The following is a 162,369-nucleotide window of genomic DNA, read 5'->3' on the forward strand; positions in this document are numbered from 1 at the left end:
CGCCCGCCCCCGTCAAGACGCCGGTGTCCCCGCTCGCGGCGGCGCTCGCGCCGTACGCCTCGGGCCCGGGCGAACTGACCGCGGAGGCGTCCGGCTACCTCGGCGGCCTGCTCACGGGCCTGAGCGCCGCGCCCCCGTCCGGGGTGCCGACGGTGCCCGGCGACGCCCCGCTCGCCCCGATCGCGCGCGCCTGGCTCGAGGGTGTCCTGGCGGGCGTGTTCGGCGGCGCCCCGCAGGCCCCGGCCGCGACGGTGACCGTCGTCTGGGCATCGCAGACGGGCACGGCCGAGGCCTACGCGACGGACTGCGTCGCGGCGCTGCGCGGCGCTGGCATGACGGCGACGGTCCTCGGCGCCGAACAGGTTTCGCCCGCACAGCTGACGGGCACCGTGTTGTTCCTGGTCGCCACGACCGGCGACGGCGAGGCCCCCGACAACGGCGTCGCGCTGTGGGACGCGCTGGCCGGGGCGGAGCCCGGCGACCTGGACGGCCTGCGGTTCTCCGTCCTCGGATTCGGCGACCCCTCGTACGCCGACTTCTGCGGCTTCGCCCGCAAGCTCGACGCCCGGCTCGAGCACCTCGGGGGCGCCCGGCTCGCCCCGCGCGCCTCCTGCGAGCCCGACTACGCCGAGACCGCCGCCGCCTGGCTCGGCGCGGTGGTGTCCGCCCTGGACCCGGAGGCCGCGCCGCCGCAGCCTGCGGCACCGGAGACGACCGGCTACTCCCGCACCCATCCGTTGCGCACCCGCCTGCTGGAATCCGAGCGGCTCTCCGGCGACGGTTCGGCGAAGGACGTGCGCCGCTTCACCTTCGAGCTCCCCGCCGCCGCGCTCTCCTACCGCGCCGGCGACGCCCTGGGGGTCTGGCCGGTGAACTCGGGCGCCGTGATCGAGGAGTTCTGCGCCCGCACCGGCGTGCACCGCGACGCCCCCGGCCTGGACCGCAAGGACCTCACCCGGATCACCCCCGAGCTACTGCGCTTCGTCGCAGACCGCTGCGAGGTGGGCGACGAGCTGCGCGAGGTCCTCGACGAGCCCACGACGTTCGCCTCGTGGACCTGGGGTCGGCAGCTGCTCGACCTCCTCGCCGCGCATCCGGTGCAGGCAGATCCGGCGGAGTGGGAGGCGCTGTTGCGGCCGCTCACGCCCCGCCTGTACTCGATCTCGTCGAGCCCGCGCGAGGATCCCGATCGCGTCTCGATCACCGTCTCCGTCGTCGGCTTCGACCACGACGGCAGGCGCCGCGGCGGCGCCTGCTCGACGCACCTCGCCGGCCTCGACGCCGACGGAGAGGTGGACGTCTTCGTCCAGCCGACCCGCGCCTTCCTGCCGCCGGAGGACGCCGACGCACCGGCGATCATGATCGGCCCGGGCACCGGCATCGCGCCCTTCCGCGGATTCCTGCACGACCGGGCACGCAGCGGCGCCACGGGGCCGAACTGGCTGTTCTTCGGCGAGCAGCACGAGGCCAGCGACTTCTACTACCGCAGGGAGCTCGACGGCCTCGCCGCGGACGGGGTGCTCACGCGGCTCGACACCGCGTTCTCCCGGGACTCGGATCGGAAGGTGTACGTGCAGGACCGGATGCGCGAGCACGCCGCCGAACTGTGGGAATGGATCCGGGCCGGCGCGCACCTCTACGTGTGCGGCGACGCGGCGCGCATGGCCCGCGACGTGGACGAGACCCTGCGCGGTATCGTCGCCGAACACGGCCACATGGCCCCGCGCAGCGCGGACGCCTACCTGGCGGCGCTGTCCGCCGAACGGAGATACGTGCGTGACGTCTACTGACCACGACCCGGCCGCGTCCTGCGACGCGGCCGTCGTCGTGGCCGGTGGCGCAGCCCGTCGCCTCGGGCTCGACAAGCCCGAGCTCGTGGTCGGCGGCCGCCGGTTGCTCGACGCCGCGATCAGCGCGGCCGGCGGGGCCTCCATCGTCGTGGTGGGGCCGCCCCGCGCCGTGCCGGAGCACGTCGTCGTGGTCCGCGAGGACCCGCCCGGCGGTGGTCCCCTCGCCGCGATCGCGGCGGGGCTCGCCGCCGTTCCCGCGACAGCGCGGACGGTCGCGGTGCTCGCCGCGGACCTGCCCGAGGTGGAACCGTCGACCCTGGCGCGCCTCGCCGCGCTCCGCGCCGAGACCGCGGCGCCGGTCGCGCTCGCCGAGGACCCGCACGGGCGACCCCAGTACCTGCTGGCGGTGTGGGACGCCGCCGCCCTCCGCGCCGCGATCGCCGGGATCGCCGGGATCGGCAGCGCCGAGAACGCCCCCGTCCGCGCGATCCTCCCGCCCGACGCGCCCCGGCTGCGCCTCCCGCTCGAGGACGCCGACACCCCCGAGGACCTGGCGCGCGCCGAGAGGTCTCCCCTCGCGATCCGCCGCCTCCTGCGGGCCGCCCTCCCTGCGCTTCCGGCGGCCGGCGGGCCGCCGGCGCCGGGTGCCGCGCTCGCGGAGCCGCTGGTCGCGGCCGCGCCGTTCCCGCCCTTCGACCAGTCCGCGATGGACGGCTGGGCCGTGGCGGGCCAGCCGCCCTGGCGCCCCGTCGACGGCGCCGCGCTCGCCGGGCACGCCGCCCCGCCGCTGGACCCCGGTACCGCGGTACGGATCGCGACCGGCGCGCGCCTGCCCGCGGGGGCCGAGCGGGTGATCCGCGACGAGGAGATCGTCACCGACGGGTCTGCTCTGAACTGCACCGATACCGCCCGCAACGACGTCCGCCCGGCCGGATCCGCGTGGCCGGACGGCGCGACGCTGGCCCCGGCGGGCGCCGCGATCGACCCGGCGCTGGTCTCGCTGGCCACCGCCGCCGGCGTGACCGCAATCGCCGCCCGCGGACCCGTGCGGATCCGCCTGCACACCTCCGGCGACGAGGTCGGGGCCGCGGGCCGCGCGGGCCTCCCCGAGACCGCCTGGGGCCCCGTCGCGGCGGTCTTCGAGGCCTCCGGCGCGCGCGTGCTCCGCGGCCCACACCTGCCGGACGCGCCCGCCTCCTTCCGCGCCGCCATCCTGCCCGACGGTGCCGACGTCGTCGCCGTCATCGGCGCCACCGGACGCGGCGCCGCGGACCGGCTGCGGGGCGCCCTCGCCGAGGCCGGCGCCACGCTACTGGTCGACGGGGTGGACGTCCGCCCCGGCGGCTCCCTCCTCGTGGCGACGGTGCCGGACGGCCCGATCGTGCTCGGCCTGGGCGGCAACCCGATGGCGGCCCTGCTCGGGGCCGCGCTCCTCGCGAAGCCGCTGCGTGCGGCGCTGCTGCGCGAGACCCCGCCCGCCGCGGAGCTGCTCGCCCTCGCCGATCCCAACCCCGACGACCGGTGGCGCATGCTCCCCGTCGAGCCCGACGGGGCCGGACGGTGGCGCATGCCCGCCACGGTGGCGACCCCGCACCTCCGCGACGCCGCCGGGCGCCGCGCCATCGCGCTGGTGCCCCCGCTGGCGCAGCCCGGCGACCTCGTCGAACGCCTGGCCTGACCCTCCTCACGACCGCGCGACGCTCTCCGTGAGGAAGGCGTGATCGACGGGCAACACGGCGGCACAACCCCGCAACACCACCTCCTTACATTCGGTGCCAACGGTTCCGGCGAGAGGAGAGGTCCATGGTCACCCAGCGCACCGTCGTCGTGGTGGGTCACGGCATGGTCGGGCACAGGTTCGTGGAGGCGCTGCGCGCCCGCGACGAGGCGGGGGCCTGGCGGATCGTCGTCCTGGGCGAGGAGGCCGACGGCGCCTACGACCGGGTGGGGCTCTCGTCCTACGTCGGCACGTGGGACCGCTCCGAACTGGCGCTCGCGGGCAACGACTACGCCGGCGATCCGCTGGTCGAGCTGCGGCTCGGGGCGCGGGTGACCGGCATCGACCGGGCCGCGCGGACGGTGACGACGGCCGACGGCCCCGTCGCATACGACGCGCTGGTGCTCGCGACCGGCTCGTACGCCTTCGTCCCGCCGGTCCCCGGCCACGACCTGCCGGGCTGCCACGTCTACCGCACCCTCGACGACCTCGATGCGATCCGCGCCGACGCCGACGCGGCGCTCGCCCGCTCCACCGAGGCCGTCGGCATGGTGGTCGGCGGCGGCCTGCTCGGCCTGGAGGCCGCGAACGCGCTGCGCACGCTCGGCCTGCGCCCCCACGTCGTCGAGGTCAACCCCCGGCTGATGCCGCAGCAGGTCGACACCGGCGGCGGCGAGCACCTGGCGCGGATGATCGGCGACCTCGGCATCGACATCACCCTGTCGTCCGGCACCACCGACATCGCCGCCGGCGAGCACGGGTTGGCGGTGACGCTCAAGGACGAGAGCGTCGTGGACGCGGCCGTCGTGGTCTTCGCCGCGGGCGTCCGCCCGCGCGACGAGCTGGCCCGCGAAGCCGGGCTCGACCTCGCCGAACGCGGCGGCGTCCTCACCGACCTCTCCTGCGTCACCTCGGATTCCGCTGTGTACGCGATCGGCGAGGTCGCCGCGATCGAGGGCCGCTGCTACGGCCTCGTCGGCCCCGGCTACGCGACGGCCGAGGTGGTCGCCGACCGCCTGCTCGGCGGCGACGCCCGGTTCCCCGGCGCGGATCTGTCCACCAAGCTCAAGCTCCTCGGCGTCGACGTGGCCTCGTTCGGCGATGCCCACGGCGCCACCCCGGGCGCGCTCGATGTGGTCGTCAGTGACCCGATCGGCGGCACCTACGCCAAGCTCGTGCTCTCCGACGACGCGACGACGCTGCTCGGCGGCGTGCTGGTCGGCGACGCCTCGCAGTACGGCGTGCTGCGCCCGCTCGTCGGGTCGTCGCTGCCGGGCGACCCGGTCTCGCTCATCGCGCCCGCCGGCGGCGACTCACCCGGCATCGGCATCGGCGCGCTCCCCGATGCGGCGCAGGTCTGCTCGTGCAACGACGTCTCCAAGGGCACGCTGTGTTCGGCGATCGCCGACGGGGCGTGCACCGTCGCCGAACTCAAGGGCTGCACGAACGCGGGCACGTCCTGCGGATCGTGCGTGCCGCTCCTCTCGCAGCTGCTGGAGGCCGAAGGCGTCACGGTGTCGAAGTCGCTGTGCGAGCACTTCACCCAGTCCCGCGCGGAACTCTTCGAGCTGGTCCAGGCGAGCGGCATCCGCACCTTCTCGGGCCTGATCGAGCGGTTCGGGTCGGGCACGGGCTGCGACCTCTGCAAGCCGACGGTGGCGTCGATCCTCGCGTCCACCAGCTCGGACCACATCCACTCCGGCGAGCAGGCGTCGCTGCAGGACAGCAACGATCACTTCCTCGCGAACATCCAGCGCAACGGCACCTACTCGGTGGTGCCGCGCATGCCGGGCGGCGACGTCACCGCCGAGCAGCTCATCGTGATCGGCGAGATCGCCCGCGACTTCGGGCTGTACACCAAGATCACCGGTGGCCAGCGGATCGACCTGTTCGGCGCCACCGTCGACCAGCTGCCGCTGATCTGGCGGCGCCTCGTGGACGCCGGCATGGAATCCGGTCAGGCCTACGGCAAGTCGCTGCGCACCGTGAAGAGCTGCGTGGGCAGCGACTGGTGCCGGTACGGCCAGCAGGACTCGGTGCAGATGGCCATCGACCTCGAGCTCCGCTACCGGGGGCTGCGGTCGCCGCACAAGATCAAGATGGGCGTCTCAGGGTGCGCCCGTGAGTGCGCGGAGGCCCGCGGCAAGGACGTCGGCGTGATCGCCACCGAGTCCGGCTGGAACCTGTACGTCGGCGGAAACGGGGGCATGACGCCGAAACACGCGCAGCTCCTCGCGGGCGACCTCGACCGGGAGACCCTGATCCGGTACGTCGACCGGTTCCTCATGTACTACATCCGCACGGCCGACCGGCTCCAGCGGACGGCGCCGTGGGTCGAGGACCTCGGCATGGACCGCCTCCGCGAGGTCGTCATCGACGACGCGCTCGGCCTGGGCGCGGACTTCGAGGCCACCGTCGAGCGGCACGTCGACGGCTACGCCTGCGAGTGGAAGGGCGTCCTGGACGACCCCGACAAGCTCGCCCGGTTCGTCTCCTTCGTCAACGCCCCCGGCGCCCCCGATCCGACCGTCGACTTCGGCGAGAAGAACGGCCGCAAGGTGCCGATCCTGCTGGGCACCCCCACCCCGTCCATGCCCCCGAGGGAGGACCGCGCATGACCACCGCACCCTTCGACCTGCACCGCTGGACCCGCGACTGGACGGCGGCGTGCCCCGCCGCCCGGCTGGAGCCGCTGCGCGGCGTGGCCGTCCTGCTGCCCGACGGGGCCCAGGTGGCCCTGTTCCGGCTGGCGGACGACAGCATCCGCGCGATCGGCAACATCGACCCCATCGGCCGGGCGGCGGTGATGTCCCGCGGGATCGTCGGCGACCGGGGCGGATTCCCCGTGGTCCAGTCGCCGCTGAAGAAGCAGGCCTTCAGCCTGCTCGACGGCCGCTGCCTCGACGCTCCGGGCGTCTCGATCCCCGTGTACGACACGCGGATCTCGCTCGACGGCGTCGTCTTCGTCGCGAACTCGCCCGAGGTGCGCTTCGGCTTCCGTCCCCGTCCCCGCGCTGTGTGATCGCACCACCGCTACTCTGCTCCTGACAGCTGAAGGAGTAGGCGATGACAGGTCCCGGCGACCCTTCCGTTCGACTGCACGACCGGCGTCCCATGGCGGCCGCCGACGTCGGGTACCTCATCGGCTCGATCGCGCCCGTCATCGATGCCCGCGGACGCGCCGGCACACCGCACGGGCGGATCAGCCCGGCGGCACTGTCCGTCGATGCCGCGGGGACCCCGCGACTGATCGACGTACCGGACAGCGACGAGGCGCTGTTGTACGCGGCGCCGGAGATCCACGACACCGGACTCATCACCGGGCAGTCCGAGGTGTACTCCCTCGGGAGCACCACGTACACGCTGCTGACGGGCCACTCGCCGAATCCGTACGGGTTCGCGACGGTGCGCCGGGATCGGCCCGATCTCGGCCCCGGTGTCGACGGCGTCCTACTCCAGGCGACCGCTCGGACGCCGGAGCTGAGGTTCGCGACGGCGACCGCGTTCGCCGAGGCGCTGGCGGAAGCTCTCGAGCAGCCCGTGCACGCGTCAGCGATACCGGTGCGGTCCCCGGCGCCCCTGCCGGAGCCCCAGTTGGTCGTCGACGTCCCCGCACCCCCGGAGCCGTCGGCCCCGAGCCGCCCGTTCGAGATCCCCGAGGCCGCGCTGCCGATCGTCTTCCTCCTGCTGGTCGTCCTGGCCGCGGCGGGCTTCATGGCCCTGTTCCTCAGCGGATCCTGAACCGGGGCATCGGATGACCGACGGCGATGACTTCGCGACCCTGGTCCGCGCGACCGGACCGCTGCCCGCGGACCGGGTCGCCCGCGCCGTCGCGGAGGCGGCGGCCGAGGTGGACCGCCTACTGACCGAGGGACACCCGCACGGCCGGATCAGCCCCGCGGCGATCATCGCGCAGGCCGACGGCCGCATCGTCCTCGCCGCCCCGGCCTCCCTCGGCGACTCCCCCGACACCGGCGCGCATGCCGCACCGGAGATCTTCGCGGGATCCCCGCCCGATGCGCGGTCCGAGGTGTTCTCGCTGGCCAGCACCGCGTACACGCTCCTCACCGGGACCGCGCCGAACTCCTTCGGCATCGCCAACGCCCGCCGGGCGCGGCCCGATCTGGGCCCGGGTCTCGAGGCCGCGCTCACGCGGGCGACCTCGCGCGACCCGGCGTTCCGATTCCAGTCCGCGGGCGATTTCGCCCGGGCGCTCGCGGCGGCCCTCGCGCCCGCACCGGATGCCGCCCCGCAGGACTCCGCCGCGCCGTCGGCCCACGCCGGCGGACGGCCGCGGAAGATCTCCGCAGCGACGGCGCTCGCCCTGGTCGCGCTCACGCTCGCGGTGGTCAGCGCGCTGCTGTGGGGCGCGATCTTCGTCGTGCAGAACCTGTCCTGAACCGCGCCGGGAACCGCCGCGAGGTCAGTTCCCGACGACCACTTCCGGGACCGTCGGCGCGGCCAGTCCGGCGTGGCTGCGACGCAGGCAGGCGAGGCGCACCACCGACGGGTGCAGACCCAGCGGTTCGGCGACCACGTCGGCGCCGGAGTCGCGCAGGCGCTGCTGGAACAGCCCCTCCGCCAACAGGTACGACGCGACCGCCACCGACGGCGCGCCGTCGGACCGCACGCGGGCGACGACCTCGGGGACCGAGGGGTAGCCCTCGCTCTGCTGGCTGGGCGCGGCGAAGGCGATCGACACCCGGCTCCCCACCAATGCCGACAGGGCGGCGGCCGTCCGCCGCAGCTCGCCCTGCGCGTGCACGTCCCGCGTGCCGGCGGCGGCCATGACGACCGCGTCGCCGCGCTGCCACCCCGACTCCAGCAGCCGCCCGAGCATCGCGCGGGCGAGCTCCGGGGACGGGCCGAGTGCGGGCGTCACCGTGGTGGCGCGGTGGCCGGACTCGGCGACCTCGCGGGGCAGGTCGTGGCGCACGTGGAAGCCGCTGGACAGGAAGGCGGGCACGACCACGGTGGGCTCGTGATCGAGCGCGGTGAGGACCTCCGAGGGGGTCGGGCCGAGGACGTCCACGAACGCCACGCGAACGGTCTCGGACAGGCGCGCGGCCATCGCGGCGGCGAGGTCGCCGACCATCGCGACGCCGTGCTCGCTGCGGGTGCCGTGTGCGACGAGGAGGGTTCCCATGTCAGTGCTCCTCATCGATCGCGAGGCGGTAGCCCCGCTTGACCACCGTGGCCACGATCTCCTTGTGGCCCAGGCCCGATCGCAGCCGCCCGACGGCGGCCTCGACGGCGTGCGGATCGTCTCCGCCGAGCGCGGCGAGGAGATCCTCGCGGGAGACGACGGCTCCGGGCTCGCGGGAGAGCATGCGCAGCAGGACGATCGAGGTGGGCGTCAGCTCACGCTCCTCGCCGTCGACGACCGCGCCCCGCGCGCGCAGGCCGAGGCGGTGGCCCGCGACGGGGAGGTCGGCGCGGCGCGTGGGCAGATCCTGTTCCACGAGCCGCGCCAGGGCCCCCAGCCGCATGCGCTCGGGGGTGACGGAGGCGACGCCGAGGCGGTCGAGCGGGGTCGCCGTCACCGGGCCCACGCAGTACGGCACGACGGGCCCGGTCAGAGCGCCGCGGACGGCACCGTCGAGCCCGAGCTCAGCGGCGCGCTCGAGCACCGAGGCGGCGGCGGGCGCGGAGGTGAAGGTGACGGCGTCGACGGCGGAGGTGGCGATCGCTTCGACGATCCGGTCGAGGCCGGTGAGGTCGGCGGGACGCTCCCAGCGGTAGACGGGGACCTCGACGATCTCCGCGCCGAGCGAGCGCAGCCCGTCGAGCAGGCCGGGGTTCGGGTCCCACTTGTCCGTGGCGCCGTGCAGTTGGACCGCGACGCGCTGCCCGGTGAGGTCGGTGCCGGAGAGGTGGCTGAGCACCTCGGCGGAGGACTCGGACTCCGGGGACCACTCCTCGCGCAGCCCCGCCGCGCGCAGGGCGCCCGTCGCCTTCGGCCCCCGGGAGATGACCCGGCCGGCGCCGAGCGCCGCGAGCAGCCGCTCCGCGAGCCCCCAGCCCTCGGCCGCCTCGAGCCAGCCGCGGAAGCCGATGCCGGTGGTCGCGACCAGCAGGTCCGGCGGGGTGGCGAGGAGTTCCTCGGTCGCGGCGCGCAGCCGGTCGTCGTCGGCGAGCGGGACCATCGCGATCGCGGGCGCCGCGAGCACGGCGGCGCCGCGCCGCTCGAGCAGGGTGGCCAGCTCGTCGGCGCGGCGCGCGGCTGTAATGGCCACGGTGAATCCGAGAAGGGGGCGGGCCGGCGCCTCGGTCATCGGATCGGGCTCCTTCGGTGGGACGGTCATCGGGTGTCGGCGACGGTGAGCGCATCGTCGCGCGACGTGTGCTCCAGCGTCCCATGCCCGCGCGGCGCGGGCGTACGCACGTACACCTTCCAGGTGACCAGCGCGGCGAGGACGTAGAAGGCGCCGAACACCCAGAACGCAATGGTCGCGGTACCGGAGGACTGGTAGGAGGCGCGCAGGACCAGGTTGATCCCGACGCCGCCGAGGCCGCCGATCGCGCCCGCGATGCCGATCACGGCACCGGACATCGCGCGGGAGTAGTGCGTGCGCGTGGCCTCGTCGGCGTCGAGCGAGCGGGCCTTCGCCTCGAAGATCGACGGGATCATCTTGTACACGGAGCCGTTGCCCAGGCCGCTGAGCAGGAACAGGGCGATGAAGCCGAGGACGTAGGCGCCGAGCACCGCGCCCGAGGGGGCGCCCGAGCCCGCGGTGGTGGCCGCCGCGATGAGGACGCCGCCGGCGGCGATCATCCCGGCGAAGACGTACAGGGTCACCCGGCCGCCGCCGAGCCGATCGGCGAGTTTGCCGCCGTAGACCCGGGAGACCGAGCCCAGCAGTGGGCCGATGAAGGCGATCTGCGCGGCGTGCAGCGAGGCCTGCGCTGCCGTCTCACCGCCCGCCCGGAACGTCGCCTGCAGCACCTGCCCGAAGGCGAAGGAGAAGCCGATGAACGAGCCGAAGGTGCCGATGTAGAGCAGGGCGACGATCCAGGTGTCGCGGTCCTTGGTGGCGGACCGCATCGCGGCGGTGTCGACGGTCGGGACCTGCAGGTTGTCCATGAACAGCGCGGCGCCGATCCCGGCCACCGCCAGGAGCACCAGGTAGACGGCGCACACCCAATAGGGCTCGCGGTTGCCGACGGTCGCGATGACGAGCAGCCCGACGATCTGCACCGCGGGGACGCCGATGTTGCCGCCGCCCGCGTTGAGCCCGAGGGCCCAGCCCTTGAGGCGCTGGGGGAAGAAGGCGTTGATGTTCGTCATGGACGACGCGAAGTTGCCGCCGCCGAAGCCGGTGAGCGCGGCGCACGCGAGGTACACCCACAGGGGCTGCCCCGGGTTCGCGAGGATCAGCATCGTGGCGATCACCGGGACCGCCAGCACGAAGGCACTGAAGATCGTCCAGTTCCGCCCGCCGAAACGGGCCGTGGCCAGCGTGTACGGAATCCGCAGGCAGGAGCCGACGAGGGTGGCGGTGGCGCCGATGAGGAACTTGTCGGCCGTGCTCAGTCCGTAGACGTCCTGCGGCATGAACAGGACCATGACGGACCACAGGGACCAGACGGAGAAGCCCACGTGCTCGGCGATGACGGACCACAGCAGGTTCCGCTTGGCGATCCTCTCCCCGCCGGATTCCCACTGCTGCCGGTTCTCCGGATCCCAGTCCGTGATCGTGTGTGATCGGCTCATGTCCAGACCTCCCGGTGCGTCGACGACCTCTTTCGCGTCGAAGGTAGGCAGCCGATGTTGCGCCGCCGGTTCCCGCGATGTCCGCCCCGTGAACTCGACCTCACGCCAGCGCACCACGCGATGTGAGGAACCGCGTACGGAATAATCGCGGCGTGATTCCGGCGACCCTCATCGCAGCGGCGACCTTCCTGCTCTGGTGCCTGCTCTCCGGACGGATGGACCGGTGGGGCGTCTCCGCGCCGTTGGTCATGGTCCTGGCGGGCGGCGCGGTGGGCATCGGCGCGCACGGCGCGATCGCCGAAGCGCTGAACACCGGAGCGGCGCAGCGGGCCGCCGAGATCATCCTCGCGGTGCTGCTGTTCGTGGACGCCACGCACGTTCGGGGTTCGCTCCTCGGCCGCCACCCGCGCCTCGTCGCGCGGTCGCTGCTGATCGGCATCCCCGTCGGACTGGCGCTGTCCGTTGTCGTCGGTTGGCTGCTGCTCCCCCATCTCGGGTGGTCGGTGCTGCTGCTGGTCGCGTGCGTCATCGCTCCGATCGATTTCGCCTCGGCGCCCTCGCTGCTGCGCGATCGACACGTGCCCGCGCGGGTCCGCGACGTGCTGACCGTCGAATCGGGATACACGGACGGCCTGGTGACCCCCGTGTTCCTGTTCGCGTTGTACTGGGCCGGCCCGGGCCACGGCGACGACGACCCGGCCCCGGCGCTTCTGGCCGCCGCCCCGCAGGCCGCGATCGCGCTGGCGGTCGGCGCGGCGCTGGGCGCGGCGATCGCGGCGGGCGTGCAGTACACCGAGCGGGCCGGGCTCGCCTCCGAGAGCGGCCGGCGGCTCGCGATCGCCGCCACCCCTCTCCTGACGTACGCCGCGGCGGTGGGGCTCGGCGGCAACGGCTTCGTCGCCGCGTTCGTCTGCGGCATCGTCTACCGACTGCGCCGCGGCACGGAGACGTCCGACGACGTCGGACTCACCGACGACGTCGGCTTCCTCCTCGCCGCCGCGATGTGGTTCGTCTTCGGGTCCGTCGCCGTGGTCGGGCTGTTCGACGGTGTCGACTGGCGGACGATCGTCTTCGTCGCGGCGGCGCTGACCGTGCTCCGCGTCCTCCCGATCGCCGTCGCGATGACCGGTAGCGGGCTGCCACGCAGGCAGGTGCTCCAGCTGGGATGGCTCCGCCCCCGGGGTACGTCCACGATCGTCTTCGCGCTCATCGCCTTCAACACGCTGCCCGACGGCCCGGTCGCCGACCTGACGCTCACCCTCGCCGTTCTCGTCGTGCTGGGCAGCGTCGTGCTGCACACGGTCGGCGTCCCGGTGGCGATCGCCGGCCACGACCGACGCGCCCGCGGCCGGGCATGACCGCCCGCGGCCGGGCGCTAGAAGTCCGGCGCCCCGCCCACCGCGGCCGGCTCGCGCCCCGCCGCCTCGCCGTTCTCCGCGAAGCCCTGCACGACGACCAGTCCGTCACGCCCCGGGCCGGCCGCCCCACCGCCCGCATCGCCGTCCACGACCGCGCTCCCCGCCTCGGGAGTCCCGCTCACCGTCTCGAGCGGCGGCGGGGCGACCTCGCGGTACCGCTCCCCCGTGCCCACGTACTGGCTCGCGCACATCCGCAGGTTCAGTCCGATCGCGTCGGCCTTGAGATCCAGCGAGCTGTGCCGTTGGCCGTCCGCGCCGTCGAAAGTCTCGTGCTTGAGCTCGCCGTGCACGATGACCGGCCGCCCCTTCGCGATCACGGCGCGCGCGTTGCGGGCCAGCGCGCCGAAGGCCTTGACGTTGAGCCAGACCGTGCTGGTCTGCTTCCATTCGCCATTGTCGTCCAGGTAACCGTTGTTGGCCGCCATCGTGAAGCTCAGGAAGTCGTGCCGCTGATCGCGGGCCGACTCCCGGTAGGTCAGGTCGTTCGTGACGTTCCCCGCTGCGAAAACAAGCACCCCGGGCATGGTCGCCTCCTCGTCGATTCCGCGGCCGGCGGATCCCGGCCGTCGTCGACGAGTGTCGCGCGGAGGGCCCGCCCCGGACGGCGTCCGGGGCGGGCCCTGTGGAGGAAAAACGTTACGTACGCTTAGTTGTGGATGAAGGGCGTTTTCGCGGCGTCCACGTCGCACCGCCGTGGCAGGTCACCGGGCCAGCCAGCCCGCCGCGACGAAGCCGTCGAGGTAGCGCTCGATCAGCGCGTGATCGAGGCGCGGAAGGTCACCCCCACCGACGTTCTCGGAACGCACGGCCTCCCGGAACCGGTCGGCGGTCAGCGCGGTCCCCGCGCCGGCGTCGGCCGGCCGGGCGAAGGAGTGCAGCAGCGGGAGCACCGACCGGTGGCGGTCCTCCGCGGGCAGGGCACGCAGCGCCGCCTCGAACCGCGCGAGCCACTCCTCGTAGTCCGCGATCCGCTCGATCGAGCGGTCCTCGGCGATCCAGTCGACGAAGTCGTCGAGCCCCGCGCCGCCCTCGGCGACGTTGAGCACGTGGAACGTGCGGAATCCGGTCCGCCCCGCGGCGCCGAGGCGAGTGATCGCCTCCGCGGTGAAGTCCACCGGCAGGCCGTCGTAGTGCGCACGCGGCCCGGCCGGGTCCGCGGAGAACGAGGCGGGCGCGAGGCCCGTCTCGGCGATGCTCAGCAGCAGCCGGGTGAACTGATCCACGGGGTTGTACTGGCCGCGGAATCGACTGTGCGCCAAGATCATGTTGGAGCGGAAGACCCGCACCGGCAGGCCCGCGAGGTCCGCGGCCTCACGCAGCAGCACCTCGCCCGCCCACTTGCTCACGGCGTACCCGTTCGCGTACGCCTCGGCACCGATCCGGCGCTCCGCGCCGGCCACGCGGACGTCGTCGTCCTCCACGAGCAGGCGGCCGTCGTCCTGCGGTACCACGGCCACCGTCGAGACGTAGTCGATCGATTTCCGGCGCACGGTGAGTGCGAGCCGGGCGATCTCCGCGGTCCCGACGACGTTCGGGCCGAACAGCTGGTCGTAGGGCAGCACGTGATTGACCATCGCGCCGCAGTGCACCACGTGGTCCACGCGCTCGGCGAGCCCGTCCCAGGTCGCGGCGTCGAGCCCCAGCGACGGTGCGCCGAAGTCGCCGACGACGACCTCCAGGTGGCGCTCGGCGAGCTCCCCGAACTCCGCGGTCAGCGCGGGATCCGACGTCCCGATCGCGTCTGCGAGGCGCCGGCGCGCGTCGTCGGGGTCCGCGGCGCGGACCAGCGCGACGACCGTCCCGTCGTGCGGGGCGACCCGGCGCAACCATTCGAGCAGGAGGAACCGGCCGAGGTAGCCGGTCCCGCCGGTGAGCAGCACCGTCTCGGGCTCGCCGTGCGGCGCGGGGAGCGACGGGGCCGCCGCCAGCAGCGCGGGGTCGATGAAGGCGTCGAGCCGCAGGTCCGAGGCGCGGGCGACCTCGGCGTCGGAGCCGTGGATCGACGCGGCGGTGGGCGCCTGCGCGCCGCCCGCCCGGACCTCCTCGATGTGGGCGATGACGCCGCGCAGCGTCGCGGTGGGGCCGACGATGGCCTGCACCGGCACGGGCAGGTCGTAGACCCCTTCGAGCGTCGTCGCGAGCGACAGTGCGGACAGCGAGTCGCCGCCCAGGTCGAGGAAGCGGGTGTCCTCGTCGAGCTCCTCGGGCAGCACGCCGAGGGTGAGGGCCGCCGCCCGCACGACCGTCTCCGCCACGGAGCCGTCGGCGTCCAGGTCGCGTAGACCCTCGCGGCGGCGTTCCTCGGCGGCGTCGTACAGCGCGGTCAACTCCGCGCCGTAGCGGGCGGTCAGGGCGGGCCGGACGAGTTTGCCGATACCCGAGCGCAGTCCGTTCTCCTGGGAGAAGGGTTCGCGCTCGACGATCACGTCGCGGGGCAGCTCGTACGCGGCCAGGTCCTTCTCGCGGGCGATCGCCGCGAGGCCGTCGAGCACCCGGGTGCGGGCGTCGGCGTCGGTCTCGCCGTCCGGGCCGGGAGCGGGGACCACGACGGCGAGCAGGTAGGAGCGCTCACTGGTGCCGTAGAGGAAGATCTGGTGCACATCGGGTCCGGCGGCGTACGTGGCCTCGAGCTGCGCGATCGGCACGAACTCGCCCTGTGCCAGCTTGATCACGTTGCTGCGGCGGTCGACGTACTCGAGGTGGTCGGGCGCGAGCTCGGCCATGACGTCGCCGGTGCGGTAGAAGCCCTCGTCGTCGCGGATCCGCTTGTCGGAGTTGTAGTACCCCGGAATCAGCTGGGTCGACTTCACCAGGAGCTCGCCGCGCGGGTACGGGGAGTCGCTGACGAAGTAGCCGAGCTCGGGCACGTCGATGAGCTTGTACTCGGTGACCGGCGGGCGGACCACCACGCCGTCCCGGATGACGCCGCCGGCCTCGGTGGAGCCGTAGCCGATCTGGATGTCGATGCCCAGCAGCCACTCCATGAAGGCCTGCAGTTCGGCGGACAGGGCGGCGCTGCCGCACATGGCGGCCTGCAGGCGGCCGCCGAGGACACGGTCCCGCAGCTCGACGCGCGCGGTCTCGGTATCGGTCTCGGCCTCGACGGCGAGGAACCTCTGGTGGATCAGCTCGCACACGCGCGGGACGAGGCCGATCGCGGTGGGACGCGCGGCGGCGAGGTCGTCGAAGAGGGTCGACATGTCGGACGCGCCGGCGAAGTAGCCGGTGCCGCCGGAGGCCAGGCCGGCGATCAGCCAGTTCCGGCCGTACATGTGGCTCATGGGCAGGAAGTGCAGCAGCGACTCGGACGGCAGGTCGATGTCGACGATGCTGTCCACCTTGAGCCAGGCGTCGGAGACCAGCTGCTCGGTGTACATCGCGCCCTTCGGGGTACCCGTGCTGCCCGAGGTGTAGATCAGCGTCACGAGCGGGTCGGTTCCCGGCTCGGGCGCGACGAACTCGGGCGCGGGCAGGGCCTCGCCCGCGAGGACGTCGGCCTCGATGCCCTCGTAGCCGTCGTGCTCGCCGTCGAAGACGACGACGCGGGGCGTCGCCGAGGATTCCGCGAGCGCCTGCTCCGCGAGGCCGACCTGGTCGGCGCTGACCGCCAAGATCGTGGGCCTGGTCTCGTCCAGGATGGTGGCGATCCGGGCTGCGGGGGCGCCGGCCTGCAGCGGCACGTTCGGCGCGCCCAACAGCGTGGTCGCCAGGTCGACGGTCACGAAGTCCGCGCTGGTGAAGCCGAGGATCGCGACGAAGTCACCCGCGGCCAGCTCGCCCTGCCAGGCGGCGGCCAGCGCCGTGACCCGGCGCCAGATCTCCCCGTAGGTCACGCTCACGTAGGGGGCACGGGGGCCGCCCGCGCGAGTCGCGAAGGCCGGACGGTCCGCGTACCGGGCGAAGATCCGCGCGATCACCTGGGGAAGCCGCTCGGCCTGCTCGCCGGCCGGGGCGGCCGCCGCAGCGCCGCTGGTGGCGGGGTCACCGCCGTGCATCGTCTCGATCGACATCCAACACACCTCATTTCACTACGGAACTCTAACTAACTCTTTCCCTAGCTTAGCTACTGACCGGTAGGTGTGCACGTTCGACGCATCACGAGTCGAAACCTGGCCGCCGCGTCCGTGCGGTGATGGACTGGCGCTTCGTATCCCCGCTCCCCCGACGGAAGGCCGACGTGAGCTCGCGCACCCCTCTCCACCTGCACTGGTTCCTGCCCACGTACGGCGACTCGCGGAACCTCATGGCGGGTGGGCACGGCAGTGGCATGAGCGGAGATCGCCCCGCGAACCTGCACTACCTCAAGCAGCTGGCCCTCGCCGCCGAGGCGAACGAGTTCGAGGCCGTGCTCATCCCCACCGGCCTCTGGTGCGAGGACTCCTGGCTCACCGCCGCGCTCCTCACCGAGTCCACGGAGAAGCTCAAATTCCTGGTCGCACTACGCCCGGGCCTGGTCAGCCCCCTCCTCTCGGCGCAGATGGCGAGCACCCTGCAGTGGCAGTCCGGCGGCCGGGTCCTGCTCAACGTGGTGACCGGCGGCGAGTCGTCCGAGCAGCGCGCCTTCGGCGACACGCTCAGCAAGGATGAGCGCTACGCCCGGTGCGGCGAGTTCCTCGACATCACCAAACAGCTGTGGACCTCGTCCGAGCCGGTGAACGTCGCCGGGAAGTACGTCTCCGCCGAGAACGCGCTCCTCGCCCGCCGTCCCGATCCGGCCCCGCCGATCTTCTTCGGCGGCAGCTCGCCCGCCGCGGGCGACGTGGCCGCGAAGCACGCCGACACCTACCTGACCTGGGGCGAGCCGCCCGCGCAGGTGAAGAAGAAGCTGGACTGGATCCGCGGCCTCGCCGCCGAGCAGGGTCGCGAGCTGACCTACGGCATCCGCCTGCACGTGATCTCGCGCGACACCAGCGAAGAGGCGTGGGCCGAGGCCAACCGGCTGCTGGGCAACCTCGATCCCGCGGCCGTCCGGGCCGCGCAGGCCAACCTCGCCAAGAGCGAGTCCGAGGGCCAGCGCCTCATGCGCGAACTGCACGGCGGCGGCGCGGCCTTCGACGAGGCCGCGGACGCCCGCTCGCTCCAGGTCTATCCGGGCCTGTGGACCGGCGTGGGCCTGGTCCGCGGCGGCGCGGGCACGGCGCTCGTCGGCTCCCACGACGAGGTCGCCGACCTCATCGCCGAGTACGCGGCGCTGGGGCTCGACCACTTCATCCTCTCCGGGTACCCGCACCTGGAGGAGGCCTACCACTTCGGCGAGGGCGTGCGCCCCCGCCTCGCGGCGCGCGGCCTGCTCGGGGCGTCCGACACACCGTCGGAGCCCGTGCGCGGCGCCTTCCTTCCCGACCTCTCCCCCACCTCCTAGCCGCACAGAAGGACTGCACGGATGACGACCGAGAAGATCGCCGACCAGATCAAGTTCGCCTACTGGGTGCCCAACGTCTCGGGCGGCCTGGTGACCAGCGACATCGAGCAGCGCACCAGCTGGGACTTCGAGTACAACAAGAAGCTGGCGCAGACCGCCGAGCGGGTGGGTTTCGAGTACGCCCTCTCGCAGGTGCGGTACATGGCCAGCTACGGCGCCGAGTACCAGCACGAGTCCACCTCGTTCAGCCTGGCTCTTCTCGGCGCGACGGAGAAGCTGAAGGTCATCGCCGCCGTGCACCCCGGCCTGTGGCACCCGGCGGTCCTCGCCAAGTTCGGCGCCACCGCCGACCACCTCTCGAACGGCCGGTTCGCGATCAACGTGGTCTCCGGCTGGTTCGCCGGCGAGTTCAAGGCCCTCGGCGAGCCCTGGCTCGAGCACGACGAGCGCTACCGCCGCAGCGCGGAGTTCCTCGAGGTGATCCGCAAGATCTGGACCGAGGACAACGTCGACTTCGGCGGCGACTTCTACCGGATCCGCGACTTCACCCTCAAGCCGAAGCCGCTCAACACGGCGGAACGCCCCAACCCGGAGCTGTTCCAGGGCGGCAACTCCTCCGCCGCGCGCGTCAACGGCGGCAAGTACGCCGACTGGTACTTCTCCAACGGCAAGGATTTCGACGGCGTCACCGACCAGCTGGACGACCTGCGCCGAGTGGCCCGGGAGGCGCAGCGCGAGGTCAAGTTCGGCCTCAACGGCTTCATCATCGCCCGCGACACCGAGAAGGAGGCGCGCGACACCCTCCGCGAGATCGTCGAGAAGGCGAACAAGCCCGCGGTCGAGGGCTTCCGGGACGCGGTCCAGCAGGCCGGCAAGTCCACCTCGGACGGCCGCGGCATGTGGGCGGACTCGTCGTTCGAGGACCTCGTTCAGTACAACGACGGCTTCCGCACGCAGCTGATCGGCACGCCGGAACAGGTGGCCGAGCGGATCGTCGCGTACAAGGAGCTCGGCGTCGACCTGATCCTGGGCGGCTTCCTGCACTTCCAGGAGGAGATCGAGTACTTCGGTGAGAAGGTGCTGCCGCTGGTCCGCGAGATCGAGGCGAGCCGCGCCGGGGCACTGGTGTGACCCTCGCTTCCGCGATCGACTCCGCCGAGGCCGCCGTCGAGGCGGCGCGGGAACTCGCGGCGCGGTTCGCCGACGGTGCCGCCGAACGCGACCGGGAGCGGCGCCTGCCGCACGCCGAGGTCGAATACCTGTCCGACGCCGGGCTGTTCGCGCTGACGGTGCCCGCCCGCTTCGGCGGGCCCGACCTGCCGCCGTCCGCAGTCGCCGAGGTCTTCCGCATCCTCGCGACCGCCGACGGCTCGCTGGCGCAGATCCCGCACAGCCACTACGTGTACCTCACCGCCCTACGCCTGGCGGGGCCGGAAGAGCTGCAGCGCAGGGTCTTCGAGCAGGTGCTCGACGGGGCCCGGATCGCCAACGCGCAATCGGAACGGGGCGGGCGGACCGTCGCCGACGTGGCCACCACTCTCACCCGCACCCCCGACGGCGCACACCTCGACGGCGAGAAGTTCTACTGCACGGGTTCGCCCTACGCGCACCTCCTCGCGGTGCTCGCCCGCGACACGGAATCGGGCGAGCAGGTCATCGCCTTCGTCCCGGCGGACACCCCCGGCGTCGCCATCGCCGACGACTGGAACGGCCTGGGCCAGCGAACCACCGGCAGCGGCACCGTCCGCTTCGACGACGTGGCCGTGCCGCTCGACGCCGTCGTCACCCGCTCCCCCGCGGTGGCCGAGCCCACCGGCTACGGCGCGTTCGCGCAGCTGTTGCACGTCGCCATCGACGCCGGCATCGCCCGCGGCGCGCTCGAGGCCGCGGCCGACTTCGTCCGCACGAAGTCCCGGCCCTGGTTCGAGGCGGGCGTCGAGCGGGCGCAGGACGATCCGCTCGTGATCCAACGATTCGGCGAGCTGACGGTGACGGTCCGCGCCGCGGAGTCGGCTCTCGTCGTCGCCGGGCAGGCGGTGGACGCGGCGTTCGCCACCCCCGGGCCCGACACCGCCGCCGAGGCCTCCCTCGCCGTCGCCACCGCGAAGGTGCTCGCGGACCGGGCGGCGACCGAGGTGCCGTCGGCCCTGTTCGAGGTGTCCGGCACCCGGAGCGCCGGGGGCGACGCGGGGCTCGATCGGTACTGGCGGGACGCGCGCACGCACACCCTGCACGACCCGGTGCGCTACAAGGTCAACCACCTGGGCCGATTCACTCTGAACGAGGAGCGTCCACCGCTGCACGGCGTCGTCTGATCACCGGAACAAATTCGGACCTCAGTCCGTTTACACCGGTACTATGACTGACATGAAGATTCCCGAGTTCGGCGTGGACACGTTCGGCGGCGTCACGAAGGACGCGCAGGGCGAGCCGCTGCCCCATCCCCAGGTGATCCGCGACCTCGTCGAGGAGGCCGTCGCCGCGGACGGCGCGGGCCTCGACTTCTTCGGCGTCGGCGAGCACCACCGCGCGGACTTCGCCGTCTCGAGCCCGGAGATGGTGCTCGCGGCGATCGCGGCGCGCACCGAGACCATTCGCCTCGGTTCGACGGTGACCGTGCTGAGTTCCGACGATCCCGTGCGCGTCTTCGAGCGCTTCGCGACCCTGGACGCCGTCTCGAACGGCCGGGCCGAGATCGTCGCCGGGCGGGGCTCGTTCACCGAGTCCTTCCCCCTGTTCGGCTACGACCTGCAGGACTACGAGGTGCTGTTCGAGGAGAAGCTGGAACTCCTTGCGGCGCTGCTCACCGAGGAGCCGGTCACCTGGTCGGGCACCACGCGCGCGGCCCTGTCCGAGCAACGCGTCTTCCCCACCACCGCGGACGGCATCCGCGCCTGGGTGGGCGTCGGCGGCAGCCCCGAGTCCGTCGTCCGCACCGCGCGGTACGGCTTCGGCCTCTTCCTGGCGATCATCGGTGGCCCGGCGGATCGCTTCGCGGCGTACACCGACCTGTTCCGGCGGGCCGAGAACGAGTTCGGCGGTGCGCCGCAGCCGATCGCCGTCCACTCGCCCGGCCTGATCGCGGAGACCGACGAGCAGGCCCGCGCGCTCGTCCACGACGGCTGGCTGCGGATGCGGCAGCGCATGGTCGCCGAGCGGGGCTGGCCGCCGCCCGCGCTGGGCGATTTCGAGCGCGAGGTCGAGACCGGTTCGCTGTACGTGGGGTCGCCGGAGACGGTCGCGCGCCGGATCGCGGCGACGGTGCGCACACTCGGCGTCGATCGCTTCGACCTCAAGTACGACCAGCCCGTGACCCACGCCGATCTGATGCGGTCGATCACCCTCTACGGCGAGAAGGTCGTCCCCCTGGTCAAGGACATGATCAGCGACTGAGGCCGGCTGAGCGGCGCGCGACTCACGGCGCGACCCCGAGCCGGGCCGCGGCGAGGGGCGCGCCGGCACCGTCGAGCCCGGACAGGCCGGCGGGTCTGCCCGACAGCACGAGCAGCAGGTCGGCGATCGGACCGCGCGCGACGGGGCCGTCGCCCGCGGACCAGTCCGCGTCGACGGCCTCGAAGCGCACGCCCGCGAACCGCTTCCGCGCGCCGAACAGGTAGCCGACCCGCCAGATCCGCTCCGCCCCTTGGACCGCGGCGGCGGTGTCCATCGGCAGGTGCAGCCCGAGCGGGCGGGCGATGTCCTGGGCGTGGATCTGCGTGTCGAACAGGATGTTCCGCCAGTTGGTCAGGCGCGGCAGCGCGGTGACGCCCGCCTCCTCCCGCAGCATGACGGCCGAGCGGGTGCCGTACTCGGCGGCGGCTTCCCGGGAGAGCAGGTCGATCATCCCGTGCAGCCGGCCGCGGGCACGGACGGCCGCCGAGACCATCGCCCCCGCGGGCGCCGGGCGGAGCACCGCCGCGAGGTGGCCGGCGACGTCGGTCACCGTCCACCCCGCGCACAGCGACGGTGCGGCCCACTGTTCCGGGGTCAGCCCATCGAGGAGATCCGCGATCGCCACACGCTGTGCCGCGATGACCCGCCACGCCTGCTGCTCGTCCATGACGGCCTCCATTGGTCAGCTTCCCTGACCAATATTAGTCAGTCTCTTGTACCATTGCAAGGGTGGAGATCGGAACCGGCGTGATGTTGTTCGTCGCCTATCGCGCCATGGAGACGCGCGCCATGACCGCGGCCAGGGACGCCGGTTACGCGGACATCACGCTCGCCCAGGCGCGGATCGGCCAACGCATCGGCCCCGAGGGCACCCGCCTCACCGACCTCGCCGAACAGGCGCAGGTCACCAAGCAGACCGCGGGCTTCCTGGTCGACCAGCTCGAGCGCGCCGGCTACGTCGAGCGGGTCCCCGATCCCGCCGACGGCCGCGCCCGTCTCATCCGCCTGTCCGCCCGCGGCGAAGGCGTCGCCGACGTCGCGAACGCCGAGGTGGCCCTCGTCGAGAGGGAGTGGGAGGACCACCTCGGCGCGGCCGCCTACCGGGACCTGCGGGCCGCGCTGCTGAAGCTGCGCGAGGTCACCGACCCGTATCGCTGAGGACGATCGTCGCGCCGGGCGGCGCCGCCTCGATCATCCGGATCCGGGCCAGCGCGGGCGAGCCGTCGAGCATGCGGCCGGCGTTGGCGAGCGCCCGCAGCGCGGCCGTCTCGGCCCGCGCCTCCTCCAGCCGGGCGGCGCCCCGTGCCTTGGCGGTGATCAGGCCGACCGCGGCGCTCCGGATCTCGGCCGGCAGCACCACGTCCTTGACCACGACGGTGAGCACCTCGACGCCCACGGCCTCGGCGGTCGCGCCGACGCGGGAGCGGATCGCCTCGCCGTCGACGGCCGCCGTGCGACGCGCCAGGTCGTCGATACCGATGCCGCCCAGCGCCTCCCGGAGCGCGACCTGCGCGGCCAGGTAGACCACGGCGTCCGGATCGGCGGCGCGCTCGAGGTACGCGACCGGGTCGGCGACGCGGATGCGCAGCGCCATCGACACCCGGACCGGGACGGACTCGGCGGTGACGATCTCCTGCGGCGCCACGGCGAGCAGCCGTTCGGCGACGACGACCGGGACGACGGTGTGCGCCCGGCGGACCCGATGAGGGCCGGGCCCGAGGACGCGGGCGACGGCGCCGTCCCGGTACTCGACGGCGCGGCGGCCCACCGGCACGACGACGCGTCGGCCGCGGATCGCGGTCATGATCGACACGGTGGATCTCCTCTCAGGGCGGCCCGGAGGCCTCGGTAGCTGCGGCACCGCCCCGCCGGGCGGGCAGCGGCGGCGGGATGTCCCGGGTAATGGCCGGGGCATCGCAGGGCCGCCGCCGCCCGCGCTTCCGGCGGAACGGCGTTCGAGGGACTCGAACCCTCTGGGCCCCGATGGGGCCGTGCCACTGGTCGGTTCTGCCGGATCGAACGCGCGGAACCGGTCGCGGTACCCCGCTCCGGCCGCTCCCCGGTCAGTGCCGGAACCACTCTGACAGCCGCCGATGGCCTATCGCAAAGCCTTTTTCGCCGTGGGCGGAATCCAGGCAGCGGCGAGCACGGACGAGCGCACATATCCTGGTCGGGTGCCCCCACCTCGCGCCCTGCGCGGCGCCGCTGCGCGCCCCCTCGTCACCGGTGCGGCGCTGGTCGCCGTCGTGATCATCCTCGCCGCGTTCGCCGCGTGCGGCCTCGGTGGGAGGAGCGCACCGTCGTTCCAGCGCACCGACCAGGCGATCGACGGGGCCGGGGTCCAGCTGGACACCTCGTTCTTCCGGCCCGACGGTGCCGGGCCCGCCCCCGCAGTGCTCCTCGCGCACGGCTTCGGCGGCTCGAAGGACGACGTTCGCGCCGAGGCCGAGCAACTGGCGGGCCGGGGTTACGCGGTGCTGACCTACACCGCGCGCGGCTTCGGGAAGTCGACGGGCCTCGTCGGCCTCGACTCCCCCGACGCCGAGGTCGCGGATGCGCGCAAGCTCCTCGACTGGCTCGCCGCGCGGTCCGACGTGCAGCAGGACCGGCCCGGAGATCCCCGGGTCGGCGTCGCCGGCGGCAGCTACGGCGGCGCCCTGGCGCTCCTGCTCGCCGGGCACGACAAACGCGTCGACGCCATCGCCCCGCGGATCACCTACTGGGACTTGGAGAAGGCCCTGTTCCCCGGCGGCGTCTACAAGAAGCAGTGGGCGGGCATCCTGTTCACGATGGGCGGCGGCTGCGCGCGGTTCGAGCCGGCCGTCTGCGAGATGTACACCCGGATCGCGCAGGGCGGTGCCCTCACCGACGCCGATCGGTCACTCCTCGCGGCGCGGAGCCCCGCCTCGGTGGGCGCGGACATCCGCGTCCCCACGTATCTCGCGCAGGGCGAGCTCGACTCGCTGTTCCCGCTCGATCACGCCGATGCCGCCGCACAGCGCATCGCGGCGAACGGCGCGCCCGTCGCCGTCGACTGGATCGCCGGCGGCCACGACGCCGGCAGCGCCGAGGAGGCCCGGGTGAACGCCCGCACCGCGGAGTGGTTCGACCGCTACCTCAAGAACGAGGACGCCCCGGCGGTGCCCGCCTTCCAGGTCTCCCGGTCCGGCGGCGTCGACCGCGAGACGGGCGAGCGCACCATCCGCGCGTCGAGCACCGACGCCTACCCCGGGCTCGACGGGACCATCACGCGCACCGTCGCCCTGCCCGGCGAGCCGCAGCGGGCGGAGAATCCCGCGGGCGGTGCGCCACCGTCGATCTCGGGGGTGCCCGGCCTCGGCGGCCTGGCCTCGTCCGCGGCGGCGCTCGGCTCCTTCGGGCTCTCGCGCGACCTCCCGGCGCAGGCCGCGATCGTCGACTCGGAGCCGCTGAGTGGACCGGTCACCGTGACCGGCGCCCCGACGGTGACGATCAAGGTCGACTCCCCCGCGTCCGACGCGGTGCTCTTCGCGAAGCTCTACGACGTGGGCCCCGAGGGCACGCAGATCCTCCCGCAGCAGCTCGTCGCGCCGATCCGCATCCCGATCACCGCGGGCACGGCGACGGCGACCATCCGGCTGCCCGTCATCGACCACGAGTTCGCCGCCGGGCACCGCATGCGACTCGCCCTCGCGACCACCGACCTCGCCTACCTCTCCCCGTCCGCGCCCGCGACGCACACGATCACGGTGACGAGCCCCCTCACGGTTCCGGAAGTACCGGCGCTGAAGACCGCGCCGGCGCCCCTGCCCACCTGGGTGTGGGTACTGCCGCTGGTCGCGCTGGCGATCGCCGCGGCGCTACTCCTCGTCCGCCGTCCGCGCCCCGCACCGCCCGCAGATCCGGCGCTGGAGGACGTGGCGCTCCAGGTGACCGGGCTGTCCAAGAAGTACGCGGGCGGCGACGGCTACAGCGTGCGCGACGTGACCTTCCGGGTGGAGCGCGGCCAGGTCCTCGGCCTGCTGGGCCCGAACGGCGCCGGCAAGACCACCACGCTGCGGATGCTGATGGGCCTCATCACGCCTGACGAGGGCGGCATCCGGGTCTTCGGGCACGAGATCCGCCCCGGCGCGCCGGTGCTCTCCCGCGTGGGCGCCTTCGTCGAGGGCGCGGGCTTCCTGCCGCACCTGTCGGGCCGGGCGAACCTCGACCTGTACTGGCGGGCGACCGGCCGCCCCGCCGACCAGGCGCACCTCGAGGAGGCCCTCGAGATCGCGGACCTCGGTAGCGCGCTCGAGCGCCCGGTGCGCACGTACTCGCAGGGCATGCGGCAGCGGCTCGCGATCGCGCAGGCCATGCTCGGCCTGCCGGACGTGCTGGTCCTCGACGAGCCGACCAACGGCCTCGACCCCTCGCAGATCCGCGAGATGCGGGACGCGATCGTCCGCTACGGAGCCACCGGCCGCACCGTGATCGTCTCCAGCCACCTGCTGGCCGAGGTCGAGCAGACCTGCACGCACGTCGTGGTGCTGCGCCGCGGCGAGCTCATCGCCGCCGGCACCGTCGACGAGATCGTCCAGGCGGGCGGGAGCGGCGGGTCCCGGACCCTCGAAGACGCGTTCCTCCAGCTGACGGGAGACGGGGCATGACCACCACGAAGGACTCCGCGGCAGCGCGCGACGCGACGCACGGCGCCGCACCGGGCTACGCGCCCGGGCACACCCTGACGGTGCGCGTGGAACTCGCCCGCCAGCTGAAACGCCGCCGCACCCTGGTGATGGCGGCCCTGCTCGCGGCGCTACCGATCGTGCTCATCGTCGCGCTCGCCGTGGGCACCGACGACGGGGGCAGCGGCAACGGACGGCCGTCGATGTTCGACGTCGCCACCGCCTCCGGGCTGAACCTCACGGCCACCGTCCTCATCGCGGGCACCGGCTTCCTGCTCGTGATCCCCGTCGCCCTGTACTTCGGCGACGCGGTGGCCTCGGAGGCGGACTGGTCGTCGCTGCGATACCTGCTGGCCGCGCCCGTCCCGCGGACGCGGCTGCTGGTGACCAAGGCGATCGTCGCGCTGATCCTGTCGGTCGCCTCAGTGGCCCTGCTCACCGCGGTCGCACTGATCGCGGGCACCCTCGCCTACGGCTGGGGCCCGCTGCAGACGCCGGCGAACACCGCGATTCCCGCGGCCGACGGCCTCTGGCGGCTGTCGCTCGCGGCGGGCTTCATCATCGTCTCCGAGCTGGCCACCGCCGGCCTCGCCCTGTGGCTCTCGACCCGTACGGACGCGCCGCTCGCGGCGGTCGGCGGGGCCGTGGGCCTCACGGTGATCGGCAGCGTCCTCGACCAGGTCACCGCCCTCGGCGGCCTCCGCGCCGCGCTGCCCGCGCACTGGCAGTACGCGTGGACCGACCTGCTGCAGCCGAGCATCGAGTGGGCGGCGATGGCTCAGGGGGCGTCGTTGTCGGTGAGCATCGCCATCGTCCTCTTCGCCCTCGCCGTGCGCGGCTTCCGGACGAAGGACGTCGTCAGCTGACCGACGCGGCGAACGAGCCCGCAGCGCCCTTGATCGCGACGGGCTGCGCGCACTCCAGGAGGCCCGCCCGGGCGAACTCGACGCCGTAGCCCGACTGCTTGGCGCCGCCGAAGGGCACACGGGGGTCGATCGCGCCGTGCTCGTTGATCCACACGGTCCCCGCGTCCAGGCGCAGGGCCACGTCGCGGGCGCGCTCGGGCGACGGGGTCCACACCGAGGCACCCAGTCCCACGTCGAGCCCGTTCGCCCAGGCGATCGCCTCGTCGAGGCTCGAGTACCGGACGATCGGCAGCGCCGGCCCGAACTGCTCCTGCGCAACGAGCGGGTTGTCGTTCGACAGGTCCGCGACCAGCGTCGTCGGGTAGAAGTTGCCGGGCCCCTCGGCCGGATCGCCGCCGATCAGCACCCGGCCGCCACCCGCGCGCGCCTCGTCGACCAGACCCGCGACGATGTCGTACTGCTTGCGGTTCTGCAGGGGTCCGAGCACGTTCTGCTCATCGAGCCCGACGCCCATCGGCATGGCGGCGGCGACCTTCGCCAGCTCCTCGCAGACGGCGTCGTACAGCGAATCCGGCACGTACAGGCGCTTGAGCGCGGCGCAGGTCTGCCCGGTGTTGATGAAGGCGCCCCAGAACAGCCCCTCGGCGATCGCTGCGGGATCGGCGTCGTCCAGGACGATGCCCGCGTCGTTGCCGCCGAGCTCCACGGTGACGCGCTTCACCGAGTCGGCGGAGGCGCGGATGATCGCCTTGCCCGTCACGGTGGAGCCGGTGAACATGAGCTTGTCGACGCCCGGGTGCGCGGACAGCGCCTCGCCGACGTCCCGGCCACCCGGTACCGCGATCAGGACGCCCTCGGGCAGTGCGGTGTTCAGCACGTGCGCCAGGGCGAGCACGGACAGCGGGGTGTACTCGCTCGGCTTGATCACGACGGTGTTCCCCATGCGCAGTGCGGGGGCGAGCTGCCAGACGGAGATCATCATCGGCCAGTTCCACGGACCGATGGCGCCGACGACGCCGAGCGGGCGATGGTGGATCTCCGCGTACGTCTCGCCGTCGTCCACCGCCACCTCGGGGTCGAGCGGCACGGCGAGGGTCGCGCGCAGCCACGTGACGCACGCCTCCACCTCGAACCGGGCGTTGGGCCCGTTGAGCGGCTTCCCCTGTTCGCGCGACAGCAGGACGGCGAGTTCCTCCGCGTGCGCCTCGACGGCGTCGGCGGCGGCGCTCAGCAACTCCGAGCGGCCGGCGTCGCCGCGCGCGGCCCAGTCCGGTTGGGCGGCACGGGCCGCGGCGACGGCGGCGTCGAGGTCCACGACACCGGGTTCGGCGACCCGGCCGACGATCTCGCCCGTGGCGGGGTCGGTGATCGTGCGTCCGCCGGTCGCGGGCTGGACGGATTCGAGAATGCTCATGGTGCTCTCCGTTTCGAGGGTCTGGGTGGAGTCGTTCAGGACTGGGGCCGGCCGGCCATCGCGGCGAGTGGGTCGTAGTCGGGCGAGGCGAACGTGCGCTGCAGTTGGAGCCGTCGGACGCCGACGTTGCCGCCGTCGAACAGCGGGTAGGCCAGGGTGTCGCGCAGGATCTCGAACAACGGCTGATGCTCGGTGTAGGACTCGACGCCGACGAGCCGCATCGCGTCCCAGACCACCTGCACCGCGGTCTCGGACGCGTAGATCTTCGTGGCGATCGCGAGTTCCGAGCCGGCTCCGCCGGTCCTGTCGAAGTAGTCGCACGCCTTCCAGGTGAGGTAGCGCGCGGCCTCGATCTTCGCCTTCATGTCCGCGAGGATGGTGCCGACGTTCTGGTGCTCGACGATGGCCACCCGCCCGCCCCGCTTCTCGTCGCGGGCGAAGTTCAGCGCCACGTCGAAGGCGTGGCGCATGACTCCGGCGGAGAACGCGCCCACGAGGGCGGCGGTCGCGGTGAAGGAGGTCTCGAGGATGGCGATGCCGTCGCCGACGTTCCCCAGCAGGTTCGCGGCCGGCACGCGCACGTCGTCGAAGCGGATACGGGTGACGAGGGCCGCCCGGTGTCCCACCGTCGGGAGCGCGGATTCGACGGTGACGCCCGCGGCGGTCCCCGGGACCAGGATCACGGCCATCGACTCCTCCGGCGGGCGGGTCGGATCGACGCGCACGGCCACGGCGAGCAGGTCGGCCCCGGATCCGTCCCAGCCCGATGCGTGCGGAACGAACTGCTTGTGCCCGTTGATGACCCACTCATCGCCATCGAGCCGAGCGGTGGCGGCGAAGCCCACGTCCGGGTCGGCGTCCCGGTAGTTCGCCGCCCCTCCGACCTCGGAGAACGCGAGCCCCGCGAGCGGCTCGCCCTCGCCGGACACGAACGGCGGGAGGAACCGCCCGAGCTGCTCGAGGTTGCCGAAGAACAGCAGCGGCATCAGCCCGAGGCCGGTGGAGAACACGGACAGCGGGACGCTCGTCTCCACCGCCATGTACTCCTCCGCCTCGAGAGCGAGGCCGAGCAGGCTCGTCATCTCGCCGCCGGCGGGTGGCGGGATGAGGCGCCGGAGTACCCCCGCCTGCACCAGCGCGCGGTAGTGCGGTCGGGACGCGCGGAATCGCTCGTCCGGCGTGCCCTGATGGTGCGTCTCGTTCGCGGCGGCGCTCAGCACGTCGCTCGCCAGCCGGCGGGCGTTCTGCTGCAGTTCGTGCTGAGCCTCGCTGAGGCTGAAGTCGATGGGCATGTCTCGTTCCTTCGTCGGAGCGGCGTTCAGACGCCGAGGAGGAGGTCGGCGGCCTTCTCGCCGACCATGATCGCGGGTGCGTTGGTGTTGCCGCGGGGGACGACGGGCATGATCGACGCGTCGGCGACCCGCAGTCCGTCGACGCCGCGCACCCGCAGGGCGGGATCGACGACCGAGTCGTCCGTGACGCCCATCGCGCAGGTGCCGACCTGGTGGTGGTACGTGCCGGCGAGGCGCCGGACGAGCGCGCGCAGCGCGTCCCGGTCGGCCGGTTCGGACGACGGGACGTACTCGGTGGGCCGGAACGGGGCGAAGGCGTCCTGGGCGCCGATCTCGCGGCACAGGATCACCGCGTCGACCAGCGCTTCCACGTCGTAGTCGTCGGCGAGGATGTTGGGATCCACCAGCGGGGCCGCTGCCGGATCCGCGGACGCGAGGCGCAGCGTGCCGCGCGACCGCGGGGCCACCAGGCCGGGGGCGATCGTGTAGCCGTCGGCGGGCGCGTCGCCGCCGTCGGTCGGGTACGGCAGGTGCAGGAACAACGGCTGCAGGTCGGGCGCCGCGTCGTCCGTCTGCTGCGAGTGCGCGAAGAGCTGGGCCTCGAGCAGGTTGTTCCGCCCGGGCGCGAGCGCGCCCGCCGTCGCGTAGAGATTGCCGACGAGGAGGTGGTCGTGCAGATTCTTCCCCACACCGGGCAGGTCGACGAGGGTCTCGACACCGACGGCCGCCAGGTCGGCGCGGTCGCCGATGCCCGAGAGCTGCAGGATCTTCGGCGACCCGATGGCGCCGGCGGAGAGGACGATCTCGGCCGTAGCGCGGGCGGTGCGGAGCTCGCCGTCGACGAGGTACTCGACCGTCGTGGCGCGGCCGCCGTCGAGCACGATCCGGGTGACGAGCGCACCGCTGGTCACCGTCAGGCGCGGCGAGTCCAGCACCGGCGCCACGAAGGCCTGCCACGCGCTGTGCCGGCGGCCGTCCTTGATCGTCGCGTGGTTGAAGCCGACGCCCTCCATGAGGTCGCCGTTGAAGTCCTCGGTGGGCTTGTGGCCCACGGCGACGGCCGCGTCGACGAAAGCCTGCGCAGCGGGGTGACGGTCGCGGAGCACCGATACGTGCAGCGGGCCGCCCGCGCCGTGCCACGCGGAGGCGCCGTCCTCGTGATCCTCACTGCGCTTGAACAGCTCGAGGACGGTGTCCCAGCCCCACCCCTCGTTGCCGGCGGCCTCCCAGGCGTCGTAGTCGTCGCGGTGCCCGCGGATGTAGATCATCCCGTTGAGCGAGCTGGAGCCGCCGAGAACCTTGCCGCGGGGCCAGAACAGCGATCGCCCCGCGGCGTGTTCCTGGCCGGTGGTCATGACGGCCCAGTCGTTGGGGCCGGTGAGCAGAGCGGGCCACCCCTGCGGGCTGTGGATGTTCGGGTCCGTGTCCGCGGCGCCCGCTTCGATGACGTGCACGGTGTGCCCGGCGTCGACGAGGCGCCGGGTGAGGGCGCTCCCGGCGGATCCGGCTCCGATGATGACGTAATCGCTGTCCCGTGGGGTCATTCGTGCTCCTTGCCGTCCGTCCGGCGCGTTCCGCCGCATGGGATCGAGCCTGGCCGTCGCGACGCCGACGGGCATTGGCGTGACCCGCACGCCGGTGTGCCTCACACGCGGAAACGTGATGCGCGTCACGTCGGGGCCCCGATCTGTGGTGACATGGAAGGACACGAAGGAGAGACGACGATGAGTTCAGGCGCGGTCGAGGTCTTCGACGCCGCGACCCTTGCGGCGCCGGACCGGTTCGACGCCTGGCAGGAGGCGGTGAACACGGCGTTCGTGCCGCTGCGGGCCACCCTGCACGACGGCGACGTCGCAGCGCCCGCCCCGCCCGCGCGGCCGGGGGACGACGGATCATCCGCCTTCCGCGGAGTGGTCCGCAGCCAGGATCTCGGCGCGGCGGCGGCCACCGAGGTCGCGGGCGGCCCGGTGACCGTATGGCGCGACCGCGCCACCATCGCCGAGGCGGACCCCGGCGGGTACAAGCTGGGCGTGCAGTTGCACGGCTACAGCGTGCTCACCCAGGACGGCCGCGAGGCGGCGCTGACACCCGGCGACCTCGCCATCTACGACACCACCCGGCCGTATTCGCTCGACTTCGCGGACGAGTTCAGCATGTTCGTGCTCCTGATCCCGCGGGACCGGCTGGGGCTGACGCCGCGTCAGGTCGCCGGGCTGACGGCGCAGCGGATCTCGGGCAGGCACGGCCTCGGCGCGCTCGCCTCGTCGCTGCTCACCGGGCTCGGGCGGCAGCTGCGGACGGGCGGGGTGGATCCCGACCCGCGGGCGGTGCACGCGGTCCTGGAACTGGTGGACGCCACCCTGATGCGTCGCCTCGAGCCCGCGGAGGCGGTGCCGACGGCCGACGTGGTCTTCGCCGGCGCGACGGCGTACATCGACGCGCACCTGGGGCTCCCCGGCCTCAGCGTGGAGGCCGTAGCCGCCGCGCAGCACGTCTCGGTGCGGTACCTGCAGCAGCTGTTCGCCGAGCGCGGGTCGACGCCGAGCGCGTGGATCCGCCGACGCCGGATGGACGAGGTGACAGCGGCGCTGGCCGATCCCGCCCAAGCGGTGCGGCCCGTCGCGGCAATCGGCGCGCAGTGGGGCTTCCCCGACGCCTCGGGCTTCGCGCGGGCCTTCAAGGCGGCGACGGGGACGAGCCCGGGCGACTACCGCGCCCGGCACCTCGGCCCCGCCGCCGGCTGATCGCCGTCAGGCGCCGGACGGGATGGTGCGGCTGTCGCCGCGGAACTCGGCGATCACGTCCTCGCCGCGGCGCACGGTCACGTCGTAGAGGCCGTTGCGGCCGAACCGCTCCCGCTCGACCGCGGTGGCGGTGAGCACGTCGCCGAGCCGGGTGGCGCGGAGGAACCGGACGTCCGCCCGCGCGGCGACCGCGGCGTCCCCCCGCGAATTGCAGGCGAGGGCGAAGGTCGTGTCGGCGAGCAGGAAGACGTAGCCGCCGTGGGTGATCCCGTGGCCGTTGACCATCGTCTCCCCCACCGTCACCGTCGTGGTCGCGGAGCCGGGACGCAGGTCGACGATCTCGATGCCGAGCGCCCGGGAGGCGTTGTCGGCGGCGAACATCGACCGCGCCGGCTCGCACTCCTCAATGCGTACGGACGCCGTCATCACGCTTCGCCCCCGTCCCGCGTCTTGGCGACGAGGGTCAGCACGTCGTAGGTGGCGACCGGCGCGCCGTCCTGGTTGGTGACCACGGCGTCCCAGCGGACCTCGCCGTAGTCGGCGCCGCTGCGCGGGGTGATCTGCTTGGCGGTGAGCGTCACGGTGAGCGCGTCGTCCGCGCGGACCGGGGTGAGGAAGCGGAGCGAGTCGACGCCGAAGTTCGCCAGGACCGGGCCCGGCGCGGGGTCGACGAACAGGCCGGCCGCCAGGGAGACCACGAGGTAGCCGTGCGCGACGATGCCGCCGAACAGCGGGTTCGCCGCCGCTGCCTCGGGATCGGTGTGGGCGTAGAAGGTGTCGCCGGTGAAGTCCGCGAAGTGGCCGATGTCCGCGAGGGTGACGGTGCGCGGGCCGCCCACGATGGTGTCCCCCAGGCGGAGCTCGGCGAGGGACTTGCGGAACGGGTGCTCGGCGCCCTCGGTGCGCGGGGCACCGGTGACCCACTGCCCGGTCGCTGCGGCCAGCACCTCCGGGGTGCCCTGGATCGCTGTGCGCTGCATGTGGTGCAGCACGCCGCGGATGCCGCCGAGCTCCTCGCCGCCGCCGGCGCGGCCGGGTCCGCCGTGCACCAGCACGGGCAGCGGGGAGCCGTGGCCGGTGGATTCGCGGGCGTCCTCGGCGTTGAGCACCAGCAGGCGGCCGTGGTACGGCGCGATCCCGAGCAGGACCTCCCGCGCGAGCTGCGGGTCGGCGGTGACGAGCGAGGCGACGAGGCTACCCCCACCGCGAGCGATCAGCTCCACCGCATGCGCGGTATCGCGGTAGCCGATGACCGTCGCGACCGGCCCGAAGGCCTCGATCTCGTGCACCTCGGGCGCCTCGGGATCGGTGCTGCGCAGCAGCATCGGCGGCAGGTAGGCACCGGTCTCCGCGTCCCCGCCGACGACCGCGACGCGGTCCGGGTCTCCGACCACCAGATCGGCGGCACCGCGGAGCTTGTCGACCGCAGCGAGCACATCGGTGCGCTGCGACAGGGAGACGACGGGGCCCATGGTTACGCCCTCGGCGCCCGGGGCACCGACGACCACCCGGTCCAGCCGGGCCCGGGCCGCCTCGATCACCGCGTCGACCATCGGCTCGGGGACGAGCGCACGGCGGATGGCGGTGCACTTCTGCCCGGCCTTGACGGTCATCTCGGTGGTGAGCTGCTTGACGTACAGCTCGAACTCGGGGGCGTCGGTCGTGACGCCCGCGCCGAGGACGGAGGCGTTGAGCGAATCGGCCTCCGCGGTGAAGTGCACGCTGTTCGCCACGATCGCGGGGTGCGCGCGCAGCGTCGCCGCGGTGTGCGCGGACCCGGTGAAGGCGACGGAGTCCTGCCCGCCGAGGGCGTCGAGGAGCGGGGCCGGATCGCCGCACAGGAGCTGCACGGAACCCTCCGGGAGCAGACCGGATTCGATGATCCGGCGGAAGACGAGCTCGGTGAGGTACGCAGTCTGGGTGGCGGGCTTGACGATGGTCGGCACGCCCGCGATGAAGGCGGGTGCGAGTTTCTCGAGGAACCCCCAGACGGGGAAGTTGTAGGCGTTGATCTGCACCGCGACGCCGCGGCGCGAGGTGTGGACGTGCCGGGCCACGAACGTGCCCTTCTTTCCGAGCTGCTCGACGGGGCCGTCGAGGTGGATCACGTCGTTGGGCAGCTCGCGCTTGGCCTTGCTCGCGTAGCTGAGCAGGGTCCCGAAGCCGCCGTCGATGTCGACGGCCGAGTCCCGCTCGGTGGCACCGGTCCGGGCGGACTCGGCGTAGAACTCCGCCTTCCCCGCCATGAGGGTCAGGCCGAGCGCCTTGAGCGCCGCGGCACGCTCGTGGAAGGTCAGCGCGGCGAGCGCAGGGCCGCCCGTCTCCCTGCCGTAGGCCGCCATCGCGGCGACGTCCAGCCCGGTCGACGAGACCCGCGCGACCTCGGCGCCGTCGACGGGGCTGATCACCGCCCGTCCCTCGTCCGTCGCCCGGTGCCACCGGCCGCACGCGTAGCTCTCCACCATCCTGCTGTCCATCAAGCACGCTCCTATTACCGTATGTTCGGTCGGTAATCAGGGTGGCCCGAGACGACCTCCCCTGTCAAGGGGGCGGCCGATCGTCGATCAGTTCCGGCGGAGTCCGGCGAAGGCGATCGCCACGAGGGCGTCGGCGACCTCACCGACGGGGTGGTCCGGCCGCGGCCGGTACCACTCGATGAGCGAATTGACCATGCCGAACAGGAGACGACTGGTGACGGCGGGGTCGGCGTCCGCGCGCACGTCGCCCTCCTCCACGGCGCCCGCCACCAGGTCGGCGATGACGGTGTCGAACTCGCGACGGCGCGCGAGTGCCCGCCGCTCCACCTCCGAATTGCCCCGCACCCGCAGCAACAGCGTCACGTAGGGCAGCTCCGCCACCAGCACCTCGACACTCCGGCGCAGCACGTACTCGAGCCGGTCCACCGACCTGCCGGTGGTCGCGCCAGTCTCGGTGGTGACCGCGAACAACCCGCTCAGCGCGCGGTTGAGCGCGAGCTCGAGGAGCTCCTCCTTGCCGGCGACGTGGTGGTAGATCGAGGACTTCGTCAGCCCCAGATTCTTCGCCAGCACGTCCATGCTGGTGGCGTCGTAGCCGCGCTCGTTGAAGACGCGGACCGCGACGGCCAGCAGGGAGTCGAGGTCGTAGCCGGGACGCCCCGGCGAGCCGGTACGCCGCCGGACGGGTGTGCTGCTCATGAACAGATTCTCCCATCCGGATCCGACTTTCGATCAAGACCTTGTTACCGACCGAATGATCGGTTATTATTTCGAGGCACCGACCGAAGAGGACAGCGACATGACCGAAGCCCTGACGGCCGCACTCCCCGGCCTCCGCACCGTCTCCGTCGGGCGCACCGACGACCGGTACGTCGTGACGCTCGACCGCCCCGACGCGCGCAACGCCATCGACGCCGCGATGATCACCGAGCTGCACGCCGTGTGCGCCGCGATCGAAGCCGATCCCGCCCCCGTCCTGCTCACCGGCGCCGGCGACCACTTCGCCGGCGGCGCCGATATCGGGGAGCTCCGCGACCGGGGCCGCGATCAGGCGCTCGCCGGGATCAACCGCACGCTGTTCGACCGGTTCGCCGCGCTCCCCCTGCCCACCGTCGCCGCGGTGAGCGGGTACGCGCTCGGCGGGGGCGCGGAACTCAGCTACGCCTGCGACATCCGGGTCGCCACCGACACCGCCGTCTTCGGCAACCCCGAGCCCGGCCTCGGCATCCTCGCCGCCGCCGGCGCCACCTACCGGCTGCCCGCCCTGGTCGGCCAGTCGGTCGCCAAGCAGGTGCTGCTCGCGGGCCGCACGCTCGACGCCGCGGCCGCGCTCCGGTGCGGCCTCGTCATGGACGTCGTCCCCGCCGGGGAGCACATCGCCGCGGCCCATCGGGTCATCGACCGCATCACGGCCTCGTCCGCGCTGGCGCTGCGCCTGACCAAGTCGATCATCGACGGCACGGGCCGGGTCGAGGACATCGCCCAGGCCGTCCTGTTCGACACCACCGACAAGCAGGAGCGCATGACCGCCTTCCTGGAGAAGAGGAACCGCAGATGAGCACAGCACCGTCGAAGGTGGGCGTCGTCGGCGGAGGCCGGATGGGCGCGGGCATCGCGCAGGTCTTCGCGACGCTCGGCGCCACCGTCGTCCTGGCCGAGAGCGGCGACCGGGAGGCCGCGCGGGACCGCGTCGTCACCGGCCTGCGACGCGCCGCCGAGCGCGACAAGCTCGGCGGACGCACGCCCGAGGACGTGGCCGCTCGGCTCACCGTGGTCGCCGACATCGAGGACCTGCCCGCCGACGCCGACGTGGTCATCGAGGCCGTGCCGGAGCTCATCGACCTCAAGCTCGACGTGCTGCACCGCGTGGAGCGCGCCGTGGGCGACACCTGCGTCGTCGCGACCAACACCAGCTCGCTCTCGATCGCCTCCCTCGCCGCCGCGCTCGACGACCCGAGGCGTCTGGTGGGCATGCACTTCTTCAACCCGGTCCCCGCATCGAGTCTGGTCGAGATCATCCGCACCCCGGACACCGACGAGGCCGTCGTCGACCGCGTGCGCGGCTGGGTGGAGCTGCTGGGCAAGCAGGAGGTGCTGGTCAACGACTCCCCCGGCTTCGCCACGAGCCGGCTCGGCGTGTGCCTCGGTCTCGAGGCGATCCGCATGCTCGAGGAGGGCGTCGCCGACGCCGAATCGATCGACCGGGCGATGGAGCTCGGCTACCGCCACCCCATGGGGCCGCTGCGGTCCACCGACCTCGTGGGCCTCGATGTCCGGCTCGCGATCGCCGAGCACCTGGCGTCGACCCTGGGCGACCGGTTCACGCCACCGCAGCTGTTGCGCGACAAGGTCGCGAGCGGCGAGCTCGGCCGCAAGAGCGGCCGCGGCTTCCACACCTGGTCCTGACCCCGCCGACATCGATCCGAGGAGACCCCATGGATTCCGCCACCCTCACCGTCGCCGACGGCCTCGCCGTCCTCACGCTCAACCGCCCGCAGGCCGCCAACGCGCTCGACGTCGCGCTCAAGACCGCCCTGCTCGACGCCGTCCGGTCCATCGCCGCGGACGACGCGGTGCGCGCCGTCCTGATCCGCGCCGAGGGCCGCAACTTCTGCGTGGGCCAGGACCTCGGCGAGCACGCGGACGCGCTGAGCCGCTCGCCCGAGCGCGCCATGGACACCGTCGCCGAGCATTACAACCCCCTGATCTCCGGCATCGCCGCGCTCGAGGTCCCGGTGGTCGCCGCGGTCCAGGGCGCCTGCGTCGGTGCAGGACTCGGCCTCGCGCTCGCGGCCGACGTGGTCGTGGCCGCCGAGAGCGCGAGCTTCGCGACGGCCTTCACCGCCATCGGCCTGGCGTCCGACTCGGGCCTGACCCGCACGCTCGTCGACGCCATCGGCGCGGTCCGTACGCGGGCGTTCATCCTGCTCGGCACCACGATCTCCGCCGCGCAGGCCCTCGACTGGGGCCTCATCGCACAGGTCGCCGCCGACGACGAGGCCGCCGCCACCGCCGAGGCCGTCGCGCGCAGGCTCGCCGCCGGCCCCACCGCGGCGTTCGCCGCCGTGAAATCGCTCGTCGCCGCCTCGCTCCCGCCGCTCGACGAGGCGCTCGAGCGTGAGCGCGCCGGAGCGATCCCCCTCGCCGCCACCGCCGATCACACGGGCGCGGTCGAGGCGTTCCTCGCCAAGCGCCGGCCCGCGTTCACCGGTCGCTGACCACCAGCCGCACGGAAGGCACAGCCCATGACAGAGACCACCGCCGACCTCGAGACCGAGTTCGACCGCATCGTCCAGTCCGACCAGCGCATCGAGCCGCGCGACTGGATGCCGGACGGTTACCGCAAGACCCTGATCCGGCAGATCGCCCAGCACGCGCACTCCGAGATCATCGGCATGCAGCCGGAGGGCAACTGGCTCACCCGCGCTCCGTCGCTGCGCCGCAAAGCCATCCTCATGGCCAAGGTGCAGGACGAGGCCGGCCACGGCCTCTACCTGTACTCCGCGACGGAGACGCTCGGCGTCGACCGCGCGGAGCTCACGGAGAACCTCATCGAGGGCCGCCAGAAGTACTCGTCGATCTTCAACTACCCCACGCTCTCCTACGCGGACGTCGGCGTGATCGGGTGGCTGGTCGACGGTGCCGCCATCTGCAACCAGGTGCCGCTGTGCCGCAGCTCGTACGGCCCGTACGGGCGGGCGATGATCCGGGTGTGCAAGGAGGAGTCCTTCCACCAGCGCCAGGGTTTCGAGATGCTGATGACGATGATGTCCGGCACGCAGGCGCAGCGGGAGATGGTGCAGGAGTCCGTGAACCGCTGGTGGTGGCCGGCGCTCATGATGTTCGGACCGCCGGACGACCGCTCGCCGAACTCGGCGCAGTCGATGGCGTGGCGGATCAAGCGGCATACCAACGACGAGCTGCGCCAGCGCTTCGTCGACATGTCGGTCCCGCAGGCCGAGGTCCTCGGGGTGACCTTCCCGGACCCCGACCTGGCGTGGAACGCCGATCGCGGCGCGTACGACTTCGGCGAGCCCGACTGGGACGAATTCATGCAGGTGGTCAAGGGCAACGGCGCGACCAGCGTCGAGCGGATCGCGAACCGTCGCGCCGCGCACGAGAACGGCGCCTGGGTGCGGGCCGCCGCCGGCGCCTTCGCCGCCCGCACCGCAGCATCGGAGAAGGAGTGGACATGACCGAAAAGACCCGCATCGAATGGCCCCTGTACGAGGTCTTCCTGCGCGGCAAGCGCGGGCTCAACCACGTGCACGTCGGATCCCTGCACGCCGCGGACGCCGAGATGGCCCTGCGCAACGCCCGCGACGTGTACACCCGCCGCAACGAAGGCGTGAGCATCTGGGTGGTCCGGTCGACGGACGTCGTCGCCTCCAGCCCGTCCGAGAAGGACCCGTTCTTCGCGCCGAGCGGCGACAAGGTCTACCGCCACCCGACCTTCTACGACATCCCCGAGTCCGTCCCGCACATGTGACCACCCCTCGCTCAGCCCGCGAACAGGAATGACAGCCATGATCGATCACGACAACGCCTACGAGGGCCTCGTCGACTCGGACTCCCACGGCCAGTGGGCCTTCGGCACCAGCTTCGACGAGCCCCTCGCCGGGGTGGACACAACGGTGCCGGACGACGCCGACCCGCACGCCCTCGCCGTCTACTGCCTGATGCTCGGCGACGACGCGCTGATCTCCGCACAGCGCCTCGCCGAATGGAGCACCCGCGCCCCCGAACTCGAGGAGGAGGTCGCGCTCGCCAACGTCGGCCTCGACCTCATCGGGCAGGCCCGGCTGCTGCTCGCCCGCGCGGCGGCCGCCGACCCCGCCGTGGTGCCGCACGTCTCGGACACCTCGCCCGTGCCCGCCGAGGACGCCCTGGCCTTCTTCCGCGACGACGCGGCGTTCCGCAACGTCCGGCTCGTCGAGCTCGACAACGGCGACTTCGCCGTCTCGATGGTGCGGCTGCTGGTGTTCGCGACCGCCCGCCTGGCGCTGTTCGACCGCCTGCGGGAGTCCCGCGACCCGGTGCTCGCCGCGGTGGCGGCCAAGGGCGTCAAGGAGATCACCTACCACCGCGACTACGCCGCGCGCTGGGTGGTCACCCTCGCCCAGGGCACCGACGAGTCGCGGCGGCGAACCGAGGCGGCGATCGCCCGGGTGTGGCCGTACGTCCCCGAGTTGTTCGAGCCGTCGGCGGAGGAGCTCGCGCTCGCCTCGGCGGGCATCGGCGTGGACCCGAGCGGGCTGCGGCCGGAGTTCGACGCGGTCATGGCGCTCACCTTCGGCGCCGCGGGCCTCCCCGTCCCCGACGCGCCGGGCGTTGCCCGCGTCGGCGGGCGGGCAGGGCGTCAGGGCCTGCACACCGAGGAGCTCAGCCGCATCCTCGCCGAGATGCAGTCCGTCGCGCGTGCCCACCCCGAAGGGACGTGGTGACGTGCACGCCACCGCGACCCGTTCCGCCCTCGCCGTCGTCGGCGCTGTGCTCGACCCCGAGATGCCGCAGGTCACCCTCGCGGACCTCGGCATCGTCCGCGACGTCGCCGAGGCCGCAGGCGGCGCAGTGACCGTGACCATCACCCCCACCTACTCGGGCTGCCCGGCGATGGGCACGATCCGCGCCGACATCGAGAGCGCGCTCCGCGCCGCCGGTTTCGGCGAGATCACCATCGAGACCGCCCTCTCCCCCGCGTGGACCACCGACTGGATCACCGACGCGGGCCGCGCGAAGCTCCGCGCCGCCGGGTACTCGACGCCGGGCCCCGCGCCGCGCCGCGGCGACGGTCCCGTCCCGCTGACCCTGCAGCCCGCGCCCCGCCGGATCGCGTGCCCCGCGTGCGGCTCCACCGCCACCCGGCTCGATTCCGAGTTCAGCGCGACGCCGTGCAAGGCGCTCTACCGCTGCCTGGACTGCCGCGAGCCCTTCGACCACGTCAAGGAGATCTGATGACCGCCACCGCCACCCGTGGCCGCGCCTTCCACGCGCTCACCGTCGCCGACGTCGAGTCCCTGTGCGACGACGCGGTCGCCGTGACCTTCGACGTCCCGGCCGCCCTCGCCGACGAGTTCGCCTTCGCCGCCGGGCAGTCGCTCACGCTGCGCCGCACCGTCGACGGCGTCGAGCACCGCCGGTCCTACTCGATCTGCGCGCCGGTAGGCGAGCGCCCCCGGGTCGGCGTCCGCGAAGTCACCGACGGCCTGTTCTCCTCCTGGCTGGTGCACCGGGTCCGCCCGGGCGACACCATCGAGGTCCAGGGGCCGACGGGGACCTTCGCCGCCGATCCCGACGCGGGCGGCGTGCACGTGCTCATCGCGGCCGGGTCCGGCATCACCCCGATGCTGTCCATCGCCGGCACGGTGCTCGCCAATCCCGCTGCCCGCGTGATCCTCATCTACGGGAACCGGCGCACCCGCTCGGTGATGTTCGCCGACGAGATCGCCGACCTCAAGGACCGGTACCACGACCGGCTCGACGTGATCCACGTCCTCTCCCGCGAGCCCCGCGACGTCGAGCTGTTCACCGGCCGCGTCGATGCGGAGCGCCTGCGGGAGCTGCTGCGCACCGTCGTCCCCACCGCCGACGTCGACCACTTCTGGCTCTGCGGCCCGCACGGCATGGTGACCGATTCGGAGGCGGTCCTCGCCGAGCTCGGGGTCGCCCGCAGCGCGATCCACCGCGAACTCTTCTACGTCGACGACGGCACCCCGCCGCCGCAGGAGCGGCACCGCGAGCCCGGCGTCACCGGGCCGAGCAGCGCGGTCACCGTCGTCCTCGACGGACGGAGTGCGACCGGCACCATCGCGCAGGACGACACCCTGCTCGACGGTGCCGAGAACTTCCGGCCCGACCTGCCCTTCGCGTGCAAGGGCGGCGTGTGCGGCACGTGCCGCGCGAAGGTGCTGTGCGGCACCGTCGACATGCGCCGCAACTACGCCCTCGAGGACGACGAGGTGGCCGCCGGCTTCGTCCTGACCTGCCAGACGTACCCGACCAGCGACACCGTCACCGTCGATTTCGACGCCTGACCCCGCCGCGACCAGCCGACCCAGCCCGAGGAAGCCAGCCATGACATCGACCGTCCCCACCGACGACATCGAGTTCGCGACCCGCGACCGGATCTCCGCCCTGCAGCTCGAGCGCATGCAGTGGTCGGTCACCCACGCCTACGAGAACGTGCCGCACTACCGCCGCGCGTTCGACGAGGCGGGCGTGCACCCGTCCGACCTCAAGGAGCTCGCCGACCTCGCCAAGTTCCCCTTCACGACGAAGGCGGACCTGCGCGAGAACTACCCGTTCGGCATGTTCGCCGTGCCGCGCGAGCGCGTCTCCCGGATCCACGCCTCGTCCGGCACCACCGGCCGGCCGACCGTGGTCGGCTACACCGCCGATGACATCGGCATGTGGGCCGACGTGGTCGCCCGGTCGCTGCGCGCCGCGGGCGTCCGCGCGGGCGACCGCGTGCACGTCTCGTACGGCTACGGCCTCTTCACCGGCGGGCTCGGCGCGCATTACGGCGCGGAGCGCCTGGGCGCCACCGTGATCCCCATGTCGGGAGGGCAGACGGAGAAGCAGATCCAGCTGATCCAGGACTTCGAGCCCGACGCCATCATGGTGACCCCGAGTTACATGCTCACCATCGTGGACACCATGCGCGCCATGGGGATCGATCCGCGGGCGACCTCCCTGCGCACGGGCGTCTTCGGCGCCGAGCCCTGGACCGACCGGATGCGCACCGAGCTCGAGCAGGAGGTCGGCATCGACGCCGTCGACATCTACGGCCTGTCCGAGGTGATCGGGCCCGGCGTCGCGATGGAGTGCGTCGAGACCAAGGACGGCCTGCACATCTGGGAGGACCACTTCTACCCCGAGGTCATCGATCCGATGACCGGAGAGGTGCTTCCGGACGGCGAGCACGGCGAGCTGGTGTTCACCTCGCTGACCAAGCAGGCCACGCCGATCATCCGGTACCGCACGCGTGACCTCACCCGGCTGCTCGCCGGTACCGCCCGTACGATGCGGCGGATGGAGAAGGTCACGGGCCGCACCGACGACATGATGATCCTGCGCGGCGTCAACGTCTTCCCCACGCAGATCGAGGAGCTGATCCTCGGGATCGACACCCTGGCTCCGCAGTTCCAGTGCGTCCTCGACCGTCCCGGTCGCATGGATCGGCTGACGGTGAAGGTCGAGCACCGGCACGACCGGCCCCACGACGAGCACGCCGGCAGCACGCTCGGCAAGCTCATCAAGGACAAGATCGGCATCACGGTCGACGTGGACGTCCTCGCGCCCGGCGGGATCGAGCGGACCGTCGGGAAGGCGCGCCGGCTGGTCGACAACCGACCGAAGGACTGAGGGGCACCACGACGCGATGCGCCGCACCCGTTCCCGGGTGCGGCGCATCGGTGCGTCCGGCGCCGGTGGGCTCGTAGGACGCGGCTTCTCAGGCGAACTGGGAAGGGGCGACGCCGAACTCCCGCTTGAACGCGCGGGAAAAGGTGTCCACATCGAGGAATCCGCTGCGCCGGGCGGCCTCGGCCACTGTGCAGCGCCTGCGGAGCAGGCCCTGCGCCGTCTCCAGCCTGCGCCGGCGGATGTACGAAGCGGCGCCGGTGCCGAGATAGCGCTCGTGGACCTTCTGCACGTGGCGCAGCGAGACGTGGAAGACGGCGGCGAGGCGCGCGGGCGTGAGCTCCGGGTCGGCGGCGTGCTCGTCGACGTAGAGCCGCAGCGCCATCGCGAGCAGTTCCGCGTCCACCGGCGGGGCGTCCGAAGATCCGCCAAGCTCAAGGCCGGCCTGGAGCAGTCGTACGAGCGCGTCCGCGATCATCGCGTCCTCTGCGACGGCCCGTTCGCCCGCGGTCACCTCGACCGAGCCGACGAGCGCGGCGAGCGCGCGCAGCGGGGCGCTCGGGCGCAGGACCCGGGCCGTGAGGTCGGTGAAGCCGTGGCCGACCCTCGCGATCGCCGCACGCGGGACCTGCAGCACGACCTCGCTCATCTGACCGGGGAACGACAGGGTGTACGGCGTCGAGGCGTCGTAGAGCACGCACCCGCCCGGGGACAGGCGGGCGCTACGGCCGTTCTGCGCAACGACGCCCGTCCCCCGCTTGTGGAAGGACATCAGCACGTCCTCGCGCGGGCTGGTCGCGATCGTCGGGGCGTCCCTCACGACGGACGAGGCGCGGGAGGCCACCGCCGCCAGGGTCACGCCCGGCGCGAGCGTCACCTGGTGAAGGGTCGCCCGGAAGTCGGCGGCGGCACCGTCGACCCGCAGCGGCACGAACGCGCTGCTACAGGCGCGCATCCATTCCGTCGCCGAGCCGACCTCCGCGAAGACCATGCTCCGATTGTAGGAATGCGCGCGCGCCGCCGTCGCCGTCTCGCGGTTCTCCCGCCCGCGTTCCCGGTTCGTGCGCGAATCGTCGGACGGCGGGCGCGGAAGTCCTGAAGGAACGCGCCGTCCCGTTCTTACGCTGCTGGAACCCACGGCGAGCCGGCCGTGATCTCAGACGAAGGAATGCATACCATGACCGACTACACCCACTCCTTCCGCGCAGCGGTCGTCCAGGCCGAGCCGGTGTGGAACGACATCGCCGGCGGCATCGACAAGGTGATCGCCCTCAGCTCCGAGGCGAAAGCCGGAGGCGCGGCGATCGTGGCCTTCCCGGAGACCTTCATCCCCGGCTACCCCTGGCACCTGTGGCTCGATTCCGTGCCGTGGCAGTCGCAGTTCAGCGTGCCCTTCGCGCTGAACTCCGTGGAGATCGGCGGCGAGCACTGGCAGCGCCTCGAACGGGCGGCACGCGACCTCGAGATCATCATCGCCCTCGGCTTCAGCGAGCGCGAGGGCGGCTCGTTGTACATGGCGCAGGCCGTCATCGACGCGGACGGCGAGACGGTGATGACCCGGCGCAAGCTCAAGCCCACCCACGTCGAACGCACCCAGTTCGGCGACGGCGACGGCTCGGACTTCCGGGTGATCGATACCGCCGTGGGCCGGATCGGCGCCCTCAACTGCTGGGAGCACCTGCAGCCGCTGTCGAAGTACGCGCTGTTCGCCCAGCAGGAGCAGCTGCACATCGCGGCGTGGCCGAGCTTCTCGATCTTCGAGGGCGCGGTGAACGCCCTGGGGGCCGAGGTCAATGTGGGCGCGTCCCGGCAGTACGCCGTGGAGGGGCAGAGCTTCGTGCTCGCGCCCTGCGGCATCATCGGCGAGGCCGCCGAGGCCCACTTCTGCGACACCGATCTGAAGCGGCAGTTCCTCCAGCGCGGCGGCGGCTACGCGCGGATCTTCGGCCCCGACGGCAGCTCCCTGGCCGAGCCCCTCGATCCCGAGGCCGAGGGCATCCTCTACGCCGATATCGACTACGCGGGCATCCTCGCCGCGAAGAACGCCGCCGATCCCGCCGGGCACTACTCGCGCCCCGACGTCTTCGCGCTGCATCTCGACGACCGCGGCCGCCTGCCCAAGGTGACCGCCGAGCGGGTTCGCGCGGAGACGCCGGAGGCGCCCCCGGTCGCGAGCGATGCATCGTCGGCGCTCGCGGCGCTGTGAGCCGGCCGAACGCGACGCCCACGATGAGCACAGCCGAGCAGCCGCCGTCCATCGAGTCGGCCATCCCGCCCCACCTCCTGGACCCCGCGCGCCGGCCCAAGCACCGCCCCGGCACGTACACCCCGCCGTACCCGTCGTTCTCGGCACGGTTCGATCAGAAGGTCACCGCGGTGGTCATGGCGTACCTGGGGGTGCAGGCCCGCGATCCCTCCGACCCGCGCCTGGTCGGCGAACTCGGCGCCCTGCGGGAGGCGCTCGCCCGGGAAGACGGCCCAGTCTCCTGGGACCGCGCCGCGTACACCGACGCGGAGGGCTACTACACGGTGATCAGCATCGCGTACTGGGACGATCCCGCGGCCTTCCGGGAATGGAACCGGGCGCACGGCGAGCCGTGGATCGCGCCCGGGCACCCCACGGAGGGCCTCGGGTTCTTCCTGGAACTCGTCCTGCCGTCGATCGAGCGCGTCGAGACCGTGTTCTCGGCGCCGGAGCGCCCCGAAGGCGTCGCCGGAACCGCCTACGGCTTCAGCGGGACGATCGAAGAGCACTTCTACTGGGGATCGGCACGCGACCGCCTCCCTGCCGCGCAGCGGGACCCGCTCTGGGCCGACGGCGACAGCACCCTGACGGAGACCGGGCCGGTGCGCAGCGTGGTGCTGCACCGCAACGCATGCCTCATCCGGTCCGGCCAGGACATCACCGAGACCGGACCGACCGAGCGGGAGTTCTACCTCGCCGAGGTGGAACCCGTCCTCCGCGAGGGGATGGACTTCCTCGTCGCCGAGGGAGCCACGATCGGGTGCCTCGACAACCGGTACATGACCGTGCTCGACGAGGCGGACGCCCCCACCGACCGGACCTTCGGGATGAGCTGGTGGCGCGAGCTCAGCGCCCTCGAGGAGTGGGCGGCCTCGCACCCGTCGCACCTCAGGATCTACGGCGCGGGCATGCGGCACCTGTCCGGCTTCGGCGGCGACACGCGGCTACGGCTCTACCACGAGGTCACGGTGCCGTCCGGCGCCGAGCAGCGCTTCGTGTACGCCGGCTGCCACGACCGGACCGGGGTGCTCAAGGCCGTGCGTTAGTCTCGGCGCGCCCGCCGAGGTGCTGCGCGAGGAAGCGCTCGGTCGCCCGGAACATGTCGATCGTGTTCTCCGGGTTGACGAAGCCGTGCCCCTCGTCGGCCTTGATCATGTACTCCACCTCGACGCCGCGGGCCCGGAGCGCCTCCACCAGGTTGTCGGACTCGGCCTGCACCACGCGAGGATCGTTCGCGCCCTGGACGACGAGGAGCGGGGTGCGGATCTCGTCGACCTTCGTGATCGGCGAGCGGGCGAGCATGTCGGCCAATTGATCCGGATCCGACGGGTCACCCACGTACCGGAACCAGTTGTTGGCCAGGTACGGCCGCGCGATCTCGGGCAGCGTCGCCATGAAGTTCGGCAGGCTCGAGATGCCGACGTAGTCGATGGCGGCGGCGAAGACGTCGGGGGTGAACGTGACGCCGACCAGCGTCGCGTAGCCGCCGTAGGAGCCGCCGAAGATCCCGAGCCGCGCCGGGTCGGCGATGCCCTCCGCCACGGCCCACTCGACGGCGTCGATGAGGTCGTCGTGCATCGTGCCGGCGAGTTCGCCGATGCCCGCCTGCATGTGCGCTTTGCCGTAGCCCGTGGAGCCGCGGAAGTTGACCTGCAGCACCGCGTAGCCGCGGTTCGCCAGGAGCTGCACCTCGCCGTGATAGCCCCAGGTGTCGCGGAACCACGGGCCGCCGTGCACGAGCAGCACGAGGGGCAGGCCGACGGGGTCGACGCCCTGCGGCAGGGTGAGGTACGAGGGCAGCGCACGCCCGTCGCGCGCCGTGATGGTGACCGGCTCCATCGGCGCGAGCGCGGCCGGATCGAGGTGCGGGAACGGGCGGAAGAGCAGCCGCGACTCCCCGGTGCGGTGGTCGTAGAGGTAGGTCGCGCCGGGGTCGCGGTCGTGCACGAACGAGACCACCCAGCGGTTCCCGTCGAGATCGGAGGTCAGGGCGCCGATGTCGCCGTCCGACAGGCCGCGCAGGGCGTCGAGCACCTCTCCGAAGCGCGGGTCCAGCACCCGGATCTCCTGGCGCTCACCGAGGTAGCGCACGCCGAGCAGTGCGCCGGTCCTCGGGTCGACGATGAGGGGCTGCGGCATCGTGGGTGCGACGAGGCCGGTGGTGTCGAGGTCCAGTGATGGGTGCGCCGCGACCTCCGTCTCCTCCCCCGTCACGCCGTCCAGGTGGACAACGCGCGTGCGGTCGGTGCCGCGGTTCGATCCGAGCCACAGGCCACCGTCGGGCGAGGGCACGATGGGGAAGACGCCCAGCGGGTAGTCGATGCCGTCGAACGCCGCGATGGGGCGCAGCTCCCGCGCCTCGGTGTCCCAGCGACAGATCGCGATCGCGCCCTCCGGGTCCTGGGTGGAGGCGAACAAGGTGCCGTCGGCGCCGTACACCCACCCGGCGACGTTGCCCGGATTGCGCTCGATCTCGGTCAGCGCGCCGGTGGCGATGTCGAGCTCGAAGACGTCGAACTCGTCGACCTTGCGGGAATTCGTGGAGATGATCGCGATGCCGGGGCGGGCGATCGGCAGGTCCATGAGGAAGGTGGTCGAACCGTCGAAGGGGGTGAGGTCGACGGCGGGCGCGTCCGGGTCGTCGAGGTCGGCGCGCATCAGGTGCCAGCGCTCATCGCCGCCGTTGTCCTGCAGGTAGATCAGCCAGCGCGGGTCGGTGGTCCAGGAGAACATCTGCACGCTGCGGGTCGCGTCCGCGGTCACGCGCCGGGCCGGCGCGTCACCGTCGAGATCCTCGACCCAGACGTTCAGGCGGTCGTTCGACGGTGCGAGGAAGGCGATCCGGGTGCCGTCGGGCGAGATCTTCGCGGCGGCGCGGACGGGCGACGAGAAGAACTCCTCGACGGTGATGAGGGTCGGCAACGGCATGGTGGTGCTCCTTTCGGCGGGTGCCTCCAGGAGAAACCATGCCGTCGCGGCACGGTCAAGCGCCGCCGCCGCGCAGCCGCAGGATCAGGCGAAGACCCGGGCGAGGAAGGGCGTCGAGTCCTTCATGGATTCGAGGACGGCGCCGCTGTGGTCGGCGTTCGGGTACTGGTGCAGCTCGACGGTGGTGCCGCTCTTCTTCAGCGCGGCGGCGAGGGCGATGGAGGACTGGACGGGGACGTCGGTGTCCTTGAGACCGACGCCGAGGAACACCGGCCGGTCGTAGCCCGACGTGGGGGTACCCATGTACCGGTCGAGCGCCGCGCTCGCGCCGGGCACCGTACTGACCTTCGCGGTGAGGAAGTCCGTCGGCTTCTGCCCGGCGAGGGTCGTGCTGAGCTGCGCGTAGCACTGCACCTCCGCCTTGGCGGCGGCGGTCTTGCCGCGCGGGGTGAGGACCGAGTCGAAGTCCACGCCGGGGTTCGCCTCGCGGACCCCCGCCAGGATGTAGGCGGTGTACGACGTCGCGGCGGAGCTGAGTCCGCCGGGCAGACCGCTCTCGGGCCCGACGTTCTTCACGACCTCTTCGATCTTGAACGGTGTGCCCGTGGCGACCACGCCGCGGTAGTCGAGGCCGCTTCCGGCGCTGAACTCGGTCGCCCACCGCGCGCTGTTGACGGCGGCGCCGCCGCCCTGCGACTGGCCGACGATCGCCCACTTCTTCGACAGGTTCAGCGAGCGGTCCTGGTGCGCGGAGACCACTGAGTCGACCACGTTGTGCGCGGTCGAAACGCTGTTCAGGTAGCTCATGAGGCCCGGCGTCCCGAGGCCCGCGTAGTCCGAGGCGACGATCGCGTAGCCCTGCGAGAGCCAGTGCCCGAGGTACTCGCGGTCGCGGGCGGAGCGGGGATTGGCCGACGGCGCGCAGGTGTCACCGAGCCCGACGGTGCCGTGCGCCCACGCGATGACCGGCCAGCCGCCGGCGGGCGCGGCACCCTTCGGCACGAAGACCGCACCGGTGCTGGTGGCGGGCTTGCCGTGCTGGTCTGTCGTGGAGTAGAGCACCCGCTTGGCCGTCCCCGCGCCGGGGATGGAGAGCGCGGGATCGAGGTCCACGGACCGGATCTGCTGGCCGCCCTTCGCGGGGATCGGCCCGGCGTAGTTCGCGACGTCGAGGCCCGACCAGTTCGGCGCAGCGCCTGCCGGGGCGAGGAACAGCCCGGATCCGACGAGTGCGGTGATGCCGGCGAGCGCGAACCGAGTGATTCTCATGGCTACGGACTCTAGCGCCACAGGGGACGCGGCACCGCGGAGTCCGCCGATCCGCTCGCAGGGCGCCACGTCGTGCGGAAGGCGGCTCAGCTCAGCGTGTACCGCTGTCTCGGCCGGCCGGTGGCGCCGTACTGCAACGCCATCGTCAGCGTGCCCTCCCGGACCAGTTCCGCGAGGTACCGGCGGGCGGTCGCCGGAGAGACCCCGACCTCCGCGGCGATGTCGTCCGCGAGCATCGGACCGTCGGCGGTGCGCAGCGCGTCGACGATCCGCCGCTCGGTGACCGAGCCGCCCTCGTCGCGGCGCGGGGCGGGCCGTTCACTCCGCAGCACCGAGGTCGCGGCGTCGACCTGCTCCTGGGTGACCTCACCGGCGCCGAGGATCCGGCGATACGTGGTGTACGCGCCGAGCCTGCGGGCGAGCTCCGTCGTCGCGAAGGGCTTGATGAGGTACTGCAGCGCCCCCGCGGCGAGGCCCGCCCGGACGCTGGCGGCGTCGTCCGCGGCGCCGAGGATGAAGGCGTCGCACCGCATCTCGCGGACCAGCTCGATGCCGGAGCCGTCCGGCAGGTAGACGTCGACCAGGGCGAGGTCGACCCGGTCCCGCTCGAGAACGGCCCGCGCCTCCGACAGCGTGCGCGCGGAGCCCGCCGTGGTGAGGCCGACCATGGCGTCGACGATCTTCGCGTGCATCGCGGCCACCCGGAAGTCGTCGTCGACCACGAGGATCCGCAGGTCGTCAGGCATCGTCGCGCACCCCTTCGGGCAGTGTGGCCATCACGGTGGTGGGCTCCCCGTCGCCGCCCCGGGCGACCACGGTCACGTCTCCCCCGTGCCCGCGGGCGACCTGCCGGGCGATGACCAGCCCGAGTCCGCGCCCGCCGGGCACCGTCGGGTCGGTGCGGGTGCTGACGCCCTCGACGAACGGGTCGTCGACGGCGAAGCCCGGGCCGCTGTCGACGACGATGATCGCGAGGTCGTCGCCGTCGCGGAGCACGTCGAGTTCCACCTCCCGCGGTTCGGGGCCGTCGCCCGCGGCATCGATGGCGTTGTCGAGGAGGTTGCCGACGAGCGTGGTGGTGTCGACGGGGTGCGTGAGCACGCCGACGAGCGCGGTGTCGGCGCCGACGCGCAGGACGACGCCCCGCTCGCGGGCCCGCGCCGCCTTGGCGGAGACGAAGGCCCGCAGGTGCGGCTCGTCGAGGCGGTCCAGGCCGGGGACCGGGAGGACGCCTGCCCGGCCGGCGATCTCGTCGAGGTAGGCGAGGGCCTCGTCGGTGCGGCCGTCGCGGAGCAGCCCCGCGACGACGTGCACCCGGTTCGCGGACTCGTGCCGCTGCGCCCGCAGTGCCGCGCTCATCGCCTGCACCGAATCGAGCTCGCGGGTGAGCGCCTCGACGTCCGTGCGGTCGACGGCGGTGAGGACGGTGCCCAGGTCGGTATCGCCGCGATGGACCCGCCGCGAGGCGACGAGGACGACCCGCTCGTTCACGGCGGCGGCGACGGGCACCTCGGTGGGCGTGGCGACGACGGCCGCGACCCGGTCCGTGAGCCCGAGGCCGGCGAGCGGGGTGCCCGCCGCAGCGGTGACGCCGAGCAGTTCGCGGGCGCGATCGTTGATCACCCGGGCGATGCCGTGCGCGTCGATGGCGATCACGCCCTCCGAGCCCGAATACAGCACGGCGTTCTGCTCGCGGATGAGCTCGGCCATCTCCTCCGGCTCGAGGCCCAGGGTGAGGCGGCGCCACCGTCGGGCCAGGAGGCCGGAACCGACGACCCCGACGGCGAGCGCGAGCGCGGCCAGGCCCACGAGCAGGAGCAGCGTGCGCCGGGCCGCCTCGGCCACGGTCTCGGTGGAGATGCCGACGCTGACCAGGCCGACGACCGCACCGTCGTTGCCGAGCACCGGCGCCTTGGCGCGAACGGAATCGCCGAGGGTGCCCCGCTGCTGGATCACCTCGATCTCGCCGCCCAGGGCGGTGGACGGGTCCGTACTCAACGGCGCCCCGAGCTGGGTGGGATCCGGATGGGCGATGCGGTAGCCCGCGTCGTCGGCGATCACCACGAAGAGGACGCCCGTGCGCTCGGTGATGGCGGCCGCCTGGCGCTGGAGCGGCGCGGCGGCGAGTTCCTGCTGGGTGGCCGGGTGACCCGCGCGGCGCGCCGCCGACTGGGCCGCGGCGCCCGCGCGGACATCGGTGTCGGACGCGACCGTCTCGGCGATCGCCTCGGCCCGGTGGCCGTACTCGGTGCGGGTGTCGGCGTCCACGCGATGCAGGACGATGCCGAAGCCGGCGGCGAGGCTGACGATGATGATCACCACCTGGAGCAGGAGGATCTGCGTGCGCAGCCGGATCCCGGGCATCGGCTCAGCCTAGCCATCCGAGCCGCGCTCAGAAGGGGATCTGGCCGAGGAGGACACCGACCACGAGCATGACGATCGAGACGACGAAGGCGCGCCACAGCACCTTCTTGTGATGATCCGCCAGGCCGACGCCCGCGAGCGCGACGAGCAGCAGGATGGCCGGCACCAGCGGGCTCTGCATGTGGAAGGGCTGCCCGGTGATCGACGCGCGGGCCATCTCGGCGGCACTGATCCCGTAGTGGCTCGCCGTCTCGGAGAGCACGGGCAGGATGCCGAAGTAGAAGGCGTCGTTGGACATCAGGAACGTGAAGGGGATCGACAGGATCCCGGTGATGACGGCCAGGTGCGGCCCCATCGACGACGGGATGATGCCGGTGACCCACGCGGCGACGGCGTCCACCATGCCGGTGCCCTTGAAGACGCCGGTGAGAACCGCTGCGGCGAAGACCATCCCGACGACCGAGACGATGGACTTCGAGTGCCGGGTGATGGCCTCCTGCTGATCGGCGACCTGCGGGAAGTTGACGGCGAGCGCGATCGCGGCGGCGATCATGAACAGCACGGGGATCGGCAGCAGGTCCAGCGTGAGCACCGACAGCAGGGCGACCGTGAGACCGGCGTTGAACCACATCAGCTTCGGGTTGCCGTGCGCACCGGTGACCGCGGTCAGGGCGCTGTCGCCGGTGCCGCCGGTGGGCGGAACGGGTGCGTCGGTGCCGCCGTCGCCCCCGACGGTGCCGCCGGTGGCGCCCGCGCCGGCGAGGACGCGCTCGCGGATCACGATGCTGCCGAGCCGCTTGCGCTCCATGAGCCCGAGGTGCCAGGCGAAGGCGAGGACGACGACCATGCCCGCGATCAGCGACGGGATCATCGGGACGAAGACCTCGGACGGCGAGATCTTCAGCGCCGCAGCGGCCCGGGCGGTGGGGCCGCCCCAGGGGAGGATGTTCATGGTGCCGTTGGCGAGACCCGCGACCACGGTGAGCACGACGGGGCTGACGCCGAGCTTGAGGTAGAGCGGCAGCAGCGCGGAGGTGGTGACGATGAACGTGGTGGAGCCGTCACCGTCGAGCGAGACGACGCCCGCCAGGACGGCGGTGCCGAGCACGAGCTTGGCGGGGTCCTCCCCGACGACGCGGACCACGGCCCGCACGACCGGGTCGAAGAGCCCGACGTCGATCATCACGCCGAAGAAGATGATGGCGAAGAAGAGCATCGCGGCGGTGGGCGCGAGGTCCTCGATGCCGCCGGTGATCATCTTGCCGATGCCCGTGCCGGCGCCGGCCAGTAGGCCGAAGATCACCGGGACGGCGATCAGCGCGACGATGGGCGTCGCGCGGCGGGTCATGATGACGACCATGAACGCCGCGACCATGGTCAGTCCCAGGACTGTCAGCATGGGGTTTCTCCTCGTGGATGAGTGATCGGGGTAACACGAGGAGCATGCGGGTGACGGCGTTCACAGCGCGCTCTTGTGCGTGTTAGTCGCCCTTTTGCGCGTTTCGCGCGACCGGTGTCGGTCAGCCGAACGTGAACGAGTAGGCGGTCAGGCCGGGACTGAGGGCGACGGTGACGGTGCCCGCCCCGGAGGCCGGGCGGTCGACGACGGTGCGGATGTCGGGCGGACCGTCGACGGGGATGGTGCGCGTCGCGCCGCCCTCGGTGACGGTGAGCGTGCCGGTGCCGCCGACGTCGAGGTGGACGCGCTGCGCCGTGTATGCGAGCGTGAGGACGGCGCGCTCCCCCGCGCGGATGTCCTCGGGACCGATGGTCCAGGTTCCGTCGAGGGCGAAGGTGTTGGGCTGCACGGTCTCCGGGACGGCGAACGCGCGGGTGCCGACCTCGTAGTCGCCGGGGCCGCCGTAGCCCTGCTGCTTCTCGGCGCCGAGGTAGAGCTCGGGGGTGCGGTCCTTGTTGCGGGGCGTGGTGTCGGGGACGTCGGTCGCGGGCGGAAGGGTCGCGCCGGGGTGCGCGGCGAGCAGGAGCGAGCGGATGGCGGTCTCCGCCTTGTCGTAGTGCCCCTCGCCGAGGGTGACGAGCCGGATGGTCCCGGCGGCGTCGACGAGGTAGCCCGCGGGCCAGGCCACATTGCGGTAGGCGCTCCACGTGGCGGTGCGGTTGTCGACGGCGATCGGGAAGGTCAGGCCCAGCTTGCGTGCGCCCGCGGTGACGTTGCCGACGTCGTGCTCGAAGGCGTACTCGGGCGTGTGCACGCCGATCACCTCGAAGCCGAGGTCGCGGTAGGTCTTCCACCACGCCTCGGCGTGCGGGAGCTCGCGCTGGCAATTGATGCACGAGTACGCCCAAAAATCGATGAGGACGACCTTGCCATGCAGGCCCGCCATCGTGCGCGCTGTGCCGCCGAGCCAGGGGTCGATACCGGCGAACTCCGGCGCCGGCCCGCAGTCGGCGAGCTGCGCCGTCCCGGTGAACGCGGCCTGCTGGCACTGCTGGAGGGAGCCCGTGCCCGTGGCCCGCGGGGCGATCGCCGCGGCGCCGAGCCGGTCGCCGACGGCCTGCGTGTAATCGGGCACCCGGCGCTGGATGAGATCGGTGACGCCGAGTGCGAGAGCGACCGCGAGGGCGATGACGAGGACGCCGCCGACGGCGCGGATCGCCCGCTGGCGCCGCTGCAGCGCGCGCACCCGGTCGGCCAGGCGGTGGCCGGCGAGGGCGATGGCGAGCAGCGGGATCGCGGTGCCGACGGCGAACGCCGCGGTGAGGACCAGCGTGCGCGGTCCGATCGTGTCGGTGGCCCCCGCCAGCGCGATCGCCGCGAGCACCGGTCCGGCGCACGGCACGTAGACCGCGCCGAGGGCGACGCCGAGCACGAAGCCGCCCGCGGCACCGTCGCCCTGGAGGCCCGGGACGCGCTGCGGCAGGCGCGCGAAGGGCCGTTCGAGCAGGCGCTCCAACGGCGGCACCAGCATCGCCACGCCGAGCAGGAGCAACGCCCCGATCCCCACCCACCGGATCAGGCCCGCGGGCAGGTGCAGCAGCGAGAGGACGACGGCGCCGAACAGCGTGAACAGCGAGAAGCTCAGCACCGGGCCGGCGACGATCGCGACCGGCCGGGCGCGCGAGGTGCGGGCACCGTCGGCCCCGGTCCCGGCGCTGCCGAGCAGGACGACCGGCAGGACCGGGAGCACGCACGGGGAGACTCCCGCGAGGACGCCGCCGACGAGGCCGACCAGCGGGAGCGCGAGCTCGCTCACGTCACCAGGTGGTCCCGTTCATGCCGGGGATCACGCAGTGCCCCCACTTGTCGACGCGGCCGATGATCATCATGTCGTAGCCCGTGCACGAGGAGTTGACCTTCGCGCAGGTGCGGATCGTGGTGATCACCTTGTTCTCACCGGGTTTGCCGCACGTCGACCCGACCGGGGGCGGCGCCGGGGTGGGATCGGCGGAGGCCGCTCCCGCCCCGCCTCCACCGAACAGGGCGACCGCGCAGGCCGCCACCGCGAATGTTCGTACTGTCCGCTTCATCGAGCACCTCCTTGTGAGGCCCCCACGTCAGTCCCGATCGTAACGCCGCGCACCCGCGCGTGGACACCCCATTTCGCCCGATATTTGCAGGTCAGATCGTGTACGCGTACGCGCGGTCCGGCGCGGTTCCGAGCGCCCCCGGCAGGAATCGAACCTGCGACATTCGGATTAGAAGGCCGATGCTCTATCCAACTGAGCTACGGAGGCAGTGGTGCGGTGGACATCTTATCGGCACCGTCGCGAGCGTCCGAGTTGTGCATACACGCGCATTGCAACTTGTTGCATATTTGCGTTCTCCCCGGTAGCGTCGCGGGCGTGGCCCTCGAACACGCACTGCTCGTCTCCCTGAGCGAGCGCTCGGGCACCGGGTACCAGCTCACCCGGCGCTTCGACCGCTCGATCGGGCACTGGTGGCGGGCCTCGCACCAGCAGATCTACAAGACACTGGCGCGGATGACCGAGAACGGCCTCGTGACCTACGTCGAACAGGCGCAGGACGGCAAGCCGGACAAGAAGGTCTACTCGATCACCGACGCCGGTCGGAAGACGCTCTCCGAGTGGATCCGCACGCCCGGCAAGGACGCCACGGACCGGCGCGAGTTGGCCACCAAGATCCGCGGGGCGGCACCGTCGGACCTGGCCGACCTGATGGCCGAGGTCCGACGCGTGCGCGATCTGCACGCCGAGCGGGCGGAGCTCTTCCGCAGCCTCGAGGCCCGCGACTACCCCGAGCCCACCACGCTCACCGGCACGGACCTGCAGCAGCACCTTGTGCTGCGCGGGGGCGTGTACTCCGAACAGGGCACCGTCGACTGGCTCGACGAAGTGCTCGCTGCCCTCACCCCCTGAACCAGCCCTCCCCATCAGCCCGGACGATCAGCCGAATGAAGGATCAGCCCATGTCAGCGAAGTACCCCCACCTCTTCGAGCCCCTCGACCTCGGCCACACGACGCTGAAGAACCGCGTCGTGATGGGCTCCATGCACACCGGCCTCGAGGACATGCCGTGGGACATCGGCAAGCTCGCGGCCTACTTCGCCGCGCGCGCCAAGGGCGGCGTCGGCCTCATCATCACCGGCGGCTACTCCCCCAACATCACCGGCTGGCTGCTGCCGGCCGGCGCGAAGATGTCGTCGCCGATCGACTCCCTTCTGCACAAGCGGGTGACGGACGCGGTGCACAAGGAGGGCGGCAAGATCGCGATGCAGCTGCTGCACGCGGGCCGCTACTCCTACAACCCGCTCAGCGCCTCCGCCAGCGCGATCAAGGCGCCGATCAACCCGTTCAAGCCCCGCGCCATGTCGGGCTTCGAGGTGCGCAAGACCATCCGCGACTTCGGCAACGCGGCTCGCACCGCGCAGAAGGCCGGCTACGACGGCGTCGAGGTGATGGGCGGCGAGGGCTACCTGATCAATCAGTTCCTGGCTGCGCACACCAACAAGCGCACCGACGAGTGGGGCGGCTCCGCCGAGAACCGGCAGCGGTTCCCCATCGAGATAGTGCGGGAGATCCGCAAGCGCTGCGGCAAGGACTTCATCGTCGTCTTCCGGCTGTCGATGGCGGACTTCGTCCCCGACGGCCAGACCCGCGACGAGATCCTCTCCCTGGCGCACAAGCTCGAGGACGCCGGCGTGGACATCCTCAACACGGACATCGGCTGGCACGAGGCGCGCGTCCCCACGATCGTGACCTCGGTCCCCCGGGCGGCCTTCGCGGCGTTCACCGCCGACGTGACCCGCGCCGTGAACATCCCCGTGTGCGCGGCGAACCGGATCAACATGCCCGCCACCGCCGAGGAACTGCTCGAGCGCGGTGACGCCCAGCTCGTGCAGATCGCCCGTCCGCTGCTCGCCGATCCCGAGTGGGCGAACAAGGCGCGCGACGAGCGCGCCGAGGAGATCAACACCTGCATCGGCTGCAACCAGGCCTGCCTCGACCACGCCTTCGTGCACAAGAAGGTCTCGTGCCTGGTGAACCCGCGTGCCGGCCGCGAGACGGACCTCGTGCTCGCGCCGACCCGCGCCGCCAAGCGCGTTGCCGTGGTCGGTGCCGGGCCCGCCGGGCTCTCCGCCGCCGTCAGCGCCGCCGAATGCGGCCACAAGGTGGACCTCTTCGAGGCGAGCGATCACATCGGCGGCCAGTTCGGCTACGCCGCGAAGATCCCCGGCAAGGAGGAGTTCAACGAGACCATCCGGTACTTCACCACGATGCTGGACCGGAACCAGGTGACCGTGCACCTGAACACGCAGGCCACCGTCGACGACCTGGCCGGCAAGTTCGACGAGGTGATCATCGCGACCGGCGTCGTGCCGCGCGTCCCGTCCTTCCCCGGCGTCGACCACCCGAAGGTGATCACCTACGCCGAGGCGATCAGCGGCGCCAAGGAGATCGGCGACACCGTCGCGATCATGGGCGCCGGCGGCATCGGCTTCGACGTGGCCGAGTTCGTCACCACCGACAAATCCCCCACCCTGCACCTCGACGAGTGGAACGCCGAGTGGGGCGTCACCCGCCAGGGCGACGTGCCCGGCTTCATCACCAAGCCCGCCCCCGCACCGTCGACCCGCTCGAAGGTGTACATGCTGCAGCGCAAGAGCACCCCGCAGGGCATCGGCCTCGGCAAGACCACGGGCTGGGTGCACCGCGCGACGGTGAAGATGAAGGGCGTCGAGCAGCTGCGCGGTGTGAACTACGAGAAGGTCGACGACGCGGGCCTGCACATCACCTTCGGCGAGGAGCGCAAGGACGCGCGGGTGCTCGACGTGGAGACCGTGATCCTGTGCACCGGCCAGGAATCGGTGCGCGACCTCGACGCGGCGCTCGCGGACCGCGGCGTCAAGGCGCACGTCATCGGCGGCGCCGCGCTGGCCGCCGAGCTCGATGCGAAGCGGGCGATCCGTCAGGGCACCGAGCTCGCGGCCTCGCTCTAGCCCCGAAGGGCGTTGCCGCTGAACCGGGTGGGGCGGATCGCGATCTTGACGCGATCCGCCGCATCCGGCGGCACGACCGAGCCCTGGCCGTACCGCTCGGCGAGGCGGGTGTAGAGCGAGCCCGTGGGGTCGGGCTCGATCCGGTCGAGCTCACCCCGGATCTCCAGGTAGCCGTACGGATTCCCTTCCGGCAGGATCGAGATCGCCACGCGCGGCTCGTGCTGGAGATTCCGGAACTTCTGCCGGAAGTCGGTGTGCGTGAACCAGATCAGCCCGTCCTCGAAGAGGAACCACATCGGGTTGACCTGCGGGCCACCGTCCGGGCGGACCGTCGCGAGGTCGACGACGAGGGCCTGATCGAGGAGTTCGCGGGCGGCTTCGGGGATGTCTGCGGTCATACCGCCGACTCTGCCGCATCCTTCTCGCCGGCGCGATCCGACGGCGCCTTTCCCTCATCCTGATCCCCGGCCCACAGGCGGCCGATCACGGCGTCGACGCTGATCGGCCCGGGGCCGGTGAACGCGAAGAGCAGGAGCACCCAGCAGTAGAGGACCGAGAGCTCGCCGTCGTTGGCGAGGGGCGAGAGCCCGTCGCCGGCGTGGAAGGCGAAGTACGCGTACGCCATGGAGCCGGAGGCGATGATCGCGGCCGGCCGGGTGAGGGCGCCGACGGCGATGAGGAGGCCGCCAGCGAGCTGGATCGCTGCACCCCACCAGCTCGGCCAGGCGAAGACGTCCGGGCTCGACCGGCGACCGTCGAGGAAGCCCCAGAAGGTCGCGGCGCCGTGGAGCGCGAACAGCACGCCCGTCACGATCCGGAGTGCGGACAGGTAGTACGGGGCCCAGCGGTTCATGTCTTCCACCTTCAGCTCGCGACAATGGCGAGGCTAACCTAATAGCAGTGCGGTGCGGGCGCCACTTGAAACGCATCGCCGCAGGTCCAGCGTGCGCGGAATCGCCCGACGGCACTCCACGACCAGGGCGGTCACAGTGCGATCTTCGCGATGTCGACCCGCGGGTGCCCTCCCGTACGATCTGACCCATGCCAGTACCCGCACCCCATCAGTCCGCCCGCGCCGTCGTCACCGGCGGCTCCTCCGGCATCGGTGTCGCCCTCGCGACGGAGCTCGCCCGCCGCGGCCACTCAGTCATCCTCGTCGCCCGCAGCACCGGCCCCATGGAGGAGCTGGCCGCGAAGCTGCGCGCCGAGTTCGGCGTCGAGGCCGAGGTCCGCGGCGTCGACCTCTCCGATCACGCCGCCCGCGCCGTGCTCTGCGAGGAGCTCGCCTCGCGCGAGATCTCCATCCTCTGCAACAACGCCGGTACCGCGACCTTCGGCCGCGTGATCGACCTGGACTTCGACTACGAGCGCGCGCAGCTCGAGCTCAACGCCAACGCCGTCCACGACCTCACCCTGGCGGTCCTGCCGCAGATGGTGAAGCGCGGCAACGGCGGCATCATGATCACCGGCTCGGCGGCCGGCAACATGCCGATCCCGAACAACGCCACGTACGCGGCCTCGAAGGCCTTCGCCAACACCTTCTCCGAGTCGCTGCGCGGCGAGCTGAAGAAGACCGGCGTGCACGTCACCCTGCTCGCGCCCGGCCCCGTGCGCACCGAGCTCCCCGATCCCGAGGACCGGTCCACCGTCGAGAAGGTCGTGCCCGAGTTCCTCTGGGTCAACACCGAGTACACGGCCCGCGTGACCCTGGACGCGCTCGAGAAGAACAAGATGCGCGTCGTGCCGGGCCTCCTCTCGAAGGGCATGTCCATGGCGGGCCACTACACGCCGCGCGCCATCATGGCGCCCATCGTCGGCGAGATGTACAAGAAGCTCGCGGGCAACTGACGTCCCCGGCCGCACCGGCCCCGAAACGACGAAAGTCCGGTCATCGGATCCCACGATCGTGGGGACCGATGACCGGACTTTCGTCCGTCGTGCTCGCTCAGCGGCGACGCTTGGTGCCGAAGATGCTGCGGGACAGCTCGCGACCCGCGCTCGACGCCGCGGACCGCAGGAAGGACTTCACGGCGGGGTTGCTCATCACGTCGGAGACCCAGCCGGACTCTTCCTCCTCCTTCTTGGGCGCGGGCGGAGGCGGCGGCGCCTGCTCGGCGGGCGCGTTCTCCTGCTGCGCCTGCTGCGCGTTCTGCGACAGCTTCTCGAAGGCGGAGAGGTTGTCGACGGTCTGCGCGTACTTGCCCCACAGCGGCGAGGCCTGCGCGGCCGAGCGGACGGCATCGTCGCCGATGGCGGACATCAGCGAGCGCGGGGCGCGCAACCGGGTCCACGCCACCGGCGTCGGCGCGCCCTTGTCGGAGAGCACGGTGACGATCGCCTCGCCGATGCCGAGGCTGGTCAGGGCCTCGTCGAGCTTGTAGGCGGGCGAGGTCGGGTAGGTCTTGACCGTCTTGCTCAGCGCGGCCTGGTCCTCCGGGGTGAAGGCGCGCAGCGCGTGCTGGATGCGCGCGCCGAGCTGGCTGAGCACCGGGTTCGGGATGTCAGTGGGCAGCTGCGAGCAGAAGAAGACGCCCACGCCCTTCGAGCGGATCAGCTTGACGGTCTGCTCGACCTGGTCCTTGAAGGCCTTCGACGCGTCCGCGAACAGCAGGTGCGCCTCGTCGAAGATGAAGACGAGCTTCGGCTTGTCCAGGTCGCCCGCCTCGGGCAGGTACTGGAACAGGTCGGCCAGGACCCACATGAGGAACGTGGAGAACAGCGTGGGCCGCGCGGCCTGGTCGCCCAGTTCGAAGAGGGTGACCACGCCCTGGCCGCCCGCGGTGCGCAGCAGGTCGCCCATGTCGATCTCGGGCTCGCCGAAGAAGGTGTCGCCGCCCTCGGCCTCGAGGTTGACCAGGGCCCGCAGGATCACACCGGCGGTCTGCTTGCTGACGCCGCCGATGCCCTCGAGATCGGCCTTGCCCTCGGCGGAGGTGAGGTACTGGATCACCGAGCGCAGGTCCTTCAGGTCCAGCAGCTCGAGCTGATTCTGATCGGCCCAGTGGAAGATCAGGCCGAGCGTCGACTCCTGCGTCGCGTTGAGGCCGAGCACCTTCGACAGCAGGATCGGGCCGAACGAGGAGATGGTGGCGCGAACCGGGACGCCGACGCCGTTGGTGCCGAGGGAAACGAACTCGGTGGGCACGCTGGCGGGCTTCCAGTCGTCGCCGGTGTCGGTCGCGCGCGACGCGGTCTTGTCGTTGGCCTCGCCGGGCTTGGACAGACCCGCGAGATCGCCCTTGATATCGGCGAGCACGACGGGCACGCCGTTGGCGGACAGCTGCTCGACGATGAGCTGCAGCGTCTTCGTCTTGCCGGTGCCGGTGGCGCCGGCGACGAGGCCGTGGCGGTTCATCATGGCCAGCGGGATCCGCACCTTGGCCGACGGGTCGACGGTGCCGTCCACGAGGACGGTCCCGAGCTCCAGGGCGGGCCCCGAGAATTCGTAGCCGGCGGCGATGGTCTGCGCCGGGGAGTTCGCGTTGTCAGTCACGGTGCAAACCCTAGCGTGAGACCTGGGTCAATAGAGGTTCTGGCGGTAGTCGAGGTCGACTCCGGCCCGCATGACCCTTTCGTTCGCGACAGCGCGCAGGACGCGCGCGCCGACGCCGCCGGTCGTGTTGCGTTTGACGTGGTCGGTCCAGACGGCGGACGGGCGCGGTAGTTCCGCGGTGTCCGCATGCCGACCGAGGTCCCACAGCGCCGCGGCGGCGATCCCCTCGCTCCGGGCGAGGCGCGCGCGGGAGACCTCGATGACGACCACGGCCTTCGGCGCCTTCCCGCGCTCGGCGAGTTGCTCGCGCAGCGCGGGATCGGTGCTGATGGTGGCCGTACCGGTCAGCTCCACCGCCCGGCCGTCGCCGGGGACCAGGGCGAGCAGAGCGACCTCGGGATTGCTGACGATGTTGTGCAGGGTGTCGGTGCGCTTGTTGCCCGGGCGGTCGGCGATCGCGACGGTGGTGGGACCGAGCACGCGCAGGTCGCCGGCGGGGTCGCCGCGGGGGCTGCTGTCGGCCCGGCCGTCCTCGTCGCGGGAGCTGATCACCGCGAACGGGGCGGCGGCGAGGAACGCGGCCGCGTCGGGTCCGATGACGGCGGCGTCGGCCTCCGCGGTGGCTGCGCTGGGCGGCGCCGGCTGCCAGAGCCCAGAGCGAATCACCGCCTTCCCGCAGTGCAGGTAGGCCTCGAGAACCGTGAAGTGGCCGTCGCCGACGGTGCCGTTGACGCGCAGCGTCTCGCGCCAGCCGGGGACGAGGATCAACAGCGAGGCCCCGCCCGGCGCGGCATCATCCGGGGGTGCGATCTCCAGCCCTGTGGGCGAGGCCACCGACAGGAAGCCTGGCGCGCCGCCGAGGAGCCTCGTGCGCTGCACACCGTCGTGGTCGACGTAGCCGAGGACGGCCGCCGTGGACACCGCGAGGATCGTCCGGCAGTGCTCGTCGAGGTGGTCGATCGTCTTGAGCATCATCGCCGCGACGGGCTTCCCGACGGCCTTCTCGAGCTCCGGCACCGATCCGACTGGATTCATGAGGCCAGGCTACCCTCGCTGTTCGCTCCAACCCGGCACCTGACGGCGTTGGCTACGCTGATCGGCGTGGACGACAAACTCGTATGGGTCGATTGTGAGATGACCGGCCTCGACCTGACCTCCGACCGACTCATCGAGATCGCCGCCCTGGTGACCGACGGCGACCTGAACGTCCTCGGCGAGGGCGTGGACCTCGTGATCCACGCGGACGACGCCGCGCTCGCGGCCATGCCTCCCGTCGTGCAGGAGATGCACGCCCGCTCGGGCCTGACGGAGGAGGTCCGGGCGTCGACGGTGACCGTGCGCGAGGCCGAGGAGGCCGTGCTCGCGTACCTGCGCGAGCACATCGAGGCGGGCGCCGTGCCGCTCGCGGGCAATTCGATCGCCACCGACCGTCGGTTCATCGCCAAGGAGATGCCGGAGCTGGACGGCTTCCTGCACTACCGGATGGTGGACGTCAGCTCGATCAAGGAGCTGTCCCGCCGCTGGTACCCGCGGATCTACTTCGGCCAGCCCGACAAGGGCCTGGCGCACCGTGCGCTCGCGGACATCCGCGAGTCGATCAGGGAGCTGAAGTACTACCGGAGCACCGCCTTCGTGCCGGCCCCCGGGCCGTCGACCGAGCAGATCGCGGCGGCCGTCGAGGAGCTCGGCCCGGCCTGAATCCGCTGGTCACCGCGCTCGACGGGGTGGAGGCCATACCGATTGGATTCCGCCGGAACCGTCGGGTAAAGTTCTTCGAGCCTGGCGATCCCAGGCACCTGGTGGGTGTAGTTCAGTTGGTAGAGCACCAGATTGTGATTCTGGCTGTCGCGGGTTCGAGTCCCGTCATCCACCCCGGATGAGAAGCCCGGTCTTGCAACAGGATTCATTGCGAGGCCGGGTTTTTTCGTGAGCTTTCATGACGCTTCTCGACGGATCCACGACGTATCCACCCCAGCCGGACCCAACCCGGGTCGACCTCGTGGAGCCGGCGGAGCCCACCAGAGACCGGGCGCGCGGTCACCCGACAGGACCACATGAACACACAGCTTTACAAACGTACGCGCAACACAAACACCCCGCCTTCCTGTTTGCACAAGTAGAAGCATTCACACGATTGGCCACTGGTCCGTTATTGTTCCCAACCGCGGCGCGACAGACGCGTCCGTCAAGAAAGTGAGTTGGGGGAAATGAATCCTGTCCAAAAACGCAGCCCTTGGGGCGGTTGGTGGCTCATCGGCATCACGATCGGGGTCTACTACTTCGTTTGGTACCACAAGATCAACGCCGAACTCGCAGCGGTCACCGGGCAACAACACAGCGCTTGGGGGAAGTGGTGGAACCAAATCGTCCCGATCTGGGGATTGATCGGCCTGTACCGAACCGCAAAGCGTGTCAACGAGGCTCACGCGAACCTCGGCTCAACAGTACGCGTCTCACCGACCGTCGCATGGCTCTGGGCACCGATCTGGTTCTTCTCGCAACAGCGATATCTACAGCGCCGCGTCAACACGCTGGGTGAAATCATCTCGTCGCGCATCGCCGCACACGCCTAGCAGCGACGTAAAGCGCCCCGCTCGAATATTCGAGCGGGGCGCTTTGCGCACTCTACGCTAGGCAAATTCCCACGAATGGCTCATCGTCCGTTCCGCCTAGCGCAGTTGAGCGGCTCGTGACCGCCGCTGACCTCCCAGAAGATTCCGACGCAGACTATGCCGGCTGCTTCTCCGCGAGCCGGGCGGCCTCGTCGAACTCGGCGTCGACGGCAGCGTCGGGCTTGTAAGTCGCGAGGCTGACGCCGACCGCGACCACCAGGTTGGCGAGGAAGCCCGGGACGATCTCGTAGAGCTCGAAGGGCGGCCACTGGCCCCAGACGAAGGCGACCGCCGCGCCGACGATGAGGCCCGCCAACGCACCCGGGGCGGTGAGCTTGCGCCAGAACAGCGCGAGCAGCACGACCGGACCGAACGAGGAGCCGAAGCCGGCCCACGCGAACCCGACGAGTTCGAGGATGCTGTCGGACGGATCGATCGCGAGCAGCACGGCGATCACCGCGACGATGAGCACGCCGAGCCGGCCGAGGCGCACGTAGGTCTTGTCGCTGATCTCCGTGTCGCGACCGGACTTCTCGGCGAAGATCTTGAACAGGTCCTCGACCAGCGCCGACGAGCACACGACGAGCTGCGAGGACACCGTCGACATGATCGCGGCGAGGACGGCGGCGAGGACCAGGCCCGCGACGAACGGGTGGAACAGGATCTGCGCGAGCACGAGGAAGACGGTCTCGGGGTCCTTCGGCGCCTTCTCGGGATGCAGCGCGAAGTAGGCGATGCCGATGAACGCGGTCGAGATGGCGCCGAGCGCCGTGGCCACCATCCAACTGATGCCGAACCGGCGGGCGGTGGAGGCCTCCTGCGGCGAGCGCAGCGCCATGAACCGCACGATGATGTGGGGCTGGCCGAAGTAGCCGAGGCCCCACGCGGCCGCCGAAATGATGCCGAGGGCGGTGCCGCCCGCGAACAGGCTGAAGAAGGTCGGGTTGACGGAGTTCACGGTGTCGATGGTGACCGCCGGGCCGCCCACCTCGATGAGGGCGACAATCGGCACGGCGACGAGGGCGGCGAGCATCAGTAGTCCCTGCGCGACGTCGGTGAGGGTGGCGCCGAGGAAGCCGCCGAAGAGCGTGTAGACCATCGTCACCACGGCGACGATGAGCATTCCGTGGATGTACTGCACGCCGAAGGTGCTGTCGAAGAACTTGCCGGCGGCGACCATGCCGCTGGAGACGTAGAACGTGAAGAAGACCAGGATGATGAGGCCGCAGACGATGCGGAGCGACCGCGAGCCGTCGCGCAGCCGGTGCTCGAGGAAGCTCGGGATGGTGATCGAGTTGCCCGCGACCTCGGTGTACGAGCGCAGCCGCGGCGCGACGAACTTCCAGTTGAGCCACGCGCCGACGGTCAGCCCGATCGCGATCCACGACTCCACGAGTCCCTTGGCGTAGATCGCGCCGGGCAGACCCATCAACAGCCAGCCGGACATGTCCGACGCGCCCGCGCTCAGCGCGGCGACCCACGGTTTGAGGCCGCGTCCCGCCAGCATGTAGTCGTCGAGGTTGTCGCGCGTCTTCCGGTACGCACTCCAACCGATGTACAACATGGCGGCGAAGTACAGGGTTACTGCAATCGTCTGATAGGTCTGGTCAGACACTCGGGGGTCTCCTCAGGTCCAGGAACCGAAACTCACTGTTGGTACATGGTCTATACAACCAGCGAAATCCCAGTACGGTGAACTGATCTCGCACGAAGTCAGTCAAGCGGAATGGTAAGCTCGGCCACGATTTTCTGCGGCGCTTTCCTCAGGCGCCCCTCGATCACCACGACCCAACACCCTAGGAGGGTTCGACCTTGACCGACGGGACGCGCATCGGTGCGGTACTGCGACGCGGATCGATCGGGGTGGTCACCTTACTGGTGTCGGGATCGCTTCTGACCCCCGCGCTCGCCTCGGGCGCGCCCACGACCCCGGCCCCGTCGCCGAAGCCCGCCGCGCCTGGAGCGCCGAGCGCGCCCGCCAAGCCGAGCGCGACCCCGAAGCCGGCGCCGGGCGCACCGTCGACGCCCGCGAAGCCGAGCGCGCCTGTGCCCGCCCCCACACAGACCCCGGCCCCGAAGTCGGTGGCTCCCGGCGATCGCATCGACATCCTGCAACGCTCTCTGGGCGGCGGCCGGTTCGAATCGCTGCAGTGCACCATGGGATTCGCGGTGACCGCCCCCGACGGCGAGCGCCTCGGCGTGACCGCGGGGCACTGCGGCGCGCCGCAGCAGCCCGTCGGCGTGAAGAAGTGGATCGTCGGCGAGGTCGTGCAGTCGAAGTCCCCCGAGGTCAAGGAGGACCCGAACCGCCCCGGGCACTACTCCCCCGTCGACCCGTTCGGCCCCGACTGGGCCACGTTCCGGCTGACCGACCCGCAGGTGAAGCTCCTCGCGTCGGCGCCCGGAATGGCGCCGCGCACCGTGGGTACCGCGCGCGTCGGGGACCCGGTGTGCCAGCTGGGCTCCGTGAACGGGCGCCGCTGCGGCAAGGTGACGAAGGTCCTCAATGACTGGGTCGTCGCTGACATCGTGACCACACAGGGCGACAGCGGCGGGCCGCTCATCCGCACGTCGGACAACGCCGCGATCGGCATCATCACCGACGCGGTCACCCTGACCGACCGCGACTCCGGCAAGGTCACGCAGCAGCTCACCCAGTACTACTCGCTGAACGCGGCGCTCCGTGCCGCGGGCGGCGCGCGGCTCGCGACCAACTGATCGGGGCCCGGCGGCGGGCCGCGTTCATTACACTGCCGCCATGACCGTCGTGGACGACCTCAAGGCGCGCTTCCTGCAGCTCGGGCGGCACCGTGCGGTGTCCCGCATGGTCCGGGCCACCGTCCCGCTCGACAAGGCGGTGACCCGGATCAGCCGCGGCTCCGTGCACCTCATCCCCGAGGCGCTGCTCCCCCAGCTCACGCTGACCACGGTGGGGCGGCGCAGCGGCGTCGCCCGCGCGGTCCCGCTGCTCTACGTGCGCGACGGCGAAGACTTCGTGGTGATCGCCTCCAACTTCGGCCAGAAGCACCACCCCGCGTGGTCGTACAACCTGGAGGCGACGCCGGACGCCGAGGTGCTCCTGGGCACCCGGCGCATCCCGGTGCGGGCGCGCCGAGTCTCCGAGTCGGACCGGAAGCGCCTGTGGCCCAGTATCGTCGCCGTCTGGCCCGCCTACGACGACTACATCGAGTGGGCCGGCGGACGGACGATCAAGCTGTACCGGCTCACGCCTCGCTGACGAGGAAACCCGTCACGACCTCGGGCTGGACGGTGCGCGCGACCTCCGCCGCGCGCACGGGCGTCACGTCGACGGCACCGAACGCCCCGGCCGCGGTGGCGACGGTGAGGGTCTCAACACCGGCGCGGCGCTGAAAGAAGGTCTCCCGGGTGACGAAGCCCGTCACCCCGTCGAACTCGAGCGCGGTACGCGTGCGCGCGACGGTGCCCGCGCCGAGGACCACCGCGTCGCCGGTGATGACGGTGCCCAGGTTGGCGTAGCGCAGGCGCGCCAGCGCCAGTGACAGGATCGCCACGAGGACCGCACCGGCGAGGGGCAGCGCCTTCCACGCGCCGGGCGCGACGACGCCGAGCGCCACCAGGACGACGACCGGCACGACCGCGCCCAGCACCGCGCGGGTGTAGCGGCGGCGCAGCGCCACCGGGCCGTGCGCCTCCAGGCGCGTCTCGATGACACCGGGGCGGCCCAGGATCTCGTCGGCCACCTGCACGGCCTCGGCGCGCGGCGCGGGCGGCAGCAGGGTGGGATTGCGATCCGTGCCCGTGGCGATCGCGCGGAGCTTCGCCCCGCCGGGCAGGCGCATGAGGACGGGCTCGTGCAGTTGCACGCCCCGCACCCGCTTGCGCTCGATGGTGGCCGCCACCGTCGAGATGAGCCCGCGGCTGGTGTGCAGCGCACCGTCGGAGCGGCGGACCAGGCGGAAGCCCCAGAACGCGAGCACGTAGGCGAGCACCGAGACCAGGATCGAGACCACGATCACCAGCACCACGGCCCCCGGGATCACCACGGCCGCACCGAGGTCGAGGATCTTCACGAACCACGACTCGGCAATCTCGGAGCCGCGCTCGCGCAGGCCAGCCTCGTCGACGATCCGGAAGCCGATGCCCGCGCCGGCGGCGACGACGGCGAACCCGGTCAGTGAGAACGGGGCGAACCGGATCCACTCCGGCCGCAGGCGGGCGAGTTCCTCCTCGGGAGCGTTCGGCTGGGGCGCCACCTCTGCGCCGTCCTCACCTGGCGTCTCGCCGGTCGACGGTGCCGCGGTGCGGCGCAGCAGGTCCCGCCCGAGCTGTTCGGCGACGTCGGCGGGGATCGGGTCGAGCTCGAGCGCGGACTCCTTGCCGCCGACCCCGGTGCCGACCACCACCTTGCGCAGCTTGAGCGCGCGCTCGATGGGCCCGGCCGTCACGTCGACGCTGCGGATCCGGTCGCGACGGGCGGTGGCGGAGACCTTGCGCACGAGGCCGTGCCGCAACTCCAACTGATCGTCGGTGACCCGCCAGCGGGTGGTGAGCCACGGCAGGAGGCCGACCAGCACGCTGATCGCGACGCCGGCGATCACGAAGAACACCGGGCCGGCGGCGCGGCCGAGGAAGAAGACGCCGATGAGGGCGGGGATGAGGGACGGGACCGCCTTGATGACGCGGGTGCCGATGCCCCACGGCGAGAGGCGGTTCCAACCGTCGTCGGCGGCCGGCGCCGTCACCTGGTCAGGTCGCGTCATCGGTGTCCTCCGCGGCGCTGACGGTGAGCCCGGCGGCGATCGCCTGCGCGGTCTCCGTGGGCAGGCCCGAGATGCGCACCGTGCCCGCCGACGAGGCGGTGGTGACGGTGACCGTCGACAGCCCGAAGGACCGCTCGAGCGGACCGGCGACGGTGTCGATGACCTGCACGCGTGAGATCGGGATCAGGACGCGGGTGCGGGTGAGCCAGCCCGCCTGCGAGTACACCGCCACCGCATTGATCTCCCAGCGGTGGAAGGCGTAGCGGAAGCGCGGCATCACGATGAGGTGCGCCGCCGCGGCCGCGGCCAGCACGAGGAAGGTCGCGACGGCCACGTACCAGGGCACGTCCGGGATCACCGCGAGCACCACCGTGACCAGCGGGATCACGATCACCCAGCGGATCGCGGCGCGGACCGTCCACCACGTCTTCGCGCGCGGCGAGACCTGGTGGGCCGGCTGCCTGAGCACCTCTGCGGCGCCCGCGGGGGCGGGGGTTCCGGGAAGGGTCATGCGCCCAGCTAAGCACGACATTCCGCTCCGCTGCCACCACGCCCGGCTAGGGTGGCGCCGAGGAGGCACCATGACCACACATCCCGATGAACTGGCGGGCCTGACCGGCCTGTTCACCGACCAGGAGCGCGCGATCGCCGATTCCGTCCGCGCGCTGATCGCCCGCGAGGTGGAGCCGCACGTCGCCGACTGGTTCGAGCGCGGCGAACTCGACGACCCACGCGGCCTCATGCGGAAGCTCGGCGCACTCGGCCTGCTCGGCATGCACCTCGACGGATACGGCTGCGCCGGAACGACCGCCACCGAGTACGGCGTGGCCTGCCTCGAGCTGGAGGCCTGCGATTCGGGCCTGCGTTCCATGGTCTCCGTGCAGGGATCGCTGGCGATGTATGCGATCTGGAAGTGGGCGAGCGAGGAGGAGAAGCAGCGCTGGCTACCCGGCATGGCCGCCGGCGAGCTCATCGGCTGCTTCGGGCTGACCGAGCCGGACCACGGCTCCGATCCCGCGAACATGCGCACCCGGGCGCGCCGCGACGGCGGCGACTGGATCCTGGACGGCCGGAAGATGTGGATCACCAACGGCTCCCTGGCCGACGTCGCCGTGATCTGGGCGCAGACCGACGAGGGCGTCCGCGGCTTCGCCGTCCCCACGGACACTGCGGGCTTCGCCGCGAACACCATCGAGCACAAGATGTCGCTGCGCGCGTCGGTGACCGCCGAGCTGGTGCTCGACGGTGTGCGCGTCCCCGACTCCGCCGCCTTCCCCGAGGTGCGCGGTCTGCGCGGCCCACTGTCGTGCCTGAGCGAGGCGCGGTACGGCATCGTCTGGGGCGCAATGGGTGCCGCGCGCACCGCGCTGGAGTGCGCGCAGCGGTACGCGGTGGAGCGCGAGCAGTTCGGCAGGCCGATCGGCGGCTTCCAGCTGACGCAGCAGAAGCTCGCGGACATGACCCTGGAGTACACGAAGGGCGTGCTGCTCGCGGTGCACCTGGGCCGCCTCAAGGACGCCGGGGCACTGCGACCCGAGCAGGTGTCCCTGGGCAAGCTGAACAACGTGCGCGAGGCGATCGACATCTGCCGCACCGCCCGCACGATCCTGGGCGCGAACGGCATCTCGCTGGAGTACCCGGTGATCCGGCACGCGAACAACCTGGAGAGCGTGCTGACGTACGAGGGCACCGTCGAGATGCACACCCTGATCCTGGGCCAGAAGCTCACCGGGCAGAGCGCCTTCCAGTGACCCGCCGTTAGCCCAGAAACCCACCCTGACCAGCCGATTTCACGTTTCGTGGCACTCCTTGCTAATGTATTCCAGCACGCAGCGAGCGAGCATGCGCCATTAGCTCAATTGGCAGAGCAGCTGACTCTTAATCAGCGGGTTCGGGGTTCGAGTCCCTGATGGCGCACAAAGAGAAGCCCGTCACCAATGGTGGCGGGCTTCTTCTTTCTTTGCATGCCGATACGGACAACCGCGTCGCGGACGGAGGGGACAACGTTGCCCAGCCGCGATCGTGCCGCCCAGCGGGACACTCTGCTCGCCCTCGTAGCTCAGGCACAGTCACTGACTCCGCCGGACCGGCCCGCCGATCTCCCGATGAACCACTTTCCGAACGTCCCCGACTGGCGCACCCACGAGCACTCGATCTGGGCACTCGGCGAGGAAGCCCGCCAGGCTCTCGCTACGTCGCCTTCGCTCCGCGGAGACCTGGAGCTCTACGGCCGGATCGCCCAGTTGACCGCGAACCGCGCGGCCGGCCGCGGCCGGCAGTCGTGGGTGATGCTGTTCGGCTACGTCACCTGCGCACCGTTCGCGCCCGCAATCGCCGAACTCCTCGACGATGCCGACGTCGCGGGGCACGCCATCCAGGCACTGACGGGCGCAAGGGTGCCCGACCACGTCGATCGGGTCCGGCCGCTGTTGGACGACAGTGCCGCCTGGATCCGTCGCGCCGCCCGGCGCTACGTGGCCCGGTACGAAAGCGCGGTGCCGGGTGATGGGTGAGGCGTGTGAACGGTCATGCGTCCAACGTCACTATCTCCAGGTGTAGGCGCCGGTGGGGCCGATCTTGCATGTCGCGGTACCTTCACCGTTCGTCCCGGCCGCAGGCGCTTGGGCACCTGGGCTCGAGCAGGCCGAACCGATTCGCACGGGAGACCGCTGACTAGCCGTTTTGCTGATCCACACGCCGTCGAGGCCGCTGCAGTACATCGTTCCATCCGCGGAGTCTTGCTGAGTCCCCGGGCTGCACGTCGCCCCCGGGACTTCCGATTGGACGGCTACGGGAGGAGTGGTCGTAGGCACCACTCGCGGCGTCGTCGTGATTGGTTCCGGCGTCGTCACAGGCATGGTGGTTGCTGTCGTCGATGGCGTGACGCTCACGGTCACTGTCGGTACGGGTTGCACCGTCGCGGTCGAACTTGTCACGGCGGCAGGTTCCGCTCCCCCACCGGAGCGGTTCACGTACACGCCGAGGCCGGTTGCTACGACTGCCAGCACAGCGACGACGGCCGCCAGGATCGGCACCGTGCGTGACTTCTTCACCGACTCGGCAGCCGGGCGCAGCTGGGTCTCCTCCGCTTCCACCGCGCCAGCCCGGAGTTCCGTCACCGCATCCGGCGCGATCTCTCGCTTCGGCACCGCCGGCACAACGATGCCGCGCGCGTCGCCGAGCTGATCTTCGAGCGCAGCACGCAGTCCGTCACCGAACGCGGCGCAGGACTGGTACCGCTCGTCCGGGCGCTTCGCCAGCACCTTCGCGAACACCGCGTCCAATGCGACCGGCAGTTGCGGCGCCACCTCGGTCACCGACGGCGGGGTCTGCGTCAGATGCGCGCTCATCAGCGCCGTGATCGACTTGCCGGAATATGGCGGCTGCCCGGTCAGCAGGTGAAACGCGGTGCAGCCCAGCGAGTAGATGTCCGCGCGATTGTCGAGGTCCTCGCCCTCGATCGCCTCAGGCGAGATGTACTGCATGGTCCCGACGGTGATACCGGTGCTCGTGAGCGAAGTAGCCTCACCGGCAGCCTTAGCGATGCCGAAGTCCGCGAGCTTGACCGCCTCCAGCTCACCGTCGTCGACACCGAGCAGGATGTTGGCGGGCTTGACGTCCCGATGCGTGATCCGGCTCTTGCGCCATGCGTAGTCGAGTGCCGCTCCTGCGCCCGCGACGAGCTCCAATGCCAGCGTCGGCTCGACGGCGCCGACCGCCTTCACGAGCTCAGCAGCGTCGGTACCGGCGACGTACTCCATCGTGATCCACAGCCGGTCCTCGAACTGGCCACGGTCATGCAGGGTCACGATGTTCGGGTGCGAGAGCTGGGCCAGCAGGTCGGCCTCGCGCTGGAACCGGACCTTGAAGTCGTCGTTACGCGAGACGCCGGCGTCGAGCAGCTTCAGCGCGTCCTGACGGGGCAGCCGCGGGTGCTCGACAAGGAACACCTGCCCCATCCCGCCGGCTCCTAGCTGACGGACGATGCGATACCCGGCGATCTCGGTGACGGACATGCCGGAATTGTGACAGGCGACCGGTCAGCTCCGACACGGAGGGCTACCAGGTCAGATGATGTTTCGGCTAGGGAATGAGAGCAGCCAAGATCGCCCTCAATCGGTCAGACCTGGCCGATATGCTCCACCCAATATCCGGCCGTTGCTGGCCGGCCCCTCGAGTAGTTGGGCAAGACCATGACCCCCGCCGAACTCCGCGCTGTCGTCCTCAGCCTTCCCGCGCGGCAACCGATCACCGACGAGTACGAACGTTGGCCAACCCCTAGCAACACCTGGTATGAGCACCAACAGCAGCATCTCGACGGCTGGTTGAACGAGTACAACACGCCCGGCGCCTACAGGCGGACCCGGCTCGACGGCGATGCGCGCGACTTCTACCAGCATTTCCGATGCGTCGCCGGCCTCCTGTGGCTCGCCGAGGCGCTGGGTATCGACCAGGCACTGTTGCGAGACGCGATCGTCGACGTGATCGCGGCCGGCGCCAACCCGTCGAGCCAATGCGGCGCGTTCAGGAGGCGGGTGCCGTGGACGATGGTCGAACCGCTCGCAGCTGAGCAACTGGCCGCACTACCGCGACGCCGCGGCGTCGCGTCACGGATCTTGCGACGAGGCCACGCCGATGCCTGAGTTTGAAGCAACCCACGAGGTCCGCCTGGGCGACCACTGGTCCGCCCTCGCCGTCGAGCTGTACGAGGACATCTGGGTTCTCAGCACGAACGAGGCAGGTTGGACAGGCTGGATCTGCATGCGAGAAATGACGCTCACCCCGGTCCCGACCGGCCAGAAGTTCAAGGTCGACGGCGGCCCCATCGCCTCCGCAGCGATGCTGGCGCAGGCCTCGGACCTGACCCTCGAAGACCTCACTGAGGACGACGAGTTGCCCGAATTGCCGGAGCAGAACTTCTTCCCACGCATCCACGGCAAGAACATGCTCGACTGGGACGCCTGGGATGCTGAACAGGAGGCCCGCCTGAAGGTGCGCGGACAGAGCCATCTCGCACGGCGACGGCAACAAGGCGGAACCCGCGATGCATAGATACGACGAGGCCGATCCCGACAACTTCACGCTCCGGTGGCGCTACCTCCACTGGGGGAGCGTGGTCGGATGTCCTTGCGTCGGCCGGCCCGAATCCGTGGCACTGGACGCAGCACTTGACCCAGCGGTGGGTGCAGCTTATGTCGGAGGTAGACGAGGAGATGATCATCTCCTTGGCCCAGCAGATCAACGACGTCGACGAACTCAAGAACACCATCGCCAACGTCCGCCCCGAATGGCCCGGATGGCAGCCGGCGTGGGCCACCGAAGATCATCCCGCGGAGCAGCACTTCGGACACCCGACCCCGCGATACGTCCGCATCGCAGACGACCTCGACTGGGAACGCAACCGATCAACACCACCGAGGTCTCGGCTCGAGGGCGAGGCGTAGCAGCGCGTGGGTCGACTTCGCCCGAACGTGCCCGCGCTGACGCGTGCCCGCGTGTCCCTTCGACCGTCACCACCTATCTACACCTCCTCCCCTGCCTCGTCATCACCACCGTTCCAGGCCCGAACGAGACCACGGAGCCGCGCACGGTCCGCGGCGCGGCGCACCTCAGGGCGACGGTGCCAGTGGCACATCGAGCAGCTGCACCAGTTCTGGTCCTCCTGGAACGGTTCCCAGCGGCAGACCTCGCCGCGGCGATCAGCCCAGCCGGACATCAGATCGGGCAGGTCGCACGAGCGGCCGGCGCAGTCGTGGACGGGGTACGCGCAGACCTCACCGCGCACCATCCGGACGTGGAACGGGGCGTGGGAATCGGTTCGAGACATGACGATCCTCGCAAGTCGGGCAGCCCCACCCGAGTCCGCGACTGTCGCGGCGGTGAGGGCTACAGCGGCTCTCGAAGACCGCCAGCCGACATTGTCAATATCATCACGGAGTGACTACTCCTCAGCCTGCTGAGGCTCTTCGGACGTTGGCCAGAAATAACCGGTGCCACAGTAGGATTCCGGACCACGCCTCTTCTCCCCATGACCGAGGTCCCCCGCGAGCTCGAGGTGCAACAGGTCACCGGTGCAGACGAGCGCAGCGATCGGCTTCCCCTCGCGGAGGACGAGGATCCGGTCATAGGTCTCAGCGACGCGATCAATGTGAGCGCCGAGGTCACCGGCGACCTCGGCCTCGTCGATGTAGATGGTTCTGGCGACGGTCATGGCTGGGACACTATCGCCAGAGTATGACACGTTTCGGCCCTCACGCCGACCAGTGCGCGCGATCGCACCTGGTGTCAGCCCAACGCTACGGCTCGATCGATTCGGCTCGCCCGAACAGCCATCGCGAGCTCGACCGCTAGAACGAGCGCCGGGAGCGCATACGCCCAGGCAGGGACACCCGTCATCAGGAAGACGATGAGAAGCGCGGTTACCGTGGTGGCGCCAACGATGGTGCGACTGATGGCCATGCGGCAAGTATGCGGCGCCAGCGCGGGGTTAGTCCAGGTCACGACTTCAAGGCGAGCTGATCCCGGAACCATAGGCCGTGCGTTAGGCGGCCCGTCGGCGCCTCACCGCGTGACGCCGGGCCCGTACCGCTCGATCATCCCGACGAGCCACTCCACCCCGACCGGGTTCGCGCTGTGCACGCGCACCGTCGCGGGCCACCCGCCGTGCTCGGCGAGGTGCAGCACGATCGGCCGGCTCGTGTCCTCGCCGCCGAGGTCGTGGTCGAGGCTCAGCTCGTCGACCTGGGCGCCGGTCTGCAGGATCGCGAGGGCCTCGGCACTGGTGCGCGCCACGGTCCAGGTGGCGTCGGGCGGGTCGCGGAGGTCGTCGACGAAGAGCTTCACGTCTCGTCCTCGTCCCGCATGTGCTTGCGCGCGGTGCGCAGGATGCGCACTCGGCTGGGATCGATCGCGAACTCCGCCCGTGGCTGGATCCGGATCTCTCCCGCGGCTTCCCGCGCCCGTAGCGCCGCCTGGTCCTCGGCCGGCAGCGTCGCGACGTGCTCGGCGGCGATGGTCGCGCTGCCGGGCACCGGTTCGAAGAAGCCCGGCGTCGGGGTCGGGTGCACGTCCGGGCAGTCCGCCATGCAGCAGCCGCACTGGGTCCACGCCGCCAGCGACGCGTCCTCGGGCTCCTCGGCGGCGGTCGAGAGGTTCAGGCACGCACCGTCGGGCGCGTCGATGTGATCGCGGCGGTCGCAGTCGCAGAGCTCAGACATCGGGTGATCGTGGCACGAGGAGCTGACGGGCGGCTACGGGTTTTGGCGTCGGCTCCCGAACACGTCGCTGATGAAATTCGCCGCCTACTCGAACGCTGATTCCGACCCGCCCGAAGGATGCCTATCAGCGACTTCGGGGTTCGAGTCCCTGATGGCGCACAATCGAGAAAGCCCCTCCATTTCGGAGGGGGCTTTCTCGTGTCCGCCCGGCGGTCTACGCAGCCGGCCGGCAGTCCCCCGTCATCCGAGCGGAGACCGGTGCGGACCTCCCCCTCGGCGTGTCCTCGCGACGCAAGGACAACGTCGAGCGACACCGGACGGCGCCGCCGAGTCGCGCCACACCGGTGACGTCGACCCGGTAGTCGAGCCGCTCCCCCTTGTAGGGAACGTCGAGAACCGACCCGGCCACATTCTCGGAGGGCTCGACCAGGACCCGCGTCGCCCTCGTGACCGGCGACGGATTCGCAGAGAGCACCTGCGCAACAACATCGTCGGCGTCCACCTTCGCGTGGTTGTCACCGAGGATCGCGCCCGCGCCACCGGCGACCACCGGAATCCCGATGCAGAAGAACCCCGCGAAGAAGAGCACCGACTTCCACCACCGCCAGGCGGTGACCCACCGCTCCTTCCACACCATGATCGGCACGATGAGCAGCAGCAAAGCGACCGCGAACACCACCAGCTTCCACGCGCTGATGTCGGAGTTGGTGATTCCGGAGAGCTTCGTCCACGGAGTGTCGATCAGCACCGGCCGCGCCGGTTCGCCAGTAGCCCCAAAATCTTCATATTAGTAAATACTACCCGTGTCGCACACCCGCGACGAACCGGAGCGGACCGTGATCACGGTCGCAGAATTGAATCTTCTAAATTTACCTACGCTAAGTTAGTCTGGCAAACGAGCCTGGGGAGCAACCACCTCACCTGCCGCCCGCAGCGTTCTCCCCAGGCTCTCACCCAAGTCGGGACGACGGGGCCGGCGCGTCAGTCGGCCTCGTCATCCTTACCGGCCCCGTAGCCGAAGGCCATGGCGAACGCGATGCCCAGGGCGAGGCCGATCCCGATGCCCAGCGCGGGATTCCCCAGCGCCGTCCCGATGCTCGCGCCGAGAACGACGCCGATCGCGAGCCCCAGCGCCAGCTTGTTGTAGCCCTTGTCGCCCCACGGCCCCGTGGGGCGGTCACCGTCGTCCTGCGCTCCGGATTCGGGCCGGTCACCGTCGTCGCTCACACCCCGCACCGTACCGGCAGCGCCCTCCGCGGGCCCGGTAGAATCGGGATCAATCGGTCCCGTGGACCGAATCCGACTGAGCCTTTCTGGAGCTGAGCCATGCGCAACCGTCCCGCCGTGTATCGACGTATCCCGACGGCGGTGACGGCACTGGTCGTCTCCGCCGCCCTGGTCGCCGGGTGCACGTCGTCGACGGGCGACGCGGCACTGCCGGACGAGAGCCAGAAGATCACCGACTCGACGCCCTTCTTCGACCTGCTGCGCCCGCAGATCACCTCGAGCGTGCGCAACGGCGCGCTCGACGTGCAGCCCGGCGTGCCGGTCAAGGTGAGCGCGAGCGGCGGCACGCTGACCAGGGTCGTGATGACGAACGCGGACGGCAAGGAGGTCTCGGGCAAGCTCGCGGACGACGGCCGCTCGTGGAGCAACTCCGAGCCGCTCGGCTACAACAAGACCTACAAGCTGCGCGCCGAGGCCAACGGCATCGGCGGCGTCAACGTCGCGAACGAGACCTTCAGCACGCAGTCGCCGAACAACCTGGCGCAGGCGTACTTCACCACCGCCGACAACTCGACGGTAGGCGTCGGCCAGACCGTCGGCGTGAAGTTCGACGAGCGCATCGCCGACCGAATGGCCGCGCAGCGCGCGATCAAGATCGTCACCGATCCGCCGGTCGAGGGCGCCTTCTACTGGATCAGCCCGTCCGAGGTGCGCTGGCGCCCGGAGAGCTACTTCAAGCCGGGCACCAAGGTCAGCGTGGACGTGAAGATCTACGGCGTGGACCTCGGCGGCGGCACCTTCGGCCAGAAGGACGCCTCCACCCGGTTCACCGTGGGCGACGAGGTGATCACCACCGTCTCCGACAAGGACAAGATCGTCCGCGTCACGAAGAACGGCAAGCTCATCAAGACGATGCCCACCTCGATGGGCGGCCCCGGCAACGAGACCCCGAACGGCGTCTACCTCATCGGCGATCACCGCGAGAACATGATCATGGACTCGTCGACCTACGGCGTTCCGGTGAACTCCCCCAACGGTTACCGCACGCTGGTCGATTACGCCGTGCAGATGTCCTACAGCGGCATCTACCTGCACAGCGCCCCGTGGTCGGTGAACCAGCAGGGCTCCACCAACGTGAGCCACGGCTGCCTCAACGTGAGCACCGAGAACGCCCTGTGGTTCCTGCAGAACACCAAGCGCGGCGACATCGTCAAGGTCACCGACACTTCGGGGCCCGTGCTGGAGGGCACCGACGGACTAGGCGACTGGAACCTGCCGTGGGCCGTCTGGCGTGCCGGCAACGCCAAGTCCTCCGGGTAGCTCCTGCCCCGCCTCCGGGGCTCCGACGGTGACCGTCGGCGCACCGTCGGGCAGCGCGGCGGTGGCGGCGAAGCCGGGCCGGGCGGTGCCGACGAAGGCGCGCAGCCAGTCCCGGAGCACCGCGACGCGGTTGCCCATGCCGGCCAGGTAGTACAGGTGCACGGCCAGCCAGCCGGCCCAGGCGACGATGCCGGTGAGGCCGGGCAGCCCGAGCGGCGGCTGGATGACGGCGTGCGGGGTGTCGATCATCGCCATGCTGCCCTTGTCGAGGTAGCGGAAGTGCGTGCCGGGGCCCGTCTTCCCACGGATGATGTCCGCGGCGTGGCGACCCTGCTGCATGGCGACGGGGCTCTGCCCGGGCAGGCCGTTCAGGTTGGTCATGTCGCCGAGGGCGAAGACGTCGGCCCGGCCGCCGACCGTGAGGTCGCGGTTGATGAGGAGGCGGCCGTTGCGGTCGGTCTCGCAGCCGGTGGCCTCGGCGATCACTCCCGCGAGCGGGGTGGCCTTGACGCCCGCCGACCAGACGACGGTGCCCGCGGCGATCTCGCGCTCGGCGCCCGCCTTGTCCTTGACGGTGACGACGTCGTCCTCGATCGCGGTGACGAACGTGCCGGTGTGCACCGTGACGCCCGCCTTCTCCAGCGCGGCGAGCGTGTAGCCCGAGAGGGTGCCGCCGTAGAAGGGCAGCACGTCGTCGGCGCCCTCGACCAGGTGGATGCGGATCTCGGCGTCGTCGTGGAAGCGGCGCGCGAGCTCGGCGACCTGGCCCGCGACCTCGACGCCCGTGGCGCCGGCGCCGACCACGACGACGGTGCGCGCGGGGCTCTCAGCCGGCGCGTCGAACGCGGCGCGCAGCCGTGTCCGGAGGTTCTCGGCGTCCTCGAGGGTCTTGAGGGCGAAAGTGCGGTCGGCCCACTCGTCGTGGCCGAAGTACGCCTGGGCGGCGCCCGCGGCGACGATGAGGTAGGTGTAGCCGATCTGCTCGATGCCGTCGGCGGTGGCGTACGTGACCACCTTGCGCTCCGCGTCGACCTCGGTGACGTAGCCGGTCACGACGTCGACGGTGCGGCGCCGGCGCAGCACCTCGGCGATGGGCGGCGCGATGCGCTCGCCGGCGGTGACGCCGGTGGCCACCTGGTAGAGCAGGGGCTGGAAGAGGTGGGTGCCGTTCGCCGAGATGAGGGTGGTCTCGATGTTCGACTTGGCCAGCTGCTTCGCGGCGGCGAGGCCGCCGAATCCCGAGCCGATCACCACGACGTGGGTGCTGCGCATGATCTTCTCCTCCTTCAAGACGTCGTTGTCTACTACCAGATTGATGCATGAATGAGTGCTGTTCAACCTGGTAGATCGCCGTCCTGATGATGCAATCCATCGCTTCTGTTCATACAATGGGCGGTATGGAATTCCGGCAGCTCGAGTACCTCGTCGCGGTGGCCGACCACGGCGGCTTCTCCCGCGCGGCGAAGCAGTGCTTCGTCTCCCAGTCCGCGGTGAGCCACCAGATCGCGACGCTGGAGAAGGAGCTGGGCGCCGAGCTCTTCGAGCGGGCCGGGCGACGGGTGCGCCTCACCGACGCCGGCGAGTCCCTGCTCCCCCGCGCCCGGGAGCTGCTCCGCCAGCGGGACGAGGCGATCGACGCGGTGCGGCCGCGGCCGGACCGGATCCGGCTCGCGGCGAACATGTCGTTCGCCCGGTCCGCGCTGGCCGCCGCCTCCGACGTGCGCGAGCGGCACCCGGGCGCGGAGATCGACTTCCTCATCAAGCCCTTCGCGCAGCGCATCGCCGCGGTGAAGTCGGGCGAGGCGGATCTCGCGCTCATCCGCGGCCGCCTGGACGAGCCCGGCCTCTACCTGGAGCCGCTGTGGGTGGACAACCCACTCATCGCCTTCTCCACGCGACACCCCCTGGCCGCGCTCGGCCGGGCACCGTCGACCACGGAGCTGGCGCAGTACCCCCTGCTCCTACCGCCCCCGCACCAGCAGGTGCTGCTGCACCGGCTCGTCGACAAGGTCTTCACCGCCGACGGGCTGGAGGTGCGGTTCGGCCCCGAGATCCGCGACGACCACCCCGTAGCCTTCGAGCTGATCAACCACCCCGAGGGCTGGACGCTGTTGTACGAGGACCCGCGCCAGCCCGGCATCGCGAGCCGGCCGGCGCCGGGCTTCACGCTGCCCGTGTCCGCGGTGCTGCGCACCGACGCCACCCCGAACCCACTGGTGGCGGAGCTGCTGGTGGGGCTGTCGAACGGATACCGCCGGGGCTGATCCGACGATCGCGGCACACGCCCGGCGGGCGCGGTCGGAGTGCGCGATCAGGACCTGCCGCGGAACCTCTTGGTGACCTCGGACGGCACCGCGAGCACGCGCTCGGCGACGGTGACCGCCGCGCCCGGCACGGAGAGCAGTGCGTTGACCTTCTCCAGAGCCGCGTCCGTCCGCTCGAGGGTGGCGGAGAACCGCGCCGTGAGCTTCTCGAACTCGTCGAGGTTGCGGTTCACCCGCGCCACCGTCTCGTCGAACGTCGACATGGTGGTGCTCATGTTGTCCATGGTCACCGCCATGCCCTCGAGCATCGCCGTGGCCTGGTCGATCGTCATGTCCGCGTTGAGCGCCGCGCTCGCCAGGTTGCGGATCCGCGTGCGCCCCCGGCCGCCGGCCGCGCCGGTGGCTCCGGAGTTGTCGTCCTGTGTGGCCATGACCGATACGGTAACCGCATGACTACATCTGCGCGGCTGGAGCCGGGAGTTAATGCACCTTCTTTCACTTTGCCGGACCAGGACGGCAAGCCTGTTTCGCTCTCCGACTACCGTGGCCAGCGGGTTGTCCTCTACTTCTACCCCGCTGCGATGACACCGGGCTGCACCAAGCAGGCCTGCGATTTCCGCGACAACCTCTCCGATTTCGCCGACGCCGGGCTCACCGTGCTGGGCATCTCCCCCGACAAGCCGGAGAAGCTCAAGAAGTTCCAGGAGCGCGACTCGATCACATTTCCGCTCCTCTCCGATCCGGATAAGCAGGTGCTTACCGAATACGGGGCCTTCGGTGAGAAGATGATGTACGGCAAGACCGTGACGGGCGTCATCAGGTCGACGTTCGTCATCGGCGCGGACGGCACCATCGAGGTGGCGCAGTACAACGTGCGCGCGACCGGCCATGTCGCCAAGTTGCGCCGCGACCTGAAGCTCTAGAGAGGAACCCACCCACGTGGAACGCACCATCTACTCCGAGGACCACCTGCAGTTCGGCTCGGCGGTCCGCGACTACCTGCAGAAGCAGGTGCTGCCGCACGCCGAGCAGTACATCGACGACAAGCTGATCGCCCGCGACGTGTGGCGCGGCCTCGGCGAGCAGGGCGTCCTCGGACTGGAGATCCCGGAGTCGTACGGCGGCGGCGAGGCGGAGGACTACCGCTTCAACGCCATCGCGCAGGAGGAGCTGGCCAAGGTCTCGATGGCCTTCGCGAGCTCGGTGGGCATCGACTTCGACATCACCACGCCGTACATCGTGCGTCTGGGCACCGACGAGGCGAAGCAGCAGTGGCTGCCCGCCATCGCGGCCGGCGAGGCAGTGGCCGCGATCGGCATGACCGAGCCCTCCGCGGGTTCCGATCTGGCCGGGATCAAGTCCACGGCGGTGCGCAGCGGCGACGACTGGATCCTCAACGGCTCCAAGACCTTCATCACCAACGGCTACACCTGCGACGTCGCGGTGATCGCCGCGAAGACCAACCCGGAGGCCAAGGCCCGCGGCATCTCGCTGTTCGCCGTGGACTGCTCGCTGCCGGGCTTCGAGCGGGGCCGCAAGCTCGACAAGGTGGGTCAGCCCGAGGCCGACACCGCGGAGCTCTTCTACTCGGACCTGCGGGTCCCCGCCAGCGCCCTCATCGGCGAGGTGGACCGCGGTTTCTACCACATGATGGAGAAGCTGCCCCAGGAGCGCATCGGCTCCGCGGTGGGCAACGTGGCGCACGCCAAGCAGATCCTGGCCGAGACGATCGAGTACGCCCGCGAGCGCAAGGCCTTCGGCGCGTCGATCGGCTCGTTCCAGCACAACAAGTTCCTGGTGGCCGACCTGGTGACCCAGATCGAGATGGCGCAGGCGTACGTGGACCAGGCCGTGCTCGCGCACGCCGAGGGCACGCTGACCGCCGTCGACGCCGCGAAGGTCAAGTACATCTCCGCCGAGATCCAGAACAAGGTGCTGGACTCCTGCGTGCAGCTGCACGGCGGCTACGGCTACATGCGCGAGTACCGCGCCGCCCGCGCGTGGATGGACGCCCGCGTCACCCGCATCTGGGCCGGCTCGTCCGAGATCATGAAGGAGATCATCGGGCGCGACCTCGCGCTGTAGTTCTCGACGACGAACGGCCGACGGGGGCCATAGGGCTCCGGCCGCACGACTCTCGAATTCTGTCCGGATCGGACAGCGTGTCCATAGCGGACAGAATCCGAGAGCGCCGTGCGAGGCGAAGCCGTGGCGGTCACGACGAATCTCGGCGGCTCCCGCACATCCGCTGGAACGACGAAGGGCACCGTCGGGATTCCCGACGGTGCCCTTCGAGCGTGCGTCCTACTGCGCGGCCTCGATCACCGAGATGATCTTCGGGCGCAGGTCGGCGGCGGCGATGATCTCGTCGACCGAGCCGACCTCCACGGCGCGACGGATGCTGTGCACCCCGTCGAACTCGGAGGCGACCTCGCCCAGCTTCTCGGCGCGGACGGAGCCGCGCACCTCGTCGAGCTCGGCGAGCAGCGCCGCGCGCTCGGTGCCGGTGGCCTCGGCCACCTGCGCCTCGAGGTCCTTGACCCGCGCGTCACCGGCGGTGCGCGCGTTGACCTCGCCCGAGAACACCACCGCGGCGGCGGGGGCGCCGCCCAGCACCGAGGCGAAGGAGCCCTCGATGGCCAGCACCGTCATGTTCGGGTTCAGCTGCTTGCTGAAGACCACGAACGCGCCGCCGTGGTATCGCGAGATCACGCAGAACACGATCGGGCCCGAGAAGTTGACGATCGCGCGGCCGATCTCGGCGCCGTACTCCAGCTGGAGCTTGCGCAGCGACTCCGGCGAACCGTCGAAGCCCGACAGGTTGGCGAGCACCACCAGCGGCCGGTTGTCGCTCGCCGCGTTGATCGCGCGCGCCGCCTTCTTCGACGACTGCGGGAACAGCGTGCCGGCGGTGTAGGTGTCCGGGCCGTCCGTCGCCGGGAAGCCCAGGCGCGGCACCGACTTCGACTCGATGCCGAGCAGGCAGACCGGGATGCCACCGATGTGCACGTCCTGCACCACCGCGGTCTCGGCGTCGGCCATGCCGGCCCACCGCTCGAGGACCTCGTGGTCCTGGTCGGACAGCGCGCGCATCACGGTGCGGATGTCGAAGGGCTTCTTGCGATCCGGGTTCTTCTCCGCGGAGAAGATGTCGCCGACCGTGGTGAAGTCGCTGTCGGCCAGCACGTGCGGGAACGTCGTGATGTCGCGATCGGACGGATCCGTGGTCGCGGCACGACGCGGCGCCTGCTCGCCGGGTGCGATGTAGGTGTGCGCGTAGTGCCCCATCAAGATCTGGTGCGCGCCCATGAGATCCGCGGCCCAGTACTGCGCCTGGCCGTTCGGGCCCATGATGCGGTCGTAGCCGCCGATGCCGAAGTTGTCCTCCGCCGAGACGCCGCCGGAGAAGTCCAGCGACTGCTTGCCGGTGAGCACCATCGCCGACTCCGGCGTCATGATCAGCACGCCCTTGGTGTGCATGAGCATCGTGGCCTCGGCGTTCCAGTACGGCTGCGCGCCCACGTTGATGCCGGCGGAGACGATGTTGATCTCGCCGCCCTGCTGCGTGAACTCGACGATCTTCTTCAGCGCCGCCGCGACCCAGTCCATGTTCTCGGTGCCCGAGTCCATGGAGATGCGGGCACCCGCGGAGAGCGCGTACCACTCGACGGGCAGCTCCATGCGGTGCGCGAGGTCGATCGCCGCGCTGATCCGGCGGCACTCCGCCTCGGCCAGCGCGCCCAGCGACTTCGTCGGATCGCCCAGCAGCAGAACGCGCTTGACGCCCTCGGGGTACAGCTCGGTCGCCGTCGAGATGACGCCGACCACGATGCCCGCGGTGTTGCGGCCCTTCGGCCGGTCGGTGGGCACCAGCACGTCGGCGATGTCGCCCTCGGCCAGCTCGTACTCGACGAAATCGCCCAGCGCCGCGGTCAGCTCGTACGGGTAGACGGTGTTGCGGCTCGCGGCGCGCAGCACCTTCTGCCGGTAGCCGTCGATCGGCTCGACGGTGTCCTCGACCGGCTCGCCGATGTGGAGGTCGGCACGACCGGTGGGGCTGAACGACACCCGCACCTCGGTCTTGACCAGCTCGCCGGTCGCCGCGTCGCGGCGACGGCCGATGAGCAGCACCTCCTCGAGGCCCGCGCCGACCGTGGTCGACTCGATGTGCCCGGCGAGCGCCTCGAGCTCCGCGTCGCTGAGGTCCACCGGCGGCCAGATGTACATGACGATCCGGTTGGTGGGCAGCCGCTTCGCGCTCGGGCGGGCGGCCTGGGCCCGACGGATCGAGTCCACGCACGTGGCGAGCGCGATCTCGGCGGTGGGCAGGGCCAGCAGGCGGCCGTCGGCGTCGCGCACCGCGGCGAGGTCGCGGACCTGAGCGAAGGCGACCAGGCGGTCGTCGGCCGGGTTCTCCTTGGCGACGGCTCGGTACAGGTACACCTCCTCGTCGTCCGACGAGGTGAGGCGCGTCAGGTCGAAGCGGCGCAGCCGCTCCAGCTGCATGCGCTGCGCGATGTACGGGTGCAGGCCGCGGATCAGGCGGTCCTCGACGACCCCGTTGGTCGCCGCGCGGAAGGTGAAGTGATGGTGCATGACCGCGCCGCCACTGCCCGCGACGGTGATCGTCACGCGACGCACCTGCGCCGGCAGCGGGTGCGCCGACAGCACGCTGTCGAACGCGGCCACCATCTCGTCCTGATCCTCCGGCTGCTGCTCCCAGCTGAGGTAGATGTCGGCGTCCACCGACGCCGCGCCCTCGGCGACCTGCGCCAGCCCGGCGACCGCGTCACTGAGGCCGTCGTAGGCCACGGCGGCGGAGGCGAGCAGCGCACCGTCGCGCTCGGCGACGACCCACTCCGCCCCGGCGACCTCCTGCGTGCGGACCTCGGTGAGGCCCTTGTTGCCGTAGTACCGGCGGGTGAGGACCTCGAGCATGACGGCGTTGTCGGTGGGGTGGTCCCCCGCCAGGCGCTCGCCCAGGAGCAGGACCAGCGGCTCGGTGCTGCGCACCATCTCCGCGATGCGCTCGGAACGGTCGGCGGCCGTGGGGTTCTGGTCGAGATGCGTCAGGTGCGCACGGACCGCCGAGTAGACGCCCTCGCGGTTGCCGCGCAGCAGCGGCTGGCCGAACCAGGCGAAGACCACGCCGCGGGCGAGGTCGGCGATCACCGGGTACCGCGACTGCGTCGCGTCCATGAGCCGCTCGAGCACGGCGCGGGCATCGCCGCCGCCCTCGACCGACGGGGCCGGCTCGCGCAACCACTTGCGCAGCAGCGCCGTGAGGACGCGGACGCCGACCTTGGGCCGCTGCTGCGCCAGGAAGACGCGGAAGACGGCCGACTCGAGATCCGCGGTGCGCTCGAGCTCGGTGACGCCGTAGTGGCCGAGCGCCGCGGCCAGCTTCGCCCGGTACGAGTCCGGCAGGCCGGCGCGGTCGGCGTCGAGGCTGCGGAGGTAGGTGTGGAAGTGCTCGCGGGGGCTGTGCACCTCGTCGTCGCCACCCACCGAGCGGCGCAGGCCCAGCTCGGCGAGGTCGGCGAAGACGCTCGCCAGCGCCAGCTCGGCCGCCGCGGGCGCGGCGCCCTCGAGCTCGGCCGCGACGCGGTCCACGAGGTACTCGTCGAGCAGGCGGCTCTCGTCGGCCGGATCGACGTCGTAGCCCAGCAGCTGGCTGCGCAGGGCCTCGCGGCCGGCGGCGGCGCGCTGCACGGCGCCCACCTGCGCGGGCTCGGCGGGCAGGTCGATCGGTCCGGCGGCGGAGCCGGCGGCCTCCTCGTCGCCGTCGCCGAGGGGCTCGAGGCGCAGCAGCGGCGCGCCGGCCTCGACCTGGCTACCGACGGTGACCGCGCACTCCTTGAGCCGCGCCGAGAACGGTGCACGGAGCACCGTCTCCATCTTCATCGACTCGAGCACGAGGATCGGCGCACCGGCCTCGACCTCGTCGCCGACGGCGAGCGGCACCGCGACCACGAGCGCCGGCGCGGGCGAGCGGACCACGCCGCCCTCGTCGCGGCTGACGCGGTGCGTGACGCCGTCCACGTCGACCACGTGGACGGGGCCGTGCGTGCCGGTGGTGAGCCGGTACCGGACGCCGTTGACCACGGCCTGGCCGGTGTGGTTGTCGAAGCGCTCCAGATCGACGTCGGCGGTGCGGGTCTCCGCACCGGCGTCGATGACGAGGCGGAAGCTGTGCGCGCCGGTGCGGGCGACGCGGACGCGGTAGCTCGCGCCGCGCAGCTTGAAGTCCAGCGGAGTGCCGCTCTCGTGCTGCACCTGCGGGCGGCCGCCCGACGCGGTGGCCAGCAGGCGGGTGAGCTCGGTGCGCTCCTCGTCCTCGTAGGCGTCGATGGCCGCGGAGGCCAGGGCCACGGAGGTGTGCCGATCGGCGACCAGGCGGCCCTCGCCGCGGACCCGATCGATCCAGCCGGTGTCGGCGCTGCCGTCGATCACCTCGGGCTGGTTCAGCAGGTCGAGCACGAAGCTCTTGTTGGTCGCGCCGCCCTCGATGATGACGCGGGTCTCGTTCATGGCCCGACGCAGGCGGCCCAGCGCCTGCTCGCGGTCGCTGCCGTACGCGATGACCTTGGCGATCATCGAATCGAAGTCGGCGGGGATGGTGTCGCCCTGCGAGACGCCCGTATCGATGCGGATGCCCGGGCCCGCAGGCAGGTCGAGCAGCGCGATGCGGCCCGGCGCCGGCGCGAAGTCGCGGTCGGGATCCTCGGCGTTGAGGCGGGCCTCGATGGCGTGGCCGCGCTCGACGGGACGCTCGCCGTCGAGCTTGCCGCCCGAGGCGACGTGCAGCTGGGCACGGACCAGGTCGAAGTCGTTGGTGACCTCGGTGATCGGGTGCTCCACCTGGAGGCGGGTGTTCACCTCGAGGAAGGCGAGCAGGTCGTCGCCCGGGTGGTACAGGAACTCGACGGTCGCGGCGCCGCGGTAGCCGACCTTGATGGCGAGGCGCTCCGCCGACTCCTTGAGCCGCTGCACCTGCTCGGGGCCGAGCACCGGCGACGCGGACTCCTCGATGACCTTCTGGTTGCGGCGCTGCACGGAGCAGTCGCGCACGCCGAGGGCCCAGGCGGTCTCGCCGTCGGAGATGACCTGCACCTCGACGTGGCGGGCGCCGGTGACCAGGCGCTCGAGGAAGACGACGCCGCTGCCGAAGGCGCGCTCGGCCTCGTCGCGGGTGCGCAGGTAGGCCTCCTCGAGATCGGCGTCGGAGGCGACCATGCGGATGCCGCGCCCGCCGCCGCCGGCGGTGGCCTTGAGCATGAGCGGGTAGCCGATGTCCTTGGCCTTGGCCTTGGCGTCCTCGAGCGTCTCGACGGGGCCGCGGCTCCACGGCGCGACGGGGACCCCGACCTCCTCGGCGATCAGTTTGGCGCCGATCTTGTCGCCGAGCTGCCGCATCGCCTCGGGGCTCGGCCCGACGAAGGTCACGCCGACCTCGGCGCACTTCTCCGCGAAGACGGGATCCTCGGCGACGAAACCCCAGCCGACCCACGCCGCGTCGGCGCCGGTCTCCTGCAGGGCGGTGCCGAGCAGCTCGTAGTTGAGGTACGGGCGCGCCGCAGCGGGGCCCAGGTCGTACGCGATGTCGGCCTCGCGGACGAAGGTCGCAGTGCGGTCGACGTCGGTGTAGAGGGCGACGGTCTCGATCTGCTGCCCGGTCTCGGCGGCCAGGTCGCGGACCGCATGGATGAGGCGCATCGCGGCCTCACCTCGGTTCACGATGGCGATTCGGCTGAACACTCGCTTGTTCCCTTTCGGCTCTATCCGGTGCGCTCGTGCGGTCCGCTCGGACCGTCGCGCTCTTCAGTTCTCTCGATCACCGCGAACGCCGCCGCGGTGTCACCGTCGTGGGTGAGTGACACATGGATCGTCGCACCCGGCCCGAGGTCGGCCGCGATGCGGCCGTACACCCGTACCGCCGGCCGTCCCCAGGCATCGGAGACCACCTCCACCTCCCGCGCGCCGACCTCCTTCTCGGCCGGCCGCTGGGCGTAGAAGCCCGACGAGAACGCCTTGAAGACGGCCTCTTTGGCCGCCCACCGGGCGGCCAGAGAGCGCACGTCGCCCGCGGCGTCCCGTCGTTCGGCGGGACTGAACGACGAGAGCATCGTGGTCCCGGGCTGCGCGAGTTGCTCCGCGAACCCGGGCACGTGCACCACGTCGATCCCGACTCCCACCACGGCCATGGCGGAAGCCTATCGGGCTACCGGCATCCGTCGGCGCAGTACGTGCCGTCGGGTCCCAGCCGCACGGCCTCGTCGAGCAGCAGGGCCGCCTCGGTCCGGTCCGTCGCCTCCGAGGTGGCGTCGGCGCCGAAGCGCCGGCCCGCCGGGGGCTTGCGGTACAGGCCCGACCGGCCGCACATCGCCGACAGCACCGCACGCCGACCCGCGACCTCCCGCTCCCGCGCCGTCGCCAGGTACTCGGCGCGCGCCGCCGGGTCGAGCGAGGCCAGGAAGGCGTCGCGGTGCACGACCGCGATGAGGCCCGAGACGTGGCCGAAGCCGAGCGAGGTGAGCAGGCCCGCCTTGGGACGGAAGCCGTCGTCGAACCGGTGCGTCTCCCGCAGCCAGACGAGGTGCGGGAACTTCCGCATCTCGTCGTCGACGCAGTCGAGGCTGCGGTTCGGCGGGAGCACCTGATCGTTGAGCATCTGGCACATGCCGATCAGCTGGAAGGCGGCGGCGCCGCCCTTGGCGTGACCGGTCAGCGACTTCTGCGAGACCACGAACATCGGGGCGCCCTCGGAGCGACCGATCGACGCGGCGATCCGCTCGTGCAGGTTCGCCTCGTTCGGGTCGTTCGCGTTGGTCGACGTGTCGTGCTTGCTGATGATCGAGACGTCGTCCGCCGCCACGCCCAGCTGGCGCAGGCTGCGGGCCATCGGGGCCTCCGGGCCGCCGGCGGCCACGGACAGCGCGCCCATGCCCGGCGCCGGGATGGAGGTGTGCACGCCGTCACCGAAGCTCTGCGCCCACGCGACCACGCCGAGCACCGGCAGGCCCATCTTCGCCGCGATGTCGCCGCGGGCCAGCAGCACGGTGCCGCCGCCGTTGGACTCGACGAAACCGCCGCGACGCCGGTCGTTGGCGCGGGAGAAGCGGCGCGGGCTGATGCCCTTGGCCAGCATCTTCTCGCTGTCCGCGGTGGCCTGCATCATGCCGAACCCGGTGATGCCCTCGATCGACAGATCGTCGAAGCCGCCGGTGACCGCGAACAGGGCCTTGCCGACCTTGATCTTGTCGACACCCTCCTCCACCGAGACCGCCGCCGTGGCGCAGGCCGCGACCGGGTGGATCATGGCGCCGTAGCTGCCGATGTAGCTCTGGACGACGTGCGCGGCGACGACGTTCGGCAGGGCCTCCTGCAGGATGTCGTTCTGGTTCGGCTCACCCAGCAGGGTGTTGATGAACAGGTCGCGCATGGAGCTCATGCCGCCCATGCCGGTGCCCTGCGTGTTGGCGACGTGCGAGGGGTGCACGTACTCCATCAGCTCGGCCGGCTCGAAGCCCGCGGAGATGAAGGCGTCCACGGTGGCCACCAGGTTCCACAGGGCCAGGCGGTCGACCGACTCGATCATCTCGGGCGTGATGCCCCAGTGCGTGGGGTCGAAGCCGTCCGGGATCTGCCCGCCGACACTCCGCAGCAGCTTGGTGCGGCGCGGCACGCGGATCTCGGTACCCGCCTTGCGGGTGACCCGCCACTCGCCCGACTCCATCGGGACCGCGACGGTGTTCTCCGGGTCGGCGTCCGCGAAGGCGCGGGCCTCGGCCTCGTTCGCCACCACGAAGGACATGTCCTCGGGCAGGAAGACCGACACCAGCAGCGGCGCGGACTGGTCGACGATGTCGCCGTCGTCGCTGAACTCGCGGATGCCGCAGCGCTCCACGACCGCGTCGTGGTACTTGTCGGCCAGCTCCGCCTCGGGGACCAGGTCACCCGACTCGGCGTCGTACCAGCCCGGCTCCGGGTCGTTCTCCCACGTGATCATGCCGGTCACCCAGGCGAGCTCGGCGACGCCCGCGGCGGAGAGCCGCTCGTCGACCTCCATCTCGAAGCGGGTGCGCGAGCTGCCGTACGGGCCGACCTCGCCGGCGCCGACGATCACGACCATGTCCTCGGGGCGGGCCTCGACCGAGCCCCATTCCGGGTCGCGGAGGGTCGCCACCGGGGCGCCGGGGAGGGCGTCGATGGTGCCCTCGTCCTCGGCCTCGGCGGCCTCCGCCAGACGCGCCTCCATGGCCTGCTCAGCGAGGGCCTTCATGTCCAGGTTGACGCCGCCCAGGCCGCCCGTGAGGTCGTCGAACAGCGGGGCCGTCGCGGCCCGCTCCCGCGCCTCGGCGCTGGCGTTCGCGAGCAGCTTGTCGGCCATCTCGAAGGTCGACCAGGTGCGCACACCGGCCGCCTCGACGGCCTCGACCAGCGGGTCGTTGCCGCCCATGAGGCCCGTGCCGCGGACCCAGCCGATGATGGCGTGGGCCAGGGTGACGCGCTCCGACCAGGACTTCTCGGCGTTCCAGCGGGTGACGAGGGCGTCCAGGGAGGCCTTCGACTCGCCGTACGCGCCGTCGCCACCGAACATGCCGCGGTTCGGCGAGCCCGGGAGCACGACGTGCAGGCGCGAAGCCAGGTCGGTGTCCTTGCCGATGGCGGCGAGGCCGGCGATGAGCCGCTCGACCGACCACAGCAGGATCTTCATCTCGAGCTCGGCGCGCGGCCCGGCGTCCGACATGTCGCCCGAGACGCGGGGCGCCGCGAACGGGAACAGCATCGTCGGGACCAGGGCCTCCTTGTGGACCGTGGTGTACGGGCCCACGGTCTCGGCCTGGCGCTCACCGATCCACTCGACGAGCCCGTCGACGTCGGCGTAGCTCGCCATGTTCGCCGGCACGATCCACAGGGCGGCGTCGGTCCGGGCGCTGGTGCGGTACAGCTCCTTGAAGAAGTCGAGGCGCTTGTCGTCGAGCCGGCTGGTCGTCGCGATCACCGTCGCGCCGCCCGCGAGGAGGCGCGCGGCGACGGCCGCGGCGATCGACCCGGCGGAGGCGCCCGTGACGACGGCGACCTCCCCCGCGTAGACGCCCGGCTCCGGGCTGCTCTTGGCCAGGCCCGAGAGGAAGGCGTACGCCCGGGCGTGCTCGGTGCGGCCGGCCTCGGTGGCCTTCTTCTCCCACCACTGCGCCTGGTCCTGCAGCGCCTTGCCGGCGCCCTTGGCGGTCTCCAGGATGTGCTTGCTGTAGGTCGGGAACGTCGCCGGGTCCATGTTCCACACGCGGAGCAGATCCTCGCGGGCGCTGGCCCAGCGGTCGTCGATGAGGACGGCCTTGTTGGCGTCGAAGGCCGGCGCGACCGAGGTCGCCCAGTCGTCGCCCAGTTCGGTGGCGATCAGCGCGGCGAGCCGCTCCGACTCGTCGTCGAGCGCGGGCAGGCCGCCCTCCTCCTTCGCGAGCCCCAGCTTCTGCAGCAGCACGCGGGCCGAGGAGGCGAGCGCGCCGTCCTCCCCCGTGATCGCGGAGGTGAACTCGGCCAGCGCCGCGGCGTCGACGGTCGCGCCGCCGCCCCCGCCGCCGGCGGAGGGCTTGCCGACGGGCACGCCCTGCGCGGCGCCGACCTCGGCGACCGCGCGGTCGATCAGCGCGTCGAGCGCGGCCGCGTTGGAGACGGGGCCGTCGAGCAGCGTCGCGAGGTCGCCGCCGCGGACCGAGGCGCCCTCGCGGGTGCCGGTGGCCAGCGCAAGCACGGTGTGCTGCGCCCAGCCCGGGCCCAGCTCCCACGTGCCGGTGACGTACTCGGTGATGTAGTTCGGGCGCTTGCCGGTGGAGCCCAGCAGCTTGCGCAGCTGGTTGCCGACGGTCTCCGAGAGCACCGGGCCGAGGGGCTTGTAGGTGCGCGCCAGCTTGGTGACGGTGCCGGCCAGCGTGGGCAGGTCGGCCTCCGCGGCACCGTCGATCGCGCCGAGATTGAGCTCCGAGCCCAGGTCGAGCAGGAGCTGGTTGCGGCGCGAACTCACGCCGTCGCACAGCGTCTCGATCGTGTCGGTCTTCTCCAGCTGGTCCGGACGCATCTTGGTCCAGATCGCGATCATGGCGCGCGTGGCGTCCGCGGCGTCGAACCCGAGGTCGGCCGGGCGGGGCCCGCCCGACGGTGCGCTCGCCACCGGCGCGGCGGTGGGCGCCGCGGCCGCGGGGGCGGCGGCGGGCGCGGCAACCTCGGCGGGCGCGTCGGCACCGTCGTCCTCCGGCACGTCCTCGTCGGTCGCGAAGACCTTCGCGGCGTCGCGCTCGGCGTTGAGCACCGTCGCGGCGGCGCGCTGGTAGGAGGCCAGGGCCAGGGTGCGGCTGGCGAGGTTCGCGAGCGTCGGGGCGGACGCGAGGCCCACCTCGATGAACCGCTCGACGCCCAGGCCGCCGTGGTCGGTGTCGATGAGCAGCTGGTCCTGCGTCTCGATCCACCGGACCGGGCTGGCGAACTGCCACGCCAGCAGCTCGATGAGCAACGTGCGGGCGGTGGCCATCGGGTCGGCGGCGGCCGCGTCCCAGTCGGCGACGAGCGCGCGGACGGGCTCGCTGGGCACCACGTCGAGGATGGAGACCGCGAAGTCGGCGGTCAGCTCGAACGGGCGGGCCACCAGGTTCGGCAAATACTTGCCGACGAGCTTGGTGTAGTCGAACTCGGCGGGCACCAGCTCCTGCAGGCGCGCGGTGAACTCCGGCACGCCGTCGCGCAGGACCGAGGAGTGGAACGGGATGTCGATGCCCGGCACCAGTTGGAAGGCCTTCGGGCTGCCGGTGCGCTCGGCGATCGCCTTCTCGAGCGCGTCGAGCCCCGCCTGGTTGCCGACCACGACGTACTGCGCGCCGCGCAGGTTGAGGTTGACGATCTCGGCGAACTCGTCGGCGCCCTCGAGATTGCCCTCGACCCATTCCGCGATGTCGGCGTCGTCGACGTCGAACAGCTCGGGGCGGAGCGCGGCCATCGCGTAGGGGCTGCGGCCCTGCTCGTCGCGGGGCACCAGCTGCTGCATGATGCGGCCGCGGTGGAAGACGGTCTCGAGGATCGTGCCGAGCGGCAGCACGCCGGCGGAGGCCAGCGCGTTGTACTCGCCCACCGAATGGCCGGCGATGATCGGATCGTCGACGCGGGCGCCGATCTCGGTGAGCTCGGCGAGCTGGGCGCAGGCCACGGTCGCCATCGCGACCTGGGTGAACTCGGTCAGGTACAGCACCCCGTCGGGATGGGTGTAGACGGTGCCGTTCGCGCGGATCGACAGCGGGTTGTCGCGGACCACGGCGAGGATGGAGAAGCCGAGGTTCTCGCGGGTGTGCGCGTCGGCGGCGTCCCAGACCTCGCGCGCGGCCTTGCTGCGCGAGCGCTGGTTCAGGCCCATGCCCTTGCCCTGGATGCCCTGGCCGGGGAAGACGTACGCGGTGACGGCCGGGAAGGCCACGGCCGAGGCGGCCATCACGAGATCGTCGCCGACCCGCGCGGTGACCTCGAGCAGCTCGCCGCCGCGGTCGATGCCGACCCGCTCGACGGTGAACTGCACCTCGTCGCCCGGGAGCACCATGCCCAGGAAGCGGGTGGTCCAGCCGCGGATCTTTCGGTGCATGACGTCGCCGTTGGAGGCGGAGGCCACCTGCTGCGCGGCGGCCGAGAGCCACATGCCGTGGACGATCGGGCCGGGCAGGCCGGCCAGGCTGGCGGCGACCTGCGAGGTGTGGATCGGGTTGTGGTCGCCGGAGACGGCCGCGAAGCCGCTCATGTCCTGCGGGGCGTTGACCACGGCCTGCCGGACCCGCTTGCGCGGGGTCTCGGTGGCGGTCTCGCCGCGGGCGCCGCCCGCGGGCTGCGGGTCGGCCAGCTCGGCCTCGCCGGTGCGGCCGCGGATCGCGAAGCGCTCGGTCATGACGACGGCCGGAGCGTCGGCGCCGGGGGCGCGGACGTCGATGCCGACGGTGACGACGGTGCCGATGTCGGTGGCGGTCACGTCCTCCAGCCGCGCGGTGGCGCGGTAGGCGCCCGGCGTCGGGTTCGCGGCCAGCTCGATCGCGTGATCGAGGTGCACCAGGTCGAGCATGCCCTCGACGACGGGGCGGCCCTCGGCGGTGGTGGCGGCGCCGACCACGGCGAAGGACGCGGGCCAGCACAGGCCGACGAAGGCGTCCGGCACGGCCAGCTGCTCGTCGCCGTACAGGGCCGACAGGCCGACGGGGAGGCTGTCCGCCGTGATCGCCGCGTGGTCGGCGGCGTCCTCGGCGCGGAACTCGAAGTCGATGGTCGCGGCACCGTCGGAGACGGCGGGCAGATCGCCCGCGGCGGCGAGGGCGACGAGCTTCGACATGGACTCGCTGGCGGCGCCGAGTTCGATGACGGGCACGCCGCCGTCGGCGCAGCTGTCGGGGACCTGGATCGGGATCACGAGGTCGGTGCCCGAGACCGGGATCTCGAGGACGACCGCGTTCGGGCCGGTCACCCGCAGGCGCGCGCCGGTGGCGGAGTGCAGGGCGGAGTCACCGTCGGCCTCGACGGTCCAGGTGCTGCCCGCGCCCAGGCGGGCGATGGGGCTGTGCACGAGGCGGCCGGCCCACAGGATGTTCGTGGCGGCCAGGGCCCGCGCGAGCGGCACGGACTGGACACCCGGCACGACGCGGCGGCCGGCGACGGCCTCCGCGACGACGCCCTCCGCGAGGCGGCGGCGGACCAGCTCGGCCTCGAAGCGGTTGAGCAGGTCGCCGACGGGCTCGTCGACGCGGGTGATGCCGGCGACGGCCTCCGGGCCGGGGATGATGCACACCTCATCGGCGGAGTAGCGGGGCGAGTGCGCCTGCCACAGCGAATCGGAGCGCCACCAGCGGCGGACGTCCTTGTCGACGACGGGCACGAAGTTCACCGGCTTGCCGGGGGTGCGGCACAGCGAGACGAAGAAGGGCACGTCGGCCGGGTGCAGGCGGGTGTCGGCGGCCTCCGGGTAGCGCTGGAGCAGGCGATCGAGCGCGGCGTAGGCGTCGTCGGTCGCGGCGACGTCCGCGAAGGCGGTCTCGATGGGGCCGCGGTCCTCGGGCGCGAGGCGGGCCTCGGCGCGGTGCAGCATCGACAGGAAGCGGTCCTGGTGGGTGATGTCCAGCCAGCCGTAGTCGCCGAAGCGGCTCGCGTCGGCGGCGGCGAGCTGCTCGCGAGTGCCGACCGAGAGCTCGAGGTAGCGCTCGAGCCACTGCGCGTATGTCATCGCGTCGGCGTCGCCGAAGTAGGGCTTGGCGGTGCCGGCCATCGCGGCGACGATCTCGTCGCGGCGCTCGGCCACGGCGTCGCCGTCACCGGCGACCTCGTCGAGCAGGCGGCCGCACGCGGAGGCGGTGTTGTCGATCTCGTGGATGTCGGCGCCCAGCTGGCTGCGGCCCGACGCCATGCCGCCGCCGGCGTGGCCGGCGCCGATCCAGGCGGGGGTGCCGGGGATCTCGGCGAGCAGGCGCTTGACGTCGTCCGACGTCGTGGCCTCGAGCGTCGCCATCGCGGCGGTGCCGACGAGGATGCCGTCGACGGGCATCGCGGGGGCGCCGTACTTGCGCGACCACTCACCGGAGAGGTACTGGGCCGCCAGCTCGGGCGTGCCGATGCCGCCGCCGACCGCGAGGACGACGTTGTTGCGGTCGCGGAGCTCGGCGTAGGTCACGAGCAGCAGCTCGTCGAGGTCCTCCCAGGAGTGGTGGCCGCCGGCCTTGCCGCCCTCGACGTGCACGATCACGGGGAACTGCGGGACCTCGGCGGCGATGCGCGCCACCTGGCGGATCTGCTCGACGGTGCCCGGCTTGAAGGCGACGTGCCGCATGCCGGCCTCGGTGAGCTCCTCGACGAGGGCCGTGGCCTCCTCCAGCTCGGGAATGCCGGCGGTGATGATCACGCCGTCGAGCGGGGCGCCCGCGGCGCGGGCCTTCTGCACGATGCGCTTCCCGCCGAGCTGCAGCTTCCACAGGTACGGGTCGAGGAAGAGCGAGTTGAACTGCGCGGCGCGGCCCGGCTCGAGGAGCGCGGTCAGCTTCTCGACGTTGTCGGCGAAGATCGGCTCGGTCACCTGGCCGCCGCCGGCCAGCTCGGCCCAGTGGCCGGCGTTGGCGGCCGCGGCGACGATGCCGGGATCGACGGTGGTCGGGGTCATGCCGGCGAGCAGGATCGGGCTGCGGCCGGTGAGCTCGGTGAAGCGGGTGGACAGCACGGTGCGGCCGTCGGGCAGGGTCACCAGGCGCGGCGAGAACTCCGACCAGGCCAGCGGGAGCTCCGGCACGCCGCCGGGCGAGAAGAGGTTGCGGGCGCCGCGCAGCGTGGTGGCGGGCACGAGGCCGACGCCGCGGCCGCGCGCGGGGGCTGCGGAGAGCTTGGTGGCGATGTCCTCGGGGCCGAGGTCGATGAGCCAGCGGGCGCCCTTGCCGATCGCGCCGTCGACCTCGTCGACCCAGTCCACGGGCTCCACGAGGACGGCCGCGGCGAGGCGGGCGGCGGTGGCGGCGTCGAGGCCGCAGCGCTCGGCCCACTCCGTGACCAGGCCGACGCCGTCGGCGAGGGCGGGGTGGTGGAAGCCGATGTCGACCGCGACGTCCTCGAACTTCGGCGCGAAGGCGGCGCCGCCGGTGAGCTTCTCCTTGCGCTGCTCCTCCTCGGCCTCGGCGACGGACTCGCAGAACTCGCGGAAGCCGGCGAGCAGCTTCGGGGTGCCGGTGAGCACGAAGGAGTTGCGGTTGTTGCGCACGGCGAGCACGGGGCCGCAGGCGTCGAAGGCGACGGTGGCGGTGAAGTCGGCGAGCAGCTTCTCGAGCTTGTCCCGGCGGACGCCGGTGACCGCCATCATCGGGGTGGCGCCGCCCAGAGCGACGAGGCCCTTGCGGCGGGCGACGACGCGGCCCGCGGCGCCGATGAGGCGCGCGATGGCGAGGAGGTCGCCCTCGTTGCCGCGCGAGGCGAAGGCGGAGACGGCGAGCAGGCCCTGCGAGTGGCCGATGGCGGCGACGGGCGGCACGTCCCACGGGTCGAGGCCCTGGGCCTCGAGGCCGTACAGGGCGACGAGCTGCGCGAACAGCACGCCGGGCACGGAGAAGACGGCACCGTCGACCTGCGGGGCGAGCAGCCGGCGCGACGCCGGACCCGCGGCGGCCTGCGCCTGGTCCTCGTCCTCGTCGGTGGTCTCGGCCTCGGAGGCGGCGATGGACGCGTCGCGCCAGCGCATCGGGTCGAAGGTCAGGGCCTGCGCGCGGAGCAGCTCGGCGCGGACGGGCTCGAGCACGCTGTCGGCGCGCGCGACGAAGCCGTCGAAGAGGTCGCGGTACTCGGGATCGTCGGCCAGGCCGGTCTGCTCCAGGAGCGAGACCAGACCGGGCAGCCAGGGGCCGCCCTGGCCGCCGAAGGTGAGCGCGTACTGCTCCCCCGCTGCCAACCTGTCCACCAGCGCGTCGTTGCTCCGCGGTCCCTTGGCGGTGCGTGCGTTGGCGGTGACGAAGTCGTCGACAGTCATGAATCTCCTCGGATCAGCTCGCTGCGCGCCGCTATGACGGCACGTCCGCGGCAGGCCCGCGGAAAACCCGTATTCCATAAGACCACAGGATTCGCACTACCTCTGACGTGCAGATATGTAACCAGTCGGTATACCGGCGAGTAGCTTGGAGATATCGATTCACGGGTGTATCCGACTGCCGATACACCCATGAATCCACGCAGGTCCACCACCACGTGACCACGATCACCGATGTTTCCCGCGAGTAGCAGTTGTTATCGAATCGTTACCTACCCCATCGCCCCGTCGACGGTCGGTAGTCTGTGCCGATGCAGCCCGGAATGCACCCTTCCGACCGCCCCGCCGCAATCCCCGTCCCCGCCGCCGTGGCGGAGTTGGTGCGTTCCGCCGAGTCCATCGCGGTGCTCACCGGCGCGGGCATGAGCCGCGAATCCGGCATCGCCACGTTCCGCGAGGCGCAGACGGGTCTCTGGGAGCAGTACGACCCGGAGGCGATCGCCTCCGTCGACGGCTGGAGCCGCGACAACGCCCTGGTCTGGGGCTGGTACCAGTGGCGCGCGCACGTCGCGCGGCAGGCGGACCCCAACGACGGCCACATCGCCCTCGCCGAGCTGGCCTCGCACCGCACCGTCTCGATCGTCACGCAGAACGTCGACGACCTGCACGAGCGGGCCGGCTCGCGGGTCATCTCGCACCTGCACGGCAGCCTGTTCGCGCCGCGCTGCGAGCACTGCGGCACCCCCTACCTCGGGTCGGACGCGTTCCTCCCCGACGACGCCGACGTGGAGCCGACGCTGCGCGCCACGCCGCCCACCTGCATGCACTGTCTGTCGCTGGTGCGGCCCGGCATCGTCTGGTTCGGCGAGCCGCTGCCGATGGACGCCTGGAGCCGCGCCGAGGCCGCGGTGGTCATGGCCGACGTGGTGCTCGTGATCGGCACGTCGAACATCGTCTATCCCGCGGCGCGCCTGCCGGAGACGGCGCTCGCGGCGGGGATCCCGGTGATCGAGATCAACCCGGAGGCCACGCCGCTCAGCGAGGCCGCCTCGTACCACTGGCGCGGCACCGCGGCCACGACGCTCCCCGCCCTCGTCGCGGCGATCAACGCGGGCGCGGCCCGCCCGTAGCGGGCGGCGCGGGCGGGCGTGGGGCGTCCGGCGGACCGTCGGACTTCCACTGGCCGATGACGCCCGGGCCGACCAGCGGCATGCCGCCCACGATCTCCTCGCCGTTCTTCCGGTCGATGAGGTAGGCGGGCAGACGGTGGCGGCCGTCGCCCTGGCCGCGCTGCGCGCCCGCGCCGGCCGCCGGCATGCCGTACGGGCCCGTCGAGGGCCGCGCACCCGTGGTGGTCGCTCCCGTGCCGACCTGCGGCGCCGCGGATCGCGCGACCGCGGCGTCCTGCCGCAGGCCGAGCGGCGAGGCGGTGCGCCCGACGTCGCCGCGGCCGCCGATCCCCGACAGCCCGGCGCCGGTGCGGGCGGCCGACGTGAGGGGCACGCCCGTGGACGGCGACAGCAGCGACGACGGCGTCGCGGTGTCGGCCGGCGGATCGTAGGTCGCGTCGTCCGTCGTCGGGTCGGTGCCACCCCCGAGCCCCTCGCCCGCGCCGGTGTCGCCCGAGCCGGTGCCGGCTCCCGTACCGCTCCCCGCCCCGGTCCCGGTCCCGGTCCCGGCTCCCGTGCCGGTGCCTGTGCCGGCCTCGTCCGCGGCGGTGTCCGTGCCCGTCGTCGCAGTGTCGACGGGGGCCGTCCCGGTGACCGCCGTATCGGTCCCGGCACCGGTGCCCGTGTCCGTCGTCCCGCCGTCGCCCGTGCCGGCGCCGTCGGTCGGGGACGCCGTCCCCGGCTCCGTCGGCGCCCCGGTGCCCGCGGCGTTGTTCTTGGTCGCCGCGGGCCCGACGTGGCGGAAGTCGGTGCGGCCGCGGCTCTCCCCCAGCGGCAGGGTGGACGCGGACGTCTGGACCGGCGCGGAGTAGGTGCTGCGCACGCTCTCCGCGACCTGGTTCCGATAGCCGGAGTTCGACCACGCCTCGTCGCGGGAGGGCGGATCGGGCAGGTCGCTGAACTTCCCGTTCGTGGTCGTCGCGGTGTCGGACAGATCCTCGACGTCGCCCACCAGCCGGCGCAGCGCGACGGCGTTCGCGTACGCCCGGTCGGTGTACTGGCCGATCTCGACGTACGACTGGTCCTTGGCCTCGCCGCGCCAGCGGGCGCTCAGGAGACCCGCGTCGCGCTGCAGCTCCGCGAGGCTGTCTGCGTGCGAGTTCCCCGCGCTGCCGATCGCACGCGCGTCCGCCGCGACCCCCGAACCGGAGAGCCCGCGCGCGAAGTGCCGTATCTCGGAGACCGACATCTGCTCCCACGCGGTCTGACCGATGCCCTGGAAATCCGTCACATCAATTGGACGCACCAGGTGCGCCCGCGGTTCCCGATCCACCGGATTAGGGTGAGCGGGGTGAACGACTCGATCGCCATGCCCGACCGCGACACCGTGCTGTGCATGTCGCTCTCCGGCCGGCCCAGCAGCATCGGCACCCGGTTCCACAACTACCTGTACCGCGAGCTCGGCCTGAACTACCTCTACAAGGCCTTCACCACCTCGGACCTGCCCGCGGCCATCGGCGGCGTGCGGGCGCTCGGCGTGCGGGGTTGCGCGATCTCGATGCCGTTCAAGGAGGCGGTGATCGAGCTGGTCGACGTGATGGAGCCGTCGGCGAGTGCGATCGACTCGGTGAACACGATCGTCAACGAGGACGGCGTGTTGCACGCGTACAACACCGATTACGCCGCGGTCGCCTCCCTGCTGGCCTCGCACGGCGTCGATCCGACGCTACCCGTCGCGGTCCGCGGCTCCGGCGGGATGGCGAAGGCGGTGGTCGCCGCCCTGCGCGACCACGGCTGCGCCGACGTGACCGTGGTGGCCCGCAACGCGGGCGCCGGTTCCGCGCTCGCGGACCTGTACGGCTTCCGGCACGCGACCGAGGCGCCCGACGGTGCGCGGGTCCTCGTCAACGCGACGCCCGTCGGCATGGCGGGCGGTCCGGCGGCCGAGGACCTCTCCTTCCCCGCGGCCCTCGTCGCGGCGGCAGACACCGTCTTCGACGTGGTGGCGATGCCGCCCGAGACGCCGCTGGTGCGGGCCGGGCGCGCCGCGGGCACGACGGTGATCACCGGTGCGGAGGTCATCGCGCTGCAGGCCGCGGAGCAGTTCGTGCTCTACACGGGCGTCCGCCCCGACCCCGAGCTGGTCCGGGTGGCGTCGGAGTACTCGCGCGCCTGATCCGGGGTCGCCCGGGTGGCGGCCGGCCTACTCCGTGTCGATGTCGAGCCCGACGGGCTCCCACAGCTCGACGGAGCCGTCGTCGGCGCGCTCGCCGACGGTGAGGGCGCGCTGCAGGGTCAGCGGGCGGACGCCCCGGCGGTCGAGCGCCTGCACCACGACGGACATCGCGGCGTCGGCGTCGGTCGCGAAGACGGATTCGCGGACGCGGACGAACTCCCAGCCGCACCGTCGGAGCTCGCGCTCGCGCTCGATGTCGGACCGGGCCTGTTCGGGCGTCGAGGCGAAGTCGGCGCTGTCGCACTCGACCGCGAGCCGGCCCTGCTCCCCGGTGACCACGAGGTCGATGGAGCGGTTGTTCACCACGACCTTCGGGTTGACGTGGTAGCCCATGTCGCGCAGCCGCACGAAGACCTGCTGCTCGAAGAGGTTGTCGAAGGGCTCGACGCGACGATCCGTCGGCACGTCGGGCGGCATCGGTTGCGCCACTTCGACGTCCGCGCGGGTGACGTAGCGCAACAGCGAGGCGCGCAGGTCGTTCGCCTTGAGGTCCTGCTCGTCGACGGACGTGAACAGCCACAGCTGGTCGCGGGCGCGCGACGCGGCGACGTTGAACCGGCGCTGGAAGTCGCGGCCGGTCAGCGCGCGGAACCGGTAGTCCGGCGCGACCACCATCGACAACAGCACAACGTCGCGCTCGTCGCCCTGGAAGTCGGGCGGCGTACCCACGCGCAGGCGACGGGCGTCCCACTCGTCCGGGTCGATGCTCTCGCGCAGCCGCCGGTACAGCTCGTCGACCTGCCCCTGGCCCTGCAGCGCGATGACGCCGAAGGTGCGCCCGGCGTAGAGCGGGTCGGCGAAGCAGCGCACCAGCTGGTCGACGATGGCCTGGGCCTCCGTCGGGTTGCTGATCCGCGCGCCCTCGCCCTCGACCTTCGCCTTCGGCACGTGGGTGACCCGCAGCGGGACGGGACGGTCGGCGCCGTAGTGCCGCACCGGGATCAGCGGCGCATCGCTGTAGAACTGCCGCGAGCTGAAGTCGATGATCTCCGGCATGCACCGGAAGTGCTCGCGGAGCCGCACGGTGTGCCCGAAGCGCGTGCGCAGCAGGGTGAACAGGCTCGACCGCGGGGTCAGCGAGTCGCGCAGGTACGGCGGGATGTCGGGCAGCTGGGCGTCCAGCCGGGCGAAGACGTCGTCGAGGCTGACGCCGGTGAACGCCGAGGGCGCGCACTGGTTCTCGTCGCCCACGACGATCACGCGCGGCGCGAGCCACAGCAGGAAGGAGCTGGTGATGTCGGCCTGGCTGGCCTCGTCGACGATGACCACGTCGAAGGCGTTGCGCTCCGGGGAGATCGACGCGACGACCTGCGAGATCGGCATGATCCACGCGGGCACGGCGGACTGCGCCTGACGCATCGCCTCGCGGGCCGCGACGCGGAAGCGCTCGGCGTGCCGGCCGGAGCCGCGGCCGATCGAGGAGACGTGGTCGCGGTAGGCGTGCAGCGCCTGGATCTCGTCGAAGGTCATGCGGCGCAGGCACTGCCGCCACGCGCTCGCCGTCGCGATCCGGGTGGTGTAGTGCGCCACGTCCTGCTCCGCGGCCTGCAGGTCGGCCTCGAGCTGGGCGTCGTCCCCGGGGTGCACGCGGGACGCGGCCCAGGTGACCGCGCGGCGCCAGGACCAGGCCGCGGCCAGTTCGGGCACCCGGACGTCCCACACGGGGTCGTCGGCGGTGCGGGCGACGAGGTCGAACAGGGCGGGCGCCTTCGTCCGCAGGCGCAGCGCGAGGAGGTCCAGCGCGCCGCGGTCGTCGCGCTCGGCGCGGGCGGCGTCCCAGGCGCGGCGGGCGTCGCGGATCGCGGGGTACTTGTAGCCGCGGAGGGCGGCGACCATCGCGTCGCCCTCGGGCGACGGGCCGCGCTCGACCATCTCCTGCACCTGCACCCGGATGGCGTCGAGGCGGCTGTGCGCGTCGCGCGCACCGGCGGCGGCCGAGATCGCGATCACCTGGCGGGCGGTCTGATCCGTCTCGGCGAGGTCCTTGGGTCGCGGCGCGTGCTCGGAGAGGGCCTGCATGGCCTCCACCAGGCGATCCCGTTCGGCGACGAGGCGCACGACGGTCCGCGCCCGCAGAAGCTGGTCGGCGGCCTGACTCAGCCGCTCGCTGCGGCCCCGCGTGGCGGTGCGGCCGGACGGGTCGGTCGCGGGCGCCTCGAGCCCGAGCGCGCGCAGCACGTCGCCCACGCGGCCGATCACGTCCTCGACCTTGAGATGCTGTGCGGCGGCACGCAGATGCGCCTTGTCCGCCCCGTCGGCACCGTCGACGACGATGCCGAGACCGGTCGCCTCGAACTGCTTCTGCTCGGGCTTGCGGAACCGCTTACGCGGCTCGTTGCCCAAGGACAGGTGGCGCGCGTAGTCCTCGATCGCGGCGCGATCGTTGGCGTCCGGGGTGTCGCTGAGCTGGACGACGACGCCCTCGAGCTCGCCGTCGGCGTTGCGGGCCGTGGCGATCTGCTCCTCCAGGCCGCCCAGCCTGGCGGCGAGGTGCGCGCGATCGCCGATGAGCATGTCCTCGGCCAGCAGCTGCGCGGACGGCGGGTAGCGGCGCACCCGCTCCACGAGCTCGTGGATCAGGTCGGCGCGGGCCCGGATCACGGCGAGGCGGTCGGCGTCGACGCCGCCGAGGACGTGCGTCAGTGCGCCGCTGTCGGCACCCGCCAGCGGGGAATCCGCGAGGGTGGCGCACAGCGCCTCGAGCTCGTCGGCGTCGGGGACCTCGGAAAGGTTGGGCAGGTTGTGCGCGAGGCGGCGCGAGAAGTTCTCGTCGTTGCGCCGCAGCAGGGCGACGAGGCGGTCGAAATCGCGGGTGTCGAGCGGGGGCACCGCGCCGTCGACGGGGCCGGGCAACCAGGAGTACTTGTCGGCGTCCCGGCGGACCTGGGCGACGATCTCCGCCGGCTTGCCGGAGTAGGCCGAAGCCAGCCAGTCGGAGTCCTCGCTCTCGGCGGTGCGCAGCGACCAGACCTCGCGGACCAGCTCCTCGCGGCGCTCGATGGCGCGGTCGCGCTTGGCCCGCAGGTCGCGGATCTCGGCGTCGGCGAGGGCCTCGGAATAGGTGGACTTGCGGGTGGCGATCTCCGTGACCGACGCGGCGAGCGAGGCCGAGCCGTCCTTGGTCACGTCGGTGACGGAGACGACGAGCTGGCGCACCTCCGGCGGCAGCTTCTCCTCGAGCACGGCGAGGGCCTGCGCCTTCTCCGAGACGACCAGCACGCGTTGCCCCTTGGCGAGCAGGGCGGCGAGGAGGTTCGCGATGGTGTGGGTCTTGCCGGTCCCGGGCGGTCCCTCGACCACGACGCCGGAGTCGGCGCCCATGTGCGCCAGGATGTCCCGCTGCTCGACGTTGGAGGGCAGCACGTAGTACGCCTCGTCCAGGAGCTCGAGCGGGCTCATCGCGCCGTCCACGGCGAGTTGCCGGATCCGCTCCTCCGAGCTCACGCCCTCGACGAGCTGCGCGAGCCCGATCGGCACGTCGCGCTCGGCGTCGGCGACGTCGGCCTTCATCGCGTCGTAGAAGCCCAGCAGGGGCGCCGAACCCCGGGTGCGGAGGACGAGTGCCGGGGCGAACTCGACGTGCGCTCCCCCGTCCTTCGCCGCGGCGCCGAGCCACGTCGACGTGAACTCCTGGCACGCGGGATCGAGCACGGTGCGGGCGTTCTCGCGCAGCTCCGTCTGCAGTTCGGCGGAGCCGGAGAGGTCGAACGACGGGAGCCCGGCGAGCAGCAGCGAGTCCTCGACGCGGGGCACGGAGTCGCGCGGGAGCACCACCGCCAGGCGCTTGCCGCGGCGGTCGCGCTCGAGCAGCACCGGCTGGGTCAGCAGGTGCGCCCGGATGGCGGTGTCGCCGTCGCGGGCGGTGAGCAGGCCCGAGGCGAGCACCAGCTCGACCGACTCCGGGTGGTCGGTCAGCTCGTCGAAGACGCGCAGCAGCCGCGAGTGCGGCGAGTCCGGGGCGTCGTCGCGCGGCACCGTGAAGATCGTGGCGCCGGGCTTGGCGTCGGCGTCCCAGCTGTCGGTGAGGGCACCGTCGCCGGTGAGCGGCAGCACCGCGAGGTGATCGTCGAGGTCCCGCGTCACGACGGACCGGGACCGGATCAGCTCGTCCAGGTACTGCAGCAGACGGACGACGCGATCCCGACGGCCACCGGGGCCGTCGCCCTGGTCACCGGCGGCGGTCATGCGCTCCTCGAGTCTGTCGGGTCGGCCGCAGCCGACAGTCGGCGCGCCCGGGTCGAGCTACACCTTGACTAAAGGTTAATACATCTGTGAGCAAACGCCGACACGCTCGTCACCGCTTGCGGCCCGCGCGGAAACGCTGCTTGCCCGCGCTCGGCCGGCCCGACGGTGCGCCCGGGTCGCGCTCGAGGTTGATCAGCTGCCCCGAGATGCGGGTCCGCTCCAGCGCGTCGAAGACGTCCCGGTCCAGATCGTCCGGCAGCTCCACGATGCTGTGATCCGGGCGGATGCTGATGTGCCCGAAGTCGCTGCGCCGCAGCCCGCCCTCGTTGGCGATCGCGCCGACGATCTGCGACGGGGTGGCGTGCTGCCGCTTCCCCACCGCGATCCGGTACGGCACCATCGGGCGGCCCGTCTTGCGATGCGTCGACGGTTCGCGGTCCCGATCCCGGTCCCGGCCGCGCGCGGGGCGGCCGTCGCGGTCGCCGAAGTCGCGGTCCTTGCGGTCGCGGGCGTTGCGCTCGCGCTCCGGCGGGTCGGGCTTGAGCAGGAACGAGGCGCCGTCGCGCGACTGCAGCGCCAGCGCCGCGGCCACGTCGACCAGGGGCACGTCGTTGGCGCCCACGTAGTCCTCGATCAGCCTGCGGAACATCTGCAGGTGGTCGTTCGTGAGGTTCTCGGTGATGGACTCGCCGAACTTCTCCACGCGGTGCGCGTTGACGTCCTCGACCGAGGGCAGGCCGATCTCGGTGAGCGGCTGCCGGGTGGCCTTCTCGATGGCGCGCAGCAGGTGCCGCTCGCGCGGCGTCACGAAGAGCAGCGCGTCACCCTTGCGGCCGGCCCGGCCGGTGCGGCCGATCCGGTGCACGTAGGACTCGGTGTCGTGCGGGATGTCGTAATTCACGACGTGGCTGATCCGCTCGACGTCGAGGCCGCGGGCCGCGACGTCGGTGGCGACCAGGATGTCGATCTTGCCCTCTTTGAGCTGGCCGATCGTGCGCTCGCGCTGCGCCTGCACGATGTCGCCGTTGATCGCGGCGGCCGCGTGCCCGCGGGCGCGCAGCTTCTCGGCGAGTTCCTCGGTGGCCGACTTGGTGCGGACGAAGATGATCATCCCGTCGAACTCCTCCACCTCGAGGAGGCGGGTGAGCGCGTCGAGCTTGCGCTGGTGCGCGACCTGCAGGTAGCGCTGCGTGATGTTCGACGCCGTCGCGGTCTTGGCCTTGACGGTGACCTCGACCGGGTCGTGCAGGTACTTCTTGGAGATCTTGCGGATCGCCGGCGGCATGGTGGCCGAGAAGAGCGCGACCTGCTTGAACTCCGGGGTGTCGGCGAGGATCCGCTCGACGTCCTCCTGGAAGCCCATGGTGAGCATCTCGTCGGCCTCGTCGAGCACCAGGAACTCGAGGTTCGAGAGGTCGAGCGTGCCCTTGGAGAGGTGGTCGATCACGCGGCCCGGGGTGCCGACGATGATCTGCGCGCCACGGCGCAGGCCCGAGAGCTGCACGCCGTAGCTCTGGCCGCCGTAGATCGGCAGCACGGTGATGGTGGGCATGTGCACGGCGTACTTGCCGAAGGCCTCCGACACCTGCAGCGCGAGCTCGCGGGTGGGGGCCAGCACGAGCGCCTGGGGCTTGCGGCTGTCGCCGTCGATCTTGGAGAGCACGGGCACGGCGAACGCGGCGGTCTTACCGGTGCCGGTCTGCGCGAGGCCGACGACGTCGCTGCCGGAGAGCAGCGGCGGGATGGTGGCGGCCTGGATCGGCGACGGATTCTCGTACCCGACCTCGGCGAGGGCGCGCAGTACGCGCTCATCGATTCCGAGGTCGAGGAAGGTCACCGGTTCGGCTTCGTTCTCCGGAGCCTGCACGTCATCGACGACGGCGGCGGGGGCGGTGCGCTCAGCACCGAATTCATCAGACATTGTTTCCCCAGCATATGCGGTATCCGCCGCGCACGCGAAACACTATCGGAATCGGACATCCTCCGATAGGTTGTGCTCATTCCACTATCTGCATGAGGAGATGAAGTTGCGCATCGAGTCCACGGCACCCACCCGGACCCACGCACCGTCCGACAATCTGACCACCCGGGTCCGCGACCTCGCAGCGTCCGCACCGTCGACGGAGCTGTTCCTGCGGCCCTCCGGCTCCGGCTGGTCCCCCGTGACCGCGGCGCAGTTCAACGAGCAGATCACCGCGGTGGGCAAGGGCCTCATCGCCCGCGGGGTCGACGCCGGCACCCGGATCGCGATCATGAGCCCCACCCGGTACGAGTGGGCCCTCCTCGACTACGCGAACTGGTCCGTCGGCGGTTCGACGGTGGCGGTGTACGAGTCCAACTCGGCCGCGCAGGTCGAGCACATCCTCGCGGACTCCGCCTCGATCGCGCTCATCACCGACACCCGCGCCACGGCCGACCGGATCGCCGCGGGCGTGCCCGCCGGCACGCAGGTGTGGGTGATCGACGAGGGCCTCGTCGACGCCCTCGTGGCCGACGGTGCCGGGGTCTCGGACGAGGACTACCTCGCGCGGGCGACCGCCGTCGAGGCGTCCGCGGAGGCGACCCTGGTCTACACCTCGGGCACCACCGGCAAGCCGAAGGGCGTGGTGCTCACGCACGACAACCTGCTCAGCGAGTACGACGCCATCCACGAGGGCCTGGACAAGATGGCGGGGAAGAACGCCAGCACGGTGATGTTCCTGCCGCTCGCCCACATCTTCGCGCGCGCCATCTCGGTCGCCGCGGTCCAGCACTCGATCCGGGTGGCGCACACGGCCGACCTGTCGAACCTGACGGGCCTGTTCGGCGAGCTCAAGCCCACCTACATCCTCAGCGTGCCGCGCGTCTTCGAGAAGGTGTACAACACCATGAGCGCGAAGGCCGAGGAGGGCGGCAAGGGCAAGATCTTCAACGCCGCGGTGGACACGTCCATCGAGTTCAGCAAGGCCCGGGACACGGGCGGCGCCGGGCTGGTGCTCAAGCTCAAGCACGCGCTGTTCGACAAGCTCGTCTACTCCAAGCTGCGCGAGGCCCTCGGCGGCCAGTGCGATTGCGCCGTCTCCGGCGGCGCCCCGCTCGGCGCGCGCCTCGGCCACTTCTTCCGCGGCGCCGGCGTCACCGTCTACGAGGGCTACGGCCTGTCCGAGACCAGCGCGGCCATCACCTGCAACACGCCCACCGAGCAGCGGATCGGCACCGTCGGCCGGCCCGTCCCCGGCAACGAGGTCGCGATCGCGGACGACGGCGAGGTGCTGCTCCGCGGTCCCGTCGTCTTCGGCGGCTACTGGGGCCTGCCGCAGGCGAACGCCGAGGCGCTGCAGGACGGCTGGTTCCACACCGGCGACCTGGGCTCCCTCGACGCCGACGGCTACCTGTCGATCACGGGCCGCAAGAAGGAGATCCTGGTGACCGCGGCGGGCAAGAACGTCGCGCCCGCGCAGACCGAGGACGCGCTGCGCCAGCACCCGCTGGTCTCGCAGGCGATGCTCGTGGGCGACAAGCAGCCCTTCGTCGGCGCGCTCATCACCCTCGACCAGGAGGCGCTGCCGGGCTGGCTCGCGGCGCACGGGCTGCCGGCCGAGATGACGCTCGAGGAGGCCGCCGCCAACGACGTCCTGCTCGCCGAGATCGCCTCCGCCGTGGGAACCGCGAACGCGCTGGTCTCCAAGGCCGAGCAGGTGAAGAAGTGGAGCGTGCTCAGCACCGACTTCACCATCGAGGGCGGCGAGCTCACCCCGACGCTCAAGGTCAAGCGCAACGTCGTCATGGACAAGTACGGCGACGAGGTCGACGCGATCTACGCCTGATCGCCCCCGGACGACGAACGCCGCCCCTCCCCTGCGGGAGTGGGCGGCGTTCGTGTTCGCAGCGTGTCGTCGCAGCGCGTCAGACGTCGAACTGCGCGCGGATCTCGTCCGAGTTCTTCTTCTCGAAGTAGAAGCCGAGCAGCGGGATGGTGCCCGCGAGCAGCGTCAGCAGGAAGCGCGGAGCGGGCCAGCGCACCTTGACGCCCAGGTCCAGCGTGAGGATCAGGTAGATGAAGTAGCCCCAGCCGTGGATGATCGCGATCAGTCCGAGCCAGCCCGGGATCGGCCAGTCGAAGGCAGGCGCGAGCAGGTACTTGTAGATCATCTCGGCGCACAGGATGAGCAGGAAGTAGCCGGTGAAGTTGGCCATGAAGCGGTAGCGCTTGAGCGCGCCGCTCACCTGGTCGCGGCGCTTGGCCGCCAGATTCTCCGCCGTCGGCGCGGGTGCGTCGGTCACTTCTTCTCCTCGGTCTGCTCGCTCCCCGCCAGTTCGGCGAGGAGCTTGTTGTACTCGTCGTGCGCCGGGTCGTCCGGCGCGGTGTCGGGGGCCGACGGTGCCGCCACCCGGGTGGGCAGGAAGCCGTCCGGGATCGCGGTCAGCGTGCCTGCGGGCGCGACCGTCGGCCGCGGCGCGACGGCCGGTCGCTCGACGGGGGAATCCTCGGGCGCGGCATCCGCGCCGCCCTCGGCCTCGGCGACGAGCCGGTCCTGCAGCTCCGCCTCGTCCTCGAGCTGCACGAACCGGCGGTAGCCCCAGATCGCCGCGACGGCGAAGAGCGGCCACTGCAGGGCGTAGCCGAGGTTCCGCGCGGAGCCCGCGCTGGACTCGAAGCGCCCCCACTGCCACCAGCCGAGCGCCAGGAACGCCGCGGCGGCGATCACGACGAACGCGATCAGCGCGGGGCGATGACGACGACGTTTCACGACCTCGACGGTACCCGTCAACCCGGCGGTGTCCGAATACCGGTATCGTGACCTGCGCCGCAGCCGAGGCTCTCCGCTGCCGCACGCGCCCGTGGCGGAATTGGCAGACGCGCTGGATTTAGGTTCCAGTACCTCCGGGTGTGGGAGTTCAAGTCTCCCCGGGCGCACCCTTCGCTCAACCGCTCTCCGTCGTCTCTGTGAATCCACGGCTCAGGTGAACAGGAGGCCAGATTTGGCCTCCTGGCTATCTCAGCCGTGGATTCACAGTCGCTTCCGTGACCAACCCCGGTCACACTGACCTCGCGGCAGGAACTTTTTCGCGGAACTACTTCGGTCCCCTTCTCAGCCGGGATCGCCCCTGCACAGCCCGCCCGTAGCGGGTGGATCGTGCCCCTTGAAACGGCGTTCCCTGTGAATTCTCTTCGGAGGAACTCAGTTTCGCCCCGCTACGTTCGGAGGAGTGGCTCGGACCGCCCACCGGTGGATCCGAGCGACGACGAAGGGAGAACCACATGCTCACACGATGGAAGATCGCCGCCACCGCCGGCGCTGCCGGCGCCCTCGCCCTGGCCCCCGCCGCGATGGCGCAAGCGGCACCGTCCGACCCGGTACCCGGCACGAACTGCACGGTGGCCCAGGTCGAACGCGCGCTGGTCGCCGTCGCGCCCGAGGCGGCGACGATGGTGAATCAGGTGCCCGGCGGCCGCGCCGAGGCCGAACGGATCCTGACGCTGCCGCCCGCCGAGCGCACCGCCCGGATCCACGAGCTGGGCCGGCAGAACCCGCAGCTCGCGGCGTACTACAGCCAGAACCAGGGGAAGATCAATCAGACGATCGGCGTCGTGGCGTCGACCTGCTCGCAGTACTGATCGCCCCACGCACCACGAAGGCGCCGACTCCACCGGGAGTCGGCGCCTTCGCCGTACGAGCACGATCCGTCAGGAGATCGGGATCTCCTTGATCTTCGAATCCGGCTTGCCCGCCGTCTTGCAGTAGACGATCGCCTGCTGCTGCAGTCCCGTGATCACGAGCGCCGAGGGCTCGTCGCCGTGCTTGTCCTTGTACAGCTTCGTCACCTGCTCGCGCTGGTCCGCGTCGGACATCTTCTGGTAGTTTTCGCAGGTCGTGTCGCCGCCCTGCTTCGTGCAGCCGGTGAGGGTGAGCGCGGCGACGGCGAGCACCGCCGCACCGAGGCGGATTCCGTTCGTGGGCTTCGACATGGGGCACCTTCCGGCTGGATGACGGGACGGGTCGACCCTACCGAGACGCCGGTCGCGTCAGTCGACGCAGGGGATCTCGCCCCCGCGCAGGGTCGTCCCGGAGTCCGGCACCGGGCCCGCCGCGGCGGACGTGGGCACCGTCGTCGTACCCGGCGCGCGGGGCGCGGTGAAGCCCACGGGCTTCGGAGCCGGCGTCGCGCCGGCGGCCTCGGTGGCGTCGGAGGTCTCCTCGGCGTCATCGGGTTCGGGCACGGACTGCCCGAAGGCCTTCTGCACCTGCGCACGGATGGCCTTCGGATCCACCAGGTTCACGGCCTGCTGGTCGATCATGTCGTAGCCGAGCACCGGCAGCGTCGTGAACGTGAGGTTCGTCCCGGCGATCTGGCCGGCCTGCTGCGCGAACTCCTGCAGGTCCCAGCCGTCGGAGACGACGACGTCCTTCTGCGCCACGGCGATCAGGGACTGCAGCTTCCGGACGTCGCCGAAGACGCCCTGCTTCTGCAGCTGCACCATGACGCCGGCGATGAACGCCTGCTGCCGGTGCGTGCGGTCGAGGTCGCCGTCGGCGAGCCCGTGCCGCTGCCGGACGAAGGCCAGCGACTGCGCGGCGTTCAGCTTCTGCCGACCGGCGGGGAAGGCGGCGCCGGAGTAGCTGTCGCGCACCGGGTTGTTGAGGCACACCTCGACGCCGCCCAGGGTCTGCGCGAGGTCGTAGAAACCGACGAGGCTGACCTCCGCGAAGTGGTCGATCGGCACGCCCACGAGCCGGCCGACGGTGGCGATGGTCGCGGCGCGCGCCGACTCCCGGGCCTTGCTCTCGAGCTCCTTGCGGTCGGAGACGCCCGTCGCGGCCAGCTTGTCCTCGACCTCGGCCTTGCGGGTGCCGTACGCCTCCTTGATCTTCCCCTTCTTCTTCGACTCGACGCCCATGAAGGTCACGTAGTCGTCGCGCGGGATCGAGAAGGCGGTCACCTTCTTCCCGTCCGCGGGCACGTGCAGGAGGATCAGCGTGTTGGTGTTGTAGCCGCCGTTGTCGCTGGTACCGGCGTGCAGTTGCTCGAGGACGTCGGCGGGCAGCGGATCCCCGTTCTGATCGCGCCGGGTGTCCAGCCCCATCAGCAGGATGTTCTTCGCACCACCCGTGGACTTGGCGACCTTGGCCTCGGCGAGCGCGCGCGAGACGTTGAATCCGCCGATCACCAGATTGGTGCTCCACCAGACTGTTCCGGTGACGGCGAGCACGACGGCCGACAGCAGCGCGATGGCCACGCGGCCACCCCGCGCTCCCGACGGTCTGCGCTTCACGCGGCGACATTACCGCGCGGAGCACCCCTACTCGGGGACGCGCGCCGCGAGCGCCCGGAGCGGCTCCACCAGCTGGGCGAGCGCCCGCGCGCGGTGGCTGATCGCGTTCTTCTCCTCCGCGGTCAGCTCCGCGGCGGTGCGATCCGAGCCCTCCGGCAGGAAGACCGGGTCGTACCCGAAGCCGCCGTCGCCGCGGGGCTCCCGCAGGACGGTGCCGCGCCAGGTGCCGCGCACCGTCCGCTCCCCCGTGCCGTCCACGAGGGCGCACGCCGAAACGAACTCGCCGCCGCGCCGCTCGTCCGGGGTGTCGGAGATCTGCGCGAGCACAAGGGCGGTGTTCGCCGGGTCGTCCCCGTGGCGGCCGGACCAGCGCGCCGAGAGCACGCCGGGCATGCCGTTGAGGGCGTCGACGCAGATGCCGGAATCGTCGGCGAGGCAGGGCAGTCCGGTCCGCTCGTAGCCCTGCCGGGCCTTGATGAGCGCGTTGCCCTCGAACGACGGCGCGTCCTCGGGCAGCTCCTCGAAGGCCGGGACCTCGTCGAGCCCGACGACCTCAAGGCCGACGATGCCCGCGTCGGCGACGACCTGCCGCAGCTCGCGGAGCTTCTTCGCGTTGCGCGAGGCGAGCAGCAGCCGGGCGCCCGTCACTGCCCGAACTTCTTCTTCTGTTCGCCCTCGAACTCCGGCAGCACGCCCGGGTACGGCGCCGCGAGCGCCTCCTTCTGCACGGCGAAGAGCTTCTCGGTGCCGGCGACCGCGGAGTCGAGCATCCAGTCGAGGGTGGTGCGGGCGAAGGTGGCGCCCTCGCCCGTGCCCTGCACCTCGACGAGGGTGCCGGTGTCGGTGGCGACGACGTTCATGTCGACCTCGGCGCGCGAATCCTCCTCGTACGGCAGGTCGAGCCGGACGCGGCCGTCGACGACGCCCACCGAGACGGCGGCGATCGCGCACGAGATGGGCTGCGGGTCGGTCAGCTTGCCGGCGGCGCCGAGGTAGGTCACGGCGTCGCACAGCGCGACGTAGGCGCCGGTGATCGACGCGGTGCGGGTGCCGCCGTCGGCCTGCAACACGTCGCAGTCGATGGCGATCGTGTTCTCGCCCAGCGCCGCGAGGTCGATGCAGGCGCGCAGCGACCGGCCGATGAGGCGGGAGATCTCGTGGGTGCGGCCGCCGACCTTGCCCTTGGTGGACTCGCGGCGGCTGCGCTCGTGCGTGGCGCCGGGGAGCATCGAGTACTCGGCGGTCAGCCAACCCTGGCCCGATCCGCGGCGCCAGCCGGGCACGCCCAGCTCGACGCTGGCGGTGCACAGCACCTTGGTGTTGCCGAACTCCACCAGCACCGAACCGGCGGGGTTCTGCGTGAATCCCCGGGTGATGGTCACGGGGCGGAGTTCGTCGTCGGCCCTGCCGTCTGCGCGTCTGCTCACGGCCCCAGCCTATCGCCTCCCGTCGGCGGGGGCGCTAGAGCTCGAAGACGTCGCCGCCCGTCACGGCGTGGACCGGCCCGTCGTAGACGGAGCGCGCCTCGGCGAGCACCGCTTCGCGCGAGGTCCACGGCGGGATGTGGGTGAGCAGCAGCCGCCCGACGCCCGCGTCCGCGGCGGCCTGGCCGGCCTCGACGCCCGAGAGGTGCACGCCCAGCGGGCGGTTCGCGGGGTCGTGCGTCCAGCTGGCCTCGGCCAGCATCACGTCCGCGCCGCGGGCGACCTCGACGAGGTTGTCGCAGACGCCGGTGTCGCCCGTGTACGCGAGGACCTTGCCGCTCGGCGACGTGATCCGCAGGCCGTGCGACTCGGGCGGATGGAACATGCGGAAGGGACGCACGGTGAGGCCTCCCACGACGTGGTCCTCACCCTCGGCCCACGCGGAGAAGTCGAACGTGTCGGAGATGTCGTCGAGCATCGCCGCCGACTCGGCGGAGGCGCGCCCCAGGCGCTCCGGGGTGTCCGCGGGGCCGATCAGGCGGGCGCGGCCCACCGCGGGCTCCGGGTGGTAGCGCCGCCACACGAGCAGCGACGGCACGTCGAGGCAGTGGTCGGCGTGCAGGTGCGAGAGCATGACGGTGACCGTGTTCGGGTCGACTCGCTGTTGCAACTCCCCCAACACCCCGGGTCCGAAATCCATGACGACCGGATCCTGCCCGTCCACCTCCAAGAGGTATCCCGAGCAGGCCGCCCGAGGACCGCCGACGCTGCCGGAACACCCGAGGATGGTGAGACGCATGAAGCACATGCTGCCAGATCCGCGATCGTCACGAGGCAATCGCGCCGACCTCACGGGAATTGCCAGGTCCGGACTCGGTGCGGGCGCGGCGCCCGAGCAGCACCGCCGCGAGCACGCCGCCGACGGCGCCCCACAGGTGCGCCTGCCACGAGACACCGGGCTGACCGGGCAGAACGCCCCACAGCATGCCGCCGTAGAGCACCATGAGCGTCACGCCGACGATGATGTCGAGCGGTTTGCGGGTGAACAGCCCCCGCACCGCCAGGTAGGTCATCCAGCCGAACAGCACCCCCGACAGCCCGATCACCACGGTGTTCGTGCCGCCCGTCACCCACACGCCGACGCCCGACACCAGCCAGATGATCGCGGTGGCGAGCAGGAACCGGCCGGCACCAGCGATCAGGCCCAGAAAACCGAGGATCAGCGCCGGAACGCTGTTGGCGGCCAAGTGCTCCCAACCGCCGTGCAGGAGCGGAGCGGCGGCGATCCCGCGGATCGCGTCGCCACCCTCACGCGGGTGGATGCCCCACTGGTCCAGGGAGTTGCCGGCGACGGTGTCGACGACCTCGATGGCCCATAGCGCGGCGACGAAGACCGCGATCACGATCGCGGACCGTCCGGCCGTGCTCCCAGCCGCTCGCCGCACGGGCGACCGCTCGTCCTTGATGGGAACCGTCATGGCGACCTCCTCGCGCGAGCGGAGGCGGTGCTTCACTCACGCCCAGAGCTGGCCGTCGAGGGCCTCCTCCGCATCTTCCAACGTACCGTCGTACGCGCCGGTCGACAGATACTTCCATCCCGCATCCGCGACGACGAAGGCCACATCGGCGCGCTCGCCCGCGGCCAGGGCCTTGTTCGCGACGCCCAGCGCGGCGTGCAGCACCCCGCCGGTGGAGACGCCGGCGAAGATCCCCTCGTCGTCGATGAGCTGCCGCATGCGGCGCACCGCGTCGTAGGCGCCCACGGAGAACCGCCGCGTCAGGACCGTCTCGTCGTAGAGCTCGGGGACGAAGCCCTCATCGAGGTTGCGGAGCCCGTAGACGAGCTCGCCGTACCGCGGCTCGGCGGCGACGATCTGCACGCCGGGCACGTGTTCACGCAGGTAGCGGCCGGTGCCCATGAGCGTGCCGGTGGTGCCGAGCCCCGCGACGAAGTGCGTGATCTCGGGCAGGTCGGCGAGCAGTTCCGGCCCCGTCCCCGTGTAGTGCGCGCGGGCGTTCGCGGGGTTGCCGTACTGGTAGAGCATCACCCAGTCGGGGTGTTCCGCGGCGAGCTTCTTCGCCTCCGCCACGGCGCGGTTGGAGCCGCCCGCGGCGGGGCTGGAGATGATCTCGGCTCCGTACATGGTGAGCAACTGACGCCGCTCCGCGGAGGTGTTCTCGGGCAGCACGCACACCAGCCGGTAGCCCTTGAGCTTCGCGGCCATCGCGAGGCTGATCCCGGTGTTGCCGGAGGTGGGCTCGAGGATGGTGTCGCCGGGGCGGAGCCGGCCGTCGGCCTCGGCCTCCGTGATCATCCGCAGCGCCGGGCGGTCCTTGATCGACCCCGTCGGGTTGCGGTCCTCGAGCTTGGCCCACAGCCGGACGGCGGGCGCACCGTTGGACCCGTCCCAGCGGGGCGACAGGCGCGGCAGCCCGACCAGCGGCGTCCCGCCCAGCGAGTCGAGCAGCGAGTCGAAGCGCACCTATCCGCCCGCCACCGCGGGAAGCACCGTGACGGTGCCGCCGTCGGCGACGGGGGTGTCGAGGCCGCCGGTGAACCGCACGTCCTCGTCGTCGACGTAGACGTTGACGAACCGGTGCAGCGCGCCGTCGGCGATGAGCCGGTCCTTGATCCCGGCGTGGCGGGTCTCGAGGTCGTCGATGACGGCGGCGAGCGTCGCGCCGTCGGCGGGGACGCGCTTCTGGTCGCCGGTGAGCGGGCGCAGGATGGTCGGGATGGACACGGTGACGGACATCAATCCTCCAGGATGTGGACGGGCTCTTCGGTGATCACGGAATCGACGATGCGGTAACTGCGGACCTCGGCGTCGGGGCCGAGCTCGTCGCGGGTGGAGATCAGGACGTAGTGCGCGTTCGGCTCGGAGGCGAGGCTCGCATCGGTGCGGGAGGGATAGGCCTCGGTGTGGGTGTGCGAGTGGTAGATCACCACCGGCTCCTCGTCGGCGTCGTCCATCCCGCGCCAGACGCGCAGTTGCTCGCCCGAGTCGAAGCGGTAGAACGTGGGCGAGCGCTCCGCGTTGAGCATCTCGATGAACCGCTCGGGGCGGTCGGAGCCCTCGGGCCCGGCGATGACGCCGCACGCCTCGTCGGGGTGGTCGCGGCGCGCGTGCGCGATCATGCGCTCCACCAGGTCGCGCTTGATCGTCAACCCGCGCGGCGGGCCCGGCTCCGTCATGTGCCGTGCAACCGCCGCCGGGCGCGGGCTATTCCGGCTCGCGGTCGAGCATCACCGAGACCAGCACGTCGAGCATCGCCGAGAGCCAGTGGTAGACGTCCACGTGCCCGGCCCGGGCCGGGTCCTCGGAGGACGGCCCGTCGGGCAGGTCGGCGGTGATGCCCAGCAGCGTGCCGAGCGCGAGCCGCAGGTCGTTGATGCAGGTCAGCCAGTCCTGCGCCTCGGACTCGGTGAGGGAGACGGTGCCGGCCCGCTCGGGCAGGGTGGCGAGCACCGTCTGCGCGGCGTCGCGCTTGGCGTCGATCACCTCGGGCTCGTTGAGGGAGCGGAGCGCGCCGTTGAGGTCGCGGGCCAGCTCGCCCGACGGTGCCTCGGTCGCCCCGGGCGCGTTGGCGTCGGGCCGGTAGAAGTCGGGCAGCAGTCGCTGCAGCACGGTCTCCTGGGGCGGCTCGGCGTGGCCGGTCCGCAGCCCGGTCAGCTCGGCGAGATCGTCGTGCGGGGCCGAGTCCTCCCGCTCGTCGAACAGCTCGACCAGGGAGCCGACGAGGGACCGGACGAGGCCGACCTCCTCCGGATCCATCTTCGAGGCGAAGCGGACATCGCCGCGCACGCCCCGCTTGACCTGCCAGTTACGCACTCAGTCGTCTCGCTGCATCGTCGCCCACAGGCCGGCCGCATGCAGCTTGCGGACATCGGCCTCCACCTTGTCGCGGTCGCCCGTGGAGACCACGGCCTTCCCCTCGGTGTGCACCTGCATCATCAGTTCCTTGGCTTTGGCCGTGCTGAAGCCGAACAGCTTCCGGAGCACGAAGGTCACGTACGACATGAGGTTCACCGGGTCGTCCCAGACGACGGTGACCCAGGGCTTGTCGAGCGCCTCGTCGGTCTTGCGTTCGAGCACCGCGGACGTACCGGGCTGGGCAGCAGTGGAACCTCCGCCGGGACCACCGTCACTTCCCGGGGCCGCTGCGCTGCTGTCGGTCATGGTTCTAGGGTACCCAGTGTGACGGTAGATGAAAACGGGGCCGACTCCTCCTGGCGCAGCTCCGCCCTGCTCACGGATCAGTACGAGCTCACCATGCTCGCGGCGGCCCTCAAGGACGGCACGGCGCACCGGCCCTGTGTCTTCGAGGTCTTCGCGCGACGGCTGCCGGCGGGCCGCCGGTACGGCGTGGTGGCCGGCACCACGCGGGTGCTCGACGAGCTCCGCCGGTTCCGCTTCGGGCCCGCCGAGCTCGCCGTCGTCGAGCGCTTCCTCGACGCGGAGACGCTGGCCTGGCTCAGGGACTACCGGTTCACGGGCGAGATCGACGGCTACCGCGAGGGCGAGCTCTACTTCCCCGGTTCCCCGCTCCTGACCGTGCGCGCGACCTTCGCGGAGGGCGTGATCCTGGAGACGCTGATCCTGTCGATCCTCAACCACGACAGCGCGATCGCCTCCGCCGCCGCCCGCATGGTCTCCGCCGCCGCGGGGCGCCCGCTGATCGAGATGGGCTCGCGGCGCACGCACGAGCGGGCCGCGGTGGCCTCCGCCCGCGCGGCCTACCTGGCCGGGTTCGCCACCACCTCCAACATGGAGGCGGCCCGGACGTACGGCGTCCCGTCGGGCGGCACGGCCGCGCACGCCTTCACCCTGCTGCACACCGGCCCGGACGGCCCCGACGAGGAGGCCGCCTTCGCGGCCCAGGTCGCGGCGCAGGGGCCCGGTACCACGCTGCTGGTGGACACCTACGACATCACCGAGGGCGTCAACCGCGCGGTCCGGGCCGCGGGACCGGAGCTCGGTGGCGTGCGGATCGATTCGGGCGACCTCGGCATCATCACCCGGCAGGTGCGGGCGCAGCTCGACGGCCTGGGCGCGACGCGGACCAAGATCGTGGTCTCGGGCGATCTGGACGAGTACGCGATCGGCGCGCTGCGCGCGGAGCCGATCGACGTCTACGGCGTCGGTACCTCGCTCGTCACCGGCTCGGGCGCCCCCACCGCGGGGATGGTCTACAAGCTCGTCGAGGTCGACGGCCTGCCCGTCGCGAAACGCAGCTCGCACAAGGAGACCCAGGGCGGCGAGAAGCGCGCGGTGCGGCTCGCGCGCGGCACCGGCACCATCGTCGAGGAGCTGCTGCACCGGCCCGGGGCCACCCCGACGGTGCCGGCGCACCTCACCGCGACGCCGCTGCAGATCCCGCTGGTGCGCGGCGGCGACCAGGTCGACGGGCTGCCGACCCTCGAGGACGCGCGGGCGCACCTGCGCGACGCCCTGGTGACGCTGCCGTGGGAGGGGCTGGGCCTGTCGAACGGCGAGCCCGCGATCCCGACCCGGCTGGAGGAGAAGCGATGACGACGGCGCTGATCGTCGTGGACGTGCAGAACGACTTCTGCGAGGGCGGCTCGCTGGCCGTCGCGGGCGGCGCGCAGGTGGCGCGGCGCATCCACGACGACCTGCTGGAGTCCTATCCGGTGATCGCCGCGACCCGCGACTGGCACATCGACCCCGGCGCGCACTTCTCCGCGACCCCGGACTACGTGGACTCGTGGCCGGTGCACTGCCGGGCGCGCACCGAGGGCGCGCAGTTCCACCCGAACCTGCGGCTGCCGGTGCGGGTGCCGGTGTTCAGCAAGGGCGCCTACTCGGCGGCGTACTCGGGCTTCGAGGCGCACGATCCCGACGGCGCCTCGCTCGCGGAATGGCTCGCGGCGCACGACGTCTCGTCGGTCGACGTGGTGGGCATCGCCACGGACCACTGCGTGCGCGCCACGGCACTCGACGCCGTGGCCGCCGGCCTGACGGTGCGCGTGCTCGCCGAGTACACCGCGGGCGTCGCCGAGGAGTCGACGCGCGCCGCGCTGGCGGAGTTCGTCGCCGCCGGGATCACGGTCGCCTGAGCCCCCGACTCATCCGGGCCGTCGTGCCATCAGCGCCGACAGTTCGGCGAGCAGCTCGTCGGGGTACTGCATCGGGAGCGAGTGCGTCCCGTCGGGCCAGACGCGGACCGTCGCGTTCGGGAGGGCGCGGGCCCGGTCGGCCGCGGCGGCGGTGTCGGTGACCGCGCTCCGGCCGCCGAGGCCGACGAAGACGGGCATCGTCAGCCGCGCGAGCGCGGCGTCGTCGGGCCGGACGGGCGTCGGGAGCGCGGCGCGGTACCCCGCCGCGGCGGCGTCGATCATGGCGCCGATCGGGCTGCTGGTGGTGTCGGCCTCGTCGGCCCCGCCGATGGATGCGAGCCCCTTCCGCCGCCACGACTCGGGCAGGAAGGGCAGCGCCGAGGGCAGCGTCGCGACGTACATCTGCCAGCGGAGCCCGGCGAAGACGAGGATCGGCTCCCACAGTGTCAGGGTGGCGACCCGATCGGGATGGCGCACCGCGAGGTTCGCGGCGCTCCACGCGCCGAAGGAGTGCCCGACGAGGTGCGCGCGGCCGATCCCGAGGGCCGTCATCGTCTCCGCGAGCCAGGCCGCCTGGTCGTCGGCGCCGGCCAGCGGCCGGTCCTGCACGCTCATGCCCGCATCGCCCAGCGCGTCGACGGCGTAGACCTCCCGATCGCGCAGGCGCGCCACTACGTCCGCCCACATGGGGACACCCGAGGATCGCCCCGGCACCAACAGGATCGGCGCCTCCCCGGGCCGGGGCGTCCCGAACCGGTAGGCGCGGACGATGCCGTACCCGGTGCGCACGTCCCGCGTCTCCGACGGTGCCGGCAGGTCACGGAGGGCGCGGTCGTACCGCTCGAGGTACGTCGCGCGGGCGTCCGCCGACCGCCAGTACCCGACGGGGCTCGGATCGCGCACGAGGTAGGCGCCCACCGCACCGAGGACCACCGCCGCCACCGCCCCGACCATCACCGCTCGCCGGATCCGTCGTCCCATGTCGCACCTCCTTGGCAATGCATTCGCATTGTAACAAGTTCGCGATGCACTCGCATTGCTACGATCGACGGGTGCCGAAGCAGGTGGACCACGAGGAACGTCGCGCCGAGATCGACCGCGTCGTGTGGACGATCATCGCCGAGGAGGGCATCGCCGCCGTCACCCTCCGCGCCATCGCCGCACGCGGCGACATCTCGATGGGCCGCATCCAGCACTACTTCCCCACCCGCGACGCCATCGTCCGGCACGCACTCACGTCGTACCTGGCGCTGGCGGAGCGGGCCCACCCCCTCCCGGACGATCCGCGTGAGGCCCTGACGATGCTGCTCACCCACGCGATCCCGCGCGACGGGGCGCGACGGCTCGGCGCGAAGGTCTGGTACGCCTACCTCGCCGAGGCGGTCACCGATCCCGGCCTCCGCGCGATCGTCGACGAGACGCTGCGGGGCGCCGAGGACCTCGCCACGGACCTGCTCGACGGTGACCGTGACCGCGCGCGGGCGCTCCTCGCCGCGGCGGACGGCTTCGCCTACCGCGCGCTGATCGGCGTCGTCACCGCCGACGAGGCCGAGACCGCCGTCCGCGACCTCGCCGGCCCGACCCCGCGCCGGACCCGACGCCCGCCGGACCCGACCCGCGGGTAGCGAGCGCCGGATGCACACGTTTCCCCAGGAAGCAGCGCGGACCAACGCTGTCGGGTTCCGATCGGGGCGGGGCTACAGTGCAGACATGCGCCTGACCGCCGAATTCACCAGCGAACCCTTCGAGGGCGAGGGAACGGTGCCGACGCACGCCGACCGCGCCGTCGGAGCACTGCGGGCCGCCGGCCTGGAACACAACTTCGGTCCGCTCGGCACCTCCGTGGAGGGTGACCGCGATTCCGTGCTCGACGCACTGCGAGACGCCCTCGATGCGGCGTTCACAGGCGGCGCGACCCGCGTCACCGTGCAGATCGAGCGGACCGATGACTGAACCCGAACATCCGCTGCTCGAGGCCGTGCGGGACCTCGTGGACCGGATCGACGGCACCGTCGTGACAGTGGCCGAATTGCGGCCGTCGGACGTGCCGCTGCGCTGGGAGGGCCGCACCGTGGGTGGCGTGCGCCTCTCCGCCGCGGACCCGGCGGAGCCCCTCGCCGGCGACCTGGACACCCTCCTCGAGCGGCTCGCGGAGGAACTGGGAGCACCCCTGAACGAGTTGGACCGCAAGGACAAGCAGCGAGCCGTTCGCCTGCTCGAGGAGCGCGGCGCGTTCACCTTCCGCAAGTCCACCGAGACGGTGGCCGAGGCACTCGGAGTCACCCGGTTCACGGTGTACAACTACCTCAACCGCCTGCGCGCCTGACCTGGACCGAGCGACGCTCGGCAACATTTTTTCAACAAACTGTTGACGTGACTCAGATCACATGTCATTCTTCGATCAGTGGAAAACCTCTTCCGCAGACCGAAAGAAGGCAGGTCAGATGGACCTCGAAGACTTCAACTCGGCGCCTGAGGCCGATATCCGGGCGACTCTACTCGCGTGTTGCGATGTGCGCTCGTGGAGCGATGCGGTCATCGACGGACGGCCCTACGCCGATGCCTCCGACGCCCTCCGGGTGGCCGGCACCGCCGCCCTGGCGTTCACCCCCGCCGACGTGGATCGCGCACTCGCCTCCCATCCGCGGATCGGCGAGCGCGCCGCGGGCGCTTCCACCGAGGCCGCGTGGTCCCGCAAGGAGCAGTCGGGCGTCGCCACCGACGCGCAGACGCAGGCCGCCCTCCTCGCCGGCAACGGCGCCTACGAGGAGCGCTTCGACCGCGTCTTCCTCATCAACGCCGCGGGACTGGACGCGACGACGGTGCTCGCCGAGCTGCACCGGCGGCTCGAGAACGCGCCGGACGCCGAGGCCGCCGAAGTCGCCCGCGAGCTCCGCGGGATCGCGCTGCGCCGCCTCGCCCGGGTCCTGGAACTGGAAGACGAACTCGCAGAGAGGCAGTCATGAGCACGGTCACCACCCACGTCCTCGACACCGCACGCGGTGTCCCCGCCGCCGGGGTCCCGATCCGGATGGACCGGGTCGGGCCGGACGGCACCGTCGACCCCGTGGCACAGGGCGTCACGGACGACGACGGCCGGATCCGCGACCTCGGCCCGGACGACCTGGCCGCCGGCGTCTACCGCCTGACCTTCGACACCGCGACGTACTCCGCGGCGACGGGGCAGGAGAACTTCTTCCCCGAGGTCGCCATCACCTTCCGCCTGATCGCGGTCGACGGCGCCGTTCCCCACCACCACGTCCCGCTCCTCCTCAGCCCGTTCCACTACTCCACCTACAAAGGAAGCTGACCACCATGGCAATCCACTTGGGCCCCAACCAGTACGGCAAGGCGGAGAACCGCGTGGTGCGGATCTACCGCGACACCGCCCGGCACACGATCCGCGACCTCAACGTGTCCTCGGCGCTGCGTGGCGACTTCCAGGACGCCCACATCAGCGGCGACCAGGCGGCGGTGCTGCCGACCGACACCCAGAAGAACACCGCGTTCGCCTTCGCCAAGGAGAAGGGCATCGGCGCGATCGAGGACTACGCCCTCACGCTGGGCGGTCATTTCATCGACTCCACCCCCAAGGCCGACGGCGCTCGCATCGAGGTGCACGAGTACCCCTGGGACCGGATCCAGGTCGACGGTGCCGGCCACGACCACGCCTTCGTCCGCTCCGGCGGCGGCGTACGGTCCACCGTCGTCAACGTCGACGGCCGCGGCGCCGACCGCCGCTCCCACGTGGTCTCCGGCATCCACGACCTGACGCTGCTCAAGTCCACCGGCTCGGAGTTCCACGGCTTCCTCAAGGACAAGTACACGACGCTGCAGGAGACGGACGACCGGATCCTCGCCACGTCGCTCGTCGCCAAGTGGCGCTACGACCACACGGACGTGGACTGGGACAAGTCCTTCGACTCGATCCGCGCGATCCTGCTCCAGCGCTTCGCCGAGATCCACAGCAAGGCACTGCAGCAGACCCTCTACGGCATGGGTCAGTCCGTGCTCGAACAGCACCCCGAGGTCGCGGAGATCAAGTTCTCGGCGCCGAACAAGCACCACTTCCTGGTGGACCTCTCCCCCTTCGGCGTGGAGAACCCCGGCGAGGTGTTCATCGCGGCCGACCGCCCCTACGGCCTGATCGAGGCGAGCGTCGTGCGCGACGACGCCTCCGACGCCGGCTCGGCGTGGCACGGCGTGCCCGGATTCTGCTAGCGGGGCGACGACCATGACCACAGCCACCGAGGTCCGGCCCGAGGACGAACGCCTCCCGCTCGGCAAGACCTTCGTCTACGGACTCCAGCACATCCTCACGATGTACGGCGGCGTCATCGCGCCCCCGCTCATCGTGGGCGGCGCCGCGGGCCTGTCCGCCACGGACATGAGCCTGCTCGTGACCGCGGGCCTGTTCGTGAGCGGCCTCGCGACGATCCTGCAGACCATCGGCATCGGCCCGCTCGGCGCGCGCCTACCGATCGTGCAGGGGCTCTCGTTCGCCAGCGTCTCGACGATGACCGCCATCGCGCAGGACGGCGGCGTGCGGCCCATCTTCGGCGCGATCATCGTCGCCGGACTCATCGGCCTCGTCCTCAGCTCCTTCTTCGCGAAGCTGGTGCGGTACTTCCCGCCGGTGGTGACGGGCACGATCATCACGGTGATCGGCCTGTCGCTCCTCCCCGTGACCTTCAACTGGGCGCAGGGCGGCAACGCCAAGGCCGCCGACTACGGCTCGATGGCCAACATCGGGCTGGCCGGCGCGACGGTGCTGATCATCCTGGTGATCAGCCGCCTGTTCCAGGGCGCGATCTCGCGGCTGTCGATCCTCATCGGCATCGTCGTCGGCACGGTCATCGCCGCCTTCATGGGGAAGCTCGACTTCTCCAAGGTCGGCGACGGACCGATCTTCTCGCTGCCGCCGGTCATGCACTTCGGCAGCCCGACGTTCCAGATCGGCGCCATCATCTCGATGACGATCGTGATCCTGGTGATCATGACGGAGACCACCGCCGACATCCTCGCCATCGGCGAGATCGTCGGCACCCCCGTCGATTCGAAGCGGGTCGCCAACGGCCTGCGCGCCGACATGCTCTCGACCGCGGTGGCCCCCGCGTTCAGCGCCTTCCCGTGCAGCGCATTCGCGCAGAACGTGGGCCTGGTGGCGCTCACGGGGATCAAGAGCCGGTACGTGGTGGCGATGGGCGGCGGCATCCTCGCGTTCCTGGGACTGCTCCCCGTCGTGGGCCGGGTGATCGCGGCGATCCCCTACCCCGTGCTCGGCGGCGCCGGCCTGGTGCTGTTCGGCTCCGTGGCCGCCAGCGGCATCAAGACGCTCTCCCGCGTGAACTTCGACGGCAACCTCAACATGGTGATCGTCGCCGTCTCCATCGGCATGGGCATGATCCCCGTGGCGGCGCCCGACTTCTGGCACGCCTTCCCGACCGCGGTCGGCACGGTCATGCACTCGGGGATCAGCGCCGCCGCCGTGGTCGCGGTGGTCCTGAACTTCCTGTTCAACGAGATCACGGCGGGCAACCGACCGGACGTCTCGGTGTTCGCAGCAGCCCCCGACGAACGCGGCAACCCGATCCCGAACGGCGACTGAGGCCCGCCCGGCCGGCCTCCCGGCCGGACCGCCTCGACGAGAGCCGGAGTGTGCGCTGCGCACTCCGGCTCTCGTCTTCCCGAACCCCTTGACGTGACCACCATCACATGCCACAATTCCATAGTACGGAAATGATCTTTCCGACAGGCGAAAGCTTGCAGGTCGTATCGGACCTCGCCAGAACCTGCATCGCCCGTACGCCCCGCCTGATGAAGGAGCCCCCATGAACGCGAACGCCCCCGCCAAGTACACGGTCAACTGCTCGATCCTGCTCGCCGACACCCCGATCTTCGAGCGGCCCCGCGTGGTCCGCGAGGCCGGCTTCGAGGCCGTCGAGTTCTGGTGGCCGTTCCCCACGGCCGTGCCGAGCGACCGTCAGGTCGACGCCTTCGTGACGGCGATCGAGGACGCGGGCGTGCAGCTCACGGGCCTGAACTTCGCGGCCGGCGACATGCCCGGCGGCGAGCGCGGCATCCTCTCCGATCCCGCCCGCGTCGCCGAGTTCCGCGACAACATCGACGTCGTCGTCGGCATCGGCGAACGCCTGGGCACCCCCGCCTTCAACGCCCTGTACGGCAACCGGATCGACGGCGTCGACGCCGCCGAGCAGGACGCCGTCGCCGCCGAGAACCTCGCCGCCGCGGGCCGCGCCGCCGCCGGGATCGGCGCCGTCGTCCTCATCGAGCCGGTCAGCGGCGCCCCGCGCTACCCGCTGCTCACCGCGGCCGACGCCGTGACCGTCATCGACCGCGTCCGGGAGCAGTCCGGCGTCGACTCCCTGCGACTGCTCGCCGACCTGTACCACCTGCAGGTCAACGGCGACGACGTCGCCGCCGCCATCGACACCCACGCCGGCCTGATCGGCCACGTCCAGATCGCCGACGATCCCGGCCGCGGCGAGCCCGGCACCGGGACCCTCGACCTCGACGGCCACCTCGCCCACCTCGAGCGCGTGGGCTACCGCGGGCCGATCGGCCTGGAGTACAAGCAGACCCAGGACGATCCCTTCGCCTGGCTCCCCCGCGAGCAGCGCGCGGCCCGCGTCGTCGCCGCCTCCTGAGCCCCCAGCCACCCGATCCTCCGATCGACGACCCGACACAAGGAATCTCATGACGAACATCGCCTTCATCGGACTCGGCATCATGGGCAGCCCCATGGCCGTGCACCTCGCGAACGCCGGCCACACGGTGGCGGGCTTCAACCGCACCCCCGAGCGGGCCAAGCCGCTCGTCGACGCCGGCGGCCGCGCCGCCGCCTCGATCGCCGACGCCGTCGCCGACGCCGAGGTCATCGCGGTGATGGTGCCCGACTCCCCCGACGTGCAGGCCGTGCTCGCGGGCGAGGGCGGCGTCTTCGACAACGCCCCCGCCGGCGCGCTGATCATCGACTTCTCCAGCATCCGGCCCGACGTGACGACCGAGCTCGCGAAGCAGGCCGCCGAACGCGGCTTCCGCCTCATCGACGCGCCCGTGTCGGGCGGCGAGGCGGGCGCGATCAACGCCGCGCTGTCGATCATGGTCGGCGGCACGCCCGAGGACTTCGCCGCGGCGCAGCCCGTGCTCGACGTGGTCGGCAAGACCATCGTGCACGTGGGCCCCAACGGCTCCGGGCAGACCGTCAAGGCCGCGAACCAGCTCATCGTGGCCGGCAACATCCAGCTCCTGGCCGAGGCGATCATCTTCCTCGAGGCGTACGGCGTGGACACCGCCGCCGCCGTCCAGGTGCTCGGCGGCGGGCTCGCGGGCTCCGCCGTGCTCAACCAGAAGGCACAGAAGATGCTGGACCGCGAATTCGAGCCCGGGTTCCGGATCGAGCTGCACCACAAGGACCTCGGCATCGTCACCGCCGCCGCCCGCGAGGCCGGCGTCGTCGCACCGCTCGGCGGCCTCGTCGCCCAGCTCATGGCCTCCGCCCGCGCCAACGGCGACGGCCCCCTCGACCACTCCGCGCTGCTGCGCGGCGTCGAGCGCCTGTCCGGCCGCACGTCCTAACCCGAAGACATTGGAGAACTGACATGGCTCGTATGCGTGCCGCCGAAGCAGCGGTCAAGATCATGGAGCTCGAGGGCGCCACCCAGGCGTTCGGCGTCCCCGGCGCCGCCATCAACCCCTTCTACGCGGCGATGCGCGCGCACGGCGGCATCGGCCACGTGCTGGCCCGCCACGTCGAGGGCGCCTCGCACATGGCGGAGGGCTTCACCCGCGCCGAGGCCGGCAACATCGGTGTCTGCATCGGCACGTCCGGCCCCGCCGGCACCGACATGATCACCGGGTTGTACTCGGCCATGGCCGATTCCATCCCCATCCTCGCCATCACCGGCCAGGCGCCCGTCGCGCGCCTGCACAAGGAGGACTTCCAGGCGGTCGACATCGCCTCCATCGCGAAGACCGTCACCAAGATGGCCGTCACCGTGCTCGAGCCCGCGCAGGTGCCGGGCGTCTTCGCGCAGGCCTTCCACCTCATGCGTTCGGGTCGGCCCGGCCCCGTCCTCATCGATCTGCCCATCGACGTGCAGCTCGCCGAGATCGAGTTCGACCCGGACACCTACACCCCGCTGCCCGTGCACAAGCCCGCCGCGACCCGCGCGCAGGCGGAGAAGGCGCTGGACATGCTGGCCGCGGCCGAGCGACCGCTCCTCGTGGCCGGCGGCGGCATCATCAACGCCGACGCCTCCGACAAGCTGGTCGAGCTCGCCGAGCTGCTCGACGTCCCCGTCATCCCGACCCTCATGGGCTGGGGCACGATCCCCGACGACCACCGCCTCGCCGCGGGCATGGTGGGCCTGCAGACCGCGCACCGCTACGGCAACGCGACGATGCTCGCCTCGGACTTCGTGCTGGGCATCGGCAACCGCTGGGCGAACCGGCACACCGGCGGGCTCGACACCTACCGCGAGGGCCGGACGTTCGTCCACGTGGACATCGACCCCACCCAGATCGGCCGGGTCTTCGCGCCGGACTACAGCATCGTCTCCGACGCCGGGGCCGCGCTGGAGCAGCTGGTGGAGGTCGCCCGGGAGCGGCGGGCCGCCGGCACGCTTCCGGACCGCTCCGCCTGGGTCGAGTCCTGCGCCGAGCGCAAGCGCACGATGCAGCGCCGCACGCACTTCGACGACGTGCCGATCAAGCCGCAGCGCGTCTACGAGGAGATGAACAAGGCCTTCGGCCGCGACACCCGGTACGTCAGCACGATCGGTCTTTCGCAGATCGCCGGCGGGCAGTTCCTGCACGTCTTCAAGCCGCGCCACTGGATCAACTGCGGCCAGGCCGGCCCGCTGGGCTGGACCATCCCCGCGGCCCTCGGCGTGGTCAAGGCCGCGCCCGGAACCGACGTGGTGGCGCTCTCGGGCGACTACGATTTCCAGTTCATGATCGAGGAACTGGCGGTCGCGGCGCAGTTCAACCTGCCCTACGTCCACGTCGTGGTGAACAACTCCTACCTGGGCCTGATCCGGCAGGCGCAGCGCGCCTTCGACATGGACTTCCAGGTCCAGCTGGGCTTCGACAACATCAACGCCGATGTCGACGACGCCCACAGCACCACCGGCTCGGACCCGATGCCCCTGGCCCCCAAGGGCTACGGCGTCGACCACGTCAAGGTCGCGGAGGGCCTGGGCTGCAAGGCCGTGCGCGTGACCGACCCGGCGGAGATCGCCGCGACGCTCACCCGCGCGCAGCAGATGGCCCGCGAGCACAAGGTGCCCGTGGTCGTCGAGATCTTCCTGGAGCGCGTCACCAACATCGCGATGGGCACCGAGCTCGACAACGTCGCCGAGTTCGAGGATCTCGCGACCGTCGGCACCGACGCGCCCACCGCCCTCCTGCTGCTCGACTAGGAGGACGCGATGACGACGGTGCTGCTCTCGCCCGACAAGTTCAAGGGCTCCCTCTCCGCGGCGGGCGTCGCGGACGCCCTCGCCCGCGGCATCGCGGACGTCGCGCCGGACTGGGTGTGCGTCCGCGCCCCCATCGCGGACGGCGGGGACGGCACCGTCGACGCCGCCGTGGCCGCGGGGTGGGAGCGGGTCGCGGTGGAGACCACCGGCCCGACCGGGGTCCCGCACACGACGTCGTACGCCCGCGGCGGCCCGACGGCCGTGGTCGAGCTCGCGTCGGCCGTCGGCCTGGAGCTGCTGCCCGGCCGCGAGCCGGACGCGCTCGGCGCCACCACCTTCGGCCTGGGCACGGTGATCCGGCACGCGCTCGAACACGGCGCGCAGCACATCGTCCTCGGCCTCGGCGGCAGCGCCTCGACCGACGGCGGCGCCGGCATGCTGCAGGCGCTGGGCGTGTCGATCACCGACCGCGCGGGCGAGCCCGTGCGGCCGGGCGGCACCGCGCTGCTGCAGGCCGCGCGCGTCGACCTCGCCGGCCTGCTCCCCGAGGCGCGCGGCGCGCGGTTCACGCTCGCGTGTGACGTCGACAATCCGCTGCTCGGACCCGACGGCGCGGCCGCCGTCTACGGCCCGCAGAAGGGGGCGACCGCCGCGCAGGTCACCCTGCTCGACGGCGCCCTGCGCACCTGGGCCGACGTGGTGGCGGAGGCGACGGGCGCCGACCTGCGGGAGACGCCGGGCGCGGGGGCCGCGGGCGGCACGGGCTTCGGCGCGATGGCGGTGCTCGGCGCCGTGGCCCGGCCGGGCGTCGACATCGTGCTGGAGCTCGCCGACTTCGCGGACAAGGTCCGGGCGGCGGACCTCGTGATCACGGGCGAGGGGTCACTCGACGCACAATCGCTGCACGGCAAGGCGCCGGTCGGCGTCGCCTCCGCGGCCCGCGCGGCCGGGGTGCCGGTCATCGCGGTGGCGGGGCGCAGCGCACTCACCGCGGAGCAGATCCACGCGGCGGGCTTCCGGCGCGCGATGGCGCTGTCCGAGATCGAGCCCGATCCCGCGCGCTCGATGGCGAACGCCGCCGAGCTCCTGCGCCGCATCGGCCGGTCCATCGCCGCGGGCGCCGGCGGCCGGCTGGGCTGATCGGCGCCGGCCCGGCCGCCGAGCGGGGGCGGTCAGCGGGGGCCGTTGCGGCGCAGCCAGGTGGCGATCTGACGCTCGCCGCGCACCGTCGCCCAGCGCCGGGCGGCGGGCGAGAACCGGGCCGCGACCTGGACGGGCGCGTGGCTCGCCCACGCGACGGGCACGGCCCACGGCAGCTCGGCGGGGAGCCCCAGGTCGCGCAGGCCCTGCCGGCCGGCGAAGACGCCCTCGAGGCTGCCCAGGTAACGCTGATAGAAGCCCCGCCGCAGCCCCTGTGCGATCGGGTACCGGTGCCGGCCCCAGTTGCCGTACAGCGCGCGGCCGAGGACGGCGGAGTCCGCGTCGGGTCCGGGCGCGTACTGGCCTATTTGCACCATGCGGCGCCGGCCCTCCCCCTCGGTCGCGGGCAGGACGTGTTCGTCGAGGCCGAGAAGCCAGCCGACGTAGCGCCACAGCGCCATCACGTCGCGGCCCTCGTCCGCGGAGACGGGCATGCCCAGCGCGCGCAGACCGAGCAGGAAGGTCGTGGAGAAGAGGCCGAGCGTGCCCAGCTGATCGGACTGGTTGATGGGCACGCCCCACTGCGCCCGGTCCCAGTCGTCGCGGCGCAGCAGGGTCGTGTTGGCGAGGCCGTGGATCACCCGGACCTTCACGGCCGACCGCCAGGCGAGCCCGTGCGGTCGCACGTCGCCGCCGATGATCTCCGACCACCACTGCGTGGTCTCGTGGATGCGGGCGTCCACCCCGTCGACCATGCCGCCCGTCGCGACGAGCTGGCGCGTGGTCGCGGAGGTCGTGTACCCGGTCATGAGCGACGCCGTCGCGAGGACGTCGAGCCCGAGCGAGCCGGACCGCCGGCAGACGGCGGCGCCGCGCTCGCAGGCGTCGAAGTCCACCCACGCGGGCGTCGCGGCGGCGCCGACCGCGCCCAGCAGCTCCTGGAGCTCGGGGTTCTCCGTGGCGCCTGACGCCAGCGCCGCGTCGAGGTCGCGCATCCCGAAGGCGCGATCGTCGATCATCGCGCGGCCGAGCCGGTTGCCGAGCTCGTCGCCGCGGTCCACCGCTTCGCCCGCCCAGGCGATCTCCTCCGCCGTGAACGGGCGGCGGTCCTTCTGCAGGAGCCGGAGGGCACGCACGCTGCCGGCGGCCCACTCGGGGTCGCGGTCGAAACGTGCGGGGGTGTCGACGGTGCGGGGGGCTGCGAGGGTCATGGCCCGAGCGTAACCCAATCTGGCTACATCCTGTAGCCACAATCTCGTAACGGTCTCCCCGCCGCCTAGGAGGACGCCTCCCGCAGGCGCCTGAGCACCGCGGACAGCTCTCGGTTGCTGAGGATCCCCGCCACCATGATCTCCTCGACCGTCGTGGGCGAGGCGTCGATCCGGCCGGCGCTCGCCGCGATCGCCAGGTGCATCCCGCCGACCGCGATCATCCGCGCCGACAACTGCGCATCCTCGTGCTCCGGCGGATCGTCGAGGATCTCCTCGGCCTGGGCCGCCATGGCGCCCGCGAGCAGGTCGATCAGCGCCTCCCGCCGCGCCCGGAGGCCGGGGTGCACGTCCGCACCGACGAGCAGGGCGGACCGGCGCGGATCGGCACCGATCGCGCCGAGCGAGCTGCGCACGCCCGCCCGCACCTTCCGTTCGACGACGTCGGGCGCCTCCGGCGCGACCGCCGCGATCGCGGTGGCGACGTCGCCCATGAGCTCCGCAGCCATGACGTCGAAGGCAGCGGTGAGCACGTCGTCCGGCGAGTCGAAGGCCTCGCGGAAGTAGCGCGCGTGCAGGCCCGCCTCGGCGCACAGCGAACGCGCGCTCACCGCGGCGACGCCGTCGCGGGCGACCACGGTGAGCGCGGCGTCGAGGAACCGCGCGCGCCGCTCCTCGCGGCGCGCCTCGGCGCTCGCGCCGCTGTAGCGGCGCCCCTCGGTCTCGGTCATCGGGCCAGCGTATCGCCCGCGACGCCCGCGGATCAGGCGGAGGCGGCGAGGATCTCGCGCGGGTCGAAGGTGACGTTCACCGCGGTGATCAGGCCGTCCTCGACGCGGGTCCAGTTCGCGACCGCGGTCGCGGGCGCGCCGCCCATGCCCAGGTCGAACCAGGTGATCACGTCGCGGTCGTCCGCGAGACGGGCACGGACGACCAGCGAGTCGGTGGCCTGCGCCATGCCGCCGAGCCCCTGGAGGAACTCGTCGGGCCCGTGCGCGACGCCGAAGACCCCGGTGAAGACGCAGTCGGGTGCCAGGTACGGGCGGAGCGGGACGAAGTCCTTGGCCTCCCAGCAGCGGAAGTAGGTCTCGGCGATCAGGCGGGGTGTGCTGTTCTCGGTCATGGCTCCACTCTGCGGTCACCGCAGTCATAAGTCCAACAGCTGCATCTGATCTGACCTATCATCAACAGTGATGGAACTGCATCAGCTCCGCTACCTCGTCGCCGTGGCCGACCGTGGCTCGTTCACCGCCGCCGCCGAGGCGCTGCACGTCGCCCAGTCCGGCGTCTCCGCCCAGGTCGCCAAGCTCGAACGCGAACTGGGACACCGCCTGCTCGAACGCGGGGCCCGCACCGTCGGCCTCACGCCCGAGGGGGCCGAGCTGCTGCCGCACGCCCGGGCCGCGCTCGCCGCCGTGGACGCCGTGCGGACCGTCGCCGACGAGCTCACCGGCGTCGTCCGCGGCCACGTGCGGCTCGGCACCGTCATCGGGTGCACGATCCCCGGCTACCTCACGGGCTTCGCCGCGTTCCGCGTCGCGCACCCGGCGGTCACCGTCGACGTCGTGGAGGGCGATTCGGACGACCTCGTCGCCGACCTCAGGGCCGGAGTGCTCGACGTCGCGCTCGTCGCGCACGCCCGGCCGCTGCCGGAGCCCCTACCCGCGCATCGCCTGATCCGCGAGCCGCTCACCGCCGTCGTCCCGGCCGACCACCTGTGGGCCGGACGAGAGTCGGTGACCTGCGCCGACCTCGCCGGTGCGACGGTGCTGTGCCTGCCGCGCGGCACCGGCGTACGCGCCGCGCTCGACATCACGTGCGCCGCGGAGCGCACCGTCGTCGATCCGACGGTGCAGGCGCACTCCCCCGAGGCCCTGCTCGCCCTCGTCGAGCACGGGGCGGGCGTCGCGGTGCTCACGGCGTCGATGGCGGCGGGGAGGCCCGGCCTGGCGACGGTGCCCCTGGCCCGGTCGGCCCGGACCGAGTTGTCCCTCGCGACGCGGGCGGCACCGTCGGCGGCCGCGGGCGCGATGACCCGCACGCTGCGCGCGCACCTCACCGGCGATCAGGCAGCCGCGGGCCGCCAGCGGGTCAGCGCCGCGCCGAGCGCGACCACCGTGAGCGCCGCGACGCCGAGCCCGAGCGCCGGGTAGGTCCACGCCGAGACGACCATGCCGGAGGCGAGGCCGCCGCCCGCGCCGGCCACCGCGATGAGCACGTCGACCTTGCCCTGCACCCGGGCCCGGTCGGCGAGGTCGGTCCCGTCGACGACGAGCGCGGTCCCCGCGACCAGCCCGATGTTCCAGCCGACACCGAGCAGCACGAGCGCGACGATGTTGACCGCGAGCGACTCCCCCGGCACGAGGGCCGAGACCAGGCCCGCGGCGGCGAGCACGACGCCAGAGGCCACCACCATCGGGACGCGACCGATCCGGTCGACGAGGACGCCCGTGATCGGCGACGGGAGGTACATGCCCGCGATGTGCAGGCCGATCACCATGCCGACGGCCCCGAGCCCGTGCGCGTTCGCCGCCATGTGCACGGGCGTCATCGTCATCACCGCGACCATCGCGATCTGGGTGACCACCATGACCGCCGCGCCGAGGAAGGCCGCGGGCCGGACACCCCCGCCGGGCGCCCCCGCCGCGGCCTCGGGGACGGCGCCGAGCTCGCGGGCGAGCAGCAGCGGGTCCGGACGCAGCAGGACGAGGATCACGGCGCCGGCCGCGGCGAAGGCGACGCCCGCGAGCAGGAAGGGGCCCGCCAGCGCCGGCAGTCCGAGCCCGCGCGCGAGGGAGCCGAGCGGCGTGACCAGGTTCGGGCCCGCCACCGCGCCCAGCGTGGTGGACACCAGCGCGAGGCTCACCGCGATGGCGCGCTTCGCGGGTGCCGCGAGGTCCGTGCCCGCGTACCGCGCCTGCAGGTTCGTCGCGGTACCGGCGCCGTAGAGCAAGAAGGACGCGAACAGCAGCGGGACGCTCCCGATGCCCGCGGCGAGGACCACACCGGCCGCGCCGACGGCGCCGGTCGCGAATCCCGCCGCGAGCCCGAGCCGGCGCCCGGAGCGCTGGCTGATCCGCCCCACCAGGTAGGCCGCTCCCGCGGAGCCGAAGGTGAAAACGGCGACCGGCAGCCCGGAGAGCGCCTCCGAGCCGAGCATCTCCTGCGCGAGCAGGGCGCCGACGGTGACGCCCGCCGCGAGCCCGGCGCCGCCGAGCACCTGGGCGAACATGACGACGGCGAGGGTGCGGCGCTGCACCTGCTCCCGCACCGAACCGGCCTCGACCTCGATGTCCACGCTCATGCCCCGTCCTTCCAACTTGTATCCCAGTTGTATCCTAATGAGCCGGGTACTGTCCAGAGGTCCCGCGACATCCCGCAGCGAAGGAGCGTCATGCCCGCAGCCGACGGCGCCCCCACCGCGGCCGAGCGCGCGCACGCCCACATCCGCGACGCCATCGTGGGCGGGGGCCTCGAACCGGGCACGATGCTCAGCGAGAACGCGCTGGCCGGCGAGCTCTCGATGAGCCGCACTCCCGTGCGCGCCGCGCTGGCGCGGCTGCAGGAGGAGGGCTGGGTCCGCATCTACGCCCAGCGCGGCGCGCAGGTGCAGGGGCTCACCCCGCGGGAGATCCGCGAGTCCGCCCAGTTGCGGCTGGCCCTGGAGTCCGCGGGCGTCTTCCACTCCGGTGAGGCGGCGCGGCGGGATCTCGACGAGCGCATGCAGCCGAACCTCGCGGAGCAGGAGCGGGCGCTGCGGGCCGGCGACTTCCCCGCTTTCGCCGAGGCCGCGATGGCCTTCCACAGCGCCTTCGTCGACCTCGCGGACAACGAGTTGATGTCCGCGACCTACGCGCGCCTACGGGACCGGCAGCGGTTCTCCCTGACCCACCACGCCGGCCGCATCATCGGGGACGCCGACCACACGATCGCCGACCACCGCGCCGTCCTCGCGGCCGCCGTCGCGGGCGACACCATCGAGTTCACGCGGCTCCTCGACGCCCATCAGCGCGACAGCTACGGCACCGGCGGCCCGCACCTGTAGCCCCGGCCGGGCCTCCCCGGCGCGAGGCCGCCGGACGGCTAGACTCCCCGGGTGAGCGAACCGCCGATCGTGCCGAAACTGTTGGACACCGCGGTCACCGCGCTCGGCGGCAGCAAGCGCGAGGGCCAGGTGCGGATGGCCGCGGCCGTCGCCCACTCGCTGGACACCGGCGAGCACCTCGCCGTGCAGGCCGGCACCGGCACCGGCAAATCACTGGCCTACCTCGTGCCCGCGATCCGGCACGCCGTGACCTCCCGCAAGACCGTCGTCGTGAGCACCGCGACGATCGCCCTGCAGCAGCAGCTCGTGGACCGCGACCTGCCCCGCCTGGCGAAGGCGCTGAAGCCGGACCTGGGCCGCGAGCCCGAGTTCGCCATCCTCAAGGGCCGCGGGAACTACCTGTGCCTCAACAAGTTGCACAGCTCCGTCGCCTCGGAGCCCGACAGCGAGGAGCTCTTCGATCCCTTCGCCGCGTCGCGGCTCGGCCGGGACATGAAGCGCCTGCGCGAGTGGAGCAGCGACACCGAGACCGGCGACCGCGACGAGCTCACCCCCGCCGTGAGCGACCAGTCCTGGCGGCTGGTCAGCGTCGGCGCCCGCGAGTGCCTCGGCGCCACCAACTGCACCTACGGTCAGGACTGCTTCGCCGAGGCGGCGCGCAAGCGCACCGGCCAGGTGGACGTGGTGGTCACCAACCACGCGCTCCTCGCGATCGACGCGATGACCGAGGTCAAGGTGCTGCCCGAGCACGACGCCGTCATCGTCGACGAGGCCCACGAGCTGGTGGACCGGGTCACCTCGGTCGCCACCGCCGAGCTCACCGGCGCGACCGTCGCCGCCGCGGCCCGCCGCGCGGGCAAGTTGGTCGAGGAGGAGATCGCCGACTCCCTCGTCGCGGCCTCGGAGGGGCTCACCCGCCTGCTCGACGACTCCGGCACGCGGCGCTGGCTCGGCCTGCCCGACGGTGCCGGCCCCGCCCTCGCGGCCGTCCGCGACGCCGCGTGGGCCACCCGCACCGCCGTCGGCCCGGCGCGCGGCGCCAACCTCGACGCCGACGCCGCCGCGGCGCGCAGCGCAGCGCTCACCGCCCTCGACGACGTGCACGACACCGCGGTCCGCGTGCTCACCGCCTTCGACGAGCCCGACGAGTCCAAGCGCCGCGACGTGGTCTGGACCTCCGACGTCCCGAACCGCGGCGGCGGCTTCCGCCGGACGCTGTACGTCGCGCCCCTGTCGGTCGGCGGCCTGCTGCGCACGCGCCTGTTCGGCGAGTCGACGGTCGTGCTCACCTCGGCGACGCTCGCGGTGGGCGGCGCCTTCGACTCCGTCGCCGGATCGTGGGGCCTGCCGCGCGCGGGCGGCGACGCACCGTCGCCCGAGCCCGACCGGGACCCGGCGCTGGCGACCGGCAAGAAGCCGGACGGAAACCTCGAGTGGAGCCACATCGACGTCGGCTCGCCCTTCGACTACGCCCGGTCGGGGATCCTGTACGTCGCCACGAAGCTGCCGCCGCCCGGGCGCGACGGCACGGCGCCCGCGATCCTCGACGAGATCGAGACGCTGCTGACGGCCGCGGGCGGGCGCACCCTGGGCCTGTTCAGCTCCACCCGCGCCGCGAAGGCCGCCGCGGAGGCCCTGCGCGAGCGCGTGGACACACCCATCCTGTGCCAGGGCGAGGGCAACACCGGCCAGCTCGTGCGGGACTTCGCCGCGGACCCGGCGACGTCCCTGTTCGGCACGCTCAGCCTGTGGCAGGGCGTCGACGTGCCGGGGCCGTCGCTCTCGCTCGTGCTCATCGACCGGATCCCCTTCCCTCGGCCGGACGATCCCCTCCTCACGGCCCGGCAGCGCGCCGTCGAATCGCGGGGCGGGAACGGCTTCATGGCGGTCGCGGCCACCCACGCGGCCCTGCTGCTCGCGCAGGGCGTGGGCCGGCTCCTGCGCTCCACCGACGACAAGGGCGTCGTCGCCGTCCTGGACTCGCGCCTCGCGACGGCCCGGTACGGCGGCTTCCTGCGCGCCTCGCTGCCGCCGTTCTGGGAGACCGCGGACCGCGCCACCGCGGTGGCGGCGCTGCAGCGTCTCTCGCAGTCCTGACCCGCGGTTCCGGACCCGTCCGGGCACAACCGGAAAGGCCCGCAGGTGCGGCCGCGCGGGGGCCCGCGCGGGGCGGAAGTACTCGCCCGTAAACCGGCCGCTTCGACTACCGTTGACCCGGTGACAGGGCGCATCGGCATCGACGACATCGAACCCGTGGTGTCGGGCGGGCAATACCCGAGCAAGGCGGTCGTCGGCGAGGTCGTGCCGGTGTCCGCGACCGTCTGGCGCGAGGGCCACGACGCCGTCGCGGCGTCCGTCGTCGTGACGGGGCCGGACGGCACGTCGACCTACATCCGCATGTCGCCCGCGGCCGAACCCGACCGGTTCCACGCCGTCTTCCGCCCGGACCTCACGGGCTACTGGTCGCTGCGGATCGAGGGCTGGTCGGACCCGGCCACCACGTGGCGCAGCGCCGTGCAGAAGAAGCTCGCCGCCGGCCAGGGCCCCGCGGAGCTCGCGAACGACCTGGAGCTCGGGGCGCGCCTGTTCGAGCGCGCCGCCGCCGGCGTGCCCGACGGTGACCGCGGCCCGGTCCTCGCCGCCGCCGCCGCGCTCCGGGCCGACGATCGCAGCCTCGTCGAACGCACCGGCGCCGCACTGCATCCCGACGTCACCCGGCTGCTGCAGCAGTACCCGGTGCGGGAGCTGATCACCAAGTCCCGCACCTACCGGGTCTGGGTGGACCGCACCCGAGCCCTGTTCGGCTCCTGGTACGAACTCTTCCCGCGCTCCACCGGCGGCTGGGACGCCGAGGGCAACCCCGTGCACGGCACGTTCCACACCGCGGCGGAGGAGCTGCCCCGCATCGCGGAGATGGGCTTCGACATCGTCTACCTCCCGCCGGTCCATCCGATCGGGAAGGTGAACCGCAAGGGCCGCAACAACACCCTGACGCCCGAGGAGCACGACGTCGGCGTCCCGTGGGCGATCGGCTCCGACGAGGGCGGGCACGACGCCGTGCACCCCGCACTCGGGACGCTCGACGACTTCGACTACTTCACCCAACGCACCCGCGACCTGGGCATGGAGGTCGCGCTCGACCTGGCCTTCCAGGCCGCGCCGGATCATCCCTGGGCGCGGGAGCACCCGGAGTGGTTCACGGTGCTGCCCGACGGCACCATCGCCTACGCCGAGAACCCGCCGAAGAAGTACCAGGACATCTACCCGATCAACTTCGACGAGGACCGGACCGGCATCTACCGGGAGCTGTTGCGCGTCACCCTGTTCTGGGTGCAGCGCGGCATCGAGATCTTCCGGGTGGACAACCCGCACACCAAGCCGCCGGACTTCTGGTACTGGCTGATCGCCGAGGTGAAGAAGGTCAACCCGAACGTCCTGTTCCTGGCCGAGGCGTTCACCCGCCCGGCGCGGATGTACGGGCTCGCCAAGGCGGGCTTCACGCAGAGCTACACGTACTTCACATGGCGCACCGCGAAGTGGGAGCTTGAGGAGTTCGCGCGGGAGCACGCGGCGCAGGCCGACGTGTGCAGGCCGAACCTCTGGGTGAACACGCCGGACATCCTGCACGAGAGCCTGCAGCACGGCGGGCCGGGGATGTTCGCGATCCGGGCCGCGCTCGCGGGCACCCTCTCCCCCAGCTGGGGTATGTACTCGGGTTACGAGCTCTACGAGCACGTCCCGGTCCGCGAGGGCAGCGAGGAGTACCTCGACTCCGAGAAGTACGAGCTGCGCCCGCGCGACTACAAGGTGGCGCAGAGTCGCGGTGAATCGCTGGAGCCGTGGATCACCCGGCTCAACGAGATCCGCCGCCGCCACCCCGCCCTGCAGCAGCTGCGCAACCTCCACTTCCACGCCGTCGACAACGACGCCCTGATCGCCTACAGCAAGCACGACGCGACCACGGGCGACCTGGTGCTGGTGGTGGTGAACCTCAACCCGTTCGGGGCGGAGGCGGGCAACGTGTGGCTCGACCTGCCGGCACTCGGCCGGGACTGGCACGAGCGCTTCCCGGTGCGCGACGAGGTGTCCGGCGAGGTGTACCACTGGGGGCAGGCGAACTTCGTCCGACTGGAACCCTGGCGCAACGTGGCCCACATCCTGGTCCTCCCGCAACTCGACCCGCAGCAGCGACGGGAACTGTCCTACCGGGAGCCCTAGCGGCGCAACGGCCCTGCACACTGCTGAGGAAGGCCCCACCCCATGACCGAGAACCCCGCCGCGGCAGCGGCCGTCGACCCCGACACCGCCGCACGCCTGCTCTCCGGCGCCTACCACGATCCGCACGCGATCCTGGGCGCGCACCCCACCTCGCGGGGCACCGTGCTGCGCACGCTGAAGCCGGGTGCCACCGCCGTCGCGGCCGTGATCGGCGGGGAGAGCTACCCGCTGGCGCAGCTGCAGGGCGCGCTGTGGGGCGCCGAGGTGCCGATCAGCGACCTCGCCGACTATCGATACGAGGTGCTCTACCCCGCCGGCCGCACCGTCGTGGCCGACGGCTACCGCTTCCTCCCGACGATCGGCGAGCTCGACCAGCACCTGATCTCCGAGGGCCGGCACGAGCGGCTGTGGGACGTGCTCGGCGCGCACCTGCGCAGCTACACCACCCCGGACGGCGAGGTCACGGGCACCTCCTTCGCGGTGTGGGCGCCGAACGCCCGCGGCGTCACCGTGATCGGCGACTTCGAGTACTGGTCCGGCGAGTCGTATCCCATGCGCACGCTCGGCTCCTCGGGCGTCTGGGAGGTCTTCGTGCCGGGCGTCGGCGACGGCGCGGCCTACAAGTTCCGGATCTTCACCGAGGGCGGCGGCACCGTCGAGAAGGCCGATCCGATGGCGCGGCGCACCGAGGTGCCCCCGGCCACCGCATCGATCGTCACGCACAGCACCCACGAGTGGCGGGACGCCGCGTGGATCACCGAGCGGGCCAGGCAGATCCCGACCGACCGCCCGATGAGCACCTACGAGGTGCACCTGGGCTCGTGGCGGCAGGGCCTGAGCTATCTGGACCTCGCCCGCGAGCTGGCCGACTACGTCACCGAGACGGGCTTCACGCACGTCGAGCTGATGCCCGTCGCCGAGCACCCCTTCGGCGGCTCCTGGGGCTACCAGGTCACCTCGTACTACGCGCCCACGTCCCGGTTCGGCACCCCGGACGAGTTCCGCGAGTTCGTGGACGTGCTGCACGAGCGCGGGATCGGCATCATCGTGGACTGGGTGCCCGCCCACTTCCCCAAGGACGCCTGGGCGCTCGCGCGGTTCGACGGCAAGGCGCTGTACGAGCACAGCGATCCGCAGCGCGGCGAGCAGCTGGACTGGGGCACCTACGTCTTCGACTTCGGCCGCCGCGAGGTGCGCAACTTCCTGGTGGCCAACGCCCTGTACTGGTTCGACGAGTTCCACATCGACGGCCTGCGGGTGGACGCGGTCGCCTCGATGCTCTACCTCGACTACTCGCGCCCCGAGGGCGGCTGGACCCCGAACGTCTACGGCGGCAGGGAGAACCTCGAGGCGGTGGAGTTCCTGCAGGAGATGAACGCCACCGTGCACAAGCTCTTCCCCGGCGTGGTCACCGTCGCCGAGGAGTCGACGAGCTGGCCGGGCGTCACGCGCCCGACGAACCTCGGCGGCCTCGGCTTCACCATGAAGTGGAACATGGGCTGGATGCACGACACCCTGGGCTATCTCGGGCGCGATCAGGTGCACCGCAACTTCCACCATCACGAGGTCACCTTCTCGCTGATGTACGCGTGGAGCGAGAACTTCGTGCTCCCCATCAGCCACGACGAGGTGGTGCACGGCAAGGGCACGCTGTGGACGCGGATGCCGGGCGACGCGCACACCAAGGCGTCCGGCGTGCGCGCCCTCCTCGCGTACATGTGGGGCCACCCCGGCAAGCAGCTGCTGTTCATGGGCCAGGAGTTCGGGCAGGTCCGCGAGTGGTCGGAGGAGCGCTCCCTGGACTGGGACAGCCTCGACGGCTGGGAGGGCGAGCTGCACGCCGGGATCCAGGCGCTCACGCGGGATCTCAACGCCGCGTACCGTTCGCACCCCGCGCTGTGGAGCCAGGACACCACCCCGTCGGGCTACGAATGGGTGGACGCGAACGACTCGCAGAACAACGTGCTCAGCTTCCTGCGCTGGGGCAGCGACGGTTCCGTGGTGCTGTGCCTCTACAACTTCTCCGGGCAGACCCACGAGCGGTACCGCGTGGGCGTGCCCTTCGCGGGCTCCTGGCGCGAGATCCTCAACACCGATTCCACGGACTACGAGGGCACCGGCGCCGGCAACATGGGCGGCGTCACCGCGGAGGCGCGGTCCTGGCACGGCCGCGAGGCCTCGGCGGAGGTCGTGCTCGGCCCGAACTCCGCCCTCTGGCTGACCTTCGACGGGCAGTGATGCGCGAGCTCGCGCCCGGCGTCTGGTTCGGCGCCGGCACGCACGTCAACTTCCTCGCCCTGGTCGACGGTGCCGACGTCACCCTGATCGACGCGGGCTGGGCCGGCGACGTGGACCGGGTGGAGGCGGAGCTGGCGTCGATCGGCCGCCGCCCGCAGGACGTCCGGGCGATCCTGGTGACGCACGCGCACATCGACCACGTGGGCGGCATCGCGAAGCTGCACGAGCGGTACGGCACGCCGGTGCTCGCGCACCCCGACGAACTCGCGCACGCCCGCGGCGAGGCGCACGAGCAGGCGGCCCCGCTCGACCTGATGCCGATCATGTGGCGGCCCCGCACCTGGAAGTGGATGGCCGACGTCGCCCGCGTGGGCGTGCTGGGGCACGTGGAGATGCCCTACGCCGAGCCTTTCGCGCTGCCCGCGGCCGGCGCGCCGCTGGACCTGCCGGGCGCGCCGGTGCCGGTGCCGTGCGCGGGCCACACCTCGGGGCACACCGCCTTCCTGCTGCCGGGCGGCGTCGTCGCGACGGGCGACGCCCTGGTGACCGGCCACCCGCTCTCGGGGACGACGGGTCCGCAGCTGTTGCCGGGGTTCTTCTCCCACGACCCCGCGGCCGCGGCCGCCGCACTCGACGCGATCGCCACGCTGGACGCCGACCAGCTGGCCCCCGGCCACGGCGAGCCGTGGCGCGGGGACCCGGCCCGGGCCGTCGAGCTGGCGCGCGCTACCGGCAGGTGACGGCGATCTCGAAGGGCTTGCGGACCACGCCCGCCGCCGGGTCCGCGATGCTCGCGCCCTGCGCGGTGCCGGTGATGGTGTAGCGGGTCCCTTCGACCCGCACCGTGGCCTCGCCCACGCCGCCGCCCACCGCGAGGGTGGTGCCGTCGGCGGTGATGCCCACCGTCTGCAGGACCGGCGGGTTGTGGGTGGTCATCGTGACGGCGACGGCGCCGTTCGCGCCGCCGGTGCCGATCACGAAGTTCTCCCCCTGCCGGACGCAGGACACGGTCGACAGGTCCACTCCGGAGACGTCCTTGCCGTCGACCTTGACGACCGCGTCGGCGCCGGACCGGACCGACCCCGCGTCGTCGCCCCCGCCGCACGCGACGAGTCCGAGAGCGGCGAGGGCGACCACCGAGGTGGTGACGAGGGAGCGATGCACGGGGGCCTCCTCAGGCACGGGAACTACTTGCAGGTGACGACGATCTCGAAGTCCTTCGAGACCATCCCCGCCATCGGGTTCGAGATGCTGGCGCCGGACGCGGTGCCGCTGATGGTGTAGCGGTCGCCGTCGACCTTCACGGTCGCCTTACCGACGCCGGGACCGACTGCGAGGGCGGTGCCGTCGACGGTGATGCCCACGGTCTCGACGGTGGGCGGGTCACCGGCCTTGAGCGTCGCGCCGACGCCGCCGGACGCGCCGCCCGCGCCGATGGCGAACCGGTCGCCCTGCTTGGTGCAGCCCACGTTGCTCAGGTCGACGCCCGTGAGGTCCTTGCCCTCCACCGTGACGACGGTCTTCGCGCCGGTGTTCGCCGACGCGGTATCGGCGGGAGCGTCCGAGCCCTTGTCGGATCCTCCGCCGCAGGCGGTGAGTCCGATCGAGGCGAAGACCACCGCCGAGGCGATGACGAGGGAGCGATTCATAGCGGGCCTCCTTAGGCACGGAACCGAATTCGGGCGTTGCACCCGAGTGGAGGAAAGCACACGTCAGTGCGCGACGGGCGACTTCTCGGAGTTCGATTGCAGTCCCACCGCCGGCTCGATACCCCACCGCACGAGGAGGTCCTGCATGATCGGCACCGCGGTGCTCGCCCCCGGCGAGGCGCCGAGCAGGCCGGCGATGGTGCCGTCGGCGCCGGTGACCAGCTCCGTCCCCTGCTGCAGCACGCCGATGCGACGAGGATCCGGGGTCACCAGCTGGGCCCGCTGGCCGGCGGGGACGAGTTCCCACTGCGCCGGGTCGGCGGCCGGGTAGAACCGTTGCAGCTGGGCGAACCTCGCCCGCCGGCTCGCCGCGAGCTGGGCGACGAGGTACCGCACCAGGCCGAGGTTCTGCAGTCCGGCAGCGGCGATCACGTGCAGGTTGCCGGGCCGCAGGGTGGTGAAGAAGTCGGTGAGGCGGCCCCGCTTGAGGAGCTTGGTGCTGAACGTGGCGTACGGGCCGAACAGGAGGTGATCGGCACCGTCGACGTACCGACGGTCCAGGTGCGGCACCGACATCGGCGGCGCGCCGATGTCGGCCTGCCCGTACACCTTCCCGTCGAGGCGGCGCGCCACCTCGGGATCCGAGCAGCGGAGGAACGCCGCCCCGACGGGGAGCACGGCGTAGCCCCGCACCTCGGGCAGCCGCGCGCTCTGCAGCAGCCGCAGGGCCTTGCCGCCCGCGCCGACGAAGACGCGCCGGGCGCGGATCTCGAAGCGCCCCTGGGGTCCCCGGCCGCGCACCGTCCAACCCGCGAGGGTGCGGCGCAGCCGCGTCACCTCGTGGCCGAAGCGCACCTCGCCGCCGGCGTCGGTGAGGATCGCGGTGAGGCCGCGGGTCAGCGCCCCGAAGTCGACGTCGGTGCCGCCGGGGTGGCGGGTGGCGGCCATGCGGCCCCACATGGACTCGGGGCCGCGGCCCTCCATGACCAGCGGCGCCCACTCCCGGATCGTCTCCGGGTTCTCCGTGTACTCCATCGCCGCGAACTCCGGGTGCGTGCGCAGGGTCTCGAAGCGCTGCCGCAGGTAGGTCATGTCGCGCTCGCCGAAGACGACGTCGAGGTGCGGGGTCGGGTGCAGGAAGCCGCCGTCGAGCAGGCCCGCCGCGACGAGGCCGTCCCACCAGGCGCGGGTGCGCCCGAACTGTTCGACCATCGCCAGGGGCTTGGTGCCGTCGGCGGGGTCGGGCATGTAGTTGAGCTCGCAGAAGCCGCTGTGGCCGGTGCCGGCGTTGTTCCAGGGCCCGCTGCTCTCGGTGGCGAGCGCGTCGGCGCGCTCGAGCAGCAGGATCCGCCAGTCGGGCCGCTCCTGCGCGAGCATCGCGCCGAGCGTCGCGGACATGATGCCGCCGCCGATCAGGACGACGTCGGCGTCGAATCCCGGGGTGGAGTGGGTGACCATCGGATCCTCCTCTAGGTGGGTTCGGCACCAGCATCGAACGCGCGGCACTCATCCGTCCAATGAAGTCTTGCGGCGATATGATCCGAATATGGATCAATGGCTGAGCCTGCTCGCCCCGCAGCTGCAGGCGCTCGCCGCGCTCGCGGCGCACGACGGGCACATGACCCGCGCCTCGGCCGCGCTCGGCATCCCCCAGTCGTCGATGAGCCGCCGGATCCACGCCCTCGAAGGCGATCTACACACCCCGCTGCTCGTCCACGCCGGGCGCACCGTGCGGCTGACCGCCGCTGGCGAGGACCTGGCCCGGCGGATCCGGGATCCGCTGCGCGAGCTCGGCCTCGCGATCGACGCGGTGGTGGGCGAGGGCGACGGCGAACACGGCACCGTGCGGTTCGGCTTCCCGCTCACCATGGGCTCGGGCCGCCTACCGGACCTGCTCTCCGCCTTCCGCCGCGCGCACCCCGGGATCACCGTGACGCTCAAGCAGGGGCACGGCTCGGAGCTCGTCCGCGACCTGGAGACCGGCGCCCTGGACCTCGCGGTGACCATTCCGCCGCCGGAGCGGCTGCCGCACACCGTGATCGGATCCCAGGAGATCCTGGCCGCGCTCCCCCGCACCCACCCGCTCGCCGGAGCGAAGAGGATCCGGCTGGCGCAGTTGCGGTCCGACACCTTCATCGCCAATCCGCCCGACTACCACCTGCGCGGCACCACCGAGCGCTGGTGCACCGCGGCCGGCTTCACGCCCGCGATCGCCGTCGAGGTCACCGAATTCGCCACGATCCGCGAGCTCATCGCCCGGGGGCTCGGCGTCGCCCTGCTCCCGCACGACGACCGCGCACCGTCGGACGTGGCGGAGGTGCCGCTGGCGGGCGAGCACCGCCGCGCCGTCGCCCTAGCCCGCGCGACGACCACTCTCGCGCCGGCCACCCGGCACCTGCACGACTTCATCCTCGACACCGCCGAGACGGGCTGATCGGCGGACGCCGCCCGGCGCGGACCGGCTACAGCAGGAGCTTCTTCTGCACCTTGCCCATCGGGTTGCGCGGGAGGTCGTCGACGAAGCGGATCTCGCGGGGGCGCTTGTGCTTCGAGAGCGTCTCCCCCACGAACTCGACGATCGCGGCGGCGGCCGCGTCGTCGCGCGGACCGTCGGCGACGAGGAAGGCGACGAGGCGCTGCCCGAGGTCGTCGTCGGGAAGCCCCACGACAGCGGCCTCGCGGACGTCCGCGTGGCCGAGCAGCGCGGCCTCGATCTCACCGGCGCCGACGCGGAAGCCGCCGGTCTTGATGAGGTCGGTGGAGGCGCGGCCCACGATGCGGTGGAAGCCGGTCGAGTCGATCACCGCGACGTCGCCGGTGTCGAACCAGCCGTCGCCCACCCAGGACTCGGCCGTGGCGTCGGGGCGGTTCAGGTACTTCGTGCCGACCATCGGTCCGCGGATCTGCAGCGCCCCGATCGATTCGCCGTCGTGCGGCGCCTCGCCGCCCGATTCCGCGATGATCCGCGACTCGACGCCCGTGATCGGCAGGCCGACCCAGCCGGGGCGGCGCTCGCCGTCGACGCGTGCGCTCACGGTGATGAGGGTCTCCGTCATGCCGTAGCGCTCCACGATCTCGTGGCCCGTGAGCTCGCGGATCCGCTCGAAGACCGGCGCCGGCAGGGGCGCGCTACCGGAGACGAGGAGCCGCGCGTCCCGCAGGGCCGCAGCGGATTCCGGGTCTCGGGCGATGCGCGACCAGACGGTGGGCACGCCGAAGTACATCGTGCCGCCCGCCGCCGCGTAGGCCTCCGGGGTCGGCTTGCCGGTGTGCACCAGCGGGCTGCCCACCCGCAGCGGGCCGAGCACGCCGAGGATCAGCCCGTGGACGTGGAACAGCGGAAGGCCGTGCACGAGGGTGTCGTTCGCCGTCCACGCCCAGGCGTCCACGAGCCCGTCGATGCACGCCGCGATGGCCTCCCGGCGGATCGGGACGCCCTTCGGCGCCCCCGTGGTGCCCGAGGTGTACATCAGGAGCGCGGTCGCGGCCGCGGGCGGCTCGGGCAGGGCGTGCCAGCCGCGGGCGTGCTCGCGGACCGGGACCGCGGGCAGCCCGTGCGGGTCCTGCGGGGTCGCGCCGAGCCAGGCCTGCGCGCCGGAATCGGCGAGCACGTGGGCGATCTCGGCGGTGCCCGAATCGGGCGGGACCGGGACGACCGGGACGCCGGCGCGAATACCGCCGACGATCGCGATCACGGTGGCGAGCGTCGGCTCGGCCCACACCGCGACGGGCCCGCGCACGCCGAGCCCGCCCAACCGCTCGGCGACCGCCGTGGTGGCGCCGATGAGCTCGGTCCGGGTCAGGGTGCGGCCCCCGACGGTGACGGCCGGCTCACCGTCGGAGCCGGGCGGGACGGGCGTGACCGTGTGCGGCAGCAGCATGGCCCCAGCCTATGCCGCGCGGCGCCCCGTCAGGCGGCGCGGTACTGCAGGCGCGCGTCGAACGCCGCCTCGAGGAAGAGCGTGGTGATCTGGACGGCCTGCGCGCTCTCGGGCGTCACGCCTGCGAGCACGGGGAAGGCGTGCACGCCACCCTGGTAGAGGTGCAGGTCGCAGGGCTTGCCGGCGCGGTCGAGGCGCTCGTGCAGGCGCTCGGCGTCGACGCGCAGCATCTCGTCGGTACAGGCGATGACGAGCGCCGGCGGGAACGCCGCGGGCTCGATCTCGGTGGCGTCGTCGTGGCCGCGGAAGGCGACCGGGCCGCGGTCGAAGAAGTCGCGCAGCCCGGCGAGCTTGCCCGCGGTGAGGTAGGCGTCGTCGATGTCGTGCCGCGGATCGTCGTCGGTGACGGTCGGCGTGAGCAGCGGGGAGAAGCCGAAGTAGGCGGCCGGGGTGCGCACGGCGTCGAGGTACGCCAACTCCACCACCTTGGCCGAGATGTAGCCGCCCGCGGAGTCGCCGCCCACGGCGACCTGCCGGTACCGGCCGGAGTCCGTGACCGCCCGGAACACGCGGTAGCCGTCGTCGACGGACGTGCCGACGCCCACGTCGGGAAGCTGGCGGTAGTCCACGTTGAAGACGGTGACGCCGAGGGTGCGCGCGAGGGCCGCCGCCACGCGGCGATGGGTGCCGGGCCCGCCCGCGAGGAAGGCGCCGCCGTGGTAGTAGCAGATCGCGACGTCCGGCCGCAGGTCGCCCGCGGTCGGCACGAGCCGCTCCACGGGGACGCCGGCGAGCTCGATCCGCTCCACCTCGACGTCGTTCGGCGTCCACCCGATGAGGTTCGCCAGGCCCTCGCCCAGGGCGAGCGGCGCGAACGACCAGGCCCGCACCGGGTACAGCGCGATCAGGGGCTTGAGCAGCAGCCGCGCCCCCGCGATCGCCAGCGCCGACTGGGCGCTCACGCCGCGATGCTCGGTGACCGACATCATCGTCTCCTCTCGCCCGACCCGGAGAGGCCGAACAGAACCGGTTCAGACTAGGCCGATGCCATCGATAGATCCAGCGAATCGGGCTATCACCGCTCCTGGCGTGTCCCGGTCGACGAGCTCCCGGCGGCCGTGACGCAGGTCACGCGCGGTCAGTCGGAGACCCCCGTCCGCTCCACGCCGGCGACGATCCAACGTTGTGCTACTAGGAAGAACGCCAGCAAGGGGGCGATCGATACCACGGCGGCCGCGAACATCGCGGGCACGTTCACCGACTGCGCCGTGATGTAGCTCGACAGCACCAACTGGACCGTCCACGACTGCGGATCCTGACCGATCACCAGGGGCCAGAGGAACGCGTTCCAACTCCCGACGAAGGTGATTGTCGCCACCGCCGCCGTCACCGCGCCCGCCCCCGGCAACGCGACCGCGAGGAACACCCGGGCGGGCCCGGCACCGTCGAGCACGGCGGCCTCCTCGAGCTCCCGGGGGAGACCGAGGAAGTGCTGCCGGAACAGGAAGACCGCGGTCGCCTGGAACAGCCCGGGCACCACCAGCCCCTGCAGCGACGACACCCAGCCCAGCGTGGAGACCATGACGAAGGTCGGCACGAAGGTCACGGCGGCCGGGACCAGGAGGGTCGCGAGGACGACGCCGAAGACCTTGTCGGCGTACGCCACCCGGATCCGGGCGAAGGCGTACCCGGCCGGCAGCGCGACGGCGACGGTGCCGACCGTCTGCAGCACGGCCACCGTCGTCGAGTTGAGCAGTGCCCGGGCGAGCGGGCGGGCCTCGTCGGAGAAGATGTGCCGGAAGGCGGCGCCGTCGGGGCGACGCGGCAGCCAGTCCCCCGTCGCGACGTCCATCGGCGTGCCGACCGCGCCGCGGGCCAGCAGGTACAGCGGCAGCAGGAAGAGGGCGGCGAGGCCGATCAGCAGCACGTACCTCCCCGCGCGGGCCGCGCTCACCGCTCGCCCCGCCCGCGGAACAGCCCCGTGAACCGGCCCTGGGCCAGGGCGATCACCGCGATCAGGGCGGTGAGCAGGATCCCGCCCGCGCCGCCGTGCCCGAAGTCCTGCCCGTTGCCGACGGCCACGTAGTAGAGGTAGATCAGCGGCGGTCGGGCGTACGGCGGATAGCCCTGCGCGGTGGCCATCACGCCGTAGAACTCGTCGAAGGCCTGGAAGGCGTTGACCGTCGCCAGCAGCAGCACCGCGACGGAGACGGCGCGCAGCTGCGGCAGCGTGATGCGCACGAACGTCGTCCACCCGGACGCGCCGTCCAGCGCGGCCGCCTCGTACAGGTGCCGCGGCACGCGCTGCAGGGCGGCCAGGAACAGGACCATGTAGAAGCCCAGCTGCAGCCACAGGCGCAGCGTCACCAGCACCAGCCAGTACCAGGGCGGATCGACCACCGACAGCCACGCCACGGGCTCCGCGCCGACGGCCCGGAGCGCCGCGTTGGCGACGCCCGTCGGCACCCCGGGGAAGATCGAGCCGCGCCAGATCAGTGACGCGGCGATGTAGCTGCACGCCAGCGGCAGGAAGAAGACCGAGCGGAAGAAGGCCTGGAACCGGCGCACCCCGTGCACGAGCACCGCGAGCGCGAGCGAGCCCGCGAAGGTCAGCGGCACGACGATCGCCGCGAAGACGACGAACGTGACCAGGCTGGAGCGGAAGGCGGGGTCCGCCAGCATGTCCCGGTAGTTGTCCAGGCCCACGAACCGCGTCGGCGTCACCGTGTTGTGGGCGTCGAACAGGCTCAGCCACACGCTCCACCCGATCGGGACGAGGACGAACACCGCGAGGCCCGCGAGGAAGGGCCCCGTCATCAGCCAGAACCACAGGTGCGGCGAGTCGCGCCACGCCCCGCCCGCGTCGGGCCGGGACGGCGCGCGGCGGGCGGGCCGGAGGGACATCAGCGCGGGAACCGCTCGAGTTCCTTCTCGACCACCGATGCGACCCCGTGCAGCTCCGCCATCGGATCGGCGCCGCCGCGGATCACCCGGTCGAGGGCATCGCGGTAGGCGGTGGCGCTGCGCGGCGTCCACAGCAGCGGGGTCTGGGGACGGCCGACCGAGTTCACCAGGTCGGCCGCCTCGTTGTACACGCCGGTCGCGAGCTTCGTGGCCTGCGGGACCAGCGAGCGGCGCGCCGGGACGTGCAGGCCGTAGCCCTGCGCCCAGTCGAGCTGCAGATCGGTGCGCTTCACCCACAGCCACTGCACGAACTTCTTCGCCCGCTCGACGTCGCCGCCGGCGTTGACCGCGGCGCCGTACGCGCCGAAGGGCACGCTCGTCCCGCCGTTCGGGCCGATCGCCGGGAAGGGCCGCACGCCGAAGTCGTCGCCGAGCGCCGCCCGGATCGCGGGCAGCGCCCACAGGCCCGTCCACTGCATCGCCGTCTGCCCCGCGATGAAGGCGCCCGGGTCGGACCAGTCCTGCGGCGCGCCGAGCAGCAGGTCGCCCGACGTGAACAGCCCGCGCATAGCCCGTAGGCCGACCGCGACCTCCTCGTCGACGAAGCCCGGCCTGTGATCGGGGGTCAGGTAGTCGTGCCCGGACGACCAGAGCAGGACGCCGCCGAGGACGTCCGCGCCACCGCTGTTGCCGAGGAAGAGCCCCTTGACCCGCCCGCGGTTCAGGGCCCGCGCGGCCGAGACCAGCTCGTCGAGCGTGCGCGGCGGGACGACGCCCGCCTCGGCGAGCATGGACTTCCGGTAGACCAGGAGCTGGGTGTCGGTGACCTGCGGGATGCCGTACACCCGGCCGCCCAGCGTCATCCGGTCGAGCAGCGCCGGGGTGAAGTCGGAGCGCGCGTCGCCCAACAGGTCGGTGAGGTCGGCGACCTGCCCGGCGGTGATCATGTCGATCGTGGGGCCGTTGGCGAACTCGAAGACGTCCGGGCCGTCGCCGCTGACCAGCGCCGACGAGACCTTCTGGTCGTAGTCGCCCGGGAAGGCGCTGACCCGCACGCCGCCGTCCGGGTAATCGCCGGCGTACCGCGTGAGCGCCTCCGGCGCCCCTTGCTCGCCGTACTGGTGGAACCAGGCCCGCAGGTCGCCGCGGGCCCCGCCGCCGCGACCGGTGTTCCCACCGCATGCCGCGAGCGCGCCCGCGAGGGCCAGGCCGCCGACGCCCGTCAGCACCGCCCGTCGGGACACACCATAGTCAGACACCGGGTAAGTATCGCAAACCTGCGGAGACTGCGCGGACCGGGGAACCGGGCCGCGTCAGAACAGGGCGCCCGCCAGATCGCGCCGGGCCGCGAGGACCACGGGATCCGCCGGATCGAAGAGCTCGAAGAGCTCCAGCAGTCGGGTGCGCAAGGCCGACCGGTCGTCGCCCGCGGTGACGCGGATCGCGGCGATGAGCCGGTCGAAGGCCCCCTTCGGCGAGCCGGTGAGCAGCTCCTCGTCGGCGGCGGCGAGCGCCGGTGCGACCCGCTCCGCGCCCGTCGAGCCGGCCGCCGCGTCGTCGCGCGCGATCGCCCCGGGCTCGCCCTTCGTGGCGCGGGCGAAGAAGGCCATCTGCTTGACCGCGGCCGCCGCCTCGGCGTCGCCCGGATTCGCGTGCAGGATCGCCTCGTACGCGGCGCGGGCGCCCTCGTAGTCGCCGTCGCTCGCGAGCTGCTCCGCCGCCTCGCGCCGGGGGTCCGACGGTGCCTCTCCCGCCACGCCGCCACCGAACTCGGGCGGCAGCTGCGCGAGCACGTCGTCGAGCCACTGCCGCGCCGCCGGCTCCGGCTGCGCGCCCGCGAAGGCCGTCACCGCGCGCCCCGCGGCGACGGCCACCACCATCGGCACCGACTGCGCGCCGAAGGCCTGCGCGACGCCGGGCGCACCGTCGACGTCGACGCGGGCGAGGGTCCACCGGCCCGCGTCGTCCGCGGCGAGTTTCTCCAGCACCGCCGCCATCGCCTGCGACTGCTCGCTGTACGACGCGGCCAGCAGCACGACCACCAACCGATTCGCGGACCGGTCGATGACCTCGACCGGGAAGCTCTGGTCCGTCACGTCGACCACGCCGGGCCCGGGGGCTGCGCCGGCCGGCCCCGCCTCGCCCGACGGTGCCGGGCGGGCCTGCTGGGCGGCCTTCGCCTCCGCGCGGGCCTTGAGACCCGAGAGGTCGACCGCGCCGGCCATCGCCGCGGCCGTGCGCAGCGCGCGTGCCTGATCCTGTGGAGATGCGCCTCGAGGTGTAGTCACCCCTCCATCTTGGCACGCCCCGTGCGGCGGCCGCCCGCGGCGACCGTCCGGCCCAAGATCACCGGTAGCGCTGCTGATCCGGGTCGAACCGCCAGGACGTGGGACCGGGCGCGGGCATCCCGGCGGCGGCGAGCGCGCCCCGCCGCGGGCGGTACCAACTCGTGAGCGGCACCTCGTCGACGATGTGCACCGCGTCCGGGTACTGGCCGTGCCGGCCGGCGAAGGCGTCGCTGATCTCGTCGGCGGTCAACTCCGCGTCGTCCCGCACCGTGACCGCGGCGACGACGCGCGGCGCACCGTCGGCCCCGTCGCCCGGCACCTGGTACACGACGGCCTGCTCGACCTGCCCGAGCTGCTCGAGCACGTCCGTGATCGGGATCGAGTACACCGGCCCGCGCTCCGTCACGGCGACGGTGCGGACGTCGTCGACCAGCCAGTAGTCGCCGTCCTCGTCGCGCCGGAAGAGGTGGCCCGTGGAGAACCAGGCGTCGCCCGGCCGGAAGACGCCGCGCAGCAGCACGTCGCGGTGCGTCGCGTCGGGATCGGCGCGACCGATGAGCACGCCCACCTCGCCGTCCCCGACCTCCTGCAGGAAGCCGTCGCCGTCCTCGACGAAGCGCCCGGAGTCGAAGTAGTAGTCGACGAGGGCCACGTCGGCGCTGCCCGGCAGGCGCCGGCCCTTCGCCCCCGGCTTGCCGGCGCGGACCCTGGCCAGCACGATCTCGCCCTCGGTGGAGGCGTAGAACTCGACGACCTGCGCGTCGAAGGTCTCTCCGACGCGGCGCGAGAGCTCCGCCGACATGCCGGAGCCGATGAAGGCGCGGACCGGGTGGTAGCGCGGGATCTCCAGGCCGGGGGTGTCGAGCACCGCGCGCATGAGGTTCCAGGTGTAGCAGACCACCGTGACCCCGTAGCGCTGCACCTCGACCATGAACCGCTCCGGGTCGAAGTCGCGGGTGAGCGCGATGCGCGAGCCGCCGGCGAGCGCGCCGCCGAGGCTGGTCATGAGGCCCGAGCTGTGGCTGAGCGGGGTGAGGCAGTACACGGTGTCGCTCTGCGACAGCCGCGCGGCCGACGCGGTGCCGAACGCCGACAACGCCCACCGGCCGTTCGTGACCCGCTTGGCCCGCAGCCGCCCGCCGACCTCCGAGAACATCACGAAGGCCAGGTCGCGGCCGAGGCCCGCGTCGGGCCGGTACCAGCGCGGAATCCGCACGTTGTCCGGGTCGACCTGCTCGAGGTCGACCAGCTCCGCGCCGAGGTCCTGCCGGGCGGCACCCGGCCGATCGCGGCGGTCGCCGCCGCCGACGACGAAGACGCGCTCGGCGACCGCCACGGCCTCCTGCGCGTGCTCGGGGTCCGTGAGGACCGAGGCGGCCTCCCCCAGCCGCAGCGCGGCGGCGTAGTCGGTGCCCGGCGGCAACAGCACGGCCACGGCGCCGAGCCGTGACAGCGCGGCCATCGCGACCAGGGCCGACGGCCGGGTGTGCATGAGCACGCCCACGTGCTCGCCCTGCCGCACCCCGACCTGGATCAGGCCGCTGACGACGCGGTCGATGCGCTCGTTCACCGCGTGCTTGGTGTGGACGCGGTCCTCGTAGAGGAAGAGCTCGCCGTGCGGATCCGCCGCGGCCTGCTCCGCGAGCAGCTTGCCGAGGGAGACCTGGGTGTGCGCCTGCAGCTGGCCGAGGCGGGCCAGCTTCGGCAGCCCGCGGGTCACCTCGCGGGCGACGGCGGAGGCGCCGGCCGCGGCGCCGGAGGCCGCGTCGAGGACGTCGCGCGCGGCGACGAAGCCGACGGTGGCGATGCCGCCCAGGCCCGCGACGAGCGGGTTGACGCCCACGTCGCGGCCGTCGTCGGGCTGCATCGCGACGACGTTCTCCGGCTGCGGGCCGCGGCCCTCCTGCCAGGTGATCCACTGCGTCACCGTCGGGTACGTGACCGCGCCCGCCGAGCTGCCGACGACGAGGCCGAAGTGTCCGGCCGACACCTGCGCCTCGTAGACCTCGGCCTTCGGCGCCGCCTGCAGGATCCCGCGGACGGCGCTGGGCCGGCCGATCTGGTCCGACAGGCCGACGAAGGCGAGCACGGGGCTCGTGATGGACGCGAGGGAGACGGCGTCGCCGTCGATGGCGAAGCCGCCGGTGAGCATGCGGTTGTGCACGACGAACTGCTTGAGCAGGTCGGCCACCGCGGGCCCGGCGTAGGCGACCCAGCCGTCGGCCTCGAGGAAGCGGCGCTGGTCCTCGCGCGGCAGCAGCGCGTCGCGATCGTGCAGCTGTCGGACGAAGTCGAGCCGCGAGCGCACCGCCTTGACGGGGTTGAGCATCTCGAAACCGCGCTGCACCATCCAGCTGGGGAGGTAGAAGCGGTTGAAGACGTGGTCGGCGACGAACTCGGCGCCCTTGTTGACCAGCGCGGGCGGGGCGCCGAGCGGCAGGCCCGCGGAAATGTCGACGGGGCTGCCGAAGGTCACGACGCTCGCGATGGACCGCGACTGCCGGTAGGCGGCCACCTGGTAGCAGAACATGCCGCCCTGCGAGTAGCCGCCGATGTGCACGTCGCGGCCGCGGAACACCGCGACCTGCTCGATCGCCTTGGAGATGGCGACGACGTGATCCGCGAGGTTGCGCTCGAGGCCGCCCTCCTCGCGGTCGGGCGCGCCGAAGTCGATGACCCACGGGTCGAGGCCCGCCCGGTGCAGCACCGAGACGGCGCCGTTGTTCTCCGTGACGTCGAAGACGTTGGCGTCCACCATCATGGGCGGCACCAGCAGGATCACCGGCCGGTCGTCCACCGCGGGCGCCGGCGCCCGGTCCGCGAAGTACCGTCGGAGGCGGTACATCGGCGAGCGCTCGACGACCGTGAACTGCGAGGGCTTCGCCCCCGTCTCGAGGCCGCCCTGCGTGAGCACCTCGAAGCCGTTGCGCGCCGTCGCCGCCAGGCGGTTCACCGACGCCTCGAGCGCCTTCCCACCGGGCAGCCCGCCCAGGATGTCCACCATGTGCCCCACCTCTCCACAGCTTCCGTCAGCGAGTCAACGTACCGGTAGGCGGGGCGCCGTGCGTCCTAACCGCCGATCGCGTCGGCGGGCTCGGCCTTGTCCGCGGCGGTGGCCGTCGCGGGGGCGTCGAGCTTGCCGGCGCGCTGCGCCCACACCTCGAAGACGACGGAGCAGAAGGGCAGGACCGTGGCGAGCAGGCCGAGGGCGAGGGTCTTGAGGTCCCACTTGCGGGCGTAGGCGACTGCGAGGGTCAGCACGACCAGCACCATGAAGACGATGCCGTGCGTCATGCCGGGCACGGCGATCGCGTCGGGCTTGTCCTGTACCCGCTTGATGATCATGCCGATGATCAGCCACACCCAGGTGAGGGCCTCGAGGAAGGCGACGACCTTGAAGGCGGTGACGATCTTGGACGCGAGGGATTCGTTCATGCGGAGTTTCTCTCTACTTCCCGGGGACGGTGATGATGAGCGCGTCGCCCTGGCCGCCGGCGCCGCACAGTCCGGCGGCACCGGTGCCGCCGCCGCGGCGGGCCAGCTCGAGCGCGAGGTGCAGGACGATGCGGGCGCCGGAGGCGCCGAGCGGGTGACCGATGGCGATGGCGCCGCCGTCGACGTTGACCTTGTCGGCGTCGACGCCGAGGTCGGCGGTGGACGCGAGGCCCACGGCGGCGAAGGCCTCGTTGATCTCGAGCAGGTCGAGATCGGCCGGGCTGATGCCCTGCTTGTCGCAGGCCTTCTTGATGGCGTTGGAGGGCTGGTGCTGCAGCGACGAGTCCGGGCCGGCGACGACGCCGTGCGCGCCGATCTCGGCGAGGTAGTCGAGGCCGAGCTCCTGCGCCTTGCTCTTGCGCATGACGACGACGGCGACGGCGCCGTCGGTGAGCTGGCTGGCGTTGCCGGCGGTGATGCTGCCGTCCTTGGCGAACGCCGGCCGCAGCTTGGCCAGCGACTCGGCGGTGGTGTCGCCGCGGACGCCCTCGTCCTCGCTGACGCGGATCGGCTCGCCCCGGCGCTGCGGGATCTCGACGGGGACGACCTCGTCGGCGAACTTGCCGGCGGCCCAGGCCTCCGCGGCCTTGCGGTGCGAGTCGGCGGCGAAGGCGTCCTGCTCCTCGCGGGAGTAGGTCACCGTGTCGGTGGTGTTGAGCTGCTCGGTGAGCCCGCCCATCGGCTGGTCGGTGAAGACGTCGTGCAGGCCGTCGTACGCGGTGTGGTCGAGCATCTCGATGCTGCCGTACTTGTGGCCCTCGCGGCTGCCCGTGAGGATGTGCGGCGCCTGCGTCATCGACTCCTGGCCGCCGGCGACGACGACCTCGTACTCGCCGGCCCGGATGAGCTGGTCGGCGAGCGCGATGGCGTTGATGCCCGACAGGCACATCTTGTTGATGGTCAGGGTGGGCACGTCCCACGGCACGCCGCCCGCGATCGCGGCCTGGCGCGCGGGCATCTGCCCGGCGCCGGCGGTGAGGACCTGGCCCATGATCACGTAGTCGATCGTCTGCGGGTCGACGCCGCTCTTCTCCAGGGCGCCGCGGATGGCGACCGCGCCGAGGTCGGTGCCGGACTGCGACTTGAGCGCGCCGAGCAGCTTGCCGAAGGGCGTCCGAGCGCCGGCGACGATGACCGTGGGGTCCTGATGGGGTGCGGACGGGGCCACTTCGTTCCTCCTAGTGGGCAGGGGTCTTCCACCTCAAAGCTACATTCGAGGCATGACAGAGAGCCAATCGCGACAAACAGATCACACCGCCCACGGCGAGCACCCGGCCGCGCACGCCGTCCCCGCCGAATACGTGCTGGGTATCGACCACGTCGGCGTCGCCGTGTCCGATTTCGACGCGGCCCTCGAGTGGTACGCCCGCGTCCTCGGCATGGTGTGCACGCACGAGGAGATCAACGAGGCGCAGGGCGTCCGCGAGGGCATGCTCTCCCCCGCCTCCCTCCTGGCGGCCGGCGGCGCACCGTCGAGCGCGGCCCAGCTGCAGGTCCTCGCTCCCCTGACCCCCGAGTCGACCATCGCGAAGTTCCTCGACCGCAACGGCCCCGGGATGCAGCAGCTGGCGTACCGGGTCTCGGACCTCGCGGCAGTGACGGCGCACCTGCAGGAGCAGGGCGTGCGCCTGCTGTACGACGCTCCGCGGAACGGCACCGCGGGGTCGCGGATCAACTTCCTGCATCCGAAGGACGCAGGCGGGATCCTCGTCGAACTGGTCGAACCTGCATCCTGACCGGAACCGGCCGCTAATTCGGACCTTTTGCGACTGCTGACGCCGCGCGCGCGGACAGCCCACGTACCATCGGTGCATGGCGAATTCGGACAACGTTACGGGTGGCCCGGCACCCGCACCGTTCGCGGTGGTCCTGCGCGGGTACGACCGGGACCAGGTCAGCGAACAGTTCCACCGCTACCAGGCTGAACTGCGGGTTCTGGCCGCGGACCGGGACGCGGCGTCGGCCCACGCCCGGGAGCTGACGGACCTCCTCGACGAGGCGCAGGACGAGATCGACAACCTGCGCCGCGAGGTCGATCGGCTCAGCGTCCCGCCGACGAGCGCCGAGGGCATGAGCGATCGCATCGCGCGCATGATGCGTCTCGCGTCGGACGAGGCGTCCGAGATCCGCGCCGCCGCCGAGAACGAGTCGGCGGAGGTCCGCTCGCTCGCACGCCAGGAGGCCGAGGCCACCCGCCGGGAGGCCGACCGGCTGCGCGCCGACATGACCGCGCGCCGTGAGGCGATGGAGCGCGAGCACGAGAAGACGATGGAGCAGGCGCGAGCCGAGGCGGAGCGGATCACGGCGGAGGCGAAGGCCGAGGCGGAGAAGCTGTCCCAGTCCGCCGCCGACAATCGCGAGCGCGTCCAGAACGACTTCGACATGGCGATGTCGATGCGTCGGGACAAGGCGATCCGCACGATCACCGAGCTCGAGGAGGCGTCCAAGGAGGAGGCCCGCGAGCGGATCGACTCCGCGAACGAACGCGCGGAGCAGACCCTCAACACCGCGAACGCGACGGCGGAGCAGAAGCTCGAGGACACGAACACCCGGATCGCCACCCAGGTGGCCAACGCCCGGCGCATCACGGAGGACATGCAGTCGCTGCGCGCCTCCATCCTCGATCAGCTGGAGACCGTCCGCCGCCAGCTCTCCCTGGTCCCCGAGGCCCTCGCGACGGGCGACGGTGAGCCCCAGGTCGTCGACAAGTGCATCGATCCCGCGCCCTTCTCCGCCGCGCCGGCGCCGAAGGCCGCGCACGTCACGGACGACGGCCCCACGGCGGCCCAGCGCGCGCAGGAGGTCCTGGGGGCGGACGACTTCGCCTCAGCGGACACCGTCGCCATCCCGACCAAGGCCGCCGACGCGGCCCCGACGGCGTCCACGCAGGACACCGTGGCGATCAACACCGCGAAGAGGTAGTCAGCGCGACCGCCGGCCGGCCTCCCGCGCCCAGCATCCGCTGTGCCAGTGTCGCCGGTCGGCCACGCCGCCGCTCTCGGCGGCGGGCCACACCACCACGTGCGCGGTTCCCGTCGGGATCGGCTGATGACAGCCCGGGCAACGGTAGTCCTTCACCGCGCCCGAACCGGTGACCGTCCTGACCTGGTAGGCCTCGTCCCCCAGTTCCACCCGGGAACCGAAACCGCCCGCGCTCAACGGGCGGTGACCGTCCCGCGCGGCGGCACGCTTACGGGAGACGGGCCTGCGACCCATCAGAAGAGCTTGTAGGACGTGTCCTCGGTACCGCGCAGCACGTCGTAGTCGACGGTGACGCACCGGATGCCGCGATCCTCGGCCAGTGTGCGGGCCTGCGGCTTCACCTGCTGGGCCGCGAGGATGCCCGTGACGGGCGCGATGAGCGGGTCCCGGTTCAGGAGCTCGAGGTACCGGGTGAGCTGCTCGACGCCGTCGATCTCCGCCCGCCTCTTCACCTCGACCGCGACGGTCCCGCCGTCGGCATCCCGGCACAGCAGGTCGACGGGGCCTATCGCCGTCATGTATTCGCGCCGGATGAGGGTGTAGCCCTCCCCGAAGGTGTGCGTGTGCTCCGCGAGGAGCTCCTGCAGGTGCGCCTCCACGCCGTCCTTCACCAGGCCGGGATCGACGCCCAGGTCGTGGCTGCTGTCGTGCTCAACCTCACCGATGAGGATGCGCAGCTGTTCCTCGGCCTTGTTCCGCACGATCCACAGCTGGTGTCCCTCGGGCACGCCCGCGGTCTCCTCGTCCGACGGTGCCGTCTCGAGCCAGCAGGGCGGGCTCATCCAGTTGAGGGGCTTGTAGGCACGGTCGTCGGCGTGGATGCTGACGGAGCCATCGGCCTTGACCAGGATCAGGCGCCGGGCCATGGGAAGGTGGGCGGTGAGCCGGCCCACGTAGTCGACCTGGCATTCGGCAATCACGACACGCACGGGGTCCACCTTACGGCACGGGTTCGACGGTGCCGCCGGCCCGCTGCGCGATCCGCGCCGCGTCGGAACCGGACGTAGAACAGCGCACGCCGGCATACGTGCGGCCGCGGGCAGCGAGGGGCGAAAGGGTACGCGGACACGAAGAAGACCCCCGCGTCGGGAGCATTTCTGCTCACCGACCCGAGGGTCTTCTCCTGTATCTAATTTTAGTCCGGCGGTGTCCTACTCTCCCACACCCTCACGAGTGCAGTACCATCGGCGCTGGAGGGCTTAGCTTCCGGGTTCGGAATGGAGCCGGGCGTTTCCCCTCCGCTATGGCCGCCGTAACACTGCGAAACAACACGTGTGTTGTCTCAGACATTGCATAGTGGACGCGAACCAGCAGCGCTGGTTTCTGTATTGTTACACGCTTACATTCTGTGAGCCATGTGCTCGTTTTGGCGAATGTTATGTGTGTGGTAAGCCCTCGACCGATTAGTACCAGTCACCTACACGCATTACTGCGCTTCCAGTTCTGGCCTATCAACCCCATAGTCTGTAGGGGGTCTTACCCACTCAAGGTGGTGAGAATCCTAATCTTGGAACAGGCTTCCCGCTTAGATGCTTTCAGCGGTTATCCCTTCCGAACGTAGCCAACCAGCCGTGCTCCTGGTGGAACAACTGGCACACCAGAGGTTCGTCCGTCCCGGTCCTCTCGTACTAGGGACAGCCTTCCTCAAGATTCTAACGCGCGCGGCGGATAGAGACCGAACTGTCTCACGACGTTCTAAACCCAGCTCGCGTGCCGCTTTAATGGGCGAACAGCCCAACCCTTGGGACCTACTCCAGCCCCAGGATGCGACGAGCCGACAT

General features: G+C 71.9%; 144 protein-coding genes, 4 tRNA genes and 2 rRNA genes. 71 read left to right on the top strand and 79 right to left on the bottom strand.

The window, feature by feature from the left end; genetic code table 11:
• The 6 genes from ACM9LD_RS13085 to ACM9LD_RS13110 all read left to right on the top strand — a co-directional run.
• A partial coding sequence (locus ACM9LD_RS13085) for a diflavin oxidoreductase (protein WP_415677078.1) occupies positions 1-1,790 on the top strand: 1,790 nt, incomplete at its 5' end.
• Positions 1,777-3,468, top strand: a complete 1,692-nt coding sequence (locus tag ACM9LD_RS13090) for an NTP transferase domain-containing protein (protein ID WP_415677079.1) — start codon at positions 1,777-1,779, stop codon at positions 3,466-3,468. The genes ACM9LD_RS13085 and ACM9LD_RS13090, both read left to right, overlap by 14 nt.
• A 125-nt stretch (positions 3,469-3,593) precedes the next feature.
• Positions 3,594-6,125 (top strand): nitrite reductase large subunit NirB, encoded by a 2,532-nt coding sequence (gene nirB / locus ACM9LD_RS13095; protein ID WP_415677080.1) that lies wholly within the window; start codon positions 3,594-3,596, stop codon positions 6,123-6,125.
• Entirely contained in the window at positions 6,122-6,529 is a 408-nt protein-coding gene (nirD, locus tag ACM9LD_RS13100; RefSeq protein WP_415677081.1) for a nitrite reductase small subunit NirD, read from the top strand. Before nirB ends, nirD begins: the two co-directional genes overlap by 4 nt.
• A 44-nt stretch (positions 6,530-6,573) precedes the next feature.
• A complete protein-coding gene (locus ACM9LD_RS13105) occupies positions 6,574-7,248 on the top strand; it encodes a protein kinase family protein (protein WP_415677082.1) in 675 nt (224 codons plus the stop codon).
• A gap of 13 nt (positions 7,249-7,261) precedes the next feature.
• Positions 7,262-7,906, top strand: coding sequence for a hypothetical protein (locus tag ACM9LD_RS13110; RefSeq protein WP_415677083.1), 645 nt, complete (start codon positions 7,262-7,264; stop codon positions 7,904-7,906).
• Positions 7,907-7,930: 24 nt separating this feature from the next.
• Here the strand turns inward: ACM9LD_RS13110 and ACM9LD_RS13115 are convergent, their stop codons facing one another.
• From ACM9LD_RS13115 to ACM9LD_RS13125, 3 genes are read right to left on the bottom strand one after another with little or no spacing between them, the layout of a single operon-like run.
• On the bottom strand, positions 7,931-8,653 hold the full coding sequence (locus ACM9LD_RS13115; protein WP_415677084.1) for a sirohydrochlorin chelatase: 723 nt from the start codon (positions 8,651-8,653) through the stop codon (positions 7,931-7,933).
• A 1-nt stretch (position 8,654) separates the two neighbouring features.
• Complete coding sequence (locus ACM9LD_RS13120) at positions 8,655-9,782, bottom strand: uroporphyrinogen-III synthase (RefSeq protein ID WP_415677085.1); 1,128 nt, start codon at positions 9,780-9,782, stop codon at positions 8,655-8,657.
• 26 nt (positions 9,783-9,808) lie between these two features.
• Entirely contained in the window at positions 9,809-11,221 is a 1,413-nt protein-coding gene (locus ACM9LD_RS13125) for a nitrate/nitrite transporter (RefSeq protein WP_415677086.1), read from the bottom strand.
• Between the two features lie 152 nt (positions 11,222-11,373).
• Here ACM9LD_RS13125 and ACM9LD_RS13130 point away from each other — a divergent pair, with 152 nt between their 5' ends.
• Entirely contained in the window at positions 11,374-12,579 is a 1,206-nt protein-coding gene (locus ACM9LD_RS13130) for a cation:proton antiporter domain-containing protein (RefSeq protein WP_415677087.1), read from the top strand.
• Positions 12,580-12,596: 17 nt separating this feature from the next.
• Here the strand turns inward: ACM9LD_RS13130 and ACM9LD_RS13135 are convergent, their stop codons facing one another.
• Together ACM9LD_RS13135 and car are read right to left on the bottom strand one after the other, a co-directional pair.
• Positions 12,597-13,163, bottom strand: a complete 567-nt coding sequence (locus ACM9LD_RS13135; RefSeq protein ID WP_415677088.1) for a single-stranded DNA-binding protein — start codon at positions 13,161-13,163, stop codon at positions 12,597-12,599.
• Between the two features lie 177 nt (positions 13,164-13,340).
• Complete coding sequence (gene car / locus ACM9LD_RS13140) at positions 13,341-16,649, bottom strand: carboxylic acid reductase (protein ID WP_415677089.1); 3,309 nt, start codon at positions 16,647-16,649, stop codon at positions 13,341-13,343.
• A 233-nt stretch (positions 16,650-16,882) separates the two neighbouring features.
• Between car and ACM9LD_RS13145 the strand changes: the two genes are divergently transcribed.
• The 4 genes from ACM9LD_RS13145 to ACM9LD_RS13160 are packed head-to-tail and all read left to right on the top strand — an operon-like array spanning position 16,883 to position 21,394.
• Positions 16,883-18,001, top strand: a complete 1,119-nt coding sequence (locus ACM9LD_RS13145; protein ID WP_415677205.1) for an LLM class flavin-dependent oxidoreductase — start codon at positions 16,883-16,885, stop codon at positions 17,999-18,001.
• Positions 18,002-18,022: 21 nt separating this feature from the next.
• Positions 18,023-19,132, top strand: a complete 1,110-nt coding sequence (gene sfnG / locus ACM9LD_RS13150) for a dimethylsulfone monooxygenase SfnG (protein WP_415677090.1) — start codon at positions 18,023-18,025, stop codon at positions 19,130-19,132.
• Entirely contained in the window at positions 19,129-20,316 is a 1,188-nt protein-coding gene (locus ACM9LD_RS13155) for an SfnB family sulfur acquisition oxidoreductase (protein WP_415677091.1), read from the top strand. Before sfnG ends, ACM9LD_RS13155 begins: the two co-directional genes overlap by 4 nt.
• Positions 20,317-20,359: 43 nt before the next feature.
• A complete protein-coding gene (locus ACM9LD_RS13160) occupies positions 20,360-21,394 on the top strand; it encodes an Atu2307/SP_0267 family LLM class monooxygenase (protein WP_415677092.1) in 1,035 nt (344 codons plus the stop codon).
• Between the two features lie 22 nt (positions 21,395-21,416).
• On the opposite strand, the gene ACM9LD_RS13165 is transcribed toward ACM9LD_RS13160, so the two are convergent.
• On the bottom strand, positions 21,417-22,061 hold the full coding sequence (locus ACM9LD_RS13165) for a maleylpyruvate isomerase family mycothiol-dependent enzyme (protein ID WP_415677093.1): 645 nt from the start codon (positions 22,059-22,061) through the stop codon (positions 21,417-21,419).
• Between the two features lie 83 nt (positions 22,062-22,144).
• Between ACM9LD_RS13165 and ACM9LD_RS13170 the strand changes: the two genes are divergently transcribed.
• Complete coding sequence (locus ACM9LD_RS13170; protein ID WP_415677206.1) at positions 22,145-22,552, top strand: MarR family winged helix-turn-helix transcriptional regulator; 408 nt, start codon at positions 22,145-22,147, stop codon at positions 22,550-22,552.
• On the opposite strand, the gene ACM9LD_RS13175 is transcribed toward ACM9LD_RS13170, so the two are convergent.
• Positions 22,533-23,198: an SPFH domain-containing protein gene (locus ACM9LD_RS13175; protein WP_415677207.1), complete on the bottom strand. Its 666-nt coding sequence runs from the start codon at positions 23,196-23,198 to the stop codon at positions 22,533-22,535. The genes ACM9LD_RS13170 and ACM9LD_RS13175 overlap by 20 nt on opposite strands.
• A 370-nt stretch (positions 23,199-23,568) precedes the next feature.
• Between ACM9LD_RS13175 and ACM9LD_RS13180 the strand changes: the two genes are divergently transcribed.
• Complete coding sequence (locus ACM9LD_RS13180; RefSeq protein WP_415677094.1) at positions 23,569-26,022, top strand: alpha/beta fold hydrolase; 2,454 nt, start codon at positions 23,569-23,571, stop codon at positions 26,020-26,022.
• Entirely contained in the window at positions 26,019-26,906 is an 888-nt protein-coding gene (locus ACM9LD_RS13185) for an ABC transporter permease (RefSeq protein ID WP_415677095.1), read from the top strand. The genes ACM9LD_RS13180 and ACM9LD_RS13185 overlap by 4 nt, the downstream gene beginning before the upstream one ends.
• Here ACM9LD_RS13185 and ACM9LD_RS13190 read toward each other — a convergent pair.
• From ACM9LD_RS13190 to ACM9LD_RS13200, 3 genes are read right to left on the bottom strand one after another with little or no spacing between them, the layout of a single operon-like run.
• The gene (locus ACM9LD_RS13190; protein WP_415677096.1) at positions 26,899-28,320 is read right to left on the bottom strand and encodes an aldehyde dehydrogenase family protein; all 1,422 of its coding nucleotides are present in this window, start codon (positions 28,318-28,320) and stop codon (positions 26,899-26,901) included. The two genes, ACM9LD_RS13185 and ACM9LD_RS13190, sit on opposite strands and share 8 nt — an antisense overlap.
• Before the next feature lie 35 nt (positions 28,321-28,355).
• Positions 28,356-29,612 (bottom strand): acyl-CoA dehydrogenase family protein, encoded by a 1,257-nt coding sequence (locus ACM9LD_RS13195; RefSeq protein WP_415677097.1) that lies wholly within the window; start codon positions 29,610-29,612, stop codon positions 28,356-28,358.
• Positions 29,613-29,638: 26 nt separating this feature from the next.
• Positions 29,639-31,156 (bottom strand): GMC family oxidoreductase, encoded by a 1,518-nt coding sequence (locus ACM9LD_RS13200; protein ID WP_415677098.1) that lies wholly within the window; start codon positions 31,154-31,156, stop codon positions 29,639-29,641.
• 180 nt (positions 31,157-31,336) lie between these two features.
• Here ACM9LD_RS13200 and ACM9LD_RS13205 point away from each other — a divergent pair, with 180 nt between their 5' ends.
• Positions 31,337-32,356, top strand: a complete 1,020-nt coding sequence (locus ACM9LD_RS13205) for an AraC-like ligand-binding domain-containing protein (RefSeq protein WP_415677099.1) — start codon at positions 31,337-31,339, stop codon at positions 32,354-32,356.
• Between the two features lie 6 nt (positions 32,357-32,362).
• Here the strand turns inward: ACM9LD_RS13205 and paaI are convergent, their stop codons facing one another.
• The 3 genes from paaI to ACM9LD_RS13220 all read right to left on the bottom strand — a co-directional run bounded on the left by paaI (position 32,363) and on the right by ACM9LD_RS13220 (position 35,532).
• Positions 32,363-32,782: a hydroxyphenylacetyl-CoA thioesterase PaaI gene (paaI, locus tag ACM9LD_RS13210; protein WP_415677100.1), complete on the bottom strand. Its 420-nt coding sequence runs from the start codon at positions 32,780-32,782 to the stop codon at positions 32,363-32,365.
• The gene (gene paaZ / locus ACM9LD_RS13215; RefSeq protein WP_415677101.1) at positions 32,782-34,833 is read right to left on the bottom strand and encodes a phenylacetic acid degradation bifunctional protein PaaZ; all 2,052 of its coding nucleotides are present in this window, start codon (positions 34,831-34,833) and stop codon (positions 32,782-32,784) included. Before paaZ ends, paaI begins: the two co-directional genes overlap by 1 nt.
• Before the next feature lie 87 nt (positions 34,834-34,920).
• On the bottom strand, positions 34,921-35,532 hold the full coding sequence (locus ACM9LD_RS13220; RefSeq protein WP_415677102.1) for a TetR/AcrR family transcriptional regulator: 612 nt from the start codon (positions 35,530-35,532) through the stop codon (positions 34,921-34,923).
• A gap of 100 nt (positions 35,533-35,632) precedes the next feature.
• On the opposite strand from ACM9LD_RS13220, the gene ACM9LD_RS13225 reads away from it, so the two are divergent.
• From ACM9LD_RS13225 to paaK, 9 genes are read left to right on the top strand one after another with little or no spacing between them, the layout of a single operon-like run.
• Complete coding sequence (locus ACM9LD_RS13225) at positions 35,633-36,391, top strand: enoyl-CoA hydratase/isomerase family protein (RefSeq protein WP_415677103.1); 759 nt, start codon at positions 35,633-35,635, stop codon at positions 36,389-36,391.
• Positions 36,388-37,239 (top strand): 3-hydroxyacyl-CoA dehydrogenase family protein, encoded by an 852-nt coding sequence (locus ACM9LD_RS13230; RefSeq protein WP_415677104.1) that lies wholly within the window; start codon positions 36,388-36,390, stop codon positions 37,237-37,239. Before ACM9LD_RS13225 ends, ACM9LD_RS13230 begins: the two co-directional genes overlap by 4 nt.
• A 29-nt stretch (positions 37,240-37,268) precedes the next feature.
• On the top strand, positions 37,269-38,051 hold the full coding sequence (locus ACM9LD_RS13235; protein ID WP_415677105.1) for an enoyl-CoA hydratase/isomerase family protein: 783 nt from the start codon (positions 37,269-37,271) through the stop codon (positions 38,049-38,051).
• A 27-nt stretch (positions 38,052-38,078) separates the two neighbouring features.
• On the top strand, positions 38,079-39,029 hold the full coding sequence (gene paaA / locus ACM9LD_RS13240) for a 1,2-phenylacetyl-CoA epoxidase subunit PaaA (protein WP_415677106.1): 951 nt from the start codon (positions 38,079-38,081) through the stop codon (positions 39,027-39,029).
• The gene (gene paaB / locus ACM9LD_RS13245) at positions 39,026-39,322 is read left to right on the top strand and encodes a 1,2-phenylacetyl-CoA epoxidase subunit PaaB (RefSeq protein WP_415677107.1); all 297 of its coding nucleotides are present in this window, start codon (positions 39,026-39,028) and stop codon (positions 39,320-39,322) included. The genes paaA and paaB overlap by 4 nt, the downstream gene beginning before the upstream one ends.
• Before the next feature lie 37 nt (positions 39,323-39,359).
• Positions 39,360-40,277 (top strand): 1,2-phenylacetyl-CoA epoxidase subunit PaaC, encoded by a 918-nt coding sequence (paaC, locus tag ACM9LD_RS13250; RefSeq protein WP_415677108.1) that lies wholly within the window; start codon positions 39,360-39,362, stop codon positions 40,275-40,277.
• A 1-nt stretch (position 40,278) separates the two neighbouring features.
• Positions 40,279-40,788: a 1,2-phenylacetyl-CoA epoxidase subunit PaaD gene (gene paaD / locus ACM9LD_RS13255; RefSeq protein WP_415677109.1), complete on the top strand. Its 510-nt coding sequence runs from the start codon at positions 40,279-40,281 to the stop codon at positions 40,786-40,788.
• Positions 40,788-41,867 carry a 1,2-phenylacetyl-CoA epoxidase subunit PaaE gene (gene paaE / locus ACM9LD_RS13260; RefSeq protein WP_415677110.1) on the top strand — a complete coding sequence of 360 codons (1,080 nt, stop codon included), beginning with the start codon at positions 40,788-40,790 and terminating at the stop codon, positions 41,865-41,867. Before paaD ends, paaE begins: the two co-directional genes overlap by 1 nt.
• Before the next feature lie 40 nt (positions 41,868-41,907).
• The gene (paaK, locus tag ACM9LD_RS13265; RefSeq protein WP_415677111.1) at positions 41,908-43,197 is read left to right on the top strand and encodes a phenylacetate--CoA ligase PaaK; all 1,290 of its coding nucleotides are present in this window, start codon (positions 41,908-41,910) and stop codon (positions 43,195-43,197) included.
• 88 nt (positions 43,198-43,285) lie between these two features.
• On the opposite strand, the gene ACM9LD_RS13270 is transcribed toward paaK, so the two are convergent.
• A complete protein-coding gene (locus tag ACM9LD_RS13270; protein ID WP_415677112.1) occupies positions 43,286-44,185 on the bottom strand; it encodes a helix-turn-helix domain-containing protein in 900 nt (299 codons plus the stop codon).
• A gap of 186 nt (positions 44,186-44,371) precedes the next feature.
• Here ACM9LD_RS13270 and ACM9LD_RS13275 point away from each other — a divergent pair, with 186 nt between their 5' ends.
• Both ACM9LD_RS13275 and ACM9LD_RS13280 read left to right on the top strand, forming a co-directional pair.
• On the top strand, positions 44,372-45,400 hold the full coding sequence (locus tag ACM9LD_RS13275; RefSeq protein WP_415677113.1) for a carbon-nitrogen hydrolase family protein: 1,029 nt from the start codon (positions 44,372-44,374) through the stop codon (positions 45,398-45,400).
• Between the two features lie 23 nt (positions 45,401-45,423).
• On the top strand, positions 45,424-46,485 hold the full coding sequence (locus ACM9LD_RS13280; protein WP_415677114.1) for a phenylacetaldoxime dehydratase family protein: 1,062 nt from the start codon (positions 45,424-45,426) through the stop codon (positions 46,483-46,485).
• On the opposite strand, the gene ACM9LD_RS13285 is transcribed toward ACM9LD_RS13280, so the two are convergent.
• The 8 genes from ACM9LD_RS13285 to ACM9LD_RS13320 all read right to left on the bottom strand — a co-directional run bounded on the left by ACM9LD_RS13285 (position 46,469) and on the right by ACM9LD_RS13320 (position 55,696).
• Positions 46,469-48,367, bottom strand: a complete 1,899-nt coding sequence (locus ACM9LD_RS13285) for an alpha/beta fold hydrolase (protein WP_415677115.1) — start codon at positions 48,365-48,367, stop codon at positions 46,469-46,471. The genes ACM9LD_RS13280 and ACM9LD_RS13285 overlap by 17 nt on opposite strands.
• A gap of 84 nt (positions 48,368-48,451) precedes the next feature.
• Complete coding sequence (locus ACM9LD_RS13290) at positions 48,452-49,636, bottom strand: alpha/beta hydrolase family protein (protein ID WP_415677116.1); 1,185 nt, start codon at positions 49,634-49,636, stop codon at positions 48,452-48,454.
• Between the two features lie 86 nt (positions 49,637-49,722).
• Positions 49,723-50,382: a response regulator gene (locus ACM9LD_RS13295; protein WP_415677117.1), complete on the bottom strand. Its 660-nt coding sequence runs from the start codon at positions 50,380-50,382 to the stop codon at positions 49,723-49,725.
• Positions 50,375-52,000, bottom strand: coding sequence for a sensor histidine kinase (locus tag ACM9LD_RS13300; RefSeq protein WP_415677118.1), 1,626 nt, complete (start codon positions 51,998-52,000; stop codon positions 50,375-50,377). The genes ACM9LD_RS13295 and ACM9LD_RS13300 overlap by 8 nt, the downstream gene beginning before the upstream one ends.
• A 28-nt stretch (positions 52,001-52,028) precedes the next feature.
• Positions 52,029-53,399: a CitMHS family transporter gene (locus tag ACM9LD_RS13305; RefSeq protein ID WP_415677119.1), complete on the bottom strand. Its 1,371-nt coding sequence runs from the start codon at positions 53,397-53,399 to the stop codon at positions 52,029-52,031.
• 121 nt (positions 53,400-53,520) lie between these two features.
• Positions 53,521-55,215 carry a redoxin domain-containing protein gene (locus tag ACM9LD_RS13310; RefSeq protein WP_415677120.1) on the bottom strand — a complete coding sequence of 565 codons (1,695 nt, stop codon included), beginning with the start codon at positions 55,213-55,215 and terminating at the stop codon, positions 53,521-53,523.
• A gap of 1 nt (position 55,216) precedes the next feature.
• Positions 55,217-55,489: a hypothetical protein gene (locus ACM9LD_RS13315; protein ID WP_068526402.1), complete on the bottom strand. Its 273-nt coding sequence runs from the start codon at positions 55,487-55,489 to the stop codon at positions 55,217-55,219.
• Positions 55,490-55,622: 133 nt separating this feature from the next.
• A tRNA-Arg gene (locus ACM9LD_RS13320) sits at positions 55,623-55,696 on the bottom strand.
• 108 nt (positions 55,697-55,804) lie between these two features.
• On the opposite strand from ACM9LD_RS13320, the gene ACM9LD_RS13325 reads away from it, so the two are divergent.
• Together ACM9LD_RS13325 and ACM9LD_RS13330 are read left to right on the top strand one after the other, a co-directional pair.
• Positions 55,805-56,338 carry a PadR family transcriptional regulator gene (locus ACM9LD_RS13325; RefSeq protein WP_415677121.1) on the top strand — a complete coding sequence of 178 codons (534 nt, stop codon included), beginning with the start codon at positions 55,805-55,807 and terminating at the stop codon, positions 56,336-56,338.
• 50 nt (positions 56,339-56,388) lie between these two features.
• Positions 56,389-58,419 (top strand): oxidoreductase, encoded by a 2,031-nt coding sequence (locus ACM9LD_RS13330; RefSeq protein ID WP_415677122.1) that lies wholly within the window; start codon positions 56,389-56,391, stop codon positions 58,417-58,419.
• Here the strand turns inward: ACM9LD_RS13330 and ACM9LD_RS13335 are convergent.
• Both ACM9LD_RS13335 and ACM9LD_RS13340 read right to left on the bottom strand, forming a co-directional pair.
• Entirely contained in the window at positions 58,416-58,817 is a 402-nt protein-coding gene (locus ACM9LD_RS13335) for a PPOX class F420-dependent oxidoreductase (RefSeq protein ID WP_415677123.1), read from the bottom strand. The genes ACM9LD_RS13330 and ACM9LD_RS13335 overlap by 4 nt on opposite strands.
• Positions 58,814-59,272, bottom strand: a complete 459-nt coding sequence (locus ACM9LD_RS13340; protein WP_415677124.1) for a DoxX family protein — start codon at positions 59,270-59,272, stop codon at positions 58,814-58,816. The genes ACM9LD_RS13335 and ACM9LD_RS13340 overlap by 4 nt, the downstream gene beginning before the upstream one ends.
• Positions 59,273-59,460: 188 nt before the next feature.
• Here ACM9LD_RS13340 and cmrA point away from each other — a divergent pair, with 188 nt between their 5' ends.
• Positions 59,461-60,267 (top strand): mycolate reductase, encoded by an 807-nt coding sequence (gene cmrA / locus ACM9LD_RS13345; RefSeq protein ID WP_068742620.1) that lies wholly within the window; start codon positions 59,461-59,463, stop codon positions 60,265-60,267.
• A 97-nt stretch (positions 60,268-60,364) separates the two neighbouring features.
• On the opposite strand, the gene ACM9LD_RS13350 is transcribed toward cmrA, so the two are convergent.
• Both ACM9LD_RS13350 and ACM9LD_RS13355 read right to left on the bottom strand, forming a co-directional pair.
• The gene (locus ACM9LD_RS13350; protein ID WP_415677125.1) at positions 60,365-61,912 is read right to left on the bottom strand and encodes a helicase HerA-like domain-containing protein; all 1,548 of its coding nucleotides are present in this window, start codon (positions 61,910-61,912) and stop codon (positions 60,365-60,367) included.
• Between the two features lie 27 nt (positions 61,913-61,939).
• Positions 61,940-62,947 (bottom strand): pyridoxamine 5'-phosphate oxidase family protein, encoded by a 1,008-nt coding sequence (locus ACM9LD_RS13355; protein WP_415677126.1) that lies wholly within the window; start codon positions 62,945-62,947, stop codon positions 61,940-61,942.
• 66 nt (positions 62,948-63,013) lie between these two features.
• Here ACM9LD_RS13355 and orn point away from each other — a divergent pair, with 66 nt between their 5' ends.
• From orn to ACM9LD_RS13370, 3 genes are all read left to right on the top strand, one after another.
• Positions 63,014-63,610 carry an oligoribonuclease gene (gene orn, locus ACM9LD_RS13360; RefSeq protein ID WP_224645405.1) on the top strand — a complete coding sequence of 199 codons (597 nt, stop codon included), beginning with the start codon at positions 63,014-63,016 and terminating at the stop codon, positions 63,608-63,610.
• 101 nt (positions 63,611-63,711) lie between these two features.
• Positions 63,712-63,784 (top strand) — tRNA-His (locus ACM9LD_RS13365).
• Between the two features lie 335 nt (positions 63,785-64,119).
• A complete protein-coding gene (locus ACM9LD_RS13370) occupies positions 64,120-64,485 on the top strand; it encodes a hypothetical protein (protein ID WP_415677127.1) in 366 nt (121 codons plus the stop codon).
• A gap of 154 nt (positions 64,486-64,639) precedes the next feature.
• Here the strand turns inward: ACM9LD_RS13370 and putP are convergent, their stop codons facing one another.
• Both putP and ACM9LD_RS13380 read right to left on the bottom strand, forming a co-directional pair.
• A complete protein-coding gene (gene putP / locus ACM9LD_RS13375) occupies positions 64,640-66,139 on the bottom strand; it encodes a sodium/proline symporter PutP (protein WP_415677128.1) in 1,500 nt (499 codons plus the stop codon).
• A 181-nt stretch (positions 66,140-66,320) separates the two neighbouring features.
• On the bottom strand, positions 66,321-66,626 hold the full coding sequence (locus ACM9LD_RS13380) for a hypothetical protein (RefSeq protein WP_415677129.1): 306 nt from the start codon (positions 66,624-66,626) through the stop codon (positions 66,321-66,323).
• A 67-nt stretch (positions 66,627-66,693) separates the two neighbouring features.
• Here ACM9LD_RS13380 and ACM9LD_RS13385 point away from each other — a divergent pair, with 67 nt between their 5' ends.
• Positions 66,694-67,242: a chymotrypsin family serine protease gene (locus ACM9LD_RS13385; protein WP_415677130.1), complete on the top strand. Its 549-nt coding sequence runs from the start codon at positions 66,694-66,696 to the stop codon at positions 67,240-67,242.
• A 40-nt stretch (positions 67,243-67,282) separates the two neighbouring features.
• Positions 67,283-67,762 carry a nitroreductase family deazaflavin-dependent oxidoreductase gene (locus tag ACM9LD_RS13390; RefSeq protein WP_415677131.1) on the top strand — a complete coding sequence of 160 codons (480 nt, stop codon included), beginning with the start codon at positions 67,283-67,285 and terminating at the stop codon, positions 67,760-67,762.
• Here ACM9LD_RS13390 and ACM9LD_RS13395 read toward each other — a convergent pair.
• Together ACM9LD_RS13395 and ACM9LD_RS13400 are read right to left on the bottom strand one after the other, a co-directional pair.
• Positions 67,749-69,266 carry a PH domain-containing protein gene (locus ACM9LD_RS13395; RefSeq protein ID WP_415677132.1) on the bottom strand — a complete coding sequence of 506 codons (1,518 nt, stop codon included), beginning with the start codon at positions 69,264-69,266 and terminating at the stop codon, positions 67,749-67,751. The two genes, ACM9LD_RS13390 and ACM9LD_RS13395, sit on opposite strands and share 14 nt — an antisense overlap.
• Positions 69,253-69,777, bottom strand: a complete 525-nt coding sequence (locus ACM9LD_RS13400; protein WP_415677133.1) for a PH domain-containing protein — start codon at positions 69,775-69,777, stop codon at positions 69,253-69,255. Before ACM9LD_RS13400 ends, ACM9LD_RS13395 begins: the two co-directional genes overlap by 14 nt.
• A 70-nt stretch (positions 69,778-69,847) precedes the next feature.
• On the opposite strand from ACM9LD_RS13400, the gene ACM9LD_RS13405 reads away from it, so the two are divergent.
• From ACM9LD_RS13405 to ACM9LD_RS13415, 3 genes are all read left to right on the top strand, one after another.
• Positions 69,848-71,017 (top strand): acyl-CoA dehydrogenase family protein, encoded by a 1,170-nt coding sequence (locus ACM9LD_RS13405; protein WP_415677134.1) that lies wholly within the window; start codon positions 69,848-69,850, stop codon positions 71,015-71,017.
• 93 nt (positions 71,018-71,110) lie between these two features.
• Positions 71,111-71,183: transfer RNA gene (locus tag ACM9LD_RS13410), tRNA-Lys, on the top strand.
• 188 nt (positions 71,184-71,371) lie between these two features.
• Positions 71,372-71,779 carry a hypothetical protein gene (locus ACM9LD_RS13415; RefSeq protein WP_415677135.1) on the top strand — a complete coding sequence of 136 codons (408 nt, stop codon included), beginning with the start codon at positions 71,372-71,374 and terminating at the stop codon, positions 71,777-71,779.
• A 30-nt stretch (positions 71,780-71,809) separates the two neighbouring features.
• On the opposite strand, the gene ACM9LD_RS13420 is transcribed toward ACM9LD_RS13415, so the two are convergent.
• A complete protein-coding gene (locus ACM9LD_RS13420; protein WP_415677136.1) occupies positions 71,810-73,282 on the bottom strand; it encodes a serine/threonine-protein kinase in 1,473 nt (490 codons plus the stop codon).
• A gap of 165 nt (positions 73,283-73,447) precedes the next feature.
• Here ACM9LD_RS13420 and ACM9LD_RS13425 point away from each other — a divergent pair, with 165 nt between their 5' ends.
• The 3 genes from ACM9LD_RS13425 to ACM9LD_RS13435 all read left to right on the top strand — a co-directional run bounded on the left by ACM9LD_RS13425 (position 73,448) and on the right by ACM9LD_RS13435 (position 74,710).
• Entirely contained in the window at positions 73,448-73,909 is a 462-nt protein-coding gene (locus ACM9LD_RS13425) for a hypothetical protein (RefSeq protein WP_415677137.1), read from the top strand.
• Complete coding sequence (locus ACM9LD_RS13430) at positions 73,902-74,318, top strand: hypothetical protein (protein WP_415677138.1); 417 nt, start codon at positions 73,902-73,904, stop codon at positions 74,316-74,318. Before ACM9LD_RS13425 ends, ACM9LD_RS13430 begins: the two co-directional genes overlap by 8 nt.
• Before the next feature lie 140 nt (positions 74,319-74,458).
• On the top strand, positions 74,459-74,710 hold the full coding sequence (locus tag ACM9LD_RS13435) for a hypothetical protein (RefSeq protein ID WP_415677139.1): 252 nt from the start codon (positions 74,459-74,461) through the stop codon (positions 74,708-74,710).
• A gap of 77 nt (positions 74,711-74,787) precedes the next feature.
• Here ACM9LD_RS13435 and ACM9LD_RS13440 read toward each other — a convergent pair whose 3' ends face one another.
• The 6 genes from ACM9LD_RS13440 to ACM9LD_RS13465 all read right to left on the bottom strand — a co-directional run bounded on the left by ACM9LD_RS13440 (position 74,788) and on the right by ACM9LD_RS13465 (position 77,710).
• Positions 74,788-75,093 carry a hypothetical protein gene (locus tag ACM9LD_RS13440; RefSeq protein WP_415677140.1) on the bottom strand — a complete coding sequence of 102 codons (306 nt, stop codon included), beginning with the start codon at positions 75,091-75,093 and terminating at the stop codon, positions 74,788-74,790.
• Between the two features lie 114 nt (positions 75,094-75,207).
• The gene (locus ACM9LD_RS13445) at positions 75,208-75,477 is read right to left on the bottom strand and encodes a hypothetical protein (protein WP_415677141.1); all 270 of its coding nucleotides are present in this window, start codon (positions 75,475-75,477) and stop codon (positions 75,208-75,210) included.
• A 350-nt stretch (positions 75,478-75,827) separates the two neighbouring features.
• Complete coding sequence (locus ACM9LD_RS13450; protein WP_415677142.1) at positions 75,828-76,109, bottom strand: cyclic-phosphate processing receiver domain-containing protein; 282 nt, start codon at positions 76,107-76,109, stop codon at positions 75,828-75,830.
• Positions 76,106-76,483 (bottom strand): hypothetical protein, encoded by a 378-nt coding sequence (locus ACM9LD_RS13455; protein WP_415677143.1) that lies wholly within the window; start codon positions 76,481-76,483, stop codon positions 76,106-76,108. Before ACM9LD_RS13455 ends, ACM9LD_RS13450 begins: the two co-directional genes overlap by 4 nt.
• A gap of 214 nt (positions 76,484-76,697) precedes the next feature.
• The gene (locus ACM9LD_RS13460; protein WP_415677144.1) at positions 76,698-77,231 is read right to left on the bottom strand and encodes a hypothetical protein; all 534 of its coding nucleotides are present in this window, start codon (positions 77,229-77,231) and stop codon (positions 76,698-76,700) included.
• A 233-nt stretch (positions 77,232-77,464) separates the two neighbouring features.
• Positions 77,465-77,710, bottom strand: a complete 246-nt coding sequence (locus tag ACM9LD_RS13465; protein ID WP_415677145.1) for an aromatic acid exporter family protein — start codon at positions 77,708-77,710, stop codon at positions 77,465-77,467.
• A 99-nt stretch (positions 77,711-77,809) separates the two neighbouring features.
• Here ACM9LD_RS13465 and ACM9LD_RS13470 point away from each other — a divergent pair, with 99 nt between their 5' ends.
• Positions 77,810-79,030 carry a L,D-transpeptidase gene (locus tag ACM9LD_RS13470; RefSeq protein WP_415677146.1) on the top strand — a complete coding sequence of 407 codons (1,221 nt, stop codon included), beginning with the start codon at positions 77,810-77,812 and terminating at the stop codon, positions 79,028-79,030.
• Here ACM9LD_RS13470 and ACM9LD_RS13475 read toward each other — a convergent pair.
• The gene (locus tag ACM9LD_RS13475; protein WP_415677147.1) at positions 78,968-80,302 is read right to left on the bottom strand and encodes an NAD(P)/FAD-dependent oxidoreductase; all 1,335 of its coding nucleotides are present in this window, start codon (positions 80,300-80,302) and stop codon (positions 78,968-78,970) included. The genes ACM9LD_RS13470 and ACM9LD_RS13475 overlap by 63 nt on opposite strands.
• 125 nt (positions 80,303-80,427) lie before the next feature.
• On the opposite strand from ACM9LD_RS13475, the gene ACM9LD_RS13480 reads away from it, so the two are divergent.
• Complete coding sequence (locus ACM9LD_RS13480) at positions 80,428-81,294, top strand: LysR family transcriptional regulator (protein WP_114515705.1); 867 nt, start codon at positions 80,428-80,430, stop codon at positions 81,292-81,294.
• 47 nt (positions 81,295-81,341) lie between these two features.
• On the opposite strand, the gene ACM9LD_RS13485 is transcribed toward ACM9LD_RS13480, so the two are convergent.
• Positions 81,342-81,725: a hypothetical protein gene (locus tag ACM9LD_RS13485; RefSeq protein WP_415677148.1), complete on the bottom strand. Its 384-nt coding sequence runs from the start codon at positions 81,723-81,725 to the stop codon at positions 81,342-81,344.
• 18 nt (positions 81,726-81,743) lie between these two features.
• On the opposite strand from ACM9LD_RS13485, the gene bcp reads away from it, so the two are divergent.
• Both bcp and ACM9LD_RS13495 read left to right on the top strand, forming a co-directional pair.
• Positions 81,744-82,217: a thioredoxin-dependent thiol peroxidase gene (gene bcp, locus ACM9LD_RS13490; protein WP_415677149.1), complete on the top strand. Its 474-nt coding sequence runs from the start codon at positions 81,744-81,746 to the stop codon at positions 82,215-82,217.
• Between the two features lie 16 nt (positions 82,218-82,233).
• A complete protein-coding gene (locus tag ACM9LD_RS13495) occupies positions 82,234-83,379 on the top strand; it encodes an acyl-CoA dehydrogenase family protein (RefSeq protein ID WP_415677150.1) in 1,146 nt (381 codons plus the stop codon).
• 219 nt (positions 83,380-83,598) lie between these two features.
• Here ACM9LD_RS13495 and ACM9LD_RS13500 read toward each other — a convergent pair whose 3' ends face one another.
• From ACM9LD_RS13500 to ACM9LD_RS13510, 3 genes are read right to left on the bottom strand one after another with little or no spacing between them, the layout of a single operon-like run.
• Positions 83,599-89,052: an ATP-binding protein gene (locus ACM9LD_RS13500; RefSeq protein ID WP_415677151.1), complete on the bottom strand. Its 5,454-nt coding sequence runs from the start codon at positions 89,050-89,052 to the stop codon at positions 83,599-83,601.
• 20 nt (positions 89,053-89,072) lie between these two features.
• Complete coding sequence (gene acpS, locus ACM9LD_RS13505; RefSeq protein WP_415677152.1) at positions 89,073-89,498, bottom strand: holo-ACP synthase AcpS; 426 nt, start codon at positions 89,496-89,498, stop codon at positions 89,073-89,075.
• A gap of 17 nt (positions 89,499-89,515) precedes the next feature.
• On the bottom strand, positions 89,516-98,812 hold the full coding sequence (locus ACM9LD_RS13510; protein ID WP_415677153.1) for a fatty acid synthase subunit beta domain-containing protein: 9,297 nt from the start codon (positions 98,810-98,812) through the stop codon (positions 89,516-89,518).
• A gap of 308 nt (positions 98,813-99,120) precedes the next feature.
• On the opposite strand from ACM9LD_RS13510, the gene ACM9LD_RS13515 reads away from it, so the two are divergent.
• Positions 99,121-99,939, top strand: coding sequence for an SIR2 family NAD-dependent protein deacylase (locus ACM9LD_RS13515; protein ID WP_415677154.1), 819 nt, complete (start codon positions 99,121-99,123; stop codon positions 99,937-99,939).
• On the opposite strand, the gene ACM9LD_RS13520 is transcribed toward ACM9LD_RS13515, so the two are convergent.
• Positions 99,914-101,251: a hypothetical protein gene (locus tag ACM9LD_RS13520; protein WP_415677155.1), complete on the bottom strand. Its 1,338-nt coding sequence runs from the start codon at positions 101,249-101,251 to the stop codon at positions 99,914-99,916. The genes ACM9LD_RS13515 and ACM9LD_RS13520 overlap by 26 nt on opposite strands.
• Positions 101,252-101,287: 36 nt before the next feature.
• Between ACM9LD_RS13520 and ACM9LD_RS13525 the strand changes: the two genes are divergently transcribed.
• Positions 101,288-102,094, top strand: coding sequence for a shikimate 5-dehydrogenase (locus ACM9LD_RS13525; protein WP_415677208.1), 807 nt, complete (start codon positions 101,288-101,290; stop codon positions 102,092-102,094).
• A gap of 27 nt (positions 102,095-102,121) precedes the next feature.
• Here the strand turns inward: ACM9LD_RS13525 and ACM9LD_RS13530 are convergent, their stop codons facing one another.
• Entirely contained in the window at positions 102,122-106,339 is a 4,218-nt protein-coding gene (locus tag ACM9LD_RS13530; protein WP_415677156.1) for an AAA domain-containing protein, read from the bottom strand.
• A gap of 109 nt (positions 106,340-106,448) precedes the next feature.
• On the bottom strand, positions 106,449-108,260 hold the full coding sequence (locus tag ACM9LD_RS13535; protein ID WP_415677157.1) for a DEAD/DEAH box helicase: 1,812 nt from the start codon (positions 108,258-108,260) through the stop codon (positions 106,449-106,451).
• A gap of 100 nt (positions 108,261-108,360) precedes the next feature.
• Here ACM9LD_RS13535 and ACM9LD_RS13540 point away from each other — a divergent pair, with 100 nt between their 5' ends.
• Entirely contained in the window at positions 108,361-110,145 is a 1,785-nt protein-coding gene (locus tag ACM9LD_RS13540) for an AMP-dependent synthetase/ligase (protein WP_415677158.1), read from the top strand.
• A 79-nt stretch (positions 110,146-110,224) separates the two neighbouring features.
• Here the strand turns inward: ACM9LD_RS13540 and ACM9LD_RS13545 are convergent, their stop codons facing one another.
• Entirely contained in the window at positions 110,225-110,602 is a 378-nt protein-coding gene (locus tag ACM9LD_RS13545; protein WP_415677159.1) for a DUF3817 domain-containing protein, read from the bottom strand.
• Positions 110,599-111,069: a transcriptional regulator gene (locus tag ACM9LD_RS13550; protein WP_415677160.1), complete on the bottom strand. Its 471-nt coding sequence runs from the start codon at positions 111,067-111,069 to the stop codon at positions 110,599-110,601. Before ACM9LD_RS13550 ends, ACM9LD_RS13545 begins: the two co-directional genes overlap by 4 nt.
• Before the next feature lie 85 nt (positions 111,070-111,154).
• On the opposite strand from ACM9LD_RS13550, the gene ACM9LD_RS13555 reads away from it, so the two are divergent.
• Positions 111,155-111,236: transfer RNA gene (locus ACM9LD_RS13555), tRNA-Leu, on the top strand.
• Between the two features lie 345 nt (positions 111,237-111,581).
• Positions 111,582-111,938 carry a hemophore-related protein gene (locus ACM9LD_RS13560; protein ID WP_415677161.1) on the top strand — a complete coding sequence of 119 codons (357 nt, stop codon included), beginning with the start codon at positions 111,582-111,584 and terminating at the stop codon, positions 111,936-111,938.
• 69 nt (positions 111,939-112,007) lie between these two features.
• Here ACM9LD_RS13560 and trbK read toward each other — a convergent pair whose 3' ends face one another.
• From trbK to clpS, 11 genes are read right to left on the bottom strand one after another with little or no spacing between them, the layout of a single operon-like run.
• Positions 112,008-112,289, bottom strand: a complete 282-nt coding sequence (gene trbK / locus ACM9LD_RS13565; protein ID WP_415677162.1) for an entry exclusion lipoprotein TrbK — start codon at positions 112,287-112,289, stop codon at positions 112,008-112,010.
• Between the two features lie 57 nt (positions 112,290-112,346).
• Positions 112,347-113,594, bottom strand: a complete 1,248-nt coding sequence (locus ACM9LD_RS13570) for an LCP family protein (RefSeq protein WP_415677163.1) — start codon at positions 113,592-113,594, stop codon at positions 112,347-112,349.
• A 27-nt stretch (positions 113,595-113,621) separates the two neighbouring features.
• Positions 113,622-114,242, bottom strand: a complete 621-nt coding sequence (gene rdgB, locus ACM9LD_RS13575; protein WP_415677164.1) for an RdgB/HAM1 family non-canonical purine NTP pyrophosphatase — start codon at positions 114,240-114,242, stop codon at positions 113,622-113,624.
• On the bottom strand, positions 114,239-115,021 hold the full coding sequence (gene rph, locus ACM9LD_RS13580; RefSeq protein WP_224646344.1) for a ribonuclease PH: 783 nt from the start codon (positions 115,019-115,021) through the stop codon (positions 114,239-114,241). Before rph ends, rdgB begins: the two co-directional genes overlap by 4 nt.
• A 34-nt stretch (positions 115,022-115,055) precedes the next feature.
• A complete protein-coding gene (locus ACM9LD_RS13585; RefSeq protein ID WP_224646347.1) occupies positions 115,056-115,817 on the bottom strand; it encodes a cyclic nucleotide-degrading phosphodiesterase in 762 nt (253 codons plus the stop codon).
• Between the two features lie 28 nt (positions 115,818-115,845).
• Entirely contained in the window at positions 115,846-116,496 is a 651-nt protein-coding gene (locus tag ACM9LD_RS13590; protein ID WP_415677165.1) for a rhomboid family intramembrane serine protease, read from the bottom strand.
• Positions 116,497-116,532: 36 nt separating this feature from the next.
• Complete coding sequence (locus ACM9LD_RS13595) at positions 116,533-117,501, bottom strand: PLP-dependent cysteine synthase family protein (RefSeq protein WP_415677166.1); 969 nt, start codon at positions 117,499-117,501, stop codon at positions 116,533-116,535.
• On the bottom strand, positions 117,502-117,774 hold the full coding sequence (locus ACM9LD_RS13600) for a MoaD/ThiS family protein (RefSeq protein WP_224646353.1): 273 nt from the start codon (positions 117,772-117,774) through the stop codon (positions 117,502-117,504). It abuts the gene before it with no gap.
• A complete protein-coding gene (locus tag ACM9LD_RS13605) occupies positions 117,774-118,214 on the bottom strand; it encodes a M67 family metallopeptidase (protein WP_415677167.1) in 441 nt (146 codons plus the stop codon). The genes ACM9LD_RS13600 and ACM9LD_RS13605 overlap by 1 nt, the downstream gene beginning before the upstream one ends.
• Positions 118,215-118,242: 28 nt before the next feature.
• Entirely contained in the window at positions 118,243-118,851 is a 609-nt protein-coding gene (locus ACM9LD_RS13610) for a DUF2017 domain-containing protein (RefSeq protein ID WP_415677168.1), read from the bottom strand.
• On the bottom strand, positions 118,852-119,199 hold the full coding sequence (gene clpS, locus ACM9LD_RS13615) for an ATP-dependent Clp protease adapter ClpS (RefSeq protein ID WP_224646359.1): 348 nt from the start codon (positions 119,197-119,199) through the stop codon (positions 118,852-118,854).
• Positions 119,200-119,217: 18 nt separating this feature from the next.
• On the opposite strand from clpS, the gene ACM9LD_RS13620 reads away from it, so the two are divergent.
• Positions 119,218-120,552 (top strand): nicotinate phosphoribosyltransferase, encoded by a 1,335-nt coding sequence (locus ACM9LD_RS13620; RefSeq protein ID WP_224646361.1) that lies wholly within the window; start codon positions 119,218-119,220, stop codon positions 120,550-120,552.
• Entirely contained in the window at positions 120,549-121,097 is a 549-nt protein-coding gene (locus ACM9LD_RS13625; protein ID WP_415677169.1) for an isochorismatase family protein, read from the top strand. Before ACM9LD_RS13620 ends, ACM9LD_RS13625 begins: the two co-directional genes overlap by 4 nt.
• Positions 121,098-121,106: 9 nt before the next feature.
• Here ACM9LD_RS13625 and ACM9LD_RS13630 read toward each other — a convergent pair whose 3' ends face one another.
• A complete protein-coding gene (locus ACM9LD_RS13630) occupies positions 121,107-122,078 on the bottom strand; it encodes an alpha/beta fold hydrolase (RefSeq protein WP_415677170.1) in 972 nt (323 codons plus the stop codon).
• Positions 122,079-122,149: 71 nt separating this feature from the next.
• Between ACM9LD_RS13630 and ACM9LD_RS13635 the strand changes: the two genes are divergently transcribed.
• The 11 genes from ACM9LD_RS13635 (at position 122,150) to ACM9LD_RS13685 (ending at position 131,680) form a co-directional block, all read left to right on the top strand.
• On the top strand, positions 122,150-122,722 hold the full coding sequence (locus tag ACM9LD_RS13635) for a TetR/AcrR family transcriptional regulator (RefSeq protein WP_415677171.1): 573 nt from the start codon (positions 122,150-122,152) through the stop codon (positions 122,720-122,722).
• A gap of 85 nt (positions 122,723-122,807) precedes the next feature.
• Positions 122,808-123,050 carry a thiamine-binding protein gene (locus tag ACM9LD_RS13640; protein WP_415677172.1) on the top strand — a complete coding sequence of 81 codons (243 nt, stop codon included), beginning with the start codon at positions 122,808-122,810 and terminating at the stop codon, positions 123,048-123,050.
• The gene (locus ACM9LD_RS13645; RefSeq protein WP_415677173.1) at positions 123,043-123,423 is read left to right on the top strand and encodes a helix-turn-helix domain-containing protein; all 381 of its coding nucleotides are present in this window, start codon (positions 123,043-123,045) and stop codon (positions 123,421-123,423) included. Before ACM9LD_RS13640 ends, ACM9LD_RS13645 begins: the two co-directional genes overlap by 8 nt.
• A gap of 118 nt (positions 123,424-123,541) precedes the next feature.
• Positions 123,542-124,063, top strand: coding sequence for a 2-oxo-4-hydroxy-4-carboxy-5-ureidoimidazoline decarboxylase (gene uraD / locus ACM9LD_RS13650; RefSeq protein WP_415677174.1), 522 nt, complete (start codon positions 123,542-123,544; stop codon positions 124,061-124,063).
• Positions 124,060-124,407 (top strand): hydroxyisourate hydrolase, encoded by a 348-nt coding sequence (gene uraH / locus ACM9LD_RS13655; RefSeq protein WP_415677175.1) that lies wholly within the window; start codon positions 124,060-124,062, stop codon positions 124,405-124,407. The genes uraD and uraH overlap by 4 nt, the downstream gene beginning before the upstream one ends.
• 5 nt (positions 124,408-124,412) lie before the next feature.
• Positions 124,413-125,318 carry a factor-independent urate hydroxylase gene (gene pucL, locus ACM9LD_RS13660; protein ID WP_415677176.1) on the top strand — a complete coding sequence of 302 codons (906 nt, stop codon included), beginning with the start codon at positions 124,413-124,415 and terminating at the stop codon, positions 125,316-125,318.
• A 13-nt stretch (positions 125,319-125,331) separates the two neighbouring features.
• Positions 125,332-126,705 carry a nucleobase:cation symporter-2 family protein gene (locus ACM9LD_RS13665; RefSeq protein WP_415677177.1) on the top strand — a complete coding sequence of 458 codons (1,374 nt, stop codon included), beginning with the start codon at positions 125,332-125,334 and terminating at the stop codon, positions 126,703-126,705.
• A gap of 223 nt (positions 126,706-126,928) precedes the next feature.
• Positions 126,929-127,765: a hydroxypyruvate isomerase family protein gene (locus ACM9LD_RS13670; RefSeq protein WP_415677178.1), complete on the top strand. Its 837-nt coding sequence runs from the start codon at positions 126,929-126,931 to the stop codon at positions 127,763-127,765.
• A gap of 49 nt (positions 127,766-127,814) precedes the next feature.
• Positions 127,815-128,696, top strand: coding sequence for a 2-hydroxy-3-oxopropionate reductase (locus tag ACM9LD_RS13675; RefSeq protein ID WP_415677179.1), 882 nt, complete (start codon positions 127,815-127,817; stop codon positions 128,694-128,696).
• A gap of 23 nt (positions 128,697-128,719) precedes the next feature.
• Positions 128,720-130,540 (top strand): glyoxylate carboligase, encoded by a 1,821-nt coding sequence (gene gcl, locus ACM9LD_RS13680; RefSeq protein ID WP_415677180.1) that lies wholly within the window; start codon positions 128,720-128,722, stop codon positions 130,538-130,540.
• 9 nt (positions 130,541-130,549) lie between these two features.
• On the top strand, positions 130,550-131,680 hold the full coding sequence (locus tag ACM9LD_RS13685) for a glycerate kinase (RefSeq protein ID WP_415677181.1): 1,131 nt from the start codon (positions 130,550-130,552) through the stop codon (positions 131,678-131,680).
• Between the two features lie 32 nt (positions 131,681-131,712).
• On the opposite strand, the gene ACM9LD_RS13690 is transcribed toward ACM9LD_RS13685, so the two are convergent.
• From ACM9LD_RS13690 to ACM9LD_RS13700, 3 genes are all read right to left on the bottom strand, one after another.
• The gene (locus ACM9LD_RS13690; protein WP_415677182.1) at positions 131,713-132,891 is read right to left on the bottom strand and encodes an oxygenase MpaB family protein; all 1,179 of its coding nucleotides are present in this window, start codon (positions 132,889-132,891) and stop codon (positions 131,713-131,715) included.
• Between the two features lie 65 nt (positions 132,892-132,956).
• A complete protein-coding gene (locus tag ACM9LD_RS13695) occupies positions 132,957-133,619 on the bottom strand; it encodes a hypothetical protein (protein ID WP_415677183.1) in 663 nt (220 codons plus the stop codon).
• 32 nt (positions 133,620-133,651) lie between these two features.
• A complete protein-coding gene (locus tag ACM9LD_RS13700; protein ID WP_415677184.1) occupies positions 133,652-134,011 on the bottom strand; it encodes a nuclear transport factor 2 family protein in 360 nt (119 codons plus the stop codon).
• Positions 134,012-134,081: 70 nt separating this feature from the next.
• Here ACM9LD_RS13700 and ACM9LD_RS13705 point away from each other — a divergent pair, with 70 nt between their 5' ends.
• Entirely contained in the window at positions 134,082-135,041 is a 960-nt protein-coding gene (locus tag ACM9LD_RS13705; protein ID WP_415677185.1) for a LysR family transcriptional regulator, read from the top strand.
• On the opposite strand, the gene ACM9LD_RS13710 is transcribed toward ACM9LD_RS13705, so the two are convergent.
• The gene (locus ACM9LD_RS13710; protein WP_415677186.1) at positions 134,954-136,192 is read right to left on the bottom strand and encodes an MFS transporter; all 1,239 of its coding nucleotides are present in this window, start codon (positions 136,190-136,192) and stop codon (positions 134,954-134,956) included. The genes ACM9LD_RS13705 and ACM9LD_RS13710 overlap by 88 nt on opposite strands.
• A 90-nt stretch (positions 136,193-136,282) precedes the next feature.
• On the opposite strand from ACM9LD_RS13710, the gene ACM9LD_RS13715 reads away from it, so the two are divergent.
• From ACM9LD_RS13715 to ACM9LD_RS13735, 5 genes are all read left to right on the top strand, one after another.
• The gene (locus tag ACM9LD_RS13715; protein ID WP_224646388.1) at positions 136,283-136,933 is read left to right on the top strand and encodes a GntR family transcriptional regulator; all 651 of its coding nucleotides are present in this window, start codon (positions 136,283-136,285) and stop codon (positions 136,931-136,933) included.
• Between the two features lie 51 nt (positions 136,934-136,984).
• Positions 136,985-139,030: an ATP-dependent DNA helicase gene (locus ACM9LD_RS13720; protein ID WP_415677187.1), complete on the top strand. Its 2,046-nt coding sequence runs from the start codon at positions 136,985-136,987 to the stop codon at positions 139,028-139,030.
• A 120-nt stretch (positions 139,031-139,150) separates the two neighbouring features.
• Positions 139,151-141,151: an alpha-1,4-glucan--maltose-1-phosphate maltosyltransferase gene (locus tag ACM9LD_RS13725; RefSeq protein ID WP_415677188.1), complete on the top strand. Its 2,001-nt coding sequence runs from the start codon at positions 139,151-139,153 to the stop codon at positions 141,149-141,151.
• Between the two features lie 42 nt (positions 141,152-141,193).
• Entirely contained in the window at positions 141,194-143,389 is a 2,196-nt protein-coding gene (glgB, locus tag ACM9LD_RS13730; protein WP_415677189.1) for a 1,4-alpha-glucan branching protein GlgB, read from the top strand.
• Positions 143,389-144,129 (top strand): MBL fold metallo-hydrolase, encoded by a 741-nt coding sequence (locus ACM9LD_RS13735; protein WP_415677190.1) that lies wholly within the window; start codon positions 143,389-143,391, stop codon positions 144,127-144,129. The genes glgB and ACM9LD_RS13735 overlap by 1 nt, the downstream gene beginning before the upstream one ends.
• Here the strand turns inward: ACM9LD_RS13735 and ACM9LD_RS13740 are convergent.
• From ACM9LD_RS13740 to ACM9LD_RS13750, 3 genes are all read right to left on the bottom strand, one after another.
• Positions 144,116-144,553 carry a lipoprotein LpqH gene (locus ACM9LD_RS13740; protein WP_415677191.1) on the bottom strand — a complete coding sequence of 146 codons (438 nt, stop codon included), beginning with the start codon at positions 144,551-144,553 and terminating at the stop codon, positions 144,116-144,118. The genes ACM9LD_RS13735 and ACM9LD_RS13740 overlap by 14 nt on opposite strands.
• A gap of 23 nt (positions 144,554-144,576) precedes the next feature.
• Positions 144,577-145,038, bottom strand: coding sequence for a lipoprotein LpqH (locus tag ACM9LD_RS13745; protein WP_415677192.1), 462 nt, complete (start codon positions 145,036-145,038; stop codon positions 144,577-144,579).
• Between the two features lie 63 nt (positions 145,039-145,101).
• Complete coding sequence (locus tag ACM9LD_RS13750; RefSeq protein WP_415677193.1) at positions 145,102-146,496, bottom strand: malate:quinone oxidoreductase; 1,395 nt, start codon at positions 146,494-146,496, stop codon at positions 145,102-145,104.
• Between the two features lie 88 nt (positions 146,497-146,584).
• Between ACM9LD_RS13750 and ACM9LD_RS13755 the strand changes: the two genes are divergently transcribed.
• On the top strand, positions 146,585-147,472 hold the full coding sequence (locus ACM9LD_RS13755; RefSeq protein ID WP_415677194.1) for a LysR substrate-binding domain-containing protein: 888 nt from the start codon (positions 146,585-146,587) through the stop codon (positions 147,470-147,472).
• 28 nt (positions 147,473-147,500) lie between these two features.
• Here the strand turns inward: ACM9LD_RS13755 and ACM9LD_RS13760 are convergent, their stop codons facing one another.
• The 9 genes from ACM9LD_RS13760 to ACM9LD_RS13800 all read right to left on the bottom strand — a co-directional run bounded on the left by ACM9LD_RS13760 (position 147,501) and on the right by ACM9LD_RS13800 (position 158,774).
• Positions 147,501-148,919: an acyl-CoA synthetase gene (locus tag ACM9LD_RS13760; RefSeq protein WP_415677195.1), complete on the bottom strand. Its 1,419-nt coding sequence runs from the start codon at positions 148,917-148,919 to the stop codon at positions 147,501-147,503.
• A 29-nt stretch (positions 148,920-148,948) separates the two neighbouring features.
• Positions 148,949-149,905, bottom strand: a complete 957-nt coding sequence (locus ACM9LD_RS13765) for an alpha/beta hydrolase (RefSeq protein WP_415677196.1) — start codon at positions 149,903-149,905, stop codon at positions 148,949-148,951.
• A 152-nt stretch (positions 149,906-150,057) separates the two neighbouring features.
• Positions 150,058-150,873 (bottom strand): carbohydrate ABC transporter permease, encoded by an 816-nt coding sequence (locus tag ACM9LD_RS13770; protein ID WP_415677197.1) that lies wholly within the window; start codon positions 150,871-150,873, stop codon positions 150,058-150,060.
• Entirely contained in the window at positions 150,870-151,823 is a 954-nt protein-coding gene (locus ACM9LD_RS13775; RefSeq protein WP_224646401.1) for a carbohydrate ABC transporter permease, read from the bottom strand. Before ACM9LD_RS13775 ends, ACM9LD_RS13770 begins: the two co-directional genes overlap by 4 nt.
• Entirely contained in the window at positions 151,823-153,082 is a 1,260-nt protein-coding gene (locus tag ACM9LD_RS13780; RefSeq protein WP_415677198.1) for an ABC transporter substrate-binding protein, read from the bottom strand. Before ACM9LD_RS13780 ends, ACM9LD_RS13775 begins: the two co-directional genes overlap by 1 nt.
• A gap of 54 nt (positions 153,083-153,136) precedes the next feature.
• Positions 153,137-154,111, bottom strand: a complete 975-nt coding sequence (locus ACM9LD_RS13785) for a tetratricopeptide repeat protein (protein WP_415677199.1) — start codon at positions 154,109-154,111, stop codon at positions 153,137-153,139.
• Between the two features lie 58 nt (positions 154,112-154,169).
• The gene (locus tag ACM9LD_RS13790) at positions 154,170-157,115 is read right to left on the bottom strand and encodes an AMP-binding protein (RefSeq protein ID WP_415677200.1); all 2,946 of its coding nucleotides are present in this window, start codon (positions 157,113-157,115) and stop codon (positions 154,170-154,172) included.
• Positions 157,116-157,180: 65 nt separating this feature from the next.
• The gene (locus ACM9LD_RS13795; protein WP_224646407.1) at positions 157,181-157,546 is read right to left on the bottom strand and encodes a DUF3817 domain-containing protein; all 366 of its coding nucleotides are present in this window, start codon (positions 157,544-157,546) and stop codon (positions 157,181-157,183) included.
• A gap of 13 nt (positions 157,547-157,559) precedes the next feature.
• Entirely contained in the window at positions 157,560-158,774 is a 1,215-nt protein-coding gene (locus ACM9LD_RS13800; RefSeq protein ID WP_224646409.1) for an acetyl-CoA C-acetyltransferase, read from the bottom strand.
• A 52-nt stretch (positions 158,775-158,826) separates the two neighbouring features.
• On the opposite strand from ACM9LD_RS13800, the gene mce reads away from it, so the two are divergent.
• Together mce and ACM9LD_RS13810 are read left to right on the top strand one after the other, a co-directional pair.
• Positions 158,827-159,342, top strand: coding sequence for a methylmalonyl-CoA epimerase (mce, locus tag ACM9LD_RS13805; protein ID WP_415677201.1), 516 nt, complete (start codon positions 158,827-158,829; stop codon positions 159,340-159,342).
• A gap of 76 nt (positions 159,343-159,418) precedes the next feature.
• Positions 159,419-160,528, top strand: a complete 1,110-nt coding sequence (locus tag ACM9LD_RS13810) for a coiled-coil domain-containing protein (protein WP_415677202.1) — start codon at positions 159,419-159,421, stop codon at positions 160,526-160,528.
• Here ACM9LD_RS13810 and ACM9LD_RS13815 read toward each other — a convergent pair whose 3' ends face one another.
• From ACM9LD_RS13815 to ACM9LD_RS13830, 4 genes are all read right to left on the bottom strand, one after another.
• Positions 160,529-160,822, bottom strand: a complete 294-nt coding sequence (locus ACM9LD_RS13815) for a hypothetical protein (protein ID WP_415677203.1) — start codon at positions 160,820-160,822, stop codon at positions 160,529-160,531.
• Positions 160,822-161,517 carry an endonuclease NucS gene (gene nucS, locus ACM9LD_RS13820; protein WP_415677204.1) on the bottom strand — a complete coding sequence of 232 codons (696 nt, stop codon included), beginning with the start codon at positions 161,515-161,517 and terminating at the stop codon, positions 160,822-160,824. The genes ACM9LD_RS13815 and nucS overlap by 1 nt, the downstream gene beginning before the upstream one ends.
• A 209-nt stretch (positions 161,518-161,726) precedes the next feature.
• Positions 161,727-161,843: ribosomal RNA gene (rrf, locus tag ACM9LD_RS13825) — 5S ribosomal RNA — on the bottom strand.
• A gap of 128 nt (positions 161,844-161,971) precedes the next feature.
• Positions 161,972-162,369 (bottom strand): 23S ribosomal RNA (locus tag ACM9LD_RS13830); the annotation flags it as partial.

Source organism: Tsukamurella hominis, assembly GCF_965137015.1.
GTDB lineage: Bacteria > Actinomycetota > Actinomycetes > Mycobacteriales > Mycobacteriaceae > Tsukamurella > Tsukamurella hominis.

Coding starts and splice junctions, on each gene's coding strand:
- ACM9LD_RS13735 (WP_415677190.1), top strand. CDS start 143,389: ATGCGCGAGCTCGCGCCCGGCGTCTGGTTCGGCGCCGGCACGCACGTC.
- ACM9LD_RS13440 (WP_415677140.1), bottom strand. CDS start 75,093: ATGTCTCGAACCGATTCCCACGCCCCGTTCCACGTCCGGATGGTGCGC.
- ACM9LD_RS13525 (WP_415677208.1), top strand. CDS start 101,288: ATGCCCGACCGCGACACCGTGCTGTGCATGTCGCTCTCCGGCCGGCCC.
- ACM9LD_RS13630 (WP_415677170.1), bottom strand. CDS start 122,078: ATGGGACGACGGATCCGGCGAGCGGTGATGGTCGGGGCGGTGGCGGCG.
- ACM9LD_RS13705 (WP_415677185.1), top strand. CDS start 134,082: ATGGAACTGCATCAGCTCCGCTACCTCGTCGCCGTGGCCGACCGTGGC.
- ACM9LD_RS13715 (WP_224646388.1), top strand. CDS start 136,283: ATGCCCGCAGCCGACGGCGCCCCCACCGCGGCCGAGCGCGCGCACGCC.
- ACM9LD_RS13470 (WP_415677146.1), top strand. CDS start 77,810: ATGCGCAACCGTCCCGCCGTGTATCGACGTATCCCGACGGCGGTGACG.
- mce (WP_415677201.1), top strand. CDS start 158,827: ATGACAGAGAGCCAATCGCGACAAACAGATCACACCGCCCACGGCGAG.
- bcp (WP_415677149.1), top strand. CDS start 81,744: ATGACTACATCTGCGCGGCTGGAGCCGGGAGTTAATGCACCTTCTTTC.
- ACM9LD_RS13380 (WP_415677129.1), bottom strand. CDS start 66,626: ATGCGATCGCCGGGAGCCACCGACTTCGGGGCCGGGGTCTGTGTGGGG.
- nirB (WP_415677080.1), top strand. CDS start 3,594: ATGGTCACCCAGCGCACCGTCGTCGTGGTGGGTCACGGCATGGTCGGG.
- ACM9LD_RS13330 (WP_415677122.1), top strand. CDS start 56,389: ATGTCAGCGAAGTACCCCCACCTCTTCGAGCCCCTCGACCTCGGCCAC.
- ACM9LD_RS13295 (WP_415677117.1), bottom strand. CDS start 50,382: ATGCCTGACGACCTGCGGATCCTCGTGGTCGACGACGACTTCCGGGTG.
- ACM9LD_RS13335 (WP_415677123.1), bottom strand. CDS start 58,817: ATGACCGCAGACATCCCCGAAGCCGCCCGCGAACTCCTCGATCAGGCC.
- ACM9LD_RS13585 (WP_224646347.1), bottom strand. CDS start 115,817: ATGCGTCTCACCATCCTCGGGTGTTCCGGCAGCGTCGGCGGTCCTCGG.
- ACM9LD_RS13405 (WP_415677134.1), top strand. CDS start 69,848: ATGACCACACATCCCGATGAACTGGCGGGCCTGACCGGCCTGTTCACC.
- ACM9LD_RS13340 (WP_415677124.1), bottom strand. CDS start 59,272: ATGAACCGCTGGGCCCCGTACTACCTGTCCGCACTCCGGATCGTGACG.
- ACM9LD_RS13225 (WP_415677103.1), top strand. CDS start 35,633: ATGACCGAAGCCCTGACGGCCGCACTCCCCGGCCTCCGCACCGTCTCC.
- ACM9LD_RS13290 (WP_415677116.1), bottom strand. CDS start 49,636: ATGAGAATCACTCGGTTCGCGCTCGCCGGCATCACCGCACTCGTCGGA.
- ACM9LD_RS13745 (WP_415677192.1), bottom strand. CDS start 145,038: ATGAATCGCTCCCTCGTCATCGCCTCGGCGGTGGTCTTCGCCTCGATC.
- acpS (WP_415677152.1), bottom strand. CDS start 89,498: ATGGCCGTGGTGGGAGTCGGGATCGACGTGGTGCACGTGCCCGGGTTC.
- ACM9LD_RS13400 (WP_415677133.1), bottom strand. CDS start 69,777: ATGACCCTTCCCGGAACCCCCGCCCCCGCGGGCGCCGCAGAGGTGCTC.
- ACM9LD_RS13165 (WP_415677093.1), bottom strand. CDS start 22,061: ATGGACGAGCAGCAGGCGTGGCGGGTCATCGCGGCACAGCGTGTGGCG.
- ACM9LD_RS13750 (WP_415677193.1), bottom strand. CDS start 146,496: ATGGTCACCCACTCCACCCCGGGATTCGACGCCGACGTCGTCCTGATC.
- ACM9LD_RS13280 (WP_415677114.1), top strand. CDS start 45,424: ATGAGCACAGCCGAGCAGCCGCCGTCCATCGAGTCGGCCATCCCGCCC.
- paaC (WP_415677108.1), top strand. CDS start 39,360: ATGATCGATCACGACAACGCCTACGAGGGCCTCGTCGACTCGGACTCC.
- ACM9LD_RS13395 (WP_415677132.1), bottom strand. CDS start 69,266: ATGACGCGACCTGACCAGGTGACGGCGCCGGCCGCCGACGACGGTTGG.
- ACM9LD_RS13220 (WP_415677102.1), bottom strand. CDS start 35,532: ATGAGCAGCACACCCGTCCGGCGGCGTACCGGCTCGCCGGGGCGTCCC.
- ACM9LD_RS13125 (WP_415677086.1), bottom strand. CDS start 11,221: ATGAGCCGATCACACACGATCACGGACTGGGATCCGGAGAACCGGCAG.
- ACM9LD_RS13510 (WP_415677153.1), bottom strand. CDS start 98,812: ATGACTGTCGACGACTTCGTCACCGCCAACGCACGCACCGCCAAGGGA.
- gcl (WP_415677180.1), top strand. CDS start 128,720: ATGGCTCGTATGCGTGCCGCCGAAGCAGCGGTCAAGATCATGGAGCTC.
- ACM9LD_RS13600 (WP_224646353.1), bottom strand. CDS start 117,774: ATGTCCGTCACCGTGTCCATCCCGACCATCCTGCGCCCGCTCACCGGC.
- ACM9LD_RS13185 (WP_415677095.1), top strand. CDS start 26,019: ATGACCACCACGAAGGACTCCGCGGCAGCGCGCGACGCGACGCACGGC.
- ACM9LD_RS13590 (WP_415677165.1), bottom strand. CDS start 116,496: ATGACGGTTCCCATCAAGGACGAGCGGTCGCCCGTGCGGCGAGCGGCT.
- ACM9LD_RS13675 (WP_415677179.1), top strand. CDS start 127,815: ATGACGAACATCGCCTTCATCGGACTCGGCATCATGGGCAGCCCCATG.
- ACM9LD_RS13670 (WP_415677178.1), top strand. CDS start 126,929: ATGAACGCGAACGCCCCCGCCAAGTACACGGTCAACTGCTCGATCCTG.
- glgB (WP_415677189.1), top strand. CDS start 141,194: ATGACCGAGAACCCCGCCGCGGCAGCGGCCGTCGACCCCGACACCGCC.
- ACM9LD_RS13285 (WP_415677115.1), bottom strand. CDS start 48,367: ATGCCGTTGCCGACCCTCATCACCGTCGAGGAGTTCTTCTCGTCGCCC.
- paaZ (WP_415677101.1), bottom strand. CDS start 34,833: ATGGACAGCAGGATGGTGGAGAGCTACGCGTGCGGCCGGTGGCACCGG.
- ACM9LD_RS13200 (WP_415677098.1), bottom strand. CDS start 31,156: ATGACCCCACGGGACAGCGATTACGTCATCATCGGAGCCGGATCCGCC.
- ACM9LD_RS13390 (WP_415677131.1), top strand. CDS start 67,283: ATGACCGTCGTGGACGACCTCAAGGCGCGCTTCCTGCAGCTCGGGCGG.
- ACM9LD_RS13170 (WP_415677206.1), top strand. CDS start 22,145: ATGTTGTTCGTCGCCTATCGCGCCATGGAGACGCGCGCCATGACCGCG.
- paaI (WP_415677100.1), bottom strand. CDS start 32,782: ATGACGGCGTCCGTACGCATTGAGGAGTGCGAGCCGGCGCGGTCGATG.
- ACM9LD_RS13815 (WP_415677203.1), bottom strand. CDS start 160,822: ATGGGTCGCAGGCCCGTCTCCCGTAAGCGTGCCGCCGCGCGGGACGGT.
- ACM9LD_RS13305 (WP_415677119.1), bottom strand. CDS start 53,399: ATGCTGACAGTCCTGGGACTGACCATGGTCGCGGCGTTCATGGTCGTC.
- ACM9LD_RS13190 (WP_415677096.1), bottom strand. CDS start 28,320: ATGAGCATTCTCGAATCCGTCCAGCCCGCGACCGGCGGACGCACGATC.
- cmrA (WP_068742620.1), top strand. CDS start 59,461: ATGCCAGTACCCGCACCCCATCAGTCCGCCCGCGCCGTCGTCACCGGC.
- ACM9LD_RS13415 (WP_415677135.1), top strand. CDS start 71,372: ATGAACCACTTTCCGAACGTCCCCGACTGGCGCACCCACGAGCACTCG.
- ACM9LD_RS13775 (WP_224646401.1), bottom strand. CDS start 151,823: ATGTCCCTCCGGCCCGCCCGCCGCGCGCCGTCCCGGCCCGACGCGGGC.
- sfnG (WP_415677090.1), top strand. CDS start 18,023: ATGACGACCGAGAAGATCGCCGACCAGATCAAGTTCGCCTACTGGGTG.
- ACM9LD_RS13640 (WP_415677172.1), top strand. CDS start 122,808: ATGCGCCTGACCGCCGAATTCACCAGCGAACCCTTCGAGGGCGAGGGA.
- ACM9LD_RS13175 (WP_415677207.1), bottom strand. CDS start 23,198: ATGACCGCGATCCGCGGCCGACGCGTCGTCGTGCCGGTGGGCCGCCGC.
- ACM9LD_RS13665 (WP_415677177.1), top strand. CDS start 125,332: ATGACCACAGCCACCGAGGTCCGGCCCGAGGACGAACGCCTCCCGCTC.
- ACM9LD_RS13690 (WP_415677182.1), bottom strand. CDS start 132,891: ATGACCCTCGCAGCCCCCCGCACCGTCGACACCCCCGCACGTTTCGAC.
- ACM9LD_RS13530 (WP_415677156.1), bottom strand. CDS start 106,339: ATGACCGCCGCCGGTGACCAGGGCGACGGCCCCGGTGGCCGTCGGGAT.
- ACM9LD_RS13145 (WP_415677205.1), top strand. CDS start 16,883: ATGGCGGGTGGGCACGGCAGTGGCATGAGCGGAGATCGCCCCGCGAAC.
- ACM9LD_RS13765 (WP_415677196.1), bottom strand. CDS start 149,905: ATGTCGGTCACCGAGCATCGCGGCGTGAGCGCCCAGTCGGCGCTGGCG.
- ACM9LD_RS13435 (WP_415677139.1), top strand. CDS start 74,459: ATGTCGGAGGTAGACGAGGAGATGATCATCTCCTTGGCCCAGCAGATC.
- uraD (WP_415677174.1), top strand. CDS start 123,542: ATGGACCTCGAAGACTTCAACTCGGCGCCTGAGGCCGATATCCGGGCG.
- ACM9LD_RS13760 (WP_415677195.1), bottom strand. CDS start 148,919: ATGCTGCTGCCGCACACGGTCACGCCCGTCCCGCCCGGCTCCGACGGT.
- ACM9LD_RS13195 (WP_415677097.1), bottom strand. CDS start 29,612: ATGCCCATCGACTTCAGCCTCAGCGAGGCTCAGCACGAACTGCAGCAG.
- ACM9LD_RS13205 (WP_415677099.1), top strand. CDS start 31,337: ATGAGTTCAGGCGCGGTCGAGGTCTTCGACGCCGCGACCCTTGCGGCG.
- ACM9LD_RS13270 (WP_415677112.1), bottom strand. CDS start 44,185: ATGGTCTTCGCGGAGGTCGGCTCGGCGACGGAATGGATGCGCGCCTGT.
- paaA (WP_415677106.1), top strand. CDS start 38,079: ATGACAGAGACCACCGCCGACCTCGAGACCGAGTTCGACCGCATCGTC.
- ACM9LD_RS13695 (WP_415677183.1), bottom strand. CDS start 133,619: ATGACCGAGACCGAGGGGCGCCGCTACAGCGGCGCGAGCGCCGAGGCG.
- paaK (WP_415677111.1), top strand. CDS start 41,908: ATGACATCGACCGTCCCCACCGACGACATCGAGTTCGCGACCCGCGAC.
- ACM9LD_RS13540 (WP_415677158.1), top strand. CDS start 108,361: ATGAAGTTGCGCATCGAGTCCACGGCACCCACCCGGACCCACGCACCG.
- ACM9LD_RS13645 (WP_415677173.1), top strand. CDS start 123,043: ATGACTGAACCCGAACATCCGCTGCTCGAGGCCGTGCGGGACCTCGTG.
- ACM9LD_RS13370 (WP_415677127.1), top strand. CDS start 64,120: ATGAATCCTGTCCAAAAACGCAGCCCTTGGGGCGGTTGGTGGCTCATC.
- uraH (WP_415677175.1), top strand. CDS start 124,060: ATGAGCACGGTCACCACCCACGTCCTCGACACCGCACGCGGTGTCCCC.
- ACM9LD_RS13110 (WP_415677083.1), top strand. CDS start 7,262: ATGACCGACGGCGATGACTTCGCGACCCTGGTCCGCGCGACCGGACCG.
- ACM9LD_RS13790 (WP_415677200.1), bottom strand. CDS start 157,115: ATGGTGGACATCCTGGGCGGGCTGCCCGGTGGGAAGGCGCTCGAGGCG.
- ACM9LD_RS13300 (WP_415677118.1), bottom strand. CDS start 52,000: ATGCCCGGGATCCGGCTGCGCACGCAGATCCTCCTGCTCCAGGTGGTG.
- ACM9LD_RS13685 (WP_415677181.1), top strand. CDS start 130,550: ATGACGACGGTGCTGCTCTCGCCCGACAAGTTCAAGGGCTCCCTCTCC.
- trbK (WP_415677162.1), bottom strand. CDS start 112,289: ATGTCGAAGCCCACGAACGGAATCCGCCTCGGTGCGGCGGTGCTCGCC.
- ACM9LD_RS13275 (WP_415677113.1), top strand. CDS start 44,372: ATGACCGACTACACCCACTCCTTCCGCGCAGCGGTCGTCCAGGCCGAG.
- paaE (WP_415677110.1), top strand. CDS start 40,788: ATGACCGCCACCGCCACCCGTGGCCGCGCCTTCCACGCGCTCACCGTC.
- nirD (WP_415677081.1), top strand. CDS start 6,122: ATGACCACCGCACCCTTCGACCTGCACCGCTGGACCCGCGACTGGACG.
- ACM9LD_RS13135 (WP_415677088.1), bottom strand. CDS start 13,163: ATGCCCGGGGTGCTTGTTTTCGCAGCGGGGAACGTCACGAACGACCTG.
- ACM9LD_RS13480 (WP_114515705.1), top strand. CDS start 80,428: ATGGAATTCCGGCAGCTCGAGTACCTCGTCGCGGTGGCCGACCACGGC.
- ACM9LD_RS13105 (WP_415677082.1), top strand. CDS start 6,574: ATGACAGGTCCCGGCGACCCTTCCGTTCGACTGCACGACCGGCGTCCC.
- ACM9LD_RS13485 (WP_415677148.1), bottom strand. CDS start 81,725: ATGGCCACACAGGACGACAACTCCGGAGCCACCGGCGCGGCCGGCGGC.
- ACM9LD_RS13515 (WP_415677154.1), top strand. CDS start 99,121: ATGCAGCCCGGAATGCACCCTTCCGACCGCCCCGCCGCAATCCCCGTC.
- clpS (WP_224646359.1), bottom strand. CDS start 119,199: ATGACCGACAGCAGCGCAGCGGCCCCGGGAAGTGACGGTGGTCCCGGC.
- ACM9LD_RS13755 (WP_415677194.1), top strand. CDS start 146,585: ATGGATCAATGGCTGAGCCTGCTCGCCCCGCAGCTGCAGGCGCTCGCC.
- ACM9LD_RS13710 (WP_415677186.1), bottom strand. CDS start 136,192: ATGAGCGTGGACATCGAGGTCGAGGCCGGTTCGGTGCGGGAGCAGGTG.
- ACM9LD_RS13455 (WP_415677143.1), bottom strand. CDS start 76,483: ATGTCTGAGCTCTGCGACTGCGACCGCCGCGATCACATCGACGCGCCC.
- ACM9LD_RS13795 (WP_224646407.1), bottom strand. CDS start 157,546: ATGAACGAATCCCTCGCGTCCAAGATCGTCACCGCCTTCAAGGTCGTC.
- car (WP_415677089.1), bottom strand. CDS start 16,649: ATGTCGATCGAGACGATGCACGGCGGTGACCCCGCCACCAGCGGCGCT.
- ACM9LD_RS13810 (WP_415677202.1), top strand. CDS start 159,419: ATGGCGAATTCGGACAACGTTACGGGTGGCCCGGCACCCGCACCGTTC.
- pucL (WP_415677176.1), top strand. CDS start 124,413: ATGGCAATCCACTTGGGCCCCAACCAGTACGGCAAGGCGGAGAACCGC.
- paaB (WP_415677107.1), top strand. CDS start 39,026: ATGACCGAAAAGACCCGCATCGAATGGCCCCTGTACGAGGTCTTCCTG.
- ACM9LD_RS13315 (WP_068526402.1), bottom strand. CDS start 55,489: ATGAAGCGGACAGTACGAACATTCGCGGTGGCGGCCTGCGCGGTCGCC.
- ACM9LD_RS13560 (WP_415677161.1), top strand. CDS start 111,582: ATGCTCACACGATGGAAGATCGCCGCCACCGCCGGCGCTGCCGGCGCC.
- ACM9LD_RS13115 (WP_415677084.1), bottom strand. CDS start 8,653: ATGGGAACCCTCCTCGTCGCACACGGCACCCGCAGCGAGCACGGCGTC.
- ACM9LD_RS13160 (WP_415677092.1), top strand. CDS start 20,360: ATGACTGACATGAAGATTCCCGAGTTCGGCGTGGACACGTTCGGCGGC.
- ACM9LD_RS13605 (WP_415677167.1), bottom strand. CDS start 118,214: ATGACGGAGCCGGGCCCGCCGCGCGGGTTGACGATCAAGCGCGACCTG.
- ACM9LD_RS13475 (WP_415677147.1), bottom strand. CDS start 80,302: ATGCGCAGCACCCACGTCGTGGTGATCGGCTCGGGATTCGGCGGCCTC.
- ACM9LD_RS13235 (WP_415677105.1), top strand. CDS start 37,269: ATGGATTCCGCCACCCTCACCGTCGCCGACGGCCTCGCCGTCCTCACG.
- ACM9LD_RS13535 (WP_415677157.1), bottom strand. CDS start 108,260: ATGTCTGATGAATTCGGTGCTGAGCGCACCGCCCCCGCCGCCGTCGTC.
- ACM9LD_RS13430 (WP_415677138.1), top strand. CDS start 73,902: ATGCCTGAGTTTGAAGCAACCCACGAGGTCCGCCTGGGCGACCACTGG.
- ACM9LD_RS13445 (WP_415677141.1), bottom strand. CDS start 75,477: ATGACCGTCGCCAGAACCATCTACATCGACGAGGCCGAGGTCGCCGGT.
- ACM9LD_RS13625 (WP_415677169.1), top strand. CDS start 120,549: ATGACGACGGCGCTGATCGTCGTGGACGTGCAGAACGACTTCTGCGAG.
- ACM9LD_RS13230 (WP_415677104.1), top strand. CDS start 36,388: ATGAGCACAGCACCGTCGAAGGTGGGCGTCGTCGGCGGAGGCCGGATG.
- ACM9LD_RS13355 (WP_415677126.1), bottom strand. CDS start 62,947: ATGAATCCAGTCGGATCGGTGCCGGAGCTCGAGAAGGCCGTCGGGAAG.
- ACM9LD_RS13420 (WP_415677136.1), bottom strand. CDS start 73,282: ATGTCCGTCACCGAGATCGCCGGGTATCGCATCGTCCGTCAGCTAGGA.
- ACM9LD_RS13120 (WP_415677085.1), bottom strand. CDS start 9,782: ATGACCGAGGCGCCGGCCCGCCCCCTTCTCGGATTCACCGTGGCCATT.
- ACM9LD_RS13700 (WP_415677184.1), bottom strand. CDS start 134,011: ATGACCGAGAACAGCACACCCCGCCTGATCGCCGAGACCTACTTCCGC.